Raw genomic sequence first — 218,742 nt, forward strand, 5'->3', positions numbered from 1 at the left:
CTGGTACTAATAGGCCGAGGACTTACCACAAAGAAGCTACGCGTCCACTGTGCGGTATCTGAAACAACACACAGATACCATTCACCCCCAACACCACACCCGTCAGGGTTGGTGGTTCGGGCGGGGGAATCGAATGTGTGACAGTTTCATAGAGTTACGGCGGCCATAGCGGAGGGGAAACGCCCGGCCCCATTCCGAACCCGGAAGCTAAGCCCTCCAGCGCCGATGGTACTGCACTCGACAGGGTGTGGGAGAGTAGGACACCGCCGAACATCCGTTACCGAAAGGGGACCCAATACATTGGGTCCCCTTTCGTGTTTGTATGTGTATGCGCCTGTTGTCTGAAAGGAGATGCAGTGTCGGACAACAACGGAGATCGTCGTTCCTACGGGAGCGGCGGCGGGGCCGATCGTCGTCGTACCGGTGGTGGGGGCCAGGGTGGTGGCGCGCGTGGGGGATCCGGCGCCCGCGGCTCCGATCGTCCTCGCAGTTCCGAGCGTCAAGCAGGCGGAGACCGCCGTTCCGACGGTCCGCCGAGGCGTCGTGGCGGTGAGGGCAGCTTCGGTCCGCCGCCGCGTGACGGAGGAGCGCACGCCGAGCGTCGCGCACCCCGTCCCGAAGAGCCGGACCTGCCCGAGGAGGTGCAGGCCGGCGAGCTCGATCCGGCGGTACGCCGCGACCTGCTCAGCCTCGACAAGGCCAATGCGAACGCGGTTGCCAGGCACCTGGTGATGGCCAGCAAATTGATCGACGACGATCCGCGCCTCGCGCTCGCGCACGCGCGGGCCGCCCGCCAGCGTGCGGGCCGGGTTGCCGTGGTCCGGGAGACCGCGGGCATCACCGCGTACCACGCCGGCGAATGGGCCGAGGCGCTCTCCGAGCTGCGGGCCGCCCGTCGCATGGCCGGCGGACCCGGTCTGCTCGCCGTGATGGCGGACTGCGAGCGCGGTCTCGGTCGTCCCGAGCGGGCCATCGAGCTCGGACGCAGCGAGGAAGCGCGCGCCCTCGAGGGTGACGAGGCCACCGAACTGCGCATCGTCGTCGCCGGCGCACGCATGGACCTCGGTCAGTTCGACCAGGCCGTAGTCAGTCTGCAGACGCCCGAGCTGGATGCGTCCAAGTCCGGCCCGACCGCGGCCCGGTTGTTCTACGCCTACGCCGACGCGCTGGTCGCGGCGGGACGGGTGGAGGAGGGCCTGAAGTGGTTCCTCAACTCCGCGGCAGCCGACCACGACGGTGACACCGACGCAGAGGACCGGGTGGCCGAGCTCTCGGGCGACCAGTGAGCGCAGGACAGTCGCGGTCGGCCGGGCGGAGCCTGCGCCAACTGCACGACGTTCTGCTGCTGGACCTCGACGGCACCGTCTACGCGGGACCGCACGCGATTCCGGGTGCCCGCGAGGCACTGGTCGTCGACGGCGGCCCGCGGCTGTTCTACGTGACGAACAATGCCAGCCGCAGCCCCGGTTCGGTAGCCGCGCACCTGAACGAATTGGGTTTCCCGGCAACGGAATCCGAGGTCGTCACCAGTGCGCAGTCGGCCGCGCGGCTGCTCGCCGAGCGGGTGCCCGCCGGCGCCGCGGTCCTGGTGGTCGGGACCGAGGCGCTCGCGGACGAGGTGCGGGCCGTCGGGCTGCACCCGGTGCGGCGGTACGAGGATTCGCCGGTCGCCGTGGTGCAGGGACACTCGACGGACACCGGGTGGTCGATCCTCGCGGAGGCGACCCTCGCGATCCGTGCAGGTGCGTTCTGGGTGGCGTCGAACGTGGACGCCACCCTGCCGACCGAACGCGGACTGTGCCTCGGCAACGGGGCGATGGTCGCGGCGCTGCGGACGGCGACCGACCGGGACCCCGTGGTTGCGGGCAAGCCGGCGGTCCCGTTGATGGACGACTCGGTCCGCCGCAGCGGGGCACGGACACCACTGATGGTCGGGGACCGGATCGACACCGACATTGCCGGCGCCAACGCGGTCGGCATGGCGTCGCTGCTGGTCCTGACCGGGGTGAGCACCCCGGCGGACCTGCTTCGTGCACCGCGAGAGCACCGTCCGACCTACCTGGCGCATGCCTTGGCCGCGCTCGACGAGGACGCGGACACGCTCGCGCCGGCGCCGCACCCGGGGGTGCGGGTGCGACGCGAATCGGGTGACATCGTGGTCCGCGCCGACGACGGGGTCGAACCGCTGGCCGTGCTCCGGTCGGTGCTGGTCGAAGCGTGGCGCGATCAGGGGTTCACCGGGGTACGCGGCGAGGACCCGGTGTCTGCGGCCGTGGCCGCAGGCCTTGCCTGAGCGGAGATCGACCCGGCGGCGTCGCCTGTGCACGTCTGTCCGATCGATCCGCTAGCGTTGGCACCGATGAATACGCCGATTCCGCGGCCCGGAGCGCACCTGCCGGGCCCACCGCAGATGGTCGACCCCGACAAGATCCACGCCGAGGTCGACGAGCTCCTCGCGGGCCTCGGATCGCACGGGGCGGCGGAGGACGATCCGCACGGCCACGGGCAGATTCCCCGTCAGGCGCACATTCTCGAGCGGGCCCACGACGTGTTGGTGCAGGCGCTCGCGACAGTGGACAAGATCTGAGGTGGCGCGTCGTGCACGGGTCGACGCCGAACTGGTTCGGCGGGGAATGGCCCGTTCCAGGGAACACGCGGCGCAACTGATCGCCGCGGGCCGGGTGCTGATCTCCGGTTCGGTCGCGGTGAAACCCGCGACCGCCGTCGAGGCGGGCACCCCGCTGCTGGTCACGGAGGAGGTCGACGAGGTGTCCTGGGCCTCGCGCGGCGCTCACAAGCTTCTCGGGGCACTCGAGGCCTTCGAGCCGGCGGGACTGTCCGTCGAGGGTAAGCGCTGCCTCGACGCGGGCGCCTCCACCGGGGGGTTCACCGACGTGCTGCTGAGCCGCGGCGCGACCGAGGTGGTCGCCGTCGACGTGGGGTACGGGCAGTTGGTGTGGCGCCTGCAGTCCGACGACCGCGTCACCGTGGTCGACCGCACCAATGTGCGTTCGCTGCAGCCGGACCAGATCGGCGGGCCGGTGGAGCTCGTCGTCGCGGACCTGTCCTTCATCTCGCTCAAGCTGGTGCTACCCGCCTTCGTCGCGTGTGCGGCGGATGGCGCCGACCTGGTGCCGATGGTCAAGCCGCAGTTCGAGGTCGGTAAGGACCGGGTCGGGTCCGGGGGTGTGGTCCGCGATCCGGAGCTGCGGATCGAGGCGGTGCACGAGGTCGCACTCGCCGCGGACGCCGCCGGGCTGCGCACCCTCGGTGTCGTCGCGAGCCCGCTGCCGGGTCCGTCCGGCAACGTCGAGTTCTTCCTGTGGCTACGCAAGCAGCAGGAACCGGGGGTGGACTCGCTCCGCGAGGTCGTCGAACGAGCAGTCCACGAGGGCCCGCAGTGAGCTCGGCCGGCATCGACCGACGCGAGATCCTGGTCGTCGCGCACACCGGCAGGCCGGAGGTCACCGAGACCGCCCGCCGGGTGGCCGCGATCTTCGAGAAGGCCGGAATCGGCCTGCGCGTGCTCGCGAACGAGGCCGACCGGACCGATCCGACCGCGGAATCGCAGTACACCGACGTCGCCCTGACCATCGTCGAACCCGGGCCCGAGGCCGCGGCCGGTTGCGAGATGGTCCTCGTCCTCGGCGGCGACGGGACCTTCCTGCGCGGCGCCGAGCTGGCGAGGGCGTCGTCCGTCCCCGTGCTCGGAATCAACCTCGGCCGCATCGGCTTTCTCGCCGAGACCGAGGCCGAGCATCTCGACGAGGCGCTCGCCCGGGTGGTGCGGCGCGAGTACCGCGTCGAGCACCGGATGACGCTCGACATCGCGATCCGGGTCGACGACGAGGTGGTCGCCCGGGGCTGGGCGCTGAACGAGGCGAGCATCGAGAACGTCTCCCGGCTCGGGGTGCTCGAGGTGGTGCTCGAGGTCGACGGCCGTCCGGTGTCGTCCTTCGGCTGCGACGGTGTGCTCGTGTCGACTCCCACCGGATCGACCGCCTACGCGTTCTCCGCGGGCGGGCCGGTGGTGTGGCCGGAACTCGAAGCGCTGCTGGTGATTCCGAGCAACGCGCACGCCCTGTTCGCCCGCCCCCTGGTGACCAGCCCGGAATCGCTCATCGCGATCGAGACCTTCGCCGGTGGCCACGACGGGTTGGTGTTCTGCGACGGCAGTCGCACCCTCGACCTGCCCGCGGGCGGACGCGTCGAGGTGGTGCGCGGTGGACACCCGGTGAAATGGATCAGGCTCGACTCGGCACCCTTCGCGGACCGGATGGTGCGCAAGTTCGAACTGCCGGTGAAGGGTTGGCGGGGACGGCGAACCCGCGGAGAAGGGGAGGGCGAGCGTGCTCGCTGAAATCCGGATCGACGGCCTGGGTGTCATCTCCCAGGCCAGCGCGCAGTTCCACGAGGGATTGACCGTGCTCACCGGCGAGACCGGCGCGGGCAAGACCATGGTCGTCACCAGCCTGCACCTGCTCAGCGGGGCGCGAGCCGACGCGGGCCGGGTGCGGCTGGGAGCCGAACGCGCCGTCGTCGAGGGCCGGTTCTCCACGGCGAACGCCGCGCCCAAGGCGACCGCGGAGGTGGACCGGTTGCTCGAGGCGACCGGCGCCGAGCGGGACGAGGACGGCACGGTCATCGCCGTCCGCACGGTCAGCGCGGACGGGCGTTCGCGGGCGCACCTCGGCGGTCGCAGCGTCCCCGCGGGCGCGCTGTCCGAACTGACCGGCCCGCTGCTCACCGTGCACGGCCAGAACGACCAGTTGCGGTTGCAGCGGCCGGACCAGCAGCGCGCCGCGCTCGATGAATTCGGCGGCGCCGCACTGGGTTCCCTGCTCGACAAGTATCGGATGCTGCGGTCCCAGTGGGTCGAGGCCCGCGACGAGCTCGACGAACGCACCCGCAGCAGCCGCGAACTCGCGCAGGAGGTGGACCGGCTCGAGTTCGCACTGAACGAGATCGATGCCGTCGCCCCGCAGCCCGGCGAGGACACGGCGATCGTCGCGGACGTGCGCCGGCTGAGCGATCTCGACTCCCTGCGCTCGGCCGCGGTTGGGGCGCAGGTGGCGCTGCTCGGCGCCTCGGCCGCCGACGTGGACACCGACGCCGCCGCCGACGTCCCCGGCGCGCTGGACCTGCTCGGCGAGGCCCGCGCCCGGATCGAGTCCTCCGACGACCAGACCCTCACCGAGCTCGGTCCCCGCATCGCCGAGGCGATCGCGGTGCTCACCGACGTGTCCTCGGACCTGACCGGCTATCTCGCGGACCTGCCGTCCGACCCGGGCGCCCTGGACGCGTTGCTCGGCAGGCAGGCGGAGCTGAAGACCCTCACCCGCAAGTACGCGGCGGACGTGGACGGGGTGCTCGAATGGGCCGCCCAGGCCCGCGACCGGCTCGCACGGATCGACGTGTCCGCGGACGCGCTGGCGGCGTTGGCCGCCCGGGTGGACGAGAGTGCGACGGCGCTCGCCGCGGCCGCGCTCGCGTTGAGCCGGGCCCGCGCGAAGGCGGCCACGAAGCTGGGCAAGGCGGTGACCGCCGAACTGGCCGGGCTCGCGATGGGCAAGGCCCGGCTCGAGGTGATCTCGCAGCCGATCGAGGCGGGCGAGCAGGACTCGGCCCCGCTCACCGTCGACGGTCGGCGGGTGCACGCCGGGTCGGCCGGCATCGACGAGGTCGAGTTCCGACTGGCCGCGCACAGTGGATCCGCCGCGCTGCCGATCAGCAAGAGCGCATCGGGCGGTGAACTGTCCCGGGTGATGTTGGCGCTCGAGGTGGTGCTGGCGGGCGCGCAGTCCAGCGCGACCATGGTCTTCGACGAGGTCGACGCCGGCGTCGGTGGCCGCGCGGCGGTCGAGATCGGCCGCAGGCTGGCCCGGCTGGCCCGAACCCACCAGGTGATCGTGGTGACGCACCTGCCCCAGGTTGCGGCGTTCGCCGACACGCACCTCGTGGTCGACAAGGTCGACGGCCGCAAGGGCGCGGACAGCGGCGTCCGGACCCTGACCGACGACCAGCGGGTGGTGGAGTTGGCGCGCATGCTCGCGGGACTCGGCGACACCGAGACCGGCCGGGCGCACGCGGAGGAACTGCTGGCCACCGCGAGCGCCGAGCGATCGGCCTGATCCGTTCCGGCGGTACTGGCGCGGTGGTGCCGCTGTGACGGATGTGGTGACCGCGCGGTCAATCGACTCGGCGCGCCTCCGCGGCAACGGCGCTGGTCGGGGTCATCATCGTTGCCATGAAGATGCCCGCTCTGTTGTCACGAAACACCGAATCGCTACCGGGAGTCACCGGTATCGCCAGGGTTGACCGCAACACGGCGAAGCTGTTGCGCCGCGTCGGCCCGGGCGACATCGTGGTCCTCGACGAACTGGACCTGGACCGGGTCACCGCCGACGCGCTCGTCGAGGCGGGCGTCACGGCGGTGGTCAACGCGTCGCAGTCGATCTCGGGTCGCTACCCGAACCTCGGACCCGAGGTGATCGTCGCCAACGGCATCACGCTCGTCGACGCGGTCGGCGACGAGGTGTTCAAGAAGGTCAAGGACGGCGCGAAGATCCGCCTCAACGAGGGTGGCGTCTACGCCGGCGAACGACGCCTGGCGAAGGGCGTCGAACAGTCCGAGGCCGAGATCTCCGACCTCATGATCGAGGCGAAGACCGGACTCGTCGACCATCTCGAGGCGTTCTCCGGCAACACCATCGAGTTCATCCGGACCGAGAGTCCGCTGCTGATCGACGGTCTCGGCGTGCCCGACATCGACGTGGACGTCAAGGACCGGCACGTGGTGGTCGTCGCCGACGGGGCCGATCACGTCGCGGACCTGAAGAACCTCAAGCCGTTCATCAAGGAGTACTCGCCGATCCTGATCGGTGTCGGCGCGGGTGCGGACGCGCTCGCGAAGGCCGGTTACCGGCCGGACCTGATCGTCGGTGACCCCGAGGACGTCAGCAACGCGACGTTGAAGTCCGGCGCCGAGGTGGTGCTGCCGGCGGACCCGGACGGCCACGCCAAGGGGCTCGAGCGGATCCAGGACCTCGGCATCGGGGCGATGACCTTCCCGGCCTCCGGCGCGCCCGCGGACCTCGCGCTGCTGCTCGCCGACCACCACGGCGCCTCGCTGATCGTGACGGTCGGCAGCACCGTGTCCCTCGACGAGTTCTTCGACCGCGGCCGACGCGACAGCAACCCGGCCGCCTTCATGACCCGCCTCAAGGTCGGTCCCAAGCTGGTCGACGCCAAGGCCGTCGCGACGCTCTACCGCAGCCGGGTCTCCGGTGCGGCCATCGCGCTGCTCGTCCTCGCGGCCCTGACCGCGGTCATCGTCGCGCTCGTCGTCTCCAACATCGGTGGCGAGGCGCTCGACTGGGCCGTGCAGACGTGGAACAGCTTCGCCCTCTGGGTTCAGGGATTGTTCAAGTGATTTCTCTGCGTCAACATGCAATCTCCATCGCCGCGATCTTCCTGGCCCTCGCCATCGGCGTCGTCCTCGGATCCGGCACCCTTTCCGGAGCGTTGCTCTCCGGGCTCCGGGACGACAAGTCGGACCTGCAGCGGCAGGTCAACGACCTGAACTCGGAGAAGAACGCGCTGGTCGAGCAGCTCAACACCGCGGACAACTTCGACGCGACGGTCTCCGGCCGCGTGGTCCGCGACACGCTGGCGCAGCGGACCGTCGTCATCGTGACCACCCCCGACGCCGACCCGGCCGACCTGGACGCCGTCACCCGGCTGATCGGGGCCGCCGGCGGCACGGTCACCGGCCGGGTCGCGCTGACCGATTCGTTCGTGGACGCGGCGAACAGTGACCAACTTCGCACCGCGGTGACCAATGTGATCCCCGCCGGTATCCAGCTCCGCACCGGGGCCGTCGACCAGGGCAGCCTCGCGGGCGATCTGCTCGGGTCCGTGCTGCTGCTGAACCCGCAGAACGCACAGCCGCAGAGCACCCCCGAGGAGCTCGGTGTGGCGCTGGAGGCGCTTCGTGCCGGCGGGTTCGTCGCCTACGACAACGGCGCGGTCAAGCCCGCCCAGCTGGCGGTCGTCCTGACCGGTTCCGGGGCCCGCGAGGACGGTTCGGACGGCGGAAATCGTGGCGCTATCGTCGCGAGATTCGCCGCGGCGCTGGACGCACGTGGCGCGGGCACGGTGCTCGCGGGCAGGCCCGGGGCGGCCGTTGGCAATGGTCCGATCGCGGTCGTCCGGTCCGACACGGCGCTGTCCACCGGGGTCACCACGGTCGACGACGTGAACCGCGAATCCGGTCGGATCACCACCGTTCTGGGCCTCCAGGAGCAGCTCGGCGGCACCTCGGGCCGATACGGGACCGGGCCGAACTCCGCGGCCGTCACGGTGGGCGCTCCGCTCGGTTGAGGCCGGCCCGGAGCGGGAACCGGCGCGCCGTGTGAGGGATCGGGTGCGCAGGTGTTACCGTGAAGTCCCGTGGGTCGGCAGGCCCCAGCTCTACCATTAGTCAAGCCCTGCACGCAGTCTTGTCCTGCATCGTCGTCACGGGAGCCCTTCTTGCCACTGTCACGCAGTAATTCGCGTACCGCCACCAAGCACATCTTCGTCAGCGGGGGCGTGGCCTCCTCGCTCGGCAAGGGTCTGACGGCGTCGAGCCTCGGGCAGCTGCTGACCTCTCGCGGGTTGCGAGTGACCATGCAGAAGCTGGATCCGTACCTCAACGTCGATCCGGGCACCATGAATCCGTTCCAGCACGGCGAGGTGTTCGTCACGGAGGACGGCGCGGAGACCGACCTCGACGTCGGCCACTACGAGCGCTTCCTCGACCGCGACCTCAACGCCTTCGCGAACGTGACCACCGGCCAGGTGTACTCGACCGTCATCGCCAAGGAGCGTCGCGGCGAGTACCTCGGCGACACCGTGCAGGTGATCCCGCACATCACCGACGAGATCAAGAGCCGCATCCTGGCGATGGCGGGACCGGACGCGGAGGGGCAGAGTCCCGACGTGGTCATCACCGAGATCGGTGGCACCGTCGGCGACATCGAGTCGCAGCCCTTCCTCGAGGCCGCCCGCCAGGTCCGCCACGACGTCGGCCGGGAGAACGTCTTCTTCCTGCACGTCTCGTTGGTGCCGTACCTCGGCCCGTCCGGCGAGCTCAAGACCAAGCCCACCCAGCACTCGGTGGCGGCGCTGCGCAACATCGGTATCCAGCCCGACGCGCTGATCCTGCGCTGCGACCGCGACGTGCCGCAGGCACTCAAGTCCAAGATCGCGCTGATGTGCGACGTGGACGTCGACGCCTGCATCTCCACGCCCGACGCCCCGTCCATCTACGACATTCCGAAGGTGCTGCACAGCGAGGGCCTCGACGCCTACGTCGTGCGCAAGCTGGGCCTGCCGTTCCGCGACGTGGACTGGACCGTCTGGGGTGCGCTGCTCGAGCGTGTGCACGAGCCCCGCGAGACGGTGCGGGTCGCGCTGGTCGGCAAGTACGTGGACCTGCCCGACGCCTACCTGTCGGTCACCGAGGCGCTGCGCGCGGGCGGATTCGCGCACCGGTCGAAGGTCGAGATCGACTGGGTCCCGTCGGACGTCTGCGAGACCGAGGCCGGCGCGCAGCACGCGCTCGGTGAGGTCGACGCGGTGCTCATCCCGGGCGGCTTCGGCATCCGCGGGATCGAGGGCAAGCTCGGCGCCATCCGCTACGCCCGCACCCGCGGTGTCCCGCTGCTCGGCCTGTGCCTGGGCCTGCAGGCCGTCGTGATCGAGGCCGCCCGCTCCGTGGGCCTGACCGACGCCAACTCCGCCGAGTTCGAGCCCGACACCAAGCATCCCGTCATCTCCACGATGGCGGACCAGGAGGACATCATCGCCGGCGAGGCCGACCTGGGTGGCACCATGCGCCTCGGCGCCTACCCTGCGGTGCTGGAGAAGGGCTCGGTCGTCGCGCGCGCCTACGGCTCCGAGAACGTCTCCGAGCGGCACCGGCACCGCTACGAGGTCAACAACGCGTACCGGGACCGGATCGCCAAGAGCGGGCTGAAGTTCAGCGGCACCTCCCCGGACGGACACCTCGTCGAGTTCGTCGAACTGCCCGCCGCGATCCACCCGTTCTTCGTTGCCACGCAGGCACATCCGGAGCTCAAGAGCCGCCCGACCCGGCCGCATCCGCTGTTCGCGGCCTTCATCGGCGCCGCACTCAAGTACAAGGCGGAGGAGCGGCTCGAGGTGGACGTGCACCCCGAGGACGCGGTGGCGGACGCCGAGCCCGCCGACGCGCCGAGCGCGGGCTAGCCCCGGAAGCCGGCCAGAGTCGATGACCCGACCCGGAGAGCACGAGTTCGAGACCCTCGACACCCGCACGGTGTACGAGGGTGCCATCGTGGCGCTGCGGGTGGACCACGTCGCCATGCCCGGCGGCGGGTCCGCCGACCGCGAGGTGGTCGAGCATCACGGGGCCGTCGCGGTGGTCGCCGTCGACGACCAGGACCGGCTGGTGCTGATCAATCAGTACCGGCACCCGCTGGGGCGGCGGCTGTGGGAGCTTCCGGCCGGACTGCTCGACGAGCACGGTGAGGACCCGGTCGACGCGGCGCGTCGTGAACTCGCCGAGGAGACCGGCCTCGCCGCACAGCGCTGGTCGGTGCTCGTCGACGTCGCGGCCTCGCCCGGATTCACCGACGAGGTGATCCGGGTGTATCTCGCGTCCGGACTGACCGAGGTGAACCGGCCCGATCCCGAACACGAGGAGGCGGACCTCGAGATCGTGCGGGTACCCGTCGCGGAGGCCGTCGACCGCGCGCTCGGCGGCGACATCGTCAACGCGACCGCGCTGTCGGGAATCCTGGCGTTCGCCGCGACCCGGGCGCGGGACGGCTCGGGCGGAGCCGGACGACCCGCCGACGCGGACTGGATCGACCGGCCGACGGCGTTCGATCGGCGCCGTCACGGTTCGAACGGGGGACGGAGCCGCGGTGCCTGACGCGCTCGCCGGCGAGGTGGCCAGCTACCTCGACCATCTTGCCGTCGAGCGCGGGGTCGCGGCGAACACCCTGTCCTCGTACCGTCGCGACCTCGAGCGGTACCAGGAGTACCTGACCGGCCGCGGCATCGACCGGCTCGGCCGTGTGGCAGAGCGGCACGTCAGCGAGTTCGTGGTGGTGCTGCGTCGAGGCGACCGGGCGGCGGGGGTGACGCCGCTGGCGGCGAGCTCCGCGGCACGGGCGCTGATCGCGGTACGGGGGCTGCACAAGTTCGCCGCCGTCGAGGGCTTCACCGACACGGACGTGGCCCGCGCGGTGAAGCCGCCGCCGCCGGGTCAGCGGCTACCCAAGTCGTTGCCGGTCGACCAGGTGATCGCGCTGCTCGAGGCGACCGGCGGAGCGGACGCGGCTGATCAGCCACGGGCGCTGCGGGACCGTGCGCTGCTCGAACTCCTGTACTCGACCGGCGCCCGCATCTCCGAGGCGGTCGGCCTTGACGTCGACGACATCGACGGGGTGGACCGCGCGGTTCTGCTGCGCGGCAAGGGCGGCAAGGACCGCGTGGTCCCGATCGGTCGGCCGGCACTGGCGGCAGTCGAGGCGTACCTGGTCCGGGGCAGGCCGGCGCTGGTCGCGCGCGGCGGCCCGGCGCTGTTCCTGAACTCGAGGGGTGGGCGGTTGTCCCGGCAGAGCGCCTGGCAGGTGCTGCGCGGCGCCGCGGACCGGATCGGCATCAGTGACGGTGTGTCACCGCACACTCTGCGGCACTCGTTCGCCACCCACCTGCTCGACGGCGGCGCGGACGTGCGGGTGGTGCAGGAGCTTCTCGGTCACGCGTCGGTGACCACCACGCAGATATACACGCTGGTCACGGTCGGTTCGCTGCGTGAGGTGTGGGTCGGAGCGCATCCCCGGGCACGGTGACCCGTCGGCTCACCGGCCCACTGGCGCCTCGGTGCGGTCGGCCGTGTCGAGGGTGAGGGCGCGGACCGCGTCCCGAAGTTCGACGATCTCGGAGTGCAGCGAGTCGATCTGCTTCGCGGTCGCGGCACGGTTGCCGTCTTCCTCCTCTGCCACCCGCTGCACGATCCACGACGCGACTGTCGCGGTCACCACACCGATCAGGCTGATGCCGCCGATCATCAGCAGCACGGCGATGATCCGGCCGCTCGTGGTGACCGGTGCGTAGTCGCCGTAGCCGACTGTGGTGACGGTGGTGATCGACCACCACAACGACTCGCCGAATGAGGTGATGACGGCGTCGGGGTGGCCACGTTCGGTTTCCAGCATCGCCAGCGACGCGACGTAGATGAACAGGACCGCGCAGGTGACCGTGTAAACGACCACCCGCCCCCGGATCGCGCTCCCGAGTGCCTTCTGCAGCGCCGTGACCAGGATCAACAGTCGGAGCATCCGCAGCGGGCGCAGCAGTGGCAGCGCCACCACCGCGAGGTCGACGAGGTGGCGCAGAATCCATCGACCGCGGTCGTGGGCGAGTGAGAGCCGGACGACGTAGTCACACGCGAAGCAGAACCACGACAGGGCGACGACGACGTCCAGCGCCGCGGCCGTGCGGCCGTGCGGCTGCGCCAGCACCTGCACGGAGTAGGCCACGAGGAACGCGCACGCGCCCCAGGCGAGCGGCCACTCGACGCGGCGCTCCCACCGTTCGAGTCGACTCGTACCGATCTCGACCGGCGCCTGCCACCACTGGACCCGCTGCCGTTCGCCGTTCACACCAACCACGAGAGCACGGTAGCGGCATTCGGGTCGCGGTGACTCCGTACGACACCCTGCCCCGCGCGTGTCCGTAACGGGTTCGCCGGGCCAGACGGTAGCGTCTGAGGAATCAAGGACGAGCGACAGGGGAGCAACAGACCGTGGTGACACCGCAGCCGCCAGCGGCGGAGTCAGAGCGCCCGTACCCCGAGGGACAGGGGCATGCTGGCGCGCTCTTCGACGACCGCCCGTCCGACGTCTTCGACAGCACCGTCCTCGGCGACGCCGCCGAGCTGGGGCCGACCGGCCGACCGGTGCGCGCGATCCCCGAACCCGCGCCGTTGCAGACGCACGGGCCGGCGAAGGTCATCGCGATGTGCAACCAGAAGGGCGGCGTCGGCAAGACGACCTCGACGATCAACCTCGGCGCGTCGCTCGCCGAGTGCGGTCGCCGGGTGCTCCTGGTCGACCTCGACCCGCAGGGCGCGCTGTCCGCCGGTCTCGGCGTCGCGCATCACGACCTGGACCTGACCGTGCACAACCTGCTCGTGGAGCCGAAGGTCTCCATCGACGACGTGCTCATGCGGACCAGGGTCGAGAACCTGGACCTGCTGCCCAGCAACATCGACCTGTCCGCCGCGGAGATCCAGCTGGTCACCGAGGTGGGCCGCGAGCAGACCCTCGGCCGGGTGCTCTACCCGGTGCTCGATCGCTACGACTACATCCTGATCGACTGCCAGCCGTCCCTCGGGCTGCTCACCGTCAACGCACTCGCCTGCGCCGAGGGCGTCATCATCCCGATGGAGTGCGAGTACTTCAGCCTGCGCGGGCTGGCCCTGCTCAACGACACGGTGGAGAAGGTCCGCGACCGGCTGAATCCGCGACTGCAGATGTCGGGCATCGTGGTGACCATGTTCGACGCGCGGACGCTGCACGCACGCGAGGTGATGGCGCGGGTGGTCGAGGTGTTCGGCGACCTGGTCTTCGATACTGTCGTCAACCGCACCGTGCGCTTCCCCGAGACCAGCGTCGCGGGCGAACCGATCACCACGTGGGCGCCGAAATCCGGTGGCGCACAGGCGTATCGGTCGCTCGCGCGCGAAGTGATTGCGCGGTCCGGTCGGTAGATGGACACTGCGCCGGCACTGGACGTCGCGCCGACCGAGACCGCTGTGCCCGAAGATCTCGCACTGCCCGGTGACGGTGCGGTGCCCGCCGACCCAGCCGTGGCCGACGCCGCGACCGAGGAGCCGGGCAAGGCGGGGTTCCGGGTGCGACTGCGGAACTTCGAGGGCCCGTTCGATCTGCTCCTGACCCTGATAAATCAACGCCGCCTGGATGTGACCGAGGTCGCGTTGCACGAGGTCACCGACGACTTCATCGCGTACACCCGGGCGCTCGGCGCCGAGATGCCACTCGACGCGACCACCGAGTTCCTCGTTGTCGCGGCGACCCTGCTCGACCTCAAGGCCGCCCGGCTGCTGCCCGCAGGTGAGGTCGAGGACGCCGAGGATCTCGCCCTGCTCGAGGCGCGGGACCTGCTGTTCGCGCGCCTGCTGCAGTACCGGGCCTACAAGCAGGTCGCGCAGCTGTTCGCCGAGCTCGAGGCCGCCGCCCTGCGCCGCTACCCCCGGTCGGTCGCGCTCGAGGACCGGTTCGCCGGACTGCTGCCCGAGGTGCTGCTCGGCGTCGATCCGCGTGCCTTCGCGGACATCGCGGCGACGGCGTTCGCGCCGCGGCCGGTCCCGACCGTCGGCCTCGACCACCTGCACGTGCCGACGGTGTCGGTGCCCGAGCAGGCATCGATGATGCTCGACCTGCTCAAGGCGCGCGGCGAGGGGCAGTGGGCGAGTTTCGGCGAGCTGATCGTGGGCTGCGAGGTCACGGTGGAGATCGTGGCCCGATTTCTGGCGTTGCTGGAGCTCTACCGGGAGCGGGCGGTGGCGTTCGAGCAGCCCGAGCCGCTGGGCGAGCTGCTGGTCAGCTGGACCGGTGAGGTGGACGCGGACGGACAGACGCTGGTGACTGGGGAGGACTACGAATGAGTGAACTCGATCAGGCGCCCGAGCCCGAGGCGGCGTCGGCCGACCTGGATGAGGGTGCCGACCCCGACGACCGCCTCGACGACGCGGCGCTCGAGTCCGCGCTGGAGTCGTTGTTGCTGGTCGTGGACTCGCCGGCGGGCAACGACGTGCTCGCCTCGGCGGTCGGCGACACCCCCGCCCGGGTCCGCAAGGCGCTGCGCCGGATGTCCGCCGAACTGACCGCGCGGCGCAGCGGGATCGACCTGCGTTACGCGGGCGACGGGTGGCGCTTCTACACCCGCAACGAGAACGCGCCGTACGTCGAACGGCTGCTTCTCGACGGTGCTCGGTCGAAACTCACACGCGCGGCTTTGGAAACCTTGGCCGTTGTTGCGTACCGTCAACCTTTGACCCGTGCGCGGGTGAGTGCGGTTCGTGGCGTGAACGTCGACGGCGTGATGCGCACCCTGCTCGCCCGTGGCCTGGTCGCGGAGGCCGGTGTGGACTCCGAGACCAACGCAACGACGTACGCGACGACGGAGCTGTTCCTCGAACGGCTCGGTCTCGCCTCGCTGGCAGATCTGCCGGCGCTGGCGCCGCTGCTGCCCGACGTCGATGTCATCGACGACATCAGCGACGACATGGAGTCAGACCCGCGGTTCACCAAACTGGGAGCCGCACGGGCGGGGTCGGAACCCGAGTTCGACACCCGCGTAGACAGTGAAGACTGACAGGACCAAAAGTGAACAGACCCGCTCGCCGTGATGGCACACCGGACCGAGGCAGGAGCAATCCCGCCCGCAAGAACACGAACAAGAAGGACACGCCCCAGCAGGGGTCGGGTTCGAGGGGAGCCGCACCCCGCGACGGCGCCCGCGGAGCAGGCGCAGGCGCTTCCGCAGGCCAGGCCGGTGGCGCCCGGAAGCCCCATCGGGGCCAGGCTGCCCCGCAGGCCCCTGGCAAGAACAAGTACGGCAAGACCAAGTCGGCGAAGCCGCAGCGCGCCCAGCAGGTCGCGCCCAAGATCAGCAACGCCAAGCCCGCCCGGCACCAGTACGCCGAGGGTCAGGGCCCAGCCAAGCTGCCCGCGGGCGAGGGCATGCGACTGCAGAAGGTGCTCGCCCAGGCGGGTGTGGCCTCGCGCCGCGCCGCCGAGGAACTGATCGAGCAGGGTCGCGTCGAGGTCGACGGCCGTATCGTCGTCGAACAGGGCCTGCGGGTCGACCCCGAGAACGCGGTCGTGCGGGTCGACGGCGTCCGCGTCGTCGTCAAGAAGGATCTCGTCCACATCGCGCTCAACAAGCCGCGCGGCTGGCAGTCCACCATGTCCGACGACCTCGGCAGGCCCTGCATCGGCGACATCGTCTCCGAACGGGTCTCCGCCGGCCAGCGACTCTTCCACGTCGGGCGTCTCGACGCCGACACCGAGGGCCTGATCCTGCTGACCAACGACGGCGATCTCGCACACCGTCTGATGCACCCGTCCTTCGAGGTGCCCAAGACCTACCTCGCGACGGTGTCCGGCGTGGTCGACCGCAACCTCGGCAAGACGCTGAAGGCGGGCGTCGAGCTCGAGGACGGCCCGGCCAAGGTCGACTCGTACGCACTGCTCGACGTGAACCAGGGCAAGTCCCTGGTCAAGATCGTGCTGCACGAGGGCCGCAAGCACATCGTGCGGCGCCTGCTCGAGGCGGTCGGGCATCCGGTGGTGCGCCTGGTGCGCACCGACATCGGACCGGTCGCGCTCGGAGACGGACGTCCGGGCACCCTGCGCGTCATCGGCCCCGGCGAGGTCGGCGCGCTGTACAAGGCGGTCGGGCTGTGAGCGAACAGGTCGCTGCCCGCCTGGTGGTCGCGATGGACGGCCCGTCCGGCACCGGCAAGTCCAGCGTGTCCCGGCGGCTCGCCGACGGCCTCGCCGCCCGCTACCTCGACACCGGCGCGATGTACCGGATCGCGACCCTGCACGTGCTGCGCTCGGGCGTCGACATCGACGACGCCGCGGCCGTCGCGGCCGCGACCAAGGCGCTCGAACTGGCGATCGGGACCGACCCGGCCTCGGACCGGGTGCTGCTCGCCGGCGAGGACGTCACCGACGAGATCCGCGGCGCGGCCGTCACGCAGGCGGTCTCCGCGGTCTCGGCGGTGCCCGAGGTGCGAACCATTCTGGTCGACAAGCAGCGCCAGCTCGTCGCGACCACCGACCGGATCGTGGTCGAGGGACGCGACATCGGCACCGTGGTGCTGCCGGACGCGGACGTGAAGATCTACCTCACGGCCACCGCGGAGGCGCGGGCGCAGCGCCGCAACGTGCAGAACATCGCCGAGGGCCGTGGCGACGACTACGCCGCGGTGCTCGCCGACGTGCAGCGCCGCGACCATCTCGATTCCACCCGCGCGGTGTCCCCGCTGCGACCCGCCGACGACTCGGTGATCGTGGACACCAGCGAACTGGGCATAGACGACGTGATCGGCAGGTTGCTGCTGGTGGTGCGCGACAGAACTGGAGCAGTGCAGTGACCGACAGTCTTGACTTCGGCGGATCGGAATTCGCCGGCGACGGCACCTGGAGCGAGGAATCGGACTGGGAGTTCGTCGATTTCGAGGAGGGCGAGGAGGGCGAGGGCCACGTCGCCGTCCCGACCCTCGCGATCGTGGGCAGGCCGAACGTCGGCAAGTCCACGCTCGTCAACCGGATCATCGGCAGGCGTGAGGCCGTCGTCGAGGACATCCCGGGTGTCACCCGCGACCGCGTCTCCTACGAGGCCAACTGGTCCGGTCGGCGGTTCATGGTGCAGGACACCGGCGGCTGGGAGCCCGACGCGAAGGGCCTGCAGCAGTCGGTAGCCCGGCAGGCCGAGCAGGCCATGCAGACCGCCGACGCCATCGTCCTGGTCGTCGACGCGGTGGTCGGAGCGACCGCCACCGACGAGGCCGTCGCACGGGTGCTGCGCCGGTCCAAGACCCCGGTTCTGTTGGTGGCCAACAAGGTTGACGACGAGCGCACCGAGTCGGAGGTGGCCGCGCTGTGGTCACTCGGCCTCGGCCAGCCGCACTCGGTGAGCTCGATCCACGGCCGCGGCACTGGTGACCTCCTCGACGAGGTGCTCGCGGTGCTGCCCGAGACCCCGCGCGAGGGCACAGGCGGTCAGGGCCCGCGACGGGTCTCGCTGGTCGGCAAGCCGAACGTCGGCAAGTCGAGCCTGATCAACAAACTCTCCGGCGCCGAACGGTCCGTCGTCCACGACGTGGCCGGCACGACCGTCGATCCGGTGGACTCGCTGGTCGAGCTCGGCGGCAAGGTGTGGCGCTTCGTGGACACCGCGGGTCTGCGCAAGAAGGTCAGCCACGCGAGCGGGCACGAGTTCTACGCCTCGCTGCGGACGAAGGGCGCGATCGAGGCCTCGGAGGTCTCGATCCTGCTGATCGACGCCTCGCAGCCGATCACCGAGCAGGACCTGCGGGTGCTGTCGATGGTGTCGGACGCGGGCCGCGCGCTGGTGCTTGCGTTCAACAAGTGGGACCTCGTCGACGAGGACCGCAGGACCATGCTCGAGCGGGAGATCGACCGGGACCTGGTGCGGGTGCCGTGGGCGCAGCGGGTGAACATCTCCGCGCACACCGGCCGTGCCGTGCAGAAGCTGGTCCCGGCGCTGGAGACGGCGCTGGACTCCTGGGACAAGCGGATCCCGACCGGCCGGCTGAACACCTGGCTCAAGGAGGTCGTCGCGGCGACCCCGCCGCCGATGCGTGGCGGGCGGCTGCCGCGGATCATGTTCGCCACCCAGGCGGGCACGCGGCCGCCGACGTTCGTGCTGTTCACCACCGGGTTCCTCGAGGCGGGTTACCGCCGCTTCCTGGAGCGTCGCCTGCGCGAGGAGTTCAACTTCGACGGCAGCCCGGTGCGCATCTCGGTGCGCGTGCGGGAGAAGCGGGAACGCAAGAAGCGCTGAGCCTCGACAGGTGTCCGCGGCGGTGGCTCCACCGCCGCGGACACCGCGAGAAACGGTCCACGACGAGGCGATTCGCGATCCGGAGTCGCACTGATGTAATCTCATCGAGCGCCCGCAAGGGAGTGGACGGGCTGTGGCGCAGCTTGGTAGCGCACCTGACTGGGGGTCAGGTGGTCGCAGGTTCAAATCCTGTCAGCCCGACAACCGAAGGCCGTTCCGGAGAAATCCGGGACGGCCTTCGTCGTGTTCGGCCGCAGGTCCGAGTGATTTTCACGGACCCGCCGATTGCTAGGCTGACCGCGATCATCACCCCATCCACCCCGTCGGGAGAACTCACCGTGGTCGACCTCGCATATGTCATCGCCGGCATGGAAGCCACCGGCGGCGCCGGACTCCAGGTCGACCTCAAGACCTTCCAGGAACTGGGCGTCTACGGCGTCGGCACCACCACCTGCATCGTGTCCTTCGACCCGAAGAACAACTGGTCGCACCGATTCGTCCCGATCGCGCCGGAGGTGATCGCGGACCAGATCGAGGCGGCCACCGCGGCACACGACCTCGACACCGTGAAGATCGGCATGCTCGGCACCCCGGCGACCATCGAGGTCGTCGCCGAGGGGTTGCGCGGGCAGTCGTGGCGTCATGTCGTGCTCGACCCGGTGCTCATCTGCAAGGGCCAGGAACCCGGTGCCGCGCTGGACACCGACACCGCGCTGCGCGAGCAGATCCTGCCGCTCGCGACCGTGGTGACCCCGAACCTGTTCGAGGCCCGCACCCTGGCCGGGATGGACGCCATCGGCTCGGTCGACGAGCTGATCGAGGCCGCCCGCCGCATCCACGACCTCGGCCCGAGGTACGTCCTGGCGAAAGGCGGGGTGGAACTGCCCGGTGACGACGCGGTGGACGTGCTCTTCGACGGCGAGGACGTCACGATCCTCACCGCGCCGAAGGTCGGTCGCGAGCGCGTCTCCGGCGCGGGCTGCACCCTCGCCGCCGCCGTCACCGCCGAACTGGCCAAGGGCGTCGAGGTGTACGACGCGGTCGACTTCGCGAAGGAGTTCGTCACGGCGGGCATCGAGGGCCGCGTGGGCGCGCACACCCCGTTCGACACGGTCTGGCAGGGCGCGTTCGTCGACGCCCTCGCCTGAGCCGGCCCCGTCGCGTCGGCGCCGCCGCCCGGTGCGGGTCTAGGGTCGGCTGATGGACGAGGACCCGACTCTCACTCGCGGGGCCTGTGCGGCCGCGCTCGCCGGCTTCACGCCGCTCGTGGTGGACCGCGCCGGGCACCGGACCGCCGCGGTGGCCCTCGCGGTCGTCGAACGCGCCGACGAGCCGGTCCTGCTGCTCACGCTGCGGCCCAGCAGGATGCGCGCGCACCCCGGTCAGTTCGCGCTGCCGGGCGGCGGCGTCGACCCCGGTGAGTCGCCCGAGCAGGCGGCGTGGCGGGAGCTGGGGGAGGAGCTCGGCATCCACGCCGAGGAGGCGGACCTGCTCGGCGCGCTCGACGACTTCGTCACCCGTTCCGGATACGTGATCACCCCGGTCGTGGTGTGGGTCGGCGAGCCGGCCGTACCGATCACGCCGAACCCGGACGAGGTCGCGCTCGTGTTCGAGGTGACCGCCGCCGAACTCGACGCCGAGCCCGTCATCCGGTCGCTGCCCGGGGAGTCCGAGCCGCTGCTGCACTGGCCGTTCCGGGGTGAACAGTTGTTCGCGCCGACCGCGGCGATCATCCACCAGTTCCGGGAGGTCGTCCTGCACGGGCGGCACACCCGGGTCGCCGATCTCGCGCAGCCCGACTTCGCGTCCCGCTGACCGGTTACGGTCGGGTGATGGAACTGAGCACCCCGAAGCCGCGCGACGAGGATCCGCGGGACGGCGCGCCGCCGCCGCAGCCGGGCCCGGTGCTGACCCGGGAGATGTGCGCGGCGCGGCTGCGCGGGTTCGAGCGAACGGTCGCCCCGCCGAGCGACACGCGCCGTGCCGCGGTGGCGTTGGCGCTGATCACCGACGAGGCGGGCACCCGGCTACTGCTCACCCGCAGACCGCCGACGATGCGCGCGCACGCCGGACAGTTCGCGCTGCCCGGCGGCACCGTCGACCCCGGCGAGTCCACCGAGCAGGCCGCGGTCCGCGAGCTCGCCGAGGAACTCGGGGTGCAGGCGAGTGCAGCCGATGTCGTCGGTGCCCTCGACGACTACGTCACCCGGTCCGGCTTCGTGATCACCCCGGTCGTGGTGTGGGTGGGGGAGACCGGCGGGCCGATCATCCCGAACCCGGACGAGGTCGCCGTGGTGTTCGAGGTGACGATGGCCGAGGTCGACGTCGACGCGGTGCTCGAGCCCGTCACGAACGCCCCCGCGGGTACGCCGCCGATGCTGCGGTGGCCGTTCCGCGGCGGCGCCATGCACGCCCCGACCGGCGCGATCGTCCATCAGTTCCGCGAGGTGGTGCTCCGCGGCCGGGCGACCCGGGTGGCCGCGTACTCGCAGCCGGACTTCGCCGCGCGCTGACGTACCCGCCCCGGCGCGTTCGCCTGTGCCGGCGGCGTGCGCGTTCTACCGTGGCCGACATGGGAATCGTCTACTCGACGTTGCAGCGCCTCGACCGGACCGGCGTCGAGCCCGTCGCCTGGCAGGCCCCGACTCCGCCCACCGTCGGCGCCGCGACCGCCCCCACGTTCGAGGCCACCGAGCGCTGGAGCATGCCCGGTGCCACGGGGCCCGAGGACGTCGCAGTCGACCACGACGGGCGCCTCGTCACCGGCACCGACGACGGCAGGCTGTGGCGCTTCGACGAGCCGGGACGGCCCACCGTCGTCGCCGACACCGGCGGCCGCCCACTCGGCGTCGAGGTGCTCGCCGACGGCCGGTACCTGGTCTGCGACGCGGAGCGGGGCGTGCTGCGGGTCGACGATCGCGGGCGGATCGAGACGCTCGCCGACAGTGCGGTCGGCCAGCCCCTCGTCGCCTGCAACAACTCGGCGGTCGGACGCGACGGCATCGTCTACTTCACCGACTCCTCGGCCAAGTACTCGATCGCCGAGCACCGCTACGACCTGCTCGAGCACCGCGGGACCGGCAGGCTGATCCGCTTGGACCCGGCGACCGGCGAGACGGACCTGCTGGCCGACGGCCTGCAGTTCGGCAACGGGGTCGGGCTCGCCGCCGACGAGTCCTTCGTGGTGGTGGCGGAGACCGGCGGCTACCGGATCCGGCGGGTCGAGCTGACCGGACCGCACGCCGGCCGAGTCGGGACCTGGGCGGAGAACCTGCCCGGCATCCCGGACAACGTCGCCTCGCAGACTGTCGACGGGATCTTCTGGGTCGCGCTGTACAGCCCGCGGATGCGGCTGCTGGACCTGATGGCGCCGCACCCGGCCCTGCGGCTGCTCGCGGCGAATCTGCCCGACTGGGCGCAGCCGGAGCCGGAACAGCGGGCCTGGGTGCTCGGACTCGACGGCAACGGCACGATCGTGCACAGCCTGCGGGGCGGGAAGGGCAGCTATTCGCCGGTCACGGGGGTGCGCGAGGCCGACGGCTGGCTCTATCTGGGCAGCCTGACCGCGGACGCGGTCGCCCGCGTTCGAGCCCCCCGGACCGCCGTGTGACACGCTTGTCCCCGTAGCCGAACGGACGAGGAAGCACGGGGGTCACATGGGCAGCGGAAACCGGCCACCTGAGGTGGCGGACGGCCCGACCGAACCGATCGTGACCGACCGGATCCTGACCGTGCCGAACGTGCTCAGCGTGCTGCGCCTGGTCGGCGTCCCGATCTTCGTCTACCTGCTGCTCGGCCCGCACGCGGACGGCTGGGCGCTGGCGATCCTGATGCTCAGCGGGTTCACCGACTGGGCCGACGGCAAGCTCGCCCGTCTGCTGAATCAGACGTCGAAACTGGGCGGCCTGCTCGATCCGCTGGTGGACCGGCTCTGGGTGGTGTCGACGCTGGTCGCGTTCGCGCTGCGCGACATCATCCCCTGGTGGGTCGCGGCGATCCTGATCGGCCGCGACCTGGTGCTGGCGTGCACGCTGCCGATCTACCGACGCCGCGGGCTGCCGCCGCCCACCGTGCTCTACCTCGGCAAGGCCGCCACCTTCGCGCTGATGTTCGCGCTGCCGCTCGTGCTGGCGGCGCAGGGGGACTGGGCGTTCGCCCCGTACGGTCGAGCCTGGGGCTATGCGCTGCTGGCGTGGGGGACCGGGCTGTATGTGTGGACCGGACTGCTCTACCTGCTCGCCGCGCGCAACGTCGCGCGGACGGTCCCGCCGGTCCCACGTCGGGGTGCCGGCGCACGGGGAGCCGAGTCCCCGTGAGCGGTGCCGCGAGAGACGACGAACCGGTCCGCCGCAATCCGGTCCCCTCGCTGTTGCGGGCGTTGATGAACGAGGGGCTCGACCCCGGCTACGCCGCCGCGGCCGAGGACCGGGCGCGTGGACACTCCTTGCACCGACCGCTGCACGCGGGCGCCTGGTGCGCCGCCGGCTGCCTCGTCCTCGGGCTGCTCTTCGGGGTGGCCTACGCGCAGGCAGCCGACCGTGCCCCCGGCGCCGACCAGGTGCGCAGCGAGATCCTCGGCAAGGTCAAGGACGCGGAGGCGCGAGGTTCGGGACTGTCCGCCGCCCGGGACGACCTGGTGGCCCGGACGGACGCGCTGCGGGAGCAGGCACTGGCAGGCGACGCCCAGGGATCGGCGGTCCTGGCCAGGCTCGGCGCACAGGAACAGGCCGCGGGGCTGGACGCGGTGCACGGGCCGGGCATCGTCGTCACGCTCACCGACCCGGCCGCCCGCCCCGACCTGTCCGACCAGTCGCGCCCTGCGGCCCGAGCGAAGCCGGTGATCCTCGACCGTGACCTGCAGGCGGTGGTCAACTCGCTGTGGGCGAGCGGCGCCGAGGCCGTCGCGGTCGGTGGCGTCCGGGTCGGGCCTTCGGTGACGATCCGGCAGGCGGGCGGTGCGATGCTGGTGGACAACCAGCCGGTGCCGTCGCCGTACGTCGTCTCCGCGATCGGGCCGAGCTCCCGGCTGCAGACCGGATTCGTGGTCAGTGACGCCTACCTCCGGATGTCCGGTGTGGCACAGCTTTACGGCGTCGGGTTCACGGTCGCCGACAACGACGACATCCGACTGCCCGGCGCGTCAGCCCGGGAGATCCGATCCGCACACGAGTTGGGGGGCCAGTGAAGCCGCTGAAGGTGGTCAAGAACGGATACGCGATTTACGGCGTACTCGCGCTCGTCGCGGGGATCGTTGCGGGCGTGGTCTTTCGGCCGCAGGTGCCCGACGCGGTCCAGCCGTACCTGCCGATCGCCGTGGTCGCCGCGCTCGACGCGGTGTTCGGCGGTCTGCGTGCGTACCTGGACGAGATCTTCGACGCCAAGGTGTTCGTCGTCTCGTTCGTGTTCAACGTGCTCGTCGCCGCGCTCATCGTCTGGCTCGGCGACCAGCTCGGTGTCGGCACTCAGCTGTCCACGGCGATCGTGGTGGTGCTCGGTATCCGGATCTTCGGCAACGCGGCCGCGCTGCGGCGCAGGCTGTTCGGTGCGTGACCGACGGTGAACGGGTCCGAGGGCAAGCACGAATGGCACACCGCGACACCGGAGTCCGTGCGCCGGTCCCGGACGGTGTTCGGGCTGCTGGCGGTGCTGTTGATGGCCGCGCTGGGGCTCGCGATCGCGACGCAGGTCCGCGACACCGGTTCGGGAGACACGCTGGATTCCGCGCGGCCGGCCGACCTGCTGGTGGTGCTCGACACCCTGAACCAGCGCGAGGCCTCGTTGCGCCAGGAGGTCGCCTCGCTGGAGGAGACGTTGGCCACGTTGCAGCGCAGCGGCGGCGGCTCGGAGGCGGCGCTGGCAGAGGCGAAGTCGCGGCTGACGGCCTTGTCGATCCAGGTCGGTTCGATCCCGGCGACCGGCCCCGGCGTGGTGCTGACGGTGACCGATCCGGGTCGTGGCGTCGGCTCGGAGGTGCTGCTCGACCTGCTGCAGGAACTGCGCGCGGCGGGGGCGGAGGCCATCGAGGTGCAGGGCGGCGGAGCTGCGCCGATTCGGATCGGGGTCAACTCGTGGGTGACCGGGCAGCCGGGTCGGCTGAAACTCGACGGGACGGAGATCGCGGCGCCGTACCGGGTGACGGCGATCGGTGACCCGCCGACGTTGGCGGCCGCGTTGAACATCCCGGGCGGAGTGGTGGACACGGTGGCTCGCAGCGGTGGTCGGGTCACCGTCGAACAATCCGAGCAGGTCACGATCTCCGCCTTGCGAGAGACGAAACCGCGCCAATACGCTCAGCCCGGAAACTGAGATCCGGGTACGACCTGCCGCGACCGCCGCGCGCACCGGATTTGTCATGAAAGGACTTCACGGTGAGTGAACTCAATACGCCGACCGAATTGCTGTACACGGCGGAGCACGAATGGGTGCAGCGGACCGGTGCGACCACCGTGCGGATCGGCATCACCGATTTCGCGCAGTCGCAGCTCGGCGACGTGGTCTTCGTGCAGCTGCCGGCCGTCGACGACGCGGTTGTTGCGGGGGAGTCGCTCGGCGAGGTCGAGTCGACGAAGAGCGTCTCCGACATCTACGCTCCCCTGAGCGCGAAAGTCATTGCGGCGAACGCCGATTTGGATGCCAGCCCCGAGCTGGTCAACTCCGCGCCGTACGAACAGGGGTGGTTGGTGGAGTTGGAGGTCGCCGACGAGGCGACTCTCGATTCCGCGCTCGCCGGGATGCTCGACGCGCAGGCGTACCGAGCGGTCTCGGGCGAGTAGATTCGGCCCGCCCCGACCGGCGACTGCCTACGCGGACGGGCTTTCGCAGGGTACGGTCGAGGGGAGCGCATTCGCCGTGTCGGGGCGCAGGTCCGCATCGGTATGTGATTGTGTCTACAGATTTGTTCGGGACCATTCCCGAATCGATCGGACTGAGGAGGAGAAACGGTGAGCGACAACGACAACGACGCGGTCTACGGGGAAACGCCGGCGGAGACCACGTCTGTCTTCCGTGCGGATTTCCTCAGTGAACTGGACGGTGCGACGGCCACCCCGCCAGTCACTGAGGCGCCCGTCTCGGGCGTCGAGGGTCTGCCGGCCGGATCGGCCCTGCTCGTCGTCAAGCGCGGCCCCAACGCGGGCTCCCGGTTCCTGCTCGACCAGCCCACCACCTCGGCGGGCCGGCACCCGGACAGCGACATCTTCCTCGACGACGTCACGGTCAGCCGCCGGCACGCGGAGTTCCGTCAGGACGAGCACGAGTTCCAGGTGGTCGACGTCGGAAGCCTCAACGGCACCTACGTCAACCGCGAGCCGGTCGACTCGGCGACCCTGGCCAACGGTGACGAGGTCCAGATCGGCAAGTTCCGGCTCGTCTTCCTGACCGGTCCGCGTGGGGCGGCCGGCGACTCGCCTGCGGGTGCGGGAAGCTGATGACAGCCGTACGGCAGCAGACCCAGGGCGGCATGTCGATCGGCTCCGTCCTGGATCGGCTCCGTCCGGAGTTTCCGGACATCACGATCTCCAAGATCCGCTTCCTCGAGGCGGAGGGCCTGATCAGTCCGGAACGTACGCCGTCGGGCTACCGGCGGTTCTCGATCACCGACTGCGAGCGCCTGCGGTTCGTGCTGACCGCGCAGCGTGACCAGTACCTGCCGCTCAAGGTGATCAAGGAGCAGCTCGAGGCGATCGACAGCGGAGTCGCGGTGGTCGGGTCCACGGACTCGGCCCCGCGTCGCCCGCGGGCGTTGGCGATCGCGCCGGGGGAGGTCTCGCCCGAGGAGTTCCGGCCGCACCGCGAGGTGCGGATCAGCCGGGCCGACCTGCTGGCCCGCTCGGGAACCGACGAGCCGTTCCTGGCCGAGCTCGTCCGCAGTGGGCTGATCGTGCCGGGCGCGGCCGGGTTCTTCGACGAGGCCGCGGTCACCCTCGCGCGCACTGCGAAGGCGATGTCCGGTTTCGGCCTCGAGGTTCGGCACCTGCGGGCCTTCAAGCTCGCCGCGGACCGGGAGGCGGGACTGGTCGCGCAGATCGCCGGACCGGTCGCCAAGGGGCGTGACGCGGGTGCGCGGGACCGCGCCGAGGAGATGGTGCGCGAGCTCGCGGCACTGTCACTGACGCTGCACACCTGTCTGGTCAAGGCGGCTGTGCGCGGAGCGCTGGATCGTTGATCGACTGACCTGTCCGGCAGGCGAGACGAGAGTCGAATGGTGGCCCCGGTTCGAATAGAATCGACGGTACCGCTTCATGGTTCGGGCGCCATCTTCGTTGGCGTGCAAGGGACGGCAGACGGGAGGCAGACGCGATGAGCGAAATGCGCGTGGTCGGCATTCGTGTTGAGCAGCCACAGAATCAGCCCGTCCTGCTGCTCCGGGAGGCGGACGGCGACCGCTATCTCCCGATCTGGATCGGGCAGACGGAGGCGACCGCGATCGTCCTCGAACAGCAGGGTGTCGAGCCGGCGCGCCCCCTCACGCACGACCTCATCACCACGCTGATCGGCGCGCTCGGACACACCCTGCGCGAGGTGCGGATCGTGGACCTGCAGGAGGGCACGTTCTACGCCGACTTGGTCTTCGACGAGAACCTGACCGTCTCGGCGCGGCCGTCGGACTCCGTCGCGATCGCGCTGCGCGCGGGCGTGCCGATCTACGCCGAGGAGTCGGTGCTCGCCGAGGCCGGACTGGTCATGCCGGACGAACGCGAGGACGAGGTCGAGAAGTTCAAGGAATTCCTCGAATCGGTGTCGCCGGACGATTTCAAGGCCACCGACGGCTGACCCGATTCGGCCGTCACCTGGCGAAACGGTGCACTCTCAAGCTAAGGTCCAGCTATCTGGGCGTGTTGCGTTGACCGCGGATACGCCGAGCCATAGCGTCTGGTCTCAGTGAACACCCACCATGTGATTCATCCGGGCGTACCCTGAGATGAATCCACGGTAGGGATTGTCCGTGCGAGAGGGAGCAGTCAGTGGGAGATCAGCCGAAGGACGCGAATGTCCGTGAGGACATCAACGCCGAGGTGGTCAGCGCCGAGGACATTCAGCCCGGCCTGTTTCCCGACGACTCCGTGCCGGACGACCTGGTCGGTTACCGAGTACCGATCGCCTGCCAGATCGCGGGTATCACCTACCGGCAGCTCGACTACTGGGCGCGGACCTCGCTGGTGGTCCCGTCGATCCGCGGGGCCGCGGGATCGGGTAGCCAGCGCCTGTACTCGTTCAAGGACATCCTGGTCCTGAAGATCGTCAAGCGTCTGCTCGACACCGGGATCTCGCTGCAGAACATCCGCGTCGCGGTCGACCATCTGCGCAAGCGGGGCGTCGGCGACCTGGCGAAGATCACGCTCTTCTCGGACGGCACGACCGTCTACGAGTGCACGTCCCCGGAGGAGGTCGTCGACCTGCTGCAGGGCGGCCAGGGCGTGTTCGGCATCGCGGTCAGCGGCGCGATGCGGGAACTGACCGGCACCATCGCCGACTTCCCGGCCGAGCGTGCCGACGGCGGCGAGAGCGAGCAGAGTCCGGAGGACGAACTCGCGTCGCGGCGCAAGAACCGCGCCAACCGCAAGATCGGCTGATCCGGGTCGACTCCGGCTCGCCGAACGTGTCGCGCGGCACACTCCGGCAGGGGTACCGGCGGCGCGAGCAAGGCGATTCGTGGCCTAGAATCACAGGTACGTCGACGCCGCATGGGAGAGTTCCGGAGCACCAGTCCGGACGCCGAAGGAGCAATACCTCCCCGTCAATCTCTCAGGCAACGAGGACCGTGCGGGCTACGACGTCTCTGGAAAGCGGTGGGAGCACCCACCCGCCCACGGGGAAAGGGACCCACGCAGTCGGGTCCTGAATCTCTCAGGCGCTCGCGGCGACGAGCAGGCGACAGAGGGGGAGGAAAGCACCGCGCTCGAACCCATCCGGGCAGGCGGGGTGTTCCCTCAGACCCTCCAGCCGCGGGAGTTGCGATGTCCGTCAATGACAAGTCCGACGCCAGAAGTCACGCATTCGTCGATCGCCACATCGGCCCAGACACCGCCGAACTGCAGCGCATCCTGCACGTCATCGGCGTCGACACGCTGGACGAGATCGCCGCGAAGGCCGTGCCGGCGAGCATCCTCGACTCGGCGGCGGACGGGATCAGCGACGGCCTCGACGTGCTGCCCCCGCCGGTCTCCGAGCACGAGGTGCTCGCCGAACTGACCGCGCTGGCGCAGCGCAACACCGTCGCCACCTCCATGATCGGCCTCGGGTACTACGACACCCTCACCCCGCCGGTGCTGGTGCGCAACCTCATCGAGAACCCCGCCTGGTACACCGCCTACACGCCGTACCAGCCGGAGATCAGCCAGGGCCGGCTCGAGGCCCTGCTCAACTTCCAGACCATGGTCGCCGACCTCACCGGGATGGAGGTCGCGAACTCGTCGATGCTCGACGAGGCCACCGCCGCCGCCGAGGCGATGACGCTGCTGCGCCGGGCCGGCCGCAGCAAGTCCCCGCGATTCGTCGTCGACACGGATCTGTTCCCGCAGACCAGGGCCGTGATCGAGACTCGGGCCACCCCGCTCGGCATCGAACTGGTCGAGGCGGATCTGAGCCTCGGGCTGCCCGACGGCGAGTTCTTCGGCGTCCTGGCCCAGGTACCCGGTGCGTCCGGCCGCGTCGTCGACCACAGCGCGCTGATCGCCGCGGCACACGAGCGCGGTGCGCTGGTCGCCGTCGGAGCCGACCTGCTGGCGCTGACCCTGCTGACCCCGCCCGGCGAGCAGGGCGCCGACGCCTGCTTCGGCACCACGCAGCGTTTCGGCGTCCCGATGGGCTTCGGTGGTCCGCACGCCGGCTACCTCGCGGTCCACTCGAAGCTGGCCCGGCAGCTGCCCGGACGGCTGGTCGGGGTGTCGGTGGACGCCGACGGCGACAAGGCCTACCGGCTCGCACTGCAGACCCGTGAACAGCACATTCGCCGTGAGAAGGCGACCTCCAACATCTGTACCGCGCAGGTCCTGCTCGCGGTCGTCGCGGCCATGTACGCCAGCTACCACGGCGCCGAGGGCCTGACCGCGATCGCGCGGCGGGTCCACGGTCACGCCCGCGCCCTGGCGTCCGGCCTGCGCGCGGCCGGCGTCGAGGTCGTACACGAGCAGTTCTTCGACACCGTGCTCGCCCGGGTGCCCGGCCGCGCCGAGGAGGTCGTCGCGGCGGCCAAGGGCTGGAACGTGAACCTGCGGCAGGTCGATGCCGACCACGTCGGCATCGCGTGCGACGAGGCCACCACGCCCGCGCACCTGGAGTCGGTGTTGGCGGCGTTCGGCGTGCGCGCCGCGGGCGTGGACGCGGCGGCCTCGCTGCCGGCCGAGCTGGCACGCACCTCGGAGTTCCTCGCGCACCCCGCATTCGTCAAGCACCGCACCGAGACCGCGATGATGCGCTACCTGCGGATGCTGGCGGACAAGGACATCGCCTTGGACCGCAGCATGATTCCGCTCGGATCCTGCACCATGAAGCTCAACGCGGCCGCCGAGATGGAGGCCATCACCTGGCCGCAGTTCACCAACCTGCACCCCTTCGCGCCCGTCGACGACGCGCCCGGCATGCTGTCGATCATCACCGACCTGCAGGACTGGCTGGCCGCGATCACCGGCTACGACGCGGTGAGCCTGCAGCCGAACGCCGGCAGCCAGGGCGAGTACGCGGGCCTGCTGGCGATCCGCAATTACCACCTCTCCCGCGGTGACGACCACCGCGACACCTGCCTGATCCCGTCCAGCGCGCACGGCACCAACGCCGCCTCCGCGGTGATGGCCGGGATGCGGGTCGAGGTCGTCGGCTGCCGTCCCAACGGTGACGTCGACCTGGACGACCTGCGGGCCAAGATCGCCGACCACGCCGAGCGGCTGGCCGCGATCATGATCACCTACCCGTCCACGCACGGCGTGTACGAGCACGAGGTCGCCGACATCTGCGCGGCCGTGCACGACGCGGGTGGTCAGGTGTACGTCGACGGGGCCAACCTCAACGCGCTCGTCGGCCTCGCCCGCCCGGGCCGGTTCGGCGGCGACGTCAGCCACCTGAACCTGCACAAGACCTTCTGCATCCCGCACGGCGGTGGCGGGCCCGGCGTCGGCCCGGTCGCGGTGCGCGCGCACCTGTCCCAGTTCCTGCCCGGCCACCCGCTGGCCCCGCAGCTCGGCACCGGGCCGACCGTGTCCGCGGCGCCGTACGGCAGCGCCTCGATCCTGCCCATCACGTGGGCGTACATCCGGATGATGGGCGCGGCCGGGCTGCGTCGGGCCTCACTCACCGCGATCGCATCCGCGAACTACATCGCCCGCCGCCTCGACGAGCACTTCCCGGTGCTCTACACCGGCGAGAACGGGATGGTCGCGCACGAGTGCATCGTGGACCTGCGTCCGATCAGCAAGGACACCGGAGTCACCGTCGACGACGTCGCGAAGCGGTTGGCGGACTACGGGTTCCACGCCCCGACCATGAGCTTCCCGGTGGCGGGCACGCTGATGATCGAGCCGACCGAGTCCGAGAACCTGGACGAGATCGACCGGTTCTGTGACGCGATGGTCGCGATCCGGTGCGAGATCGACCGGGTCGGGTCGGGGGAGTGGCCGGTGGACGACAACCCGCTGCGCGGCGCCCCGCACACCGCGGCCTGCCTGGTCGGCGAGTGGGAGCACCCGTACTCGCGTGAGCTCGCGGTGTTCCCGTCCGGCAAGTCCGCCCGCAAGATCTGGCCGCCGGTCCGGCGCATCGACGGCGCGCACGGCGACCGCAACCTGGTCTGCTCCTGCCCGCCGATCGAGGCCTTCAGCAGCTGAGCCTGCCCCTTCCACCTCCCGATGTCACACCGGTTCGTCTGAAGCGGTCCGAGTGTGACATCGGGAGGTGGGGTTCCGGGGTCGTGAGCCGTCCGAACGGTCCTTGTGTGACCTGCGGTGGTCGGAGGACGATGGCTGAGGGTGACTGTGCGCCACCCTCGTCCAGCCAAAGGTGCAGGAAATGTCTTCCACAATCGCACGAGTCCTGGCAGTCACCGCAATCGTCGTGTCGGTCGGTGCGCTCGCAGCTCCGACCGCCTCCGCGGACAAGCGCATCATCGGAAACGGGTCGGTGAACATCTGCTTCGTCGTTCCGCTGCCAGGCTCGGCCGACATCACCTGGTGCCTCTGACCTCGGTGCCGTCAGGCGAGCAGCGTGCCGATCGCCGCACTCAGTTCGGGTCCGGCCGAGGTCGAGACGCTCACCAGGGTGCCGCCGGTCTGATCGGCGAGCTGCCGCAGCGTGGCGCTGTCGGAGTTCGCGCCGATGGTGATGACGTCGACGCGAACGGGCTTGCCGTCCACGGCGGTGTCCTTGATCGACGCGAGCAGCTGCTGTGAGCTGATCGACGTGTCGTCGTTGGGTCCGTCGGTGATCAGCAGTACCGAGTTCGGCCGGTCCGCGACGAAACCCTTCACCGCGGCCGCGTACGCCGCCTCGACCGAGGCGTAGGTCGAGGTGGCGGTCGCAGGCCTGAGGCCGCTCAGGGCGGTGTCGATCGCCTGCCGTCGGGGCACGCCGCCGACGGACCCGGCGAGCGATCCGGTCGGGACGGCTACCTTGTATGCCTTGGCGCCGTCGAGGCCCTTCGAGTACACCCACAGTCCCAGGTTCGAGTTGTCGGGCATGGTGCCGACCTGCGTGGTCAGGGCGGCCGCGGTGTTGCGCAGCCGTGTCGCGTTGCCCTCGTTGTCACTCATCGATCCGGAGATGTCCAGCAGCACGGTCGAATTGCGTGGCGTGACCGGGTTCTCGACCACACCCGTCAGCGCCCGCGTCACGTCGGCGGGAGCGGGTGCGAGCACGCTGGGGAGGGGCGCGAACCGGACGGCTTCGGTGCCCGCGGGCGCGGTGCCGTCCACCCTGAAGCCCGCTGCGCGCAGCGTCTCGGCCTGTTCCGGCCGGCGGACAAAGTCGACGAACTGGGCGGCCGCGCGGCTGCGGGTCTCGTCGACCCAGCCGGCGGTCAGGATCGCGGCGGGATGATCGGCGACCGGAGTCGCACCGGTGAGCGCCACCTCGCCGATCGATGCGCCGGCGGAGGTCGCCGCGTACACCTGCTGTTCGGTCGCGGGAACTGCGTGCAGCGGGCCGTCGGCCGGCTTCTGTTGCGCGGCCAGGGCTTTGAGGGCGTCGGCGGTGTTCGAGGGAACCCCGCCCGCTATCGCGGTGGAGCCCAGGCTCAGCGTCTCCAGCGCCGCCGTCACGGGGGCGGACGCCGCCTGCTGCGCGGTGACCGGGCCGGTGCCCGCGCCGGCGACCTCCGCGGCGACCGCCTCGGCGGCCAGTCCGGTGGCGTCCGAGCCGGCGCCGGTGGGCATCGCCAGGCGCAGTCCGCCCCACCCGGGCAGACCCAGCGGTGGCAGCGAGCCCGGGTCGGACTGCATGCGGGGCAGATCCCGCCAACCGACCGGCCTCGCGGTCAGCGCCATCGCCAGGTGGCGTGCGGCGGCCAGGACGACCGGCGACTCGGCCACCGACTTCGGTTGACCGTCGACCAGTCCCGGATGGTCGGCGAGGGCGCCGACGGACCGGGAACTCTGGGGAATCCACAGTGCCGGAGCCGGACCGGTCCCGGTCCACTTGCCGCCGCCCGCGCGGAGCGCCGCGGTGGTGGTCGCGGACGGCTCGGCGGTGACCGTCACCGTCATGCAGTGGTCCCGCACCACCGGTGCGGTCTTGTTGTAGCGGTCCGCGAACTCGCTGATCTGGGCGGCGATGTCGGGATCGGCCGTGACGTCGAGGACGGCATTGCCCTCGACGCAGGTCTGCGCGGCCTGGGTGCCCTGGTCCGAGATGCGGTCGCGCAGTTGGAACCAGCCGAGTGCGCCGAGGACGAGCACGACCACCGTGGCGACCGCGATGATCGGGCCCTTGCTGATTCCCCGGGTGCCCTGCCGTCCGCGATGCTGCCCCACGTGCCCTCGTCTCCGTCCGCCGTCGCCGGACCAGTCCCGTCGATCGCACAGGGGCCCGGACGCCCGCGCGAGTTCTCCAACGGCAGTCTACGGATCGGTGCCGACCGGATCCTCGGTCGACCGCGGGTCCCCGACACGACGACGCCGCCGCCCGAGACGAACCTTCTCGGGCGGCGGCGTCGATGCGCAGTGGGGATCAGGCGTTGGCGGCCTTGTACTCCCGGCGGCGGCGGTGCAGGATCGGCTCGGTGTAGCCGCTCGGCTGCTCGGCGCCCTCGAGGATCAGCTCCTTGGCTGCCTGCCAGGCGATGTTGGTGTCGAAGTCCGGCGCCATCGGGCGGTAGTCGGCGTCGCCCTCGTTCTGCCGGTCGACCACGGGGGCCATCCGCTCGAGCGCGGCGACGATCTCCGCCTCGGTGACGATGCCGTGACGCAGCCAGTTCGCGAGCAGCTGGCTCGAGATGCGCAGGGTGGCGCGGTCCTCCATGAGCGCGACGTCGTGGATGTCGGGCACCTTGGAGCAACCGACACCGGCGTCGATCCAGCGGACCACGTAGCCGAGGATGGACTGGCAGTTGTTGTCCAGCTCCTCGCGCTTCTCGGCGTCCGACCAGTCGGTGCTCGGGGCGAGCGGGATGGTCAGGATGTCGTCGACCGTGGCGCGCGGGCTGCCCTTCAGTGCGTCCTGGACGGCGAACACGTCGACGCGGTGGTAGTGCGTGGCGTGCAGGGTGGCACCGGTGGGCGAGGGCACCCACGCGGTGTTGGCGCCGGCCTTGGGGTGGCCGATCTTCTGCTCGAGCATGTCCGCCATCAGGTCGGTCATCGCCCACATGCCCTTGCCGATCTGCGCCTTGCCCTGCAGTCCGGCGGCGAGGCCCTTGTCGACGTTCCAGTCCTCGTAGGCGGAGATCCAGCGCTGCTTCTTCATCTCGGCCTTGCGCACCATCGCGCCGGCCTCCATGGAGGTGTGGATCTCGTCGCCGGTGCGGTCCAGGAAGCCGGTGTTGATGAACACGACCCGGTCGCTGGCCTCCTTGATGCAGGCGGCCAGGTTGACGGTGGTGCGGCGTTCCTCGTCCATGATGCCGACCTTGAGGGTGTTCGCGGGCAGGCCGAGGACCTCCTCCACGCGACCGAACAGCTCGGAGGTGAACGCGACCTCCTCGGGACCGTGCTGCTTGGGCTTGACGATGTAGATCGAGCCGGTGCGGCTGTTGTCGAGCGGCCCGTTGGCCTCGCTCCTGGACAGGCCGTGCACGGCACACAGGCTGGTGATCAGGGCGTCGAGGATGCCCTCGGGCACCTCGTTGCCGTCGGCATCGAGGATCGCCGGGTTGGTCATCAGGTGACCGACGTTGCGGACGAACAGCAGCGAGCGGCCGTGCAGGGTCAGCTCGGAGCCGTCCGCGGCGGTGTAGATGCGGTCGCCGCCCAGCGTGCGGGTGAAGGACTTGCCGCCCTTGCTGATCTCCTCGGCGAGGTCGCCGCGGTTGAGGCCCAGCCAGTTGCGGTAGCCGACGACCTTGTCGTCGGCGTCGACGGCCGCGACGGAGTCCTCGAAGTCCATGATCGTGGTGAGCGCGGACTCGAGCACGACGTCCTTGACGCCGGCCGCGTCGGTCGAGCCGATCGGGGACGCGGCGTCGATCTGGATCTCGGCGTGCAATCCGTTGTTACGCAGCAGGACCGAGGTCGGCGCGTCCTTCTCGCCGAGGTAGCCGACGTACTTCTCCGGCTGCGCGAGGGTGGTGACGGTGCCGTCGGTGAGTTCGACCTTCAGCTCGGTGCCGTCGATCCGGTAGCTCTTGGAGTCGGCGTGGCTGCCGGCCGCGAGCGGTGCCGCGGCGTCGAGGAATTCGCGGGCCCAGGCGATGACCTTGTCGCCGCGAACCTTGTTGTAGCCCTTGCCCTTCTCCGCGCCGTCGGCCTCGGAGATGGCGTCGGTGCCGTAGAGGGCGTCGTACAGCGATCCCCAGCGGGCGTTGGAGGCGTTGAGCGCGAACCGGGCGTTGAGCACCGGGACGACCAGCTGCGGGCCCGCGGTGGTGGCGATCTCCGCGTCCACGTTCTGGGTCTGCACGGTGAAGGGGGCGGGTTCGGGCAGCAGGTAGCCGATCTCCTGCAGGAACGCCTTGTACTCCGCGGCGTCGAACTTCGGTCCGAGGTGGTCGCGGTGCCAGGCGTCGATCTGGGCCTGCAGGTCGTCGCGCTTGGCGAGCAGGGCCTTGTTCTTGGGGGCGAGGTCCTCGATGACCTTGACGGCGCCGGCCCAGAAAGCGTCGGCGTCTACGCCGGTGCCGGGCAGGGCTTCGGCGTTCACGAAATCGTGAAGTACCTTTGCAACCTGAAGACCACCGACCTGCACGCGTTCAGTCATGAATTGCCTCACTTTTCTGGGGATGCCACATCTAGACCGCCCTTATGTTACTCGGGGGTAATCGTCTAGCTGTTTGTCGCGGGTTCCTGGCCAGGTTCAACGGTTCGGTCATCGTGACGATTCCCGGAATCCGACGGCGCCACCGCGACCCGGTGGTCTTGACGGGTGCGCGCGGGTGCGGTGGAGTTGGATCCGTGCAGTTCGCCGGACCGGCAGTGCAGTACGACCGCTTCATGGGGCGCTACACGCCCGCCCTCGCGGTCGCGCTCGCCGACGCCGCCGACATCGCATCCGGCAGCCGGGTCTGCGACGTCGGATGCGGACCCGGCGGTCTCACCCGGGAACTCGTCACCCGGGTGGGCGCGGCGAACGTCGCGGCGATCGACCCGGCACCGCAGTTCGTCGCGGCGTGCCGCGAGCGAAATCCCGGCGCCGACGTCCGGGAGGGGGTGGCCGAACGGCTGCCCTGGGCGGACGGCGAGTTCGACGCCACCCTCTCGTCACTGGTGGTCGGGTTCATGAGCGACCCCGACCGAGGTGTGCGTGAGATGGCCCGCGTGACCCGCCCGGGCGGCACCGTCGCCGCCTGCATGTGGGACATCGCCACCGGCGGCATGACGATGCTGCGGCTGTACTGGACCGCGGTGCGTGAGGTGGACCCCGACGCGGCAGGCGAATCCGCGATGGCCGGCACCGCCGACGGCGACCTCGCCGGGCTCTTCCGCGGCGCCGGGCTGACCGACGTGGCCGGCGGTGCGCTCACCTCCCACGCGGACTACACCGGATTCGACGACTTCTGGGAGCCGTTCACCTTCGCGGTCGGTCCCGCCGGCCGGCACTTGCAGTCGCTGTCGCGCGCGCAGCAGGCGCGCGTGCGCGACGCATGCCGGGCGGAGCTTCCGTCCCGGTCGTTCAGGCTCGACGCCCGCGCCTGGTACGCCAGGGGGACGGTGTCCGCGCCGGAGTGACGTCCGCTGGATGTCAGCTCGAGGCGGCCGGGCCGATGAAGATGCCCTCGGCCTCGACGGTGACGCCACCCTCGTCCGACAGCGTGCCCAGAACGACGGTCTTGCGCCCCTCGTTGCGGTCTATCCGGGCCTCGGCGCGCAGCGGACCCAGCGGGGTGCCACGGCGGTAACGCAGTGTGAGCGTGCCGGTGAAGCGCGGTTCGACCGAGCTGGCGGTGGTGCCGAGCAGATGGTCGAGTACCAGCGCGCAGACCCCGCCGTGCACCAGTCCGGGCGGGCCCTCGTAGGCGGCGCCGAGGGTGACCTCCGTCCAGTGCAGGCCGGAGTCGTCGGACTCGATGACCAGCGGGGGTGCGATCGCGTTCCGCAATCCGATCCCCGCGTTGCCCCAGGCGATCGACTCGCCGTCGGCGGTGAAGCGCATTCCGAACCCGCCGTCGATCTGCTTCGCGCGCAACTTCGCGGTCGCGGCGGTGACGGCGGCGTGCACCTCGCGGATCACCGCGTCGTCGACCTCGGTGCGGATGGTGGCGTCGACGAGTTCGCGGACCGACTCCGTGAGCGGGCCGTACAGGGCCCGACGCCGGTTGAGCTCGGTGGTGTCGATGTCTTCTCGGGTGAACTTCACCGTGTGATCGTGCAGCAAACGCCCGGCGGTCGCGCGCGAATCCCCGGACGTTCGGCTCGCTCGTGTTGCGGCACACGGGCACCCGGCCTGTGGAACCATGATTTCGTGATCGAAGCCATGGAGAATCTGCCCGACGGCGTCCTGGGCTTTCGGGCGAGCGGCACGGTGACCGCGCGGGACTACCGGGAAGTCCTCGATCCGGCCATCGACGCGAAGATCGCCCAGCACGAGAAGGTCAACCTGGTCTACGTGCTGGGCGAGGACCTGAGCGGCTACAGCGCCGGTGCGCTGTGGCAGGACGCCGAGCTCGACACTCGGCCTCGGCGCAGTTGGGGCCGCATCGCACTGGTCACCGATCACGAGTGGATCGGCAAGGCCGTTCACCTGATCAGTTTCGTGTTCCCCTGTGAGGTGCGCTCGTTCGCGCTCGCAGACGAGTCGGCCGCTCTCGAGTGGGCCGCGCAGGGGCGGTGACCCCCGGCCGAGTCATCGGACCAGCAGCGTCCGGCACTTCTCGAGCAGCTCGGTGCGCAGCGGGGCTGCCCGCTCGGTGAGCGCGGACTGGGCGCGGACGTACTCGGCGCGCCCCGATGCGGTCTCGATCGGCACCGGTTCGTAACCCAGCCCGGCGAGGTCGTAGGGGCTAGCGCGCATGTCCAGCTCGCGAGCGTCCATCGCCAGCTCGAAGCACCGCATCAGCAGGTCCGAGTCGATCAGCGGCACCAGCTTGTAGGCCCACTTGTACAGGTCCATGCCGGCGTGCAGGCAGCCCGGCTGCTCACGCCCGGCCTGGTCCTCACGCCGCAGCTCGGTCTCGTTGCGGCCCACCGCGTCCGGGGTGAAGAACCGGAACGCGTCGTAGTGCGTGCAACGCAGGTTCATCGACTCGACGACCGCGTCCGTGCCGTCCGGCCCGAGCCGCAGCGGGGTGCTCGAATGCCGGACCGCCTGCTCGCCGCCGCGGTAGACCATCGCCCACTCGTGCAGGCCGAAGCAGCCGAGCTGGGCGGGCCGAGCGGCGGTGCCCGTGAGCAGCCGCTCGGTGAACTCGAGCATCGAGCGGCGCTGGGCCAGCAACCGGGGGTCGGCCTCGGCGTCGTCGCCGCACCGGCGATACCCCGAGTAGTCCCAGTACTCGTGCGCCGCGGGCCCGGTCAGTCGCACCCCGTACCCGGGATGCCAGCGTCGCAGTTGGGCCGGGCGCAGGCTGTAGTAGGTGAACAGGAAGTCGATCACCGGATGCTTCTCGCCGCGCGTCTGACGCGACAGGTGCGGGCCGATCAGCGCGTCCACCCACGCCCGGTGCGCGTCCCGGCGGGCGGTCCACTCGTGCTGCGGGAGCACGAGTGGACCGCCCGCGACGGCTTCGTCCGAGACCGTCACGGCGTCCGCTGACCCGGCACCGCGTCGTCGACGCGGTGGGTGGCGTCCCGCACGGTCCCGACGAACTCCTCGACGAGGTCCTCGAGCGCGACGATGCCGACGGTCGTGTCGTCGGCGTCGACCACCGCGCCGAGGTGACTGCTCGCCCGCCGCAGCATGGACAGTGCCTCCTCGAGGGGCATCTGCATCCCCAACTGCGGCAGCGGTCGCACGTCCGAGCGGGGGATCACCGTGTCCGGTCCCGCGGACTCGTCGAGCACCTCGTCGAGCACGTCCTTGAGGTGCAGGTAGCCGACGATCGTGCCGTCCGTCAGGCGCGCCGGGTAACGCGAGTAGCCGGTCTCGGCGACCGCCCGCTCGACGGCGCCGAGAGTGGTGCCGGCATCGGTCATCGGCACGGTGTGCACCTTCGACAGCGGGATCGACACGTCCGCGACCGTGAGGTCGGTGGTGTGCAGCGCCTGGGTGAGGCGGCGGTGTTCCTCCTCGTCGATCAGCCCCTCCGAACGGGACTCGCCGATCATCTCCGCCAGCTCCAGCTCGGACACGGTCGTGTCGAGCTCGTCCTTCGGTTCCACCCGCAGCAGTCGCAGCGTCGAGTTCGCGCACCAGTTGTAGAACGCGATCAGCGGCTTGGCCAGCCTGATGAAGCCGAGGTGGATCGGCACCAGCAGCATCGCGCTGCGCTCCGGACCGGCGATGGCGATGTTCTTCGGGACCATCTCGCCGAGCAGGATGTGCAGCACCACCACCAGCGCGAGCGCGATGGTGAACGCGATCGGATGCAGCAGCGCGTCGGGCACGCCGAACAGGTCGAGCGGCTTCTCGACCAGATGCGCGATCGCAGGTTCGCCGACGCGACCGAGCAGGATCGAACAGATCGTGATGCCGAGCTGGGCGCCCGCCAGCATCAGCGACAGGTGTTCGCCGGCACGGATGACGGTCCGCGCCCGCTTCTTGCCCTGTGCCTCGAGCGCCTCGAGGCGGTCGCGTCGGGCGGAGATCAACGCGAACTCGGCGGCCACGAAGAACGCGTTGCCCGCCAGCAGCAGCACGGCGAGCAGGACCGCGAACAGGTCACTCATGCGAGACCCCCTCGGAGTCGGTCGACTCGGCCGCCCCGTGCCTGCTGATCTGCTCGGCCGGGACCGGGGTCAGGGACACTCGGTCGATGCGCCTGCCGTCCATGCCGGTGACGCGGGCGATCCAGCCGCCGTGCGCGTCCGGCCTGCCGTCGCCGGCGGGGTTCGGCAGCACCACCTCGTCGCCGACCTCGGGGATCCGGCCCAGGTGCGCCAGGACCAGGCCGCCGAGGGTGTCGTACTCGCCGTCCGGCGCGGCGTATCCGGTGGCGCGGCTGACCTCGTCGATGCGCAGCAGACCGGAACAGATCCAGCTGTCGCCACTGCGCTGCACCTCGATCTCCGGGTCGTCGTGCTCGTCGCGGACGTCGCCGACGATCTCCTCGATGAGGTCCTCCATGGTCACCATGCCGGCGGTGCCGCCGTACTCGTCGACCACGAGGGCGACCTGCATGCCGTCGGCGCGGACCTGCTCCATGACCGCGTCGCCGTCCAGGCTGGACGGGACGACGGGCACCTTCTGCGCCAGCGTGATCAGCGGGGTGGTCGCGCGGCCCGCCGTCGGCACCACGAACGCCTGCTTGATGTGCACCACCCCGACCGTGTCGTCCAGGTCGCCGTCGACGACGGGGAACCGGGAGAACCCGGTTCGGGATGCGGCGTCGATGAGATCCGCCACGGTGTCACGGATTTCGAGGGTCTCGATCTTGACGCGGGGCGTCATCAGCTCCTCCGCGCTGCGCTCGCCGAACCGCAGCGAACGGTCCACCAGGAGTGCCGTCGCGGGGTCGAGGGAGCCGCGCCGGGCGCTGTTCCGCACCAACGACCCCAGCTCCTGCGGGGACCGCGCGGACCGCAGTTCCTCGGCGGGTTCGATGCCGAGCCTGCGCACCACCCAGTTGGCAGTTCCGTTGAGCCCGTTGATGGCCCACTTGAACACCGTCGAGAACCCGGCCATGGCGCCCGCGGTGAACCGGGCGGTCCCCAGCGGGTGCGCGATCGCCAGGTTCTTCGGGACGAGTTCGCCGAAGACCATCGACAGCGAGGTCGCGATGATCAGCGCGGCGGCGAGCGAGATGCCCGCGGCTACCGACTCGCTGACGTTCATCGCGGTGAGGACGGGGGTGATGAACCGGGCCAGCACCGGCTCGGCGATGTAACCGGTGATCAGGGTGGTGATGGTGATGCCCAGCTGGGCGCCCGAGAGCTGGAAGGACAGGGTGCGGTGGGCGTGCTGGACCTGCCGGGAGCGGAGGTCGCCGTCGCGCGCGTGCGCGTCGACGGTGCTGCGTTCGAGGGCGGTCAGCGAGAACTCGGCCGCGACGAAGAGCGCGGTGCCCGCGGTCAGGGCGAGGAAGCCGAGGAGGCTCACGACGGTCAATGCGATCTGCATCGTCTATCGCCCCCGGCTCGGGGTTCGAGATGGGATGGGGTGGAAGTCGTGTGGAACGCCGCCGGGTTTGTCACCCGGCTCGGTAGAGGAGCCCTCCGATGCGGAGGCCCCGTCGCCGGAATCGGCGTCGCCGGATTGCGCGGAGGCGGGGGGCTCGTGTGTGGGTGCCTCTGGCACCTTGTTCCTTCCTGTCGTGCCCGGTGGGGACGGATCGGGGTTTGATCCGTCCCGGCCGCCCCGCGGGCCTCGGACGTCCGGAGAATACGGACGAACCGAGGCCGCGGACAGGTACGGCAAACCGGGCGCACTGCTGCGTCGAGAGCATCATTCTACCGGCAGCGGGAGGAATGTCCGGTGATGCGACGGGCCCCGTGTGCGTTCGACCCCGGTGACGACGCGGTCACCAACCGGCAGGCAGCGGCCGGCCTTCCGCGAATCCGGCCGCGGACTGCACCCCGAGCACGGCCTTGTCCCGCAACTCCTCGATGTTCCGGGCACCGGCGTACGTGCAGGTGCTGCGCACGCCCGAGCAGATGTGGTCGATGAGGTCCTCGACTCCGGGCCGGACCGGGTCCAACCGCATCCGCGAGCTCGAGATGCCCTCCTCGAACAGTCCCTTGCGGGCCCGGTCGAAGGCGTTGTCGGTGGCGGTGCGCGCGGCGACCGCCCGCTTCGAGGCCATGCCGAAGCTCTCCTTGTAGGCATTGCCGGCCTGGTCGAAGCGCAGATCGCCGGGGGACTCGTGAGTGCCGGCGAACCAGGAGCCGATCATCACGTTCGACGCGCCCGCGGCGAGCGCCAGCGCCACGTCGCGCGGGTGCCGGACGCCGCCGTCGGCCCACACGTGGGCGCCGAGTTCGCGGGCCGCGGCGGAGCACTCGGCGACCGCGGAGAACTGCGGGCGCCCGACGCCGGTCATCATCCGGGTGGTGCACATGGCGCCGGGCCCGACGCCGACCTTGACGATGCTCGCGCCCGCCGCGATCAGGTCCCGGGCACCGGCCGCGGACACGACGTTGCCGGCCGCGATCGGGACCCCGAGGTCGAGCGCGGCGACGGCGGACAGCGCCTCGAGCATCTTCTGCTGGTGGCCGTGCGCGGTGTCCATCACGAGCACGTCGGCGCCGGCCTCGACCAGGGCGGTCGCCTTGGCGGCGACGTCGCCGTTGATGCCGACGGCGGCCGCGACCCGGAGCCTGCCGTTCGCGTCGAGCGCCGGTTCGTAGATGCCCGCCCGGATCGCACCGGTGCGGGTGAGGACGCCGGCGAGGGTGCCGTCGTCCTCGACGATCACCGCGAGGGGATCGTGCCGGGACTCGAGCAGCTCGAACACCTCGCGGGGGGACGCGGAGACCGGGGCGGTCGCGAAGTCCGACACAGCGACGGCGCTGAGGCGGGTGAACCGGTCGACATCGGCGCAGGCCGCCTCGGTGACGACCCCGACCGGGCGGTTGTCCACGACCACGACCACGGCGCCGTGCGCCCGCTTGGGCAGCAGCGCAAGCGCGTCCGAGACGGAGTCGTCGGGGCCGAGGGTGACGGGAGTGTCGGCGACCAGGTGCCTGCCCTTGACCCAGGACACGGTCTCGGCGACCGCGGCCGCAGGCACGTCCTGCGGGATCACCACGATGCCGCCGCGTCGGGCGACCGTCTCCGCCATCCGACGACCCGCGACGGCGGTCATGTTGGCGACCACGATGGGGATGGTGGTCCCGGACCCGTCGACGGTCGCGAGGTCGACATCGAACCGAGACGTGACCTCGGTCCGGTTCGGTACCAGGAACACGTCGTCGTAGGTCAGGTCGTAGGGCGGCTGTTGATTGTCTAGGAAGCGCACGTGCTACGAGACTACCGGGTCCGGTGCGGGTTTGCCGTCGCTGGCGTTGGCCTGGGCGCGGGAGAGTTCCACCGTGGTCGCGATCATCACGATCACCGCGACCACGATCACGGTGATGCCGGGCCCGGCGACGCGCAGCCGCTCGCCGAGGACGGTGAACCCGAGGAAGGCCGCGACCAGAGGCTCACCGATGGTGATCGCGGGCAGCGACGCGGCGAGTGACCCGGCGTGAAAGGCGAGCTGTTGCAGGTAGAAACCGCCGATTCCCGCCACGATCAGCGCCCAGGTGACCCAGTTGCCGAGCACCGCGCCGGGGCCGTGTTCGAAGGTCGCGATCACCGGTTTGGTCATCGCGACCGCGACGCCGTACAGCGCGCCACTGGCGAAACCGAGGAGCAGTGCCCGCGGACCGGCGCCGATCCGCGCGGTGCTCGCCGCGATCGCGGCGACGCACAACACGGCCAGGACTGTGAGCGGAATCACCCACTGCCGTGCTGTCGCCGAGTCGTCACCCGCGGTCGGGTCGCCGACGATGAGGAAAACCGCGAGCGAGATTGCGAGTGCGATCGCGGTGGCCCAGGTACGTCCGGTCATCCGGGTACCGGAGAACCGCGCGGACAGTGGCAGCGCGAACAACAGGGTGCTGACGATGAGCGGCTGTACGACCAGCACCGAGCCGATTCCGAGTGCGGCCGCCTGGAATCCGTACCCGCCGACGTCGCCGAGCAGTCCGGCCCACCAACGGGGGCTGCGGATCAGCTCGCTCAGCAGTGCGTCGTCGTCGGCGACCCCGGCCGCCGCGTCCTGCTGGAACACCGAGCCGACGGCGAACAGGAGCGCCCCGACGAGTGCGAGCACGACGGAGAGCACGGGCAGGTCCATGCCGGTCAGCTTCCTCCTCGACGCCGCCCGCCGCTCGTTCCCGCGCCGCGGCCGCCGCGCACCGTCGTCGATCCGGGTCGCTTGCGCCGGTCGCCGTGCCTGGCAGGCTTCGTCGCCCGTGCCGGTTCGGGGGCGGCTGGGGCGGGGACCGGGATCCCGCTCGGCGTGCGTGCGCCGGTCAGCGCGGTCAGCCGGGGATGCCCGGGGCGCACGTCGACGCCGACCAGGTCCACGCCCGCCTTGCGGGTCAGTGCCGCGACCTCCTCGCGCTGGTCCTCGGTCACCAGCGTGACCACGGTCCCGGTCTCGCCGGCGCGGGCCGTGCGGCCCGCGCGGTGCAGGTAGTCCTTGGGGTCGGCGGGCGGGTCCACGTGCACCACGAGGGAAATGTCGTCGACGTGGATACCGCGCGCCGCGACGTCCGTCGCGACGAGCACCGGCGTCTCGCCCGAGCTGAACGCCGAGAGAGCGTGGGTACGGTAGTTCTGCGACTTGCCGCCGTGCAGTGCGCCCGCGGCGACTCCGACCGCGCGCAACTGCGCGACCACCCGGTCCACACCGTGCTGGGTGCGCGCGAACATGATCGTCCGTCCGGGTCGCGAGGCGATCTCCGCGACGACGGCCGGCTTGTCGGCGCGCGAGACGAAGAGCATGTGGTGCGCGGTGCCCTCGACGACGGCGGCCGCGCCGGTCGTCGCGTGCGTCACCGGGTCACGCAGGTACGTGCGAACGAGGGTGTCGACGTCGCCGTCGAGGGTGGCCGAGAAGAGGAGCCGCTGGCCGGCTGCCGGGGTTCGGTCGAGCAGCGTGGTCACCTGGGGGAGGAAACCGATCGCGGCCATGTGGTCGGCCTCGTCGATCGTCGTCACGCGTATGTCGGCGAGGGAGACGGCGCCCTGGTCGATCAGGTCGGCGAGGCGTCCCGGCGTCGCGACGAGCAGGTCCACCCCGCGAGCGAGGCGCTGCGCCTGATTCTTGGTGGGTACCCCGCCGTAGACGACGGCGACGCGAAGTCCCAGCGAGAGGGCGGACTCGTCGAGGGCCCGTTCGATCTGTGCCGCAAGCTCTCGCGTCGGTGCGAGCACCAGTCCGCGCGGACGTTTCGGCACGCTCGGTGCCCCCGCCAGGCGGACGAGCATCGGCAGTCCGAAGGCCAGGGTCTTGCCGGACCCGGTGGGGCCGCGGCCGAGCACGTCCCGCCCGGCGAGGATGTCGGGAATCACTGCGGCCTGGATCGGGAAGGGGGCGGTGATCTTCTCCCGGTTCAGTGACTGGACAAGCGTCGGCGGCAGCCCGAGTGCCGCGAAGGTGGGCCCGGTCGTGGCGGGAATGGACATGACGCGGTTGCCTCCGATGATCGCCGCCGAGAGTGAGGGACGGGTCGGCGCAGGTCGACACTACCCGGAATCGCGGACGGTTCCGCTCCTCGCGACGCCCCGGACCGGGTGTGCTCCATTCCTGTCGGTGGTCGGGCGCACCATGGCGATTCGAACATTCATTCGACATGGGGGGACGTATGTGCGAGATCTGTGACGGTATGACGCCGGAGCGTGCGCGGCGACGGTTGCTGCGCACGATCGACCGGTGCGGGTGGGCGCTGCAGTACGTGGAGTCCGCCGTCGACGACCAGGGTATCCACCCGGCCTTCTGCTACACGGTCGGCCTGACCGAGGTCGACTGTCCGGAGGTGGTGGTCACGGGGCGGGTCGCAGACCAGTCGGCGGCGGTCCTCAACGAACTCGGCGAACGACTCTGGGGCGGTGACCCGCTCAGACCGGGGGAGCGGATCTTCGCCGGCGGGCTCGACCTCTTCCTGGTCGAGGTTCGTGAGTGCGAATCCTGGCTGCTCGGTGCCGTCGGACTGTACGGACAGGGGCAGGTGAGCGCGCTCCAGGCGGTGTGGGCGGACTGTCAGGGGAAGTTGCCGTGGGAGGGTCCTGCCGGATCGACGATCGTGCAGCCGCTGCTAGGCCCCCCGCCGGGCGGCCGGGTCGTGTGCTGAATTTCGCGAGGCCACGGCGTTTGAGCAGTAATAATGTCATAATCCGGCTTATCGGCATTTGAATCCGGTCGGCTCCGCATCGAACCTGCGGTTTCACGACCGCATCGAGGGGAGGGGTCCATCCCGAACGGGACCCGGCGCCGGCGGTGACGTGTCGAGCACGTCACCGCCGGGGGAGCTACGCCTCGATCTCGGAGCGGTCGCCACTCCAGAGGGTGTGGAACTTGCCGGGACGGTCGATGCGCTCGTAGGTGTGCGCACCGAAGTAGTCACGCTGGCCCTGGGTCAGCGCGGCGGGCAGGCGCTCGGCGCGCAGGCCGTCGTAGTAGGAGAGGGAGGAGGCGAACCCGGGGACCGGGATGCCCAGCATCGTCGCGGTCGCCACGACCCGCCGCCAGCTGTCGATACCCGTCTCGATGGCCTCACGGAAGTACGGCGCCAACACGAGGCTCGGCAGCTCCGGGTTCTCGTCGTACGCCTCCTTGATGCGGTTGAGGAACTGGGCCCGGATGATGCAGCCGCCGCGCCAGATGGTGGCGAGGTCGGCGGGCTTCAGATCCCAGTTGTACTCGACGCTGCCGGCCTTGATCTGGTCGAAGCCCTGGGCGTACGCGATGATCTTCGACGCGTACAGCGCCGCGCGGATGTCCTCGGTGAACTGTGCGATGTCGCCGGGCTTGTCGCCGAGGGCGCCGGACGCGAGACCGACCGCGGCCTTGCGCTGCTCGCGGGATCCGGACAGCGCGCGGGCGAAGACCGCCTCGGCGATGCCGGTCACCGGCACACCGAGGTCGAGCGCGGACTTGACCGTCCAGCGGCCCGTGCCCTTCTGCTCGGCGGCATCGACGATGACGTCCACGAGGGCCTGACCCGTCGCGGCGTCCTTCTGCCGCAGCACCTCGGCGGTGATCTCGATCAGGTAGGACTCGAGCGTGCCGGCGTTCCACTCGGTGAACACGTCGGCGATCTGTCCGGCGTCCAGTCCGAGCGCGTCGCGGAAGAGGTGGTACGCCTCGCCGATCAACTGCATGTCGGCGTACTCGATGCCGTTGTGCACCATCTTCACGAAGTGGCCCGAGCCGTCGGGGCCGATGTGGGTGCAGCACGGGGTGCCGTCGACCACCGCAGCGACCGACTCGAGGAGGGGACCGAGTGCCGCGTAGGACTCCTTCGGCCCGCCCGGCATGATCGACGGGCCGTTGAGTGCGCCCTCCTCGCCGCCGGAGATGCCGGCGCCGACGAAGTGCAGCCCGCGCTCACGCAGCGCGGCCTCGCGCCGAATCGTGTCCGTGTACAACGCATTTCCGCCGTCGATGATGATGTCGCCCGGCTCCATCGCCGCGGCGAGTTCCTCGATCACCGCGTCGGTGGCCTCGCCCGCCTTGACCATGATGAGGACGCGGCGCGGCTTCTGCAGCGCACCCACGAACTCCTCGACGGTCTCGGTGCGGACGAAGTCGCCCTCGGCGCCGTGCTCGGCGATCAGGGCGTCGGTCTTGGCGACGCTGCGGTTGTGCAGGGCGACCGTGTGGCCGCGACGGGCGAAGTTGCGGGCGATGTTCGAGCCCATGACGGCGAGTCCGGTGACTCCGATCTGAGCCCGCGCTGGGGCAGAGGTGTTGTCGGTCATGCCCTACACCTTTCCCTGCGCGCCGAGGGAACGAAAGTTCAGGTCTCGCAACCTGGACTCGTCAGGCCCGTAGACGACGATGCCGCCGCCTGCACAGGCAGGCGGCGGCATCGGGTCGGTCCGTGGTTACGGGTGCGGCAGAGGGTCAGCGACCGCGCTGCGGCCCGTCGAACCCGTCGTAGGCGCGGCGCTCGGTACGGCTACGGAACCCGCCGGATCCACCGGTGGAGCCGGCACGGTCGGAGCGCTGGGGGCGGTCGCCGTAGGAGCGGTTCTCGTTCGATCCGCGGTAGCCGCCCTCGGTGCGCTGGGGGCGATCTCCGCGGTAGCCACCCTCGGACCGTTGGGGGCGATCCCCGCGGTAGCCGCCCTCGCTGCGCTGGGGGCGGTCGCCGTAGGAGCGGTTCTCGTTCGATCCGCGGTAGCCGCCCTCGCTGCGCTGGGGGCGGTCGCGGTAGGGACGGCTCTCGCTGGAGCGCTGGTATCCACCCTCGGTGCGCTGGGGGCGATCCCCGCGGTAGCCACCCTCGGTGCGTTGGGGGCGGTCGCCGCGGTAGCCGCCCTCGGTGCGTTGGGGGCGGTCGCCGCGGTAGCCGCCCTCGCTGCGCTGGGGCCGGTCACCGTAGGAGCGGCTGTCGTTGGAGCGGTTCTCGTTCGAGCGCTGGTAGCCGCCGTCACGCTGGGGGCGGTCGCCGTAGGAGCGGTTCTCGTTCGATCCGCGGTAGCCGCCCTCGCTGCGCTGCGGCCGGTCCCCGCGCGGTCCGGACTGTCCGCGGTACCCACCGCCGTCACGGCGCGGACGGTCGAAGCCGCCGTCGCGACGCGGACGATCGTTGTAGGACCGTTCGCCGCGGGAGGGCTGCTCGCGCACCGGCTCACCGCTCGGCGCCTTCGCGCCGGTGATGGTCGCGAGCTCCTCGGAACCGGGAGTCACGTTGACGGCGGTCGCGTCGACACCCGCCATGCCGGTCAGCTTGCGGACCAGGCGACGCTGGTTCGGCAGCACGATCGCGACGACCGTGCCCTTCTCGCCCGCGCGGGCGGTGCGGCCGGCGCGGTGCAGGTAGTCCTTGTGGTCGGCGGGCGGGTCCACGTGCACGACCAGGTCGATACCGTCGACGTGGATGCCGCGGGCGGCGACGTCGGTGGCGACGAGCACCGGGGTGCGACCGTTCTTGAACCGCTCGAGCACCCGGGTGCGCTGGTTCTGCGCCTTGCCGCCGTGCAGCGCCTCGGCCGGAATGCCCACGGCGCGAAGACGATCGGTGATGCCCTCGCAGCCGAGCTTGGTGCGGGCGAACATGATGGTCCGGCCGTCGCGTGCGCCGATCTCGGCGAGCACGACATCCTTCTGGCCGCGCTCGACGAGCAGCACGTAGTGCTCCATCGTGTCCACGCTCGCGCGGCCGTCCTCGGTGGAGTGCTGGACGTGGTCGGGCAGGAACTGGCGCACGAGCGACTGCACCTCGCGGTCCAGGGTCGCCGAGAACAGCAGGCGCTGGCCGTCGGGGCGGGTCGCGTCGAGGATGGAACGAACCTCCGGGAGGAAGCCCATGTCGGCCATCTGGTCGGCCTCGTCGAGCGCGGTGATCTCGATGTCGTCGAGCACGCAGGTGCCCTGCCGCAGGTGGTCGCCGAGGCGGCCGGGGGTGGCCACGAGGATGTCGACGCCCCGACGCAGCTGCTCGACCTGCTTGGTGAAGGGCATGCCGCCGACGGCGGCGCGCACGTTCACCCCGACCGAGGACGCGTAGGGGAACAGCGAGTCGACGACCTGGACGGCGAGCTCGCGGGTCGGCACCAGGACCAGCGCGCGCGGGCGCTTGGGTGCCGGCCGGTCCTCGTGCTGCGCCAGACGCGCGAGCATCGGCAGGCCGAAGGCGAGGGTCTTGCCGGAGCCGGTCTGGGCGCGGCCGAGCACGTTGCGGCCCGCGATCGCGTCGGGCACCGACATCGCCTGGATCGGCGAGGGGACGGTGATGCCGTTGCGGGAGAGCGCGGCGACGACGGGCGCGGGCAGGCCGATCTCGGCGAAGGTGACGGTCGCCTCGGTCGCCGGGGCGGCATCGGTTGCGGCGTTCGGTTCCTCGGGGGACACGGGGGCAGCAGAAGACATGTGGACAGCGTTGGTCACGCGGAATTACCTCTCCGGACGTCGGGCGCGTCGCGGAGCGCGAGCTGTCATGCAGCACGCAAAGAGACGAGCCAGGGCACGTGATGCCTGCGGATCGGCGCCGACTGAGGCGCCGCACGGCGGGCAGAGATGTGCCTGAAAATGAGTATCGATCGATTCGGACCGCGATTGCGGCCGTCGTTCAGTGTACGCGAGCCGTTAGACAACCTCACGTCAGGCGGGTGTGACCCCGGTGACTGTCGACTCAGCCGTGGAACAGACGGTTCAGCTCCACCAGCCACGGCACCGCGACCGCGACCGTCGGCACCACGAGGATCGTCACCGAGGTGAGGTAGGCCGCCGCGGCGACCGGGACCGCGCTGCCGGTCGCCGACAGCCGCTGGATCCGGGTGAGGGTGTGCGGCCCGCCCGCGGCGAGCGCCCCCATCGGAGCGCTGGATCCGGCGCACGCGACCAGTGCGCGGGCGAGTGGGGTGGGACCGGTGACCTTCACGGCGGCGTCGTCGGCGAGCATCTCGACGAGCAGTTGCACGGACCCGAGCGCGGACTTGCTGCGCGCCACCATCGGGAAGGCCTGGTTCACCGCGGTGAAGGCCTCGAGCACCAGATCGTGGCGAGCCCGCAGGTGCGAGCGTTCGTGCATCAGGATCGCCTTGACCTCGGGCCGGCTGAGGCTGGACAGGGTGCCCTCGCTCAGGACCACCCGCTGGCGGAGGCCGGGCAGGCAGTAGGCGATGGGTTCCTCCGCCTCGAGAACCCGCAGGTTCGAGTTCCGGCTGCGGGTCGGCTCGCGACGATCGAGCAGGTCCACGAGCATGCGGTGCCGGGCCCGTCGACGACGGGTCCGCACGGCGACGGTGGCGATCGAGAACATCAGCTTCGCGCCGATGAGGAGGGTGATGGCGAACACGACGACGTACGCGGTCCACAGCGGCAGGCCGAGCGCGTCGATCTCCGCCAGCGGGGCCGTCGTCGGCCTTCCGTCGTTGCCGGGGACGAGCAACTGGGTCGCGATCGCCAGCCCGGAACTGAATGCGGAGAGCACCGCCGCGATCGCGATCGCCTGCCACAGCACCAGCGCGGCGCCGGGCGCGCGGTAGGGCCAGGTGGCGCGGGCGAGGACCGCGGGCACCGGACCTGCGAGGAGCAGGGCCATCAGAGCGAAGGCCAGTGCGGTGGTGGGGTTCATGGCCTACCCATCATGCACATCGATTGTCAGCTGGCCCGATCGGTCCCCGGGTCGACGCTGCGGAGGTGACGCTTGCCCGCGTCCGACGACTCCAGCGCGGCCAGGGCCTCGCGCAGCGCCGCGGCCTCGTCCGCGCCGACCTTCCCGACGAAACTCACCAGGGCCGCGGCCCGTCCCTCGGACGCGTCGGCCTGCTCGAGTGCGTCGAACATCAGGCTCGCGACGAGCTCGTCGCGGCCGTGCACCGGCACGTAGCGGTGGGCGCGGTCGTCGCGCTGCTGGACCACCAGATTCTTCTTCGCGAGACGCTGCAGCACCGTCATCACGGTGGTGTACGCGAGTTCCCGCCTGGTGGCGAGCGCCTCGTGCACCTGCCGAACCGTCTGGGGTTCGGAACTGGACCACAGGTGGTCCATTACTGCTCGCTCGAGCTCGCCTAGTCCTGCCATGGCCACAGTCTACGGATCGTCCGACGGATGTGCGTACTACCCGCCGTCGTACGCCTCCGGGTGTAAACGTGGGGTGGCCGCCCTACGATGTGCAGCGGCATATCGTGCAGGTCGGATACCGAGAGGCTGCCAGGTGGATTGGCTCTACCGCTTGTCCCTGATCTCGGGATCGTTGCCGTGGATCCTGACCGGCCTCGGCGCGCTCGGCGGGGTGTGGCTGCTGGTCGCGCCGACCCGTTCCCGCGCTTACCGGCGTCGCACCATCCCCCTCTGCGGCACCGCGGCACTCGTGCTCACCGTCGCGCTGTGGCTCGTGGTCGAGAAGTGGTGGCGGCCGTTCCCCGATCCCGTCGAGACCTCGATCTACGTCTGGATCGGGCTCGGCATTCTTGCGCTCCTGCTGCTGGTGGCGAGACTGTTCGCGGACCGTCGAACCTGGCGGACGGTGGTCTCGGTGCTCGCCGCACTCGCGGTCGTCGCCGCTGCGGCGTCCGCGGTGAACCTCGTTTTCGACGCCTATCCCACGGTTCGCGACGCCCTCGGCGTCGAGAACCCCAACGAGATCGACTTCGCGTCGGTCCCTCCCGCCGAACCGCATCCGGTGGTCGGGAAGCCGTTGGACACCGTGTGGCAGCCGCCGCCGGACCTGCCGTCCGCCGGACGGGTCACTGCCGTGCGGATACCCGGCGCGGTCTCGGGATTCGCCGCCCGCGACGCGCAGATCTACCTGCCGCCCGCCTACTTCGCGGACCCGCGGCCACAGCTTCCGGTGCTCGTCCTGCTGGCGGGCCAGCCGGGCTCGCCCGAGGACTGGATCAACGGCGGCAAGCTGGCCCAGACCATGGACGCCTTCGCCGCCGACCACCGGGGCCTCGCGCCGATTGTCGTCGTCGCCGACGCCACCGGCTCCCAGCTCGCCAACCCGCTCTGTGTCGACTCGGCGCTCGGCAACGTCGCGACGTACCTGGCCACCGACGTGCCCGCGTGGGTCACGGCCAATCTCCAGGTCGACCCCGACCCCCGCGCGTGGGCGATCGGCGGGCTGTCCTACGGCGGCACCTGCGCGCTGCAGATGGCCACCAACCATCCCGACCGGTACCCGACCTTCCTCGACCTCTCCGGCCAGGAGGAACCGACGCTCGGCGACCACCGGCGCACCCTCGACGCGGCGTTCCGTGGTGACGAGGCGCAGTTCCGGGCCGTCAACCCGATGGACCTGATGGCCCGGCAGAAGTTCCCGAACACCGCGGGCGTGTTCGTGGTCGGGCGCGACGACAAGGACTACAAGCCGGGGGTCCACACCCTGTACGAGGCGGCGCAGCGCGCCGGCATGGACGTGCGGCTGGTCGAGGTTCCCGGCGGCCACAGCTTCGCGGTGTGGTCCGCCGGCCTCGAGCAGGAACTCGGATGGCTGTCGACGCGAATGGGACTGGTCTCGTGACGACGGCGGTCACGGCGGTGGACCGGCAGTCCCGGCGGATCGTCGACCTGGTCCGGTCGGGCGCATCGGGCGCGCCGGTCAGCATCGGCGCGCTCGTGCTGATCTGGGTGCTCGGCGCCGCGACGTCGAGCCTCGGTGGACCGACCCGCTACGTGCTGCGGCATTTCGCCGCCGGCATCATGCCGTTCGAACACGGCCGGGTCTGGACGACGCTGACCTCCGGGCTGTTCGCGCCCAGCCTGATCGGGTACCTGATCGCGACGGTGCTGATCGTCGTGGTCGCCGCCCCGATCGAACACCGGATCGGGTCGGCGAGGTTCGCGGCCGCGGCGGTGTGTACCCAGGTGTTCGGCACCCTGATCGCCCTCGGTGTCTCGGACGCGGTCAAGCTCGTCGACGAGGGTTGGGGGTTCCGACTGCACGTCGGTGCCGCGGTGTCGCCGACGACGTGGATCGCAGGCGTCGTGATGGTCGCCAGTTCCGGCATGAACACGCTGTGGCGGCGTCGGCTGCGGGTGGGCCTGCTCGCGCTGCTCATCACGCTCGCCCTGTTCAGCGGCCACCTGCTGGACATGGTGCGGCTCAGCGCCGCGGTGGTCGGCCTGCTGATCGGGCCGTGGATCGTCGGGCGGTCCGCGCGTGGTGCCCGGCTGACCGGCACCCAGCGCGAGGGTCGGGTCCTCGTCGCGCTCGTCGTCGCGGCCAGCGCGCTCGGCCCCGTCCTGGCTGCGCTGTCGCCGAACGCGGTCGGCCCGCTCGCGGTCCTGCGCGAGCTGTTCCGCGGGGTGGGGTGGACGCCCGACGAGGTCCGCGAGTTCTGCGCGCAGTCGCGCAGCAGCGAGGAGTGCCGGCGCGGGCTGCTGGGGTTGCGACTGGGCGGCATCGGCCCCACCCTGCTGAGCCTGATGCCGTCGATCTTCCTGCTCGTCCTCGCGGACGGGTTGCGCCGCGGACGCCGGTTCGCCTGGATCGCGGCGGTCGTGGCGCAGGCGATCCTGCTGGCGCTCTCGCTCGCCAACTTCGCGGTGCGGTTCGTCGGATTCGTCGGGAAGGAGTCGATCTTCTACGGCCTCGACTCGCCGAACCTGTACCGGACGCTGGCGCCGTTCCTGACCCCGCTCGCGATCCTGGTGGTGCTCGTCGCCACGCGGGGCTTCTTCACCGTGTCCGCGCCGCGTGGCACCTACCGGCGACTGTGGCTGCTGATCCTCGCGGTCGCGGCGGTGCTCGGCGTGGGGTACGTGTCGGGCGCGATGCTCGCGGGCGGCGGCTTCGACCGCCGGCCGGGCTTCGGATCGCTGCTCGTCGACTACCCGCAGCGGCTGATCCCGCCGGTGTACCTGCAGTGGCTCGATCCGCAGTTCCTGCCCGACAGCGCGGTCACCACCCTGCTCTACGAATGGACCGGGGTGCTGTTCTGGACCGTCGTGTGTGCGGCGGTGCTGATGACGTTCCTCACGCCGGCCTACGGCGCCGCGACCGACGACGCCGAGCGGGCTCGCGCGCTGCTGCGTTCGAGCAGCGGCAGCCCGCTGTCCTGGATGACCACCTGGCGCGGCAACCGGTACTGGTTCAGCCCCGACGGGACCAGCTACGTCGCGTACCGGGTGATCTCGGGTGTCGCGCTGACCACCGGCGACCCGGTCGGCCCCCGGGAACGCCTGCGCGAGAACGTCACCGAGTTCGCCGAGTTCGCCACCGGCAACGGCTGGATCCCGTGTTTCTACTCCGTCACCGGGGAGCTGCGGGCGGTGACCGACGGCATCGGCTGGGCGGGCATCCAGGTCGCCGAGGAGACCGTGCTGCGACTGGACGGGCTCGCCTTCACCGGCAAGAAGTTCCAGGACGTGCGGACCGCGCTCAACCGCGCGAAGAAGGCGGGCGTGCACGCCGAGTGGATCAGCTTCCCCAGCGCACCGCTGGCCATCACCGACCAGATCACCGCGATCTCGGAGGAGTGGGTCGCGGACAAGGGGATGCCCGAGATGGGGTTCACCCTGGGCGGCCTCGAGGAGATCGACGACCCGCAGGTGCGCTGCCTGATCGCGGTCGACGCCGAGCGCACCGTGCATGGCGTCACCTCGTGGATGCCGGTGTACCGGGACGGCCAGGTCGTGGGCTGGACGCTGGACTTCATGCGGCGCCGCGCGGAGGGCTTCCGGCCCGCGATGGAGTTCCTCATCGCCTCGGCGGCCCTGCTGCTCGAGGAGGAGGGCGCCGAGTTCGTCAGCCTGTCCGGGGCGCCGTTGGCGAAGGTCGAGGACCCGGCCGGTGCGAGCGCGGACGAGGAGGAGGAACGCGAGCGGACCGCTCTCGGCATCGTCATGGACAAGGTCCTCGACGTGCTCGGTCGCACCCTCGAACCGGTCTACGGCTTCCGCTCCCTGCTCGCGTTCAAGTCGAAGTTCCAACCCGAGTACGTGCCGATGCACATGACCTTCGCGGACCCCGGCGCGCTGCCGAGCATCGGCAACGCGATCGGCCGGGCCTACCTGCCGGAGGTCTCGTTCGGGCAGGGAATGCGGTTGGTGCGCACGATGATTCGCAGCTGAACCGCCGCCCTGGCCATGCGGCCTGTCACGACCGCTGTGCGGTGGTCGGTGCCGCGCCGTCGAGGATCCGTCGCAACTGCCGGGCCTGGCCGGCGAGTTCGCCGGTGGCGGTGTGCAGTTCGGACTCGTCGACGCAGAGTTCGGCGGTGGCCCACACGGTGCGCTGCCGCAGTCGGTACCACGTCGAGGCGGGTGCTCCGGGCCGGAAGTGGGCGCTGAACTCGATGGTCGGGATGGCGTCCGGCGTGGTGCGGGTGGCGTAGAGCGCCGGCGGGAGCGCGTCGAGCAGCACCGCCGCGGTCTCCTGGGGTGTGAACGCGATGTCCGTGGTTAGGCGGATCCAGACGTCGAACTCGGGGACGTCGCCGCCGGCGAACGGGCGGGCCGAGTTCACCGGCCGGATGTCGAGGTACTGCGAGAACGGCACGAAGTCGACGGGGATCTCCAGCGGTGGAAGGGATTCCGGGTCGGTCTCCGGGAGTGTGGGCGGGCCGGGCCACAGGGTGGTGGACTCCGGTGAGCGGTCCAGGCGGACCAGGGCGGTCGCGCAGCCTGCGATCGAGCACCGCGCGCTCGCCGTCGAGCGCCCGCGGTGCTCGACGGCGACGTCGATGCGGAACTCGCCCGGTGGCACCGGGGCGTTCAGGTGCGCGGACACCGCCGTGGGGGTGGCGTCCAGTTCGACGGCCGCGGCGTGAGCCAGGGCCCCGACGACCAGGCCGCCGTGGATGCCGCCGAATCCGCGCCACGAGCTGTCGAATGTGGTGGGAAAGGAGGTGAGCTGACTTTGAATCGCCATAGTCAGAAGGCTACGTTCTGACTATGGTTTGCGCAAGCCAGGTGGCGCCGTCATCGCCGCAGCTCGGCCATCTTGTCCAGCCAGCCGAGCTTGTGCGGGTTCCGGACCGCGTAGATCCGGGAGATACGGCCGTCCTCGACCACCACGCTCACCGCGGTCACCTCGCCACCCACGTCGATCCGCATCGCCGGCATGCCGTTCAAGCACGCGGGTGTCGGCACGAAGTCCGGGATCCGTGCGGCACGGGCCAGGAAGTGCGCCACCTTCTCGGCCCCGACGATCGGCTTGCGGGCCGCCGCCGCGAAGCCGCCGCCGTCCGCGATCACCACCACGTCGGGGGCGAGCGCCGCAAGCAGTGCCTGCACGTCACCGGTCGCGACGGCGGCGAGGAACTTCTCCACGGCCGCCTTTTGCTGCGCTCGGTCCACCTGCATCCGCGGCCGCCGCGCAGCGACGTGGTCGCGGGCACGATGCGCGATCTGCCGGACCGCGGCAGGCGTCTTGCCCACTGCCTCGGCGATCTCGGGATAGGGCGTGTCGAACACCTCGTGCAACACGAACACCGCCCGCTCGGCCGGACCCAGGGTTTCCATCACCGTGAGCATCGCGATCGAGACGTTCTCGGCGAGCTCGACGTCCTCGGCCACGTCGGGGCTGGTGAGCAGCGGCTCGGGCAGCCATTCCCCGACGTAGTCCTCGCGGCGCCTGGCCACCGACCGGAGCCGGTTCAGCGCCTGCCGGGTGACCATCCGGACCAGATAGGCGCGCGGGTCGCGCACCTCACCCTGGTCGACGTCGGTCCACCGCAGCCACGTCTCCTGCACGACGTCCTCGGCATCGACGGCCGAGCCGAGCATCTCGTAGGCGACGGTGAAGAGCAGGCCGCGGTGGGTGACGAACGGGTCGTCGGTCATGTGGTCGACGGTACGGCGAGCGGCGGGAGGTCGCAGGCGGCCGAGAACTCCTGCGACTCGATGCCGAGCGCGGTGTTCGTGCGGGTCATGAGGTTCGCCAGCGCGACGAATGCGGTCAGCTCGACCAGTGCGGCCGGGCCGAGCGCGTCCAGCAGCCTGGCCGACAGTGCGTCGGTGACCGTCGGCGGGGTCCGTGTCATCGCCTCGGCGTACTCCATGACGTCCCGCTCGAGTGGTGTGAAGGCCTCCGACGTGCGCCACCGGGGCACCTCACGCGCCTTTTTCACGTCGAGTCCCTCGTTGTGGGCGTGGAAGTAGCCGTAGTCCAGGCAGAAGCTGCAGCCGACCAGGCTGGCGACCGCCATGTGGGCGAACGACTTCAGGTTCTCGTCGCACTGGTCCCATTTCTGCGCCTTGCGGCCGACGGCGAAGCTGAAGTCGAGGACCTTGCGGTTGTGCCACGCCACCGCGACCGGTTCGGGCACGTCGCCGAACATCCTGCGGGACATCCGCGTGACGATCGCGCCGTAGACGCCGGTCAGTTCTGCCTTCGGGATCCGGGTAGTGCCGGTCATGATTCCTCCTCCGGTTGCCTGCTCATGGCATGAAGACACCGGTGACGAATCGAATGTGACATCGCCATGGGATGTCCGGAGGAGGAGCTGCGGACATGACGCTCGGCCATTTCGGGCTTTGCCCGAAATGGCCTCAGGCCACCGGGCCGCCGACCGACCCGTACACGTGCCGGGTGCCGACCGGGACGATCAGCGGACGGTCCGAGACCGGGTCCTCGATCACGCGGGCCTCGAGCCCGAACACGTCGAGGAGCAGCTCCGGCGAGATCACCTCGGACGGGGTGCCCTGCGCGACGATCGCCCCCTCCGACATCACCACCAGCCGGTCGCTGTACCGGATCGCGAGATTCAGGTCGTGCAGCACCATCACCACGGTCCGGCCGAGCTCGGCGTGCAGCCGGTCCACCAGGTCCAGCACCTCGACCGAGTGAGCGAGGTCGAGGTAGGTGGTCGGCTCGTCGAGCAGCAGGATGTCGGTGCCCTGCGCGAGGGCCATCGAGATCCACGCGCGCTGCCGCTGCCCGCCCGAGAGCTGGTCCACCGACCGGTCGGCGAGCTCGGATACCCCGGTCAGGGCCAGCGCCTTCGCCACCTCGGCCTCGTCGTCGGAGGACCACTGCCGCAGCCACGACTGGTGCGGGTGCCGGCCGCGCGCCACCAGGTCGGCGACGGTGAGGCCTTCCGGTGCGACCGGTGCCTGCGGCAGCATGCCGAGGGTGCGCGCGACGTCCTTGGTGCGCATCTGCGAGATCGCCCGGCCGTCGAGCACGACCTGCCCGGACCTGGGCTTGAGCAGCCGGGCGAGCGAGCGCAGCAGCGTCGACTTGCCGCACCCGTTCGGGCCGATGACGGTGGTCACCACGCCGGTCGGGATCTCGAGGTCGAGGCCGTCGACGATCACCCGATCGCCGTAGCCGACCGTGAGGTTCTCGGCGGCCAGTCGGGTCGCGTGCTCGCTCATGCCGAGACCTTTCGATTGTTGCGAATGAGCAGGTAGATCAGGAACGGCCCGCCGAGGGCGGAGGTGACGATGCCGACCGGCAGTTCGACGGGCAGCACGGTCCGGCCGATGACGTCGCTGCCGAGGACGAGCACGGCGCCGACGAGGCCGGAGGCGAGGATCGGCGGCCCGGGGGTCCGCAGCACACGCATCGCGACCTGCGGTGCGGCGAGCGCGACGAAGCCGATCGGTCCGACCGCCGCGGTGGCGATGGCCGCCAGCGCGACCGCGGCCAGCAGCAGCACCGCCTGGCCGGCCTCCAGTCGCACCCCGAGGGCGCGGGCGTTGTCGTCGCCGAGGCGCAGCGCGCCGAGGGTGCGGGACGACGCGAGCGCGATCGTGCCGACCACCGCGACGCCGATCGCGACCGGCCACACCTGCGCCCAGTCGCTGCCGTTGAGTGAACCGTTGAGCCAGACCTGGGCGCGGGCCACGTCGTTGATGTCCGCGGAGATCAGCATCCACTGGATGGCGGCGATGAGCATCGCGTTCGCCCCGATGCCGATGAGCACGATGCGGTAGCCCTGCACCCCGCCGCGCCACGCGAGCGCGTAGATCGCCACCGCGGTGACGATCCCGCCGAGGAGCGCCGCGAGGGGGATACCCAGCGTCGCGAGCGTGCCGACGAAGGCGCCGCCCCCGGCGACGACGATCAGGGTGACCGCGGCGGCACTGGCGCCCGCCGTGATGCCGAGCAGGTCCGGGCTGGCGAGCGGATTGCGCAGGACGGACTGTGTGACGGCCCCGGAGATGCCGAGCGCGACACCGGTCAGCAGTGCGGTCAGCCCGCGCGGCAGGCGCAGGTCCATCACGATGAACCGCTCGACCTTGGTACCGCCGCCGAGGAGGACGTCGGCGACGGTCGGGACCGGGATCGAGAACTCGCCGCGGCCGATGTTGACGCACAGCAGCACGAACGCCGCGGCCAGCAACGCGACGGTGATCACGACCATCGAGGTGCGCCGAACCAGCGAGATCCGGCCGACCCGGAACGGCGGACGGGCGGGAACGGTGGTGGGCAGGCCCGGTTCCCCGACCGCATCGACGGTCTCGTCGGTCAGGCTCACAGGGACACCAGCTTCCTGCGCCGGACCAGCGCGATGAAGAACGGCGCGCCGAACATGGCCAGCACGATCCCGACCTGCAGTTCGCCGGGACGGACCACGACGCGGCCGATCATGTCGGCGAGCAGCACCATGATGCCGCCGAGGAGGCCGGCGTAGGGGACGAGCCAGCGGTAGTCGGGGCCGGTGATGGAGCGGGCCACGTGCGGCACGACGAGGCCGACGAAGGCGATCGGTCCGCAGGCCGCGGTCGAGGCGCCGGTGAGCAGGACGATGGCGACGATGCCGACGGCGCGGCTGAGCGCGATGTTGGTGCCGAGTCCGCGGGCGACGTCCTCGCCGAGACTGAGCACGTTCAGGCTGGGCGTGCTCGCCAGGGCGATCAGGACACCGATCACCAGGAACGGCAGCACCTGCCAGAGCACCTCGGGTCCGCGTCCGGCCACCGAGCCGACCACCCAGAAGCGGTACCCGTCGAGGCTGGTCTGGTCGAGCATGATGACGGTCTGGGTCATGGCGGACAGGAACATCGTGACCGCGGCGCCGGCGAGCGCGAGGCTCAGTGGGCTGGACCGGCCGTTGCCGATCGCCGACACGCCGAACACGACGACGCTGGCGGCCAGCGAGCCGGCGAAGGCGAACCAGAGGTACTGGCTCGGTCCGGCGAGCCCGAACAGGTAGATCGACATCACGACGAACAGCGCCGCGCCCGCGTTGAGGCCGAGCAGGCCCGCGTCGGCGAGCGGGTTGCGGGTGTGGCCCTGGATCAGGGCGCCGGCGATGCCGAGGGCGACGCCGACGGCGAGGGCGAGCGCGGTGCGGGGGACGCGCAGCGTCCGCACCACCAGGTCGGTGTCGGTCCCGGTCGGGGTGAAGACGGCGTGGAAGATCTCGGCGAAGTCCATCGGTCGTGCGCCGACGGCGATGCTCGCGAGCACGGTGGCGACGAGCAGCAGGGTCAGCGCGGCGAGGCCGAGCAGGCGCCGCCGCCGGATCGCGGGGAGGGTGTTGTCGGCGGCGACCGGCGTGAAGCCCTCCGCGTACGCGGTCGCGGACCGGACGACCTCGGTGCCGGTGCGGGGGAGCAGCGCCCGGCGCGGTCCGAGCGGGTCGCCGGTGACGGCGTCGCGGGTGATCAGGTCGAGCCAGCCCTTGCCGAGGCTCCGGCCGGTGTTGCCCTCGCGGACACCGCGGTTCCACACCAGCAGCGCGGCCGCGACGGCCACGGCGACGCCACCGAAGACGAGACGGTCCATCTGGCCGCCGCCGTTCGCGTCGCGCAGCGCGGTCACCAGGTACCAGCCCACGACCAGCGGTACCGCGACGATCGCGAGGTCCGCGCCGGCCGCGCAGAATCGTCGCCAGCCGGGCGCGGGGCCGCGGGGGACGGCGTCGGCGCCGAACTCCTCGCGGGAGCGGGGGTGCGCGGCAACCGAACCGGTGTCGGGGGTGGTTGTCACGGCGTGTGCTCCTGGTCGGCGAATCGGATCGAGCTTAGGTTACGGAACCCTATCTTGAGCGGAGGGCCGGGTCGCGTCCGGCGGCCAACTTATGGTTAGGCTAACCTTCATTCGAAGATTCGCGGGCCTCGGCTCGACGACCAAGGAGGGTGCCGTGTCAGTGACCGCCGTACGCGAAGGAGCAGTACTCCGGCCGACCGCCGCGCTCGACGAGTCCTGTACCCGACTGCGGGCGGTGCACCGGGACTATCCGCGGGTCTATGCGATCGCGGACATGGCCGAGCAGCCCAAGCGTCGCTGGTGGGCCCTCGCTCAGGGGATTCGCGGGGATCGACTGCACCGGATGGTCGCGCGGGCGTTCGAGGACGTCGGCGATCTCGAGGCCGCGGGGGCCGAGGTGGCGGCAGCGCTGATCCATGCGGTGGTCGGGCGGGTCGCGGCGCTGGTGGTGCTCGAGGGTCGGTCCTGGGATGCGGGGTTGGACAACCTGTGGATCCACATGGACAGCGACGGCTGCATCGACTGGGCCGGAGTGGCCGATCCCGTCCTGCGGGTGCTACCGGGCGACCGCTGGTCCGACTCGCCGGCCGCGGTGACGCTGCCGTGTGAGCGTGCGCTGCTGATGTGGACCGCCTGCCGATGCCGAACCGCGCTCGCGGCCGTGTTCGATGCGCTCGGCGAGGTGGCTCCCGTCGATCGCGGGTTGCTGTGGGCGATGGTGGGGGAGTCCGTGCTCGGCGTCGCGACGCGGATGCCGGCACTCGGAGGCGTGCCCGAGTCGGTCGCCGCGCGCCGGGGGCAGGGCCTGCTCGACGCGTTCGAGGCCGCGGGAGTCCCGGTCCGGGCGCGGGCCGAGCGGCAGCCGATTCGGCGACGGCTCACGGCCGCCCTTGCAAGTTAGGGCAGGCTGCCCTATGGTCGTAGGGCGACGAACTACCGGACCGTGCCGGAGTCCTGAGGGCTGCAGTGACTCCCGGTCCTTCCCGTGACGGGCCCCACATCGCAAGGTGCGGGGCCCGTCGCCATTCCTGCGGTGCCGCGTGCGTGCCTCGCCGCGTCGTCGTGTAGCACTGAGTGGGCAGGGCCGTCGACGAGGGCGGTTCGTGAACGATGGAGTGGAACATGAGCGACGCGGTCTCGATCGGTGACCTGGCCACGGTGGATCCCGCGCAGGCGACCCCCTTCCTGAACAAGGGCTTCGGTGAGGTCCTCGGGCTCGAGTACACCGAACTGAGCGGCGACCGGGTGCGGGCGCAGTGGGCGGCGCGTCCCGAACACCACCAGCCGGCCGGGATCGTCAACGGCGGCGTGTACTGCTCGGTCATCGAGACGCTCGCCAGCATCGGCGGCGGTATCTGGCTGGCCGACCGCGGCCACGTCGTCGGTGTCAACAACAACACCGACTTCCTGCGTGCGGTCCGCGAGGGAACCCTGTTCGCTGAGGCGACCCCCGTGCACCGGGGGCGCACCCAGCAGCTCTGGCAGGTCGCGGTCGTCGACGAGCGAGACAGGCTGATCGCGCGCGGTCAGGTCCGGCTCGCGAACGTTACCGAAATGGACCGGCTCGGAAGCTGATTCGGCGTGAGTGTCGATCCGCTCGAGGCGGATCGGCACTCAGTGCGGCGCGAGGCTTCGCAGGGCCAGTGCGAGTACGCGCTCCATGTCTGCCACGTCGTACCCCTTCCGGGGTTCGCACCCTCGGTCGACGACCAGGTGATTGGACATGGCCAGTCCGTGGAGCAGGACCCACAGCAGCGGGCCGACGTCCCGGGCGTCATCTGCGACGAGGGTGCCGCTCCGCTGCGCCTCGACGACGAGTTCGTTGAAGTGCCCGTTGAAGTCGACGGCGGCGACCTCCAGCACCGGGCTCGGCTTGATCGCGTAGTCGCCTCCGAACTCGAGCCGGTAGTGGTTCGGGAACTCCCACGCGACGCGAACGTAGGCCAGGCAGGCGCGAAACAGCGGGGTCGAGTCGGTCGTGGTGTCCGCGGCCGCACGCTGCATCTCCGTCGTCAGGACGGCGAGGTTCTCGGCGGCCACCGTGCTGAGCAGGTCGTCCTTGTCCTGGAAGTGGCGGTACGGCGCCGTCCGCGACACGTCGGCCGCCGCCCCGACCGCTCGCAGCGTCACGTGAGCCGGCCCGCCCTGCGCGAGGAGGTCGCTGGCCGCGTCGATCAACGCGCGACGAGTGTCCCGGGTACTTTCCTGCATTTTCCGAGGATAGAGGTGGTTGACGCTGTCAACAAGCCGATGCTAGGTTGACGCTGTCAACCTGATCGCATGACTCGCCTGCGCTCGGAATCTCCTCCGGTCGAGGTGACGGGTCGTGTCGGACTGGTTGGTCCGGTCCTTGCCGACTTCCCGTGCAGCTAGAAGGGGTACTCATGGCTACCGCCCAGGAGCAGATCGTCGCTGGTATCGCCGAGATCGTCGAGGAGGTGACCGGCATCGAGCCAACCGAGGTGACGATCGAGAAGTCGTTCGTCGACGACCTCGACATCGACTCGCTGTCGCTGGTCGAGATCGCCGTGCAGCTCGAGGACAAGTACGGCGTCACGATCCCCGACGAGGACATGCAGCGTCTGAGGACCGTCGGCGAGGCGGTGACCTACGTCCAGAAGATGGAAGGCGAGAACTCCGAGCTTGCGTCGGAGCTGAAGGCGAAGGTCGAACAAGGGCGGGCCGAGTAGCGGGCACCCGGTGACATCGACACCGCAGGCGAGTCCTCTCGACCTGCTCCGTTCGGATCTCGACACATGGAACTCCCTACGGGCGGTGCACGACTCGGGGATCGTCGATCTCGTCGACATCGACCTCGCGGGCGCAAATCTTGCGGGTGCGAACCTGGCCGGCGTCGACCTCACCGGTGCCGACCTGTCGGGAGCCGACCTCACCGACGCCACCCTCGCAGGGGCAGTCCTGACCTCCGCCGAGTTCCTCGGCGCCGTCCTGACGAGGGCCGATCTCGCCGGCGTTCTCGCGCATGACGCCAACTTCACCGGTGCGTACCTCACCCGGGCCGACCTGCGGGACGCCGACCTGACGATGACGTATCTGACGTCGACGTTCCTCGGGCACGCGACTCTCGCGGGAGCGGACCTCTCCGGCGCGTACATGACCGGCGCGTACCTCGGCGACGCCGACCTGACCGGCGCGACCCTGATCGGGACGTACCTGGCCAAGGCCAACCTGACCGGGGCGAACCTCGCCGGTGCGGTCCTCGACGGTGCCGATCTCACCGACGTCACGCTGCCGGACGGCACGGCGCCCTACTGACCTACTCCGATCGGCGCATCTGGATGAGTTCAGGGTGCAGATCGCTCGTTCCGTCCCCGACGCATGCAGTGAGCGCTCACCCAGCAGATCCGGTCGCGTTCGTGATGAATTCGTCTGCGCGGTGGGTGATGTGGTCGTGTAGTCGAGCCACGGCGGCGGTCGGTCGGTGAATGCCCGTGGCGAGTCCGATGGTCCGGTCGCTCATCCCGGACAGGGGAATGCTCACGAGTTCGGAGTGAGGGGTTTCCGCGGCCGGCAGTGCGGCGATGCCGAGTCCGTGGCCGACGAGGACTCGGATCGTCTCGAACTCGCTGATCTCGAATGCTACGTGTGGGGTGAATCCTGCTTCGGCGCAGTGCGAGTCGAGGATCTGGCGTAGTTGGTAGGACGGTGGGCTGGCGATGAAGTGCTCTTCGGAGAGGTCCGCGAGATCGACCTGTGTGTGTCCGGCCAGCGGGTGGGTGCGTGCGACGTGGAGCAGGATGCGCTGGTGCCCCAGGACCGTCACGGGAAGGTCGTCGGGTGGCGGGATGATGACCGCGAGATCGATGCGGCCATCGCGCACCATTGCGGCGAGCGCTTCACCGTGCGCCTGTACGAGGTGCAGTCGGATTCTCGGAGCGACACGGTGGAATTCGGCGAGCAGCGACGGGATGCTCACCGGTCCGAGGGTGAGCGGAAAGCCGAATCGTACGAGTCCGCTGTCGGGGTCGGCGTTGCTGCGCACCGCGCTCACGGCGTCGTCGAGTGCCCACACCAGGTCGCGCGTTCGTTCGTGAAGTTCGCGCCCGGCGGTGGTGAGGGAGACTCCGCGTCCGACCTGTTGGAACAGGGGCACGCCCAGCGTCTGTTCCAGGGCCTTGATGCGCCGGCTCAGTGACGACTGCGGCACGCCGAGGAGGTCCGCTGCCCGGGTGATGTGGCCTTCGCGGGCGGCGGCGTCGAAGGCGGCAAGCAGTGGAACCGCGGCCGCGGCCTCGTCCGACAGAAACCGATCCACATTCGGATCATATGACCTCGATCTGGTCATTGGACGGATGAGAAGTCCGGGAGCACCCTGAGGAGCACCACCGGCGACAAGGAGTGCGATCCCATGGACCACAGTGAATCGGGCAGCGCGGGAACGGCTATCGACCGCGAGGTGGTCGACGTCGTCCTCGTCGGTGGGGGCATCATGTCCGCGACGCTCGGGGCGTTGCTCGCCAGGTTGCAGCCCGACTGGTCGATCGTCGTGCTCGAGCGTCTCGGCGAGCTCGCGGGCGAGAGTTCGGGTCCGTGGCACAACGCCGGCACCGGCCATGCCGGGCTGTGCGAGCTCAACTACATGCCCGATCCCGGGGACTCGGGGAAGGCCGAGGCCATCGGACGCCAGTTCCATCTCTCACGTCAGTTCTGGGCCGCGCTCGTCGAGGGCGGCGACCTGCCCACCCCCGCGTCGTTCATCAACCCGACCCCGCACATGGACGTCGTCTTCGGCGATCGCGACGTCGACTACCTGCGGCAACGGTTCGCCACCCTGCAGCGTTCGCCGCTGTTCTCGGCGATGATGTACACCGAGGACCCCGACATGATCCGCCGCTGGGCGCCACTGTTGGTGGACGGCCGCACCGACAACGAGCCGATCGCCGCGACGCGCTACGAGGACGGCACCGACGTCGACTTCGGCGCCCTGACCCGGGCCCTGGTCCAGGCCATGGCCGGACGCGGGGCGCAGGTCCGCCTGCGCCACGACGTCTCCCGAATGGCGAGGGGAGTCGACGGTCTGTGGACCGTGACGGGCCGCGACCGTAGCGGCGGCGACCGCTTCCGGATCAGGTCCCGGTTCGTCTTCGTCGGTGCCGGCGGATATGCCCTCGAGCTCCTGCAGAAGGCCAGGATCCCGGAGGTTCGTGGGTACGCGGTGTTCCCACTCGGTGCGCAGTTCCTGCGCACCGGCAACCCCGACGTCGTCGCACAGCACGACGCGAAGGTCTACAGCCAAGCCTCCGTCGGTGCCCCACCGATGTCGGTGCCCCACCTCGACAAGCGAGTCGTCGACGGGCTCCCGTCGCTGATGTTCGGGCCCTACGCCACCTTCAGCACCAGACTCCTCAAACACGGCAGGCTCGTCGACCTGTTCACCACAATCCGACCGCGCAACATCGCACCGCTGGTCGCCGTCGGTGTCCAGAACCTGCCGCTGCTGCGGTACCTGATCGGTGAGTTGCTGGCATCACGACGACGAAAGTTCGCACAGCTGAAGCGGTTCTACCCCGGCGCCGACCCCGACGACTGGGAGCTCGTCCAGGCCGGCCAACGCGCGCAGTTGATCAAACCCCACCCCCGCAAGGTCGGCGTTCTGACCTTCGGGACCGAACTGGTCACCGGCGCCGGCGGCACCATCGCCGGACTGCTCGGCGCCTCACCCGGTGCCTCGATCGCGCCGTCCGTGATGGTCGACCTCCTCGCCACCTGCTTCCCCGACCGCTACGACGGATGGGAGCCGACGTTGCAGGCGCTCATGCCCGGCATCGGGACCCGAGTGGACGCAGACCAGCACACCGTCGACAGCAACCTCGACCGCACCGGGCGAATTCTGGGCGCGGCGTGATCCAGGCTCTTGATCCGGCCGGTCGACGATTCCCGCTGCGCGAGGGGCAGGATCCGTATCATTGCCGGATCCCGGGGCTGTCGAGGGCACAATCGGTCTGATGGTGGGGACGCCTACGTTCGGTGGGCGCTGGACAGCAGTCGCCTTCTGGCGATTCCTTCGGTGGGGGAGGGTATGGACGCACCCAGCACGGCGCAGGCCGGAGAGTGGATGCGGGGTTACGTCGCCGAGACACTCGCACGCGCCGATCTCGAATCGTTCATCGACAACGTCGCGCACTCGATGGGCTCGGACGTTCCGGAGTTGTCGACGGATGCGGAAATTCTGCGTGACCTTCAGCTGGCTGTTCGCAGCCAGTTCCGGCTCATCCTTGCAGTGAGGCAGTCGGATTCCTCTCCTCGATGGTCGATTCCGGTGGCCGCGGAAGCTCATTCGTTGGCCCGGACCATGGCGCGGCGGGGACTCGAGCTCCGGGTCCTCTCCCGGCTCTACCATGCTGGCCACCGGGCCGTGTGGCGGTTTGTCACGGACTTTGTCGACAACGCGGACGTGCCGTCGGACTTCAAGGTGCGGCTCGTCGTCACGATGTGGGAGCAGACGAGTGAGGTCATGAACTCGATGCTCGAGGAACTCACGGCCACGTACGCCGGAGAACGCGAGAGGCTGCTCAGCGGAGCATTCTCGATGCGGGTGAACACGGTCCGGGAGATCCTGGACGGCAGCCTGGACAACACCGAGGACGCATCGGTACGGCTCAGCTACCCGGTTCACCGCGTCAACACCTCGCTGGTGTTGTGGACGACCGACCACGCCATCTCGATCGACTCGCAGATCTTCGAGCCATTGGCCCAGCGGCTCGCGCGGTCCGCGTCGGCGACTGAAGTCATCTGCGTTCCATCGGGGGCGAGGGGGCTGTGGGTGTGGATGGTGTCGGGCAACACCGAGGAACCGACGATTGATGCTGCACTCGTGCCCCCCGGCATTCGTGTCGCGGTCGGCCGGCCCGGTCAAGGTATCGACGGGTTCCGGCGAACCCACCGCGAGGCACAGGCTGCGCAGCAGATCGCCACGCGCGCACAGCGCGGCCGGCCCGTAACCACCTATCGGGACGTCGAACTCGTCTCGATGCTCGCCGCACGACCCGAGGCCGTGCGCACTCTCGTCGAACGTGAACTGCTCGGGTTGTCGGGTGACGACGACCTGTCCGTGCGCCTGCGGGAGACACTGCGCGCAGTCCTGGCGCATCAAGGGAACATCGAGGCCGCGGCCCGCCAACTCGCCGTGCACAAGAACACCGTGCGATACCGCGCGCAACAGATCGAGGAGCGTCTCGGCCGGCGAATCGGCAGCCGTGCGCTACACCTGGAACTGGCCCTCGACTGCTTCGACACATTCGGCGTCCACGCGATCGCAGGTGTATCGACCGAACAATCGCGCAAGGGAAGCTTGGACAACCAGGCCAAACCGCCGAACACGAACTCCTGCCAGGCTGACTGTCAGCAGCCTGAAACGAGGAGGTCATAGTGCGAACACCGAATGTCCCTGCCGGATTCGACCCCACCGATCCCGACATCTACGCCACCCACGTGCCGCGCGCGGAATTCGCGGAACTACGGAAGACTGCACCGGTCTGGTGGTGTCCACAGCCCCCGACCACCGGTGGGTTTCACGACGACGGCTATTGGGTCGTCACCCGGCACGAGGACGTCAAGGAGGTCTCACGCGACAGCGACGTGTACTCGACCTGGGAGAACACCGCGATCGCCCGATTCAACGACGACATCCCTCGCGAAGCCATCGAACTGCAGCGCCACATCCTGCTGTTCAAGGATGCGCCGGAGCACACCAAGCTGCGCAAGATCATCGCCCGTGGCTTCACTCCACGAGCGGTCGCCGGCCTCGAGGACGCACTGTCCGAGCGCGCGGCGAAGATCGTCGACGAGGCCCTGGCTGCGGGGGCAGGCGACTTCGTCGCCAGGGTCGCCAGTGAGCTACCGCTGCAGGCGATCGCGGAGCTCATCGGCATCCCGCAAGACGATCGAGGCAAGGTCTTCGACTGGTCCAACCAGATGACCGGTTACGACGACCCGGAGTTCGAGGGCGACCCTCAGGTCGCGTCGATGGAACTCCTCGGATACGCCTACCAGATGGCGGACGAGCGAAAGAAATGCCCCGCCGACGACATCCTCACCCAGCTGCTGCAGGCCGACATCGACGGTGACGAGCTCAGCCCCGAGGAGTTCGGGTTCTTCGTCATCCTGCTCGCCGTCGCGGGCAACGAGACCACTCGAAACGCCATCACCCACGGAATGATCGCGTTCCTCGAGAACCCGGACCAGTGGGAGCTGTACAAGAGCGAGCGCCCGCGCACCGCCGCCGACGAGATCGTCCGCTGGGCCACCCCCGTCACCTCGTTTCAGCGGACCGCGTTGGTAGACACCACACTCGGCGGTCAGAGGATCAGTAAGGGCGACCGGGTCGTCATGTTCTATGCCTCGGCCAACTTCGACGAGGACGTCTTCGACGAACCGATGACCTTCGACATCACGCGGGATCCGAACCCGCACCTGGGTTTCGGCGGGACCGGAGCCCATTTCTGCATCGGTGCGAACCTGGCGCGACTCGAGATCGACCTGATCTTCAACGCGATCGCCGACCACATGCCGGACATCACCAAGCTGGGCGACCCGAAACGACTCCGATCCGGCTGGTTGAACGGGATCAAGGAGTTCTCGGTGGATTTCACCGGTCGGTGCCCGGTCGATCACTGACCATCGACACGGATGATTTGCGCGCTACGGACTGTCCGATGATCGGTGGATCCGCCGTGTCATCGGGCAGTCCTTTGTGTTGCGGCGCGTCCGTCGAGCCCAGCGAGGAACCTGCTACTCGTGCACCGGCGATGCCTCGAGGACCATACCGACGTCTCGACGCGCGAGGTCTGCCAGATCCGGATGCTGCTCCCGCAGCAGCGCCCGAACCGGGCGCTGCTAGAACGTGATCTCGTCCGAAGTCATCGAGTCGGGACGTGCTCGTCGAGGAATTGCTGTGTCGTGTCGGCAATCGCCGCAGCGTGTGCGTGGAACAGGTAGTGGTGGCCGTCCATAGTCGTGACCTGCTGGATCGTCGGGTTGCTGATCGCGGCGCGGTGGGAGGGTTCCCATTCCGGCTCCACCTGGAGTGAGGTGGTGGCGAGGATCGACAGGGACGGCAGCGTCGGCGGGAACACGGCGCCCTCGGCCGCTTGCACGTTCTCGGCCTCGCGGGCCATCTCGTCCAGTACGGTCGGGTTCAACACCCACGAGTACGCACGCAGGTACAGGTCCTGCTGGTCCGCGGTGTACTCGGCCGCGTCGCCAAGGCTCTCCCGGTAGTCGGCTGTCAGTCCCAGGTAGTCGGTGCTCTTGTCCAGGGCGATCAGGTCTCGGGTGCCACCGACAGCGTTGATGCCGGCCATCCAGCTCGGCCAGTCGGGGGAGTCATGGGCGCCGTCGGAGGTGTAGCGCTCGTCGTCCAGGCCCACCACGGCGGCGACCTCGTCCGGGTGGCGGGTGGTCCACCACATCGCGTACAGGCCCGAAATCGAATGGGGCATCAGGACGTAGGGACCGCTGAGTCCCAGCTTGCGGAGCGCGACCCGGATCTCGCCGACGATCGCCTCGCTGGTGCGTGGGACGTCGGTGCCGTCACTGAGACCCAGCCCGAGAGGTTCGACGGTGACGACCGTGTTCTGCTCGGCCAGGCGCCGGGCCAGCGGGGCGAAGCCGAGGATCGGTTCCGGCGTGGCAAGGCCGGGCATCAGGACGATGGTTCGCGGTCCCGAGCCCTGGACCGCGGCACTCATCCGGTGCCCGTTCACGTCGACGTACCGGTGCTCGGGGCCGATCAGCTGCTCGATAGCCTGCTTGTCGCGCGGCGTCTGCAACCAATGGACCGCCGTTGAAATGGCAACGGCAACAACGACTACCGAGACCAACCCGACGACTATCCATCGCGCCACACGAAGTGGCCTGCGTCGTGGCGTAGGAATCGTCGAATCCCCTGCACCACTTGGTCGATCGTCATCAGTCCGCTCGTCTGATTCCATGTCTACGGCAGACGGATCAGGCCTCCCCGGTGTCCCCATGCGACCAACCTAACCGACGCCGCACTCGCAGCCGAGGCGTTTACTACACTTCGTAGTAAAAGATCTTCCGCGCCACGCGCACCCTCAGCACTCGTCCTGTTGGTCGGTCGTCGACTCCGGGATTCAGCTCACCGAGCGATCTGGTACTGAAGCCGATCGACCGAGAGAACCGACCGCTTCTCGAGGTGGGGGTGGTTGACGCGGGCGGACAGTGCTCCGCAGAGGGATTCGCCCGGGGACAGTCGCGTCCTCATGGGGGTCTCGGGCTGCGCGCCGGAGGATAATCATCTGCGGAGGATCTGTCATGACAAACACGACTTCGCGGGACGAGCGAGTTGCCCACCGCATCGACGATCTGTTCACCACCGACCCTCAGTTCCGGGCCGCGGCCCCGTCTGCGGAGGTGACCGCGGCAGCGGTCCGACCCGGTCTGCGACTGTCCGAGGTGGTCGCCGCGTACCTGGACGGCTACGCCGACCGACCCGCGTTGGGGCAGCGCTCCCGCGAGCTGACCCGCGATCCGACGACTGGGCACACGACGACGACCTTGCTGCCGGGTTTCGACACCATCACCTACCGTGAGCTGCACGACCGCGCCGTTGCGCTCGCCAGTGCTTGGCAGACGGGAGTCCGTGAGGGCTTCCACCCGGGTGACTTCGTCGCGGTGCTCGGCTTCACCAGCGTCGACTACGCCGTCATCGACCTGGCGTGCATCCACCTGGGCGCGGTCTTCGTTCCACTGCAGACCAGTGCGTCGGCGCCGCAGCTGGCACCGATCGTCGCGGAGACGATGCCGCGAATCCTCGCCACCAGCATCGAGTCCCTGAAGACCGCCGTAGCCGTCGCGGTCGACGCGCCCTCGGTCGAACGGCTCGTCGTCTTCGACTACGCCGCGGGCGACCACGAGCAGCGCGAGCGGTACCGAGATGCGTGCGCCCGTCTCGCAGAAGCGGGTCACCCGGTGGACGTCGTGTCACTCGCACGAGAGCTGGACTCCGGTCGCGCGGTTCCTGCGGAACCGGCGTTCGTCCCCCGGACGGGGGAGAACCCGCTGGCCGCGCTGATCTACACCTCGGGCAGTACCGGCACCCCCAAGGGAGCCATGTACACCACCGACATGATGGCGCACATGTGGCAGCGGCCGCCCGCCGCGCCCGCCGGCACCACTGCGGTTCCGGCCATTCGCATGCAGTACATGCCACTGAGCCATGTCTTCGGGCTGGGGTGGCTGGTCAGCACCCTGGCGTCCGGCGGCATCGGGTACTTCGCCGCCAAGAGCGACATGTCCACCCTGTTCGAAGACATCGGGCTGATCCGACCCACCTCGTTGAACCTGGTTCCGCGTGTGTGCGACATGATCCTGCGGCGCTATCGCCAGGAACTCGACCAGCACGCGACCCAGGAGTCGGGTCCGGACGAGCTGACCGAGACGGTGAAAGCCGAACTCCGCGAGGACTTTCTCGGTGGACGGGTGGTCTCGGCGATGTGCGGTAGCGCTCCGCTGACGAAACAGATGCGCGAGTTCATCGAGTCCACGCTCGACACCGCCGTCAGCGACGGCTACGGCTCCACCGAGTCCAACGGCGGAATCATGCGCGACGGCAAGATCATTCGGCCGCCGGTGACCGACTACAAGCTCGTCGACGTCCCCGCCCTCGGCTACCTGACCACCGATGAGCCGTATCCACGCGGCGAGCTCTACGTCAAGTCGACCGACCTGATTCCCGGGTATTACAAGCATCCCGAACTGTCGGCCGAGATCTTCGACCCGGACGGTTTCTACAAGACCGGCGACATCATGGCGGAGGTGGCGCCGGATCACCTGGTGTATCTCGACCGCAGCAACAACGTCATCAAACTGTCGCAGGGCGAGTTCGTGGCCGTGTCCACCCTCGAGGCGACGTACTCGACAAGTCCCTACGTCAGCCAGATCTATCTCTACGGCAGCAGCGAGCAACCGTTCCTGCTCGCCGTGATCGTGCCGAACCTCGACGCAATCGGCGACGGTGACGCCAACACGCTGATCGCGGAATCGCTGCAGCAGATCGCCGCGGCCACAGACCGCAACGCGTGGGAGGTCCCCAGGGACTTCCTGCTCGAACCCGAACCGTTCACCCGTGAAGGGGGCCTGCTGTCCGGGGTGGGCAAGCTGCTACGCCCAGCACTCAAGGCGCGCTACGGCCAGCGGCTCGAGGCAATGTATGCCGACATCGCGGCCGGCCAGGACGACCATCTCGCGGACCTGCGCGCGTCGGCCGGTGAACTGCCGACGCGCGAGACCGTGCACCGGGCCGCGGCGGCCACCCTCGGCATCCCGCCGTCGGAACTGCCTGCCGGGGCCGAGTCCGTCCGGTTCGCCGACCTCGGCGGCGACTCACTGTCCGCGTTCGCCTTCGCCACGCTGCTCGAGGAGATCTTCCACGTCGACGTGCCGGTGCAGACGATCGTCAGCCCCACCGCCACCCTGACCACGATCGCCCACCATGTCGACGGGGAGCGTGACTCGGCCTCCATGAGGCCTACGTTCGCCTCGGTGCACGGCCGCGATGCCACCGCCGCCAGCGCGACCGACCTGACGCTGGACAAGTTCCTCGACGCCGACACCCTGGCCGCGGCCACGACACTTCCGGCGCCGTCGGGTTCGATCGGCACGGTCCTGCTCACGGGGGCCAACGGCTACCTCGGACGCTTCCTGTGCCTGAACTGGCTCGAACGGCTCGCGCCGGTCGGCGGGACCCTGATCTGTCTCGCTCGCGGCGCCGACCGGGCCGCTGCCCGACAACGAATCGACGCCGCCGTCGACAGCGGCGATGCGCAGTTGTCCGCGGAGTTCGGTGCACTGGCAGGCAAACATCTGGAGGTCCTGGTCGGGGACGTCGGTGCGGCGAACATGGGACTCGATGCAATGGCCTGGGATCGGCTGGCACGGTCGGTTGACCTGGTGGTGCACTCCGCGGCGATGGTCAACCACGTGTTGCCCTACAGTCAACTGTTCGGTCCCAACGTGGTGGGAACCGCCGAAATCGTCAAGCTTGCCGTCAGCGCTCGGCTCAAGCCGGTGAACTACATCTCGACGGTGGCCGTGACTGCCCTGCCCGACGGCACCTTCGTCGGGGAGGACACGGACGTGCGCGCGGCCAGCGCGTCCCGTTCCCTGAGCGAGACCTACGCGGGCGGCTATGCGACGAGCAAGTGGGCGGGGGAGGTGCTGTTGCGCGAGGCGAACGACCTGTGTGGGCTTCCGGTGGCCGTATTTCGCTCGGACATGATCCTCGCGCACAGCCGCTTCACCGGTCAGCTCAACGTGCCCGACGTGTTCACCCGCCTGATCCTGAGCGTGGTCGTCACCGGACTGGCGCCGCGCTCCTTCTATCGACTCGACGACAGCGGCAACCCGCAACGCGCCCACTACGACGGGCTTCCCGCCGACTTCACCGCCGAGGCGATCACCACGCTCGGTGGACAGCTCGACCGGGGCTTCCACACCTACAACGTGCTCAACACGCACGACGACGGCATCTCCCTGGATCAGTTCGTCGATTGGCTCGTCGCGGAAGGTCACACGATCGACCGGATCGACGACTACGACGACTGGTTCGCCCGATTCAAGGTGGCACTCGAGGCGCTGCCGGAGGACATTCGTCAACATTCCGTGCTGCCGCTACTCCACGCCTACGCGCGGCCGTCATCGCCCGGCGTGCACGCGCCCGCCGAAAAGTTCCGTGATGCAGTGCAATCCGCCGGTATCGGCACCGACAAGGACGTGCCGCACCTCACCGAGGAACTGATCGACAAGTACATCGCCGATCTGCAACGGCTGGGTCTGCTGTAGCCACGAACTGGTCAGCATGCCGACCTCGAGCCCGATCACCTCTGTGTAGCTACGTTCGTTCGCGGCTGCGCCGATCCGGCGTCGGGTCAGGAAGGGCACTGGCGGCGATCCCCGCGGTGGAGACGAGGTGTTCGACACGACCGCCGCACCTTCCCTTCGGTATCCTGACCAGGCGGTAGCGGAGGGCCGGGATCGCCTCACCGCAGGAACTCGGCCGCCCGGTCCGCCAGGTCCAGCACCGGCTGCGGCGCGATTCCGAGGATCACCGTCACCGCCGCACTGACGACGATCGCCGCCGCGGTCAGCACACTCGGCACCACGACGGTGGGCGGATCGCTGGGCGCCTCGGTGAAGAACATCAGCACGATCACCCGCACGTAGAAGAACGCGGCGATCGCACTGCACACCACGCCGACCAGCACCAGCGGCACCGCCCCGCCGGACGCCGCGGCCTGGAACACCGCGAACTTGGCGACGAACCCGCTCGTCAGCGGGATGCCCGCGAACGCGAGCAGGAAGAGCGCGAACACCGTCGCCACCACCGGCGAGCGGCGTCCGAGCCCGGCCCACCGGGACATGTCGGTGGCCTCGCCGCCCGCGTCGCGCACCAGGCCGACGATCGCGAACGCGCCGAGTGTGCTGAATCCGTATGCCAGCAGGTAGAACATCGTCGCCGACAGCCCCGCCCGGTTCCCGGCGATCAGACCGGTGAGGATGAACCCGGCGTGCGCGATCGAGGAGTACGCGAGCATCCGTTTGACGTCGGTCTGGGTCACCGCCGCGACCGAGCCGACCACCATGGTCGCGATGGCCACCGCCCACAGCACCGGCCGCCAGTCCTGCTGGAGGTCGGGCAGCGCCACGTAGAACACCCGCAGCAGCGCACCGAACGCGGCGATCTTCGTCGCCGACGCCATGAACGCGGTGACCGAGGTCGGGGCGCCCTGGTACACGTCGGGGATCCACGAATGGAACGGCACCGCACCCACCTTGAACAGCAGGCCGACCGAGAGCAGGGCGACGCCGATCAGGAGCGCGTTGTCGGCCTCCGCGTGGGCCGCGACCACGTCGCCGATGCCGCCGAGCCGCACCGTGCCGGCGTAGCCGTAGAGCAGCGCGACGCCGTAGAGGAAGAACGCCGAGGAGAACGCGCCGAGCAGGAAGTACTTCATCGCCGATTCCTGGGACAGCAGTCGCCGGCGCCGGGCCAACCCGCACAACAGGTACAGCGGCAACGAGAGCACCTCGAGCGCCACGAACATGGTCAGCAGGTCGTCGGAGGCCGGGAAGAGCAGCATGCCACCGACCGCGAGCAGGACGAGCGGGAACACCTCCGTCTGTGCCACACCGACTTTCGTGGCCTCGCGTTCGGCGATACTGCCGGGCAGCGCGGAGGCGCGCGGAGCGAACGTGTCGGCCCGGCTCGGGGCGTCCGCGCCGGCCTCGACGCCACGCTCGGCGACGAGCAGGATCGACGCGATCGCGACCAGCAGGATCGTCCCCTGCAGGAACAGGGTCGGACCGTCGACGGCCACCGACCCCATCACCGCGGAATGCCCGGCCGTTCCGGACGAATGCAGGTGCGCCGCAAGAACGATCACCGCGACGAAGGCGGCGACCAGCCCGGCGAGGCTGATCACCAGATGGCTCGGGTAGCGGCCGCGTCGGGGCGCGAACGCCTCGACGAGCACCCCGAGGACGGCGGCGCCGAACACGATCAGCATCGGGGAGAGCAGGCCGTACTCGATCGACGGCGTGGGCAGGGTCGCGGTATTCACCGGTACGCACCTCCGTGAACGTCGTCGCCGAGACGGCCGGTGGCGGACAACCCCTGCGGCACCGTCGGTGCGGGGTCCTGCTCCCCGATGGTTGTCAGGGTCGCGGTCACCGCGGGGTTGATCACGTCCAGGACCGGCTTGGGGTAGAAACCGAGCAGGATCAGCAGGGCAATCAGCGGGGCGAGCACCGCGATCTCCCGCGGTACCAGGTCGGTGAGCTTCTCGTTGCCCGTCGTCACCGGGCCCGTCATCGTCCGCTGGTACATCCACAACACGTAGATCGCCGCGAGCACCAGCGCACTCGTCGCGACCACCGCGGCGACGGGGTAGCGGGTGAACGTGCCGATCAGGACCAGGAACTCGCTGACGAACGGCGCCAGCCCGGGCAGGGAGAGGGTGGCCAGGCCGGCGACCAGGAACGTGCCCGCCAGCATCGGCGCGACCTTCTGCACACCGCCGTAGTCGGCGATGAGCCGGCTGCCGCGCCGGGACACCAGGAACCCGGCCACCAGGAACAGCGCCGCGGTGGAGATGCCGTGATTGACCATGTACAGCACGGATCCGGCCTGTGCCTGACTGGTCAGCGCGAAGATGCCGAGGACGATGAAACCGAAGTGCGAGATCGAGGTGAACGAGATCAGCCGCATCATGTCGGCCTGGGCGATGGCCAGCACGGCGCCGTAGACGATGCCGATCACCGCAAGGGTCACGACCAGTGGCGCGAAGTACCTCGACGCGTCCGGGAACAGCTGCAGGCAGTACCGCAGCATCGCGAAGGTGCCCACCTTGTCGACGACGGCCATCATGAGGACCGCCGTCGCCGGAGTGGATTCCACGGCCGCGTCGGGGAGCCAGCTGTGCAGCGGCCACAGCGGCGCCTTGACCGCGAAGGCGAACATGAAGCCCAGGAACAGCGCCTTCGCCACCCCGGAGTCGATCGTGAGCGTGCCGGAGGAGACCGCGGCGACGATCTCGCGGAAGTCGAAGGTGCCCGAGTCGAACGGACTGCCCGGCCCCGCCGTGACGACGTACAGCCCGATGACCGCGGCCAGCATGACCAGGCCGCCGAAGAGGTTGTACAGCAGGAACTTCACCGCGGCACGGGCCCGGCGGGCGCGATCCGCGCCGAACCCGCCGACGAGGAAGTACATCGGAACGAGCATCACCTCGAAGAAGACGTAGAACAGCAGGATGTCGAGCGCCGCGAACGACACGATCACCATCGACTCGACGATCAGGAACAACGCCAGGTAGGTGTGGGTCGTGCGCACCTGCCCCGTGGTCCGGTCGTCTCCTCGTTCCGCGTCATTCCAGCCGGCGAGGATCAGCAGCGGCAGCAGGACCGCCGTCAACGCGACCAGGACCAGCGCGATGCCGTCCAGCCCGAGGGTGTAGCGGGTGCCGAAAGCCGGTATCCAGGCGTGCGATTCGACGAACTGGTACTGCGCACCCGACGGGTCGAACCGCAGCGCCAGCACCACCACCAGGGCGAGCACCACGAGCGAGGTCGCCAGCGCGACCACCTTCGCGATCCGGCGTGCGCCCGCGGGCACCAGCAGCACCAGGGCGGCCCCGACCAGCGGCACCACCCACAATGCGGTCAGCCAGGGAAAGTCGTTCACCGGACCCCCACCAAGACCATGGCCGCGACGACCAGCGCGGCCCCCGTGAACATGTACAGGGCGTAGGACCGGACGAAGCCGGTCTGCATGCGCCGGAGGCGATTCGAGGTGCCCGCGACCAGCGCGGCGACCCCGCCCACCGCGCCGTCGACGCCCCTGCTGTCGACGAACCCGAGCAGCCGGGTCAGGTACTGGCCAGAACGCATGAACACCGCCTCGTTGACCGCATCTCCGTACAGATCCTGGCGCGCCGCGACGGTCAACGCCGAGACCGCGACCGGCGCCTCCTCCGGAATCGGCGCGGTGCCGTACTGCCGGTAGGCGACCGCGACGCCGACGAGCACGACACCGAGCGTGAGCGCGGTCAGCACCCAGGCGGGCAGGACGGCCTCGCTCGGGGCGTGCGCGCCGACCACGGGCTCGAGCCAGTGCTCGAGCGAGGAGCCGGCGGTGAAGACCGCTCCCGCGGCCACCGATCCCACCGCGAGCAGGATCATCGGTACGGTCATCACACCGGGCGACTCGTGCGGCTGGGGCGGCTCGTCCGTACGCCAGCGCCGCTGCCCGAAGAACGTCATCAGCATCACCCGGGTCATGTAGAACGCCGTGATCCCGGCGCCGAGCAGTGCAGCCACGCCGAGGATGACACCCTTCACACCGCCCGCGTCGAACGCCACCTCGATGATCTTGTCCTTGGCGAAGAACCCGGAGAACGGCGGAATCCCTATGATGGCAAGGTATCCCAGGCCGAACGTGACGAACGTGACCGGCATGACGGTGCGCAGCCCGCCGTAGCGGCGCATGTCGGTCTCGTCGTTCATGCCGTGCATCACCGAGCCCGCCCCGAGGAACAGGCCGGCCTTGAAGAAGCCGTGACTGAGCAGCAGCATGATCGCGAAGGTGTAGCCGGCGGGTCCGAGGCCCGCGGCGAGAACCATGTAGCCGATCTGGCTCATAGTCGACGCCGCCAGCGCCTTCTTGATGTCGTCCTTGGCGCAGCCGATGATCGCGCCGAACAGCAGGGTCACCGCGCCGACGATCACCACCGCCAGCTGCGCGCCCGGCGCCAGGTCGAAGATCGGATTGGACCGCACGATGAGGTACACGCCCGCGGTCACCATCGTCGCGGCGTGGATCAGGGCCGAGACCGGAGTCGGACCCTCCATCGCGTCGCCCAGCCAGGACTGCAGCGGCACCTGTGCCGACTTGCCGCACGCCGCGAGCAGCAACATCAACCCGATCGCGGTGGTGGTGGCCTCGCTCGCCGCCGGGGCGGCGCCGAAAACACCTGCGAAGTCGACGGATCCGAAGGTCGCGAACATGATCATCAGCGCGACGATCAGGCCGATGTCGCCGACCCGGTTGACGACGAACGCCTTCTTCGCGGCGGTGGCCGCGGTCGGCTTGTACTGCCAGAATCCGATGAGCAGGTAGGAGGCGAGGCCGACACCCTCCCACCCGACGTAGAGACCGAGGAAGTTGTCCGCGAGCACGAGCAGCAGCATCGCGGCGAGAAACAGGTTGAGGTACGCGAAGAATCGCCTGCGTTCGGGGTCGTGGCTCATGTAGCCGACCGAGTAGACGTGGATCAGCGAGCCGACCCCCGTGATGAGCAGGACGAAGCACATCGACAGCTGGTCGAGTTGCAGGCCGAAGTCGATCTGCAACGCGCCGACCGGGACCCAGCTGTAGAGGGTCTCGTGCAGCGCGCGGTCGGCGTTGGGGCGGCCGAGCATGCCGACGAACATCGCCACCCCCACCACGAACGAGGCCAGCGCGGCGGCGCAGCCGAGCAGGTGGCCCCAGCGGTCGGTGCGCCTTCCCCCGAGCAGCAGCACGGTGGCACCGAGCAGCGGCAGTGCCGGCAGCAGCCAGATCCCCCCGCTCATGTCAGTACTTCAGCAGGTTGGCGTCGTCGACCGAAGCCGAACGGCGGGAACGGAACATGGCCATGATGATCGCCAGGCCGACGACGACCTCGGCGGCGGCGACCACCATCGTGAAGAACGCGAATATCTGCCCGTCGAGGGTTCCGTGCATCCGCGCGAACGTCACGAAGGCGAGATTCGACGCGTTGAGCATCAACTCGATGCACATGAACACCACGATCGCGTTGCGGCGGATCAGGACACCACCCGCGCCGATGGAGAAGAGCAACGCGGACAGGTACAGGTAGTTGTCGGGGTTCATCGCGTCCCGTCCCCTCCTTGGTCGTCCGGTGAGCCGTGGTCGTCCGGTCCGGGATCGGCCGGGGTGGCGCGGGATTCGCGGGCCGCCGGACCCGCGTCGTCGTGGGCGCGGCGGCGTTGCAGGACCGCGCTCACCGACGACTGGGCGGCGGTGCCGTCCGGCAGCAGCGCGGGTAGGTGTACCGCGTTGTGCCGGGCGTACACGCCGGGGCTGGGCAACGGCGGGACCTGGACCCCCTCGCGAACCCGGTCCTGCGCCATCTGCCGCTGGGTCCGGCGCGGCTCGAACCGCTCCCGGTGTGCCAGTACCATCGCGCCGATCGTCGCGGTGATGAGCAGCGCGCCGGTGAGCTCGAAGGCCCACACGTAGCGGACGAAGATCAGATCGGCGAGGGCGGGGACGTTGCCGCCGGCGTTCGCCCGGTCGAGCCCGACGTAGCCGCCCGAGGCCTCGGACCTGGTGGTGAAGGCGTTGCCGAGTCCCGCGATCAGCAGGGTCCCGAATCCGATGCCCACCACCACCGCGGCGACCCGCTGCCCGCGGATCGTCTCCACCAGCGACTCGGAGGAGTCGACGCCCACGAGCATGAGGACGAACAGGAAGAGCATCATGACCGCGCCGGTGTACACGACGACCTGGACGACGCCGAGAAACACGGCCCCCTGGGCGATGTAGAAGACGGCGAGGATGATCATCGTGGTCGCGAGGAAGATCGCCGAGTAGACGGCCTTGGTCGCGCTCACCACGCCGATGGCGCCGATCACCGCGAGCGTGGCGAGAATCCAGAACTGCACCCCCTCGACCGTCGACGTCCTCGTGAAGGCCTCGGCGAGCAGTCCGGTCGCGGCGTCGTGGTTCACCGGACCGGACCTCCGCCGTAGTAGTCCTGCGCGGTGGTCCCCGGACGCATCGGGTGCGGCGCCGCCTCCATCCCCGGTTCGAGCGGCGCCAGCAGCCGGTCCTTGTCGAAGATCAGGTCGGCCCGGTTGTCGTCGGCCATCTCGTACTCGTTGGTCATGGTCAGTGCCCGCGTCGGACAGGCCTCGATGCACAGTCCGCAGCCGATGCACCGCAGGTAGTTGATCTGGTAGACGCGACCGTAACGCTCACCGGGCGAATAGCGTTCGTCGTCGGTGTTGTCCGCGCCCTCGACGTAGATGGCGTCGGCGGGGCACGCCCACGCGCACAGCTCGCAGCCGATGCACTTCTCGAGCCCGTCCGGGTAGCGGTTGAGCTGGTGCCTGCCGTGGTAGCGCCGCGCCGTCGGTGTCTTCTGCTCGGGGTACGACTCGGTGGCGGGTTTCTTGAACATCGTCGCCAGGGTCACACCGAAGCCCCCGAGCGGGGCGAGTAGCCGGCGGGCGAAGCCCGGGGACCTGCTGGGCGGGGAGTCAGTGCGCTGCGGCATCGCTGCCCTCCTGAGTCTCGTGGACGGGGGTCTCGGCGCGGGCGGCGGCCGGGACCAGGGCTCGGCGACGGCCCGGTGGGGTCTGTCCCGGCAGCGGCGGCACCGGGAACCCTCCCGCCATCGGTTCGAACGGGCCTGGTGGGGGAGCGGATTCGGGGCGGACGGAGCGGCGGCGCAGCAGCGCCCACAGCAGCGAGGCCGCCGCGGCCACGACGGCCGCCACGCCGACGACCGTGGTCGTCACCCGGAACTGGTCGACCGTCTCGCTGAGTTCGCGGACCGTGGCGACCACCATGACCCACAGCAACGAGGCCGGGATGAGCACCTTCCAGCCCAGCTTCATGAACTGGTCGTAGCGCAGCCGCGGCAGCGTCGCCCGCAGCCAGACGAACACGAACATGAAGATCCACACCTTCGCCACGAACCACAGCAGCGGCCACCAGCCGGAGTTCGCGCCCGACCACATGTTCAGCGGCCACGGTGCATGCCAGCCGCCGAGGAAGAGCGTGGTGGCCAGTGCGGACACCGTCACCATGTTCACGTACTCGGCGAGCATGAACATGGCGAACTTGAGCGAGGAGTACTCGGTGTGGAAGCCGCCGACCAACTCGCCCTCGGCCTCGGGGAGATCGAACGGGGCTCGGTTCGTCTCGCCGACCATCGAGGTGAGATAGATCAGGAACGAGGGCAGCAGCAGGAAGACGTACCAGTTGCCCTCCTGGGCGGCCACGATGCCGGAGGTGGACATGGTGCCGGAGTCGAGGAAGACCGCGGCGAACGACAGGCCCATCGCGATCTCGTAGGAGATGACCTGGGCGGTCGACCGCAGCCCGCCGAGCAGGGGATAGGTCGAGCCGGACGACCAGCCGGCCAGGACGATGCCGTACACCCCGACGGAGGCGACCGCGAGAACGTACAGGACGGCGACGTGCAGGTCGGTCAGTTGCAGGGGGGTCCGCGTCCCGAGGATCGAGACCTCCGGACCGAACGGGATGACGGCGAACGCCATGAACGCGGGCGCCGCGGCGATCACCGGCGCGAGGATGTAGATCGGCTTGTCCACGGCCCGCGGGACGATGTCCTCCTTGAGCGCGAGTTTGACGCCGTCGGCGATGCTCTGCAGCATGCCGCGTGGGCCCACCCGGTTCGGGCCGATCCGCATCTGCATCCGCGCCATGATCTTGCGTTCGAGGTAGACCATCGCGGTGGCGGTCAGCATGAGGAAGACGAAGATCGCGAGGGCCTTGAGCAGGATCAGCCACCACGGGTCGTGACCGAAGGCGGACAGGTCGGTGTAGGCGGTCATCGGCAGTCCCCGCCGTCCGCGTCGTCGTCGGTTCGCCTCTCGTACAGCTGGATCCCCACCACGTCGCCTGCCGTCGCGGCCAGGTGCCGGTGCACCTGGGAGCCGGGGGAGTTCAGCGGCAGCCACACCACCCGATCGGGCAAGTCGGTGATCGTCAGCGGCAGGGTGATCGCGCCGCGGTCGGTGCTGACCGTCACCAGATCGCCGTCACCGGCGTCGATCTCGGCGGCGGTGACGGCCGACAGGCGCAGTACCGGTCGCCGGGCCGTGCCTGCCAACTGCGGCTCCCCGTCCTGCATCCGGCCGGAGTCCAACAGCATTCGCCAGCCGGCGAGGATCGCCTCGCCGGGTCCCGGCGACCGCGTCGGCGCCGCGCCGACCGTGGGCGTCGCGGGGACCTCGCCGTGCCACGGGCCGAGTCCGGTGAGTTCGGTCCGCGCGGCGGCGGCATCGGGCAGTCCCAGCCGGGCGCCCATCGCCTCGGCGAGCGCGTCGAGCACCCGCTGGTCGGGCATCGAACCGGTGCCGCGCAGCGCCGCGGCGAACGGGCGTTGACGGCCCTCCCAGTCCAGGAAGATGCCGGGCTTCTCGGCCACGGGTGCCGCCGGCAGCACCACGTCCGCGACCTCGGTGACCGCACTGTGGCGAATCTCCAGGCTGACAACGAATTCCGCGGCGTCGAGCGCGTCCGCCGCCAACTGCGAGTCGGGCAGGTCGTCGATCTCGACGCCGCCGACGACCAGCGCGGCGATGTCACGGTCCCGCGTGGCCTCGAGAATGCCGGTCGTGTCGCGGCCGGGGCCCTCGGGCAGGCCCGTCAGACCCCACGCCTCGGCGACCTCGGCGCGGGCCGCGGGGTCGCGGGCGGGCCGGCCGCCGGGGAGCAGGTTCGCCGCGGCGCCCGCCTCGATCGCCCCGCGTTCACCGGCGCGCCGCGGTATCCACGCGAGCCGGGCCCCCGTCGCGTCGGCCAGCGCGGCCGCGGACGACAGCGCGCCCGGTGCCGCCGCGAGTCGCTCGCCGACCAGGATCACCGCACCCGGGCTTCCCAGCAGGTCGGAGTCGTGCAGGGAGTCGAGGACGGCGGACTCGTGTCCCGGGACCGCCTGCAGGAGAGTCCCCGACAGTTTGGTCAGCCCGGTGCTCGCGTACGGGGCGACGGCCAGCACCTTCAGGGCGCCGCGGCGCACCGCCTTGCGCAGGCGCAGGAAGACGATCGGTGACTCCTCCTCCGGCTCGAACCCGACCAGCAGCACGGCCGGCGCCGACTCGAGGTCCGTGTAGCTGACACCGTCCACCGGGCCGCGGCCGGCCACCCGGGCGGCCAGGAAGTCCGCCTCCTCCTGCGAGTGGTCCCGGACGCGGAAGTCGATGTCGTTGGTGCCCAGTGCGACTCGCGTGAACTTCGCGTAGGAGTAGGCGTCCTCCAGGGTGCACCGGCCGCCGACCAGCACGCCGGCTCGTCCGTGCGCGGCGGCCAGCCCGCGCGCGGCGACCGTCAGCGCCTCCGACCAGGACGCCGCCACCAGGGTGCCGCTCGCGTCGCGGATCATCGGCTCGGTGATCCGGTCCGGCTGGGTGGCGTAGGTGAACGCCCACCGCCCCTTGTCGCAGTTCCACTCCTCGTTGACCTCGGGATCGTCGCCGGCGAGCCGGCGCAGCACGGTGCCGCGCCGGTGATCGGTGCGTTGCGCGCATCCGCTGGCGCAGTGCTCGCACACGCTGGGGCTCGACACCAGGTCGAACGGTCGCGCCCGGAACCGGTAGGACGCCCCGGTGAGCGCCCCCACCGGGCAGATCTGCACGGTGTTGCCCGAGAAGTACGACTCGAAAGGCTCCTTCGCGTAGATGCCGACCTGCTGCAGCGCCCCGCGCTCGATCAGCTCGATGAACGGGTCGCCCGCGATCTGCTGGGAGAAGCGGGTGCACCGGGCGCACAGCACGCACCGCTCGCGATCGAGCAGCACCTCGCTGGACAGGGGGATCGGTTTGGGGAAGGTGCGTTTGACGCCGTGGAAGCGGGACTCGGCGCGACCGTTGGACATGGCCTGGTTCTGCAGGGGGCACTCGCCGCCCTTGTCGCACACGGGACAGTCCAGCGGGTGGTTGATGAGCAGCAGTTCCATCACACCCCGCTGGGCCTTGTCCGCCACCGGGGAGGTGAGCTGGGTGTGCACGACCATCCCCTCGCCGACCGTCGTCGTACACGAGGCGAGCGGCTTGCGCTGGCCCTCCACCTCCACCAGGCACTGGCGGCACGCGCCGACGGGGGCGAGCAACGGGTGGTCGCAGAATCGGGGGATCTGGATGCCGACCAGTTCGGCGGCCCGGATCACCAGGGTCCCCTTCGGCACGGCGACCTCGACGCCGTCGATGGACAGGGTCACCAGGTCCTCGGGGGCGGGCAGGCCCGTCGCGTCGCTGTCGGTGACGGTCGTCATCGGTCACCCCCTGCGGTGCGGCGCTGGGCCGTGAGCGTGGACTCGTGCGGGTCGAACGGGCATCCGCCCGACTCGACGTGTGCCAGGTACTCCTCACGAAAGTACTTGACGGAGGACGTGATCGGGCTGACCGCGCCGTCGCCGAGCGCGCAGAACGCCCGGCCGAAGATGTTGTCGGAGACGTCGAGCAATTTCTCCAGGTCCTGCTCGCTGCCCTCGCCGCGCTCGAGCCGGTCGAGGATCTGCACCAGCCAGTACGTCCCCTCGCGGCACGGCGTGCACTTGCCGCAGGACTCGTGCGCGTAGAACTCGCTCCAGCGCAACACGGTTCGGACGACGCAGGTCGTCTCGTCGAAGATCTGCAGGGCCTTCGTGCCGAGCATCGAGCCGGCTCCCGCGACGTGCTCGTAGTCGAGCGGGACGTCGAGGTGCTCCTCGGTCAGGATCGGGGTCGACGAGCCGCCGGGCGTCCAGAACTTCAACCGGTGGCCGGCGCGGACCCCGCCCGCGTAGCCGAGCAGTTCCCGCAGCGTGATGCCCAGTGGCGCCTCGTACTGTCCCGGGGTGGTGACGTGGCCGGACAGCGAGTACAGCGTGAATCCGGGGGACTCGACGGTGCCCATCGACCGGAACCAGTCGACGCCACCCCGGATGATCGGCGGCACGCTCGCAATCGACTCGACGTTGTTGACGACGGTGGGCGCGGCGTACAGGCCCGCCACCGCGGGGAACGGCGGGCGTAGTCGGGGCTGTCCGCGCCTGCCCTCGAGCGAGTCGAGCAGCGCGGTCTCCTCGCCGCAGATGTATGCCCCCGCGCCGGCGTGCACCACCAGGTCGAGGTCGTACCCCGATCCGAGGATGTCGCGGCCGAGGTACCCGGCCCGGTACGCCTCCGCGACCGCGGCCTGCAGGCGGCGCAGCACCGGCACGACCTCCCCGCGCAGGTAGATGAACGCGTGCTGGGCCCTGATCGCGTACGCGGCGATGATCGCGCCCTCGATCAGCGCGTGCGGCGTCGCCAGCATCAGCGGCATGTCCTTGCAGGTGCCCGGCTCGGACTCGTCGGCGTTGACCACCAGATAGTGCGGACGGTCGTCACCTTGGGGAATGAACGACCACTTGGTGCCGGTGGGGAAGCCGGCGCCGCCGCGCCCGCGCAGGCCGGCGTCCTTGACCGTCGCGATGATCTGGTCCGGGTCCGTCGCCAGTGCCGTGCGCAGCGCCTGGTATCCCTCGTGCCGTAGGTACGTGGCCAGGGTCCAGGACTCGGGTTCGTCCCAGTGCCGGCTCAGCACGGGGGTGAGCGACGACTCCGCGCCGAGCGTGCGGGCGACGCGCAGTCCCGCCAGCGTCGCTTCGCCGGCGCCGCCGGTCGATTCGAGCGCGCCGGGGCGCTCGTCGGGGAACCCGGCGAGGATCCGCGCGGTCTCGCGGAACGTGCACAGCGGCGCGCCCCGGGTGGGTGTGACCTGCTCGCCGGCGCGCAGCGCGTCCACGATCGCCGTCGCCGACTCCGGTGTCTGGTTGTCGAAGAACTCCCAGTTGACCGTCATCGCCGGGGCGTAGTCGCAGGCCGCGTTGCACTCGATGCGCTCGACGGTGACCCGGCCGTCGGCGGTGGTCTCGCCGGGGCCGATGCCGAGGTGCTGCTCGAGTGCCGCGAGGATGGCGTCGCCGCCCATGGTGGCGCACAGGGCGTTGGTGCAGACCCCGACGTGGTACTCCCCGGTCGGGTCGCGGCGGTACATCGAGTAGAAGGTGGCCACCGCGGCGACCTCGGCACCGGTGAGTCCGAGTGTGCCCGCGCAGAATTCGACGCCCGCGGGGGTGATGTACCCGTCCTCGGACTGGACCAGGTGCAGCAGGGGGAGCAGCGCGGACCGGGAGTTGGGGTAGCGGCCCACGATCGCCTTGGCGTCGATCTCGAGGCGGGCGCGCACCTCGGCCGGATACGACTGCCGGGCACCGGGTTTCACCAGCAGTCCCGGCTCGCCGGGCCTGCGGCCGAATTCGACGAACACGCGCTGGTCGCTCATCGGTCCACTCCGCCCATGACCGGGTCGATACTCGCGACGGATGCGATCACGTCCGCGACCATGCCGCCCTCGCACATGGCGGCGACGGCCTGCAGGTTGGTGAACGAGGGGTCGCGGAAGTGCACCCGGTAGGGGCGTGTTCCGCCGTCGCTGACCATGTGCACCCCCAGCTCGCCGCGGGGCGACTCGACCGACACGTACACCTGCCCGGCGGGCACCCGGATCCCCTCGGTGACCAGCTTGAAGTGGTGGATCAGCCCCTCCATGGAGGAGCCCATGATGTCGCGCACGTGGTCCGCGGAGTTGCCGAGCCCGTCGGGCCCGAGGGTCAGGTCGGCCGGCCAGGCGATCTTCTTGTCCTCGACCATGATCGGTCCGGGCCGCAGCCGGTCCAGGCACTGCTCGACGATCCCCAGCGACTGCGTCATCTCCTCGACCCGGATCCGGTAGCGGCCGTAGCAGTCGCCGCCGGTGTCGGTGACGACGTCGAACTCGTAGTTCTCGTAACCGCAGTACGGCTGCGACTTGCGAATGTCGTACGGCAGGCCGGTGGCCCGCAGGACCGGGCCGGTGACCCCGAGCGCCATGCAGCCGGTCAGGTCGAGACTGCCGATGCCGACGGTGCGGCCCTTCCAGATCGGGTTCTCGTTGAGCATCGACTCGAGGTCGCGCAGTCGTTTCGGCATGATCTCGAGCAGTTCGCGCACCTTCTCGACCGCGCCGTCCGGCAGGTCCTGCGACAGACCGCCGGGCCTGACGTAGGCGTGGTTCATCCGCAGGCCGGTGATCATCTCGAACACGTCCAGCACCAGTTCGCGTTCCCGGAACCCGAAGAGCATCGCGGTGACGGCGCCCAGTTCCATGCCGCCGGTGCCGAGCGCCACCAGGTGGGACGAGATGCGGTTGAGTTCCATCAGCAGCACCCGCACGACGCTCGCGCGTTCGGGGACCTGGTCGGTGATGTCGAGCAGCTTCTCGACCCCGAGGCAGTAGGCGGTCTCGTTGAAGAAGGGTGCGAGGTAGTCCATCCGGGTGACGAAGGTGACCCCCTGAGTCCAGTTGCGGTACTCCAGGTTCTTCTCGATCCCGGTGTGCAGGTAGCCGATTCCGCAGCGGGCCTCGGTCACGGTCTCGCCCTCGATCTCCAGGATCAGGCGCAGCACACCGTGTGTGGAGGGGTGCTGGGGTCCCATGTTGACGACGATGCGTTCCTCGCCGGAGACGGCACCGGGTATCGCCTCCCAGTCCTGACCGGTGACCGTGACGGTCGTCGTCGGTCGCTCCTCGGACGAGGCTCCTGTGGTGACGAGATCTGGCATCAGGTGTACGACCTCCGCTCGTCGGGCGGCGGTATCTGCGCGCCCTTGTACTCGACCGGGATGCCCCCGAGCGGGTAGTCCTTGCGTTGCGGGTGGCCGACCCAGTCGTCGGGCATCTCGATCCGGGTGAGCGCCGGGTGGCCGTCGAAGACGATGCCGAAGAAGTCGTACGTCTCGCGTTCGTGCCAGTCGTTGGTCGGGTACACCCCGACCAACGACGGGATGTGCGGGTCGGCGTCCGGAACCGAGACTTCGAGTCGGATTCGGCGATTGTGGGTGATCGACGTCAGCGGGTAGACCGCGTGCAGTTCGCGGCCGGAATCCGGCAGGTAGTGCACCCCGCTGACGCCGAGGCACAGCTCGAACCGGAGGTCCGGGTCGTCGCGGAGCAGGCGGGCGACCCGCGGCAGCGCCTCGCGCCGCACGTGCAGGGTCAGTTCGCCCCGGAAGACGACGACCTGTTCGATCGCCTCGTCGAAGCTGGTGCCGTCGTCGGCGAGGGCCGCCGCGAGATCGTCCGCGATCTCGTCGAAGTATCCGCCGAACGGGCGGGTTGCATTGCCCGGCAACGGGACCGGACGAACGAGGCGACCGTACCCGGACGTGTCGCCGGTGCCGTGCACCCCGAACATTCCCCGATCCGTGGTCATCGGAGCGGGCCCCCGAGAGCGGAGCCTGCGGAGCGACCCGGTGCGCCGAGAGCGGAGCCTCCGGAGCGGCCCGGTGCGCCGAGTTGGATGGTGGGCGTCGCCGCGAGTGCCGCCTCCTCGGCCGCCCGCGCGGCCTGTTCCCGGTTGACGCCCAACGGCATCTGCCCGATCTTCTCGTGCAGCTTCAGGATCGCGTGCAGCAGCATCTCCGGCCGCGGCGGGCAGCCGGGCAGGTAGATGTCGACCGGCACCAGGTGGTCGACCCCCTGCACGATCGCGTAGTTGTTGAACATGCCGCCGGAGGAGGCACACACGCCCATTGCGAGAACCCATTTCGGCTCGACCATCTGGTCGTAGACCTGCCGCAGCACCGGCCCCATCTTCTGGCTGACCCGCCCCGCCACGATCATCAGATCGGCTTGGCGGGGCGAGGCACGGAAGGCCTCCATGCCGAAGCGGGCGATGTCGTAGCGGGGGGAACCGGTGGCCATCATCTCGATCGCACAGCAGGCGAGACCGAAGGTCGCCGGCCAGAGCGACCCCTTGCGCAGGTACCCGGCCAGGCCCTCGACGGTGCTCAGCAGAAAGCCGCTCGGTAGCTGTTCCTCGAGACCCATGTGCGGTTCTGCTCCTTCTCGCTCGATCGGATGCGGCGGTGGCCGCCTAGTCCCAGCTGAGGCCGCCCCGTCGCCACTCGTACGCGTAGGCGACCGAGACGTTGAATATGAACACCGCCATCGCCACGAGACCGAATGCGCCGAGCGCGTCGAAGTGCACCGCCCACGGGTAGAGGAAGACGATCTCGATGTCGAAGATGATGAACAGCATCGCGGTCAGGTAGTACTTGACCGGGATGTATTGCCTGGTCGCTCCGCCGGCCTCGCCTCCCGTCGCCAGCGGGTACGGCGTCGGCTCGATTCCGCACTCGTACGCCTCGAGCTTGGCGCGGTTGTAGCGCTTCGGTCCCACGACCGCCGCGATGACGACCGAGACCATCGCGAACGCGACGGCGATCGCCCCGAGCACCACAATGGGCAGGTAGAGATTCATCCGGTCGACACCGCCTCTCGCCTGGGGAACGCGACAGCGAAGTGAGCTACGGCACAAGACTACCGGCGAAGGTCGTTCGCGGTGGGGTGAGCGGTGGGCGAGTCGCGTACCGAAATCATCCGGCAGGCAGACGAAGAGTCAACGGCGCCAAAGGGACTCCCGCTGTCGGGGGTGTCGGCGATCAGTCGGCGAGCCGGGCCCGCAGCAGGGAGACGACCGGCCCGGTCAGCCGTAGCGGGTCGATCGGGTGCGGCACCGCGGCCTCGGCCCGCGACCAGTTGGCCAGCCAGGCGTCGTCGGGCCTGCCGGTGAGCACCAGGATCGGTGGACAGTCCTCGATCTCGTCCTTGAGTTGCTTGGCGATCCCGAGTCCCCCCGCGGGCACCGCCTCGCCGTCCAGGATGGCCAGGGCGATACCGCCCGCGTCGAGGTGGGAGATCACGATCGGGGCGGTCGCGACCTCGACGAACTCGAGGTCCGGCAGGTCGGGGTGCGGTCGGGTGCCGAGCGCACGAACGACCTGCCTGCGGGTGTCGGCGTCGTCGCTGTAGACGAGTACGCGCAGCGGCGCGGTCACGGACTCACCGATCCCCGTCAGCCCGCGGCCCGCTCGCGTTCCTCACCCGTCTCGACCGCCGTCGGGTCGCCGATCAGGCCGGCCGCTCTGGCACGTTCGTAGCTCTGCAGGTGCTCGATGGCGTTACGTGCGAACACCTGCTGCTCGGTCGAGGCCATCTGGGCGCGGCCGCGGCCGACGAAGGTCACCGTCCAGGACAGGATGGTGGAGAACTTGCTGCGGAAGCCGACCAGGTACATCAGGTGGATGACCAGCCACATCAGCCAGCCGATGAAACCGGTGATCTCGAGCTTGCCGACCTTCGCGACCGCGCTGAACCGCGAGATCGTCGCCATCGAGCCCTTGTCGAAGTACTTGAAAGGCTGACGCGAGTCGACGGGCTGGCCCGCGACGGTGGCCTTGATCTGCTTGGCGGCGTACTTGCCGCCCTGCATCGCGACCTGCGCCAGACCCGGCAGATTGTCGAGCGACATCATGTCGCCGATCACGAACACGTTCGGGTGCCCGGGCAGGGAGAGGTCGGGGTTGACGTGCACGCGGCCCGCCCGATCGATCTCGGCGCCGGACTGCTCGGCCAGCTGCTTGCCCAGCGGGCTGGCCTGCACCCCCGCCGACCACACCTTGCACTGCGCGTCCAGCCGCCGCTCGGTGCCGTCCTTCTCCTTGACGACGAGTCCGTCCGCGTCGACGTCGGTGACCATCGCGTTCAGCTGGATCTCTACGCCCATCTTCTCCAGCCGGGCCGCCGCGTTGGCGCTGAGCTTGCCGCCGTACACCGGCAGCACCGCGGGGGCGCCGTCGAGCAGGATCACCCGCGCCTCGCCGGGGTCGATCTTGCGGAACGCGCCCTTGAGGGTCCGGTTCGCCAACTCGGCGATCTGTCCGGCCAGTTCGACGCCCGTGGGGCCGGCCCCGACGACGACGAAGGTGAGCAGGCGCGTGCGCTCCTCGTGGTCGTCGGACAGCTCGGCCTCCTCGAAGGCGCCGAGGATCCGGCCGCGCAGTTCGAGGGCGTCGTCGATGGTCTTCATGCCGGGCGCGTAACGGGCGAAACGGTCGTTACCGAAATAGGACTGCCCGGCGCCCGCCGCCACCACGAGGCTGTCGAACTCGGTGACGGTGGTGCGATCGAGGAGTTCGGAGGTGACGGTCTGTGCTTCGAGATCGATGTCCACCACGTCGCCGAGCAGAACCTCGGCGTTGCGCTGTTTGCGCAGCACCAGCCGGGTGGCGGGGGCGATGTCGCCGACCGACAGGATGCCGGTGGCCACCTGGTAGAGCAGCGGCTGGAAGAGATGGTGTGTGGTGCGGGCGATGAGGGTGACGTCCACGTCCGCGCGCTTGAGCGACTGGGCGGCGAACAATCCGCCGAAGCCGGATCCGATGACCACCACTCGATGGCGAGGCGACTGCTCCGACTGGACGCTCATGCGCACGCTCCTCCGCAATGTGGACGTTCGTTCTCACGGTAGTCGTGCGCACTCCTCGCGTCCTCGCGAACGGCGGTCGGGCGGCGTGTCGCAGGGCACTCGAAGACGTGGCACGATCGCGGAGGTGACCAGCAGAACCACCGCGGAGGAGCAACTGCGCGATCTGGCGCGGCTGCGCCGCGTCCGCGACCGGATGGACCGGGAGTACGCGCAACCGCTGGACGTCGAGGCGCTCGCCCGAGACGCGCACATCTCGGCCGGGCATCTCAGCCGCCAGTTCCGGCTCGCCTACGGCGAGTCGCCGTACTCCTATCTGATGACACGGCGTATCGAGCGAGCGATGGCGCTGCTGCGTCGCGGCGACCTCAGCGTCACCGAGGTCTGTTTCGCGGTCGGGTGTTCGTCGCTGGGCACGTTCAGCACACGGTTCACCGAACTGGTCGGGATGTCGCCCAGCGCCTACCGGGACCAGGCGCGGCCCGACGCGGAGATGCCGTCGTGCGTCACGAAGCAGGTGACCAGACCGATCAGGAATCGAGAAGCACCGGTGACGGGCCGCACGTAGCGTGGTCCGACGTGAACGTCACCGTTCACTCCAGCCCCCTCCCGCACCACGATCATGGAGACACGATGAGCATTGCCACGAGTACGGGCACGACGGGGCGCGCGCAGCGAGGGGGTGTGTCGCAGTCGCGCGACCTGCACCACGCCGACAGCCACGACGTGATCCGCGTGCACGGCGCGCGCGAGAACAACCTCAAGAACATCGACGTCGAGCTGCCGAAGCGTCGGCTGACGGTGTTCACCGGGGTCTCGGGTTCCGGCAAGAGCTCGCTGGTGTTCTCGACCATCGCCGCGGAGTCGCAGCGCATGATCAACGAGACCTACAGCGCCTTCGTGCAGGGCTTCATGCCGACGCTGGCGCGGCCCGACGTCGACGTGCTCGAGGGGCTGACGACGGCGATCATCGTCGACCAGGAGCGGATGGGCGCCAACCCGCGGTCCACGGTGGGTACCGCCACCGACGCGAACGCGATGCTGCGCATCCTCTTCAGCCGGCTCGGGGAGCCGCACATCGGTTCGCAGCAGGCGTTCTCGTTCAACGTCGCCTCGGTGAGCGGGGCGGGCGCGATCAGTGTGGAGAAGGCGGGCCGGACCGTGAAGGAGCGCCGTAGCTTCAGCATCACGGGCGGCATGTGCCCGCGTTGCGAGGGCATGGGCAAGGTCTCCGACTTCGACCTGACCGCGCTGTACGACGACAGCAAGTCGCTCAACGAGGGCGCGCTGACGATCCCCGGCTACAGCATGGAGGGCTGGTACGGCCGCATCTTCCGCGGCTGCGGGTTCTTCGATCCCGACAAGCCGATCGCCAAGTTCACCAAGAAGCAGCTGAGCGACCTGCTCTACAAGGAGCCGACCAAGGTCAAGGTCGAGGGCGTCAACGTCACCTACGAGGGTCTGATCCCGAAGATCCAGAAGTCGTTCCTGTCCAAGGACCGTGAGGCGATGCAGCCGCACATCCGGGCGTTCGTCGACCGGGCGATCACCTTCCAGATCTGCCCCGACTGCGAGGGCACCCGGCTCAGCGAACTTGCGCGGTCCTCGAAGATCAACGGCGCGTCCATCGCCGACGTATGCGCGATGCAGATCAGCGATCTCGCCGAGTGGGTGCGTGGAGTGGACGAGGAAGGCGTTGCGCCGCTGGTGAAGTCGCTGGGGGAGACGCTCGACTCGTTCGTCGAGATCGGGCTCGGCTACCTCAGCCTCGACCGCCCGGCGGGCACGCTGTCGGGCGGGGAGGCACAGCGGACGAAGCTGATCCGGCACCTCGGCTCCTCGCTCACCGACGTCACCTACGTCTTCGACGAGCCGACGATCGGTCTGCATCCGCACGACATCGCGCGGATGAACGACCTGCTGCTGCAGTTGCGGGACAAGGGCAACACCGTGCTGGTCGTGGAGCACAAGCCGGAGGCGATCGTGATCGCCGACCACGTCGTCGACCTCGGCCCGCGCGCCGGCACCGAGGGCGGCGAGATCGTTTTCGAGGGCACCGTGCAGGAGTTGCGGTCGAGCGGCACCCTCACCGGCAAGCATCTGGACGACCGCGCGTCGGTGAAGCCGTCGGTGCGGGTGTCCACGAGTGCATTGGAGGTGCGCGGCGCCGACACCCACAATCTGCGCGGCGTCGATGTCGACATCCCGCTGGGCGTGCTCGTGGTAGTGACCGGCGTGGCGGGTTCGGGCAAGAGCTCGCTGATCGGCGGCTCGGTGGCCGAGCGGGACGGCGTGGTGTCGATCGACCAGGGCGCGATCAAGGGTTCCCGGCGTAGCAATCCGGCGACCTACACCGGACTGCTGGACCCGATCCGGAAGGCGTTCGCGAAGGTCAACGGCGTCAAGCCCGGTCTGTTCAGCGCGAACTCCGACGGCGCGTGCCCCAACTGCAACGGCGCCGGCGTCGTGTACTCCGATCTGGCCATGATGGGCGGCGTGTCCGCTCCCTGCGAGGTGTGCGAGGGAAAGCGGTTCCAGGCGGAGGTGCTGGACTACCACTTCGGCGGCAAGGACATCAGCGAGGTGCTCGGGATGTCCGTGGCCCAGGCCGAGGCGTTCTTCGGTGGCGGCGGGCAGGAGCGAAGCGACGGGGGAAATGTCACCGGCGACGCGAAACTGCCCGCCGCCCACAAGATTCTGGCGCGGTTGGCGGACGTCGGGCTCGGCTACGTCAAGATCGGTCAGCCGCTGACCACGCTCTCCGGTGGTGAACGCCAGCGCCTCAAGCTCGCCACCCACATGGGGGAGAACGGCGACGTCTACATCCTCGACGAGCCCACCACCGGCCTGCACCTCGCCGACGTCGAGAACCTGCTCGGCCTGCTCGACCGCCTCGTCGACTCCGGCAAGTCGGTCATCGTCATCGAACATCACCAGGCCGTGATGGCGCACGCCGACTGGATCATCGATCTCGGTCCCGGAGCCGGCCACGACGGCGGTCGGATCGTCTTCGAGGGCACGCCCGCGGACCTCGTCGCCGCCCGTTCCACGCTCACCGGTGAGCACCTCGCGGCCTACGTGGGGAGCTGACCGAACTTCGTGGGCAGTTCGCGTGCGGGAAATATCACTTTCTCGAAAGTGGATATGTGATCAGTTCTTGTGATTCCCTTTAATCTCCATCCCTGTGAGATAAAGAGGAGGGCTGCCGCTGTGAGTGGGCATGTCCGTGCGCGAGTTGACAAGTACTTCGAGGACGTCGTGCATCGCAACGCCGGTGAGCCTGAATTCCACCAGGCCGTCGCAGAGGTCTTCGAATCGCTCACGGTCGTCATCGAGCGGCACCCGAACTACGCCGACGGCGCACTGATCGAGCGTCTCTGCGAGCCCGAGCGTCAGATCATCTTCCGGGTTCCGTGGACCGACGACAACGGCAACGTGCACGTCAACCGCGGATTCCGCGTCCAGTACAACAGCGTCCTCGGTCCCTACAAGGGCGGCCTGCGTTTCCATCCCAGCGTCAATCTGGGCATCGTGAAGTTCCTCGGCTTCGAGCAGATCTTCAAGAACGCCCTCACCGGCCTGCCAATCGGCGGCGGCAAGGGCGGCTCGGACTTCGACCCCAAGGGTCGGTCCGAGGCCGAGATCATGCGCTTCTGCCAGTCCTTCATGACCGAGCTGCACCGTCACGTGGGCGAGTACACGGACGTTCCAGCCGGTGACATCGGTGTCGGCGGCCGCGAGATCGGCTACCTGTTCGGCCAGTACAAGCGCCTCAACAACTCGTACGAGTCGGGTGTGCTCACCGGCAAGGGCCTGACCTGGGGCGGTTCGCAGGTGCGCAAGGAGGCGACCGGCTACGGCGCCGCGTACTTCGTCGCCGAGATGCTCAAGACCGCGGGTACGAGCCTCGAGGGGCGCCGGGTCGTGGTCTCCGGTTCCGGCAATGTCGCGATCTACGCGATCGAGAAGGTGCACCAGCTCGGCGGCACCGTGGTCGCCTGCTCGGACTCGGCCGGCTACATCGTGGACGAGAACGGCATCGACCTCGAGCTCCTCAAGGAGATCAAGGAGGTGCGACGCGGCCGGATCTGTGACTACACCGACACCGTCACGTCGGCCAAGTACGTCGCGGGCGGCTCGATCTGGGACGTCCCCTGTGACGTCGCGATCCCGTCGGCGACCCAGAACGAGCTCGACGAGAAGGCCGCGCTGACCCTGGTGGAGAACGGCGTCAAGGTCGTCGCCGAGGGCGCGAACATGCCCACCACCCCCGAGGCGCTCAAGGTGCTGCGCGGCGCCGGCGTCGCGTTCGCACCCGGCAAGGCCGCGAACGCGGGTGGCGTGGCGACGTCCGCGCTCGAGATGCAGCAGAACGCCTCGCGTGACTCCTGGGACTTCGACTACACCGACCAGCGCCTGTCGAAGATCATGCGCGACATCCACGATCGCTGTGTGACCACCGCGGACGAGTACGGCAAGCCGGGGGACTACGTGCTCGGCGCGAACATCGCCGGCTTCGTGAAGGTCGCCGACGCGATGTTCGCGCTCGGCGTCATCTGATTCACCCGCCCGCGTTCCGGCGGAGCACCGCCGCGGTCTCGGGGTTCGCCGGATAGAACGTCTCGATCGCCAACTCGGCGACCGTGACGTCCAGCGGCGTCCCGAACACGGTGGTGGTACTGAGAAACGCGAGTTCGCCTGCGGCAGTGGCGAACCTGATCGGCACCACGAGGGCACCGGGCACCAGCCCGGTGCCCTCGTGGCATTCGGATGCACCGTCGTCGCTGCCGGACGGGTACCCGGACAGTTCCGCGGCGAGCTCACGCAGAACGGGATCCCCGGTGGCCGCGATCTGGCTGTCGAGCCGATGCAGCAGATGTGCCCGCCACTGCGCGAGATTGACGATCCGCGGCGCCATCCCGTCCGGGTGCAGACTCAGTCTCAGCACGTTGACGGGCGGCTCGAGCAGATGCGCGGCGCAGCCGTCGGTGAACAGGGCCACCGCGGCGTTGCCGTCGACCATCGTCCAGTGCCGATCCACCACGACGGTGGGATTCGGCTGCTGCGCCTCGAGGATCTGGCCGACCGCCGCGGCGATCGCCGCCATCGGAACCGCGGAGAGCGAGTGCTCGGGGTAGGCGGGCGCGAAGCCGCCGGCGAGGAGCAGCGTATTGCGTTCGCGCAGCGGAATGTCGAGCTGATCGCTCAGCCGCAGCAGCATGGTCCTGGTCGGTCGGGAGCGTCCGGTCTCTAGGAAGCTGACGTGCCGCGGTGACACCCCGGCCCGGTTCGCCAGGTCGAGCTGGCTCAACCGGCGACGCTCGCGCCATGACCGCAGCAGCGTGCCGACCGGCGGCGGGGACTCGACGAGGGTGCTCATGTCGCCACCCTAGGGCGCGAGCGGAAGGGCCACCATTACCTGCCGGGTAATCGACGTGCGCCCCGGTTCGTCGCAACCTGGTGATGTCCGAACGGCCACCGGGGCCGCGGAACGAGAGGGAGAGACGACATGAGCGACTTCGAAGACCTTGCGGCCCAGTACATCGCGGTGTGGAACGAGACCGACGCGGGCAAGCGGCGGGCCGGGATCGAGGCGCTGTGGGCGCCGCACGGTCGCTACGTGGACCCGATGGCCGCCGCGCAGGGGCCCGCGGAGATCGACGCGACGATCGGCGCGGTGCAGCAGCAGTTCGCCGGCATGCGCTTCCGGCTGCTCGGCCCGGTGGACGGCCACCACGACCAGGCCCGGTTCGGCTGGCAACTGGGTCCGGCGGGCGCGGAGGACCTGATCGAGGGGTTCGACGTGGTCGAGCGTGACGGCTCCGGACGTCTGGTCCACGTGCTCGGCTTCCTGGACAAGGTTCCGGCCGCGTAGGTCGCGCCGGGAGCGGAGGCGGGTGCCGGCGGGGTCGAGACGACTACGTCTCCTCGGCGAGCGAGGATGGTCGGACGAATCCGAGCCTCAGGATGTCACCAGTCGGGACAGGGCGGCAACCGCGTTCGCCGCGGTCACCGCCGCGACCATTGCCGCGACACCGCCCACGGAGACCGTCGTACCCAGGGCAATCGCCGGGGTTGTGAGCCAGCCGAACGGCGAGGTGCCCGGCGCCGGAAGAGATCCGCCGGCGCGGGGTCCATGCCCGCCCGGTGGGGGGAGGAGATCAACCGGTGCGGGCGGTGCAGCGGTTCGTTCGGTTCCGTCGGCGGCGCGTCGCAGCGCCTGGCCACCTACCATCCCTGTTCTTGCCTTCCTCGAGATCGTCGACAACGGGTGGAGTAGTTCTATCCCGCCCGGGTGACGGCCGGTTGAACAGCAGGTGCACTCGGATGCGAGCGTGGTGCCCGACATCCGTCTCCAGATCCCCGAGTGCGCGCCAGTCCTGGGAGGACGGGTGCGCACTCGGGGTTCGAACCGACGGGTCGGTTCCCTTGGTTTGACGAATGCGATTGGTGCGCAACCCTTTCGGGCATGTTTCGGGGTGGTGTCGACCTTCTCCGTCGTCGGTGAGTGGACATGGCCTGTTCTGCCGGTGTTGTCCTGGTATTTGCGGGCTTGGGTGATGCTGGGCCCGGATCTACACAGGTTCTGGCACCTGCAACTCCCGACCGTCCGCTCGGATGCGACCGCGGCGCACCTGAGTGAATCCTCACGAGAGGCATCAGATGAACCAGTGCAACACTTCCCGGTTGAGCCGGCTGCTGGCTCCGACCAAGGCCACCGCTCTCGTCGGCGCGGCTACCGTCGCGTTCGTGCTCGGCAGCGGCGTAGCCCACGCCGACGTCATCGGCATCGGCATCGGCGACAGTTCGGCCACGAAGACGACGATCCTGGGCACCAGGCTCGAGATCGTGCAGTCCGGACAATGGCTCAACAACGTGATCCCGCTGAACGGCACCCCGTTCGACAAGGACGTCTTCTTCGGCGGCAACACCGCCGTCAAGTCCAGTGGCGGCGCCGCGATCACCGCGGGCACCGTCGACGTCGGCGTCGAGGTCGGGTACATGGTGGACGTCTCGAACGGTCTGTCGCTCGGGGGCAAGGCGGGCATCACCCCCCAGCAGGCGCTCGGCATTCCGGTCGGAGGGCTGCCGACCCTGACCATGTCGGTGCAGACTCCGCTCGAGGCCAACTGGGTGGTGCCGATCCGGCCCGGGCAGATCGTCGCCATCTCGCTCGACAAGAAGACCCTCACCTCGGGGAACGGCAACATCAACCTCGACAACATCCACTTCCAGATCAACGGCGCCGCAGGTGCGGTCTCCGTCCGCACCTACTCCCAGTGGACCGCGTCCACCAAGGAAACCGATGACGCGTTCGCCGCCTACGGCCCCCCGATCCAGCTCTGACCAGCCGGTTCCGAGCTACCTACCGAGCCGATTCCGGCCATGCCGAAGGAGATACCCGTGTTCATCGACGTGCAGCAGCTCCACGACATCGTCAAGACCCCGACCACCAGCTTCTTCGACGCCATCGTCCAGTCGATCCAGTGGTTCACCGGCTCGACGACACAGACCCTCTGACCCTGAACTCCGCCGTCTCCACCCAGGAGTCGGCGGAGTTGGGCGTCCCGGCCGCGTCACCTATCCGTATCCGCGATCAGTGGATGAAAGCTTCGCCATATCCCCATTTCGCTGGTGGGTCAGTCAGATGGTTGACCTGGTCTGGCAACCGGCACAGTGCGTACTGGATCCTGAGGTATCAGGTCGGCCCGTTGGTCACATCCTCGATGTGATTGACATATCACGTACGTCTTCTACCGTGGCAGTCATGGCCGAAGCGGTGCAGGTGTCCGGCGGAAAGGACGGTGAAGTGCCGCGTGATCGTCGCTCACCCGCTGGTGATGGTGTCTGGCTGTCGCCGTCGCAGCAACGTGCGTGGGTGGCGTACATGCGTGTGCAATTGCGCATGAATTACGAGATCAATCGCCAGTTGCAACTCGACAGCGGTCTTTCCCTGGCCGATTACCACGTGCTCAATGCGTTGAGCGGTGCCCCGGAACGCAGGCTCCAGGTGACCGACCTGGCGACGGTGATCGGGTGGGAACGCAGTCGGCTCTCGCACCACCTCCGGCGAATGTGTGAACGTGGCCTCACCGATCGTGTGCAGTCGGAGGACGACGGGAGGGCGACCGACGCGGTGTTGACCGAGCGCGGCATGGCCGCGATCGTGGAGGCTGCGCCCGGGCATGTCGCGCTTGTGCGGGAATTCTTCTTTGATCCGTTGCCTGAAGAGCTGGTGGCTCCTTTCACTGCGGCGCTGGAGCACATCCAGGCAAGTCTGAACCGAAATTCTTCGTTGCCGCCCCCGCCCATGTGATCGTCGACGACGAACTCGTCGGCACCACCGGGTAGGGCCGGAAGTTCCGCGTTCGGGGCACCGACCGTGATGGTTCACGGTCCAGATCCCGCATCCACTGTCACCCGGTCCTGCCCGGTGTCGACCACCTCGGCCGTGCATCGATCACGATTCGGAAGTCTGACGGATCCCGGTGACGATCGTGTAGAGCTCGACGATGACTCCGTCCTGGATGCGAGCGATGTCCATGCCGGCTACCACTGGTTCGCCGGCAGGCCCGTACTCGAAGCCAAGGTGACCGATGTCGTCGAGACCCGACGCGTCGCCTGCGGGCCGGAAGACCCAGTCCGGGTTCTCGGCACGTAGGTCCTCGGCGCGCCGTTCGAAGTCCCCGCGTCCGCGAACAATACGGTCCGGTTCGTGCCACACCACATCGTCGGAATAGTTCACCGCGATCACCGCGGCCCGCCGGGTCGGATCGGGCTCGTTGAACACCTCGAGAAGGTTGGCTCGCATGAGATCGGCGGGAAGTTTGATCATGGTGACTCCTCTGGTTCGGTGTGGTCGCTGCTCAACGGAGGTTGCTCAGTCGAAGTCTGGTTGCGTCGCCAACCGCTGGAGCAGGTTCTCGACGTCGGGGACGAGGGCATGAGTGCGGTCGAAGTCGGCCCGATAGGACGGCGCCGATGCGAACCAACGGAACATGCATAGTCAGGCGCGCAGTGGCTTCAAGGCGCCCGCCCAGTTCTCCAGCTGAGTGAACATGGCGTCGGCGGCATCGTCGTGACGGGCAGCCGGGGCGAAGGAGGTGAAATTCTGAAAGTCGTTGAACAAGGAGAAAGCCAGTTGTTGACGGACCGTTGCCATCTGCAGTTCGGCGCAGATGAGGCGAAGGTGCTCGACAGCGCGTGTGCCGCTGAGTGAGCCGTAGCCGACCAGTGCGGCGGCCTTGTTCTGCCACTCCGCGTAGAGGTAGTCCAGTGCGTTCTTCAGCGCCGCGGATGTCGAGTGGTTGTACTCGGGACTGACGAAGACGAAGCCGTCGAAGGGGGCGATGGTGGCGGCCCACGCCTTGGTATGCGCATTCTGATATTGCCCGAAGCTCGGGGGCGTGGCTTCGTCGAACAGTGGCAGGGGATGGTCGGTGAGGTCGACGATGTCGTAGCGCACGCCCGATCGTCCCGTTGCCCTATCGAGAACCCAGTCGGCAACCATGCGGGAGTGGCGGCCGGGGCGCGTGCTGCCGGCGACGATCGCGATGTTCAGGTCCGTCATGACGACCTCTCTGCGGGACCGCGTGCGTCTCAACTGTCTGCTGTGACAGGAAAACTGCGGCACGCGGCTTCGCTGCGTTTGGAATCGACGCGAAACCCTCGAGTGCCGCCAGACTAACAGGCGATTGCATGACGTATCAAGTATTATTCGGGTTGGACGGAGTCGCTGCCGGTCGGCGACGCCCTGATGGCAAATGTCGTGACGGGGCGCTTTCTTGCCAGTTCGGAGGCAGTCACGGGTTGACCGGCGCCGGAGGAGGCCGAGATCCTTGTTCTTCCGGTTGGCGGCCTGGTCGGATTTGACCAGGATCGTCGCCCGGATGCCGTTTGCGGAGGTAGTCGCGGTTTGCGGCCCTGTTCACATGCCAGATGGGATTTCGTGGTCCACCCGCCACGCGAGCGTCCCAGCGCGTGATCGGCTGGTTCGGTCTCGACCCCACATGGCGGCTCAGCCTGCTGGTCACCGCCGCGATGGCACCTGCCGCATGAGGTCGGCCCGGGCAATCGTCGAGTCGACGCTGACGTCCCACGCGATTGCGCTGGCTGCGTCGGCGAGTGCCTGCAGCCGGGTGGGGCCGACGCCCACGGAAGCGTTGCCAGCGGCGGAACAGTCCGTAGATCGTTTGCCACGGCCCGTACCGGATCGGGGCGTCCCGCCACGGGGAGTCGGTGCGGATTCGTCACCGGATCCCATCGATGAGCTGTCGCTTCATTCACTTGGGCGGGTAGTGCACTCACGTCCGGGAATCCGTCTTCGGCAGCCCGACCAGGGCGGGGTGCCGCGGGTCGATCGCTCGGACGATCCGGTGGCCGATGGCGGTGAGCTGCCGGACCTGAGCGCGAGTCAGATTGTCGAACACGCTGCAGCGAACCGCCTCGACGTGACCTGGCGCAGCGGCGACCACCACGTCCCAGCCGTCCTCGGTGAGGGTTGCGATCGTCACCCGGCCGTCCGTCGGGTCGGGGCGCCGAGCGACCCAACCACGCTTCTCGAGTCGGCTCACCACCTGCGACAGTCGCGAGAGCGAGCCGCCGGCGAACGCGGCCAGATCACTCATTCGCATGGTGCGGTCGTCGGCCATCGACAGTCCCGCGAGCACCTGATACTCGAAATGGCTTATCCCCGAGTCGCGTTGCAGTTGAGAGTCCAAGGTGGACGACAGTCGCATCATCACACTCTCGAGCGCGATCCACGCTTGCTGTTCCTCGTTGTCGAGCCAGCGGGGCTCATCGGGGGTCTCCATGCGCCCATCATAGCTTCATATTTGAAGTGAAATCTATCCGGATTCACTTGCGTGTTGAAGTGATGTGGCGTAGTTTTCACTTCAACAGTGAAGTGAGTCTCCTGGATTGCACACCCACTCGCTGCGTCGAACGGAGGGGATCGAATGTCCGGCACACAGGCACAACAGCCGCGGGAGTACGGCGCTCCCGGAATCACAATCACGTGGGAGGGGCGCCGCTGCCGCCATGCCACCGAATGCGTACGCGGGCTGCCCGGGGTATTCGACGGCGGGCACAGACCCTGGATCGATCCGAACGCGGCCACCGTCGACGAGGTGGTCGAGGTCATCGACCGTTGCCCGAGCTTCGCCCTCGGATACCGCACCGCCGACGGTCGAACCCGCACCGCCCCGGACAGCCCACGAACGTGAACGTCACGAATCGGAGGAGTGCACCGCTGCCGCGGATCGCGGTGCTCGGCTCGGGGCACACAGGGCCCGTGCTGGCCCGCGTCCTGGTCCAGGCCGGGTACCCGGTGTCGATCGCGGCGTCCGGCGACCCCGAGAGCATCACGCTTGTCGTCGAAATGCTCGCCCCAGGCGCGCGTCCGCTCTGGGCGGCCGAGGCGATCGCCGGAGCGGAGGTGGTGGTCCTCGCAATTCCGTTGCACCGCATCACCAGCCTCGACCCCGGGCTGCTGGTCGGGAAGATCGTCGTCGACACCACGAACTACTGGCCGCCCGTCGACGGCATGCAACCACTCTTCGACGACCCGGACCGAGGGTCGAGCGAGATCGTCGCCGAGCTGTTGCCGGGCTCGACGGTGATCAAGGCGCTCAACCACATCGGCTACCACGACCTCGACGAGGCGCGCCGCGCACCCGGCGCACCAGATCGGCGCGCGCTCGCCGTCGCCGGTGACGACCCGGACGCTGTCGCGTTGATCGCCGCCATCCTCGACCACATCGGATACGACGCGGTCCGGCTGCCCAGCCTCGTGGCCGGGCGCATCCTGCAACCCGGAGGGCCGGTCTTCGGTGCCGACCTTCGCCGCCACGACTTCGAAAAGGATCTACTGCCATGACGATTCGGTTCCCGCTCGAGTTCGCACTCGACACCTTCGGCGACCGCATGGCCGACGACCAGGGCCGCCCGCTCACCCACGCACAGTCCATCCGCAACGTGGTCGAACAGGGCGTGCTGGCCGAACAGGTCGGCGTCGACATCTTCGGTATCGGCGAGCACCACACCGACGACTTCCCGATGCCCGCCGGCGACGTCGTCCTCGCCGCGATAGCCGCCCGCACCGAACGTATCCGACTCGGCTCGGCCGTCACCGTGCTCAGCTCCGACGATCCGGTCCGCGTCTTCCAGCGGTACTCGACCCTGCACGCCATCTCCCACGAGCGCGCCGAGGTGATCCTCGGCCGCGGGTCGAGCACCGAGTCCTTTCCGCTGTTCGGGTACGACCTGGCCGACTACGAGACGCTGTTCGACGAGAAGGCCGAACTGTTCGCCCGGATCCGTGACGGTGGACCGGTCACCTGGCAGGGCACGACCCGCCCGGCACTGGTCGAGCAGGACATCGTGCCGCACATCGACGGCGAACCGCTGCCGGTCTGGATCGGTGTCGGCGGCAGCCCGCAATCGGTGATCCGGGCAGCCCGCCTCGGTTACAACCTGATGCTCGCGATCATCGGCGGCACCCCCGCCCGGTTCGCTCCGTTCTCCACCCTCTACCGGGAAGCCCTCACCCGCCTGGGTCGCGAACAGCTCCCCGTCGGCGTGCACGCTCCCGGACACGTCGCGGCCACAGACGAACTGGCCTTCGAGCAGTTCCTCCCGCGGTACCAGGAGATGATGCGCAGCGTCGGCGCCACACGAGGCTTCCGCGTCCCGACCGAGGACCAAGTCCGCGCCGAGATCGGCCCCGACGGAGCGCTCTACGTCGGGTCCCCGGACACCGTCGCCCGCAAGATCGCCGCCAACCTGCGCACCCTCGACGCCACCAGATTCAACCTCAAATTCGGCATGGGCCTGATGTCCCAGGACGAGATACTGACCAACATCGAGCTCTACGGCACCAAGGTGATCCCCCAGGTACGCGACATCCTCGCGGACTAGAAGAGCGGAGGCCGTCATATGTCGGCGCAACCGGCAGTAAGGCCACGCCGCAACCCGCTCAACAACCCACCCGCTCGACAACACAATTGGAGGTAGACGATGGACATCGTCATCCTGATCGGCCGAATTCTCTTCTCCGCATTGTTCCTCTCGTCCGCGGTGGGCCACCTGACCCAGTCCAAGGCGATGGCGCAATACGCCGCGAGCAAGGGCCTGCCGATGCCGCAGCTCTCCGTCCTGATCTCCGGTGTGGTCCTGGTCCTCGGCGCGCTGAGCGTGCTCCTCGGTGTCTGGGCGGACCTCGGCTCCCTGCTGCTGGTCGCCTTCCTCGTCCCGACGGCGGCGCTGATGCACAACTTCTGGTCCGAATCCGACCCTCAAGCCCGACAGATGGAGATGGTCCACTTCAACAAGGACATCGCGCTGGCCGGCGCCGCCCTGATGCTGTTCGCATTCTTCGCCCACACCAGCGATCTCGGGCTGACCATCACCGGACCCCTGTTCACGATCTCCTGACCCTGAAATGCACCATGCACGCATGCCGGCTGGGGCACTTTCGTGATTGGGCGTGTGTCCTGAGCTGACGCCTCCGCGTCAGGCGCGCGAGCTCCGCTTCCGCGTTGCGCTCGACAAGCAGGGTGCTGTTCCTCTCTGGGCAACCAGAGGCAGTGACCCGACGATCGCCGCAGGTCAAGGGGGAGTGGCACTTCGGCGTGGGAAGTTCGAGGCCGTGGTGCCGACGCGGTTGGCTGGCGCCTTGCCGCGGCATGGTGGGTGTGGATTCGCGTCACGAGATGGGCGCGCAGGAGCCGAGGCTGTCTCCCCGGCAGATCGGACTACAGCCGCTCGATAATCGTTGCGTTCGCCAATCCTCCTGCCTCGCACATAACGTGCAGGCCGTACCGACCGTCGATCTGGTCCAGCACGTTGACCAAGCTGGTGGCCAGCCGGGCGCCAGAGGCCCCGAGCGGGTGGCCGATGGAGATCGCACCGCCGTTGATGTTGACCTTGTTCAGGTCGGCACCGGTCTCCGCCTGCCAGGCGAGCACCACGGAGGCAAACGCTTCGTTCACCTCGAAGGCGTCGATGTCGGCGAGGCTGAGGCCCGCGCGGTCGAGCACCATTCGGGTTGCCGGGATGATGCCGGTCAGCATCAGGATCGGGTCATCGCCGGCCACGGCGAACGAGTGCATCCGCGCCCGTGGCCGTAGCCCCAGCGAGGCGGCCGCCTCTTCGCTCGTGACCAGCACCGCGGCGGAACCGTCGTTGACCGGAGAGCTGTTGCCCGCGGTCACCTTCCAGTCCACGTCCGGGAAGCGCTCCGCCCACTCCTCGCTGTAGAAGGCCGGCCGGAGCCCGGCGAGCACGTCGGTCGTCGTGCCGGGCCGGATCGTCTCGTCGGTTCCCAGGCCGTTCACATGGGTGATCTGGCCGTCGAACAAGCCGTCCTTCCAGGCCCGCGCCGCGCGCTCGTGCGACATCGCCGAGTACTCGTCGAGCTGGGCACGCGAGAGGTTCCACTTCTGCGCGATCAGTTCGGCACTGATGCCCTGCGGCACCAAGGCGTTTCCGTACCGGGCGCCCACCAGGGGCCCGCGGAAGTCCAGCCCCAAGGTCTGGCTGCCGATCGGGATCCTGCTCATGGACTCGACACCCGAGGCGACCGCCACGTCGTACGCGCCCGCGATCACGCCTTGGGCTGCGAAGTGCAGCGCCTGCTGGCTGCTTCCGCACTGCCGGTCCACGGTCACGCCGGGCACCGACTCCGGGTAGCCGGCGGCCAGCAGTGCCCAGCGGGCGGTGTTGCCCGACTGCTCGCCTATCTGGCCCACCGCGCCGCTGATCACGTCGTCGATGTGAGCGGGGTCGATGCCGGTGCGCTCGACGAGAGCACGGAGCGAGGCCGCGTGTAGATCCACCGGATGAATGTCTGCGTACGCGCCGCTGGGCTTCCCCTTGGCGAGCGGGGTGCGCACGGCGTCCACGATGACTGCTGAGTTCATGACAATTCTCCCTTTCAGTTGGTCCGGATCGCGCCGGTGGTGTGGGTGGACAGGTTCGAACGCACCCGCTGGGTGACGTCGTCGGCGTGAGCCTCGTCGGCGCCCGCGGCCAGGGCGTCGAGGATGCGGGCGACGATGACCGCCGGGTCAGACTTCGGCACGTCGAGGCCCGCGGTCATCGGCGTGTCGGTGTAGCCGAGATGGGCGCCGAGCACCTGGGTGCCCTGGCCGGCGAGCTCGAGCCGTAACGTGTTGGTCAGGCCCCACAACGCCGCCTTGGACGGGCTGTACGCGCCCGGGCTGGCAAGCCAACTGAGCACCGAGTGCACGTTGACGATCGCGCCACCCCCTGCCGCGGCCAGTGCCGGCGCGAACGCGCGCGTCACCTGCAGTGGGCCGAACAGGTTGGCCTCGAAGGTGTCCCGGATGTCCGCGATGCTCGAGGACAGCAGCGACGGGGCGCCGACCGAACCCGCGTTGTTGACGACCACGCTCACGTCCGCCGCCTGGGCGGCTGCTGCCTCGATCGAGTCCGGGTCGGTCACGTCCAGAAGAAGCGGCACCACGCGCGCATCGGCCCAGTCCAGGTTCCTGCGGGTGGCGGCGTACACCTTCCTCGCCCCGCGCTCGAGGAACTGTCGCACGAACTCCCGCCCCAGGCCGCCATTGGCGCCGGTGACCACCACCACGCTTTCGTTGATCTGCATCTGGGCACTCCCTCTGGATCGGATAATTGAAGTCAGTACCATGAGGCTACACTCTGACTATTGTTGAGTGTAGTCAGAGTTTGGTGAGGTGAGCCACATGCAACTCCGCAAGCCGTTGGACGACCGGTCGACCTGGTCGCCGGTCGGACACTGTCCGATCGAGAAGGCGATGGGCGTGGTCGGCTCCCGATCCGCGATGCTGATCATGCGCGAGGCGCACTACGGCACCCGGCGTTTCGACGACTTCGTCGCCCGGGTCGGATTGGCGCCGGGCACCGCCTCCACCCACCTCCGCGCCCTGACCGACGCCGGCCTGATCGCGCGACAGCCCTATCGAGAGGAGGGGGTCCGCACCCGGGACGAGTACGTCCTGACCCAGGCCGGCGCCGACCTGATGCCGGTCGTCATCGGTCTGTTCGAGTGGGGCGCCGAGCACACGGACGGCAGCGACCGACTCGAGTACGCACACGCCGGCTGCGGTGAGCCCGTGGCGCTCCGCGTGACATGTGCAGCCGGCCATGATCTCGGCGGTGACGAGGTCGAGGTCCGAGTTTCCGCGGATCGATGACAGTTGCGGTGAACGGCGAGCGCCGCCGACGCCACGCGAAGTTCCCGAATTGATGCCAAGATCGGTCGATGGGATCGGTATCGCCATGACTGCGGCCCTGTGGCTCGACGACATCGAAGTCGGCAGCACCTACCGCACCGGCTCCTACGAAATGACGCGGGACGACATCGTCGCCTTCGCCCGGCAGTACGACCCGCAGCCGTTTCACCTCGGAGACGACACCGCGGCAGACACTTTCTTCGAGGGCCTCGCTGCCAGCGGCTGGCACACGGCCGCGGTCACGATGCGGCTGCTCGTCACCAGCGGGCTGCCGATCGCGCACGGGATCATCGGCGCCGGTGTCGACCTCAAATGGCCCACCCCTACTCGCCCGGGTGACATCCTCCACGTCGAGCTGACCGTGACCGGTGTGAAGGTCTCGCGGTCGAACCCGACACGCGGGATCGTCACCACCGAGCACAACACGATCAACCAACACGGCGAGATCCGACAACGCACGACCGCACGGCTGCTGGTCTTCACACAGCCGGATGGGCACACAGGGTGAATGTTCGGGGCCTCGCCGGCAGTCCTCGAGCAGGCCAGCGGCCGCGCTGACCGTTCGGCCGCAGTGTCCACGCCTGGTCGCTGGATCGCTCCCTCCGTGAGTCGGTGGGAGCGCCACACTCGTGTGCCCGTCGGGAGCAAGTTGCGATCGGCGTTGGCCACTTGTCAGGTGCTAGGCGGGTGCGTGCGCGACAGAGGCCAGGCGTGGCGTACCAGGGCGCCCCGGGAATGGACCAGGGATCACCACGGGTGTGAGCGCTGCCGGTCCCGAGGACTGTGGGAGTTGCCCACATCAAGGCGCGCATCGCAAGGAGAGAATCATGAGCACGAGCTCCGTCAATCCGAAATTCATCACTGTCGATGGCTTGTCGATCCGGTACGCCGAGAGCGAGGACCGCGGCCCCGACGCGCTGTTGCTGAGCCCCTGGCCGGAGAGCCTGTACGCCTTCGAGCCCTCCTGGGCCGGCCTGGCTGAGGACCATCACCTGGTTGCGGTCGACCTACCCGGATTCGGGCTCTCGGAGAGCAGGCCCGAATTGTTCACACCCCGAGCCGCAGGCGCTTTCGTGCTGCGGATCATGGATGCACTCGGCCTCGATCGGGTACACGCCGTCGGCCCCGACATCGGCACCAGCGCAGTGCTTTTCGCGGCGTCCGCCGCCCCCGAGCGGTTCCACAGCGCGGTGATCGGCACCGGTGCGGCCACGGTCCCGCTCGAGATCGGCGAGCCGATCACAACCTGGGTCAACGCGACCGACCTGTCCGAGTACGCCCAGAACGCCGACCAGGTCATGACTGGCGTCATCGCCGAGATCCACCCGGCCTCGCCGCTTCCGGACCACGTCCGCGAGGACTACCTGGCCTCGTACGGCGGGCGTCGTTTCGCCGATTCGATGGGCTACGTGCGCTCCTACCCGACCGAACTCGCCGCGCTCGCCGAGGTGCTCGGCGGCATCAGGACGCCGGTGCGGATCGTCACGGGCGCGAAGGACTCAGCGATCCCGCCGTCCAACGCGGAGTACCTGCACCGCCGGCTACCGAACAGCAGCCTCGACATCGTCGACCTCGGCCACTTCGTCTGGGAGCAGGACCCCTCGACGTATGCGTCCCTGGTCCTGGACTGGTGGCAGCAGATGGGGCCGAGCGCGGCGCAATCTCGCGCATGACAAGCAACCCCACACGGACACGCAAGGAGTGAAACAGATGAACCCCACCGGAGCGGTCGGCAGCACAGCGACCACGAACACCGATCTCAAGGTCGAGGCGCTGGTGATCCCGGTTGCCGACGTGGACCGGTCGAAGAACTTCTATCAGGATCTGGGCTGGCGCCTCGACGCGGACTTCAGCTTCGACAACGGTTTTCGGGTGGTGCAGCTGACGCCGCCGGGCTCGCCCGCGTCGATCCAGTTCGGAACGAAGATCACCACTGGGCGGCCGGGCACCGCCGAAGGCATCTACCTGGTGGTCACCGACATCGCAGCGGCGGTCCGCCAACTCGCCGGCCTCGGTGCCGACGTCAGTGATGTGTTCCACCCGCAGGCACCGGGCGGCCAGTTCGGGCAGATCGCCAACGGCCGGGCTGACGGGCCGGCGGGGGACCGGGCCAGCTACGGCTCGTTCGCCACCTTCCGCGACCCCGACGGCAACAGCTTCCTGATCCAGGAGGTCACCGCCCGGATCCGCGGCCGCGTCGACAGGGGAGCCACCGAATTCGCCTCACACGGTGACCTGGTCGGTGCGCTCGAGCGTGCGGCGGTCGCCCACGGTGAGCACGAGGCCCGCAACGGCGGCGAGTACGACCAGAACTGGCCCGAGTGGTACGCGGCATACATGGTCGCCGAGCGGCACGGCGACGACCTGCCGCAGTAGGTCAGCGAGAAGCGGCCACCTGTCCCAGTGCCCGCGTAGTTCGCCATGATGGTCGCGGAGTCGCTCGCCGGTCCGACAGGCCCAGACGAAGGCCGGGTACACGCCGGGGTGGAGGCGCTAGTCTCAGCCGGATGTCCCCTGCGATCCCCATGCGCGGCCGCTCGGCAGAGCGCACACGGCTCGACGACGCGCTCCGAAGCGCTCGCAGCGGCGAGAGCGCGGTGCTGGTTCTGCGCGGAGAGGCCGGGATCGGCAAGACCACCCTCCTGGACTACCTTGCGCGCAGCGCCAGCGGATGCCGGGTCGCGCGGATCGCCGGTGTGGAGTCGGAGCTGGAGCTGCCGTTCGCCGCGTTGCACCAGCTGTGCGCGCCGATGTTCGACTTGATCGAGGCGCTGCCCGAGCCGCAGAAGCGAGCGCTGTACATCACCTTCGGACATACCAGTGGTGCTGCGCCGGACAAGTTCCTCGTCGGCCTCGCGGTGCTGAGCCTGCTCGCCGAGGCGGCCGCCGCACAACCACTCGTCTGCCTGATCGACGATGCGCAGTGGCTCGACGAGAGCACCCTGCAGGTGCTCGGGTTCGTGGCACGGCGCCTGCTCGCTGAGTCGGTGTTATTGGTCTTCGCGGTCCGGGTGCCGACCGCGGACGAACTCCTCGCCGGCATCCCGGTGCTGCAGCTCGGCGGACTCACGGACGACGAGGCCCGGGCCCTGCTCGCGGCCGCAAACCCAGGACTGCTCGACGCCCAGGTGCGCGACCGCATCGTCGCCGAGACGCGGGGCAACCCGTTGGCGCTGCTGGAATTGTCGCGGACCGGCACCGCAGAGCTGTTCGGCGGATTCGGGCTCCCGGCGAGTGGTACCGGTGACCTCGTCGACCGGTACGTCCGACGGATCGCGGCTCTCCCCGACCCGACCCGACAGCTTCTGCTGGTCGCCGCGGCCGATCCGACCGGCGACGCCGCCCTGCTCTGGCGGGCTGGGCGCGCCCTCGGCCTCGGACCGGGGGACGCGGCGCCGGCGGTGGAGGACAAGCTCTTCGAGGTAGGCGCCCGGGTGCGCTTCCGGCACCCGCTCGTGCGGTCGGCGGCGTACGCGGCAGGGAGTGTCGAACAGCGCCGCATCGTGCACCGGGCCCTCGCCGGTGCGGTCGATGCCGACTCGGAACGTCGAGTCTGGCATCTCGCCGCTGCGACAACCGGATTCGACGACGAGGTCGCCGACGCACTCGCCGACGCGGCCCAGCGCGCGCAGGCGCGCGCTGGTGTGGCGGCTGCCGCCGCGCTGCTGCAGCGGTCGGCCGGCTTGACCACCGATCCGGCGGTGCGTGCCGAACGGGCGCTGTCCGCTGCGCAGGCGCACCTCGATGCCGGGGCGTTCGACACCGCGATCTCATTGCTCGCCGGAGCCGAGGCCGACGCAGCCGACGAGCTGCAGCGCGCCCGGGTAGACCTGATCCGTGGCCGCATCGAACGCGCGGCTCGGTCGGGCCGGGAGGCCCCGGTCGCGCTGCTCCGCGCGGCGCGACGGCTCGAGCCACTCGACATCCGGCTCGCCCGACACACGTACCTCGATGCCTGGGGCGCGGCGCTGGTCGCGGGCGGATCGGCGCGGGCCGGCGGCGACCTCGCCGAGGTGTCCCGAGCCGCACGCTCGGCACCCGAGGCGCCGGATGGTCCGACCGCGTCGGACGACCTGCTCGAGGGGCTCGCCACGTTGGTCACCGACCGGGCCACCGCGGCCGGGCCGAGGCTGCGGGCGGCAGTGTCCGGGTTCCTCGGCGACGATGTGCCGCCAGGGGACTTCCTGCGCTGCGGTGTGCTGGTCGCGAACGCGGCGCTGTCGCTGTGGGACTACGACGCTTGGGAAGCGGCCAGCGCCCGACACCTCACCCTGGCCCGTGCCGCCGGTGCGTTGGCTCCACTGGCGAATGCTCTCAACGCGCACCGCGTGATCGCACTCTGGCGGGGAGACGTGGTCCGGGCCGGTGAGTTCGGCCTGGAGGAGGTGACCGTCAAGGAGGTGACCGGGACCCGGCGGGTGTCGTACGGAGACCTGTTCCTGCTCGCCTACCGAGGGCACCTTGCCGAGGCTGTGCCGCTGATCGCGGCCGCTGCGGAGGAGGCCACCACCCGTGGCGAGGGACTCGGTCTGCAGATCACCCACCGAGCCTCGGCCCTGCTGCACCTGGGCCTCGGGCGCTACGCCGATGCCCTGGTCTCCGCTCGGCAGGCCGGCACCGGCAACCTCGGTCCGTTCACTGCGCAGGCCCTGCCCGATCTGGTCGAGGCCGCGGCCCGCAGCGGCGACACCGTAACCGCGACCGAGGCGCTCGCGCGGCTCACCACGTACACCGCCATAGAGGATTCGGACTGGGCCGCCGGCCTGGAGGCCCGGTCCCGAGCCCTACTCGGCGAAGGCGCCGCAGCCGAACGGGGATACGTCGAGGCGATCGAGCGGCTCGGCCGGACCCGATTGCGGTTCGAGCTGGCACGCGCCCGGCTGCTGTACGGCGAATGGCTGCGCCGGGAGCGGCGCCGCGGAGACGCGCGCGGCCAGCTGAAGGCGGCATTCGAGGAATTCGTGGCGATGGGCGCCGACGGCTTCGCCGAGCGGGCGCGGCACGAGAGGCTCGCCACCGGGGAGAAGGTCCGTAAGCGCACTGTCGACACCCTCAATGACCTCACCCCGCAGGAGGCGCAGATCGCACGACTCGCCCGGGACGGCAGCACCAACGTCGAGATCGGCGCCGAGCTCTACATCAGCGCGCGCACCGTGGAGTGGCACTTGCGCAAGGTGTTCGGCAAGCTCGGCATCCGCTCGCGCCGGGAGCTACGAGAGGCACTGCAGGCCCCAAACCGCTAGACGTGCGCCGAAGGACCGTCCGCTGTGGAGGTGCTCGGCTCACTCCGTGGAAAGAAATTCCGTGACCAGGTCCGCGAACTGCTTTGGGTACTGGAACTAAGGATCCGTGCGTTGCGTCGGGATAGATCCATCACCGGGCATCGGAACTCTCCTCACTGCTCCGTCTGGTTGTGGAGTTGGGTCACTGTGAGTCCGGCTGCCTCGCCCTGCGAATCGCGGGATTCGATGGCCGCGATGGTCTTGTCGAATGCCTTCGGCAGGACGCTCCGGCCGACGGTCCCGAGCACGAGCCCGAGCAGTCGTCCCTTCAGGTTCTTGCCTTCGCGCACGACGACCGCGTCGATGTCGGTCATCCCGTCCGGCCGCCGGACGAGGTTGTAGGTGTGGCCGGAGCGGCCTCCCCACACGTTGGAGTCGGTGGTGGTGAGAACGATGTGGTTCGGGTCGGACCAGTCGTAGGACAGGCGTTCCCAGACTCCACCGGACCCTTCGGTGACGTCGGCACGGTCGCGGCCCTGCTCGTGCACCTCGAGGTACTCGCCGTCACTGTTGCCGAAGAGCGTCGAGCGGTCCGGCCCGAAGTCGGTGAGCGCGGCAACGAACTGCTCGACCGTCGCGGTGGTCGTCTCGTGGAAGTGGATCGTGGACATGGTCTGTGCTCCTGGTCGAATGGGTTGGATGTCGTGGCTGACAGCTCTCGGACTTGCTGTCGAGATCCAGCCTCGCTCCGCGGCCGCGGCTTCACACCAGTGGTGATCCCTGGTCCGGCCACCTGCGGGGGTGCGGTCACCGGCCGCTTCGCCGGTCTGCCGGATTGGCCTGCCGCATCTCAGGCGGACGTAGGATCAGTCGCTGGAGGAGGGCATCCGAGGCACCCGTGGCCACCTGACCTGAGGAGGTCGGAAATGGACCTGCAGCTGAAAAGCAAGACTGCCGTCGTGACCGGTGCGAGCAAGGGCATCGGACTTGCGATCACCGAAGCGCTCGTCGCCGAGGGAGCCAACGTCGTCGCGGGAGCACGCACCCGTACCGACGAGATCTCCGTGCTCGAATCCGACGGAACCGTCACGTTCGTCCCGGTGGACCTGTCCACCGCTGAAGGGCCACAGGCCCTCGTCGATGCGGCTACCTCCTGGGGTGGCATCGACGTTCTGGTCAACAACGCCGGTGCGGTGACTCCTCGCCCGAACGGGTTCGCCAGCGTGACCGACGACGACTGGTTCGCGTCGCTGACGTTGACGTTCCTGTCCGCGGTCCGTACCACCCGGGCCGCCTTGCCCCAGTTCAATGGACGGGGTGGGAGCATTGTGACCGTCAGCTCGGTGAACGCCTTCCTGCCCGACCCGGCGATCATCGACTACTGCGCTGCGAAGGCCGCGCTGACAAACTTCTGCAAGTCCCTGTCGAAAGAAGTGGCTTCCCAGGGGATCCGGGTGAACACCGTCAGTCCCGGACCGGTGACGACCGCATTGTGGACCGGTGCGGAGGGTGTCGCCGCCACCGTGTCCCGGGCGAGCGGGATCGCCGCACAGGACGTCATCGACCACACGGCCGCGAGCACCGAGACCGGCCGCTTCACCAGCCCGCAGGAGGTCGCCGACCTGGTCGTGTTCCTGGCCTCGTCCCGGGCCGCGAACATCACCGGCGCCGACTTCGTGATCGACGGCGGCCTGATCAAGACGCTCTGACCATGACCCACGAGACGGAACCGGCAACCTCGTGACCCACGCGTGCTCACAACCCCCTGGTTGCATCACGTGCACCTACGAAACCCGGCAAAAGGTACTGCAGCAGTTCAGGTTCCGACACCTGCCGGGGAGCGGTGTCCTGGTAAGGCCCTCACGCAGTGGGTGACCGGTTTAGAATCGGCGACGGTGTCGTCGCCCGCGTGCTCTCGGAGCGCGGCCGAGTGTTCGGCCATCGTGAGGGGTCGTCGTCACGCATCCATGTCATCGTTCGACGCAGGAGATTGACTTCCGAGCCCAGCCTCCAGGCGTTCCCGATCCTTTGGGGGCACGAAGGAGAGATGACCATGAGCAACTCCACCAAGTCGGTCGTGCTCGTCCACGGCGGATTCGTCGACGGATCCGGGTGGAAGGGTGTGTACGACATCCTGACCGCCGACGGTTTCTCCGTCAGCATCGTGCAGAACCCGACTGTCACGCTCAGCGGAGACGACGTAGCGACACGCCAGATCCTCGACCGCCAGTCCGAGCCCGCCGTCCTCGTCGGCCACTCGTACGGGGGAGCGGTGATCAGTCAGGCGGGCACTCACGACAACGTCTCCGCGCTCGTCTACGTCACGGCCTTCGCGCCGGACGCCGGCGAGTCGGTCGACACTCTCATCGGTACCTTCCCGTCGGACGGGCCCCAGCCACCCATCCTCCCGCCGGAGGGCGGCTTCCTGGCCCTCGACCGGGGGAAGTTCCACGAATCCTTCGCCGGGGACCTCTTCCCGCGGGAGGCGGCGTTTATGGCAGACTCCCAGGTCCCCTGGGGGCTCGAGGCACTCGGCGGTGTCGTGTCGCAGCCGGCCTGGCGCTCCAAGCCGAGCTGGTACCTCGTCGCCTCCGACGACCGGATGATCCCCCCGTCGGCGCAACGGACGATGGCAACACGTATGGGCGCGACCATCATCGAGACGGCGGGGAGCCACGCGGTGTACGTGTCCCGGCCTCAGGCGGTGGCCGACGTCATCAAGCGCGCCGCCAACGAATCCTGACGGAGACCCACCGCGGTCCATCCGGGTTGCCGACGTCCACCGTGCACCTTGGCTCGTCATGGTGGGGAAGGTGCACGGTGCGTCGAGTGAGAGCTTGCCGGACCCGGAGGTGTGAGCGTCAAAGCCGGAACCACCACCGACACGGATAGCGAGGATGCCGATGTCAACTCATCGAGCAGTACACGTCCGCTCCGCTGGCGAGAGGTTGACTCTCGTCGACGTCGAGACCATCCCACCCGGACCCGATCACGTCCGGATCGCGGTTGCCGCGTGCGGAATCTGCGGCACCGATCATGCTCTCGTCAACGGCGGATTCCCCGGAATGACCTGGCCGCTGACTCCCGGCCACGAGATCGCAGGAACCATCGCCGAACTCGGCGACAACGTCGAGAACTTCAGTGTCGGCGACCGCGTTGCGGTGGGCTGGTTCGGCGGTCACTGCAACCAGTGTGTTCCTTGCCGCCAGGGCCACTTCATTCACTGCGAGAAGCTGCAGGTCCCGAGCTGGCACTATCCCGGCGGATACGCCGAGTCCGTGGCGGTGCCCGCCAATGCCCTCGCCCGTATTCCGGACGAACTGTCCTTCGTGGAGGCCGCGCCGATGAGCTGCGCAGGCGTCACCGTCTACGACGCGCTCCGGAAGACGCGGGCGGTTCCCGGCGACCGAGTCGCTGTCCTGGGTCTCGGCGGCTTGGGTCACCTCGGCGTGCAGTTCGCACGGGCGATGGGGTTCGAGACGATCTCCATCGCCCGCGGCTCCGGCAAACGGGTAGATGCCCACGAACTCGGTGCTCACCACTACGTCGATTCCACCTCTGGTGACGTCGGTGAATCCCTGCGGGCACTCGGCGGGGTGTCGGTGGTGCTCGCAACTGCCGCGAACGCGACAGCAATGGCAGACACCATCGGTGGACTGCGTCCGCTGGGCGAACTGGTCACCATCGGCGCTACCACCGAGCCACTGCCGATCAGTCCCAACCAACTGATCATTCCCGGACTGAGCGTGACCGGCCACCCCGCCGGAACCGCCCGGGACGTCGAGGAGGCGATGCGGTTCGCGGTGCTGGCCGGAGTGCGCGCCCGAACCGAGGAACGACCCCTGGCCGACGCCGCGGAGGCATACGCCACCGCAGAACAAGGGCGTGCTCGCTACCGCATGGTCCTCACGACGTGAAGGCTGATCAGGCGTCCATGTCAGGGAATTCCGCCGGATAGGGGGCCGCGAAGTCGGCAGATGAGGAAACAGCGCGCCACCTGTCGACCTCCGCGATCTGTTGTTCGGAGTAGCGCACTGCCATGTCGACAGCGTCGGCTCCGAGCGGCAGGTGGGTGGGGAGCTCACCCTGGTGGATCAGGCGCACGAGGATGTCCGCGGCGCGGTCGGGATCGCCAGCAGGCTTGCCGGAGCGTACGAGCGCGGTGAACGCGTCGAATGCGGGCCGGTAGTCGTCCGGAATCTCCGCCGTCCCCATCGACGAACCTGCCCAATCGGTCGCGAATCCGCTGGGCTCGACCGTGAGGTAGCGCAGGCCGAACGGGGCGGTCTCGGCGGCGAGGACTCGGGTCAGGCCGTCGATGGCGAACTTCGCGGCCTGGTAGGAGCCGAGGCCGAGCGTGCCGCCCACGCGGCCCCCGATCGAGGAGAACTGGACGATCGTTCCGCTGCCTTGCGCCTTCAGCAGCGGAACCGCTGCCCGCGAGACGTTGTAGACGCCCCAGAAGTTCGTCTCGAACTGCCGCCGGAAGTCCTCTTCCGAGCCGGTCTCGACCGGGGCGACGTTCGCGTACCCTGCGTTGTTCACGATCACGTCCAGCGGTCCGAAGGCATCGCGCGCGGCCTTCAGTGCGGGCCCGGCCGCGGCCGCGTCAGTGACGTCGAGCGGCAGGGGCAACGCCCGGTCGCCGAAACGCTCCACCAGGTCGTTCAGTTGTTCGGGGCGTCTCGCGGTGGCCGCGACCCGATCGCCCCTTTCGAGAGCTCTGGTGGCGAGAGCGCGCCCGGAGCCGCGCGAGGAACCAGTGATGAACCATGTCTTCGTCGCAGTAGTCATGACTATTAGTGCAACAGGGTTGCACTAATAATGCAACCCTGTTGCTTTATATTGAGGCCATGGCGACTGAGAACTTCGAGCGTGCTCGCTCCGCCGACGCGAAGCGGAACAGGGAGGCGGCGATCCTTGACTCCGCGACACGACTCGCGCTCACCGGTGGGGTGCGGTCGGTGACCCTCACCGACATCGCCGCGGGCGTCGGGATGCACAAGTCGACGATGTTGCGCTACTTCGAGACCCGTGAGGAGATCTTCCTTCGCCTTGCCGCCTCCGAATGGCGCGAGTGGTCAGCGGAGGTCGCGGCAGGGCTCGACACGCTCGACGCGGACCCTGGTGCGGTCTGTGACGCCCGTGCGGCCGCAGGCATCCTGGCGGACACATTGACCGATCGTCCGCTGTTCTGTGACCTGCTCGCGCACGTGCCCCTGAACCTGGAGCGCGGCGTCTCCTTCCAGGCAGTCCGCGAGTTCAAGCTCGGCGCGATCGCGGCCGCGGGCCGCGTGGCGGATTCGCTCGGTCGGTGCGGACTCGATCGGGAGGAAGCGGTCGACGTCGTCGCGACCGCCACCGGTATGGCCGGCTCGCTCTGGCAGATGGCGGCCCCTGGAACGGAGCTACGACGGCTCTACGAGCAGGACCCATCGCTTGCCCACGCCGTCGTCGACGTGCGACCACGGCTCACGAACATTCTCACCGCTCTCATCGCCGGATACTCGCGAACCGCTGACCTGCACCTCCATTGAGACCGCGGCCCACCCGACTCCGTCCTCGCTCGAAGCGATGAAGTCTTCGGCGCGTGCCGAGGTGGGCGATGAAGAGTCGGCGCAGCTCTCGGTTCAGATTGCCGAACTCAGTGAGTGCGTTCGGATTAGGGTGTGGGTGTTCGTCAGTACTCGCTTCGAGCCGAGTAGGTGAGGATCCGTGCGGATTACCGTGATCGGCCGTGGTCATGTCGGCGGCGGACTTGCCCGGCGGTGGGAGGCAGCTGGTCACGAGGTGACCGCGATCGGCCGGGGTGGTGGTGACGCGACCGGCGCCGAGGTCGTGGTGGTCGCGATTCCGGGGGACGCCATCGTGGCCGGGCTGGACGCGGTTGTTGGTCTCGACGGTCAGGTGACGATCGACGCCACCAACACGTTCGGTGCCCGGCCGCAGGGTTACGACTCGGTTGCGCAGCAGGTCAAGGCAATTGTGGGTGGGCCCACCGCCAAGGCCTTCAACACCAACTTCGCGTCGGTCTACGACGCCGTGGACGCAGAGCCGGTGCCGCCGGGGACCCTCTTCGCGTCCGATGCCGATGCTCGGCAGGCGACTGAGCGGCTGATCCGCGACGCCGGGTTCGATCCGATCCATCTGGGTGATCTCTCGACGGCGCCGGTGCTCGAGAGCCTTGTCGCCTTGACCTCCACCCTCGACCGGGGAGACCTCGGTCCCTTCTTTACCGCTTCAATCGCCCGGGGGAATTGCCCGCGGGGTGAGGCTTCGACGCGCCCGAGCGGCCGTGCCGCCCCGGCAAGTCGGCCGGCGGCAAGCTCGTCGAGTCGAAGTTCATCGCTGGCCCGTCATGTCTGTCCCCCGAGCACCCCCGACCATTTGTCGGAGAAACGCTTGGCAGATATGGCCGCAATGACGTAGCGCGTACAAGACGTCCCGTGATGCATCGCCGACACATTCGCTGTCGAGCGACCCCACCCGCATCCACAGCGCTCATCAGATTGATCAGTCGTCCTCTTCCACGATGCTCGCTCGAGTGGTGTTCTGGATGTGCGTCACCGACTCCCGCCTTCCGGCGGGAGCGGATCATCCACGTGTCGAGGAAGGCGCCATGACGACGATCCATCTCCACAAAACGACCACCGCGACGCCGGAGCAGTTTCTGGCCGGACTCACCGACTTCGGGCCGGGCCGGGAGGAACTCTTCGGCAACAGCGCTGACAGCTACCTCGAGGTGCATAACGAAGGCCCCCATGACGCTGATGTCACGGAGGGCTCGGGCGGCATCTGGGAACGCCTGCACTACGACTGGAGCGACCCCCATCACGTGGTGATGACGACCACCGACTCCAACCTGTGGGGTGGCGCCTCGGGGCACACCTACACCCTCACGCAGCTGCCCTCGGGCGGGACCGACGTGGACGCCGTCGTGGTCCGCGACGGCAAGAACCTCAAGGGACGGCTGCTTGCGATGGTGCTCGGACTCTTCGGCACCCGCGTTCTGGGAAAGCCGTTCAAGAAGTCTGTCGACGCCATCGAAGCTCGCAATGGCGGCGCGAGCGGAAAGCACACGCAGACGCCAGAAGAGTGAACTGAATGGCCATTTGATCCCAGCGTCCAACCAGGGAGGCATTCCGACGCTGATTGTCGACACGAGTATTCGACCGATATCGACGACTTCTACCTGGGACGACGGTTGCCGGCCGATCGTGTCGACCAACAATGGACTGCTGACACAGTGCTGACGACCGAGCCCGACCGGGACGAAGCAGCAGTCTGCCTCTACGGTTCGAACACCAGCAGTGGCTTGCCCCCGTGTGCGGGAGCTTCGGCCAAGTAGACAGCTTCGCTGAACTTTTCGACGACTATCGGCTGGCCCTGCGGAACCCGCAATACACCGCTGTCGGCGAGCTGAAGAGTCCGGTCGATCGTTGCCGTCATCCGATCCTTCGGGGTCTCGGTGAACCAGCGGAACAGCCAGAACCCTCGAACGGTCTTGGTTTCGTAGATCAACGAGCGTGCGAAGACAGGGATGACGAGTTTGTCGGGATCGGTTTGACGGTGCGTGGACAGCGCACCGTAAACGATCAACTCGCCGTGCGGTGCCAGCGCACGTGACACGTCCGCACCCACCTGGCCGCTGACACAGTCGATCGCCTTGGACACGCCGTCGTCGCCCGCAATGTCGGCCACGCGTTCACGCAGGTCCTCGTCCTCCGTGCAGATCACCGCGGTGCCGCCCAACGCGAGGACGTCCTCGACAGCGGATCGGCGGCGGACCACGTTGAGGGTCTTGAAGCCGACGTGCGTCCCGAGCTGGATGACCGACTGGCCCACGGTGGAACCGGCCGCCGTCTGCAAGAGCCATTCACCCGGTTGAACATCGAGTTCGTCACCGGTCAAGATCACGGCGGTGAGTGGATTGCTGAGCATCTGGGCGGCCGTGGAATCGCTCATGCCCGCGGGAACAGGCAAGACCCGCTCGGCATCGGCCACGACATACTCCTGCCACGTTCCTCTGACTCCGACCGTAATGACGCGTTGGCCGACGCTCAGACCGTCCGTGCCGCTGCCGAGTTCGTCGATCACACCAGCGGATTCGATTCCGGGCACGGTCGGGAATTCCGGGGTGAATCCGTATCTGCCGCGGATGGTATGCAGATCGCTGGCATGAACGGGGACCGCGGCCACCCGGATCCGGACCTGGCCGGGGCCGGGCTCCGGAATGGGACGGGTCTGGAGGTGCAGAACCTCGGACGGTTCGCCCACCATGTCGGCGACAACAGACTGCATGGTCCTCATCTTCCTGACGCTCCCTCGGTCGGATCGAGATCCCACAGCGGTTCGACGTACGCAGCGTCGGCCCCGCCTAACGGCGAAGGCTCGGAACATCGCGGGCCAATCGCAGAGCTACTGGCCTCTAGGGCTGCCCCCGCAGCGGGGTTGTTGGCTGCACCTCCCCTGGAGTGCCGGATCGGCCTACGGGACGCTGTAGAACGATTCGACGTTCTCGTGCAGCTTCTTGTACATCGGAGGGGCCTCGTAGGCGTCTGTGACAACTTCGACGTAGGCGGCGGTGGCGGCCCGCGCGGCTGCCCCGAGTGCCTCGTCGAGCTCGCCGCAGGTGCCCGCGCGGGCGGTGAACCAGTCGTGGCAGCCCATGGCGTGAGGAAGTTCGGTGTAGTTCCAGGCTGCAACGTCGTTGTAGGCGATGCTCTCGTCCTTGCACAGGAGTCGCTCGCTGAGGTAGCCGGAGTTGTTGAGTACGAAGATGATTGGGCGCAACCCACGTCGACCGAACTGGCTGATCTCCTGAACGGTCATCTGGTGAGAACCTTCGCCGGTAATCAGGATGAGCCGGCGATCCGGAGCGCCGACCGCGGCTCCGAAAGCCGCCGGAGTCGCCCAACCGATCGACGCCCACAGGGTTTGGTTGTGAAACTCCGCGCCCTCGGGCAATTGTGCGAAGGTCAAACCCAGCGAGGACGTCCCGGTGTCGGTCATGATCACGTCGTCGGGGCGAAGGAAGCGGGCCAGGCGCGGATAGAGAGCGCCGGTGGTGATCGCGTCGTCACCTTTTCCGCTGGTCGGTTCTGTCGCGGATTCGATGTCCGGCCGTTGAAAACTGTTGGTGATGCGCCCGGACAGGTGCGCGAGAATGTCGGCCATTTCCACGTTTCGGTACACCGCCGAGCCCACAGCGGTGCGGTGGTGGTCGATGACGATCGTCTTTCCTGGGTCCAGGCGAACGGTGTGCCCTGCGGTGTTCCCGTCGGTCAGCATCGAGCCGATCATCACCACGGCGTCACACGATTCGACGAAGGCCCGCACCGGTTCGGCCATCAGCCGGCCGACATACATGCCGATGTAGTTGGGGTGATTCTCGCCGAGCACCGACTTGTCGCCGAACATCGTCGCGAAGGGCAATCCTGCGTCGTCGACGAACGCCGCGGCCGCATCCTGCAGACCCAGCCGTCTCAGCAGCACCCCCGGCAGCACACATGCCTGACGTGCGTTGTTCAGTGCAGCGACCACCGCATCGGTGGCAGCATCCAACCGTTCCGGATCACTGGTCGGCAAGCTGTGCACCGGCGCCGACCCCAGCACGGGCAGGTCCGCGACGTCGCCCGGAAACCCCATGTAGACCGGCCGCCGGTGGTACAGCGCTTCGGCGATCAGCCGCTCGGTTTCCGCCGCCGCGTTCTGCGGCGTCATGATCGCGCTCGCGCACACGATGGGCTCCGCCATCCTGTGGAACAGGTCGAACTCCCCGTTGCCCAGCGTGTGGTGAACTAGCGCCCGCCCCTCCTGCGTCGTCAGGTTCGGGGTGCCGACGAGATGGAACACCGCAAGGTGTTCGGCGTACGAACCCGCAACGCCACTCATCGCGGCCAGTTCGCCCACCCCGTAGGTGGTGCACACCGCGCCGACCCCGCGTGTGCGGGCGTACCCGTCCGCGGCGTAGGCGGCGTTGAGTTCGTTGCAGCATCCGATCCACTCGATCGCTGGGTGCTCGACGATCGCGTCATTGACGGGAAACGCGTAGTCCCCGGCCACGCCGAAGACCTCGCGGACACCAACCTCCTCGAGTCGCCTCAAGACGTGCTGAATGACGGTTCCAGCCATAAGTCATTGTCGGTCGACCCTTCGACCGCGCACAAGCGCCTGGCCGGAACTCACGCGGCGATGACAACAGCGTCGGCGAATCGCAATCACTATCGATGTCCGGTCCGACCAGATCACGTTCCAGTTTCGGAGCAACGGGGGCGTAGCGACCGTCGCTGCGGCACGCATGCCGTTCACGTTGGAGTCCTGCCCCCTGAGGCTGTGCGTAGAGCCGCACCCGGACCACTACCGCTCCACGGTGCCTCAGTGAGGTTGACAGCTTCCGGCGGGTTAATGGAGCGTATCGGTTAGGCAGGCTCACACAGCGGCCTAGCCTCCGTGGAGGGTTCAATATGCGCGCAGAGGGCGTCGCGCGCGTTCTTGCCACTGGCGCCGACGTCGATGGACTTCAAGTCGGCGATCTGGTCGTGCTACCCCTGTATGCCGGTGCGTGGCGTGAGCGGCTCGTCGTACCCGACGACGGCCCGTTCGCACTCCCCGCCGGCGGCAATATCGAGCAGTACTCGATGCTGGGCAGCAACCCCCCCGGCGGCAGGGTTGATGCTCAGTGAATGCACCCACCTGCAGCCCGGTGACTGGGTGGTTCAGAACGCCGCGAACTCCGGTGTGGGACGGTCATTGATTGCGTTGGCCAAACTTCGTGGACTGAAGACGATCAACCTGACCCGTGACGATTCGACGTTCGCAGAGCTCACAGCGGCCGGCCGACGTGGTCCACGTCGACGATCGCGATGCAGTCGGCGATGTTCGAGCACGGATCGGCGACGCGCGGGTGGCACTGGCGGTGGAAGCAGTCGGTGGTCCAGTGGTGGGGCGTCTGCTCGAATTGCTGTCCGACGGTGGATGGTTGGTCAGCTATTCCTGGGCCAGGGACGAGCCCATGTGGGTCGATACCTCGTCACTGGTCGGCAAGCACCTCACCGTTCGCGGATTCTTTGTCGGCGACTTCGACTATCGCGACAAGGTGGTGCCTGTCATTCGGGAGGCGGCACCGCTGGTGGCCGACGGCACCCTCGTTGTCCCCGTGGCGGGCGTGTACCCCCTCGAGCACATCCAGGACGCGGTGCAACATCTCCTCCGCGGCGGCAAAATCCTGCTGACAGTGGCCGGGCAATGAACGCGCGCAAGGCGGATGGCTGTCCCGGGCGCGGAGACGACGGCGCGACGAGCAGGACCCATCGCTCGCCGCCGCCTTGATACTGCGCACCGCCGAGAAGGTCGGGCCGGCCACCGCAATGTCGACCGCGCTGGCGCCATCTGTCGAAATGCAGCGAGGACTGACGGACACGCCAGGCCGCGACCCGGGTCGCCGCAGTGGCATGCCGTTGGACCATTAGTGCAGGAAGAGGACCAGCGCGCAGACCACAAGCACGGCGATGGCGGCTGCCGTTGCGAGTGACGGCCACATCGACGCATGACGAGAATGGGTGGCGTTCGTGCGAATCCAGCTCATGGCGGGCCCCGCGTGTCCGGGGACGGTCAGGAGTGCTGCTAGTCCAACGGTAACGCGCAGAGCGGCACCCTGCCCACGGCTCGACGTGACCCTCCTTCCCTGCCGACGTGGGCAGCAGTGCCCCGAGCCGATTCTTCGGCTGAGGTGCTAGCTCACCAGGGTAAGTAGCGCCAGCGTCACGCCGATGATCATGTAGGTCGCCCCGAGCCAGGGCCACATCGGTGCCCGACGCGACCTGTCCAACTGGTGAATCAGTCCCATGTCCATGTGGTCCCCGCCCCTGGATCTGAATGAATGGGTAACGCGGTCGACCACGGTTGGCTACCGTCGACCGAGGCTTGGCGCCACTCGCACCCAGGGGCAGACGGCGCTGCTCAAACAGTAGTCGCGCATCGACGCGATTGGCGGCCGATTGCCGGGCGGCTTCGCTGCTCAATGTCTGTGCCGGAATCCGCCTGGGTCCTGACTGCCTTCAGATGCGGATTTCGGGCGACGAGTCGACCCTTCATCGGGTGTATCTCACGTTCGACCGCCTTCTTGCGTCTACCAGCCAGACAAGAGAAAGGACATGCAGGATGAACACCCGACACATCGTGGTTGACAGTGACCTCGGTTCGATCACCGTCGTCGCCCGGGGTGAAGCAATCAGCGGCCTCTACTTCCGCCACCACATTCGACGTCCCTCGCCGGACACGTTCGGCCAAGAGATGTCCACGGCCGACGATCGACTTCTCGATGAGGCGAGTCGTCAGTTGCGTGACTACCTTGCCGGCCGGCGATGCGAGTTCGATCTGCCGCTGATCGCCGACGGCGACACGTTTCAGAGTTCCGTGTGGGGCATCGTGCAGACGGTCCCATTCGGTTCGACGATCACGTACGGGCGCATCGCCGAACGACTGGGGGACCGCAGCCTTGCGCAGAAGGTCGGGCAGGCCGTCGGGGCGAACCCGCTGTGCATCTTCGTGCCGTGCCATCGGGTCGTCGGGTCCAACGGTTCCCTGACCGGCTACGCAGGAGGGCTCGAACGCAAGCGGGCACTGCTCGAGCTCGAGGAGCCGGCACACGTGAGTGCCGGACGCCTGTTCTGATCTGCAAATCTCACACATTCGGTCACGATTGCGTCTTCTGTGGGATGGACATGAAACTGCCGTTTGAGAATGTGGTCGCGCAGCATGGCGCAACCGTGCTGCGCGTCTGCCGAGTAGTCCTCGGCCAGCACGACGCCGACGATGCCTGGTCGGAGACGTTCCTCTCCGCGATGAAGGCGTATCCGGATCTGCCGGAGACAGCGAACGTGGAAGCCTGGTTGGTGACGATCGCGCACAGGAAGGCAATCGACGTGCTGCGGGCGGCGAAACGTCATCCGCTACCCGTCGACGAGGTGCCGGAGGCACCGAGCCGGGCCGGTCCGCCGAGCACGGAGGACGAGGACCTGTGGGTCGCCGTTCGACGGTTGCCGAACAAACAACGCCAGGCCATCGCGTACCGCTACGTGGCAGAACTGACCTACGCCGACATCGCGCAGATCCTCGGCGGCACCGTCGACGCGGCACGACGCGCCGCCGCAGACGGACTCAAGAACCTACGCAAGAGCTATCCGGGCGCCACCATGAAAGGAGAATCATGAACGACACCCGCAACGACAGCCACATCATCGACAACTTGCAGGCGCCCGTCGACGCCGAAGTGCTGGGGCGGTTGCACCAGCGACTGGAGCAGCAGGCCGAGCAAGCCGACCTCCTCGACATCGCCTACACCACCGTCGACTCCCCGGTGGGAGAACTCCTTCTCGCGGCCACCCCACGCGGCCTGATCCGTGTGGCGTACGCCAACGAGGACCACGAGAAGGTGCTCGAGGTGCTCGCACACAAGGTGAGCCCTCGCATCCTGCGGGCACCGCGGCGGCTGGACACCGTCGCACGCGAACTCGACGAGTACTTCACCAAGCACCGCAAGTCGTTCGACCTCGTTCTCGACTTGTCCCTGTCGCACGGCTTCCGGCAGCTGGTGCAACAGCACCTGCCGGAGATCGGCTACGGACAGACCCGCAGCTACCGCGAGGTGGCCGAGCTGGTCGGGAATCCGAAGGCCGTGCGGGCCGTCGGCACGGCCTGCGCGACCAACCCGCTGCCGGTCGTCGTGCCGTGCCACCGGGTGCTGCGCACGGACGGAACGCTGGGCGGCTACATCGGCGGCCTCGCGGCCAAGACGACCCTGCTGGAACTGGAGGCAGCATGAATCCCACGACGACGCACTCCGATCCCTGGCGAACTCGAGTGGAGTCCAGCGACTGGGACGCGATCACACGAGAGGTAGACCAGTACGGCGGCGCTCTGCTGCCACAGCTCCTCGCCCCGGACGAGACCACCGAGATCCGCGGCCTCTACGACCGGGACGAGCTGTTCCGCAGCACCGTCACCATGAGCCGCCACCGGTTCGGCGAGGGGGAGTACCGGTACTTCCGGTCGCCCTACCCCGAGGCGGTCGAGCGGTTGAAGCAGGCCCTGTACCCGCGGCTGCTGCCGATCGCCCGCGACTGGTGGGGCAAGCTCGGCCGGCCCGCGCCGTGGCCGGACACCCTCGATGAGTGGCTGCAGATGTGCCACGACGCGGGCCAGCGCAAGTCCACGGCGATCCTGCTGCGCTACCGGGAGAAGGACTGGAACGCGCTGCACCGCGACCTGTACGGCGATCTCGTGTTCCCGCTGCAGGTGGTCGTCAACCTCAACGAGCCCGGTGTCGATCACACCGGCGGCGAGTTCCTGCTGCTCGAACAACGACCACGCGCCCAGTCGCGCGGCACCGCGACGCTGCTGCCCCGCGGGCACGGCTACCTGTTCACCACCCGCGACCGACCCGTGAAGTCCACGCGTGGCTGGTCGGCAGCGCCGGTACGTCACGGCGTCTCCGCGATCCGCTCGGGTGAGCGCCACGCCCTCGCCCTCGTCTTCCACGACGCGGCATGAACGACCCGGCGAAGACCTACACCCTGATCGGCGCCGACGGCTGCCCCCACCAGTCCCGAGAGAAGGGACTGTGGGGCGGCCACCGCGGCACGAAGATCTACGGCCGCATGGACTGCCCGACCGCGCTCCGCGCGATCGCCCGCGGCGGCTACACCCACTACCGGGTGTTCTTCGCTGACGAGGCCACCGCGGTCGCCGCCGGCTACCGACCGTGCTGTGCCTGCTGCCACGACAGGTACCAGGCGTGGAAGACAGCCCAGCAGAACTGACGACGATGGACGCCCTGACCAGCCCACTCTTGGACCGCCCGCCCAGCCCCACCAGCAGCCTCGCCGCGACCGAGGCCGAGCTCACCGTGCTGATCGACCTCGCCGTGGCCCGCCGAGTGGGCACCGTCGCCATCGGGTCGGGCCGCACACCCTCCGCGGTCGCCGCGGCCGCCGCCCTCACCCGCCGCTGGTCGGCAACCGGTGGGGACGTCACCGCGACGGTGACCTGGCCCGAGACTGCGGCGTCCTGGCTGCGGCAGGCACGGCGGTTCTGTGACCCCGACCCCGGCCTCTGGATCATGACCGGCCCGCCGACTGGATGGGCGCAGATGACCCGCCGGCTGCTGTGGTCCACGAACTGGGACCCCGCACGAACCCTCGCCACCGCCGACATCGGCGCCCCGGGCTGCCTCGAACTCGTCGGCCGCGGCCACCTCGAAGGGCTCTCCGGAGCCACCGCCGACGGCGCCACCTGGATCGTCTCCGGACGACAGCAGTGGCGCCGGACTCTTCCCGCGGAGGAACGATGACCCTGTTCAAGCCCGACCGCGCCGCCCTCGAACTCGCCCCCGGCGCGGTCCACGTCCCCGACTGGCTCACCACCGAGCAGCAGGCATGGATCGTCGACCAGTTCCACCACTGGACGGCGGGGCCCGTACCGATACGCGCCGCGAAGGTCCGTGGACACGAGATGAGCGTGCGCACAGTGTGTCTGGGCTGGCACTGGCGGCCCTACCGGTACACACGCAACGCCACCGACGTCAACGGAGCCCGCGTCCTGCCGTTCCCCGGCTGGATGGTCCGCCTCGGCCGCCGCGCCCTGACGGCGACCGGCCACGACCGGCACACGGTGAACGCCTACACACCTGACGCTGCGCTGGTGAACTTCTACGACGAGGCCGCTCGCCTCGGGATGCACCAGGACAAGGACGAACGGTCCCTGGCCCCGGTGGTCTCGCTCTCCATCGGCGACAGTTGCACCTTCCGCTTCGGCAACACCGACAACCGCAACAGGCCCTACGCCGACCTGCTGCTCGCCTCCGGTGACCTTTTCGTCTTCGGCGGCCCCTCACGCCTGGCCTACCACGGCGTCACCGCGATTCACGCGGACACCGCACCTGCCGACGTCAGGCTCGACGGCGGCCGCATCAACATCACGATGCGCATGACGGGACTGACCGACCGGCCTGCGCAGGGGACATCGTGACCGATCCCGCCGTCGTCATCGGCGACGACGGACTCGCCCGACCCGCGTGGGCTGCCGTCGACCCACTGCTGCGCGGCTACTACGACACCGAATGGGGCATGCCCGTCACCGACGAGCACGGCGTCTACGAACGCATCAGCCTGGAGGCGTTCCAAGCCGGGCTCTCCTGGGCGACCATCCTGCGCAAACGTCCCGCATTCCGTACGGCCTTCGACAACTTCCATCCCGACGAAGTCGCCGCCTACACCGACACCGACATCGAACGCCTTCTCGCCGACACGGGCATCGTCCGCAACCGGCAGAAGATCGAAGCCACCATCACCAACGCCCGTGCCACCCTCCGGCTGCGCGACGAGACGGATCTCGCCGATCTGGTGTGGTCGTTCAAACCCGAAACCACACCACGACCAAGGACATTCGCCGAGATCCCGACGAAATCCGCCGAGTCGGCTGCCCTGGCCAAGGAACTGCGACGGCGAGGGTTCGTCTTCGTCGGACCGACCACCATGTACGCCCTGATGGAAGCCATCGGCATCGTCGACACCCACCTGCTGGACTCCCATCGCCGCGGCAGCTCCGCCGTCTGGCCCGAATGACCACGATCAGGCTCGACGCCCCACATCCGTTCGATCCCGACGCACCGATCGCCCTGCTCGCCGCGCACGCTATACCCGGCGCCGAGCAGACCGACTGCGCCACCGCAACACATCTGACGCCGATCGAATCGCCCTAGCATGACGATCTCCGAAGCCTCCAACCCGAGCTGCCTCCGGTCCCCACAGCCGCACAGCGACGAACAGCCGCGGTCCCGCCACCACCCGATCGGCCCCGATGCGAGGCCGACATCACTACTCGCCGGGGCGATCTCACCGAGCGAGGTCGTGCGTCACGAAGGCGCCAGCGCGGAAGTCGACGAGCCGTGCCGACAAGGCCTCGCTGTGGACCTGTTGGGTGGTGTAGGGAACGCGACTGTTGTTCACTATTCGCCGTGCCAGGAACTCCACGAACGTTGCGATCGCCGTCTGCGAGTTCCACGATGTCCGGCCGGGGCCGACGCACACCATGCGTGATGTCAGGACGTTGAGTGGGCTGGTGGCGGTGACCACCACAATCGCGTAGTGCCAGGGTGTTCACCGATGCCGGAGCGTGGTGGGCTGCATGCGGATTGGATAGGTCGACCAGTCGGTAATCACAGCGATGGCCGTTGATCACACAGGAATCTGGATGCGTTCCAGTTTTCGCCAACGACGAGGTGCGCCGGGCGATCGCCAGGCGGCCCGGCTGATCCCCTACGTCTGGCGCTGGCCAGGAACTCCTCGTAGGCGAGCTCGCGGACCTCGGTGGGAATGGGGGTTGATGTGAGCTGCGTTGCGGATCGGTTCGAACACGCAACGTCGGCGTCGCCGCACATGATCTCGAAGTAGGCCCAGTCGGTGACTGGATTGTGGGGAGTGGATCGAAAGTGTGTCGGTGCAAGGGGATTACTGCCCGTATCAGACGACGCCTCTCGGTCTCGTTGGACACCTCGTGCCCCTCCTTCACATCGAAACCGGGCATCGACCTCGTACAATCCGGCACGACGTGTTGACTCGTTCGACGGCACCGCACTCGACGACGACGTCGCCAAGAGTCGCTCTTGAGTAGCGTCCTTTCGGCGGATGCGACGGGCGGAGTCATACCTATGACTCGACCCCATTGATCGTGATCGATTGCCGCGGGTGCGCTACGGTTTGAACGTACGTTCGCACTGTCCGAGAGATGACATGACCGAGGCTGCCGACAGGCCCGATGAACTTCACGAACCGCCTGATGTTCCGGCATACAAGCCGGACACGTGGCGGCGATCGGCGGTGACGCTACCGGGAACGGTCTCCGTTGGTGGTTCACGTGCGGAGTTGGCAGCCGATCAGATCGCCCGAGTTGCCGCGGGTATGTCTCCGGGCGAGCGGATCGGCAGCAAAGACGACATCCGTCGGCTGTGCAGGGTCTCGGTCGGCACCGTGAACGAGGCCATCAAGCTCGCTCAGGAGCGCGGCACCATCACCTCGCGACCGGGCCCCGGTGGTGGCATCTTCGCTCTCGATCCCTCCCCGCTCTCACGTATGAACGGCTGGTTTCGATCTGCAACCCGGAGCGACTCCTCGCTCGCGGAGTCGATACGGATCCGCGACGCTCTGGCCCCGCTTCTGGTCGACGAAGCGCTGGCCCAGATCACCGAGGCAGATCAGGGCACCCTCGACAAGTTGATGTCCGAGGTGCGGAGAACTCGAGATCGCCACGACATCTCCGGATTCGTCTGGGCCGCATGGGACGTTCACGAGCACTTCGCCGGCATCGGACGTAACAGTCTCCTCGACAGTCTGTACCTCAGTGTCATGGACGTCGGGACTTCCCACCTGCGAGCCAGGCTGGAGGGCTCGCTGGACGATGTCCCCGTGTGGCTCGATGGCCTCGCCGGCGTGGTCGAGGACCTCGTAGACGCGCTTCGCGAGCGCAACGCGACGAACGCCGTCGACGCGCTTCGTCGCACTGATCCGACGATGATCCTCCGAGCGCCGGACGCGAACGAGTAGCCGCTCGATTCTGTGGGCCGACCCTCGCCGGTGTCGGCCACGACCCCACCTCGCTGAACGGGAGCGATGAGGTGCGGCGCTTTCCTGCGCCGCCGCCGGGTGCCGCCGTGCGATTAATCAGGCTCGCCAAAATGATCATGACTAATTTCGCTCAACTCCTTGACGAGTGGCCTGGATCACCTGCATGCTGTGACGCAGATAATTAATCATGATTATTTGGAGGTGTACGCGATGCTCGACCAACACTTTCGTGACCTGATGGCCGGCGTGTGCGCCCCGGTGGCCGTCGTCACCACCGCGGACGAGGACGGACCCCACGGGGCGACGGTGAGCTCGCTGGCTTCGCTGTCGCTGCGACCGGCACTGCTGTCGATCGCGTTGGACACTCGTTCGGCGCTGCTCGAGCGCATCCTGGCTACCGGACGCTTCGGCGTGAACGTCCTCAGTGCTGCTCAAGAGGGCACCGCGACCGTGTTCGCCTCCCGCGGAGCCGACCGCTTCGGATCGACGCCGTGGTCGATGAACCACGGCCTGCCGCGACTCGATCAGGTGGCCGGCTGGGCCGAGTGCGACCTACGCCAGAGTTTCGAAGCCGGCGACCATCTGCTCCTGATCGGCGCGGTGAAGGGAGCGGCGTCGTCGCACCGCCCCCCGCTTGTCTACGGGCACCGCACCTTCGGTACGCATTCCCGCTTCGCCACCCGCGCCCGTCCGGCGATCGTCGACCAGATCGCCGCCTGCGCAAGCTGATCCAGCCCACGACCATCCGACATCGATCTCTCGTCAACCCCAGGAGATGACAATGACCACACTCGCCTCGGCCCCGACCTCCACCGTTCCCACGGAGGCCGAACTCGTCGCTCGCGCCCGCGAACTCAAGCCGCTGATCGCCGCCAACGCGGCACAGGGAGAGAGGGACCGCCGCGTCGTCGAGGAGAGCATCCAGGCCCTCACCGACGCCGGGCTCTTCAAGATCTCGGTGCCCAAGCGCTACGGCGGCTACGAAACCCCGATCAGGAACATGCTCGAGGTGTCCTCGGTCGTCGCGGAAGCAGACGGCGGCACCGCATGGGTCGTCGGCCTCACCAACGTCTGCAACTGGCTCGTCGGTCTCATGTCTCAACAGGCGCAAGACGAGGTGTTCGGTGCCGACCCGGACGCGAAGGTGTCCGGTGTGCTTGCGCCCACAGCGGAAACTCGCAAAGTCGACGGAGGGTACCGAGTCAGCGGCAAGTGGTACTACAACTCCGGCTCCCACCACTGCACCTGGGCGGTCATGGGAATCCCCATCACCGATGCCGACGGCAATGTCGTCGATCAGGGTTCCGCGCTGATCCCGAGGACTGACCTGAGTTTCGAGGACACCTGGTTCGTCGCAGGCATGCGATCGTCGGGCAGCAACTGCCTGATCGCCGACGATATCTTCGTCCCGGATCACCGGGTACTCAGCATCCCGCCGGCCATCACGGGCACCTACTCCACCCCTCACACCAACGAGGCCCTCTACCGCTCCGCACTGATCCCGGTCCTTGCGCTCGTGCTGGTGGGCCCGCAGCTGGGCATGGCCCGCGCCGCACTCGACTTCGTCATCGGCAAGGCCGCCACGAAGCCGATCTCGTACACCTTCTTCACCTCGCAGAAGGAGTCGACGGCCTTCCAGTTGCAGATCGCCGAAGCGGCCCGACTGATCGACACCGCGCACCTACACGCCTACCGCGCGGCGGCCGACATCGACGAGGCCGCCGCCCGCGACGAGTACCCCGACCACCTCGTCCGTGCCCGCGTCCGCTCGGACACCGGCTACGTCGCCGAATGCGTCACCCGCGCGATCGAGATCCTGTTGTCTGCTCACGGGGCCGGCTCATTTGCCGAGGTCAGCCCACTGCAGCGGATCTGGCGTGACTCGGCCACCGCGGCACGTCATGCGATCGTCGCGCCCGCCGTCGGCTACGAGGTTTACGGCAAGGCGCTGCTGGGCGTCGCCGAACCCATCACCCCCATGGTCTGACCCGAACACCCACGAACTCGAGGAAGTCATCCGACATGCGTATCGCCAACTACGACGGCCGTGCCACCCTGATCACCGGAGAGGCCGGCGCCGAGCGCGGGATCGACCTCGCCGCTGCCTCTGATGGCCGGTTCAGCCCCGATCTCACCTCTGTGTACGAGCAGTGGCCCCAGGTGGTCGACTGGGAAGCTACCCACGACCCTTCGGGCGCAGACACCTTCACCATCGATCGCACTCGGCTCGGCGCACCCTCGCCGACGCCGCGGCAGGTGTTCGCCGTCGGCCTGAACTACGACGAGCACGCCGCGGAGTCGGGCTTCGCCTCGCCCGAAAACCTGCCGCCCGTGTTCACCAAGTACGTGTCGAGCTTCTCCGGCCCCGACACGACCGTCGTCATCCCTCACGGAGGACGAGTCGACTGGGAGGTCGAACTCGTCGCCGTCATCGGCCGCGGGGCCACCGCCGTGTCCGAGGACGCGGCGTGGGATCACGTCGCGGGACTCACCGTCGGCCAGGACATCTCCGAACGGGTCACCCAAACACGCGGCCCCGCACCGCAGTTCGGACTCGGCAAGTCCTTCCCTGGCTTCTCACCACAGGGCCCATGGCTGGTCACGCCGGACCAGGTTCCCGACCGCAACGACCTCGAACTCGGTTGCTCGATCAACGGCGAGGAGATGCAGAAGGGCCGCACCCGCGACCTGATCTTCCCCATCGCACGACTCGTCGCCGAACTCTCCCGCAACGTCACCCTCTACCCCGGCGACGTCATCTTCACCGGAACCCCGGCCGGCGTCGGCGCGGGCCGCGAGCCCCAGCGCTTCCTCGCACCGGGGGAACGCCTCGACAGCTGGGTCACCGGAATCGGTGAACTTCACCAAACCTTCGTCGCCACCACCAAGTGAACAAGGACATCGATCATGGCACTTCATCGACTCGCCTCGGTCACCGTCGGCGTACCGAACGTCGCCGACACTGCCTCCTACTACACGGACTTCGGTCTGACCGCTGAAGCCGACGGGTGGCTGTCGACCACCGACGGTGGTCGACAGCTCCGCATCGTGGCGGCGCCCACACGCCGGCTGATCGCGTTGACCGTCGGCGCCGACGACCCCGACGACATCGATCGGATCGCGCACAATCTCACCGGCATGGACATCCCATTCGAGTACGCCGGAACCGGCATCACGGCAGTTGAGCAGGTCACAGGTCTCCACGTCACCGTCGAGGCGCAGCCACGGATCGTCCAGTCGCGGGTCGAGGCCCCCGCCTACAACGGTCCTGGACGCCTCGAACGCGAAACCTGCCGCGCTCCGGGAGTTCTCCGCGAGAACCCGGTGCGGCCTCGCAAGCTCGGGCACGCCGTCATCGGCAGCACCGATCACGCCGTCACCCAACATTTCTTCATCCACGGCCTCGGATTCAAGGTCAGTGACGAAGTCAAGGGACTGGCCGCGTTCATGCGCTGCTCGACCGATCATCACAACGTGCTCGTGCAACAGGCGCCGGTGAACTTCCTGCACCACACCTCCTGGCAGGTCGACGACGTCGACGACATTGGCCGGGGCGCGATGCGGATGCTCGAGACCGACCCCGATCGCCACGTCTGGGGTCTCGGTCGCCATCACGCGGGTTCGAACTTCTTCTGGTACCTCAAGGACCCCGCCGGCAACTTCAGCGAGTACTACTCCGACATGGACTCCATCGTCGACGACCAACTGTGGACACCCGAAGCGTTCGAGGGCGCCAAGGGTCTGTTCAGCTGGGGCCCGCCGCCACCTCCGTCGTTCCTGGCACCGGAAGATCTCGGTGCCCTGATGTCCGGCGTCCACAGCAGGGCCTGATCGCGATCATGGCCATCGCTCACGTCGTCACGTTCAGTTTCACACCGGAGGCCCCCGACGACACTGCCGCCGTCCTCGCCGGTCGCCTGACCGCGGTGGCGGAGTCGTGCACCGGGATCACCGACTTTCGGTGCGGCGGCGACATCGGACTGACCCCTGGGACCGCCGATTTCGCTCTCACCGCCGTCTTCGAGGGCACAGATGCGTTCACCGCCTACATGCAGGCTCCGCAACACCGAGCCGTCGTCAGCGAGATGTCGTCACTGCTCGCAACGAAATCGGTGGTGCAGTTCGAAACCGACACCGCGCATGTCCGAGAAGTTGGAGAACCCACATGACCGTCGACCAGGCAGCTACGATCGCAGCTCCGATCTGGGAGCCCGATCCGACTCACACCGCCACGACTCAGATCGCCGCGTTCGCTGAACTGGTATCCAGCCGAACCGGCGACAGGTACCCGACCTACCGGGATCTGTGGTCCTACTCGGTCGGGCATCCAGCGGAGTTCTGGTCCACGGTGGCCTCGTTCTTTGACATGCAGATCGAGGACCAGCCCGACGACGTTCTGCCGAACACCACGATGCCGGGTCCGCGTTGGTTCCCGGGCGCGCACCTCAACTATGCCGAGCATGCGCTGCGGCATCGTGGTTCCACCACAGCGATCATCGCCATTGACGAATCCGGTGCGGTGGTCGAGGTGTCATGGGACCAGTTGCGCGGCAAGGTCGGCGCGGTGCAGCTGTGGTTGCGTCAGCAGGGAGTGCGGCGCGGCGACCGTGTGGTCGGCTACCTGCCGAACACCCTGGAATCGGTCGTCGCACTGCTGGCGACCACCGGCATCGGCGCCGTCTGGTCGGCGTGCGGTCCCGACTACGGGGCCGCCGGAGCACAAGCCCGCCTCGGGCAACTCGAGCCCACGGTGCTGATCGCAGCCGACGGGTACCGATGGAACGGTCGAGAACACGATCGGCGTGACGAGGTCGCGCAGCTGCTCGAGACGATGCCGTCGTTGCGGGCCACGTTGCGGGTCTCGATACTCGGACTGTGGGAGCGGACGGATCCGGCAGCGACACAAATAGATTGGTCCGCCGTGGTCTCGGCGCCCACCGAGCCGGAGTTCGTGCGGGTGGAGTTCAACGATCCTCTGTGGGTGCTCTTCTCCTCGGGGACCACCGGCGTGCCCAAGGGCATCGTTCATTCCCACGGCGGCGTCGTCATCGATCACCTGAGGCTTTTCGGACTGCACCACGACCTGCGGCCGGGCGACCGCTTCTTCTGGTACACCACCACCAACTGGATGATGTGGAACATGGTGGCCTCCGGGCTGCTGGTAGGCGCCGCCATCGTGCTCTACGACGGCAGTCCCAACGAACCCGGCCCCCACCGGCTGTGGGAGATCGCCGCCGATCACCGGGTGAACGTTCTCGGCGTCAGCCCCGGATACCTCTCGGGAAGTGCGAAAGCCGGACTGCATCCCGGCACCGACTACGACCTGTCCGCACTGCGGCTCATCGGCTGCACCGGTGCACCACTACCGGCACCGAGCTATCACTGGGTGCACGACGAAGTCGGTGCGCGCATCCAGGTCGGGTCGACGACGGGCGGCACCGACGTCGTCAGCGGCTTCGCCGGCAGCGCCCCGACGGCACCGGTCTGGCCCGGTGAAATTTCGGTGCCACTGCTCGGCGTCGACCTGCAGTCCTGGCAGGAGGACGGCACCCCGGCCACCGGCGAGGTCGGCGAACTCGTCATCGCCGCACCGATGCCCTCGATGCCCATCCGCTTCTGGAACGACCCCGACGGACAGCGCTACCACGACGCCTACTTCGCCACCTTCCCCGGTGTCTGGCGGCACGGCGACTGGGTCACCGTCACCGAACACGGAAGTGTCATCGTTTCCGGTCGATCCGATGCCACCCTCAACCGGCAAGGTGTTCGGCTGGGCAGCGCCGACATCTACGACGTCGTCGATGAGATCCCCGAGATCACCGAATCGCTCGTCATCGGAGCCGAACTCGACGGCGACCGGTACTGGATGCCGTTGTTTGTGGTCCTGGCCGACGGCCACGAACTCGACGATCCCTTGCGGCAGAAAATCGCAAACGCGATACGGACACAGGCGTCGCCACGGCACGTCCCCGACGACATCATCGCGGTACCGGCCATCCCGCACACCCGCACCGGCAAGAAACTCGAGGTACCGGTGAAACGCCTCATCCAAGGCAGGTCATTGAGTCATGTGATCGGCGTCGACACAGTGGACAATCCAGACGCCCTGCTCCACTTTGAGCAGTTCATCGGCGCGCACCGCCGGTTGTCGGGGGTAACCTGACGTAAGAGACCTTACCGGCAACGGAATATGTTGCGCGACACATTATTTAGGACCGTGACTGCCGCGATCGGGCGAACAGCTCGCCATCTGGTGATCGAAGAGGGCCCGCATCCGGTTTGGATGCGGGCCCTACTGCAGGCCGAGTGGTCGACGACCGTGTCTATGCCGACAGTGCGGCGACTCCGGCGACGGCGCCGACGACGGCGATGACTGCCGATGCGAGTCCCGCGACGGCGCCGATCTGTCCGAGCTCTGTTGCAGAGGATCCCATGGTGTGCTCCTTTGGTAACTGTGGGTGGTTGAACTTCGGTGGCTTGCGTTCCAGTGCCTCCAGATGACGGACTTCCTGGGGGTCGATGCTCGGGTGTGACGGCTACTGGTGCATGTGCCTCCTCTGGATCTGTAAGTTGTGGCCGGTGGTTCGGGGTAGGCGGTGCGGAAGCCGCGGGTCAGAGCCGGAATCGGCGCCGAGGGAACGACGATGGTGGTGGTCAGGCACACAGCACCGTTCGGGGACTGTGCCCGCGATGGACGGAGGGGGCCACTGTGGTGGCTGGTAACCAACGTGTGGGCCAGCGCCGGCCGCAGGACCAGGTCTGATCCGTATCAGGGCGACGGTCGTGGCCGGCGCTGCTCCTACAGCCAGCCGCCGAAGCGACGGATGAACCACACCTTCGCCAGTTGCGCCAACCCGCAGTAGGCCACCAACGTCACGACCAGCCACGGGAAGTAGGTTCCCGGCAGCGAGACCAGTCCCAGCGAGTGCCCCCATCCGGTGAACGGGAAGACCAGTCCGAACACGCAGGCGAGACCGGTGGTGACCATGACCGGCAGGGATGCGCGCGACTGCAGGAACGGGATCCGCTGGGTGCGGATCATGTGCACGATCAGCGTCTGCGAGATCAGCGACTCGATGAACCATCCGGACTGGAAGAGAGATGCCTGATCGGGTGTATTCGCGGAGAACACGAACCACATCAGGGCGAACGTCGTGAGGTCGAAGATCGAGCTGATCGGGCCGATGAAGATCATGAACCGGGTCAGGCTGCGGGTCTCCCACTTGCGCGGCTTGTCCAGGAACTCCTTGTCCACCCGGTCCCACGGAATCGTCAACATCGACAGGTCGTAGACGAGATTTTGCACCAGCAGCACCGCCGGGATCATCGGCAGGAACGGCAGCAGCGCGCTCGCCACCAGCACCGAGAACATGTTGCCGAAGTTCGAGCTGGCCGTCATCTTGATGTACTTGAGGATGTTGCCGAAGGTCCGGCGCCCCTCCACCACACCGCGCTCGAGGACCCCGAGGTCCTTCTCCAGCAGGATGATGTCGGCGGACTCACGGGCGATGTCGGCGGCGGTGTCCACCGAGATGCCGACGTCCGCGACCCGCAGCGCCGGGGCGTCGTTGACCCCGTCACCGAGGAAGCCGACGGTGTGACCGCTGCGCTTGAGCGACTCCACGATCCGCGCCTTCTGCAGCGGATTGACCTTCGCGAAGACGGTCGTTTCCTTGACGATCGCATCGAGCCCGCCGTCGTCGAGACGGTCAATCTCCGCCCCCGTGACGACGGTCCCGACGTCCAACCCCACCTTGCCGCTGACGGTTTCAGCCACCAGCTCGTTGTCGCCCGTGATCACCTTCACCGCCGTCCCGTGTGCGTGGAGCGCCTCGATCGCGGCGCCGGCGGATGCCTTCGGTGGATCGAGGAAGGTGAGGAACCCGACCAGCGTCATCTCGGTCTCGTCCGCCGTCGAGTACTCGCGGCGGGTGCCGTCCGGCGCGTCGGCGGGGACGCGCCGGGTGGCGAGCGCCAGGACACGCTTGCCCTGACCGTTCTGCTGCGCGACGAGGCGGTCGATCGCGGCGACGAGACCGGGCGCGAGATCGTGGGACACGCCGTCCAACTCGACGGACGTGCACGCGGAGAGCACCTCCTCGACCGCGCCCTTCGTGATGATCAGGTCGGTGTCGCCGTCGTCGACGACAACCGACATCCGTCGGCGTGCGAAGTCGAACGGGATCTCGTCGACCAGGCCGTGCTCGCGGCGGATCCGTGCGATCAGCTCCGGTCCGGCGGCCTCGACGACCGCGCCGTCGAGCAGGTTGCGCAGTCCGGTCTGGAACACCGAATTCATCGCGGCCAAGCGGAGCGCGTGCGTGCTGGGCCGGCCGGCGGTGTCGAGATGTTCCTCGAGCACGATCCGGTCCTCGGTGAGCGTGCCTGTCTTGTCGGTGCACAGGACGTCCATCGCGCCGAAGTTCTGGATGGCGTTGAGCTGCTTGATGATCACCTTGTGTCGCGACATGTGCAGCGCACCCTTGGCGAGGTTCGCGGTGACGATCAGCGGCAGCATCTCCGGCGTCAGACCGACCGCGGTTGCAACGCCGAACAGGAGGGCCTGGCTCCAGTCCTTGGTGAGACCGTTGATGATGAACACCGCGGGCACCATGACGGCCATGAACCGGATCAGGAGGAAGCTGACTTTCTTGACCCCGATGTCGAAGCTCGTCTCGGGTCGGGTGGTGGCCAGTCCGGCGGTCATAGCCCCGAAATAGGTGTCGTCGCCGGTGTGAACCACCACCGCGGTCCCCGATCCGGACACCACCGACGTGCCCATGAAGCCGAGGTTCTCCGCCTCGAGGATGCGCGCCGGGTCGAGACCGGCGACGGCATCACCGGTCTTCTCCGCGGGCATCGACTCGCCGCTGAGCATCGACTGGTTGACCTGCAGGTCCTTCGCGCGCACCACCCGGACGTCGGCGGGAATCATGTCGCCGGCCGCGAGCTGCACAATGTCGCCGGGCAGTAGTTGCTCGATGGGGATCTCGGCGGTCACCACCGTCTCACCCATGTGACGGGTGGTTGCCGCGGTGGTGCTGACCATGGCCTTGAGTGCCTCCGCGGCACGACCGGACCGGTACTCCTGCCAGAACCGCAACGTCACGCTGACCAGCACCATCACGCTCACCGTGATGACCCCCTGGTAGTCCGGGCCCTCCTCGGGGTCCGCCCACTGGACGTCGATGGCGTACATGATCACGCCGAGGAACAGCAGGATCAGGATGAAGGGGTTCTTGAAGGTGGCGAGGAACTGCACGATCGCCGGTGCCGGACGGTCGTGGCGGACCTCGTTGGCGCCGTGCTTGCGACGCAGGACGTCGAGCTGATCTGACCTCAATCCATTTGGGGTGGTATGTAGTTCGGCGTAGACACCGGGCTGTCGCAGTCGGCCGAACTCGGCCAACGCGGTCGTCTGGCGCTCGGCCAGGACCGCCTGACCCTTCCGCTCGGTGGCCTTCTTCGGACGTCCCGGCCGTGCGGAGACGCTGGTAGATGACATGACGAAATCTCTCGGTCATCCGCGAACCCGCTAGTGTTCGCGCACGACGAAATAGGCTCGGCGACTGTGGCTGTCGCGAGAATGGGCGCGGCGGTGATGCCGCGATGTGAAGGGCCGGCGGTCCGCGATTAGCGGGCGCGGTGAACACCGGCGGTGAGAAATCCGGGCGAGGCCGGATATCGACTCGGCGGTTCGTCCACGGTGGTCACCTCCCCGGTTCGTGTGCGGGCCCGTCGAGGACGCAGCTCCGCTATTGCATGTGGCGACAGCACTTCAGGGGCAGAATCGAATGTCGCTACGCGACGACGAGCGAAACCGACCCGACAGGCCGGTTTCGCGAGTTCGACACCCCCACGTACGAGTTTTGGCACTGCACGACGTGTCCCACATCGCTGCGGGAAGCCACTTTGGGTCACCCCTTAATCCGGGGAGACCTGTCCTGACCTTGGGCGTCTCTCGACGTCGTGAGATCAGTGGCCTGTGTTCGTGCAGACGCCTCACCTAACGAGGTGCTGCGCCGACAATCAAGCACCACGGTCGGGTGGATGTCAACCCGTATGCCCCAGATCGGCGAGTTCTCCGCCGCGATCGGGCCACCCCGCCGAACTCGAGGGCAACACCGAGAATCGGTGTACGACTTCCCGAACTTGGTTGTTTGGTGCGTATGCCGCTCTGCGGCAGTGCTTTCCATTCTCATACGGGCCGGCGGCCGCACGGACACGGCGATTTGACATCGTGCGTCAACCGTGGTCATCATTGCTGGCGTAACGCACCTCGCTAGGCGAGGCTCCTGCATGAACACAGGCCACTGATCTGACGACGTCGAGAGACGCCCAAGGTTAGGACAGATTTCCCCGGATTAAGGGGTTATCCAAAGTGGCTTCCCGAGTCGATCGGGACACGTCGTGCAGTGCCGAAGCTCTGACGAGAGGGGTGCCCGCGCAGATCTGCTCGATCAGCGCGTTCTCCCTGTGTGCCTGGTGCGACGCCCCCGTGCGTCTTGGCTGCGAGGAGGTGAGGAACGAAGTGAGTACCAGTGACAGTCCGTATCTGTGTTCGACAACTGTTTCGTTCCTAACCGGCCCCGGCAGTGCGTCAGCCGTCTGATTCGACGCCTCTGTTCGGCTGCCTCGTGTCCTTGCTCTGGGCGCTGTTCCCGGCCAGGGTACTGACGCGGCGCCCACCTGACGGGCACGCATCGGCGTAGTCTGGGGCCGGTCTTTCCAGTAGGAGAAGACCATGGCTTTTGTTCTCGTACACCCTGTTTCGATCTTCCGCGGGTCGGCGATCCTGGATGCCGGCCGGCGTGCGGCCAACCGACTGCGGGCGCGACACAACCTTACTCCGCAGGAGCGGGCCAACCTGCACGCATCGCGCACACCGTTGGCCGTGATCACTGCTTCCATGGGCGGACATCAAGTTCCCGGCGGACCGCAGCACTGGTGACACCGACCGCCGGGACACGCTGAGCGGGCCTACATGGCGAACAAGCGTGTCCCGGCCGGCGGGGCGTATCTGTTTGTTCAGGTACGTCGCCCTGATCGCCCTGGTGGCGGTCAAGGTCGTCCAGTCCATCGGCGGCTGACCGAGGAAACTGCACAGGTGGTTGTGGCCCGGCCGGGCCACCACCACGCGAATTGTGTTCATCCACCGATCGGCGGTGGGCAGGAAGGGAACTTTGATGGATACAACGGTGATTCTCCTGCGGGTCGCGCTGGGCCTCGGCCTCGGCGCCGCTGTGGGGATCGAACGACAGTGGCGGGCCCGCATCGCGGGCTTGCGAACCAATGCCCTGGTCAGCCTCGGCGCGACACTGTTCGTGATCATGGGCGCCTACAGCTTCGATGGGCCCGGTGATCCGACCAGGGTTGCGGCACAGGTCGTTTCGGGAATCGGCTTCCTGGGCGCCGGGGTCATCATGAAGCAGGGCGCTTCGGTTACCGGACTCAACACCGCCGCCACATTGTGGGCGACAGCCGCAGTGGGTGCGCTCGCTGGGGGCGGCATGTACGCGGTCGCGGTGATCGGCACGGTGGCGATCATGGCGGCCAACACTCTGCTTCGTCCGCTCGGTCGGTTGATGGATCATCAGCCGGTCAAGGCCGGCCGAGAGTTGCCGTCCGCCGACTATCGATTCGAGGTGACCTGCCGCGAGGACGCCGAAGCGCACGTGCGCGGTTTGACGGTGCAGGCGATTACCAGGCCAGAATTCAGATTGCGATCCGTCCAGTCGTTCGACACACCGGGCACTGGGCAGGTCAAGGTGGTGGCAGAACTCACGGCTCCCGAACGAGATGACCGCCTGCTCGAAGCCGCGGTCAGCCGGTTGAGCCTGGAGCCACTGGTGACGCACGTGCGGTGGGCTGTCGAACACCCCGAGAGCGAGAACCTATTCGGACTCGGCGAGTGAATGCGGTGCGAAGTAGGGCCGGTGGCGCTTCCCTCGACCACGCCGAGGAACCACGTCACCCCGGTGGTGCCTTCCACCAGCACGGTCAGTTGTTCTTCCTCGAGCTTGCTCACGACCTGAGCTCTGGTGCAACTCGAGATCGTCGGCTTTGGTGAAAGTGTCAGCGCCGAACGTGAAGATCAGCCGATCATCGAGCAACTCATCCAGTGTTTGGAGGTCCCCGGCCAACTGCGCAGTCTGTAGTCGCAGTTCGGCTTCCCGCAGTTCATTTTCCATGGTTCTGACCTTGTCGGCTCGGTGTCAGTGCGGCAAATCGCGTTTCGCTGGCAGCGGAACGACACGAAACAGCGTGTCGGATTGGGCATCCGCGAGGGCAAAGGCGCTGAGATAGGTTGGTGAGTTTCTTCGGCATCGGCTTCAGTTTCCCCGCGTGGCTGGGGACGCCGATCTGAATGGTTTGGGGGAGGGCATGTTCGAGGATTTCGCCGCGGTCTGACGCCCATCGCCGGTCGACGGTGGGGCGTTGTGCCCTGTCGGCGTGGTTCATCGGGTACTCGTCTATCGCTTGGTGACCGACGATTCGAACTGTTGACGAACCAGGCCGGCAGGACAACGGCCGATTACTTGTGAGTCAATCGGACGACGGCACTGCAGGGCTGCTGGCCGGGCGCCCAGGGATCGGGCTGCTGAGCGGCGAGGTCTTCATGAGGAACGGGCGGCGAGAGCCGGTTGAATCGAGCTGCGCCCACGACGATTGATTCGAGGTAGGTCGCATTCCATCCGAGTTCCTCGAAGAACGTGACGCCATTGGTGGGCAGGAATGGAGGCCGCTCATGACCGCTAACGGCGGCTACAAAGACGTGCTCGGGTGCTCGCATCGGAAATCAGGGGCATCTGAAAGCCCGCTACCGCCAGGGAACACGCAATGCGAGCGAATGTCGGCCGGTCCGAGCTTTGGCGGCGAGTATTGGTGAACCCAAACGGCCCCAATTGGTGAACACCCTGTGCCAGAGCCCGTCTGGGGGAGCGGGGATCTCGAGTAGGTCAGTAAGCCGGTCCGAGCACGTTGTCGTCGTCAATGGCCTCGACGTTGTTCGAGCTTTGGGGTTCCGGGTGGGTGGTGAGCGTGTGGATCACTCGTTGCAGGACCCTGGTCTCGGTTTGCGTCGAGTTGGTGCTGGATCCAGCAGTTGATGGCAGAAGGTGCGGCCGCGGGCGGTGGGCGGCGCCGAGGAAGCCGGCGGTCACTGTCTTCCACAGCAGCCCAGGGGATTCCTCGACTTGCAGCAGTTTCGGCACTTCGTTGAGGATCGCGGCTTCACCGACGCCGTATGTGTCGTCCTTCCACGAATCCTTCCGGGTGGGCATCGTGATGGCCCCTTCCTGCCGCGTGCGTTCGCAACCTCTCGACTGGGCCGGGATGAGGGTGCGGTGTCCGGACACCACGACGTCGACTCGGAAGGGGTGGGGTCCACAGAGTTCGTGGGACGCCGCGATGCGCTGCCCGAGTCCTGGCCGCTATGCCTCGATCGGAATGCGGGTCGATGTGGCCTTCACGTTCTGCAATGGATGACCGACGGCTCCGCCAGCCGCGGAGACCTGGAGCGCCGCCCTGTAGCGGAGCCACAGCGCGAGCATCGTCACGCCGACAGACAAATTGAAGCAATAGAGGGCCCACGCGGGCCCAACAGGAAGACTGAAGACATAGGCGGCGTACAGGAGATTGCCCGCGTTGCTGAGGATCAGATTTCCCCCGCTGTAGGACGAAAGATCTCGGGTACGGATCGCTTTCAGGATCATCGGCATCGTCGATGCCACGAAGACTGCTGTCGAAAGAGCGCCTGCGACAACGGGAACACTGCCAGCCATTGCTGATCCCCTCTGTGGTTTGTGGTTCGAGACCGCAGACCGGAAGAGAAGCCCTCGGCCGCCCGCGACATGTAGATGACGTCGGAGTAGCGCAGTTCGTGAGATTCCTTGCAGAACCGAGTCGAACTTCAGTCGACGACCCAGCAGGTCCGCTGCATCGATTCCCAGGCCCCGATGCGGGCACTGCTGACGCCCTAGGTGGCGCTGTTCACTTGATCCTCGGCCGGCCAGGTCGGAAAGTCGGTGTCCAGCAGGGAGAGTTCACCCAGAGCTGGGCGATCGATCGGTCGGCTGTACCTGCGGCGGCATTCGCGGGGAGATCAGGTGTCGGACGTCCGGCTGACCGTCGGCCAGAGCGCGCGGAGTGTCGAGAAGCTGCTGGTCGTAGCCGGTCACGCGGTCCGTGTGTTGGCGCATGTGTTCGGACCAGGAGCCGACCGTGAAGGCCTCCACGAACTGCCCGGGTGTGGCGGAGTCCTGATAGATGGCCCATCGTGTTGCGCCGGTGCGGCGCCGGGAGCGGCCTACCGCGCGCATCGCGGTGAGGAAGGCGTCGGTGTTGTCTGCCGGGACCTGGTAGGTCACCGTCACGAGCACGGGCCCGTCGGTGGGATCGGGATCGGGCACCACTGTCGGCTCCGCCCAGGCGGTCGCGGGGTGCGGTCGAGCGTCCCCGTCTCGGGATGCAGTGGCAGCAGCCGCACGCTGGCCGCGCACACTGCCAGCAGAGCCGCGGCGATCAGGAGCGTCCCTGAGACTGGGACGGCCGCGGCCAGCAATCCCCAGACGAGTGATGCGACACCCTGGCCTCCGATGAACACCAGCACGTACACCGCCAGCGCCCGCGCTCGCACCCATGCGGCGACGGTCAGCTTCAGTGCTGCGTTGAGAATGGAAAGGACGGTCAGCCACGCCACCCCGGCCAGAACGAGGAGCACGGAAACCAGGATCAGGTTGGTGGTCCGAGCCAGTGCGGCGGTCGCCGCCGCGAACGTCAACGCCGAGATCGCCAACTGCGCGTTCGCAGACAGGTGTCCGCGCATCCGCGGCATGATCGCCGCGCCGACCACGGCACCGATGCCGAGTGCGGCGAGCAGCCCGCCGTAGCCGATCGACCCGAGTCCGAGTGAGTCGCGCGCGACTATCGGCAACAGTGCCCACAACGCGCTCGCGGGGACAACGAACAAGGCGGCGCGCACCAGGATCCGCCGCACTCCCGGGGCGTGACGGACGTATCGAAGTCCGGCGAACAGGGCCGGGACGACCCGTTCGGGATCGGCACGGGACTCCTCGGGGCGATGCCACAGCGCGAGCACAGCGAGCACGGCGAGGAAGGACAGGGCGTTGATCCCGAACACGGCCGCCGGTCCGAGCCCGGCGACGAGTACACCGGCCAGCGCGGGCCCGATCGCGCGGGCAAGGTTGACGTTCATTCCTCCGAGCGCCGCTGCGGCCGGGATCTGGTCCCGCGGCACGAGTTCGGGCTGGATGGCCTGCCAGGCCGGTGCCATGAGCGCGGCCCCACAGCCGAGCAGGAACGTCATCGTCAGCAACAGTGCCGGGGTCATCACATTGGCGGCGGTGAGGATGGCGATCACCGCCGCCACCGAGGCCATGGCCGCCTGCGTGATCAGCAGCAGCCACCGCCGGTCCAGCACGTCGGCCAGAACCCCGGCGGGCAACGCCAACAAGAGCATCGGGGCCATGCTGGCCGTCTGCACCAGCGCCACCAGCGTCGCGGCGTGACTGACGTCGACGAGCATCCATTGCGCACCGACAGTCTGCATCCAGGTGCCGATGTTGGAACCCAACTGAGCGAGCCACAACGCGGTGAACATGCGGCGTCTGAAGGGCGCCCATCCCGATACCTCGGCGTCGGAGCTCATTCGACCATCATCGGCGCACGCCGCCAATCGCGCTGATGACTTGCGGTCTACCGTGCGTCAAAGCGGGTACCACGCCCGAGGTCGGCCCCTGCCGCGCGCATGACGCGGAGCGGAACGACGTCCCGAACCCGGCCGCGGGCTCCAGGGACAGACCCTCGAAAACTCGGCCTCGCTGCGGGTCGTGGGAGGACGATGGTGACTGTGGGGCCGATCCGGCCGTCACGGTTCGAAGACGGAGAACAAAACCTAGTCCGGTGCGGATCCGGCTGATTCGTGCCGAGGGAGGGTGCGCATCATGTCGACACCGACCACACCGAGCATCGTCTTCGCCCACGGCTTGTGGGCCGATGGATCCTGCTTCAGCAAGGTGATACCCGCATTGCAGGCAGAGGGACACGAGGTGGTTTCCACGCAGAACAGCCTCGACACCCTGGAAGGCGATGTCGCCGCGGTCAAGCGGGCGCTGGGCCGGGTCACAAGCCCGGCCATCCTTGTCGGGCATTCGTACGGTGGCACCGTCATCACGGCGGCCGGAACCGACGACCGTGTCGCGGGGCTCGTGTACATCGCCGCACTCGCCCCGGACGAGGACGAGACGTCGCAGAGCCTGCAGGCCAAGTTCCCCACGACGGATGTGTTCGCGCACATCGAGATCGCTGAGGGCCGCATCTGGTTGCGATCGGACGGCATCGAGTGCTTCGCAGGCGACCTCTCCGAACAGGAACAGCGGCTCGTGCTCGCGACCCAAGGTGTGCCCGCTGCTGACCTCTTCGACCAGCAGGTCGCGGGCACCGCGTGGAAGTCGAAGCCGAGCTGGTACATCGTGGGCAGAAACGACCGCACCGTGCATCCCGAGCTGGAGCGCTTCTGCGCGAAACGCATGAACGCGAGCACCTACGAGGCGGACAGCAGCCACGTCCCGATGCTGTCCCAGCCCGGCCTGGTGATCGACGTGATCCGCGCCGCTGCGAAATCCTGTCAAGGGGCGTAATCAGCCTGGAGCAGGGGGCTCAGTCCGTAGCAGGCGGGAGTTCGAGCGGTCTGCGCGTCGGGCATTGCCGCGAACCCCGCAATCGCGGCGAGGGCCGCGGGGTACGACACATACGTGGCCTCGGACGCCTCCGGCACTTTCAGTCGGGCAAAGCGGGAGGCCGGACTGCTCAGAATGCTCCAGGCGGGCGTCATCGTCATCGTCACCGACTACGGCACCCTCATGGTCGAGGCCCTCGCCGACAATGCCCTCGCGGAGGCCGGTGCCCTCTACGAGGCGATCGACATGCCGTTCGCGGTCCTCGTCGGCCAGATCTCAGCCGGCTACAAGGCCTGAATCCTTGGCCCACCAACGCTCGCCGTCATTGATCGAGGACGGTCGACTCGATTAGTGCAGCGACTCGGCAACGGCGCCAGCCCGCCGGCTTCCGCGAGTTCGCCGAGTGCAACGCCCATACCTGGCCCCTGGAGGCGAAGTGAGTAAGACCGTTGACGACAACACCCCTCTGGTCGGGGCGAACAGCCCGTTCTTCCGCATCATCAAGGAGGGGCTGGACGGCCTTGTCGACGGGGAGGACTACTACGACCTGCTGGCCGAGGACGTGGTCTTCGAATACGTGATCACCGTGCCGGGGTACCCCCGGCGGGTCGAGGGACGGCAGGGGATCATCGACCTGTACAGCGACTACGGCGACTACGTTCAGCTACGAAGCGCGGACAACCTCCGCGTCCACCGGGACCCCGAGACCTCGGTCGTCGTCTTGGAATACGAGGTGCACGGCACCTCGGTCCAGACGGCGCGGCCGTACGACAACCGCTTCGTCTCCGTCGTGACCGTCAAGGACCGCAAGGTGGCACACTGGCGCGACTACCTGGACCCCATCGCGGTGTTCGACGCGCAGGGATGGCCGCAGGACCACCGCTCGTAGCAGCAGGCACGCCCGTCGAGGCCGCCGTCACGGGGTCGTGCGGCATCGATACGCACTCATGCGACGAGGCGGCCCGGGCCGAGGGGAGTGGCGGGGTTGACGGTGACAGTCTGAATGGGCCCGCACGCGGAGGTCTGATCTGCCGTCAGCGAGTGCTCACCCGGCGCCGCAGGGGTCCACAACGTGACCTTGTCCCCGAGGGCCACCGGCGTGCTGTAGTACGGGTCGATGTTCCAGGGGAGGTCCGGGGGAAACATGGTCGGGTGGGTGTTACTGCGAGCTGGACGCCCGATATCTACAGGGTTCGACGAGTAGGTGTGCCGGACAGGCGTATTCGGTGAGGTGAAGATCCCTTCATGCGGGCGGCATTGGTGTCGGTCGGCGGATCGTGGCGTGATTTTCGACCCGGCCACCTCCCGTGTCGGCCGACCGAACGGTCGTGACTGTTCTCGGTGCGGGTCGACGGTCGGGACATGCCGCGTGACCAGGGGAAAGCCGCCGATCCGGGCGCCGGCAGAGCGTGCCGCGGGAAGGTGTGCGGAGCGTCGAAATCGCCTGCCACCAGCGGAAATTGAACATTCGACCGGTTGGCGTCGGCCGCAATCGTGATGTACAAAAGACGCCTGCGGCACCGGTTGTGATCTATCACACAACTGCTGTGGTCCGCGCACAACGAGAAGACGCCTGAACGCACAGCTCCGTCGGGGAGCTGGACCGCTCGCGGTCCTGCACGGACTAAATGGAAAGGCTGAACCTTTGCTGTTGCCGATGTCACCGGCTGATTCGATGTTCCTGCTCGGCGAGTCCCGTGAACACCCGATGCACGTGGGGGGCCTGGCGGTGTTCGAGCCGCCAGAAGACGCCGACGCACGCGATGTGCGGGCGATGCTCGATGCGGCGCTAGCGCGGGGCGAGGTGGCCCCGTTGCTGTGCAGGCGGGCCGCCCGCTCGGTGACCTCGTTGGGGCAGTGGGGCTGGGAATCCGACACCGAGGTCGATCTCGGTCACCATGTCCGGCACAGCGCGCTGGCCGCTCCCGGCGGCATCGCTGAGCTGATGGATCTGGTCTCCCGCCTGCACGCCGGCTTGCTCGACCGCAGCCGGCCGTTGTGGGAGGTGCACCTGATCGAGGGCCTCGCGGACGGCCGCTTCGCGGTGTACATGAAGATTCACCACGCCCTCGCCGACGGGGTGTCGGCGATGAAGCTGCTGCGCAGCGCGCTGAGCGAGGATCCGGACAAGCGCGCGATGCCCGCGCCGTGGGAGCCACTGGTACGGGAGCAGGAGCGGCACCTGGCGGTGGTCGGCGCCCCGTCTCCGGGCGGGGCGAATCCGCTGGACGTGCCGGCGGCGGTCCTGCGTGCGGTGGGCGGTGCGGTCGGCGAGGTGGCCGGGCTGCTGCCCGTCCTCGCCGGCACCGTCGACCGGGCGCTGCACAACCGAGGCGGCGCGCTCTCGCTGTCGGCGCCGCGCTCGATGCTCAACGTGCCGATCGGCGGGGCGCGCCGGTTCGCGGCCAGGTCGTGGCCGCTCGAGCGGCTGCGGTTGGTCGCCAAGCACGCGGACGCGACCGTCAACGACGTGGTCCTGGCGATGTGCTCGGGCGCGTTGCGCACGTTCATGGCTGCGCTCGGCGCGCTGCCGGACGACCCGCTGATCGCGATGGTGCCGGTCTCGCTGCGTGGTGAGAACCGGGACGCCGAGAGGGGCAACGCGATCGGGATGCTCTCGTGCAACCTCGCCACCCATCTCGACGATCCGACGCGGCGGCTCGAGACGGTGCGCGACTTCATGACCGAGGGCAAGGACGCGATGGCTGCGCTGAGCCGTGGTCAGGTCCTGGCCGCCAGCGCGCTCGGTGCCGTCCCGTTGGCGCTGGGGATGTACGGGATCGGCGGCCCTGTCCGGCCGCCGAACGTGATGATCTCCAACGTGCCCGGACCGCAGGCGCCGCTGTACTGGAACGGCGCCCGCATGACCGCGCTGTACCCGCTCTCGCTCCCGGTCGACGGGCAGGCCCTGAACATCACCTGCACCAGCACCGGCGACGAGATCGCGTTCGGGCTCACCGGCTGCCGGCGTAGCGTGCCCCCGCTGGCGCCGCTTCTCGGCCACCTCGACGATGAACTCGGCGCCCTCGAACGCGCCGTCGGCCTCTAGAAACCGGAATCGGACCAGACGGGACACGCATGCACCACGCACCCTCCGGAACCCCCACCCGTCGCCCTCCCGCGTGCGGGCGACGTCCGCCCTCGCGGTCGGCGCCGCGTTCGTCCCCCGGGTCGGACTCGCTGCCATGAGGATCCGACACACCTGGTGAACCAATCACCGGCTCAACCACATTCGACCGACGACAGGAACAGACGCACGTGTACTTCACACCGACTCGGACGACACCCGGCCACGCGGCAACCTACGGTGGCTCGCTGAGCACCGAGGAGATCAAGGCCCGCATCGAGGCCATGTACGCCTTCGACGGGAGCGAACCAACGGAGACGACACGGCTGTGAAGCCCGACGTCGTTCCGGCTGGTGGCGGATTGGTGGACCGAGTCGTACAGGGTCCCGTATGGCGATGGCCTCCCGGCCGAGCGTGATGACGCTGTGCGGGATCCTGGGGTGAATTCCTCGGCGGGACACGGCCATTCCGGCCGTGTCTGTAATGTCGGGGCTCGAATGCAACCGGGGACACGAAGCTGGTGGGGGACAATGCCGAGGATTTCAGAGCGACTGACGACATTGACTGCGGGGCTGACTGTTGGCCTGATCGGACTCGCGATCGCCGGATCGCCTGCCCAGGCGCAGGGGAGTGGGGAATCTGGCCCGCATTACGCGCCGACCATGCTGATTCTCGACGCGTCCGGATCCATGCAGCGTCCCGATCCGGCCGGCACGATGATGGATGCCGCCAAGAGTGCGGTCCGTACGTTTGTCGGTGCGGCACCTGCCGAATCGAAGGTGGGGCTGACGGTCTACGGCACCGGCACCGGAAGTGACGAGGCAGAGAAGGCCGCGGGATGCCGCGACGTGCAGGTGTTGCACAAGCCGGACACCCTCGACCGGGCCGCGCTGACCGGTGCGGTCGACGGCATCAAGGCGAGCGGCTGGACGCCGATGGGCAGCGCGCTGCGCCAGGCCGCCGCCGCCCTCCCGAACTCGGGTCCGCGCTCGATAGTGCTGGTCTCGGACGGTGACGACACCTGCTCCCCACCCGAACCGTGCGAGGTTGCCAGTGAACTGAAGGCGCAGGGCGTCGATCTGGTGATGCACGCGATCGGCTTCGCGGTCGACGGCAGGGCCCGTGCCCAGCTCACCTGCATGGCTCAGGCCACCGGCGGCACGTACACCGATGCCGCAGACGGGACGGCGCTGGAGCGGACGTTGCCGCGGGTCACGGCTGCGGCGCTGCGCAATTACGTGGCGGCCGGTACACCGATCTCCGGGACACCCACGTACAACACCGCCCCGGTGGCGCCGCCAGGGCAGCACCTGGACACCATCGGCCAGAAAGAGACGCGCTACTACGCCGTCGACATCCCCGATGGCGCGACGGCGTACTTCAGTGGCACCGTCTCCTTCCCTGCCGCACCGGGCCGGCGCGTCGAACCCAACCGAGACAACAATGTTCTGCAGTTGCGGGTGTACGGCCGGGACGGCCAGGACTGCAACGAGTTCGAGTTCGAGCAGGTGGTCAGCTCGAGCCGCGGCGCCGCCCTGACGGTGGCCACGGCGTTCGACCGTGCGACCGAGGCCCGCGCCGGGGCCGGCGTGGCGGACGGGTGCCGGGGCGGTGGACGCTACTACTTCGCACCGACCTGGAGCACGGTGTCCGACGGCGTGCCCGAACGGATCCCTGTCGAGTTGCTCGTCGGCATCGAGCCCGCGGCCACCGACGCGGGGCCTGCCGCCGCGCCCACCCCGACCGGTTTCACCGAACCGTCCGGCGCGGACACGCCCACGCCAGGCGGGGGCTCCTTCAACGTCGCGACCACCCTCGACGGCGGCGGCCGCTACACCGACACCGTCCGGCGCGGCGAGTTCGTCTTCTACCGCGTGAAACTGGGCTGGGGGCAGGGGCTGTCCTATCGCGTGCACTTCGCGGGCAACGGCAGCCACGGCGTGGAGGACGTGTCCGAGGTGCGCACCAACCTGTACTCGCCCGGCCGCGAAGAGATCGCCTCGGACTTCAGTTCCTACACCGGCTCCGACGATGTGCTGCCGTCAAAAGATTCCGCGTTGGCCACCGCGGCGGTCCGCTACGCCAACCGCGATTCCGACGACCTCGCGGTCCACAAGGCCGCCCTGCCGGGGTGGTATTACATCGCCGTCAAGGTGGGCTCGACGTCGTCGAAGGGGGGCGGGTTGCCGGTGCCGATCCGGCTGGACCTGACGGTCGGGGGCGCGGGCGAGGGCGGTCCTGCCTACGCGACGGGCGTGCCCGCCGGCATCTTCGGTGAGAACGTGGCAGCCACCTTGGTGGCCGTCACGCCGACATCCGGTCCGGGCGCCCCAGGCGGCGTGATCGACAACGGGGCCGTCGAGGTGGTGGTCCGGTCGGAGTCGAGGTTGTCGACCATGGCGATCACGACCACCGTCGCAGGAGTTGCCTTGTGCGGCATCGTCATCGGCTGGTTCGCCGTGCGCAGGCGCCGAAGCTAGCCATTGCGGGTCAACACGTTGTTGGCGATCCCCGTGAGTGGGTTCCTGTCGCTTTCGTGCGGACATCGCCCCTCGGAATCGTCCCGCAGGACGTTCGTCACGCCGGACCCCCGCTCGCGCAATGCTTCCTGCTCCGCGGCAACCAGATCCACAACCACCTCCAGTGTCGACTACCTTGGGGCTGGCCCGCGGCGACACGGTCGCCGGACATCGTAAGCGTGAAATGAGGAGTGGGGGACATGGGTTCGATCGAAATCATGAATTGGCTTCAGGAGGGCGCGAATGCAGGCGATCCGATCAGGTGACCGCTCTACGTCGCTGCGTTCGTGATCGGCGGGCTGTACAGCGTCCTCTTCGAAGGTGCCGTTATCTGACGACCGACGTGAGAGGAAGCGGGTCAGGCTGTCTGCGCTGACGAACCGCCTCCAGTCTGCGATCGCCCCGCCTCCCCGGCGGGGCCGTCGCGCGTTTGTCACCGGTCGAGGTGAATATCCGCAAACTGAACGGCGTCATGACACCGGGAGAGCCTATGTGCGTGCACCGGCCTGACTAGCGGACCGCCGATTCACTGGCACCGAGTGCCTGCAGCGTCCGCGATGATGTCGCATCGAGCCGGATCCGGGCTGTGGAAAAGGACCTCTTCGCGCGGAATTTCGGGGGCAACTGTCGCGGAAGATCGTGACCGCGCCGGTCGACAGCACAAGTGAGTCCAGAATCTGGACTCGCCCGTCGAGCCGCGTTCTGGGCAGGTGCTGCGCAACCGGGTCGCCAACGCCGCCATGGAAGAGGGGATGGCGGGGCAACGCCCGCACGACGATCGCCATGCTCGACCCGCTGGGTGTGGACCTGGTCGGCGTCAGTGCTCGCCGCAATGTCGCGGTCGTCGGTATGGGAACGGCGGTCGCGGTGACTCCGGATCTGCCCAATCGCCGGCACGAGGGCCTGACCGCGGCCGGCGCCTCGAGGCCGGTGATCCGGAAGAACATGCCGCCGGCCTCGATGGCCGGTATGGCCATGGTCCGCTGTCAGATGCGCCGGATGGGCTGCGCCGCCACTCGCGCTGGTTGGCCACGAGGAAGAGCCAGTGCTCCACCAACCCCCGAATTCTCCACAGTCGTCCGAGAAGCTGGCGACCCGGCTCGTCGAGGACATTGCCGCCCCCTCGAAAGGGACGGCTCGAGCGTGAATCAATGTCGGCGACAGGGTCGTCGATACCTCGGGGATGGGGCAGACGCGAAGCCATCCGGACTCTATTCTAGAGGATGTTCCTGACGGTCTACGACCTGATCGGGGCCGTCTTCCCGCTATCGGAGGAGCCCCAAGATGAAACTTCAGAAGGCCGCGGTGTTGTCCGTGGCCGTAGTTGCGGCGATGGGGATCGGCGCCGGTACCTCCTATGCCAATTCGGCTCCGCCGCAGGGTGATGCGACGGTGGGTTACCAGACGTCGGTGCAGCCGGGAGGTCGGTCGGTGGCGACGGTGCTCGATTCGGGCGCGTTCAGGCTCGCGTCGGGAGGGACCGCGGTCGACATCGTCGACAACGGCGGTGCCCAACTCGTGCGTATTCCGCTCGCCTACGGCATCGACGGGGCGCTGGTCCCGATTTCCGCCGCGATCGGCGGGGACGGGCGCTCGTTGACCCTGACGCCGCAGATGCCGGATCCCGCCGTGCTCGGTGTCCACCCCGTCTACAGCGAGACCGCGTACCAGAACATGGTCACCCAGATCGAGTGGGGTTGGTTGCACGGAGGCCAGGTCAACGCCAACATCGGTGCTGCTATCGGCGCGGTGGTCGGTTGCGTGCTCTTCCTGTTCGTCGGGTGCATCCCCGGTGCAGCGATCGGTGCGACGATCGGCGCGGTGACCGGTGTGGTCAACGCGAATCCGGCGGCGCAGCCCGCGGTCTTCGACTTCCTGAGGACGCTGCCCTGATCGGACGCCGACCCAGTTCGGCGGACTACTCCGAGTCGCGGTGGGCGGAGCCGGGACTGCGACGCCAGTCCCGGCCCGTATCCCGATGTGTGCGTGACCCACTCCGCAAAGGGAGGCTGTATGGCCGCAGCGGTCGAGGTCCGCGACCTCGTTCTGCACTACGGAAAGACGCTGGCCCTCAACGGAACGAGCTTCACGGTCCCGGAGGGGACGGTCCTGGGTGTGCTCGGTCCGAACGGCGCCGGTAAGACGACCGCGGTGCGGATACTGGCCACCCTGCTCAGGGCCGACTCCGGCAGTGCGTCCGTGTTCGGCCTCGACGTGGTGACTCGTGCCGACGAAGTGCGGGCCACGATCGGGCTGACCGGCCAGTTCGCCGCGGTCGACGAGTACTTGACGGGGTACGAAAACCTGGAGATGGTGGGCCGGCTCTTCGGCGTCGGCAAGGCCGAGTCACGCAGGCGCGCGGACGAATTGTTAGCTCGGTTCGATCTGCTCGATGCGCGGGACCGCACCGTCCGGCAGTACTCGGGCGGCATGCGTCGGCGACTCGACATCGGCGCCAGCCTGATCGGTGCACCCCGAGTGCTGTTCCTCGACGAGCCGACGACGGGACTGGACCCACGGAGCCGGATCGGCATGTGGGGCTTGATCTCCGACCTCGTCCGAGACGGTACGACCATCCTGCTGACCACTCAGTACCTGGAGGAGGCCGATCGGCTCGCCGATTCGATCATCGTGTTGGACAAGGGTTCCGTCATCGCCGAGGGCACGCCCGACGAGCTCAAGAGCCGGGTGGGTGGGGAACGCCTGGAATTCGTGCTCGCAGATCTCGGTCCGGTCGACCGCGCCTGCGCGCTGCTGGCCGCGCTGGGAGGCGAGCAGCCGAGCGTCGACCAGCAGACTCGGCGGGTGAGTGTTCCGGTATCGGGCGGAACCGACGACCTCGTGGCGGCGCTTGCAGGGCTGAAGGCGGAGGGCATCGCCGTCCTCGACGTCGGCCTGCGACGGCCGAACCTCGACGACGTGTTCCTCAGCCTCACCGGGCACCTGGTGGACGAGTCGGGCGGTGACCGGCCGTGAGGATCGTCCACGACTCCGCGATCATCGCGAAACGCAATCTGATCAAGATCAAGAGAGTGCCCGACCTGCTGGTGTTCTCGACCCTGTCGCCGATCATGTTCGTCCTGCTCTTCGCGTACGTGTTCGGCAGCGCCATCGCCGTCCCCGGCGTCAGCTACAAGGAGTTCCTGATGGCCGGGATCTTCGTCCAGACGGTGATCTTCGGCGCCACGATCACCGGAACCAGCCTCGCCGAGGACCTGCAGAAAGGCGTGATGGACCGGTTCCGGTCGTTGCCGATGGCCCGTTCGGCGGTGGTGGTCGGCCGCACCGCCGCCGACGTCGGCACCAACGTCCTCACGGTGGTCATCATGTCGATCACCGGACTGGTCGTCGGTTGGCGGATTCACTCGTCCGTGCTCGAGGCGGCGGCAGGCTACGCGTTGCTCCTGCTGTTCGCCTACGCCATGTCCTGGCTGATGGCGGTGGTCGGCCTGACGGTGAAGACGCCGGAGGTGGTCAACAACGCCTCGTTCATCGTGATCTTTCCGCTCACCTTCATCGCGAACACCTTCGTGCCGAGCGACAACTTTCCCCCCGTGCTCCGTACCCTCGCGGAGTGGAATCCGGTCTCGGCCGTCACCCAGGCGGCCCGCGAACTGTTCGGGAACACCAGCGCGGTGGTGCCGGTCGCCGACGTGTGGCCGCTGCAGCACCCGGTGCCCTACACACTGCTGTGGGTCGCGTTGCTGCTGGCCGTGTGCGTCCCGCTGTCGGTGCGCAAGTACCAGCGAGCGCTGCTGTCCTGATCCGACTCCGCGGCACGGCAATCTATTCGCGCGCCGCCGTGGGGGTCGCCGTGTTCCGGCCGACGAGCGCGTACGCGGGATTGAGGGCCGCCGCGTCGCGCACGGCCGCTCCCGCTCCGGTGGTGTAGCGCTGGGTGGTGGTCATCGACTCGTGGCCGAGCATCCGCATCAGCGTGTAGACGCTCACGTTCTGGTCTGCCATCGCCGTGGCGAACGTGTGCCGAAGCTGATGCACGAGAGCGCCCTTCGCTCGGTCACCGTTGATGCCGGCGCGGCGGTAGGCGCGTTCGACGCGATACTGCAGGGTGCCGCGGGTGATCCGCTCACCGTCGCGTCCGACGAACATGGGGTCCGCCGGCCGGAACCGGTCCCACGGACCCGCACCGCTCGACGGCCGCCTCCGGACCGTGTCCGGGAATCGCTCGGACCGGCTGACCAGGTAGTCGCCGAGCACGTCGACCACCACCGGTTCGACCGTCACCACCCGCTCCTTGTTGCCCTTGCCGTGCACGTGAATGACCTTGGCGGCGGCGGGCCCGTCGCCCGCGTCGTCACGTAGGTCACCGAGATCGACGGCGATCAACTCCGCCGAGCGCATCCCGGTCAGCAGGCCGGTGAGGATCAGCGCGAAATCCCGTTCCGGCCAGGCGCGGGCATCGCCCGCGTCCGGCGACTGCAGCGTCGCGATCAGCCGCTCGACCGAGTCCGCGCGGAAGGACTTCGGGACGGTCTTGGGGATCTTCGGACGCAGCACGGACGACATCGGGTTCGCGACGATGGCGTCCGCGGCGAACAGGTACTCGCACAGCATGTTCCAGGTGGACCAGCAACGACGGATGGAGGCGGCCTGGTGGTTTCGTGCGTACTCCGCGAACGCCGCACGCATCGAGCCCTTGCCGATCACCTCGACCGTCAGCTCGGCGACGCCCACCCCCGCGGCGCGCGCGAGGGGACCGGCGATCGACTGGTAGTCCTGGCGGTACGCCTTGAGGGTGTTGGGGGAGGGCTTGGCTGTGCTGCGGTGAACGAGGAACTCCTCGAACCAGGGTGCGAGCCGATGCTGTCCGGGCATGGGGTCCATCTTGTCCGACCGGTACGACAGACCCGAACGGCAGCTACGGCGCGCTGCGCCTGAGTGCGAGGACGACGAGGAAGGGCCACGTTGACTCGATGCCCGTGCAAATCCGTTCGGACAGGCCGAAGTTGGCGCCGCCCTGTGCCTCGACGAGAACCCAGACCGTCAACACGACGAAGATCAGCGTGACCGCCGTCGAGGCCGGCACGCTCAGGACCGACGGCCAGCGGTGCGCCCGCGAGCCGACGAAGGCCGGCCACAGCGTGATCGTGATGGCGCCGACCACCGCGAGGGCGACGTGCGCCGGTATCGACCCGACCTCGGGTTGCGGAATCATCGCCATCGCGATGCCGGCCAGGCCCGAGGCGGCGAGCACCACCCGGGCCGCCGGTCGCACCCCGTACAGTCCTGCGGCGGTGACCAACTGGCAGATTCCCACCGCGATCAGGGCGGTCGTCATCACCCACTGGTCGGTCGCGGCGTCGCCGGAGAGCACGCTGATCGACTGCCGGACCGGGCTGTAGGCCGGTGGCTGCCTGCTGCCCGCGGCCAACCAGCCGCCCACCAGCAGCACCGGGGCTGCCGCCGAGGAGATCGTCGTCCACCGGGCCGCACCGGCGCCGACGACGCCGGACACCGCCGCGTGCTCAGTTGTGCGCGGAATGGCCTCCACCCGACCATGGTCGACCACGTCGACGGACGGCCGGGTCGAATTCGAGCGAATCGATACGGATCCGAGGCTCGAGCCGGTTGGCTACAGCGAGTGGGGGATGGCCAGGATCGTGATGCCGGAGGTGGCGCGTAGCTCGTCGAACAGCTCACCGCGGGCGGCGAGCTTGTCGGTGCGTGCGACGAGGTAGTCGCTGGCGGCGACGCTGGAATGGGTTCGGTCGCCGCCGTCGTCGAACAGTGCGATGCAGGCGCGGTCGTGGGTGAGATCGTGCCGCGCCCAGTATCGGACCCCGTCGTATCCGGCCGCGTTCAGCGAGGCGGCCCACAGCTGGGTGAGGTGGTAGTCGGCGGTGGTGAAGATCTCGGCGGTGACGCCGAACTGCACGGCGAGGTTCGAGGTGAGGTCCGCGACCCGCCGCGGCGCGGCGAGTTCGAGTCGGGAGATCGCGCGGCCGACCAGTTCGGTGCTCGGGACGACCCGGATGCCGCCCCAGGTCTCGAGCAGGGTGATCTGCTCCGACTCGGCGGCGTAGCAGGTGCCGCGCGGGTCGGCGAGGTCGAACCGACCGTGTCCGCGACTGCCGAACCACCACGGTGCGAAGGCCGCGCCGTGGGTGCGATACAACGTGGTGCCCGGGGGAATGTCGGTGGCGGGGAAGCGGTCTCGAAGGTGATCCGGCGGCGGGGGAGACGAGAGGTGTTGCGTGGCGCGGGGTGCGCTCACGCGGCCACCCGATCGGAGGCCTGGCGTGCGAGGTCGAGCGCGAGCGACCGGTCGCCGTCGAGCAGCGCCTGCCGCGGGGTGCGTCCGCCCAGTTCGGGCTGCTGGCTCATCAGCCACGACGCCACCATCCAGCCGCGCGGGTCGGCGTGCGACCAGGCCCGCAGGACGTCCTTGACGCCGGGCAGCGGGCGGGCGGGCGAGTTGTCGTCGAACCCGGCGACCGAGTAGCCGGTGGACCCGTCCTCGGCCACCAGGCGCAGCACGCGGTGCTCGCGCACCGCCTGGCTCAGTGCCTGCTTGGTCCAGCCGGTCACCTCGAGGGTCTGTTTGTGGGTCAGGATCGGACCGATGTGGTTCTCCCAGGCGCGTCGGGCCTTGAGTCCGGAGAGCACGTCGCGAATGCGGTGCTCGACGTACTGGACGTCGGCGGGGTTCAACTCGGTCTCGTCGATGCCGCTGGCCGCGAGTTCCGCTGCCATGACCTCGGTCAGTGGGCTGCTCATGCCCCCATTCTCCATGGTCAAGTAGGTCAAGTCAAGCAGGTCAACGTCGTGGTACCAGGTGTCCATCGCAGACCGGATGATCAACCCGGGCAACGAACGTCGAATGGCCGAGCGGATGAACGCCCGCAAGATCGTCGAACTCGATGCGAGTCACGCCTCACTCGCATCGCGGCCCGGCCCCGTCGTGGATCTGATCGACGAGGCCGCGCGCGAATCGACGGGCTCGGCCTGATCGCAGCTCAGGCCGCTCCGCCCCAGAAGTCGACGAGCACCTTCGTCAGCTCCTCGGGCTTCTCCTCGTTCGGTGTGTGGGCGGCACCGGCGATGATCTCGAACTTCACGCCGAGCCGGGACGCGGCGTCGGCCTGGACGTCCACCGGGATCACGTCGTGCTCGCCCGCGACGACGAGGATAGGCAGGCCGATTGCGGCAAGTTCCTCGACGCGGTCCGGTTCGGCGCTCATGGTCAGGGCGATGCCCGCGATGTTGGCGGTCCTTGTGGCCAGGATGCGGTTGTGCAAGAACTCCTTGACCGGCGCCGGGAAGATCTCCTCGAAGGCGCCGAACATGGCCTTCCACAGCGCCTCGTTGCCGCGTGCCCACAGCAGCTCCGGGATCTGAGTCATGTCCACGGCCGTTCCGACGTCCCGGCCGCTCGGCGGCGAGTCGAGGATCACGTAGTCCAGGAACCGCGCCGGGTCGTCGAGCGCGGCGGCCCGGGTGACCATGCCGCCGAAGCTGTGGCCGAGGAGGTGGACTTTCTCGTCGGGCGCGAGCGTGTCGAGCACCTCGGCGAGATCGACGGCGAACTTGGCGATCGTGTACTCGCCGACCGCGTCCCGGCCGTCCGGGCCGTCCGAGTCGTACTGGCCGAGCTGAGAGTACGAGATCAGGCGGTAGCCGGCGGCGGTGACGAACGGCGCCATCGGCAGGAAGTCCTCCCGGGATCCGGTGAAGCCGGGGACCATGACGACGGTGCCCTTGGTCTCGCCGTCGGGGATCGCGTCGAAGTAGGACAGCTCGCCGCGTGAGATCGTGACGCGGGACAGAGTTACGGTCATGAAAGCGTTCTCCTTGTCGAGGTTTACGGGGGCTTCGGTCGAGGGGTAGCAGGTCGTCAGAGGTCCCAGGTGCACTCAGCGGTGCCCTTCAGCTCGATCCGGGTCGTCAGCCGGCGGTCGGTGGCCGAGCGCGCCGCGACCAGCGAGCGTGAACCGCCGGCCACCCGCCACGCCGACTCCGACTCGTCCCAGCGGGCCAGGGTCCGGCGGTCCACCGTGATCCGCGCGGTCGCGGCGTCACCCGCCCCGGCGGTCACCGAGGCGAAGCCGACGAGCCGCAGCGGATCCCCGCCGTCGGTGCCCTCGCCGCCGAGGTAGAGCTGGACGACCTCGCGCCCGGCGCGCACGCCGGTGTTGCGGACGGACACCTCGACGGTCACCGCGCCCGAATCGGTCTCTGCGGCGGTGATGTCCTCGTAGTCCCAGGTGGTGTAGCCGAGGCCGTGCCCGAACGGATAGGCGGGGACGATCGACGCCTGCTCGTACCCGCGGTACCCGAACGTCGAGCCCTCGGCGTAGTCGATGACGCCGTCCACGGGCCGGGTCGACAGCACCGGTGCGTCGGCGCCGACCGCGGGGAAGGTCGTGGGCAGCCGGCCGCCCGGCTCGACGACGCCGGTCAGCGCGTCGGCGATCGCGTGGCCGCCCTCCTGTCCCGGCAGCCACGCCCACAGCACCGCCGCGACCTCGTCGCGCCAGGGCATCTCCACCGGCGCACCGGCGTTGACGATCACGACCGTCCTCGGGTTCACCGCGGCCACCGCCGACACCAGCTGGTCCTGGCGTCCGGGCAGCAGCAGGTCGGTGCGGTCGAATCCCTCGCTCTCCACCTCGTCGGTGGTGCCGACGAAGACCAGCGCGACGTCGGCGTCGCGCGCGGCGTCGACGGCGGCGGCGAACGCGTCGTCCGCGGCCGGGCGCGGGCCCTGGTGGTTCAGGCCGAACATCGCCATCGGGAAACTCGGTGTGGCCGCGCGCATCTCGACCCGAATCGTCCCGGCCGCGAGCTCCGCCGAGACGCGGTGCTCCGGCGGCTTGACCAGATTCTCGATCAGGTCGTCGCCGGCGCTGGTGAGGGTGATCGCGTGGGACTCGGACGCGCCGACCGTCAGCGAGTACTTCCCGGCCCCCGACACGGAGAACTGGTGCGTGCCCGCCTCGGTGACGGTGAGGTCGGTCCGCACCCGGACCTCGGCGGTGCCCGCGGGGAGTGTGCCCATGTACACCAGGCGGGACGCGAGCCGGAGCTCGGTGCCGAGCACGTCGCCGGCCGTCGAGAGGAAGTCGACGCGGAAGCCCCGCTCGCCGGTCTCCGGGTCACGGGCGACATCTACCGGAATCGCCGGAAGGATGCGCTGCGTCGACACGCCTTCCTGGTGGTCGATCTCGACCGCGCCGCCGAAGGCTTCGCGCAGCCCGGTCAGCGGACTGACGACGTGCGTGGGGTTGACGTGCGCGGAGCCTCCGCCCTGAGCGGTCAGCAGCGCCGCGTTCGGGCCGAGGACGGCGACACGGCCCATCGACGCCGGAACCAGCGGCAGCACGCCGCCCTCGTTGCGCAGCACGACCATGGCGCGTGCCGCGATGTCGCGGAGCTGCTGGCCCGCGTCGGCGGGGGTGGTCGACGGACCGGGTCCGTCGAACCCGTCGAGGTGGCCAGTGCGTGCGGCGAGCCGGAGCACGCGCAGCACCTTGTCGTCGACGACGCTCTCCGAGACCTCGCCGGCGCGGACCGCGGCGACCAGGGCCTCGTTCCACGGGCTGTGTGGCCCGGGCATCGCGACGTCGAGGCCGGCGTTCGCGGACGCGGCCGTCGAACGCGTGGCGAACCAGTCGGACACGACCGCTCCGTCGAAGCGCAACTCGTCCTTGAGGACGTCGGTGAGCAGTCGCCGGTTGTCGGTCAGGCTCGCGCCGTTGACCGAGTTGTACGAGGCCATGACGGACCACGCGCCCGCGCGGACCCCGGCCTCGAAGGGCGCCAGGTAGACCTCGCGCAGGGCCTTCTCGGGGATCCGCGCGTCGTAGCTCATGCGGTCCGTCTCGGACTCGTTTCCGATGTAGTGCTTGATCGTCACGGCCACGCCGCTGGCCTGCACGCCCGAGACGAAGCCCGCCACACTCGCCCCGGTCAGCAGCGGGTCCTCGGAGTAGCACTCGAAATGCCTGCCGCCGAGCGGCGAGCGGTGGAGGTTGATGTTCGGGGCGAGGAACCAGGCGATGCCCTTGTCCCGGGCCTGGGCGCCCATGAGGGCCCCGGCACGCTCGACCTGCTCGGGATCCCAGGTGGCGGACAGTGCGGAGGGGTTCGGGAACAGGAGGCTGGTGTCGCGCTCGTCCCAGGTCGTGCCGCGGACGCCGTTAGGGCCGTCCGACAGGAGAACCTCGCGCAGGCCGATCTTCGCGATCGGGTGCAGGGACCAGAAGTCTGCGCCGGTCAGCAGGCCGACCTTCTCCTCCAGCGTCAGCTCCGCGAGGAGCCCTCCCAGTCTCGTCTCGTCCACAACCCACGCTCCTTCGTGTCGTCACGCTGACCGGGCCCTTCGCGGCCGCCAGGTCGAGGTTAGCCGCAAATACCGAGTGATAAGTAGGTTTTGCGCTCCCGACGGTACCCCCACCTCCTACAGTGGGGGTGTGACCAGCGGAGACAACGCCAGCAGCGTGACCGTCCGGCCGCGGCGGGGCGGCAGCTACGCCGTCGGCCGGGCCCGGCGGACCCGGATCCTGCACATCGCGATGGAGGAGTTCGCCGAGAACGGCTACCGCGGTGCGTCGATCGCCCGCATCGCCGAGCGTGCCGAACTCTCCCAGCCGGGCCTGCTGCACCACTTCCGCACGAAGGAGGAGCTACTGGCCGCCACGCTGGACCTGCGCGACGAGATGGACGTCGAGCGTTTCACCGGCGCCGACGGCACGGTGCTGACCGGGATCGCCGCCATGGAGGCGCTGGCCGACTTGGTCGAGCGCAATCAGCGAGTTCCCGGGCTCGTCCAGCTCTTCACGGTCCTCAGCGCCGAGGCCGTCACCGCCGGTCATCCCGCTCACTCCTGGGCCCGAAACCGCTACCGACGCATCCGTGGGTTCGTCGCGGACGCCATCCGCGCCGGCATCGCCTCCGGCGAGTTCCGGTCCGACATCGACCCCGAGGCGCACGCGTTCCGGTTGGTCGCCCTCATGGACGGTCTCCAGCAGCAGTGGCTGGTCGACGCCGAGGCGGTCGACATGGCGGGGGTGTTCGAGCTGTACCTGCGTGAGACGTTGGATGTGATCCGGGCCCGTCCGAATGCGTAGCGATACGGACCCGGTGCCGAATCAGCCGGCGGTCGGTGCGCCGGACACGCGGCGCTCACCGCCGTTCTTCTCCTGCCACAGGCGGTAGACGTCGACCGCCGCGTCCTGAGGTGCGTAGCGCATCGGCAGTCGCCGTCGGTCCCATGGCTTGGCGAACTCGTCGTAGAAGTTGTTCAGCTCGAAGTACTTTCGATCGTCGACGTAGTGGGGCTCGTAGCTGTCGCGGGTGGTGAGGAAGACAACTTCGTCGGGTGAGCAGTAGTAGAGCGCGCCGAGGCACATCGGACAGGGGAGTGCCAGGATGTAGATCGTCGCGCCCGTCAGGTGCTCGGTGCCGAGTGCGGTGCACGCGTCACGGATCGCGAGTATCTCCGCGTGGGCGGTGGGGTCGTTGGTCTGGGCGACCTTGTTGGGGCTCTCGGCCAGGATCCGGCCGTCCTTGACGATCACGGTCGCGAAGGGGCGCCCGCCTTCGGCGACGTTACGGCGGGCGAGGTCGATGGTGTGCTGTGCGAAGTCCATGGTGAGTCCTCGTTGGAAAGTGATGGGGAGGCTGACGCGCCGTGGTCAGAAGGGCTTGGTGGGCAGGTACTTTCCGTCCAGCGTGATGACGGCGCGTTCTCCGCCTTCGGGGTCGGCGACCTTCTTGACGTCGAGCTTGAAGTTGATCGCGCTGATGATGCCGTCCCCGAACTGCTCGTGGACCAGTGCCTTCAGGGTGGTGCCGTAGACCTGCAGCATCTCGTAGAAGCGGTAGATCGTCGGATCGGTGGGTACCCCGCCCGGGATCGAGCCGCGGGTCGGAATGGTCTGCAGCAGCGTTGCCGCCCTGTCGTCGAGGCCGAGGAGGTCGGCGACGGCGGTGGCCGCGCCCGCCGGCAGGGGGTGCTGCCCGAGCACGGCTGCGGTGACGAACGCCACCGACAGTCCGGCGGTGTCGGCGATCTGCTGCCAACTGAGGTCCTTGGCGATCTTGGCTTCCACGGCGGTTGCGGCAAGCATCTCGCGGGCGGTGGGATCGAACTGAGCGTGAACCATGATGGGTGATTCCTTCCGAGGGGTCGGTGAGCGAGGTGGCGATTCAGGGAGTGTCGAGCACGGTGACGTCACCGGTCCCGATGTCGTAGACCCAGCCCTCGAGGCCGATCGCACCGGTCGCGGTGGCGCGGGCAACGGACGGGTGTGTGGCCAGATTGGCCAGTTGTGCAACGACATTCGACCGAACGAGGGCGGCTACCGGGTCTGCGTCCGATTCGACCCCGGCACGCGCCACCGAGACGTCCGCGTGCCGCAGCCATTCGGCGACCGCGGGGACCGCGCTGAGGTCACGACGTTGTGCGAGGGCCGTCATCGCACCGCAGCCCGAGTGTCCGCACACCACGATGCGCGAGACGGCGAGCTCGGCGACCGCGAACTCGATGCTGGCCGCGACCCCGTCCGCTCCGGGTGTGTACGCGGGAACGAGATTGCCCGCGGTGCGGATGACGAAGAGCTCGCCCGGATCGCTGCTCGTGATCAGTTCCGGCACGACGCGAGCATCCGAGCAACTGATGAACAGGGTCTCGGGTGTGTGCGTTGTCGCGAGATGGTCGAACAGGTCCGACTTGTCGGGGAAGACGTCCCGCCGAAACTGTGCGACGCCGGCTGCGAGGTCGTGCATGGATCACTCCTGTATGTCAGTGGGTCGGCCGGATTGGCCCTGACGAAATCCAGGATGCACGGGTTGTGGCTATAGCGTCCAATACTTACTGGGCATTGTCGCTATAGATGACACCTATACTGCTCCCCGCTGTCCGACACGGGCCGGGCGCGGGTGGCCCACCTCGAAGTGGCGGTGCCGAATCTCTTGCAGCGCGGCTGTTTCACTCGGCGGTGGTAGTCGACCGGGGTCGTTCGACTCCGTCGCGAATTTCCTCGGCGATCGCACTGAACGCCTGCGCGGCCGCGGAGTGGTAAGCCGTGCGGCGGCGCAGGAGTTCGACGGTCCGGGTCGGCAACGCCGGAGCGAGCGTCACCGGATGAAGGCCTGGATGCGCATGGGTGATGGCCTCGGGAAGGATGGTGGCGAGAGCGCGGGGGCGGACGAACTCGACTAGGGCGCCAATCGAATTCGCCTCGATGGCGACCTGCGGTTCGACGCCGTTGGCGGCGAGATGCTCGTCGATGTGTACGCGCGTGACGAAGTCTCGACTCAGCAGCGCGAGGTGTGCTCCGGCGAGGTCGCGGAGGGGGAGTGGCGTCGTGCGGGTGGCGAGCGGATGCGACGACCCCACCACGAGGCAGAGGTGCTCACTGAACAGGGGTCGATGATCGATGCCGGCCACGCGAGTGCCGGCGAACGCGATGCCGAGATCGATGTGGTCGGCGAGCAGATCCGTCTCGATACGATCCTGGGTGGTCTCGACGATCGTCAGGGTGATGCCCGGGTAGCGGTCGTGGAAGCGGCCGACGAGCGGGCCGATGAGGTAGGCGGAGATGGTCGGTGTCATCGCCACTCTCAGGTGGCCGCGGGACAGATCCTGCACGTCGTTGACCGCACGCGTTCCCGCGTCGAGTTCGTGGAGCGCGAGGCGGCAGTGGTGCGCGTACGCCTCGCCCGCCGCGGTGAGGCGAATCGTGCGGCCGGACCGGTCGAGCAGTTGCACCCGTAGGGATCGTTCCAGCTGTTTGATCTGCTGCGACAGTGTCGGTTGCGAGATGTGCAGCGCCTCCGCTGCCCGGGTGAAGTTCCCGTGGTCGGCGACCGCGAGCAGGTAGCGGATGTGGCGCAGCTCCATGAACGCACTATAGGTGCGATCAATTGAATCGACGACATGTGCGGCTTCGCCCCAATCGTGTGAGCCCGGCGTCGACGGCGGGGGCTCACCCCTCGCCGTCGACGCCGAGATCCTCGCAATCGGACCCTAGAGCGTGCCGTTCTCGATGTCGCGCTTCATGGCCTGCTGGTTCTCGATGTGCGAGGACACGCCGTTCTGCACGGTGTAGTCGATCAGTACCGCGGGGGCCCTGAACGTAAGGTGCTCGGTGATCGTGGTCGCGCCGCCGTTCTCGGCGAAGGTGACCTTCTGGTTGGTGATCACGCCGGGCGCGTCCCAGGTGTCGGTGCTGTACCACCGATCCGCGGTGTGTATCCGCTGCTGCCCCACGGTGCGTCCGGGAATCGACGCCGAGCCCGCCGGGATGTCCTCGAGGGCGATGAACTCCCAGACGTCGGCGCCTGCCTCGGTGTACTTGCGGCGGTCGAGCACGCCCTTCAGGAACGGGTGCCGCCCGAGGCTGTTGTAGAGGTTCGAGTACGCCGGGAACACGCGATCGACGGGCGCGTCGATCGTGATCGGCAGGGTGACCTCCACGGTCTTCAGCGCCCAGCCGGCCTGGCTCGACTCCAGCTGGTAGGCCGCCCACGAGGCCTCCCATTCCAGGTCCACAGCGGAGGAGGAGGAGGAGGAGGACGAGGAACCTGAATCGGGTTCGGCCCCGGCAACTCCCGCACCTCCCATCGCGATCCCGGTGACCAGCACACAGGCTGCGAGAAGCTTGGGTGCCGAGCTCCCGGCCCACCGGCCACCGAGCTGCTCAGGACGTTCGACCATTCGTGTTTCCTCACCCGTCGAGACCGTTGCCGCCCTTCGGCAACCGGGCGAATGTTACGCCGCCTGCGCCTTCGATCGACCTCGTATGGGATCAGTCCCGGCCGAACACATTTCGATTGCTCGCGATACCCTTGCTCCCTCAGGTGCGCAGCCTTGCGGCGCCGCGGTCACGAAGGGACGTCATCGATGTCGTCGGCGGTGCGCGAGCGGGTGGGTAATCTCCCGCATGAGCTCACCAACTTTGTCGGCCGCCGTCGTGAGCTGGCGGAGGTCCGTCGGCTGTTGTCCGAATCGCGCCTGGTGACCCTGACCGGGATGGGTGGTGTCGGGAAGACCCGGCTCGCGCTGCGGGTCGCGGCGAACCTTCAGGAAGACTTCGAGGACGGGGTCTGGCTCGTCGAGCTCGGTGCACTCGCCGAGCCGCACCTGCTGGCGGACACGGTCGCCGCTGCACTCGGGCTCCGGGAACGGTTGGCCCGCTCCCCGCTCCCGCTGCTCGTCGACTTCCTGGTCGGCCGGCGCGCGCTGATCGTCCTCGACAACTGCGAACACCTGGTGGCGGAGGTCGCCGAGTTCACGAAGGCCGTACTGAGCGCGTGCCCCGAGGTGCAGATCCTCGCGACCAGCAGGGAGGCGCTGGGCGCCGACGGGGAGGCGGTGCTGCGGGTTCCGCCACTGACCGTTCCGGATCCGGATACAGCGGCGTCGCTGCGTGGCCTGAGCCGGTACGAGGGCGTCGTCATGTTCGAAGCACGTGCCCGCTCCGCGGTTCCCGGGTTCAGTCTGACCGTGGACAACCAGGACACGGTCGCGGAGATCTGCCAGCGGCTCGAAGGTCTGCCGTTGGCGATCGAGCTGGCCGCGGCCCGGCTGCGCGCCCTGTCGTTGAAGCAGATCCTGGTGCGGCTCACCGACCGTTACCGGCTGCTGACCGCCGGTAACCGCGTCGCCCCGTCACGGCAGCAGACGCTGCGGCTGTGCATCGACTGGAGTCACGACCTGCTGGGTGAGCGGGAGCGAACGCTGTGGCGCCGGCTGGCGGTGTTCGCCGGCGGCTTCGAGCTCGATGCCGCAGCGGAGGTCAGCGGCTTCACCGACGGCGAGCTGGTCGACGTGCTTGCCTCGCTGCTCGACAAGTCGATCCTGATCCGGGAGGAGGCCGGAGAGGTCGCCCGGTACCGGATGCTCGAGACGATTCGCGAGTACGGGCTGGAGAAGTTGACCGAGGCCGGCGAGTCGGCGCTCCTGCGGCAACGTCACCACGACTGGTGCGTGCGGCTGACACTGCAGGCTGACGCCGAGTGGATCGGGAAGCGGCAGCTCGACTGGATCGCTCGATTCGACCGCACCCGCGCCGACCTGCGCGGGGCGCTGGAGTTCAGCGTCACTGCCGCGGCTGAACCGGACGCCGCGCTGCACATGATCGCCGGGATCTATCCCTATTGGGTTTCCCGCGGGTTGTACAGCGAGGGTCGGTACTGGATCGAGCGGGCGCTGGCCCGTGCCGACGGCGCTCCTGCCGCGTCTCGGGTGACGGTGCTGTGCCTCGGCAGCATGCTGGCGTTGATGCAGGGGGATGTACAGGCGGCCCAGGTGTGGACCGATGTCGCACTCCCTCTGGCGGAGTCCGAAGACGATCCCGCGGTGTCTGCGTTCGCGGTTTCCGCGAATGGCTACCTCGCGACCTTCGCCGGTGACTTCGCCCGCGCGACAGAGTGTTTCGAGGAATCGCTGCTGACCCTTCGCACCGAGGGCGGCCTGCTGCCGCGCGTCGGGACCCTCGTCGGACTCGCCATGGCATGCGGGCTGTCGGGGGACTCCGCACGCGCGATCGCCTGCCACGAGGAGGTGATCGCACTGACCGCATCGCACGGTGAGTCCATGTACCGGTCCTACTCGCTGAGCATGCTTGGTCTGGCGGTCTGGGAGCGGGGCGACACCAAGCGCGCGGCACGTCTGATCGAAGAGGCGATGCGGCTCACCCGCCTCGTCGACGACCCGCTCGGCCTCGCGATGTGTCTCGAGATCCTGGGCTGGCTCGCTGCGGACCGGCCCGAGCGAGCTGCGGTGCTGATGGGTGCATCGGCATGGGTGGGTGAGGCGGCCGGCAGCCCCACGATCGTGGTCCGCGACCTGTTCGGCCATCACGATCGAATTGTTCGCGAGTCGACAGATGCGCTCGGCCAGAAAGCGTTCGAGGCCGCCTTCGCACGCGGGCGCGACCTCGGCGGCGACGCGGCGATCGCCTACGCACTCGGAGATCAGACGTCTGCAGAGCCGCGCGCGAGCGGGCCGAGCGTGCGGCTCACCCGGCGGCAGCGAGAGATCGCCGAACTCGTCGCGCAGGGACTGACCAACAAGGCAATCGCCCAGCAGTTGGTGATCTCGCAGCGCACCGCGGAGGGGCACGTGGAGAACGTCCTCACCAAACTCGGCTTCACGACCCGCGCGCAGATCGCAGCCTGGGTCGTCGCGGGTGCGGGCCAGGAGACGACGACCGCCTCGTGAGAAGTCACAGGGACTGGCGATGCTGACCTTGCGGGCCCTCGCCCCGATCGACGACTACCTGGCCGGGGACGACGTCGTCCAGATCGACGACCCGGAGGTGCGCGCGGCCGCCGACCGCCTGCTCGGTGAGGCGGTCGACCGGTCGGACTATGCCCGACGGGCCTTCGAATTCGTTCGCGACGAGGTCGCGCATTCGTGGGATGCCGACGATCCACGGGTCACCGTGACGGCCCGCGAGGTTCTCGAGAGTCGAGTCGGACTGTGCTATGCCAAGTCTCATCTTCTCGCGGCCTTGCTGCGGATCGGGGGAGTTCCGACCGCGCTGTGCTACCAGTGGCTCGTCGATGACGAGTACTACATGCTGCACGGACTGGTCGCGGTTCATCTCGACGGCACCTGGCATCGCCTCGACGCTCGCGGCAACAAGGACGGTGTCGATGCACGATTCGACCTGGCGGTCGAGCGGCTGGCGTGGCCGGTGCGGCCGGAACTGGGCGAACGCGACTTCCCGACCTTGCACGTGTCACCGCCGCAACCGCTCGTCCGTGCGCTGCGGTCCGTCGACGACATCAGGATGTTGGCCACAGGCGGTCTGGGAATCTTGCCCGACCAGCCGCCACCCGATTTGTTGCGCTGAAACGCCCGCCCGTTCGAGAACTCCGAGAACTGGCGGAGTGCCTGAGCCACCTTTCAGGTGAACACCTCTCGACAATTTCGGCTGCCCGGACACTCGAACAGGTTGTGCCGCATCGCCGCGGCTACCGCGGCGCGATCACCTGCCACGAGTCCTCGAGATCGTCCTGCCAATAGCCCCAGGAGTGTGTGCCGGAACTCCGGAAGTTGAAGTGCGCTGGGATCCCGAGCTGGTTCAACTTATGCTCCAGATTGTGTGTGCAGTAGTTCGTCGCGGCTTCGATTGCTCCCCCCACCGCGATCTGGTTTGTCAGTCCATCGACACCGGGCTGCGTTCGCGGTCCGTTGAGGACGTCGTTGGCTCCGGGCGCTCCGTTGCCGCTGGAAATGTAGAGGTCGAGGCCGCGCAACCTGTCGGCATGTATGTATGGGTCGTTCGCCGCCCACATCGGGTCGTCCGGCGGGCCGTACATGTTGAGCGTGTTTCCTCCGCCCCAGGCCTCGACCGTCAACTTGACGAACCTCTGACCAATGGGATCGCTTGTCTGAGCGCAGCCGCTGTAGGAGGCAACGCCCTGATACAGGCCGGGGGCGGACTCGGCCAATGCCAGCGCTGCGGTGCCCGACGACGAAAGCCCGGCGATGACATTCACGCCGTTGGTGCCGAGAGTCGAGTTGACGATCGGGGGGAGTTCCTTCGTGAGGAAGGTCGTCCACTTGTTCAGGCCCAGGACCGGATCGGCTTGCCTCCAATCGGTGTAGTAGCTCCACGCTCCTCCGACGGGTGAGACCACGTTGACGTTCTTGTCGGCAAGAAATTCGAGGGCATCGGTCTTGGTTCGCCACTGCGCCCCGTCGACACCGCCGCCGGCGCCGTTGAGCAGGTAGAGCGACGGTCGTGGCGCGCTCGCATCCGGCGGTTGCTGGACCTGCACCGGAACACTGCGGTTCATCGCTGTCGAATGCACGTAGACAGTCAGGTGCCGAGCGTCGGCGACGTCGAGCCGTTCGACGGAGGAACCGTCCGGCGATTGCGGTGCTGCGAGCAGCCTTCCGGAATCGACAATCGAGTCAGCACGAGCCGCACCAGGGACGTCCAAGTGGAGGGCAACCACCGCCACGGCGACGGCAACCGACCTCACGCCGAAGCGCACCGCCCGTGACTGCTGTCGAGCCATGATCTCCCCTTCGCTGGCAGTTCCACCCACGATGTCGCTACACGGTGAAGGTGAATCCACCCTGTCGCCCTCGGTCGTCGCTGTTGGCGGCGGTCACGTTCGCCGAAGTGCGCCTTGCGATTCAGTGATCGCGCGTGAGCTAGTACACCAGTGCCTGCCAGACCTTGATCGCGCCGCCGATCGGGTCGTCGAGGAGGGGGAACTGTCCGCCGCTCAGATTCGTGGGGCCTCCGTTTCCGCTCCCTGTGCCCGTGACCGTGACCGTGTATGCGCCGAAGCCCTCGTCGTCGCACTGGGCTTGGACCGTGTGCTGGCCGGCAGAAAGGTAACCCGAATACAACGCGAGGGTGCCGTAACCATTGACACGTCCTTGCGCCTCGCTGAAACCGTCAACGTTGAACGAACACGTCTCGTCGGGCTCGGCATTTTGTATGAGGACCCTGGCCATGTTCTGTCCGCCGGCGTACTGCGCCGTTGCCCTCGCGTTGGCGAAAGCGGTTCCCGCGGAGAGGAAGATCAGGGGAATCGCCGCAGCAGCAACGGCAGTGCACAGACGCGCTTTCTTCATGGTCCAGCCTCCTTTGCCGACAGTTCGTGTTCCTCGCCGCGGGGCGGGCGGTCGCACGCGGCAACAAGTTCCTCGGACCCGTCGATCTGGGCTACTCGCGCTGTACCAATCATCCGCCCCCACCGCACGACGAACAAGTGGCCTGCACGGGCACGACCTGCCTCGACGCGGTTGGACCCCGATCTCCTGTCACGCGCGATCGTCAGTGACGGCCCAGGTCGCGGGGACCTCGACGAGAGCCACGGTTCCGATTTGTCAGCATGTTCGAGGACGTTGTAGTTCGGAGTACTGCCAGAAGCCATCGTGCTGAGCGGGATCGACGACCACGGGTCCTCGTTCGACGTCGTCGTCGCCCAGCTGACCATCAGGACCCCGCCAACCGTCGGCACCACCACCGCCGTACACACATCTGGCCGCGACTGCGTACAGGCGAGCAGCGGGATCATGAACACCGCAGACTTGGACATGGCGCTCTCCCCGAAGGTCGAGTGGCCACACCGATACGTGTCCGGACACCGACGGGCCGGCAGCCATGCGGCAGAGTCCAGTGCCGGACGGCGGTCGACAAAAGGGGCCCGCACTCCAAGCCGCCGCGTGCCTTCAAAAGAGCGGGTCAAGGCGTGGATATAGACGCACCCCACTTACCTGTGCCTTCCGTGGCGCCTCGCAGAATGTACTCAGGCAGCTCCTGACGATCGACGAGGCGATGAACGAGGAGAAGTGACAGTGACCGATCATCTCGGCTGCGCGGACCTGCAGATTCCACCAGGGGCTTTGCGCACCCGGAAGCTGCAGCGGTTGGTCTGCGCATTCCTCGACGCCGATGGCAGCGGTGCCGCGGCGGGGAAAGCGCCGACTCGGGTGACGACGACCCCGTTCCATACCGAAGGTGCGCGTGGTCGCCGGTCGTCGAGGATCCCCGACCGTGATTCGGGCACAATGCTTCAACCGGATTCGGAGGAGGTGAGGTGATGCGACTCGGTGCCCGCCGGCGCACGAGGGCGCCGACGACGACCCGGGATCCGAGGTACGTCGAAGTGTCGCTGTTGGCAATGGCGGCCGTGGTGACGACCGTCGCGTTGACACTGGTCGAGGCCAGTCAGAGACTGCCCCTGTCGAGCGACCTCCTCGGGTACGGTGCGGCGTTCTTCGGGCTCTACGCGCTGGCCTACCTGGGGACGAGGCTGTTGGCGCCGTACGCGGATCCGTTTATCCTGCCCTGTGTCGCACTGCTCAACGGCCTGGGTCTGGTGCTGATTCACAGGCTCGACCTGGCCGTTGCGGCGTCGGCAGGTCGGCGCGGGGTCACGGTCCCGTCTGGTGAGGCGGGGAGCCAGGTGATGTGGACCGCCGCGGGACTGATGCTGTTCGTCGCTGTCCTGGCGCTGGTCCGCGACCACCGCGTTCTGTCCCGCTACACCTACACGTTCGCCCTGTTGGGGCTGATTCTGGTGCTCGTTCCGGCGGTTCTTCCGGCCCGATTCAGCGAGGTCAACGGTGGAAAGAACTGGATCCTGCTGTTCGGTTTCTCCATCCAGCCGGGCGAGTTCGCGAAGGTGATCCTGCTGGTGTCCTTCGCGTCCCTACTGATTGCCGAGAGGGACCTGTTCGCCGTCGCGGGCCGGCGTGTACTGGGCCTCGATCTGCCCCGGGCTCGTGACCTGGGGCCATTGCTGCTGGTCTGGCTCGTCTCGATCCTCGTGCTCGTCTTCGAGAAGAACCTGGGGTTCTCGCTGCTCATCTTCGGCACGGTGCTGGCGATGCTCTACATCGCCACGCAGCGGATCAGCTGGGTACTGATCGGCGTGGCATTCTTCGCGGTCGGCTGCTGGATCGCTTATCACCTGTTCGCGCACGTTCGAGTGCGGTTCGACATCTGGCTCGATCCGTTCGCGGACTATGCCAACACGGGCTATCAGGTGTCACAGGCCCTGTTCAGCCTCGGGACGGGTGGACTGTTCGGCACCGGACTCGGCCAGGGCAGCCCCCAGATGGTCCCGTTCGCCAATACCGACTTCATCATCTCCACCGTGGGGGAGGAGCTCGGCCTCTTCGGGCTGGCCGCGGTGCTGTCGATCTATCTCGTGATCGTCATGCGCGGCTTCCGGACCGCCGTCATGGCACGGGACTCGTTCGGCAAACTGCTCGCCGCCGGTCTCGCATTCACCATTGGCTGGCAGGTGTTCGTGGTCGTCGGCGGCGTCACCGCGCTGATCCCGTTGACCGGATTGACCTCACCGTTCCTGTCGTACGGCGGTTCGTCCCTGCTGGCGAACTTCGTGTTGGTCGCCTTGCTGATACGGATCTCCGACGACGCACGCCGCCCCCCGACGGCACCGCGCCAGACCCCGCCGGTCGATGCGATCGCCGCCGCCCCCACCCAGGCGATCCCGCACCGACGCCGCGGACACCCCCGGCGTCGGTGACGTGCGGCGAATCAGCTCGCAGCACCGGACGGTCGACGGCGTGGCGGGCTCGGCGCGCCGGGTGGCCTTCCCGCCGTGCGCTGGCGGGTCGGTAGCGTGGTCGGAGTGTCCGTCGCCAGCCGCCACTCGAGTCCCGCAGAGCAGCGCCACGGCACCGGCACGATTCATCCGCGGGGCCGCAGGGATCGGTCGTGAAGGCCGATCACGGGACACCGTGCGTCGACTGACCCCGCCGGTGCGGGCCACCGCGGGTACCCCGAGTTCGGAGGAGCGGTGCACCCGGGCGACGCGGGCTCGGCAACTCCACGAGCGCACGTGTCGGCAGTAGGCGTGGATCTCGCATTCGTCGGTCGCGCCGTCGGAATGTTCGCGGTCACCAACATCGACGACCTCGTGGTGCTGACACTCTTCTTCGGCCGCGCGATCGGCCACCGCCGAGCCGAGGCGCAGGTGGTGGCCGGTCAGTACCTCGGATTCGTCGCAATCCTCACCGCCGCGACCGCAGGCGGACTCGGTGTGGGGCTGCTGCCCGACATGGTCGTGCCGTACTTCGGGCTGCTGCCCCTGATCATCGGGCTGCACCTCGGAGCACGGGCGTGGAGAAGCCGGGGTTCGGTGAATGGTGTCGACGGTGCGGCCAACACGTCGCTCCCGACGATGCTCGCCGTCGCGGCCGTCACCTTCTCCAACGGAGGCGACAACATCGGCGTGTACGTGCCGGTGTTCGCCGCCGTCGGTCCGGCCGACACCATCGCATATGCGCTTGTGTTCCTCGGGTTGGTTGCCGTCTGGTGTGCGATCGGCCGCGGCCTCGCCACCCACCCGACGATCGCCGCGATACTCGCGCGCTGGGATCACATCGTGCTCCCACTCGTGCTCATTGCGATCGGTGCGAACATTCTCGTCCGGGGTGGCGCATTCGGTCTCTGACCCGTCGGAGCACCCCCTCCGTTCACCAACAGTCGGCGGCCCGCCTTCCCGTCCTCCCTTGTGGGTCATCGGAGACCTCCTATCCGCCGCCGATCTGGATGGCCTTGACCACCAGCAGGACCGCGCCGGCGACGAGATAGGCGCGCAGTGCGAGCATGCCCAGTTTCGTTCCGGCAGACCACTTCACGGGCTGTAGCAGCGTCAGTGGCGGCATCCGCCACACCATCTTGTCGGTATCGCTCATCGTCGGTAGGGGTGGCGTCACCTCGCCGAGGGGACGTCTGCGCTCGATCCACCTCAGTGTGCCGACGGCCACGGCGACCAGGGTGACGATCGCGACAGTCAGATACTCCCCGGTCGCCACGACGTCGAGGTCGGGGAAGATGGTGGTGGCCATCAGGATTCCGGAAAGTAGGAGCAGGACACCGACGATCAGTCCGGCAACGATGTTGAGCCACCTCTTGTTTACCCAGGGCCCCAGCACTTCCCGGTCGTTGCACAGCAGCAGTAGGAACACGCTCGCACTCGGCAGCAGCAGTCCAGCGAGTGCCTGTACCGCGGTGGTGATGAGCCCGAGCGGTGCGCCGGGGATCAGCACGATCGCGGCGGCGACGACAATCATCGCGCTGTAGGAGAGGTAGAACTGCTTCGCGTCCTTGAAGCCGCGGTGCAGGGAGTGTTTGAGGCCGAAGACGTCGCCGAAGGCATAGCTCGTCGACAGGGTGACCGCGGCGGCACCGACGATCGACGCGTCGAGCAGGACGATCGCGAAGATGGTGCCCAGGGTGCTGCTGCTGAGTCCGAGTAGGTGGGCGATGTCGCCGGCGTCGACGAAGTTGCCGGTGCTGTCGGTGGTGCGGGCGGCGTAGTCGGCGGTCATCATCAGTGCGGCGGCGCCGAGGACGACGATCACGGCGCCGAGGACGGTGTCGGCCCGTTCGTAGCTGATGAAGCGGGGGGTGATGCGCTTGTCCACGATGTTGGACTGTTGGAAGAACAGCTGCCACGGCGCGACGGTGGTTCCGACGATCGCGATGATCAGCAGCACGGCGTCCGAGCTGATGCCGCCCGTGATCCCGGGGACCACGAAGTCGTGGGCCGCTCGACCCCAGTCGGGCTGGGACATCAGCAGCATCGGGACCTGCAGCAATGTGATGGCGATGAATACGAACATCGCTCGTTCCCATCGCCGGAAGCTGCCGGTCGCCATGATCGCGACCAGGGCGACCGCTGCGGTCGGCACCACGATCCACCTGGAGATTCCGAAGTAGCTGGCGGCCAGGGAGATTCCGATGAACTCGGTGACGATGGTGAGGAAGTTCAGCACGAACAGATCGCCCACCGAGAACCAGCCCCAGCCTCGGCCGAATCGCTCGTTGATCAACCGGGCGTGGCCGACGCCGGTGACGGCGCCGAGCCGGACGACCATCTCCTGGTTGACGATCAGCACGGGGATCAGCAGCAGCAGGACCCACAGCAGGGAGTAGCCGTAGTTCTGTCCGGCCTGGGCGTAGGTGGCGACTCCGCCGGCGTCGTTGTCGCCGATCATGACGATCAGGCCCGGGCCGACGATGGCGAGCATGGTCAGCAGGCGGGTCTTGAGGGTGCGGGCGCTGTCGGTATCGGTGACGCTGATCCGGCCGAGCGCGCCCTCGATGTCACCGAGGTGGGCGGAGTCGAGGACCGCGGACTGGCGGGCAGCCGCGGGGGAGGACGTCGGCGCAGGGATGACCGGTGCGGCGGCAGGCGCAACAGGCGCCGCTGCGGGTGCGCCGACGCCGGCGGTGGTGGGGTCGTTGATGGTCACGGCCGCTCACCATCCTGCGGGATCGTCGGGATAGCGGGCACCTCGGCTGCGGCCGAGTACTCGGGTTCGCGTACCGGCCGTGGTGCGGGTTCTCGCCGTCGCCAGTCCTCCGGAATGACGGCCTCGAGCACGTCGTCGACGGTGACGACCCCGAGGACGTGATCGGCGTCGTCGACGACAGGGATGGTCGCGAGGTTGAAGTCGGCCATCAGCAGCGCGATGTCGGTCAGATCCGCGTCCGGTGCCACGCGCACCGGATCGGTGTCCATCAGCTCGTCGACCGGGCGTTGCGGATCGGCCTGGAGCAGCGCCACGATCGAGACGACCCCGATCAGCTCGCGCGACTCGGAGAGAACGTGCATCTTGAGCAGCGCCTCGGGCTGCATCGACCGGGCCCCCTCGATGAGCGCCAGTGCCTGCTCCGATGTCGCGCCGGCCGGGCAGGAGATCACGTCGACGCTCATCAACCCGCCCGCACTCGACGGGTTGAAACCCATCAGGGTGATGACCTTGGTGCGCTGACCTGGCGGCATGAGTTCGAGCACGTGCCGGCGGCGGGACTGGCGCAGTTCGGCGACCGCGTCGGCGGCGTCGTCGGCACGCATCCGGCCCAGCACCGCGGCGACCTCGGCGTCGGTCATGTCGCCGAGCAGCTTGTTGGCCTTGTCGGGGTCGAGTTCCTCGAACACGTCGGCCTCGAGTTCGGGATCGGTGTGCACGCGGTCGAGGATCTCGCCGCCCTCACGCTTGTCGGCGTCCTCGAGCAGGTCGGCGATCTGCGCCGGCTTGAGGGTGCTCACCCGCCCGCCGACCCGCCGCACGCCGATGGATTGGTTGTGCCCGATGAGCGGCTCGAAGGCCTTCCAATCCCGGCTCGCGTGCCCGTCACGGGACTTGAGCAGCCCGAACAGCCGCGCCGGCCGGCGGGTGTCGAGGCGGGCGAGAATCCACCCGGATCCGGTGTCCTCGAGTTCGACGTCGTAGGCGTGGACCAGTTCGGCGGCGGGTACGTCGATCAGCCGGTGATCGAGCACGTCGGTACGCAGCAGCACCTCGCCCTCGCGGCGTTCGAACCCGCGCAGGTCGACCTTGTTGTGCGACAGGTCGACCCGTTGCTGGCTGAGTGACGCTATCTGCCCGGTCGAGACGAACACCCGGCGGCTACCCACCCCGGCGACCAGGCCGGTGACGACCGGATAGCTCTCGGGCCCGCCGAGCCGGACGATCACGTCCTCGATTCGGCCGATCTCGTCACCGTTGCGCGCGATGATCGGGCACCCCAGCAGCCGGGAGAGGTGGATGACCTGGCGCGAGGCGTCGGGTGCGTAGGCACCGTTCGGGCCGCGGCGGCGATCGTTGGTACTCATGGGAATTCACTTTCGTTTCGGGCTGGCAGGTGGGGGACCGGCGGGCACCTGACCGTCTCGCACGTCGAGGTGGCCGATGGTCGGGCGCGAGGTGAACACGCGGCGGACCCGAGGCGGCGGGCCGGCTGTTGCCGGCGCGCCGCCGTGCGGTCAGTAGTTGCGGGTGTGGGCGCCGAGTGAGGCGGTGAAGATCGCCGGGGTCGGCGCCGGGTGTGCGCGGTAGTACTCCCGCAGGTTGGCCCGCTCCTCCTGCGTCAGTCGGTGGCGGGTCAGGAATCGAGGCGCAGGCAGCCGAAAGGGCCCACGGTGCAGTGAAAACGTCATGGTGTTCTCCCTCGTCGAGGGCGCGACAGGCTTCCCCCGCACAGTCCGTGGCTCGCCGTGGGACACCCCTGGCATCGCAGTGGCAGGCGAGGGCGCCGCCGACAACGGACGTTACGGAACAGCGAAAGAAACGAGGCCGCGACCGATCAGGAACTGAAATGGACGTCGATCGAGATGGGGACTATCACCGGTACTCACGTCGTTCCTCACCTCCTCGCAGCCGGGACGCGCGCGGGCGTCTGGTCGTCACAGCACACGGGAGGGCATCCAGGCGCCTCGCGCCTGGGTGAGCACCCCTCTCGTCAGAGCTTCGGCACTGCACGGCGTATCCGACGAAGCCGGAAGCCACTTGGGCTCAACCCTTAATCCGGGAGGAGCTGTCCTGACCCGGGGCGTCTTTCGACGTTCGGGGTCAGTGGCCTGTGTCCATGCAGACGCCTCACCTAACGAGGTGCTTGCATACCCATGCTGGACCCGCGGATACGGCTACGTCAAATGGGTGGTCGCTTTCTGACCGGTATCGCATGAAATGCCCGAAAATCTGCCGGACCTGCGCGTTGTCCACGATCGCGAACAGTTCGGAGCAGCGGCATGGCGTCCGCGTGGTTCCACGCACCGATCCCGGCCCGTGATGCCTTCGGCCCGTTCGGCTCGGCTGTCCGAGTCGGCCGACCTGTAGTCGCGTGCCCTTGTGTCGCGCGCTGGGGCGGCGAAAGATCGGCTTCGCAGTGGCTGCGGCCGCGGGCCGTCGGCGCGGGTCGGCGGTGGACCGAGACGGGTCGGCCACCGTGTGTGTCGCCGCGGGGACGATGTCCCCGCGGGAGGAGGCAAGTCATGTTCATCCAAGTGATCCAGGGGAAGGTCGGGGACGAGCCGCGGCTACGCCGATGTATGGACCGTTGGACCGAGGAAGTGCAACCGGGAGCCACCGGCTATCTCGGATCGACATCCGGCATGCGTGAGGACGGGACCTTCATTGCGCTCGTGCGGTTCGACTCGGAAGAGTCGGCCCGGCGCAACAGCACGCGTCCCGAGCAGGGGTCATGGTGGGCCGAGACGGAGCAGTGCTTCGACGGTCCTGTGTCCTTCATGGACTGCCCGGACGCCATCGCGTGGCGGGGCGGCGGCTCCGACGACGCAGGTTTCGTGCAGATCATGGAGGGACGTACCGCCGACGCGAGTCGGCTGAGCGAGCTGATGACCGAGGCCGGTGACAAGCTACGCGACGTGCGCCCGGAAATCATCGGCGGCACGTTCGCCTCCGCCGGCGACGGCGGATACGTCGAGGCCGTGTACTTCACCAACGAGTCCGAGGCCCGCGCTCATGAGCACATGACGGTGCCCGACGACTTGCGCTCGCTGTTCGACGAGGAAGGCCCGCTGATGGGCGAGGTCGTGTACTTCGATCTGCACGAGCCGACGCTGGTCTCAGCCGGACGGTAGTCCTCGCGTGCGTTGGCCGTGCTCGGCCCGGTCTCAGATTGTGGCGACGACCTCATGAAGTGGTCGAGCAGATCGAGGGTCTTCGTTCGACGGAGGTCTCAGTCGTGCAGCCGATGGCGAAGGCGGGAACTGTCGGGATCGTGAAAGGTCCTGCAGCGCTGGAATATCGGCGCTCACTGGTCAGTGTCGTGCACATGTGTCGACCGCGGTGACGTCGGCGCACTCGGCGGCGAACCGGCCACTACGCGACGGCGTTGGCGCCTGGGGCCAAGTGCCGCACCCCGATTGCGCATGCGGGCCCGCTCAACACGCCGAGTGGATGTGCGGGCAGGCTGTCGGTGGGCCGTTCTACGCTGGGGCAGCACAGGATCGAGAGATCCGCGCGACCCGAGAGAAAAGAGGCCGACGATGGCATTGCCCACCCTCACCCCAGAACAGCGTGCCGCGGCATTGGAGAAGGCGACCGCATCCCGCAAGACACGGGCCGAACTGCGCGAGAACCTCAAGTCCGGGAAGGTTCGATTCGAGGACGTCCTGGACAACGCGGAGGCAGACGAGATCATCGGTAAGACGAAGGTGCTGTACCTGCTGGAGTCGCTCCCGAAGATCGGCAAGATCAAGGCCCGCGAGATTGCCGAATCGGTCGGCATCACCGAGACTCGCCGGGTGGCCGGTCTGGGTGCCCGTCAGCGGGCCGAGCTGCTGGCCAAGGTCGCCTGACCTGATCCACCCACTCGGCGGCACCTCCGCCCGCCGTCCACGGTCTCGCTTCTCGCGAGGCCCGCAGGTTCGTCACCGTGCCCCGGCGTTCTCCCGAGAATTGCCGGGGCACAGTCACATTCACGGCCAGGCCGGGCGCCCGTGGTACGTGACGTCCGATCGAACGGTTTGCGGTTCACGCCGGCGCCAACGCGCGTGCGGCCCACCGGCCGCGATGCTTGCTGATCTCGATGTCGTGCTCGAAACAATCGCTGACCCGGTCACCGGTGAGCACCTCGTCGACGGGGCCCTGCGCGAGTGCCCGCCCGCGCCGGAGCAGGAGCGCGTGCGTGGTCGACGCCGGGATCTCCTCGATGTGGTGCGTCACGAGGATGCTGGCCAACTGCGAATTGCCGCGTCTCACCTGGTCGAGGGCGGTCAGTAACTGCTCGCGGGCGGCGAGGTCGAGGCCGGTCGACGGCTCGTCGAGCAGGAGCAGCCGAGGCTCGGGCATCAGCGCACGTGCGATCAGGACCCGCCCCCGTTCGCCCTGGGAGAGGGTGGGCCACCGAGCGCCGGTTCGGTCGGCCACCCCGAACGTCGCGATCAGCGCGTCGGCCCGGTCGAGCTGCGCTGCCGTCGGGGACCAGCGCTGCACCAGTTCCGTCGTGTTGGTCAGGCCGGTGAGGACGACTTCGCGGACGGTGAGCGGGCTCTGCAGGGGATGGCGCGGGTTGACGTGCCCGATCGCGGCCCGCAGGCTGCGCATGTCGACGCGGCCGAGCCGGTGACCGAGGACGCGCACGGCACCGCTCGTCGGATGGGTCTGAGCCCCGAACATGCCGAGCAACGTGCTCTTGCCCGCACCGTTGGACCCGAGGAGCACCCAGTGCTGGCCCGGTTCGACCGTCGCCGTGATGTCCGAGAGCAGGACCCGCCCGTCGCGGATGACGGTGACGGCATCGGTGGACACGATCGGCGAGGTCATGAGTCTTCTTCCGTCTGCAGGGCGTTGATGAGGGAGTCGATGTTCGATGCCACCGCGGCCGTCGCGGCGCCGGGGTCCCGCGCCTCGATCGCGAGCATGAGTTCGTCGTGAGCGGCCGAGGTGTCCGGGTGCGCGGGTTCGTCCCGTTCGAGCTCGACGAGCGCGTCCTGCAGCAACGGGCGGACCGTGGCGAACAGCGAGGCCAGGACGGCATTGCCGGAGAGCTCGACGATGGCGGCGTGAAAGTCGAGGTCGGCGGCGACGAACTCTCCGATGTCGTTGCCGTGGGCCGAGTGTCGGGCGGCGAGCATCGACCGCACCCGGTGCACGTCATCCGGACGGGCGCGGGTGGCGGCCAGTCGCGCGGCCTCCACCTCCAGTGCCCGCCGGACCTCGAACACCTCGATCAGGCGTGCGCGGCGCAGGAGACGCGGCAGATCGGAGGCACCCGCCGGTGCGGCCGCGGATTCGTTGACGAAGGTGCCGACGCCGTGCCGCACGGTCAGCTGCCCGTCCTGCGCCAACAGTCGGACGGCCTCCCGAATCGACGAGCGACCCACCCCGAGCTCGGCTGCCAGATCCGCCTCGCGCGGCAGGCGCTCGCCGGGACTCCAGTGGCCGCTCGAGATGCGTTCGCGCAGAATCTTTTCCAGTTGCGGAACGAGAGGTCCACTTCTCAGTACGACGTTCACGAATGCCTTCTCTTGCCGCTCGGTGCTCGACCGCAGGGGTCAGTTGTTCAGTTGCAGCCGAAACTCTAACACGGAGATCAGACCTCTGATGTCTAGCGCTGTGGAGATGGGCGGGCGGGGGGTAGTCGACGGCCCTCGCGGAGCAAGCCCAGGGCCGGTCAGTGCCGGAGCGGCGGAGGTGAGTCACCCGTGGTTGCGGCGGCAGCGTACTGCTGATGTCGACGCCGGAACCGTTCTCGATGTCCTCTCCAGAGTTCGGCGTCGGCCGCTGCCTCGGTGTCCTGCTGTTGCCGGGAGCGCCGCCGTGCCAGCGCCAGGGTGATTCGGGCCGCCGCGCTCCGCTGGCGCAGAGCGGATGCGCGTGCGGTGGCGGCGCTGTCGTCGAGCAGGCGACCCGCTGTGGCGTCGAGGTCGACGAGGAGGCGTTCGAAGGCCAGGCGGAGCGTTGCATCCTGATTCAAGTGCGAGATCCCGAAGTCCTCGATGAGCTGGAGCGGGAATTGCATCGCCTCGTACGGGACTCTGAGGAAACCCATCGGCCCGGGAAACCTCGCCGGGCTGGGATCCGAGGTCTCCTGGCGCGGGGGATCGTCTTCGGTCGCCTTGTTCCGACTCGACACCCGAGGTGACTGCTCGTAGGCCATCAGGCCCAGATAGTCATGGGCCTCCACCAGGCGTTTGAATTCTTCGTCACGGTGGCGTTTGTCCAGATCGACCATGTCGTCCCTTCTCGCGACCCCCGGGCACGATTCACGTTAACGCCGATCGGCTGGATTCGGTGCTATTGACGACCGCGAATGTCGTTACCGACCGGTCACCACATTTGTGCTGGGGCGGGCGGATGTCACGCGGCGGCGGAGTGTTTTCGCGGGTAACCACTGGGGTTGCCGACGCCGCGAGGGTCCCTGTCCCAGTGCAGAAGTCGAGACGGTGGATTCCGTCCGGGAACGCAGAGCTCACACCCATCCGTATCGGGGGCGGCTCCGAACCTCCGGTGTGACTGATCCAGTGGAAGAACCCGCGGTGCGGCGGATCGCGGTGATCGGGAGTGGCGTGTCGGGGTTGACCGCTGCCTGGGTGCTCGCCCGCGACGCAGAGGTCACGCTGTTCGAGGCGCAGTCCCGCTTCGGCGGGCACGCGCACACCCACCGGTTGCCCGCCCACCGCGGCGGCGGGGACACGGTCGGGGTCGATTCCGGCTTCATCGTGCACAACGACCGCACCTACCCGACGTTGCTGCGACTGTTCGACGAACTCGGCATCGCCACACAGGAATCCGACATGTCGATGTCGGTGCGCTGCGACGGCTGCGGCCTCGAGTACGCCGGTGCGAAGGGACTGCGGGGGCTGTTCGCCGCACCCCGCTCGCTGGCCCGGCCCCGATACCTGCGCATGCTCGCCGAGGTGACCCGCTTCCACCGACTGGCTCGCGCCGAACTGGACCGGGACGCAGCCGAGGAACGCACCCTCGGCGAATTCCTCACCACCACACGATTCTCCCGGTACTTCGCCGCGCACTTCGTGGTGCCGTTGGTGGCGGCGGTGTGGTCGTGTCCGCCGGATGTCGCCCTCGACTACCCGGTGCGGTACCTGCTGGCGTTCCTCGATCACCACGGCATGCTGACGGTGTACGGGTCACCTACCTGGCGGACCGTCACCGGTGGCTCCGCCCGATACGTGCAGGCGGTCACGGATCGGCTGCACACGGTGCGCGGAGGCGTGCCCGTCCGTGCCGTCACCCGCACCGTGGCCGGCGTGACCGTGCGCGACGACGCGGACCGGGTGGAGGAGTTCGATGCGGTTGTCGTCGCGACCCACCCGACCCAGGCGCTGGCGCTGATCGAGCGGCCCACCCGAGCGGAGACCGACATACTCGGTGCGTTGACCTATTCGGTCAACCACACGGTGCTGCACACCGACACCTCGGTGCTGCCGACCCGGGCCGGCGCCCGGGCGTCGTGGAACTACCGGTTGCCGGCATGCGACGCGCACCCGGATCGGGTGCTGGTCAGCTACGACCTCAACCGCCTGCAGCGGCTCGACGCGGCGGTCGACCGGCGGTTCGTGGTCACCCTCGGCGACGGGGGTCGCGTCGATCCCGCGGCAGTCGTGGACACGATGGTCTACGAGCACCCGCAGTACACCTCGACCTTCCTTGCCGCGCAGCACCGTCTGCCGGAACTCGGCGATCACCGGTTGGTCTTCGCCGGTGCCTACCACGGGTGGGGATTCCACGAGGACGGTGCGCTCTCCGGGTACGCCGCCGCCGAACGGCTCGGCGGCCGGTGGAGCGGGCCGGCGCCCGCACTTCGACCATCGGCCGAGGTGCGGCTGTGACCGCGCCGCGGATCGTGCGGACCAGGATCCGGCACGTGCGCCGGCGGCCGGTCCGGCACGAGTTCACCTACCGCAGTTACAGCTGGCTCGTCGACCTCGACGAACTGCCGGACCTGCCCCGGCCGCTGCGCCCGTTCGCCCAGTTCCGGGCGGGTGACCACGTCGGCGACCCGGACCGGAGTCTGCGGGCGAACCTCGACGCCTACCTCGCCGAGCACGCGATCGACCTGTCCGAGGGTCGAATCCTGATGCTCGCCAACGCCCGGGTGCTGGGGTTCGTGTTCAATCCGCTGACCCTCTACTGGTGCCACGACCGCAGTGGCGAACTGGTCTGCGTGGTCGCCGAGGTGCACAACACCTACGGCGGCCGGCACCGCTACCTGCTCCGCCCGGACCGAGGCGGCAATGCGACCGTGCCCAAGGCGTTCCACGTCTCCCCGTTCAACGAGGTGGCAGGCGAGTACCGACTGCACGTTCCCGAACCCATCCGCCGGCTCGGTGTCGCGATCGCGTTGCGGGACCCGGACGGTGCCACCGTGTTCGCCGCGACCATGGCCGGCCCGGCGCGGCCCGCCGTCACCCTCACCGTGCTGCGGGCCCTGCTGGCGGTGCCGGTGGCACCGCTCCTGGTAGCCCTGCGCATCCGCTGGCAGGGCCTACGCCTGTGGGCACGCGGCCTGCCGATCGTTCCCCCACCCGAACCGAGGCGCGGCCGTCGCCTCGGAGCCCAGGAGGCACTTCGATGACCCTCGACCAGCGCCGCGCCCCCACCACCCCGGTGGCAGCACCGTGGGCGGCGATCACCCACGCACCGCGCGGTCCGCGCGCGGTGGTCGGTGCGCCGATCGCAGCCGTGCTGTTCCGCTGGGCGGTGGCCGATCTGCCGCTCCGTGTGGAGTATCCGGACGGCACCGTGCTCGGCGCCGCGACCGGTGCGGGACCGCGGCTGCTGCTGCACCGGCCCGACGACTTCTTCGCCCGGCTCGCCGCCGGCGGTCTGATCGGGTTCGGGGAGGGGTACATGGCGGGGGACTGGTCCGCCCCCGACCTCGCCACGGTGTTGACCGTCCTCGCCTCCCGCATCGACACCCTCGTCCCGGCGTCGCTGCAGCGACTGCGGGCGGTGTGCCTGCCGCGGCCGCCGCGAGGTCAGCGCGGCAGCCGCGCGGGGGCCAGGGCCAACGTCGCTCACCACTACGACCTGTCCAACGAGTTCTTCGGCCTGTTCCTCGACGAGACGATGACGTACTCGTCGGCCCTGTTCGACCGCCTCGATCCGGCGCCGACGTGGCCGGATCTGGCCGCCGCGCAGCGCCGCAAGATCGACCGGCTCCTCGACTCCGCCGGCGTCACGGCCGGCACCCGGCTGCTCGAGATCGGCACCGGCTGGGGCGAACTGGCGATCCGTGCCGCCGACCGCGGCGCCGTCGTGTACACCGTCACGCTGTCGCGGGAGCAGCAAGCGCTCGCCCGCGAACGGATCGCCGCTGCGGGCGTGTCCGATCGGGTCACGGTCGGCCTGCAGGACTATCGGGACGTCACCGGTCGCTACGACGCGATCGTGTCGGCGGAGATGATCGAGGCCGTCGGCCACCGGTACCTGCCCACCTACCTGCGCACCCTCGACCGCCTCCTCGCCGACGGTGGTCGGATCGCGGTGCAGGCGATCACCATGCCGCACGCGCGGATGCTCGCGACCCGCAACACCTACACGTGGGTGCACAAGTACATCTTCCCGGGCGGGTTCCTGCCGTCGACGGAGCTGTTCGACGAGCTCACCGCCGAGCACACCGGTCTGCGGATCGTCGACCGGCACTCGTTCGGCCCGCACTACGCACACACGCTGAGGCTGTGGCTGCAGCGGTTCACCGCCCACACCGGCGGCGCCGACGCCCTCGGCTTCGACCGGGTGTTCCGACGGATGTGGCGGCTCTACCTCGCCTACTCGGAGGCGGGGTTCGCCTCCGCGTATCTCGACGTCCACCAGTTCGTCCTCGAACGGGGGACCCGTCCGTGACCAGCGGCGCCTACCCGGTCGCCGCGGGCGTGTGCAACGATCCCAGAATGGACCGCTCGCGCCGGACCGGCAGCGACACCGATGACCCGGCGTCGTGTCCCGTTCCCGCGCCGAAGCCTCGGGCGGAACGCGCCGCCTCGGAGCTCGCCGACCGCCTCGGCGCCATCGCCGGCGGGGACCGGGTCGCGTTCGCCGAGTTCTACGACCACACCTGTAACCGGGTGTTCGGGCTCGCCGCCCGCATCGTGCGGAACCCGGCCCTGGCCGAGGAGATCACCCAGGAGGTGTACCTGCAGGTGTGGACGTCGGCCGCACGCAAGTACGACCCCGCCCTGGCGAGTCCGATCGGATGGTTGATGACGCTCACGCACCGCCGCAGCGTGGACCGGGTCCGTGCCGAGCAGTCCGCCACCGACCGCAATCACGTGTACGGCGCGTCCCATCTCGGCCGCGACCACGACACCGTCACCGAGCAGGTCGAGCAGCGCCTCGACGAACAGCAGGTCGTCGACTGCCTCGACACCTTGACCGCGACCCAGCGCGAAGCGATCAGCCTGGCGTACTACAGCGGCCGCACGTACCGCGAGGTCGCCGAGCACCTCGACGTCGCCCTGCCGACCGTCAAGTCCCGTATCCGGGACGGACTGATCCGCCTGAAGAACTGTCTGGGGGTGAACGTCGATGTCTGAGAGCCCCACCGGCGCCGAGCGGGACCTGCTCGACCTCGCATATCCGTACGCACTCGGCGCCGTCTCGGAAACGGACCGCGCCGAGATCGCCGGCCGCCTCGGTGCCGCGGCGCCCCACACGGCCCACGCGTTCGCCCGCATCGTCGCCGACACCCACGAGATCATGGCCCTGGTCGGTGGCGGTGACGCCCTCGCGCCGCCACCGGAGCTACGCAGTCGGATCCTGGCCGCGGTCGAGGACGAGGCCGAAGCTGTCGCGACCGACGAATTGGCCCACCGCCGCCGCCGTCGGCTCACGCGCGCCCTGGCGGCGGCCGCGGCGGTCGTCGTGGTCGCAGTCGCGGCGGTGGTGGTCACCGGGCGGCTGACCGAGCACACCCCGCCCGAGCCGACGGTCGCCCAGGTCATGAGCAGCCCCGACACCCACACCGTCTCCGCGGACGTGGCCGGCGGCACCGTCACCGTCAGTGCGTCCGAGCAGGCGAACGCCGTGGTGGTGTCCATGGCGGACGTCCCGCCGCCACCGACCGGTCACGTCTACCAGATGTGGTTCGTGCCCGAGTCCGGTGCGCCGCGGTCCGGGGGGACGATGAGCGCGACGACGATGCCGCCACCCGGCGGTGAAGTGATTCCGGACCTGGATTCGGCCACCGCGGTCGCCGTCACCGTCGAACCCGGTACCGGCTCGCCCCAACCGACCGGGACCCCGGTCGTGACCATCGCGCTGGCGTGAAAGTCGATCGCGAGCGAACATGACGGTGACCAGTGTCCTCGACGACCTGCTCGACCGAACGATCGCGCCGGGATACTCCCGCCTCGGATTCGCGGTGCGGCAACGTTCCTGGCCGGTGACGGACCCGGCACCCGGCGCACTGGTCGGTGCGACCGTCCTCGTCACCGGCGCGAATTCGGGCATCGGCAAGGCCGTCGCCACCGGCGTCGCGGCGCTCGGTGCGACGGTCCTGATGACGGTTCGCGACGTCGAACGAGGTAACGCGGCCCGCCGTGACGTGCTCGCCGTCGTTCCCGGCGCGGACCTCCACGTCGAGCGGTGCGACGTGTCCAACCTGGCGGACGTGCGGGCGTTCGCCGCCGACGTGACCGGGCGCCGGCCCCGCCTGGACGTGGTGATCCACAATGCCGGGGTGCTTCCCGCACAGCGGACCGAGACGCCCGAGGGGCACGAATTGTCCCTCGCCACACACGTGCTCGGCCCGGTCCTGCTCACCGAACTGCTGCTGCCCGCACTCGCCGCTGCACCGGACCCACGGGTGGTGCTGATGTCCTCCGGCGGCATGTACACCCAGCCGCTGCCTGTGAACGACATCGAGTACCGGACCGGCCCCTACCGCGGCGTCACCGCCTACGCCCGCAGCAAGCGCATCCAGGTCGCCCTGACCCCGCTCCTCGGCCGGCGGTGGACCGATTCCGGGGTGACGGTCGCCGCGATGCATCCCGGCTGGGCCGACACCCCCGGCATCGCCCGGTCCCTCCCCGGGTTCCGCCGCCTGACCCGCCCCGTTCTCCGCACCCCGGAGCAGGCCGCCGACACCGCCGTGTGGCTCGCCGCCACCGCCCCCACACCACCATCGGGGCGGTTCTGGCACGACCGCCGCATCCGCCCCACCCACTACCTGCCCACCACTCGGTACACCGACACCGACCTCGAGCACGTCTGGGGGTACTGCGCCGCCGCGGTCGGGGCTTCATGACCGTCACACGACGGTGAGGGTGCGGGTGTGCCATCCACTGGCACTGTCCGGGACGGGTGCGGCCCGCCGGTCCGTCTGCACGATGCCGTCGCGGCCGCCGCGGCGGCCGTCCCCGCGAGCCCGAGGAACTGGCGCCGCGAGACGCCCTCGGTGTGCCGCTGCTCGGGTTCGTCGAGGGCGGCCAGGGCCACGGTCGCGGCGCTCATGCCGATGAACAGTGCGGGCTTGTCGTCGGTGCCGAAGGTGGAGGATCGCGAACTCCCTCGCCCAGGCGGGGCTCCGGTCGACGGTCGTGGACCCGACAGCGAAGAACGGTGACGCGGCAGGACCGATCGGGACCGCCACCAGTTCACCGACACCGAGAACCACGGCCGCGGCGGGCACCCCCGACAGGACGCGCCGCAAGCGTGCGCCACCGGGACACTCCCGGGCTCGATTCTCGGTGCGTCTGCGTCGCCATGTGTCCCCACGCCCTCTCCGCTCGTCGTGAACAGTTCGGTGCGGCCGCGGAATCGGATGGGTTTCGGGCGTGGCGGCACCGGAACGGGGACGTCGCTGCGAACTCGACCCATCCGCCTCGGTGCCGGCGTCGAAACCCTTGGGACACCGGGACATCAGCCGACTGCTGGGCCCGCCACCGAGAACGATGAAAGTGGGAATCACGATGAACACGCACCGCACCGCAGCCGCCGTCAGCCTCGTCGCCGTGACGGTCCTCGGGCTCTCGGCCTGTTCGTCCGACGGCGACGGCTCCACCGCGGCCGACTCGACCGCGTCCATGCAGTCCACCGGGTCGATGGCGACGTCCGCGATGACGGCCGAGCCCGCGTCGGGCCTGGTCGGGCCGGGGTGTGCCGCCTACGCCGCGGAGGTGCCCGCCGGTGCCGGGTCGGTCCAGGGGATGGCACAGGATCCCGTTGCCGTGGCCGCCTCGAACAATCCGATGCTCACCACCCTCACCAAGGCGGTGTCGGGACAGCTGAACCCGAACGTGAACCTGGTCGACACGCTCAACGGCGGACAGTTCACCGTGTTCGCCCCGGTCGACTCCGCCTTCGCGAAGGCCGACCCGGCCACGATCGACTCGCTGAAGACGGACTCGGCGACGCTGACGAAGGTCCTCACCTACCACGTCGTTCCGGGCCAGCTGACCCCCGCGGCCGTCGACGGCACCCACACCACCGCCGAAGGCGGAACCCTGACCGTCACCGGGTCCGGTGACAACCTGAAGGTCAACGACGCGGCGGTCGTGTGCGGCGGCGTGAAGACCGCGAACGCAACCGTCTACCTGATCGACTCGGTCCTGATGCCTCCCGCGCAGTGATCCGTCGACTGGAGTGGCGGTCCCTGGGGGCCGTCCACTCCGGCGGAACCCTGTGTCGTGAGGGGAGGGTCGAGACAGTCCGGAAGAGGTGATGAGGACGTGGACGCGCCGCTGCCGCCCGGGCCGCACGGCACCGACACCCGGTTGCGGGTGCTGGTCACCGGCGCCACCGGATACATCGGCGGCCGGTTGGCGCCGCGGCTCGTCGAGGCCGGGCACCGGGTGCGGGCGCTGGCCCGCCACCCCGACAAGATCAGCGACGTGCCGTGGGCCGCCACCGTGGAGGTCGTGCGTGGGGATCTGACCGATCCGGACTCGCTCGAGCGTGCCTGCCGGGACGTCGACGTCGTCTACTACCTCGTGCACTCGATGGGCGGGCGTGGGGAGTTCATCGACGCCGAACGCCGCGGCGCCGAGAACCTCGCCGCCGCGGCCGCCCGCGCGGGGGTGGGCCGCATCGTCTACCTCGGCGGCCTGCATCCGGACTCGGACCGGTTGTCGACGCACCTGCGCTCACGCCGCCAGGTGGGCGAGATCCTGATCGGCTCGGGTGTGCCCACCTGCGTACTGCAGGCCGGGGTCGTCATCGGTTCCGGTTCGGCGTCGTTCGAGATGATCCGGCACCTGACCGACCGTCTGCCGGTGATGACGACGCCGCGGTGGGTGGACAACCGCATCCAGCCGATCGCCGTGCGCGACGTGTTGCACTACCTGCTCGCGGCCGCGACCGCCCCACTGCCGTGCGGCCGCACCTACGACATCGGCGGCCCGGACGTGCTGCGCTACGGCGAGATGATGCAGATCTACGCCGACGTCGCCGGCCTGCACCGGCGGCGAATCCTGGTCCTGCCGGTGCTCACCCCGAAACTTGCCGGCCTGTGGATCGGACTGGTGACCCCGATCCCGCCCCGGCTCGGTCGCGCGCTGATCGAGTCGCTGAGCACCGACGCCGTCACCGCCGAACACGACATCGACGAGTTCATTCCGCCGCCACCGGGCGGGACCACCGGATACCGCGCCGCTGTCGCGCTCGCCCTGCGCCGCATCGCGCACGGCGACGTCGAAACCACCTGGGCGAACGCGTCACCGGTCGGTGCGCCCGCCGATCCGCTGCCGTCCGATCCCGGCTGGGCCGGTGACGTCGTCCACACCGACGATCGCGACCTCGTCTGCGACGCCCCGATCGAGCGGGTGTGGCAGGTCGTCGAGGGCATCGGCGGGGAGAACGGCTGGTACTCGTTCCCGCTGGCATGGACGGTTCGCGGCTGGCTGGACCGGTTCACCGGAGGCGTCGGACTGGCACGTGGGCGACGCAACCCCCACCGACTGCACACTGGCGACGCACTGGACTTCTGGCGGGTCGAACGGATCGAGCGACTCCACCTGCTGCGGCTTCGTGCCGAGATGCGCACGCCCGGCGGTGCCTGGCTCGAATGGCGACTCGACGCCCTCGACGCCCACACCACCCGGCTGCGGCAGCGGGCGATCTTCTTCCCGAAAGGCCTTGCCGGGCAGCTCTATTGGTATTCCCTGCTGCCGCTGCACGGCATCATCTTCACCGGCATGCTCGACAACATCGCCGGCGCCGCCAGGGCGGGCCGGTGACAGTCCACACCGCTCACACCGTGCACAGCGGCCGGATCTGCTGATAGCCCTGGGTGGTCGGCGAGGTGAGAATCAGGCACGAGTTGTAGCCGTTCTGCTCGACCACCGTGCGGATCCGGTGCCAGCCCGCCTCGTCGACGACCGGGGAGCGCGAGAGCACGAACCCCGACAGCCGCGTCGGATCACCGACCAGTGCCCACGAGTAGTCGTCGGCGACGTACGCGACGAGGTAGTTGCTCGGGCCCTCCTGCGAGTCCTGGAACGGCACGCCCGGGAACGAGACGTGCAGGGCGGCGGGACCATTGACGTTGGCATTGCCGACGATGCCGCGCCGCCGACCGTCGATGGTCGTGCACGAGTTCTCCACGCGGATGTTCCGCTCGTCGATCAGCGTGTAGGTCGCGGTCGTGTCGCGCACGCAGTCGAGGTTGAACGGCGCCGGATTCGCCGCCAACTGGTGCCAGACGCCGACGTAGCGGGCGATGTCGAGCCGAGGAACCGGGGTCAGCGGGGCCGCCTGCGCCGGCGCGGCGCACAGCACCGTCACGGCCAGTGCCGCCACGCCGAGGCCGACGATCGATCGGGTCACGAGTTCTCCTGTTCACGGTTCGGGGCCGCACACGGCCGGGACAGCTGTGCAGGGGGTTCGGGGCCGCGGCCCGCGGGGATGGGTCACGGGAACTGTTCCCCCCTGGCGGCGCCATTCACCCGCACCGTCACGGTGCACGGCGGCCATCCGCATCCGCACCCGGAGATCCCGAACTCCGCCGCTCCACCCGGTAGCCGCCCGACGACTGGCAACACCGTCGGTTAGCGGTGCATCATCGATCCCATGAAAGTCGAGGTGGTGTACTTCGACGGTTGCCCGAACTGGCACACCGCTCGTGATCGCCTGCACGAGGCCCTCACGGCAGTGGGGAGGTCCGACATCGCGGTCCGCCTGCGACAGGTCGCGACCATCGACGACGCTGAGGCCACGGCGTTCACGGGTTCACCGACGGTGCTGATCGACGGCGTCGATCCCTTTGCCGAGTCCGGTGCCGTTGTCGGGCTGTCGTGCCGTGTGTACCGGACCTCGGATGGCGCGGAAGGATCCCCGACGGTTGCTCAGCTCGTCGCGGCACTGCGCCACGCGGGCGCCAGATCCGGAGCTCCTCAGTGAGACCGGCCGCAACAGCGACGGGGGCGCGATGTCCGACGACCGGGTCATAGCCAATGCGCTGCTCGACGGGCTGCGCGGCGAGCTGTCGGCGGTCGAACAGTCGATCCGCTCGCACCGCTTGCTGGAGGCGCTCGCCGCCGGCCGAGTTCCCCAGGATCGCCTGCGGGCGTTCGCGGGTGAGCAGTATGCGATCGTCTCGAGCGACCGGCGGAGCTTCGCGTTCCTCGCGGGGCGTTTTCCCGAGCCTCCCGCCGGCGACCTGTTCCTGGACCTCGCCACCGGCGAGGGCCAGGCGCTCGCCAGGCTGCTCGACTTCGCCGCCTGGCTGGGCCTTGACGAGGCGGGGCTGCGCAGCCACGAGCCAAACCCCCAAGCGCAGGTCTACCCGGCGTTCGTCGCGTGGCTGGCGCTCAATGGTTCGCGCGCCGACGTGACGCTGGCATTGCTGGCCAACCTCGCCGCCTGGGGCGCGAACTGTGGCGGCGTGGCACGGGCGCTGCGTGAACGCTACGGCGCCGGCGAGGCCGACCTCGCGTTCTTTGCGTTCTTCGCCGAGCCGCCGCCGGGCTTGGAGGATCGGATGCTCGCGGTCCTCCAGGCGGGGTTGGACGCGGGCGACACGGCCGTCTCCGCCCGGCGCTGCGCGCGCCTGCTGCAGTCCTACGAGCTGCTTTTCTGGGACAGCGTCGCGCAGGGGATCGCCTGATGGCGACCAGAGCACGCCGGACGAGTATTCGGCGAACATCATCGACGATTGACCGACTCCAGCGAGGTCAAGTTGAAGGTCGGGCGTTCGGACCGGGGTACGTCCGGCAAGCTCGGGTTCAACCTGGCGTATGACGGTGCCGCCCGGTGCTGCGACGGACTCTGTGTCGAGGGTCACGGGAGAAGGAACTTCTTACCGAATTCCGGCGTTTCGGGCAGTTGTTCCTTGCCGAGGCCGTGAGATGGTCGTGGTCGTGGGACAGACAAGGGGAACGGTGCGGGAGTGGCACGCCGAGCTGGGATGGGGAGTGCTGGACTCCCCGGACACCCCTGGCGGATGCTGGGCGCACTACAGCAACATCGACGGGACCGGATTCCGCGCGTTGACCGTAGGTGCGACAGTCGATCTCGACTGGGAGCGGGCGGAGCAGGACGGATACTCGTTCCGGGCGACCCGGGTAAGGCAGTTGGAGACGTGACGATCGCAAAGCTGCGGGCAACGAACCTCACGGAGGTGGTCCCCGGCAAGATCGGGCCGGGGGTCAGCCGAAGGAGGTCGCCGCAATGATGAGGCACACGCTCGACTTCGGCAGTCCGCTGCCGCCCGGCTGGACCACACTGGAAGACCAGAATCGGTACTGGGATCGATTCACCGACAGGTTCGGGTTCCGGCCGGGCAGCACCGAATCGGACTGGCCGGCGATTGCCGAACCGACACCGTCGATCACGTTCGACCTCACGGCGCCGGCGGACATCGCGGGCGCCTGGTCGAGCCGCTTCGATGCGGTGAATGCAGAGGCATTGCGCTGCTTCATCACAGAGTTCGCGGAGGACCCGACGTTTGTGGTGCTGGACTGGCAGCACACGTGCTACCGACTCGATGCAGCAGTCCATGCCACAACCCGCGACACCGAGTGGCGGGTTCCCGTCTACCCCAACGGGGACTACTACATCTTCCTGCGCGACGACCTCAGCGAGGGGACGTTCGGACACCCCTGGGAACGAACCCTGTGCGTTTACGGCGAACGGCTCCTGGGATCACTTGCGCGCACCCTCGCGACCTGGCTGCCCGTCAAACGAGTCGACGGAAAACAACCAGATTCCGCGCAGCGCAACCAAACCCCGCCTTCCCGCCAGCAGTAGGAGTTCTGCATCGAGATGAATCCAACGATTCCGCTCGGATTCGATCTCGCCACAACGGGCTTCGTGACCTTTTGGGCGGTCCTGACTGTCGCTGCTCTCGTTTCCGTATCCAGGTCCCAACACGATCGTCTGGGATCGAAGTTCTGGTGGTCCGCCCTCATCATCGCGCTTCCCTGCCTGGGCGCGTCAGCGTGGTTCCTCGGTCGCCGCTGATGGCTGGTTCGGGCTCCTACCGTCGAATCCCTCCTGCCCAGCGATCGTCAAGCAGGACACCCGCCGGAGTCTGGCTCGGACCGAGATGGCGCAGTTCCGACACCTGACAGCGGCGCGGCGCTCGACTCGGGGAGGGGGTTGGGTTCGGATGAATCAGCGGAGCCTTCGCATGGGTCATCGGATCACCTCTCCGACACGGGGTGCGATGACCCGCAACAGCGGCAGGCCGATCGCCAGCGCGACCGTGACCAGGAGGCTGCTCGTCCACACGGGCCCGAGATCGCCGACATGAGAACTGAGGGTTGCTGCGGCGATAGCGGGTCCGGCGGCTGCGCCGATGTTGAGCGCCGCGGTTGCATATGACCCACCCATGGTCGGGGCGTCCTCGGCCTCACAGAGCACCCTGGCGATCAGGGTGCTGCCCACCGCGAAGGAGAGTGCATCCTGTGTAAACGCCAGGACCAGAAGCGTCACCGAGTGCGGAGCCTGGGTCACCAACGCGACCCAACCGAGCAACAACACCGGGCCGCAGACCGCGATGACGACACCGGGACGATGGTCCGAGAACCGTCCCGCGACAGTGACACCGACGAAGGAACCGGTACCGAAGACCGTCAGCCGCCATCGCAGCGAACGAGTCGTTCTCCGGCTGGACGAAGACCTTCACCGATCCCCGCCTGTGCGCGGCGATCGTCGACCGACTCACCTTCGGCGGCACCATCATCGAAACCGGCACCGACAGCTACCGCCTCGCCCACACCAAAGCATCCATGTCCGTTACGTGACCGATCACCAGCGCAGAGTGCGCGGCGACAAGCTCACCGACTGGAGACGCTGTTCGCCGCGCCCACCCTCGGCAGGCGCGCGTCGTTCTTCAGGAACCCTCGCGACGATCAGCCGATCCAGATACGCTGCGTAGGATACTGATTGCGAGGACTTGCTCTGGGCGGTCGCTGCGGCAGAATCTGCGCCGGCGCCGATCCACTGTGTGGCGCGACCAACGCCGTTGACATACCAGATCAGGCCTAGAGGAACACGAATCGATCAGGCAGCTTCGATCCGGAAGACCGCAATTCGGTCCGCCGCGGCCGCGACAGAATCGGGGTCAGACTTCTCGACCAGCCCGGAATCAACGAGCAGATTGCCGACCCGCGCCGGACTATGTGCGACATGATCCCGCAGGAGACCACTACGCTCTTCCACCGGAACCTCGACAAGGCGAACGGTGGTGGAACGCCGACCGCGTGCGAGTGTCGCGATACCGGCTGCCCGGACGTTCGCTACCCATGCTGACCGAGGGTAAGCCTGGAAGAGATATCGATCGCCGTCGATGGGCACCACGGCTACCGGAGCGGTACGCGGCGCACCGGAACGCCGTCCGGCCACGGTGAGGAGGTGCGTCGGACCAAAAGCTATGCCCAGCTTCTGTAGCCCGACGATAATCTTATTGAAGCTGTTGACACTACGACGAAACTTCTCAGGATCCTTGGCCTTAGCCATATTTCATCCCATCTGGTTCCGGGCTATCGGCCGCAGACTGCGACGGCAGCTAGCCAGCTCATCGACTTTTGCAGCGGCAATCTATTGAACACCAACCGCGATCCGGACTGCCCCACTTCAGTTGACTCGTGGGTTGAGTGGTTCAGTCGTGATCCACCCTTCGAAGTGTGGCGGGAAGAGAAGACCCGGGCCTGACGTAGGACTGCGTTCGGGGTGGTGGTGGCGGTCGGCCAAGCGCTATTCGCAACTCGACACGCCGACGCATGGTCGGGCCAGATATCTCCGACATGTGGGGCCAAGAGCTGTTGACATAGCCAGGTAGCGGTATTCGCACTCCGGATCCGGACACAGGATCGCGTCGATGATCGCGGGGGCCTTGGCCCTGTGCGAGAACGCCCGACCAATCGGTAGAAATTCGATGGTGTTGCGGTCCGTGGATCGCATTCAATCCGGGCGACCGAAGCCAGCCGAAGCCACCGCGATGAGTTTCGCCGTGATCTCCCGTCTGTATCCATGTACCCGATCAACCACACCGAGGAGAGCGCCATGACCGCCACGTACACCTTCGACGTCTTTTCCAGTCTCGACGGCTTCGGCGGTGTCAGTGGTGGCGACTGGGGCGGCTACTGGGGCAAGCAGGGCCCCGAACTGCTCGACCACCGCCTCTCCCTGTACGAGGCGGAGCAGCGGATGGTCTTCGGGGCCAACACCTATCGGGCGTTCACCGAGTTGCTGGCCTCGGGCACCGAGGAGTCGGTGCGCGACCCATGGGTCAGTCGGATGAGGAGCCTGCCGGCGACGGTGGTGTCGACCACCCTGCATGGGCCACTCGACTGGCCGGACGCGACCGTCGTGAGCGGTGACGCCGTCGACGTCGTCGCCCGGCTCAGGGCGGAGTCCGAGGTGCCGTTGCGCTCGCACGGCAGCCTGTCGATGAACCGGGCGCTGATGGCCGCGGGAATGGTCGACCGCGTCCAGGTGACGATCTTCCCTGTGATCACCGGTCAGACCGGTGACGACCCGATCTTCCAGGGCGCGGCCGACTTCGACCTCGAGCTGATCGAGAGCCGGACGCTCGACGGCAACATTCAGGAGCTCATCTACCGGCCCACCTTGCATGTCTGAGGATCGCGCGGCCGTGGTTGCGTGTCCGGCTGGACCGACAGTGCGTTCCGCTGGAGGATGGTGCGCGGTCCCGTGTCCCCGGCCGAGAGGATCGGTTGACGCCTTGCTCGGCCGCCACGTTTTCGAGCGTCCGCCGTGAGTCCGGCTGTCTCGTCGGTCAGTTCATGCGTATCCGGTCCATCCGATCATTTGAGGAGTCGCCCATGTCCCGCACACGGATCCACAATCTGAACATCTCCCTCGACGGCTACGCTGCCGGCGAGTACGTGACGTTCGACGCCCCGATCGGCGACGCCGAACGACTCTTCGAGTCGTTCGACGGACGCGTCATCGACGGCGTCGACCGGGTGGACGCCCCGGTCACCCTGGACCGCGCCCTGACCAGCCTTTGGGGCCAGGGGGTCGGCGCCGAGATCATGGGACGTCGCAAGTTCGGACCCCAAACCGGCGACTGGCCCGACGACGGGTGGCGGGGCTGGTGGGGCGACGAACCGCCGTTTCGAACACCCGTGTTCGTCATGAGCCACCACCCACACCCCAGCATCGAGTTTCCCAACGGAACGAGCTTCCATTTCGTGGACGCACCACCCCATGAGGTGCTGCGCATGGCCCAGGAAGCCGCCAACGGTCAGGACGTCCGGATCGGTGGAGGCCCCTCGATCGTGCGGCAGTTCCTGCAAGCCGACCTGATCGACTTCATGCACCTGGTGATCGTGCCCGTCACCCTCGGGCGCGGCGTGTCCCTCTGGGAGGGCACGAGCGGCGTCGAGAGCCGCTTCTCGATCGAGACCGTCACCTCCGCCAGCGGGCTCACCCATCAGCTCTGGAACAGGAGAAGCCGCGACTGAGCCCGCATTTCCGGCAAACCGTGCGGGCGGCGCGATCTCACGGCGAGCCGGGCTTCGAACAGTGGGACGGGCGGGTATAACCACATCCCATGACCGACCTGGCGCCCGTTCCCGAAAGCGGCCACGTGTTCGACACGTCGTGGCCGATGGCGACGCCGGACATGGACGATCGGTGCCAGTTGGGACTTGTCGGTATCGCTCGCTCGGTACAGGAAGCGGGTGTCCGGCACCTCGAATACGCCGGGATGATGGACGTGCACCCGCACTGGATCATGCGGCGCGCGGTCGTCGACGTGCTGCGGCCGATCGAGTGGCCGGACCGTGTCCGGGTGCGGCGCTGGTGTTCCGGCATTTCGTCCCGGTGGTGTGCGATGCGTGTGCGATTCGACGGCGACAACGGCGGGCTGGTCGAGACCGAGGGATTCTGGATCAATGTGAGCAAGCAGACGATGGGTCCGGCGCGGTTGTCCGACGAGTTCGTGTCGACGATGGCGACCACCACCGACGAACTGCGGTTGCGCTGGAAGGCGTGGCTCACCGAACACCCCACTGACGGCCCAGGCGTCGATTTCCCGTTGCGCCGCACCGACATCGACCACTTCAACCACGTCAACAACACCGCCTACTGGCACGGTGTCGTCGAGGTGCTGGCAGGCGAACCGGACCTGACGTCGGGGCCGTACCGCGCGGTGATCGAATACGCCAAACCGATCAGGTACGACGAACCGGTGCACATCGGAACACGCCGGCGCGGAGACGTCGTGGACATGTCGTTCGCGGTGCTGGGCGACGTGCGAACGTTCGCGCAGGTCCGGGCCCTCTTATCACCGCCCGAGAGGTCGTGGTCGGGGGGCCCGAGCCACGCCGGATCGGCGTTCTCCTGTCGGGAGCGCAATGTTGGTCGACAAGGCGGGGGGCGAGGGAGTGGGGCCGGCAGTGCGTTCAGGCTGTTCGTCTCGCGCAGCGAGCGCGACGGATCCACCATGGGAACATGAAGCTCACCGTTCAGACGTTCCTGACCCTCGACGGCGTGATGCAGGCCCCCGGCGGGCCTGACGAAGACCCCAGCGACGCCTTCACCCACGGCGGCTGGCAGGCCCCGTTCCCCGACCCGGCCGTCGGGGAGTTCGTCGCCGAGCTCAACGGCCACGCCAGCGCGTTCCTGTTCGGCCGCAGAACGTTCGACATCTTCCGCGGCTACTGGCCCGATCAGATCGACCCCGCGAACTCCATTGCCACGGCGATCAACTCGCTGCCCAAGTACGTCGTGTCCAACTCGCTCACCGAGGACCGTGCCACCTGGCGCGGCGAGCACCCGGACACCGCCGGCCTCGTGACGGGCGACGTCGTCGCGGCGGTGCGGGCGATCAAGGACGAACCCGGCGACGAGCTGCAGGTCTGGGGGAGCGGCACACTGCTCCGGACCCTGCTGCGGCACGAGCTCGTCGACCGCTTCCGCCTGATGACCTTCCCGTTGGTGCTCGGCTCCGGTCGCCGCTTGTTCAACGACGGCATCCTCCCCGTGACGATGCGTCCTGTCGATCTCACGGTTACCGATCTCGGCGTCGTCCTCGGCACCTACGAGCCGGCCGGGCCGGTCGCTCACGGCCAGATGTAGCTGTGGCCGATCAGGGCGCATGGACACATGTGGGCAACGCGCGGGCGCGTCAGCCGATCTGCTCGAACAGGGACACGATGATTCCCTCGGGCCCACGCACGTAGGCCATCCGCACGCTGTTCTCGTACTCGCCGATGCCGCCGATGAGCCCGTACCCGTCCGCGGTCACCGCATCGACGGCCGATTGGAGGTCTCCGACCTCGAAGGACACGTTGCGCAGGCCAAGCTCGTTGGCCATCGCCGTGGGCGATCCGGGCTCGTGGTCGGGCGTGACGAAGGTCGCGAGCTCGAGCCGGGACCCTCCACCGGGTGGCCGCAGCATCGCGATCTCACAGTGCGCGCCTGGGATGCCGCAGACGGTCTCCACGAACTCGCCCTCCACGGATCCGGTGCCCTCCACCTCGAGACCCAGTCCGACGAAGAACGCTGTCGCCGAGTCGAGGTCCGCAACGGTGATGCCGACGTGGTCGAAACGTTGTACGTGTGCCATTGGCTGCACTCTCCAATTGTTGTCTTGCCCGCGCCCTCCCGGACCGCGGGGCCGGCGCCTACGGAACGTAGACGGTCGTGATGCCCGGTGTGTACGGGGCGTCGGAAGTGACGGCGACGACGACCTGCCCGGTCCCGGTCGGCAGGACCGCCTCCGGGCGTCCGTCCGCCCCGGCCGACATCCGGGCGGAGCCGGAGGCTCCACTCGACACGTTCAGCCAGTGCACGTCGCCTGGGAGTACGCACCACCAATAGCCTTCGTTGGGGCCGGTGATCCTCACCGCCCCAGGCTGTTCACCGACCACGGCCACGCAGCGGATCGTGGGAACGTCGAGGCTGCCGTACGGGTTTCCGAACGGCGCCGGGTTGATCTGGAACGGAGCGGTGACCGCGGCGGAGGCGACGGCTGCCGGCGCCAGCACCGAACCGGCCACGACGGCGGCGCAGGCGACCGATCGGCGAACGAGTCCGATGATGGTGACCTCCAAGAACAGTCGGGGCCAGGTTCGGCCACCCTACTACTCGCCGTCGTGTTGCTCGCGCGGTCGCGCCGCCCGATGTGTGTTGAGCGCTCGAGCTGCACTGATGCCGGGGGAGGAGCGAGGACGTGGAATCCAGCGCTGGGCGGGACGTGCGGCAGTCGGACAGCTGATCCGACCGCCGCACGCACCGCCGGCGTCGATTGCGTCCGTCTCGCCTACGTGGTTGACGGCGACCCCATCGTGGCGACCATCGCGACGACTCCGGTGAGAGCGGACACCGAACCCGGAGCGGTGCTGCAAACGGTGCCGTTTCGGCTGGCGGGGTGGTGCTCGGTGGGGCGCCACGGTCTCCCAACAGAACCCGATGACGTCTGTTCCGTCAGTCGGGGTCGCGGCCGGTGGTTGGCTCGAAGGTCGAGGACGCCCGCCCAGCGGTGCGTTTCAAGCACGGGCGGCCGCGTCGCGTCCCGCGATGCGACCGAACGCCAGCGCGTCGGCAACGTGGAAGCCACCGTCCTTGGCCCAGCTGTACGTCGAGCTCATCTCACCTGCCGCGTACAGACCGACGATGACGTCGCCGCGGGTGTCGAGGACCCGCGACCGCCCGTCACGCCGTGGACCGCCGTTGCTCCAGCCGAGCAGCGGTACCACCTCGAGGACGTAGAACGGTGCACGGGAGACCGGGGCGAGTGTCTCCGGAGAGCGCCCGAGGTGGTCGTCGCGGCCCACTGCGCACGCGGCGTTGTACTGCTCGACCGTGTGCTCGAGCGTCTCCGGGTCCGCTCCGATCAGGACGGCGAGTTCGGCGATCGAGTCGGCGCGTTTGATCCAGCCCTTCGCGATCTCTTCGCTGTTGTCCAGGCTCCACCGTGTGCCGTTCATCAGGAGGTTCCAGCCGACCGGCAGGACGTCTGGAGTGGGACTCAGGGGACCCGCGGTGCGCATCTGTTCGTCGAAGACCAGGTGGAAGGGGCGGAGCGGGAACAGTTCGTACGCGCCGTTTCGCCAGACATGACCGTGCTTGGGCTCGGCGGACTCGTCCGCGAACCGTCGCCCGTCGGGTGAGACCCAGAGGTAGTTGTGCGCGTTCCACAGCGCCAGGTAGTGGCCGAATTCGTCGTCACCGCGCACGCCGGTGATCGTCATCATGTTGTCCATGTGCCACAGGTCCGCTCCGACCGCCTGCGCCATCCGGTGTCCGTCGCCGGTCAGCGCGGGCGAGCCCCACAGCACGTGGTCCTCGACCCGAAGGTAGTCGCGGACCATCCGCGTGTTTGCAGAGAACCCGCCGGTTGCCAGGACGACACCACCGCGGGCTCCGATCCTGCGCTGCCCGTCCGCATCCTCCACTTCGACGCCCACTACACCTTCGTCATCGGTGATGAGCGCGACGGCGGCTGTCCCGAAACGGATCTCGATCCCGCGCTCGGCGACTGCGCGGTGCAGGAAGTCGTGCAGTAGCCCGTTCCCCATCCGGCCCGTCACGGTGTCCATGCCGGCGTAGCAGTCGGCGCCGTCGAGCTCGAGATACTCCGGCTCCGTGTGGTATTCGGAGCTCAGCGAGACGTCCGCGCCGAGTTCCTTCAGCCATCGTGAGTTCTCGGCGGTCTCGTCCGCCCACGCGTCGACGACATCGTCGGCGACCGGGAAGGCGCCGTTGAGCGACCGCAGGAAAGTGCGTGCCCGTTCGGGACTCCGGTTGACCCACCACCCGCTGCCGGAGACACGTGTGTTGCCGCCCGCGGTCGCCTCGTCGCATTTCTCGACGACCAACACGTGAGCCCCGGCCTGGTGGGCACCGAGCGCCGCAGCCGTACCCGCCGCACCCGATCCGACGACCACCACGTCGTACTCCTCGTCGAAGCCCGAAACGCCCATATTCGCCCTCTCGTTGAAAGTGCTCAAGATCACTTGGTTCAGACGGTGTGACTCGAGTCATGCTAGGGGCTCGCGGAGCGCACGCGAGATGGGTTCCCGCCCAGCGGAAGTCGAGACCGCCCGTCGGGTTCCTGGTCTCGATGCTGACGCGGGCAACCTGTGGTGTGTGGTTCATGTCGAGCATCGAGGGATCTCGAACTCGGCGACGTGATGATCGCCAGCCCCGGGGGAGCGCGGCGGCCCCCGGTCAGGCTGGCCCGGGAGGGACCCGGGGGTCTACTGCCCGAAGGTGAAGCGCAGGTTCGCGTTGATCAACTCGTTGACCCGCGTCCGCATCCGGACGATCGTCTCGTCTTCCGGGATCGGGTCGTCGACGGTCACCGTCCAGCGCAACGTGGTGCTGCCGTGCGGCGGTCCGACGATCTCGAACCGGACGCGGGCATCCGGGCGCAGCGGCCACAGCGAGCTCCACACCACGAGATGTGGTTCGACGGCGCCCATGCCGGTGGGGCGTTGCTCGTCGTGGTGCAGGATCAGCCACGGGCGAGTCTGGTCCCGGTCGGGTTCGACGATGGCGCGATAGACGATGTGAGGCGGGGCCGGCTGGGTGCGACGCCGACTCGCAATTTCGGGCACATCGCACCTTATCGCGGTCTTTCGGACTCTGGGAACCGTGCGGAGGACGATGAAGGCTGTTGCCGGCGTCGCCATGCCGACCCTGGGCTGAGATACGACTGCGCCCCGGACGCCATCGATTGTGTCGGTGACATCCGGGGCGCGGAAGGGTGAATCAGCCAATGTCCGGGTGGCCGACCCACTCGACAATCGTCCAGCCCTTCTTCGGGCTGCCCTTGAGGGTGACGTGGCCGCCGTTACGCATCGGATCGGTGCCGAGCTTGCTCTTGTCGGCATTGCTGGCGTTCATCATGGACCAGAACATGATGGTGCCGCCGTGCGAGAAGATCACCGGGTTGGTGCAGCCGCGGCGCTGCACCTCGAGCAGTGCCGCATCGAAGCGGCCGTCGAACTCGTTGCCGTCGATGGAGCCTGGAATCCGTGCGTTCAGGTCGCCGGAGAGCCACTTGATCGGCGCCTGCAGGTACCCGGACAGCGCCGCAGCCTCCGGGGTGCCCTCGTACTCGCCTGCCTCGATCTCCCGGAAACCGGGCTGAATGTCGAGGCGCAGGTCGTGCTTGGCGACGGTCGGTGCCGCCGTCTGCTGGGTACGCACCATGTTGGACGCGAAGGCGCAGTCGTAATCCTGGTCGGCCAGCTGGACGGCCAGATTGTCTGCCTGTGTCTGGCCGCGTGCGGTCAGGTCGGGTCCGGGCACCTTGGTGTCGATCAGGCCGGAGACGTTACCGGCGGACTCGGCATGGCGCACCAGGGTGACGACCATCTCGCCGTTGCTGCTGCCGGAGCTGCCCCCGGAGCTGCCGAAGTCGATGTCGGCGGACGCGACGCCGGCGGTACCGGTGGTGGCCGCGACCGCGGCCGCCATCGCCGCAACGGATAGTCGAAGAGATCGGATTCGCATGGGTGGGAATGCCTTTCATCGTGGGGATGCCACTTCGTGTATGCCGAAGATCGAAGTTTGGGGTGTCGCATCTCACAGAAGCAGCTGTTCGTCAGAACCGACCATGGGGTATCCCATCCATCGGGAGCCCGCGCGCACCGGACCGCGCGCAGGCGGACCCACCGGTGGCGGAGGTGTGAGCGGCATGCCGACTCGCGCGACCCGCTCACCTGCTGTTGTCGATGATCGACAGCGCCCCTCCGGTGACGAGGAGTTCGGGAGCGGCGTGAGCGGCCCCACTGGGGGTCAGTCTCCTCGTGACCGCGCTGTCACCCCGTGCCGGCCCGGTCGACTACACCCTGACCCGTTGGGAGCGAGTCTCGGCACTGTCCTGCGCGGCCTGACGCTGTGGGCGGACGAGAACATCGCCGCCGTCGAGGCCGCCCGCGCCGTGTACGACGCGGATGGCGTCGAGTCCCACCCCTAGATGGAGAACAACTCGGGTGAACGATGGTCAATCCTGAACTGTCTCGCCAGCGGCGACCGACGCCGGTTCCGGCTGCTCGGTAGCGAGGTGGGCCAGCACGATCCCGGCAACGATCAGCGCCGTCGCGGTCACCCGGCCGATGCTGACAGGGTCGTGGTGCGCTACGACCCCAACCACGATCGCCCCTATCGCTCCGATGCCGCTGAACACGACGTAGGCGATCGCCACGGGGAGGTTGTTCATCGCGAGGGACAGCAGGTACACCGCCGTGCACATGAGTAGAAGGCACAGCGCCGTCGGTGCCGGCCTGGTGAAGTTCTGGGTCGGTTGGATGCTTTGAGCCCACGCGACCTCGACCAGGCCCGCACTGATCAGCACGAGCCAGCTCACGACGCGTAGTCCGATCGCGCAAACTCGGAAGCGACGCGGTCGACCTCGGCGATCGCCGCACCGTGCGACTCGACCTGGGCGCCCGAAAGATCGGCGAGCAGTGGATCGACGCGGGCGTTGGCGAACTCCGAGTGGAGCATCCCTGCGTCCCGCTATGCGACGATCACGGCCAGCTGCTGCAGCAGCTGCGGACGAGGTGCGGCGGCGTCGTCGGCGACGAACGAGAGACGCGAAGAGCACTGTGGCGCGGCTATTCTCACACGGCACCCGGGCCGCCGGTCTCCTCGACCACGGCGACGGGCTCGAGTGCGCGAAGGTCGGTTGCCGCATCGTCGGCAGCCGTGCCACAGCCTTCGCTCGCTTCCCTCTTGGCCTTGTGTCTGTCGTGCACGCGAGCGATCTGGACCGCGCCCTCGCACAGTACGGTGAGCACTGACGCCAGCGCGAGCATCGAGAACGGGTCCTGGCCCGGCGTCGCGGCGGCGGCGAAGACGAACAGCCCGAAGATCAGGCCCCGCCGCCACGCCCTCAGCCGCGCATAGGTGAGCGCACCAACGAAGTTGAGCGCGACGATCAGCAGTGGTATCTCGAAGCTGACCCCGAAGATGATCAGCAGGTTGATCATGAACCCGAAGTACTGGGTGCCGCTGAGCGCGGTGACCTGGACGTTGTCGCCGATGGTCATGAGGAAGCGCAACGCCTTCGAGACCACCAGGTAGGCCAGCGTGGCGCCGGAAACGAACAGCGCGGCGCCTGTCGAGACGACGCCGATCGCGTATCGGCGTTCCTTCGGGTAGAGGCCCGGCGTGATGAACGCCCAGATCTGGTACATCCACATCGGGCAGGCGAGCACGATGCCGGCGGTGAGACCGACCTTGAACCGGAGCATGAACTGCTCGAACGGTCCGGTCGCGAGTAGCCGGCAGGTGCCGTCGACGGTGAGGGCCGCGCGCGCGTCGGGTGGCAGGGCACAGTAGGGGCCGCGCAGGATCTCGCCGAGGCTGTTGACATCGAGAATCGAGTGCGAGTACCAGACGACACCGACGATCGTGGTGATCAGGACCGCAGTGAGCGAGATCAGCACCCTGGTGCGCAGCTCCTGCAGGTGCTCGACCAGCGGCATGGTGCCGCTCGGATCGGCGGCGGTTCTCCGACGGAGCAGCTCGAACTGGTTTCGCACGGCCGCCTTCTGGTGATTGGTCGGAAGCCGCCCGTTCGGGTGATCCCACCCGGACTGCGGCAGGGGAACGAGGCGACGAGCGATTCAGGGCTCGGGGTCTGTGGGTTCGGGCGTCGGCGCGGGCTGCGCAGCGGAGGGGCGCGGATCACCTGGGGTGGAGACGGGAGCAGTCGCCGAGGAGGCGGTTTGCTCGCGCTGCATCTCCTTCATTTCGCTGGTGAGGATGCGAAGCGACTGCCCCAGGCCGCGCGCTGCGGACGGTAGCCGCTTCGAACCGAACAGCAGCATGAGGACCACGATCACGATCGCCCAGTGCCACGGGCTCATTGTGCCCATGTCGTACCTCCCAGAATGTCGGGTCGTCGGTCGAGGGTGGCGAGACCCTCACAGATAGATAGGGGTGCGGGTTACACGTCCTCGTCTCGGTCGTCCGGCGCACCGCCGGCAGGCGCAGCGGGGTCGGCGATGCTTCCCTCGCTGTCGTGGTCAGGGGTCATGACGATCCGTGGCGCGACGTCCAGGTTCCGAGTGGGCTGCGGAAGCACCCGACCGAGCTCGTCCAGGGCGGGCCGCAGCTCGTCCCGGAGCTGTTCGGTGGCGCCGCTGGCGTAGTCGCGGGCACGGCGCAGGAACTGCAGTGACTGGTGCAGTGCGCCGGGCAGTCGTTCCGGGCCCAGCACTACGAGGGCTGCGACGAACAGGACAACGATCTTGTCCCAGCCGAGATTGCTGAACATGGGGTCACGCTCCCGCTCTGCTCCGGTTCGGCGGCGACTGCGGTGCGGACGGGAATCGCTCGACTCCACCCGACGGCCTCATTCGGCTTGCACGCCGCGACCGCACATGGATCAGGACTGAGACGGCGCACAAGAGGACGGTGGCGAGTTCGGCGGCGACGCTGACCGCCGCCCTCGGCGCAGGTTGCCAACCGATCTCGGCGAACCCGAAGATGCCCACGGTGCGCGACAACACGAATGCCGCCAACGCGCCGACACTGAGACCGCCCGCAGCGATGCGCAGCATGAGCGGGCCTCCCAGCAACAGCAACACCGCAAGCGCGAAGGAGGCGGCGGCCTGCAGCAGGAACGACGGCCCGATCAGATGGATGTAGCGGTAGCCGCCCCGGTACAGGTCGAAATGGATGTAGCCACTGATCGCGACCGACACACAGATCCCGATGCGCAGCAACAGATCCGGCAGGGTGCGCCACATCGACCTGCTGTACAGACCGTCGGTCGTCGCGTCTGCAATGGCGGCGGATGGTTCTCTCTCGAGCGTGGATGTCCGGGTGAACCTCATGTCAGGGCCTGATCCTTGATCGCGAGGGTCTGCCGACCCTTCACGTAGCCGACTTCCCGGATGCCGAGGGCGCCATGCAGTTTCCCGGCGGGCAGGGTGACCGGTTTCGGTATGGCGGCCGGGCCGCCCTCGCCGGGCCGCGGCAGCGGGTAGGCGGTGGTGGTGCCGCTGTAGAAGGTGATGTTGCCGTCGGTCTTGGTGAACAGTTGATGGACGTGGCCGTTGAGGCAGGTCACCGACGAGAAGCGCCGCAGATAGCTCAGTGCCTGGGTGGCGTCGTCGGTACCCCAGCCCCACTGCGGGTACATCGCGAACAATGGGATGTGGCTGAACACGACGATCGGGGTGTCGGCGGACAACCCGGCGACATCGTTCTTGACGAAGTCGAGTTGGTCCTGCCCGAGGTGGCCCAGCAGCTTCAGGTTCAACGTGTTCACCAGGGCGATCACGTGCACGCCGGCGGTGTCGAAGCTGTACCAGCCGTCGCCGCGGGTGCCCTTGCCGAACGCGTCCCTGTACCGCTGGCCGCCGTCGTCGGTGGAATCGTGTTCGCCGGGCACCGTGAAGATGTGTGGCGTGTCGAGCCCGGTCATCATCTGCTTGACCTGGTCGAACTGTTCCGGGGTCGCGAGGTGGGTGAGGTCGCCGGTGTGGATGACGAAGTCGGGGGTGTAGCCGAGCGAGTTGACCTGTCCGATCGCCTCGGTGAAGGTGTCGGTGACGTTGCTGTTCGCGGTGCCCTGGAAGCCGATGTGGCTGTCGCTGATCTGGGCAAACCGCAGGGTCGGACGGGTCGTCGGGGTGGCCGGGCTGGTCGCGGCCCCGGCGACATGGGAGAGGACCTCGCCACCGACGACGGTCAACCCGACCGCGGCACCGAACCACGCGGTGTGTCGCATGAGCTGGCGCCGCGTCATGGTGTGCGGGTCGCGCGGATCGGTGTGTTCGGGCTGGGAGGTGCTCATGGCGTCACCACCACGGTCGCGTGCATGAACGGATGGATCGAGCAGACGTAGTCGAAGCTGCCCGTCTTGGTGAAGGTGAAGGTGAAGGTGGCGCCCGCGCCCATCCCCGGTGAATGGAAGCTGCCGTCGCTGCTGGCGACGGTGTGCGGTTCCTCGTCCTTGTTGGTCCAGGTCACCGTCGTCCCGACGGGCACGGCGAGCGAGGATGGCACGAAGGCGAAGTTGTCGATGTTCACCGCGTTCGCGGTCGTGGGCGCTGCTGCGGGACTCTGCACGGCAGCCGGCATGCCGGACATGCCCGGCATCCCAGGCATCGCGGTGCCGGGCGCGGTGCCGCCGGGCATCCCCGGTGTCTCGGTGCCGGAAGCGAATTCGAACGTCGGTGAGGATTCGTCGGTCTGCGATGCCGTGTCGGATCCGGCGCACGCGCTCAGGATCAACGCCGCCGCGGTGCCACAAGCCATGGTCGCCAACGCATGTCGTCGTTCCAAGGACAGTCTCATGAGTCTGGTTCTCCGATCCGCGTCGTCTCCCGCCGGGTGCGGGACGTTCACCGATAGATAGGGACCGGGGTTACACGGGTCGCGTGGTTGCGGCGCCCTGACGATGCGGTTCGTACTGCGATCGGAGCGGTCCGCGAAGCATCGACCTGGCCCGTGCGTACGCGGCGGCGGCGTGGGCAGCGGAGTCGGCCGCGTCGGGGCCGCCGTCGGCGGCCAGCTGCTCGAGCAGCCTGCCTTTCGCCTGATGCCATGCAGCGGCGGCTTCGACGTCGGTATCGGGGCCGGGGCGCCGCATCACCAGTCGAGACATCTCGATCAGAGCGTTCATCGTTCGCCCGTCGTTTCCATCGGTCCGTGATCATCCGCTGACGCGGATCGTTCACCAATGGATAGGGGAGCGGGTTACACCGTGTGGGTCAGGCCGGCTCGGTGGGCGCGAATACCTCGATCGTGCCGCCAGTCTCGCGGATCTGCAGACTCGGCAGCGGCGCGGGAGCGGCGGGCAGCTGGTGGGCGAGCACCTGCCCGCTGGTCGAGAACGAGGTCACGTGGCACGGGCACCGCAGCGTGGCGGCGGGGGCGTCCAACCAGAGCCGGCAGCCTTGATGAGTGCAGACCCCGGACACCGCCGCCGGCCGACCGTCGACGCGGCGCACGAACCCGTTGATCGTGCCGAGATCGAACGCGACCGTGGCGCCGTCTGGGACGTCGGCACTGGCCGCGACAGCCCGCCACGCGCCGTTGGTCGGCGCCAGGGTCGACTCGGTCGCCGGTGGACCCTGTTCCTTCTCCGCGGCGATTCCGCCGAAGATCGTGTGATCGACGACGGCGCCGACAACGGCCGCCGCCGCCGCGACCGACCCCCCGATCAGCACCTGCCTGCGCGATGTCGAACCCCCACCGGTATCGGAGTCCTGCGTCGCGGGTTCGCCGACGTCGGCGGCGATGCGCTGCTGCAGATCGGCGAGGAAGGACTCGCTAGGTTCGTCGGCGCCCGGCCGGGCCGCGCGCAGCGTGATCGCCGCGCGCATCTGCTCGGCGTCGGACTCGTCCGGGTGGAACGATCGTGGCCGCCGCCCGGCCAGCAGGTCTTCGACGTATCGGCGAACCTCTCTGCCGCTCACTGTGCACCTCCCTCGCTGAGCCGTGCCGCCATCTGCAGTGCCCGGTGTTGCAGTACTTTCGCATTCGTGAGACTGACCCCCAGGTCGGTCGCTGCGTCGCGCACAGACAGCCCCTGCAGGAACCTCAGCTCCAGAATGCGCCGATATCGGGCCGGAAGCCGGTCCAGCAACGCGTGCGCGCGTGTCTCGGCCTTCGTGTTCACGGCCGGTTCACTGGTCGGTTCGGCGGCGAGATCGTCGTCGATGGTGGTGATCTCACGGCCCATCCGGGTACGCCAGTACCCGGCCAGCGCTGTCCGCGCGGTCGCACGTAGATACCCGCGCACCTCCGGAACGCTCGCCGACATCCGCAATGGCCGCAGTGCCGTCATGAACACCTCCGCGGTCAGGTCCTCCGCGTCCGCGCGGTTGCCGACACGAGCGAACATCAGGCCGTACACCCAGGCCACGTTGTCTCGGTACACCGATTCCCAGTCGGGATAACCGTCACCGGACACCAGCCGCAGCTCCCGCCCCCGCTCCCGATCCGGGGTGTGCCGGGGCCCGGATTCCGACCGTCCCGCCATGACGCGTTGCCTTCCGAGTCCGTCGCCGACGCATCGTCACGCCTACCAGTAGATAGCACCCACGGTTACAGCACCGTCGATTCGGCCGAACAACCACTGCCACGCTGGGCGGCGATCGCGCTCTGCTCGGGCGGGCAGGCGAGCTTTCGGCGCCGATGACGGTCGCTGGGGGAGGCCTGGTTGCTCGGCAAGGCGGCCGCCAATCGGGTAGTTCCGAAACGCGGGCGGTAGGTCTGGGCGCGTAGCGCGGTGTGGCTCGATGTACTAGTCGGAAGCGCAATGCGGCGGGGGACGGATCATGCAAACGCGATGGCCAACTACGGCGGCCGTTCATGTCGAGGTCCTCGAACGGGAGTGGAACACAATACGTTTCGTGGATAATCGCAATTATCCACGAAAATCCGATCGGGGATCGGTCGGGTCGCTCGGGGAGGGTAGATCGTCGACGGTTCGTGATCGATCGCCGGATCGGCCGGCCGAGGCCGAGTGTGCGACATGCACATCGTCTGCGACGTGACACGGCGCGGTGTCACGGTCACTCGGTGTACCGGTCGCCGCAACTCCGGGCAGCGGGGCCGCATCCGGTCCGGGGTAGCGCCGCGCCTGACCGCCGTCAGTCACCGGCGGCTGCGGTCGCACGCGGCAAGCCCTTCGCGGCGACCGGGACGCCCGGTTCGGGGACGGGTCTCCGGGATGTGAAATGACATAATGTCGATTATCGGTACCCTGTTCGAATCAGGTGGTCACTGGATGTGCCCGGCCGTCCGTCTAGCAACACTCCCGTCGAGCAATACAACCGCCTCGACGGCACGGATCGGCGGATTGGTGTTCGGGTCGCCGACGCAGTATCGACTCCCGCCGGCCTGACCCGACCCGGGACGTCGGTCATTGCGCCGACCGCGCGTCGATGACTGCCTGCCGCGCTGCCTGTTCTCCTCGTGATCCACCCATTCCGCACATCGAGCGACTTCGCTTCCGGTTTCCGCCTTCCCCGCCTGCCCCCCTTAATACGTCACAGTGACGAAACCCTGGGTGGCGGGATGTTGCTACGCGGACGTGGATTGCCTTGTGTCAGGCTCGATTCGGTGCTCCGGTGACTCTCAGCTGCTGCTGCCGAAGGTTCCGGGAGTTGGATCGACCGGGTATGCCGCGACCTGCATGATCACCGAGCCTACGCACGGGCCGCTGTCGATGTCGGTGCGCCACGAGCCGGTCAGTGTGCCGTCTCGCTGCGGAGTGTAGAACGCCACCGAGTGCGCCGGCGCCCACACCTTGGGCACGCCCTCGCCTTGGTAGCAGTCCCACTGCCAGTCGTAGTGATGAACCCAACTGGTGCCGTCCCATGTGTACTGCGCAGGTTGGGGCAGGGTCGGATTCGCGGGCTTCGGTCCTGCGGTCACAGTGGCCACGCAGGGCCCGTTCGAACAACTCGTCTCGAATGTGTAGGTGTCGGCGAAATCGGGCTCCCACGGTCGTGCAGCCAAACTCGTGCCGGTCTTCGTCGCGGCGAAGCGCTTCAACGAGTAATCGCCGGTCCAGGACGGTTGTGCGGCCTCCACGGACGCGGCCCCCGCAATCAGCCATGCAACGATCAATGCAGAAACCAGCAGTGACTTTCGCATCAATGGATTGAAACACGTGGACTGCCCGCGCGTTCGACGATCGTCGCGAGAAACCGGCCCGATTGCGTCCCGTCGGATACCGGACAGGGCTGGCAGAATCGGCGGCGTGGACACGCCTGCGAGTTCCAGTGCATCGCCGGCGGTCGGCCGTGCGCTCGACATTCTGGTCCGGCTGGCGCAGCGCCCGGGGCCGGTGCGGGCGGCCGCCCTGGCCCGCGATCTGGACCTGCCCCGCTCGTCGGTCTACCACATCCTCTCGGTCCTCGTGGACCGCGGTTTCGTGGTTTACGTGCCCGGCGAGCAGGCGTACGGGCTCGGGGTGACCTCCTTCGAAATCGGCTCGGCCTACCTGCGCCACGAGCCGCTCGAGCGTCTCGCGCAACCGATCCTGCACCGGCTGGCCATGCAGCTCGGTCAGGCGGTGCACCTGGGAATCCTGCACGGCAACGAGACCGTCTACCTGCTCAAGGAACGCCCCACCTCAGGCCCAGCGGCCGAGGTGTCGCTGATCACCGACATCGGTGTGCGGCTGCCGGCGCACCTGACCGCCAACGGGCGCGCCATCCTCGCCGCCCTTCCGGATGCCCAGGTCAAGGCGTTGTACTCGCGGCGCGGCGACTTCATCACCCGGACCGGACTGGGCCCGCGGACCCTGACCGAGCTGCGCCGCACCCTCGCGGAGGCCCGTGGTCGAGGTTGGGCGGAAGAGGTGGACCTGGTGACGACGGGTCTGCGGTCCGTGGGCACCGCGGTGTTCGACCACAACGGCCGCGCCGTCGCCGCGCTGAGCACCACCTGGCGCAGGCAGTTGGCCTATCCCGTGCCGGACGCAGTGGGGCAGATCCTGCTCGGTGGCGCGGATCGCCTGACCGCCCACATCTCGGGCCACGCCCCGTCCCCCGGCTGAGTCGGCCGACGCAGCACATTCGGCGCGGACCTGCACGCGCGGGTCACCGGGTCGATCGACGCCGGTGTGCCGCGGGATCTCGCGGCCCGGGTGCACCTGCTGCTCGACCAGTTCGGCCTGCTCGAGATCAGCGAGGTGGCCGACGTCAGTGGCCGCGAGGTGCCGGAGGTCGCCGAGATGATCGGGCGGTGGGGCCGCCCGCCGCGACTCACTGTGCGTCGAAGGTGCCCTCGAGTCGGTAGCGGGAACCCGGGTGCACGAGCCGGGCCGTGCTCACCAGTTTCGCCTCGGACCAGGTGCGACGGTGAATCAGTAAGCACGGCTCGGTCTCGGCGATGCCCAACAGTCGGCACTCCTCCGCGGTGCCGAGCACGGATTCGACGACGTGCTCCCCCCTGCCGAGCGGCGCCACCGTCATCAGGTAGTTGTTCGGTGTCTGCACCGTGAAATCCTGGTCGAGGTAGTCCGGCGCGATCTGGGGGTTGACGTGCCGGTCCTCGACCTGGATGGCCAGATCGTCCTCGAAATGCACCAGCCGCGAATGGAATACCGGACTCCCGTCAGGAACCCCCAACTGGTGCGCGATCAGTGCGTCGGCGGGTTCGGCACGAAGGAAGTCCACCTCGCTGCGATGTCGATGCCCCCGCCGCACCACCTCGTCGGCGATGTTGCGTACCTCGAAAAGCGCCGAGCTGACCTTTCGTTCGGCGACGAACGTGCCGACACCCATCAGGCGGACCACCAATCCGTCCGCGGTCAGTTCCCGCAACGCTCGGTTGACGGTCATGCGAGACAGTCCGAGTGTGCTGACGAGTTGGTTCTCCGACGGCAGCTGATCGCCCTGAGGCCAACGGCCCGAGACGATCTGCTCGGCGATGAGGTTCTTGACGCGCTGATAGGCGGGCGCGGCGTCGTTCCCGCGGGCCCGATAGAGCGACGCTACGTCGGACTCGTCGATCGGCACTCTCGCCACCATCCACTTCCGCCCCAAGCGTGGGCATTCTGGTTTCAGTCAGTCTATCGGTCGAGACCGCGCTCGCCCGGCTGGACGCACCCTACGCCCGGCGTCTCGTATCCGAGATTTTCTGAAGGAGGCACTGTTCCCGGCCGCGTCGGGACGGTGTCATGGGGGTCGCAACCTTTCGTCAGGAGACTCACGATGACCGACAACTCCCCCACCGGACCCCGACCCGTCCGCGCACCGCACGGCCCCGACCTGACCTGCCTCGGGTGGCAGCAGGAGGGTGCGCTGCGCATGCTCATGAACAACCTCGACCCCGAGGTGGCTGAGCGGCCCGACGACCTGGTGGTCTACGGCGGGACCGGGCGGGCGGCGCGCAGCTGGGAGGCCTACGATGCCATCGTCCGCACGCTGCAGACGCTGAAGTCCGACGAGACGATGCTGGTGCAGTCCGGCAAGCCGGTCGGCGTCTTCCGCACCAACGAGTGGGCGCCGCGCGTGTTGCTGGCGAACTCCAACCTGGTCGGCGACTGGGCGAACTGGGAGCAGTTCCGCAAGCTCGAGGCCGAGGGCCTGATGATGTACGGCCAGATGACGGCCGGGTCCTGGATCTACATCGGCACCCAGGGCATCCTGCAGGGCACCTACGAGACCTTCGGCGCCATCGCCCGGAAGCGCTTCGGCGGCACCCTCGCCGGGACCATCACCCTCACCGCCGGCGTGGGCGGCATGGGCGGCGCCCAGCCGCTGGCCGTCACC

The 218,742-nt window shown here is 68.6% G+C and carries 214 protein-coding genes, 1 tRNA gene, 1 rRNA gene, 5 pseudogenes and 4 riboswitches; of the genes and pseudogenes, 124 read left to right on the plus strand and 97 right to left on the minus strand.

Going from position 1 to position 218,742, the window contains the following annotated elements; translation table 11 throughout:
• The first annotated feature begins 155 nt into the window (after positions 1 to 155).
• The 12 genes from rrf to ACFVH2_RS15965 all read left to right on the plus strand — a co-directional run bounded on the left by rrf (position 156) and on the right by ACFVH2_RS15965 (position 11,885).
• Positions 156 to 272 (plus strand): 5S ribosomal RNA (gene rrf, locus ACFVH2_RS15910).
• An 84-nt stretch (positions 273 to 356) separates the two neighbouring features.
• On the plus strand, positions 357 to 1,286 hold the full coding sequence (locus tag ACFVH2_RS15915) for a tetratricopeptide repeat protein (RefSeq protein WP_378428210.1): 930 nt from the start codon (positions 357 to 359) through the stop codon (positions 1,284 to 1,286).
• The gene (locus ACFVH2_RS15920; RefSeq protein ID WP_378428208.1) at positions 1,283 to 2,293 is read left to right on the plus strand and encodes an HAD-IIA family hydrolase; all 1,011 of its coding nucleotides are present in this window, start codon (positions 1,283 to 1,285) and stop codon (positions 2,291 to 2,293) included. The genes ACFVH2_RS15915 and ACFVH2_RS15920 overlap by 4 nt, the downstream gene beginning before the upstream one ends.
• A gap of 66 nt (positions 2,294 to 2,359) precedes the next feature.
• Positions 2,360 to 2,587, plus strand: coding sequence for a hypothetical protein (locus ACFVH2_RS15925; RefSeq protein WP_378428206.1), 228 nt, complete (start codon positions 2,360 to 2,362; stop codon positions 2,585 to 2,587).
• 1 nt (position 2,588) lies between these two features.
• Positions 2,589 to 3,404: a TlyA family RNA methyltransferase gene (locus ACFVH2_RS15930; protein WP_378428204.1), complete on the plus strand. Its 816-nt coding sequence runs from the start codon at positions 2,589 to 2,591 to the stop codon at positions 3,402 to 3,404.
• Positions 3,401 to 4,360, plus strand: a complete 960-nt coding sequence (locus ACFVH2_RS15935; protein WP_378428203.1) for an NAD kinase — start codon at positions 3,401 to 3,403, stop codon at positions 4,358 to 4,360. The genes ACFVH2_RS15930 and ACFVH2_RS15935 overlap by 4 nt, the downstream gene beginning before the upstream one ends.
• Positions 4,350 to 6,131 (plus strand): DNA repair protein RecN, encoded by a 1,782-nt coding sequence (gene recN / locus ACFVH2_RS15940; protein WP_378428202.1) that lies wholly within the window; start codon positions 4,350 to 4,352, stop codon positions 6,129 to 6,131. The genes ACFVH2_RS15935 and recN overlap by 11 nt, the downstream gene beginning before the upstream one ends.
• 116 nt (positions 6,132 to 6,247) lie before the next feature.
• Complete coding sequence (steA, locus tag ACFVH2_RS15945; RefSeq protein ID WP_378428201.1) at positions 6,248 to 7,432, plus strand: putative cytokinetic ring protein SteA; 1,185 nt, start codon at positions 6,248 to 6,250, stop codon at positions 7,430 to 7,432.
• Positions 7,429 to 8,382: a copper transporter gene (locus ACFVH2_RS15950; RefSeq protein WP_378428199.1), complete on the plus strand. Its 954-nt coding sequence runs from the start codon at positions 7,429 to 7,431 to the stop codon at positions 8,380 to 8,382. Before steA ends, ACFVH2_RS15950 begins: the two co-directional genes overlap by 4 nt.
• A gap of 150 nt (positions 8,383 to 8,532) precedes the next feature.
• Complete coding sequence (locus ACFVH2_RS15955) at positions 8,533 to 10,272, plus strand: CTP synthase (RefSeq protein ID WP_378428197.1); 1,740 nt, start codon at positions 8,533 to 8,535, stop codon at positions 10,270 to 10,272.
• A gap of 22 nt (positions 10,273 to 10,294) precedes the next feature.
• Positions 10,295 to 10,960, plus strand: coding sequence for an NUDIX domain-containing protein (locus ACFVH2_RS15960; RefSeq protein WP_378428195.1), 666 nt, complete (start codon positions 10,295 to 10,297; stop codon positions 10,958 to 10,960).
• Complete coding sequence (locus tag ACFVH2_RS15965) at positions 10,953 to 11,885, plus strand: site-specific tyrosine recombinase XerD (protein WP_378428193.1); 933 nt, start codon at positions 10,953 to 10,955, stop codon at positions 11,883 to 11,885. Before ACFVH2_RS15960 ends, ACFVH2_RS15965 begins: the two co-directional genes overlap by 8 nt.
• 9 nt (positions 11,886 to 11,894) lie before the next feature.
• Here ACFVH2_RS15965 and ACFVH2_RS15970 read toward each other — a convergent pair whose 3' ends face one another.
• Positions 11,895 to 12,650 (minus strand): potassium channel family protein, encoded by a 756-nt coding sequence (locus ACFVH2_RS15970; RefSeq protein ID WP_378428220.1) that lies wholly within the window; start codon positions 12,648 to 12,650, stop codon positions 11,895 to 11,897.
• A gap of 191 nt (positions 12,651 to 12,841) precedes the next feature.
• On the opposite strand from ACFVH2_RS15970, the gene ACFVH2_RS15975 reads away from it, so the two are divergent.
• From ACFVH2_RS15975 to ACFVH2_RS16080, 22 genes are all read left to right on the plus strand, one after another.
• Positions 12,842 to 13,807 (plus strand): ParA family protein, encoded by a 966-nt coding sequence (locus ACFVH2_RS15975; protein ID WP_378428192.1) that lies wholly within the window; start codon positions 12,842 to 12,844, stop codon positions 13,805 to 13,807.
• Positions 13,808 to 14,725 (plus strand): segregation and condensation protein A, encoded by a 918-nt coding sequence (locus ACFVH2_RS15980; RefSeq protein WP_378428190.1) that lies wholly within the window; start codon positions 13,808 to 13,810, stop codon positions 14,723 to 14,725.
• Positions 14,722 to 15,435, plus strand: coding sequence for an SMC-Scp complex subunit ScpB (locus ACFVH2_RS15985; RefSeq protein WP_378428188.1), 714 nt, complete (start codon positions 14,722 to 14,724; stop codon positions 15,433 to 15,435). Before ACFVH2_RS15980 ends, ACFVH2_RS15985 begins: the two co-directional genes overlap by 4 nt.
• A gap of 11 nt (positions 15,436 to 15,446) precedes the next feature.
• Positions 15,447 to 16,529, plus strand: coding sequence for a pseudouridine synthase (locus ACFVH2_RS15990; RefSeq protein WP_378428186.1), 1,083 nt, complete (start codon positions 15,447 to 15,449; stop codon positions 16,527 to 16,529).
• 32 nt (positions 16,530 to 16,561) lie between these two features.
• Entirely contained in the window at positions 16,562 to 17,224 is a 663-nt protein-coding gene (gene cmk / locus ACFVH2_RS15995; protein WP_378428218.1) for a (d)CMP kinase, read from the plus strand.
• Entirely contained in the window at positions 17,221 to 18,657 is a 1,437-nt protein-coding gene (gene der, locus ACFVH2_RS16000) for a ribosome biogenesis GTPase Der (protein WP_378428184.1), read from the plus strand. The genes cmk and der overlap by 4 nt, the downstream gene beginning before the upstream one ends.
• A gap of 127 nt (positions 18,658 to 18,784) precedes the next feature.
• A tRNA-Pro gene (locus tag ACFVH2_RS16005) sits at positions 18,785 to 18,858 on the plus strand.
• Positions 18,859 to 18,995: 137 nt separating this feature from the next.
• Positions 18,996 to 19,805, plus strand: a complete 810-nt coding sequence (gene thiD, locus ACFVH2_RS16010) for a bifunctional hydroxymethylpyrimidine kinase/phosphomethylpyrimidine kinase (RefSeq protein ID WP_378428182.1) — start codon at positions 18,996 to 18,998, stop codon at positions 19,803 to 19,805.
• 52 nt (positions 19,806 to 19,857) lie between these two features.
• Positions 19,858 to 20,472, plus strand: a complete 615-nt coding sequence (locus tag ACFVH2_RS16015) for an NUDIX hydrolase (RefSeq protein WP_378428180.1) — start codon at positions 19,858 to 19,860, stop codon at positions 20,470 to 20,472.
• Positions 20,473 to 20,576: 104 nt separating this feature from the next.
• The gene (locus ACFVH2_RS16020; RefSeq protein ID WP_378428216.1) at positions 20,577 to 21,170 is read left to right on the plus strand and encodes an NUDIX hydrolase; all 594 of its coding nucleotides are present in this window, start codon (positions 20,577 to 20,579) and stop codon (positions 21,168 to 21,170) included.
• A 59-nt stretch (positions 21,171 to 21,229) separates the two neighbouring features.
• Positions 21,230 to 22,267 (plus strand): SMP-30/gluconolactonase/LRE family protein, encoded by a 1,038-nt coding sequence (locus ACFVH2_RS16025; RefSeq protein WP_378428178.1) that lies wholly within the window; start codon positions 21,230 to 21,232, stop codon positions 22,265 to 22,267.
• Positions 22,268 to 22,313: 46 nt separating this feature from the next.
• Positions 22,314 to 22,973: a CDP-alcohol phosphatidyltransferase family protein gene (locus ACFVH2_RS16030; RefSeq protein ID WP_378428177.1), complete on the plus strand. Its 660-nt coding sequence runs from the start codon at positions 22,314 to 22,316 to the stop codon at positions 22,971 to 22,973.
• Positions 22,974 to 23,038: 65 nt separating this feature from the next.
• Positions 23,039 to 23,842 carry a DUF881 domain-containing protein gene (locus ACFVH2_RS16035; RefSeq protein ID WP_378428214.1) on the plus strand — a complete coding sequence of 268 codons (804 nt, stop codon included), beginning with the start codon at positions 23,039 to 23,041 and terminating at the stop codon, positions 23,840 to 23,842.
• 5 nt (positions 23,843 to 23,847) lie between these two features.
• Entirely contained in the window at positions 23,848 to 24,207 is a 360-nt protein-coding gene (locus ACFVH2_RS16040) for a small basic family protein (protein WP_378428212.1), read from the plus strand.
• Positions 24,208 to 24,213: 6 nt separating this feature from the next.
• The gene (locus tag ACFVH2_RS16045; RefSeq protein ID WP_378428175.1) at positions 24,214 to 24,963 is read left to right on the plus strand and encodes a DUF881 domain-containing protein; all 750 of its coding nucleotides are present in this window, start codon (positions 24,214 to 24,216) and stop codon (positions 24,961 to 24,963) included.
• Between the two features lie 62 nt (positions 24,964 to 25,025).
• Positions 25,026 to 25,430 carry a glycine cleavage system protein GcvH gene (gene gcvH, locus ACFVH2_RS16050; protein WP_378428173.1) on the plus strand — a complete coding sequence of 135 codons (405 nt, stop codon included), beginning with the start codon at positions 25,026 to 25,028 and terminating at the stop codon, positions 25,428 to 25,430.
• Positions 25,431 to 25,598: 168 nt separating this feature from the next.
• Positions 25,599 to 26,084 (plus strand): glycogen accumulation regulator GarA, encoded by a 486-nt coding sequence (gene garA, locus ACFVH2_RS16055; RefSeq protein WP_378428171.1) that lies wholly within the window; start codon positions 25,599 to 25,601, stop codon positions 26,082 to 26,084.
• Positions 26,084 to 26,821 carry a MerR family transcriptional regulator gene (locus ACFVH2_RS16060; protein WP_378428169.1) on the plus strand — a complete coding sequence of 246 codons (738 nt, stop codon included), beginning with the start codon at positions 26,084 to 26,086 and terminating at the stop codon, positions 26,819 to 26,821. Before garA ends, ACFVH2_RS16060 begins: the two co-directional genes overlap by 1 nt.
• Before the next feature lie 134 nt (positions 26,822 to 26,955).
• The gene (locus ACFVH2_RS16065; protein ID WP_378428167.1) at positions 26,956 to 27,429 is read left to right on the plus strand and encodes a bifunctional nuclease family protein; all 474 of its coding nucleotides are present in this window, start codon (positions 26,956 to 26,958) and stop codon (positions 27,427 to 27,429) included.
• Between the two features lie 191 nt (positions 27,430 to 27,620).
• Positions 27,621 to 28,229, plus strand: a complete 609-nt coding sequence (locus ACFVH2_RS16070; protein WP_378428165.1) for a MerR family transcriptional regulator — start codon at positions 27,621 to 27,623, stop codon at positions 28,227 to 28,229.
• A gap of 102 nt (positions 28,230 to 28,331) precedes the next feature.
• Positions 28,332 to 28,428, plus strand: a riboswitch (glycine riboswitch).
• Between the two features lie 185 nt (positions 28,429 to 28,613).
• Positions 28,614 to 31,475, plus strand: a complete 2,862-nt coding sequence (gcvP, locus tag ACFVH2_RS16075; RefSeq protein ID WP_378428163.1) for an aminomethyl-transferring glycine dehydrogenase — start codon at positions 28,614 to 28,616, stop codon at positions 31,473 to 31,475.
• Between the two features lie 181 nt (positions 31,476 to 31,656).
• Positions 31,657 to 31,827, plus strand: a complete 171-nt coding sequence (locus ACFVH2_RS16080; protein WP_378428161.1) for a hypothetical protein — start codon at positions 31,657 to 31,659, stop codon at positions 31,825 to 31,827.
• 11 nt (positions 31,828 to 31,838) lie between these two features.
• Here ACFVH2_RS16080 and ACFVH2_RS16085 read toward each other — a convergent pair whose 3' ends face one another.
• Both ACFVH2_RS16085 and ACFVH2_RS16090 read right to left on the minus strand, forming a co-directional pair.
• A complete protein-coding gene (locus tag ACFVH2_RS16085) occupies positions 31,839 to 33,614 on the minus strand; it encodes a substrate-binding domain-containing protein (RefSeq protein ID WP_378428159.1) in 1,776 nt (591 codons plus the stop codon).
• A 196-nt stretch (positions 33,615 to 33,810) separates the two neighbouring features.
• Positions 33,811 to 35,994 carry a malate synthase G gene (locus ACFVH2_RS16090; protein ID WP_378428157.1) on the minus strand — a complete coding sequence of 728 codons (2,184 nt, stop codon included), beginning with the start codon at positions 35,992 to 35,994 and terminating at the stop codon, positions 33,811 to 33,813.
• Between the two features lie 194 nt (positions 35,995 to 36,188).
• Here ACFVH2_RS16090 and ACFVH2_RS16095 point away from each other — a divergent pair, with 194 nt between their 5' ends.
• A complete protein-coding gene (locus tag ACFVH2_RS16095) occupies positions 36,189 to 36,962 on the plus strand; it encodes a class I SAM-dependent methyltransferase (protein ID WP_378428155.1) in 774 nt (257 codons plus the stop codon).
• A 13-nt stretch (positions 36,963 to 36,975) separates the two neighbouring features.
• Here ACFVH2_RS16095 and ACFVH2_RS16100 read toward each other — a convergent pair whose 3' ends face one another.
• Positions 36,976 to 37,590, minus strand: a complete 615-nt coding sequence (locus tag ACFVH2_RS16100; RefSeq protein WP_378428153.1) for a PaaI family thioesterase — start codon at positions 37,588 to 37,590, stop codon at positions 36,976 to 36,978.
• 105 nt (positions 37,591 to 37,695) lie between these two features.
• Between ACFVH2_RS16100 and ACFVH2_RS16105 the strand changes: the two genes are divergently transcribed.
• Complete coding sequence (locus ACFVH2_RS16105; RefSeq protein WP_378428151.1) at positions 37,696 to 38,064, plus strand: STAS/SEC14 domain-containing protein; 369 nt, start codon at positions 37,696 to 37,698, stop codon at positions 38,062 to 38,064.
• A gap of 12 nt (positions 38,065 to 38,076) precedes the next feature.
• On the opposite strand, the gene ACFVH2_RS16110 is transcribed toward ACFVH2_RS16105, so the two are convergent.
• From ACFVH2_RS16110 to ACFVH2_RS16135, 6 genes are all read right to left on the minus strand, one after another.
• Positions 38,077 to 38,973, minus strand: coding sequence for a 3-methyladenine DNA glycosylase (locus ACFVH2_RS16110; RefSeq protein WP_378475712.1), 897 nt, complete (start codon positions 38,971 to 38,973; stop codon positions 38,077 to 38,079).
• Positions 38,970 to 40,058 carry a hemolysin family protein gene (locus ACFVH2_RS16115; protein WP_378426446.1) on the minus strand — a complete coding sequence of 363 codons (1,089 nt, stop codon included), beginning with the start codon at positions 40,056 to 40,058 and terminating at the stop codon, positions 38,970 to 38,972. The genes ACFVH2_RS16110 and ACFVH2_RS16115 overlap by 4 nt, the downstream gene beginning before the upstream one ends.
• Positions 40,051 to 41,448 carry a hemolysin family protein gene (locus ACFVH2_RS16120; RefSeq protein WP_378426448.1) on the minus strand — a complete coding sequence of 466 codons (1,398 nt, stop codon included), beginning with the start codon at positions 41,446 to 41,448 and terminating at the stop codon, positions 40,051 to 40,053. The genes ACFVH2_RS16115 and ACFVH2_RS16120 overlap by 8 nt, the downstream gene beginning before the upstream one ends.
• Positions 41,449 to 41,848: 400 nt before the next feature.
• The gene (locus tag ACFVH2_RS16125) at positions 41,849 to 43,285 is read right to left on the minus strand and encodes a GuaB1 family IMP dehydrogenase-related protein (protein WP_378426450.1); all 1,437 of its coding nucleotides are present in this window, start codon (positions 43,283 to 43,285) and stop codon (positions 41,849 to 41,851) included.
• A 3-nt stretch (positions 43,286 to 43,288) separates the two neighbouring features.
• The gene (locus tag ACFVH2_RS16130; RefSeq protein ID WP_378426452.1) at positions 43,289 to 44,167 is read right to left on the minus strand and encodes a DMT family transporter; all 879 of its coding nucleotides are present in this window, start codon (positions 44,165 to 44,167) and stop codon (positions 43,289 to 43,291) included.
• A gap of 5 nt (positions 44,168 to 44,172) precedes the next feature.
• Entirely contained in the window at positions 44,173 to 45,504 is a 1,332-nt protein-coding gene (locus ACFVH2_RS16135; protein WP_378426454.1) for a DEAD/DEAH box helicase, read from the minus strand.
• A 200-nt stretch (positions 45,505 to 45,704) separates the two neighbouring features.
• On the opposite strand from ACFVH2_RS16135, the gene ACFVH2_RS16140 reads away from it, so the two are divergent.
• Complete coding sequence (locus tag ACFVH2_RS16140; RefSeq protein WP_378426456.1) at positions 45,705 to 46,169, plus strand: DUF4262 domain-containing protein; 465 nt, start codon at positions 45,705 to 45,707, stop codon at positions 46,167 to 46,169.
• Between the two features lie 178 nt (positions 46,170 to 46,347).
• Here the strand turns inward: ACFVH2_RS16140 and gndA are convergent, their stop codons facing one another.
• The 4 genes from gndA to ACFVH2_RS16160 form a co-directional block, all read right to left on the minus strand.
• Positions 46,348 to 47,799 (minus strand): NADP-dependent phosphogluconate dehydrogenase, encoded by a 1,452-nt coding sequence (gene gndA / locus ACFVH2_RS16145; protein ID WP_378426457.1) that lies wholly within the window; start codon positions 47,797 to 47,799, stop codon positions 46,348 to 46,350.
• Positions 47,800 to 47,944: 145 nt separating this feature from the next.
• The gene (locus ACFVH2_RS16150) at positions 47,945 to 49,933 is read right to left on the minus strand and encodes a DEAD/DEAH box helicase (protein ID WP_378426459.1); all 1,989 of its coding nucleotides are present in this window, start codon (positions 49,931 to 49,933) and stop codon (positions 47,945 to 47,947) included.
• Between the two features lie 244 nt (positions 49,934 to 50,177).
• Positions 50,178 to 51,122: a M56 family metallopeptidase gene (locus tag ACFVH2_RS16155; RefSeq protein ID WP_378426461.1), complete on the minus strand. Its 945-nt coding sequence runs from the start codon at positions 51,120 to 51,122 to the stop codon at positions 50,178 to 50,180.
• Between the two features lie 26 nt (positions 51,123 to 51,148).
• On the minus strand, positions 51,149 to 51,571 hold the full coding sequence (locus tag ACFVH2_RS16160) for a BlaI/MecI/CopY family transcriptional regulator (protein ID WP_378426463.1): 423 nt from the start codon (positions 51,569 to 51,571) through the stop codon (positions 51,149 to 51,151).
• Between the two features lie 133 nt (positions 51,572 to 51,704).
• Here ACFVH2_RS16160 and ACFVH2_RS16165 point away from each other — a divergent pair, with 133 nt between their 5' ends.
• Together ACFVH2_RS16165 and ACFVH2_RS16170 are read left to right on the plus strand one after the other, a co-directional pair.
• Positions 51,705 to 53,012, plus strand: a complete 1,308-nt coding sequence (locus tag ACFVH2_RS16165) for an alpha/beta hydrolase (protein WP_378426465.1) — start codon at positions 51,705 to 51,707, stop codon at positions 53,010 to 53,012.
• A complete protein-coding gene (locus ACFVH2_RS16170; RefSeq protein ID WP_378426466.1) occupies positions 52,979 to 55,564 on the plus strand; it encodes a bifunctional lysylphosphatidylglycerol flippase/synthetase MprF in 2,586 nt (861 codons plus the stop codon). The genes ACFVH2_RS16165 and ACFVH2_RS16170 overlap by 34 nt, the downstream gene beginning before the upstream one ends.
• A gap of 25 nt (positions 55,565 to 55,589) precedes the next feature.
• On the opposite strand, the gene ACFVH2_RS16175 is transcribed toward ACFVH2_RS16170, so the two are convergent.
• The 6 genes from ACFVH2_RS16175 to ACFVH2_RS16200 all read right to left on the minus strand — a co-directional run bounded on the left by ACFVH2_RS16175 (position 55,590) and on the right by ACFVH2_RS16200 (position 61,376).
• Entirely contained in the window at positions 55,590 to 56,363 is a 774-nt protein-coding gene (locus tag ACFVH2_RS16175) for a thioesterase family protein (protein WP_378426468.1), read from the minus strand.
• A 50-nt stretch (positions 56,364 to 56,413) separates the two neighbouring features.
• Positions 56,414 to 57,277, minus strand: coding sequence for an RNA polymerase sigma-70 factor (locus ACFVH2_RS16180; RefSeq protein ID WP_378426470.1), 864 nt, complete (start codon positions 57,275 to 57,277; stop codon positions 56,414 to 56,416).
• Complete coding sequence (locus ACFVH2_RS16185) at positions 57,274 to 57,852, minus strand: carboxymuconolactone decarboxylase family protein (protein ID WP_378426472.1); 579 nt, start codon at positions 57,850 to 57,852, stop codon at positions 57,274 to 57,276. Before ACFVH2_RS16185 ends, ACFVH2_RS16180 begins: the two co-directional genes overlap by 4 nt.
• A 133-nt stretch (positions 57,853 to 57,985) precedes the next feature.
• Positions 57,986 to 58,813 carry an ABC transporter ATP-binding protein gene (locus ACFVH2_RS16190; RefSeq protein ID WP_378426474.1) on the minus strand — a complete coding sequence of 276 codons (828 nt, stop codon included), beginning with the start codon at positions 58,811 to 58,813 and terminating at the stop codon, positions 57,986 to 57,988.
• On the minus strand, positions 58,810 to 59,805 hold the full coding sequence (locus ACFVH2_RS16195) for a FecCD family ABC transporter permease (RefSeq protein ID WP_378426637.1): 996 nt from the start codon (positions 59,803 to 59,805) through the stop codon (positions 58,810 to 58,812). Before ACFVH2_RS16195 ends, ACFVH2_RS16190 begins: the two co-directional genes overlap by 4 nt.
• 110 nt (positions 59,806 to 59,915) lie before the next feature.
• Positions 59,916 to 61,376 carry a FecCD family ABC transporter permease gene (locus tag ACFVH2_RS16200; protein WP_378426476.1) on the minus strand — a complete coding sequence of 487 codons (1,461 nt, stop codon included), beginning with the start codon at positions 61,374 to 61,376 and terminating at the stop codon, positions 59,916 to 59,918.
• A 154-nt stretch (positions 61,377 to 61,530) separates the two neighbouring features.
• Between ACFVH2_RS16200 and ACFVH2_RS16205 the strand changes: the two genes are divergently transcribed.
• Together ACFVH2_RS16205 and ACFVH2_RS16210 are read left to right on the plus strand one after the other, a co-directional pair.
• Positions 61,531 to 62,277 (plus strand): hypothetical protein, encoded by a 747-nt coding sequence (locus ACFVH2_RS16205; RefSeq protein WP_378426477.1) that lies wholly within the window; start codon positions 61,531 to 61,533, stop codon positions 62,275 to 62,277.
• A 221-nt stretch (positions 62,278 to 62,498) separates the two neighbouring features.
• A complete protein-coding gene (locus ACFVH2_RS16210) occupies positions 62,499 to 62,951 on the plus strand; it encodes a PaaI family thioesterase (protein ID WP_378426479.1) in 453 nt (150 codons plus the stop codon).
• A 39-nt stretch (positions 62,952 to 62,990) separates the two neighbouring features.
• On the opposite strand, the gene ACFVH2_RS16215 is transcribed toward ACFVH2_RS16210, so the two are convergent.
• The gene (locus ACFVH2_RS16215) at positions 62,991 to 63,587 is read right to left on the minus strand and encodes a TetR/AcrR family transcriptional regulator (protein WP_378426481.1); all 597 of its coding nucleotides are present in this window, start codon (positions 63,585 to 63,587) and stop codon (positions 62,991 to 62,993) included.
• Between the two features lie 173 nt (positions 63,588 to 63,760).
• Here ACFVH2_RS16215 and acpM point away from each other — a divergent pair, with 173 nt between their 5' ends.
• Entirely contained in the window at positions 63,761 to 64,066 is a 306-nt protein-coding gene (acpM, locus tag ACFVH2_RS16220; protein WP_378426483.1) for a meromycolate extension acyl carrier protein AcpM, read from the plus strand.
• A gap of 10 nt (positions 64,067 to 64,076) precedes the next feature.
• A complete protein-coding gene (locus ACFVH2_RS16225; RefSeq protein WP_378426485.1) occupies positions 64,077 to 64,652 on the plus strand; it encodes a pentapeptide repeat-containing protein in 576 nt (191 codons plus the stop codon).
• A gap of 76 nt (positions 64,653 to 64,728) precedes the next feature.
• Here the strand turns inward: ACFVH2_RS16225 and ACFVH2_RS16230 are convergent, their stop codons facing one another.
• Positions 64,729 to 65,652, minus strand: a complete 924-nt coding sequence (locus ACFVH2_RS16230; protein WP_378426487.1) for a LysR family transcriptional regulator — start codon at positions 65,650 to 65,652, stop codon at positions 64,729 to 64,731.
• 93 nt (positions 65,653 to 65,745) lie between these two features.
• Here ACFVH2_RS16230 and mqo point away from each other — a divergent pair, with 93 nt between their 5' ends.
• Genes mqo through ACFVH2_RS16245 form a run of 3 tightly spaced genes read left to right on the plus strand, consistent with a single transcriptional unit; the run spans position 65,746 to position 70,013 of the window.
• Positions 65,746 to 67,242 carry a malate dehydrogenase (quinone) gene (gene mqo / locus ACFVH2_RS16235; protein ID WP_378426489.1) on the plus strand — a complete coding sequence of 499 codons (1,497 nt, stop codon included), beginning with the start codon at positions 65,746 to 65,748 and terminating at the stop codon, positions 67,240 to 67,242.
• A gap of 9 nt (positions 67,243 to 67,251) precedes the next feature.
• Positions 67,252 to 68,766 (plus strand): PucR family transcriptional regulator, encoded by a 1,515-nt coding sequence (locus ACFVH2_RS16240; RefSeq protein WP_378426491.1) that lies wholly within the window; start codon positions 67,252 to 67,254, stop codon positions 68,764 to 68,766.
• The gene (locus ACFVH2_RS16245; protein ID WP_378426493.1) at positions 68,766 to 70,013 is read left to right on the plus strand and encodes a cytochrome P450; all 1,248 of its coding nucleotides are present in this window, start codon (positions 68,766 to 68,768) and stop codon (positions 70,011 to 70,013) included. The genes ACFVH2_RS16240 and ACFVH2_RS16245 overlap by 1 nt, the downstream gene beginning before the upstream one ends.
• Positions 70,014 to 70,255: 242 nt before the next feature.
• Here ACFVH2_RS16245 and ACFVH2_RS16250 read toward each other — a convergent pair whose 3' ends face one another.
• On the minus strand, positions 70,256 to 71,167 hold the full coding sequence (locus ACFVH2_RS16250; protein WP_378426495.1) for an alpha/beta fold hydrolase: 912 nt from the start codon (positions 71,165 to 71,167) through the stop codon (positions 70,256 to 70,258).
• A 505-nt stretch (positions 71,168 to 71,672) separates the two neighbouring features.
• On the opposite strand from ACFVH2_RS16250, the gene car reads away from it, so the two are divergent.
• Positions 71,673 to 75,200 (plus strand): carboxylic acid reductase, encoded by a 3,528-nt coding sequence (car, locus tag ACFVH2_RS16255; RefSeq protein WP_378426497.1) that lies wholly within the window; start codon positions 71,673 to 71,675, stop codon positions 75,198 to 75,200.
• Positions 75,201 to 75,397: 197 nt separating this feature from the next.
• On the opposite strand, the gene nuoN is transcribed toward car, so the two are convergent.
• The 15 genes from nuoN to ACFVH2_RS16330 form a co-directional block, all read right to left on the minus strand.
• Positions 75,398 to 76,924: an NADH-quinone oxidoreductase subunit NuoN gene (gene nuoN, locus ACFVH2_RS16260; protein WP_378426639.1), complete on the minus strand. Its 1,527-nt coding sequence runs from the start codon at positions 76,922 to 76,924 to the stop codon at positions 75,398 to 75,400.
• A 50-nt stretch (positions 76,925 to 76,974) separates the two neighbouring features.
• The gene (locus tag ACFVH2_RS16265; protein ID WP_378426499.1) at positions 76,975 to 78,600 is read right to left on the minus strand and encodes an NADH-quinone oxidoreductase subunit M; all 1,626 of its coding nucleotides are present in this window, start codon (positions 78,598 to 78,600) and stop codon (positions 76,975 to 76,977) included.
• On the minus strand, positions 78,597 to 80,489 hold the full coding sequence (nuoL, locus tag ACFVH2_RS16270) for an NADH-quinone oxidoreductase subunit L (RefSeq protein WP_378426501.1): 1,893 nt from the start codon (positions 80,487 to 80,489) through the stop codon (positions 78,597 to 78,599). Before nuoL ends, ACFVH2_RS16265 begins: the two co-directional genes overlap by 4 nt.
• Position 80,490: 1 nt before the next feature.
• Entirely contained in the window at positions 80,491 to 80,790 is a 300-nt protein-coding gene (gene nuoK, locus ACFVH2_RS16275; protein ID WP_378426503.1) for an NADH-quinone oxidoreductase subunit NuoK, read from the minus strand.
• On the minus strand, positions 80,787 to 81,650 hold the full coding sequence (locus ACFVH2_RS16280) for an NADH-quinone oxidoreductase subunit J (RefSeq protein WP_378426505.1): 864 nt from the start codon (positions 81,648 to 81,650) through the stop codon (positions 80,787 to 80,789). The genes nuoK and ACFVH2_RS16280 overlap by 4 nt, the downstream gene beginning before the upstream one ends.
• Positions 81,647 to 82,198 carry an NADH-quinone oxidoreductase subunit NuoI gene (gene nuoI / locus ACFVH2_RS16285; protein ID WP_378426507.1) on the minus strand — a complete coding sequence of 184 codons (552 nt, stop codon included), beginning with the start codon at positions 82,196 to 82,198 and terminating at the stop codon, positions 81,647 to 81,649. The genes ACFVH2_RS16280 and nuoI overlap by 4 nt, the downstream gene beginning before the upstream one ends.
• On the minus strand, positions 82,182 to 83,504 hold the full coding sequence (gene nuoH / locus ACFVH2_RS16290) for an NADH-quinone oxidoreductase subunit NuoH (RefSeq protein WP_378426509.1): 1,323 nt from the start codon (positions 83,502 to 83,504) through the stop codon (positions 82,182 to 82,184). Before nuoH ends, nuoI begins: the two co-directional genes overlap by 17 nt.
• Positions 83,501 to 85,945, minus strand: a complete 2,445-nt coding sequence (locus ACFVH2_RS16295; RefSeq protein ID WP_378426511.1) for an NADH-quinone oxidoreductase subunit G — start codon at positions 85,943 to 85,945, stop codon at positions 83,501 to 83,503. The genes nuoH and ACFVH2_RS16295 overlap by 4 nt, the downstream gene beginning before the upstream one ends.
• Positions 85,942 to 87,981 (minus strand): NADH-quinone oxidoreductase subunit NuoF, encoded by a 2,040-nt coding sequence (gene nuoF / locus ACFVH2_RS16300; RefSeq protein ID WP_378426513.1) that lies wholly within the window; start codon positions 87,979 to 87,981, stop codon positions 85,942 to 85,944. The genes ACFVH2_RS16295 and nuoF overlap by 4 nt, the downstream gene beginning before the upstream one ends.
• Entirely contained in the window at positions 87,978 to 89,300 is a 1,323-nt protein-coding gene (nuoD, locus tag ACFVH2_RS16305) for an NADH dehydrogenase (quinone) subunit D (protein ID WP_378426515.1), read from the minus strand. The genes nuoF and nuoD overlap by 4 nt, the downstream gene beginning before the upstream one ends.
• Positions 89,300 to 89,950, minus strand: coding sequence for an NADH-quinone oxidoreductase subunit C (locus tag ACFVH2_RS16310; protein ID WP_378475713.1), 651 nt, complete (start codon positions 89,948 to 89,950; stop codon positions 89,300 to 89,302). The genes nuoD and ACFVH2_RS16310 overlap by 1 nt, the downstream gene beginning before the upstream one ends.
• A complete protein-coding gene (locus tag ACFVH2_RS16315; protein ID WP_378426519.1) occupies positions 89,947 to 90,567 on the minus strand; it encodes a NuoB/complex I 20 kDa subunit family protein in 621 nt (206 codons plus the stop codon). The genes ACFVH2_RS16310 and ACFVH2_RS16315 overlap by 4 nt, the downstream gene beginning before the upstream one ends.
• 46 nt (positions 90,568 to 90,613) lie before the next feature.
• Complete coding sequence (locus tag ACFVH2_RS16320) at positions 90,614 to 91,000, minus strand: NADH-quinone oxidoreductase subunit A (protein WP_378426521.1); 387 nt, start codon at positions 90,998 to 91,000, stop codon at positions 90,614 to 90,616.
• A 181-nt stretch (positions 91,001 to 91,181) separates the two neighbouring features.
• Complete coding sequence (locus ACFVH2_RS16325; protein ID WP_378426523.1) at positions 91,182 to 91,577, minus strand: hypothetical protein; 396 nt, start codon at positions 91,575 to 91,577, stop codon at positions 91,182 to 91,184.
• Positions 91,578 to 91,594: 17 nt separating this feature from the next.
• Positions 91,595 to 93,007, minus strand: a complete 1,413-nt coding sequence (locus ACFVH2_RS16330) for an NAD(P)/FAD-dependent oxidoreductase (RefSeq protein WP_378426525.1) — start codon at positions 93,005 to 93,007, stop codon at positions 91,595 to 91,597.
• Between the two features lie 124 nt (positions 93,008 to 93,131).
• Here ACFVH2_RS16330 and ACFVH2_RS16335 point away from each other — a divergent pair, with 124 nt between their 5' ends.
• The 3 genes from ACFVH2_RS16335 (at position 93,132) to gdhA (ending at position 97,564) form a co-directional block, all read left to right on the plus strand.
• Complete coding sequence (locus ACFVH2_RS16335) at positions 93,132 to 93,572, plus strand: helix-turn-helix transcriptional regulator (RefSeq protein WP_378426527.1); 441 nt, start codon at positions 93,132 to 93,134, stop codon at positions 93,570 to 93,572.
• Between the two features lie 65 nt (positions 93,573 to 93,637).
• Entirely contained in the window at positions 93,638 to 96,094 is a 2,457-nt protein-coding gene (locus ACFVH2_RS16340) for an ATP-binding cassette domain-containing protein (RefSeq protein WP_378426529.1), read from the plus strand.
• 120 nt (positions 96,095 to 96,214) lie between these two features.
• Entirely contained in the window at positions 96,215 to 97,564 is a 1,350-nt protein-coding gene (gdhA, locus tag ACFVH2_RS16345; protein WP_378426531.1) for an NADP-specific glutamate dehydrogenase, read from the plus strand.
• Between the two features lies 1 nt (position 97,565).
• Here the strand turns inward: gdhA and ACFVH2_RS16350 are convergent, their stop codons facing one another.
• On the minus strand, positions 97,566 to 98,384 hold the full coding sequence (locus ACFVH2_RS16350; RefSeq protein ID WP_378426533.1) for a helix-turn-helix domain-containing protein: 819 nt from the start codon (positions 98,382 to 98,384) through the stop codon (positions 97,566 to 97,568).
• Positions 98,385 to 98,513: 129 nt separating this feature from the next.
• On the opposite strand from ACFVH2_RS16350, the gene ACFVH2_RS16355 reads away from it, so the two are divergent.
• The 3 genes from ACFVH2_RS16355 (at position 98,514) to ACFVH2_RS16365 (ending at position 101,321) form a co-directional block, all read left to right on the plus strand.
• Positions 98,514 to 98,879: a nuclear transport factor 2 family protein gene (locus ACFVH2_RS16355; RefSeq protein WP_378426535.1), complete on the plus strand. Its 366-nt coding sequence runs from the start codon at positions 98,514 to 98,516 to the stop codon at positions 98,877 to 98,879.
• Between the two features lie 812 nt (positions 98,880 to 99,691).
• Positions 99,692 to 100,351, plus strand: a complete 660-nt coding sequence (locus tag ACFVH2_RS16360; RefSeq protein ID WP_378426537.1) for an MspA family porin — start codon at positions 99,692 to 99,694, stop codon at positions 100,349 to 100,351.
• 421 nt (positions 100,352 to 100,772) lie between these two features.
• Positions 100,773 to 101,321 (plus strand): MarR family winged helix-turn-helix transcriptional regulator, encoded by a 549-nt coding sequence (locus tag ACFVH2_RS16365; protein WP_378426539.1) that lies wholly within the window; start codon positions 100,773 to 100,775, stop codon positions 101,319 to 101,321.
• Positions 101,322 to 101,465: 144 nt separating this feature from the next.
• Here the strand turns inward: ACFVH2_RS16365 and ACFVH2_RS16370 are convergent, their stop codons facing one another.
• From ACFVH2_RS16370 to ACFVH2_RS16380, 3 genes are all read right to left on the minus strand, one after another.
• Positions 101,466 to 101,840: a nuclear transport factor 2 family protein gene (locus tag ACFVH2_RS16370; RefSeq protein ID WP_378426541.1), complete on the minus strand. Its 375-nt coding sequence runs from the start codon at positions 101,838 to 101,840 to the stop codon at positions 101,466 to 101,468.
• Positions 101,841 to 102,011: 171 nt separating this feature from the next.
• Complete coding sequence (locus ACFVH2_RS16375) at positions 102,012 to 102,575, minus strand: NADPH-dependent FMN reductase (protein ID WP_378426543.1); 564 nt, start codon at positions 102,573 to 102,575, stop codon at positions 102,012 to 102,014.
• A gap of 733 nt (positions 102,576 to 103,308) precedes the next feature.
• Positions 103,309 to 103,818: a MarR family winged helix-turn-helix transcriptional regulator gene (locus tag ACFVH2_RS16380; RefSeq protein ID WP_378426545.1), complete on the minus strand. Its 510-nt coding sequence runs from the start codon at positions 103,816 to 103,818 to the stop codon at positions 103,309 to 103,311.
• Positions 103,819 to 103,962: 144 nt separating this feature from the next.
• Between ACFVH2_RS16380 and ACFVH2_RS16385 the strand changes: the two genes are divergently transcribed.
• The 4 genes from ACFVH2_RS16385 (at position 103,963) to ACFVH2_RS16400 (ending at position 106,438) form a co-directional block, all read left to right on the plus strand.
• Positions 103,963 to 104,229: a (4Fe-4S)-binding protein gene (locus ACFVH2_RS16385; RefSeq protein WP_378426547.1), complete on the plus strand. Its 267-nt coding sequence runs from the start codon at positions 103,963 to 103,965 to the stop codon at positions 104,227 to 104,229.
• Positions 104,226 to 104,882, plus strand: a complete 657-nt coding sequence (locus ACFVH2_RS16390) for an NADPH-dependent F420 reductase (RefSeq protein WP_378426549.1) — start codon at positions 104,226 to 104,228, stop codon at positions 104,880 to 104,882. Before ACFVH2_RS16385 ends, ACFVH2_RS16390 begins: the two co-directional genes overlap by 4 nt.
• A complete protein-coding gene (locus ACFVH2_RS16395) occupies positions 104,879 to 105,922 on the plus strand; it encodes an LLM class flavin-dependent oxidoreductase (RefSeq protein WP_378426551.1) in 1,044 nt (347 codons plus the stop codon). The genes ACFVH2_RS16390 and ACFVH2_RS16395 overlap by 4 nt, the downstream gene beginning before the upstream one ends.
• A gap of 99 nt (positions 105,923 to 106,021) precedes the next feature.
• Positions 106,022 to 106,438 carry a DoxX family protein gene (locus tag ACFVH2_RS16400; protein ID WP_378426553.1) on the plus strand — a complete coding sequence of 139 codons (417 nt, stop codon included), beginning with the start codon at positions 106,022 to 106,024 and terminating at the stop codon, positions 106,436 to 106,438.
• A 320-nt stretch (positions 106,439 to 106,758) separates the two neighbouring features.
• Here the strand turns inward: ACFVH2_RS16400 and ACFVH2_RS16405 are convergent, their stop codons facing one another.
• Both ACFVH2_RS16405 and ACFVH2_RS16410 read right to left on the minus strand, forming a co-directional pair.
• Entirely contained in the window at positions 106,759 to 107,925 is a 1,167-nt protein-coding gene (locus tag ACFVH2_RS16405; protein ID WP_378426555.1) for a thiolase family protein, read from the minus strand.
• A gap of 14 nt (positions 107,926 to 107,939) precedes the next feature.
• Positions 107,940 to 108,632 (minus strand): SDR family oxidoreductase, encoded by a 693-nt coding sequence (locus tag ACFVH2_RS16410; protein WP_378426557.1) that lies wholly within the window; start codon positions 108,630 to 108,632, stop codon positions 107,940 to 107,942.
• A gap of 97 nt (positions 108,633 to 108,729) precedes the next feature.
• Between ACFVH2_RS16410 and ACFVH2_RS16415 the strand changes: the two genes are divergently transcribed.
• The 5 genes from ACFVH2_RS16415 to ACFVH2_RS16435 all read left to right on the plus strand — a co-directional run bounded on the left by ACFVH2_RS16415 (position 108,730) and on the right by ACFVH2_RS16435 (position 114,482).
• On the plus strand, positions 108,730 to 109,200 hold the full coding sequence (locus ACFVH2_RS16415) for a winged helix-turn-helix transcriptional regulator (RefSeq protein ID WP_378426559.1): 471 nt from the start codon (positions 108,730 to 108,732) through the stop codon (positions 109,198 to 109,200).
• 85 nt (positions 109,201 to 109,285) lie between these two features.
• Positions 109,286 to 109,747 carry a MaoC family dehydratase gene (locus tag ACFVH2_RS16420; protein WP_378426561.1) on the plus strand — a complete coding sequence of 154 codons (462 nt, stop codon included), beginning with the start codon at positions 109,286 to 109,288 and terminating at the stop codon, positions 109,745 to 109,747.
• A gap of 319 nt (positions 109,748 to 110,066) precedes the next feature.
• Positions 110,067 to 110,912: an alpha/beta fold hydrolase gene (locus ACFVH2_RS16425; RefSeq protein WP_378426563.1), complete on the plus strand. Its 846-nt coding sequence runs from the start codon at positions 110,067 to 110,069 to the stop codon at positions 110,910 to 110,912.
• A 37-nt stretch (positions 110,913 to 110,949) separates the two neighbouring features.
• Entirely contained in the window at positions 110,950 to 111,615 is a 666-nt protein-coding gene (locus ACFVH2_RS16430) for a VOC family protein (protein ID WP_378426565.1), read from the plus strand.
• A gap of 131 nt (positions 111,616 to 111,746) precedes the next feature.
• A complete protein-coding gene (locus tag ACFVH2_RS16435; protein ID WP_378426567.1) occupies positions 111,747 to 114,482 on the plus strand; it encodes an AAA family ATPase in 2,736 nt (911 codons plus the stop codon).
• A gap of 152 nt (positions 114,483 to 114,634) precedes the next feature.
• Here ACFVH2_RS16435 and ACFVH2_RS16440 read toward each other — a convergent pair whose 3' ends face one another.
• Positions 114,635 to 115,132 (minus strand): hypothetical protein, encoded by a 498-nt coding sequence (locus tag ACFVH2_RS16440; RefSeq protein WP_378426569.1) that lies wholly within the window; start codon positions 115,130 to 115,132, stop codon positions 114,635 to 114,637.
• 255 nt (positions 115,133 to 115,387) lie between these two features.
• On the opposite strand from ACFVH2_RS16440, the gene ACFVH2_RS16445 reads away from it, so the two are divergent.
• From ACFVH2_RS16445 to ACFVH2_RS16455, 3 genes are all read left to right on the plus strand, one after another.
• On the plus strand, positions 115,388 to 116,170 hold the full coding sequence (locus ACFVH2_RS16445; protein ID WP_378426570.1) for an oxidoreductase: 783 nt from the start codon (positions 115,388 to 115,390) through the stop codon (positions 116,168 to 116,170).
• Between the two features lie 344 nt (positions 116,171 to 116,514).
• A complete protein-coding gene (locus ACFVH2_RS16450) occupies positions 116,515 to 117,204 on the plus strand; it encodes an alpha/beta fold hydrolase (protein ID WP_378426572.1) in 690 nt (229 codons plus the stop codon).
• Between the two features lie 160 nt (positions 117,205 to 117,364).
• Positions 117,365 to 118,378, plus strand: a complete 1,014-nt coding sequence (locus ACFVH2_RS16455) for an alcohol dehydrogenase catalytic domain-containing protein (protein ID WP_378426574.1) — start codon at positions 117,365 to 117,367, stop codon at positions 118,376 to 118,378.
• 7 nt (positions 118,379 to 118,385) lie between these two features.
• Here the strand turns inward: ACFVH2_RS16455 and ACFVH2_RS16460 are convergent, their stop codons facing one another.
• A complete protein-coding gene (locus ACFVH2_RS16460; RefSeq protein WP_378426576.1) occupies positions 118,386 to 119,255 on the minus strand; it encodes an SDR family NAD(P)-dependent oxidoreductase in 870 nt (289 codons plus the stop codon).
• 59 nt (positions 119,256 to 119,314) lie between these two features.
• Here ACFVH2_RS16460 and ACFVH2_RS16465 point away from each other — a divergent pair, with 59 nt between their 5' ends.
• From ACFVH2_RS16465 to ACFVH2_RS16475, 3 genes are all read left to right on the plus strand, one after another.
• Positions 119,315 to 119,998: a TetR family transcriptional regulator gene (locus tag ACFVH2_RS16465; RefSeq protein WP_378426577.1), complete on the plus strand. Its 684-nt coding sequence runs from the start codon at positions 119,315 to 119,317 to the stop codon at positions 119,996 to 119,998.
• Between the two features lie 178 nt (positions 119,999 to 120,176).
• Positions 120,177 to 120,890 (plus strand): NADPH-dependent F420 reductase, encoded by a 714-nt coding sequence (locus ACFVH2_RS16470; RefSeq protein WP_378426579.1) that lies wholly within the window; start codon positions 120,177 to 120,179, stop codon positions 120,888 to 120,890.
• A 190-nt stretch (positions 120,891 to 121,080) separates the two neighbouring features.
• On the plus strand, positions 121,081 to 121,560 hold the full coding sequence (locus ACFVH2_RS16475) for a hypothetical protein (protein WP_378426580.1): 480 nt from the start codon (positions 121,081 to 121,083) through the stop codon (positions 121,558 to 121,560).
• 191 nt (positions 121,561 to 121,751) lie between these two features.
• Here the strand turns inward: ACFVH2_RS16475 and ACFVH2_RS16480 are convergent, their stop codons facing one another.
• Together ACFVH2_RS16480 and ACFVH2_RS16485 are read right to left on the minus strand one after the other, a co-directional pair.
• Positions 121,752 to 122,771 (minus strand): zinc-dependent alcohol dehydrogenase family protein, encoded by a 1,020-nt coding sequence (locus ACFVH2_RS16480; protein WP_378426582.1) that lies wholly within the window; start codon positions 122,769 to 122,771, stop codon positions 121,752 to 121,754.
• A 177-nt stretch (positions 122,772 to 122,948) separates the two neighbouring features.
• Positions 122,949 to 124,595, minus strand: a complete 1,647-nt coding sequence (locus ACFVH2_RS16485; RefSeq protein WP_378426584.1) for an alpha-keto acid decarboxylase family protein — start codon at positions 124,593 to 124,595, stop codon at positions 122,949 to 122,951.
• 332 nt (positions 124,596 to 124,927) lie between these two features.
• Between ACFVH2_RS16485 and ACFVH2_RS16490 the strand changes: the two genes are divergently transcribed.
• The 11 genes from ACFVH2_RS16490 (at position 124,928) to ACFVH2_RS16540 (ending at position 131,223) form a co-directional block, all read left to right on the plus strand.
• Positions 124,928 to 125,146 carry a hypothetical protein gene (locus ACFVH2_RS16490; RefSeq protein ID WP_378426586.1) on the plus strand — a complete coding sequence of 73 codons (219 nt, stop codon included), beginning with the start codon at positions 124,928 to 124,930 and terminating at the stop codon, positions 125,144 to 125,146.
• Positions 125,147 to 125,262: 116 nt separating this feature from the next.
• On the plus strand, positions 125,263 to 125,712 hold the full coding sequence (locus ACFVH2_RS16495; protein WP_378426588.1) for a zinc-binding dehydrogenase: 450 nt from the start codon (positions 125,263 to 125,265) through the stop codon (positions 125,710 to 125,712).
• A 911-nt stretch (positions 125,713 to 126,623) separates the two neighbouring features.
• Entirely contained in the window at positions 126,624 to 127,136 is a 513-nt protein-coding gene (locus ACFVH2_RS16500; protein ID WP_378426590.1) for a methylated-DNA--[protein]-cysteine S-methyltransferase, read from the plus strand.
• 44 nt (positions 127,137 to 127,180) lie between these two features.
• Complete coding sequence (locus ACFVH2_RS16505) at positions 127,181 to 127,675, plus strand: RNA polymerase sigma factor (RefSeq protein ID WP_378426592.1); 495 nt, start codon at positions 127,181 to 127,183, stop codon at positions 127,673 to 127,675.
• A complete protein-coding gene (locus ACFVH2_RS16510; RefSeq protein ID WP_378426594.1) occupies positions 127,672 to 128,286 on the plus strand; it encodes a methylated-DNA--[protein]-cysteine S-methyltransferase in 615 nt (204 codons plus the stop codon). The genes ACFVH2_RS16505 and ACFVH2_RS16510 overlap by 4 nt, the downstream gene beginning before the upstream one ends.
• Positions 128,283 to 129,014 carry a 2OG-Fe(II) oxygenase gene (locus tag ACFVH2_RS16515; protein ID WP_378426596.1) on the plus strand — a complete coding sequence of 244 codons (732 nt, stop codon included), beginning with the start codon at positions 128,283 to 128,285 and terminating at the stop codon, positions 129,012 to 129,014. The genes ACFVH2_RS16510 and ACFVH2_RS16515 overlap by 4 nt, the downstream gene beginning before the upstream one ends.
• Positions 129,011 to 129,283 carry an Ada metal-binding domain-containing protein gene (locus ACFVH2_RS16520; RefSeq protein WP_378426598.1) on the plus strand — a complete coding sequence of 91 codons (273 nt, stop codon included), beginning with the start codon at positions 129,011 to 129,013 and terminating at the stop codon, positions 129,281 to 129,283. Before ACFVH2_RS16515 ends, ACFVH2_RS16520 begins: the two co-directional genes overlap by 4 nt.
• Positions 129,259 to 129,813 carry a hypothetical protein gene (locus tag ACFVH2_RS16525; RefSeq protein ID WP_378426600.1) on the plus strand — a complete coding sequence of 185 codons (555 nt, stop codon included), beginning with the start codon at positions 129,259 to 129,261 and terminating at the stop codon, positions 129,811 to 129,813. The genes ACFVH2_RS16520 and ACFVH2_RS16525 overlap by 25 nt, the downstream gene beginning before the upstream one ends.
• On the plus strand, positions 129,810 to 130,490 hold the full coding sequence (locus ACFVH2_RS16530; RefSeq protein WP_378426602.1) for an alpha-ketoglutarate-dependent dioxygenase AlkB family protein: 681 nt from the start codon (positions 129,810 to 129,812) through the stop codon (positions 130,488 to 130,490). The genes ACFVH2_RS16525 and ACFVH2_RS16530 overlap by 4 nt, the downstream gene beginning before the upstream one ends.
• Entirely contained in the window at positions 130,487 to 131,086 is a 600-nt protein-coding gene (locus ACFVH2_RS16535) for a DNA-3-methyladenine glycosylase I (RefSeq protein WP_378426603.1), read from the plus strand. Before ACFVH2_RS16530 ends, ACFVH2_RS16535 begins: the two co-directional genes overlap by 4 nt.
• On the plus strand, positions 131,083 to 131,223 hold the full coding sequence (locus tag ACFVH2_RS16540; RefSeq protein ID WP_378426605.1) for a hypothetical protein: 141 nt from the start codon (positions 131,083 to 131,085) through the stop codon (positions 131,221 to 131,223). Before ACFVH2_RS16535 ends, ACFVH2_RS16540 begins: the two co-directional genes overlap by 4 nt.
• A 133-nt stretch (positions 131,224 to 131,356) precedes the next feature.
• Here the strand turns inward: ACFVH2_RS16540 and ACFVH2_RS16545 are convergent, their stop codons facing one another.
• Complete coding sequence (locus ACFVH2_RS16545) at positions 131,357 to 131,596, minus strand: hypothetical protein (RefSeq protein ID WP_378426607.1); 240 nt, start codon at positions 131,594 to 131,596, stop codon at positions 131,357 to 131,359.
• 657 nt (positions 131,597 to 132,253) lie between these two features.
• On the opposite strand from ACFVH2_RS16545, the gene ACFVH2_RS16550 reads away from it, so the two are divergent.
• The 7 genes from ACFVH2_RS16550 (at position 132,254) to ACFVH2_RS16580 (ending at position 139,247) form a co-directional block, all read left to right on the plus strand.
• A complete protein-coding gene (locus ACFVH2_RS16550) occupies positions 132,254 to 133,063 on the plus strand; it encodes a FadR/GntR family transcriptional regulator (RefSeq protein WP_378426608.1) in 810 nt (269 codons plus the stop codon).
• 231 nt (positions 133,064 to 133,294) lie between these two features.
• A complete protein-coding gene (locus tag ACFVH2_RS16555) occupies positions 133,295 to 133,813 on the plus strand; it encodes a flavin reductase family protein (RefSeq protein ID WP_378426610.1) in 519 nt (172 codons plus the stop codon).
• Positions 133,814 to 133,865: 52 nt separating this feature from the next.
• Positions 133,866 to 135,071: an acyl-CoA dehydrogenase family protein gene (locus ACFVH2_RS16560; RefSeq protein ID WP_378426612.1), complete on the plus strand. Its 1,206-nt coding sequence runs from the start codon at positions 133,866 to 133,868 to the stop codon at positions 135,069 to 135,071.
• 35 nt (positions 135,072 to 135,106) lie between these two features.
• On the plus strand, positions 135,107 to 135,976 hold the full coding sequence (locus tag ACFVH2_RS16565) for a fumarylacetoacetate hydrolase family protein (RefSeq protein ID WP_378426614.1): 870 nt from the start codon (positions 135,107 to 135,109) through the stop codon (positions 135,974 to 135,976).
• A gap of 15 nt (positions 135,977 to 135,991) precedes the next feature.
• Positions 135,992 to 136,915: a VOC family protein gene (locus tag ACFVH2_RS16570; protein WP_378426615.1), complete on the plus strand. Its 924-nt coding sequence runs from the start codon at positions 135,992 to 135,994 to the stop codon at positions 136,913 to 136,915.
• 8 nt (positions 136,916 to 136,923) lie between these two features.
• Entirely contained in the window at positions 136,924 to 137,253 is a 330-nt protein-coding gene (locus tag ACFVH2_RS16575) for a Dabb family protein (RefSeq protein ID WP_378426617.1), read from the plus strand.
• Positions 137,250 to 139,247: an acetoacetate--CoA ligase gene (locus ACFVH2_RS16580; protein ID WP_378426619.1), complete on the plus strand. Its 1,998-nt coding sequence runs from the start codon at positions 137,250 to 137,252 to the stop codon at positions 139,245 to 139,247. Before ACFVH2_RS16575 ends, ACFVH2_RS16580 begins: the two co-directional genes overlap by 4 nt.
• Positions 139,248 to 139,883: 636 nt before the next feature.
• On the opposite strand, the gene mgtA is transcribed toward ACFVH2_RS16580, so the two are convergent.
• Complete coding sequence (gene mgtA / locus ACFVH2_RS16585; protein WP_378426621.1) at positions 139,884 to 142,589, minus strand: magnesium-translocating P-type ATPase; 2,706 nt, start codon at positions 142,587 to 142,589, stop codon at positions 139,884 to 139,886.
• A 342-nt stretch (positions 142,590 to 142,931) separates the two neighbouring features.
• Positions 142,932 to 143,105: riboswitch (M-box (ykoK) riboswitch) on the minus strand.
• A 250-nt stretch (positions 143,106 to 143,355) separates the two neighbouring features.
• Positions 143,356 to 143,529, plus strand: a riboswitch (M-box (ykoK) riboswitch).
• Between the two features lie 741 nt (positions 143,530 to 144,270).
• On the opposite strand from mgtA, the gene ACFVH2_RS16590 reads away from it, so the two are divergent.
• A complete protein-coding gene (locus ACFVH2_RS16590; RefSeq protein ID WP_378426622.1) occupies positions 144,271 to 144,999 on the plus strand; it encodes an MgtC/SapB family protein in 729 nt (242 codons plus the stop codon).
• Here ACFVH2_RS16590 and ACFVH2_RS16595 read toward each other — a convergent pair.
• From ACFVH2_RS16595 to ACFVH2_RS16615, 5 genes are all read right to left on the minus strand, one after another.
• On the minus strand, positions 144,979 to 145,275 hold the full coding sequence (locus tag ACFVH2_RS16595) for a nuclear transport factor 2 family protein (protein ID WP_378426624.1): 297 nt from the start codon (positions 145,273 to 145,275) through the stop codon (positions 144,979 to 144,981). The genes ACFVH2_RS16590 and ACFVH2_RS16595 overlap by 21 nt on opposite strands.
• A 768-nt stretch (positions 145,276 to 146,043) precedes the next feature.
• Entirely contained in the window at positions 146,044 to 146,367 is a 324-nt protein-coding gene (locus ACFVH2_RS16600) for a hypothetical protein (RefSeq protein ID WP_378426626.1), read from the minus strand.
• Between the two features lie 150 nt (positions 146,368 to 146,517).
• Positions 146,518 to 146,868, minus strand: coding sequence for a hypothetical protein (locus ACFVH2_RS16605; RefSeq protein ID WP_378426627.1), 351 nt, complete (start codon positions 146,866 to 146,868; stop codon positions 146,518 to 146,520).
• Between the two features lie 261 nt (positions 146,869 to 147,129).
• On the minus strand, positions 147,130 to 147,495 hold the full coding sequence (locus ACFVH2_RS16610; protein WP_378426629.1) for an MFS transporter: 366 nt from the start codon (positions 147,493 to 147,495) through the stop codon (positions 147,130 to 147,132).
• A complete protein-coding gene (locus ACFVH2_RS16615; RefSeq protein ID WP_378426631.1) occupies positions 147,456 to 148,754 on the minus strand; it encodes an MFS transporter in 1,299 nt (432 codons plus the stop codon). Before ACFVH2_RS16615 ends, ACFVH2_RS16610 begins: the two co-directional genes overlap by 40 nt.
• 295 nt (positions 148,755 to 149,049) lie before the next feature.
• Here ACFVH2_RS16615 and ACFVH2_RS16620 point away from each other — a divergent pair, with 295 nt between their 5' ends.
• The 3 genes from ACFVH2_RS16620 to ACFVH2_RS16630 all read left to right on the plus strand — a co-directional run bounded on the left by ACFVH2_RS16620 (position 149,050) and on the right by ACFVH2_RS16630 (position 150,673).
• Entirely contained in the window at positions 149,050 to 149,745 is a 696-nt protein-coding gene (locus tag ACFVH2_RS16620; RefSeq protein ID WP_378426632.1) for an alpha/beta fold hydrolase, read from the plus strand.
• Positions 149,746 to 149,859: 114 nt separating this feature from the next.
• Positions 149,860 to 150,081, plus strand: coding sequence for a hypothetical protein (locus ACFVH2_RS16625; protein ID WP_378426634.1), 222 nt, complete (start codon positions 149,860 to 149,862; stop codon positions 150,079 to 150,081).
• Between the two features lie 139 nt (positions 150,082 to 150,220).
• Positions 150,221 to 150,673, plus strand: a complete 453-nt coding sequence (locus tag ACFVH2_RS16630) for a nuclear transport factor 2 family protein (protein WP_378426636.1) — start codon at positions 150,221 to 150,223, stop codon at positions 150,671 to 150,673.
• Positions 150,674 to 150,729: 56 nt separating this feature from the next.
• Here the strand turns inward: ACFVH2_RS16630 and ACFVH2_RS16635 are convergent, their stop codons facing one another.
• Complete coding sequence (locus ACFVH2_RS16635) at positions 150,730 to 150,930, minus strand: hypothetical protein (RefSeq protein ID WP_378475714.1); 201 nt, start codon at positions 150,928 to 150,930, stop codon at positions 150,730 to 150,732.
• Positions 150,931 to 151,429: 499 nt separating this feature from the next.
• Here ACFVH2_RS16635 and ACFVH2_RS16640 point away from each other — a divergent pair, with 499 nt between their 5' ends.
• The 6 genes from ACFVH2_RS16640 to ACFVH2_RS16665 all read left to right on the plus strand — a co-directional run bounded on the left by ACFVH2_RS16640 (position 151,430) and on the right by ACFVH2_RS16665 (position 159,134).
• On the plus strand, positions 151,430 to 152,833 hold the full coding sequence (locus tag ACFVH2_RS16640; protein WP_378428437.1) for a wax ester/triacylglycerol synthase family O-acyltransferase: 1,404 nt from the start codon (positions 151,430 to 151,432) through the stop codon (positions 152,831 to 152,833).
• A gap of 209 nt (positions 152,834 to 153,042) precedes the next feature.
• Positions 153,043 to 153,183 carry a hypothetical protein gene (locus ACFVH2_RS16645; RefSeq protein ID WP_378428439.1) on the plus strand — a complete coding sequence of 47 codons (141 nt, stop codon included), beginning with the start codon at positions 153,043 to 153,045 and terminating at the stop codon, positions 153,181 to 153,183.
• A 330-nt stretch (positions 153,184 to 153,513) separates the two neighbouring features.
• Entirely contained in the window at positions 153,514 to 155,331 is a 1,818-nt protein-coding gene (locus ACFVH2_RS16650) for a VWA domain-containing protein (RefSeq protein WP_378428441.1), read from the plus strand.
• 1,323 nt (positions 155,332 to 156,654) lie between these two features.
• Positions 156,655 to 157,263, plus strand: coding sequence for a hypothetical protein (locus ACFVH2_RS16655; RefSeq protein ID WP_378428443.1), 609 nt, complete (start codon positions 156,655 to 156,657; stop codon positions 157,261 to 157,263).
• Between the two features lie 120 nt (positions 157,264 to 157,383).
• Positions 157,384 to 158,346 (plus strand): ATP-binding cassette domain-containing protein, encoded by a 963-nt coding sequence (locus ACFVH2_RS16660; protein ID WP_378428445.1) that lies wholly within the window; start codon positions 157,384 to 157,386, stop codon positions 158,344 to 158,346.
• Complete coding sequence (locus ACFVH2_RS16665; RefSeq protein ID WP_378428447.1) at positions 158,343 to 159,134, plus strand: ABC transporter permease; 792 nt, start codon at positions 158,343 to 158,345, stop codon at positions 159,132 to 159,134. The genes ACFVH2_RS16660 and ACFVH2_RS16665 overlap by 4 nt, the downstream gene beginning before the upstream one ends.
• A gap of 22 nt (positions 159,135 to 159,156) precedes the next feature.
• Here the strand turns inward: ACFVH2_RS16665 and ACFVH2_RS16670 are convergent, their stop codons facing one another.
• From ACFVH2_RS16670 to ACFVH2_RS16685, 4 genes are all read right to left on the minus strand, one after another.
• Positions 159,157 to 160,206 (minus strand): tyrosine-type recombinase/integrase, encoded by a 1,050-nt coding sequence (locus tag ACFVH2_RS16670; protein ID WP_378428449.1) that lies wholly within the window; start codon positions 160,204 to 160,206, stop codon positions 159,157 to 159,159.
• A 43-nt stretch (positions 160,207 to 160,249) separates the two neighbouring features.
• Positions 160,250 to 160,882 carry a DUF998 domain-containing protein gene (locus ACFVH2_RS16675; RefSeq protein WP_378428451.1) on the minus strand — a complete coding sequence of 211 codons (633 nt, stop codon included), beginning with the start codon at positions 160,880 to 160,882 and terminating at the stop codon, positions 160,250 to 160,252.
• Between the two features lie 81 nt (positions 160,883 to 160,963).
• Positions 160,964 to 161,605, minus strand: a complete 642-nt coding sequence (locus tag ACFVH2_RS16680; protein ID WP_378428453.1) for an RES family NAD+ phosphorylase — start codon at positions 161,603 to 161,605, stop codon at positions 160,964 to 160,966.
• Positions 161,602 to 162,108, minus strand: coding sequence for a hypothetical protein (locus ACFVH2_RS16685; RefSeq protein WP_378428455.1), 507 nt, complete (start codon positions 162,106 to 162,108; stop codon positions 161,602 to 161,604). Before ACFVH2_RS16685 ends, ACFVH2_RS16680 begins: the two co-directional genes overlap by 4 nt.
• Positions 162,109 to 162,154: 46 nt before the next feature.
• On the opposite strand from ACFVH2_RS16685, the pseudogene ACFVH2_RS16690 reads away from it, so the two are divergent.
• Positions 162,155 to 162,340, plus strand: a pseudogene (locus tag ACFVH2_RS16690) (alpha/beta hydrolase); the annotation flags it as partial.
• Between the two features lie 7 nt (positions 162,341 to 162,347).
• On the opposite strand, the gene ACFVH2_RS16695 reads toward ACFVH2_RS16690, so the two are convergent.
• Entirely contained in the window at positions 162,348 to 163,169 is an 822-nt protein-coding gene (locus tag ACFVH2_RS16695; RefSeq protein WP_378428457.1) for an alpha/beta fold hydrolase, read from the minus strand.
• 56 nt (positions 163,170 to 163,225) lie between these two features.
• On the minus strand, positions 163,226 to 165,673 hold the full coding sequence (locus ACFVH2_RS16700; RefSeq protein WP_378428459.1) for a glycoside hydrolase family 3 C-terminal domain-containing protein: 2,448 nt from the start codon (positions 165,671 to 165,673) through the stop codon (positions 163,226 to 163,228).
• 130 nt (positions 165,674 to 165,803) lie between these two features.
• Here ACFVH2_RS16700 and ACFVH2_RS16705 point away from each other — a divergent pair, with 130 nt between their 5' ends.
• Positions 165,804 to 166,460: a TetR/AcrR family transcriptional regulator gene (locus ACFVH2_RS16705; RefSeq protein WP_378428461.1), complete on the plus strand. Its 657-nt coding sequence runs from the start codon at positions 165,804 to 165,806 to the stop codon at positions 166,458 to 166,460.
• 21 nt (positions 166,461 to 166,481) lie between these two features.
• Here the strand turns inward: ACFVH2_RS16705 and ACFVH2_RS16710 are convergent, their stop codons facing one another.
• The 5 genes from ACFVH2_RS16710 to ACFVH2_RS16730 all read right to left on the minus strand — a co-directional run bounded on the left by ACFVH2_RS16710 (position 166,482) and on the right by ACFVH2_RS16730 (position 170,053).
• The gene (locus tag ACFVH2_RS16710; protein WP_378428463.1) at positions 166,482 to 166,982 is read right to left on the minus strand and encodes a nucleoside deaminase; all 501 of its coding nucleotides are present in this window, start codon (positions 166,980 to 166,982) and stop codon (positions 166,482 to 166,484) included.
• Positions 166,983 to 167,027: 45 nt separating this feature from the next.
• Positions 167,028 to 167,498 (minus strand): cyanase, encoded by a 471-nt coding sequence (gene cynS / locus ACFVH2_RS16715; RefSeq protein WP_378428465.1) that lies wholly within the window; start codon positions 167,496 to 167,498, stop codon positions 167,028 to 167,030.
• 43 nt (positions 167,499 to 167,541) lie between these two features.
• Positions 167,542 to 168,120: a carbonic anhydrase gene (locus ACFVH2_RS16720; RefSeq protein WP_378428467.1), complete on the minus strand. Its 579-nt coding sequence runs from the start codon at positions 168,118 to 168,120 to the stop codon at positions 167,542 to 167,544.
• A gap of 202 nt (positions 168,121 to 168,322) precedes the next feature.
• Entirely contained in the window at positions 168,323 to 169,237 is a 915-nt protein-coding gene (gene cynR, locus ACFVH2_RS16725; RefSeq protein WP_378428468.1) for a transcriptional regulator CynR, read from the minus strand.
• Positions 169,238 to 169,363: 126 nt separating this feature from the next.
• The gene (locus tag ACFVH2_RS16730; RefSeq protein ID WP_378427730.1) at positions 169,364 to 170,053 is read right to left on the minus strand and encodes a hypothetical protein; all 690 of its coding nucleotides are present in this window, start codon (positions 170,051 to 170,053) and stop codon (positions 169,364 to 169,366) included.
• A 186-nt stretch (positions 170,054 to 170,239) separates the two neighbouring features.
• Here ACFVH2_RS16730 and ACFVH2_RS16735 point away from each other — a divergent pair, with 186 nt between their 5' ends.
• Together ACFVH2_RS16735 and ACFVH2_RS16740 are read left to right on the plus strand one after the other, a co-directional pair.
• A complete protein-coding gene (locus tag ACFVH2_RS16735; protein ID WP_378427732.1) occupies positions 170,240 to 172,561 on the plus strand; it encodes an ATP-binding protein in 2,322 nt (773 codons plus the stop codon).
• Positions 172,562 to 172,580: 19 nt separating this feature from the next.
• Positions 172,581 to 173,198 carry a transglutaminase family protein gene (locus tag ACFVH2_RS16740; protein ID WP_378427734.1) on the plus strand — a complete coding sequence of 206 codons (618 nt, stop codon included), beginning with the start codon at positions 172,581 to 172,583 and terminating at the stop codon, positions 173,196 to 173,198.
• A gap of 121 nt (positions 173,199 to 173,319) precedes the next feature.
• Here the strand turns inward: ACFVH2_RS16740 and ACFVH2_RS16745 are convergent, their stop codons facing one another.
• Both ACFVH2_RS16745 and ACFVH2_RS16750 read right to left on the minus strand, forming a co-directional pair.
• On the minus strand, positions 173,320 to 174,372 hold the full coding sequence (locus ACFVH2_RS16745) for an alpha/beta hydrolase (RefSeq protein ID WP_378427736.1): 1,053 nt from the start codon (positions 174,370 to 174,372) through the stop codon (positions 173,320 to 173,322).
• Positions 174,373 to 174,511: 139 nt separating this feature from the next.
• Entirely contained in the window at positions 174,512 to 174,940 is a 429-nt protein-coding gene (locus ACFVH2_RS16750) for a hypothetical protein (RefSeq protein WP_378427738.1), read from the minus strand.
• Positions 174,941 to 175,911: 971 nt separating this feature from the next.
• On the opposite strand from ACFVH2_RS16750, the gene ACFVH2_RS16755 reads away from it, so the two are divergent.
• Positions 175,912 to 177,366, plus strand: a complete 1,455-nt coding sequence (locus ACFVH2_RS16755) for an FtsW/RodA/SpoVE family cell cycle protein (protein ID WP_378427740.1) — start codon at positions 175,912 to 175,914, stop codon at positions 177,364 to 177,366.
• A gap of 363 nt (positions 177,367 to 177,729) precedes the next feature.
• A complete protein-coding gene (locus ACFVH2_RS16760; protein ID WP_378427823.1) occupies positions 177,730 to 178,296 on the plus strand; it encodes a cadmium resistance transporter in 567 nt (188 codons plus the stop codon).
• 79 nt (positions 178,297 to 178,375) lie between these two features.
• Here the strand turns inward: ACFVH2_RS16760 and ACFVH2_RS16765 are convergent, their stop codons facing one another.
• From ACFVH2_RS16765 to ACFVH2_RS16775, 3 genes are all read right to left on the minus strand, one after another.
• On the minus strand, positions 178,376 to 180,025 hold the full coding sequence (locus ACFVH2_RS16765) for an Nramp family divalent metal transporter (RefSeq protein ID WP_378427825.1): 1,650 nt from the start codon (positions 180,023 to 180,025) through the stop codon (positions 178,376 to 178,378).
• Between the two features lie 74 nt (positions 180,026 to 180,099).
• Positions 180,100 to 181,470, minus strand: a complete 1,371-nt coding sequence (locus tag ACFVH2_RS16770) for a magnesium transporter MgtE N-terminal domain-containing protein (RefSeq protein WP_378427742.1) — start codon at positions 181,468 to 181,470, stop codon at positions 180,100 to 180,102.
• 150 nt (positions 181,471 to 181,620) lie between these two features.
• Positions 181,621 to 181,794, minus strand: a complete 174-nt coding sequence (locus ACFVH2_RS16775; protein ID WP_378427744.1) for a hypothetical protein — start codon at positions 181,792 to 181,794, stop codon at positions 181,621 to 181,623.
• A gap of 287 nt (positions 181,795 to 182,081) precedes the next feature.
• Positions 182,082 to 182,252, minus strand: a riboswitch (M-box (ykoK) riboswitch).
• Between the two features lie 376 nt (positions 182,253 to 182,628).
• On the opposite strand from ACFVH2_RS16775, the gene ACFVH2_RS16780 reads away from it, so the two are divergent.
• Both ACFVH2_RS16780 and mihF read left to right on the plus strand, forming a co-directional pair.
• On the plus strand, positions 182,629 to 183,237 hold the full coding sequence (locus tag ACFVH2_RS16780) for a hypothetical protein (RefSeq protein ID WP_378427746.1): 609 nt from the start codon (positions 182,629 to 182,631) through the stop codon (positions 183,235 to 183,237).
• 408 nt (positions 183,238 to 183,645) lie between these two features.
• Positions 183,646 to 183,957 (plus strand): integration host factor, actinobacterial type, encoded by a 312-nt coding sequence (gene mihF, locus ACFVH2_RS16785; RefSeq protein ID WP_378427748.1) that lies wholly within the window; start codon positions 183,646 to 183,648, stop codon positions 183,955 to 183,957.
• Between the two features lie 175 nt (positions 183,958 to 184,132).
• Here the strand turns inward: mihF and ACFVH2_RS16790 are convergent, their stop codons facing one another.
• The 3 genes from ACFVH2_RS16790 to ACFVH2_RS16800 form a co-directional block, all read right to left on the minus strand.
• Positions 184,133 to 184,924 carry an ABC transporter ATP-binding protein gene (locus tag ACFVH2_RS16790; protein ID WP_378427750.1) on the minus strand — a complete coding sequence of 264 codons (792 nt, stop codon included), beginning with the start codon at positions 184,922 to 184,924 and terminating at the stop codon, positions 184,133 to 184,135.
• Positions 184,921 to 185,616 (minus strand): FadR/GntR family transcriptional regulator, encoded by a 696-nt coding sequence (locus ACFVH2_RS16795; protein WP_378427751.1) that lies wholly within the window; start codon positions 185,614 to 185,616, stop codon positions 184,921 to 184,923. Before ACFVH2_RS16795 ends, ACFVH2_RS16790 begins: the two co-directional genes overlap by 4 nt.
• 158 nt (positions 185,617 to 185,774) lie before the next feature.
• Positions 185,775 to 186,335 carry a hypothetical protein gene (locus ACFVH2_RS16800; RefSeq protein ID WP_378427753.1) on the minus strand — a complete coding sequence of 187 codons (561 nt, stop codon included), beginning with the start codon at positions 186,333 to 186,335 and terminating at the stop codon, positions 185,775 to 185,777.
• A 277-nt stretch (positions 186,336 to 186,612) separates the two neighbouring features.
• Here ACFVH2_RS16800 and ACFVH2_RS16805 point away from each other — a divergent pair, with 277 nt between their 5' ends.
• From ACFVH2_RS16805 to ACFVH2_RS16830, 6 genes are read left to right on the plus strand one after another with little or no spacing between them, the layout of a single operon-like run.
• Positions 186,613 to 187,953 carry an NAD(P)/FAD-dependent oxidoreductase gene (locus tag ACFVH2_RS16805; RefSeq protein WP_378427754.1) on the plus strand — a complete coding sequence of 447 codons (1,341 nt, stop codon included), beginning with the start codon at positions 186,613 to 186,615 and terminating at the stop codon, positions 187,951 to 187,953.
• The gene (locus ACFVH2_RS16810; protein ID WP_378427756.1) at positions 187,950 to 188,699 is read left to right on the plus strand and encodes a DUF1365 domain-containing protein; all 750 of its coding nucleotides are present in this window, start codon (positions 187,950 to 187,952) and stop codon (positions 188,697 to 188,699) included. The genes ACFVH2_RS16805 and ACFVH2_RS16810 overlap by 4 nt, the downstream gene beginning before the upstream one ends.
• Complete coding sequence (locus ACFVH2_RS16815) at positions 188,696 to 189,970, plus strand: class I SAM-dependent methyltransferase (RefSeq protein ID WP_378427758.1); 1,275 nt, start codon at positions 188,696 to 188,698, stop codon at positions 189,968 to 189,970. The genes ACFVH2_RS16810 and ACFVH2_RS16815 overlap by 4 nt, the downstream gene beginning before the upstream one ends.
• A gap of 47 nt (positions 189,971 to 190,017) precedes the next feature.
• On the plus strand, positions 190,018 to 190,659 hold the full coding sequence (sigK, locus tag ACFVH2_RS16820) for an ECF RNA polymerase sigma factor SigK (RefSeq protein WP_378427827.1): 642 nt from the start codon (positions 190,018 to 190,020) through the stop codon (positions 190,657 to 190,659).
• The gene (locus ACFVH2_RS16825) at positions 190,652 to 191,392 is read left to right on the plus strand and encodes an anti-sigma factor domain-containing protein (RefSeq protein ID WP_378427760.1); all 741 of its coding nucleotides are present in this window, start codon (positions 190,652 to 190,654) and stop codon (positions 191,390 to 191,392) included. The genes sigK and ACFVH2_RS16825 overlap by 8 nt, the downstream gene beginning before the upstream one ends.
• A 19-nt stretch (positions 191,393 to 191,411) precedes the next feature.
• A complete protein-coding gene (locus ACFVH2_RS16830; RefSeq protein ID WP_378427762.1) occupies positions 191,412 to 192,371 on the plus strand; it encodes an SDR family NAD(P)-dependent oxidoreductase in 960 nt (319 codons plus the stop codon).
• Between the two features lie 92 nt (positions 192,372 to 192,463).
• Here ACFVH2_RS16830 and ACFVH2_RS16835 read toward each other — a convergent pair.
• A pseudogene (locus ACFVH2_RS16835) lies at positions 192,464 to 192,776 on the minus strand (oxidoreductase); the annotation flags it as partial.
• Positions 192,777 to 193,035: 259 nt separating this feature from the next.
• Between ACFVH2_RS16835 and ACFVH2_RS16840 the strand changes: the two are divergent.
• Both ACFVH2_RS16840 and ACFVH2_RS16845 read left to right on the plus strand, forming a co-directional pair.
• Positions 193,036 to 193,695, plus strand: coding sequence for a fasciclin domain-containing protein (locus ACFVH2_RS16840; protein WP_378427763.1), 660 nt, complete (start codon positions 193,036 to 193,038; stop codon positions 193,693 to 193,695).
• A gap of 99 nt (positions 193,696 to 193,794) precedes the next feature.
• Entirely contained in the window at positions 193,795 to 195,300 is a 1,506-nt protein-coding gene (locus ACFVH2_RS16845; protein ID WP_378427764.1) for an SDR family oxidoreductase, read from the plus strand.
• A gap of 13 nt (positions 195,301 to 195,313) precedes the next feature.
• On the opposite strand, the gene ACFVH2_RS16850 is transcribed toward ACFVH2_RS16845, so the two are convergent.
• Positions 195,314 to 195,889 carry a lipocalin family protein gene (locus tag ACFVH2_RS16850; protein ID WP_378427766.1) on the minus strand — a complete coding sequence of 192 codons (576 nt, stop codon included), beginning with the start codon at positions 195,887 to 195,889 and terminating at the stop codon, positions 195,314 to 195,316.
• A gap of 243 nt (positions 195,890 to 196,132) precedes the next feature.
• On the opposite strand from ACFVH2_RS16850, the gene ACFVH2_RS16855 reads away from it, so the two are divergent.
• The 5 genes from ACFVH2_RS16855 to ACFVH2_RS16875 all read left to right on the plus strand — a co-directional run bounded on the left by ACFVH2_RS16855 (position 196,133) and on the right by ACFVH2_RS16875 (position 198,523).
• Positions 196,133 to 196,462, plus strand: coding sequence for a thioredoxin family protein (locus ACFVH2_RS16855; protein WP_378427767.1), 330 nt, complete (start codon positions 196,133 to 196,135; stop codon positions 196,460 to 196,462).
• Between the two features lie 28 nt (positions 196,463 to 196,490).
• Positions 196,491 to 197,168 carry a hypothetical protein gene (locus ACFVH2_RS16860; protein WP_378427769.1) on the plus strand — a complete coding sequence of 226 codons (678 nt, stop codon included), beginning with the start codon at positions 196,491 to 196,493 and terminating at the stop codon, positions 197,166 to 197,168.
• A 253-nt stretch (positions 197,169 to 197,421) separates the two neighbouring features.
• Positions 197,422 to 197,646, plus strand: a complete 225-nt coding sequence (locus ACFVH2_RS16865) for a cold-shock protein (RefSeq protein ID WP_378427771.1) — start codon at positions 197,422 to 197,424, stop codon at positions 197,644 to 197,646.
• 85 nt (positions 197,647 to 197,731) lie between these two features.
• Entirely contained in the window at positions 197,732 to 198,310 is a 579-nt protein-coding gene (locus tag ACFVH2_RS16870) for a DUF2716 domain-containing protein (RefSeq protein ID WP_378427773.1), read from the plus strand.
• 15 nt (positions 198,311 to 198,325) lie between these two features.
• Entirely contained in the window at positions 198,326 to 198,523 is a 198-nt protein-coding gene (locus ACFVH2_RS16875; RefSeq protein WP_378427775.1) for a PLDc N-terminal domain-containing protein, read from the plus strand.
• Between the two features lie 174 nt (positions 198,524 to 198,697).
• Here the strand turns inward: ACFVH2_RS16875 and ACFVH2_RS16880 are convergent.
• Positions 198,698 to 199,141 (minus strand): annotated as a pseudogene (locus ACFVH2_RS16880) (Cmx/CmrA family chloramphenicol efflux MFS transporter); the annotation flags it as partial.
• On the opposite strand from ACFVH2_RS16880, the pseudogene ACFVH2_RS16885 reads away from it, so the two are divergent.
• A pseudogene (locus ACFVH2_RS16885) lies at positions 199,138 to 199,308 on the plus strand (ATP-binding protein); the annotation flags it as partial. The pseudogenes ACFVH2_RS16880 and ACFVH2_RS16885 sit on opposite strands and share 4 nt — an antisense overlap.
• 259 nt (positions 199,309 to 199,567) lie before the next feature.
• Here the strand turns inward: ACFVH2_RS16885 and ACFVH2_RS16890 are convergent.
• On the minus strand, positions 199,568 to 200,023 hold the full coding sequence (locus tag ACFVH2_RS16890; RefSeq protein WP_378427777.1) for a nitroreductase family deazaflavin-dependent oxidoreductase: 456 nt from the start codon (positions 200,021 to 200,023) through the stop codon (positions 199,568 to 199,570).
• A 546-nt stretch (positions 200,024 to 200,569) separates the two neighbouring features.
• On the opposite strand from ACFVH2_RS16890, the gene ACFVH2_RS16895 reads away from it, so the two are divergent.
• The 4 genes from ACFVH2_RS16895 (at position 200,570) to ACFVH2_RS16910 (ending at position 203,614) form a co-directional block, all read left to right on the plus strand.
• Positions 200,570 to 201,148: a dihydrofolate reductase family protein gene (locus ACFVH2_RS16895; RefSeq protein ID WP_378427779.1), complete on the plus strand. Its 579-nt coding sequence runs from the start codon at positions 200,570 to 200,572 to the stop codon at positions 201,146 to 201,148.
• A 203-nt stretch (positions 201,149 to 201,351) separates the two neighbouring features.
• Complete coding sequence (locus ACFVH2_RS16900) at positions 201,352 to 201,996, plus strand: dihydrofolate reductase family protein (RefSeq protein ID WP_378427781.1); 645 nt, start codon at positions 201,352 to 201,354, stop codon at positions 201,994 to 201,996.
• Positions 201,997 to 202,085: 89 nt separating this feature from the next.
• The gene (locus ACFVH2_RS16905) at positions 202,086 to 202,991 is read left to right on the plus strand and encodes an acyl-[acyl-carrier-protein] thioesterase (RefSeq protein ID WP_378427783.1); all 906 of its coding nucleotides are present in this window, start codon (positions 202,086 to 202,088) and stop codon (positions 202,989 to 202,991) included.
• Entirely contained in the window at positions 202,988 to 203,614 is a 627-nt protein-coding gene (locus ACFVH2_RS16910; protein ID WP_378427785.1) for a dihydrofolate reductase family protein, read from the plus strand. The genes ACFVH2_RS16905 and ACFVH2_RS16910 overlap by 4 nt, the downstream gene beginning before the upstream one ends.
• Before the next feature lie 49 nt (positions 203,615 to 203,663).
• On the opposite strand, the gene ACFVH2_RS16915 is transcribed toward ACFVH2_RS16910, so the two are convergent.
• The 17 genes from ACFVH2_RS16915 to ACFVH2_RS16995 all read right to left on the minus strand — a co-directional run bounded on the left by ACFVH2_RS16915 (position 203,664) and on the right by ACFVH2_RS16995 (position 216,115).
• Entirely contained in the window at positions 203,664 to 204,104 is a 441-nt protein-coding gene (locus tag ACFVH2_RS16915) for a VOC family protein (RefSeq protein WP_378427787.1), read from the minus strand.
• 58 nt (positions 204,105 to 204,162) lie between these two features.
• The gene (locus ACFVH2_RS16920; protein WP_378427789.1) at positions 204,163 to 204,591 is read right to left on the minus strand and encodes a hypothetical protein; all 429 of its coding nucleotides are present in this window, start codon (positions 204,589 to 204,591) and stop codon (positions 204,163 to 204,165) included.
• Between the two features lie 435 nt (positions 204,592 to 205,026).
• Positions 205,027 to 206,463: an FAD-dependent oxidoreductase gene (locus tag ACFVH2_RS16925; RefSeq protein ID WP_378427790.1), complete on the minus strand. Its 1,437-nt coding sequence runs from the start codon at positions 206,461 to 206,463 to the stop codon at positions 205,027 to 205,029.
• Positions 206,464 to 206,739: 276 nt separating this feature from the next.
• Positions 206,740 to 207,099 (minus strand): hypothetical protein, encoded by a 360-nt coding sequence (locus ACFVH2_RS16930; protein ID WP_378427792.1) that lies wholly within the window; start codon positions 207,097 to 207,099, stop codon positions 206,740 to 206,742.
• A 154-nt stretch (positions 207,100 to 207,253) separates the two neighbouring features.
• A complete protein-coding gene (locus ACFVH2_RS16935) occupies positions 207,254 to 207,964 on the minus strand; it encodes a histidine phosphatase family protein (RefSeq protein WP_378427794.1) in 711 nt (236 codons plus the stop codon).
• Between the two features lie 529 nt (positions 207,965 to 208,493).
• The gene (locus ACFVH2_RS16940; RefSeq protein ID WP_378427796.1) at positions 208,494 to 208,844 is read right to left on the minus strand and encodes a DMT family transporter; all 351 of its coding nucleotides are present in this window, start codon (positions 208,842 to 208,844) and stop codon (positions 208,494 to 208,496) included.
• An 8-nt stretch (positions 208,845 to 208,852) separates the two neighbouring features.
• Positions 208,853 to 208,996 carry a hypothetical protein gene (locus ACFVH2_RS16945; protein ID WP_378427798.1) on the minus strand — a complete coding sequence of 48 codons (144 nt, stop codon included), beginning with the start codon at positions 208,994 to 208,996 and terminating at the stop codon, positions 208,853 to 208,855.
• Positions 208,997 to 209,112: 116 nt separating this feature from the next.
• Positions 209,113 to 210,036 (minus strand): twin-arginine translocase subunit TatC, encoded by a 924-nt coding sequence (tatC, locus tag ACFVH2_RS16950; RefSeq protein ID WP_378427800.1) that lies wholly within the window; start codon positions 210,034 to 210,036, stop codon positions 209,113 to 209,115.
• Positions 210,037 to 210,120: 84 nt separating this feature from the next.
• Entirely contained in the window at positions 210,121 to 210,372 is a 252-nt protein-coding gene (gene tatA, locus ACFVH2_RS16955; RefSeq protein ID WP_378427802.1) for a Sec-independent protein translocase subunit TatA, read from the minus strand.
• A gap of 71 nt (positions 210,373 to 210,443) precedes the next feature.
• On the minus strand, positions 210,444 to 210,773 hold the full coding sequence (tatB, locus tag ACFVH2_RS16960) for a Sec-independent protein translocase protein TatB (protein ID WP_378427804.1): 330 nt from the start codon (positions 210,771 to 210,773) through the stop codon (positions 210,444 to 210,446).
• Positions 210,774 to 210,777: 4 nt separating this feature from the next.
• Complete coding sequence (locus ACFVH2_RS16965; RefSeq protein WP_378427806.1) at positions 210,778 to 211,248, minus strand: hypothetical protein; 471 nt, start codon at positions 211,246 to 211,248, stop codon at positions 210,778 to 210,780.
• An 83-nt stretch (positions 211,249 to 211,331) separates the two neighbouring features.
• On the minus strand, positions 211,332 to 212,300 hold the full coding sequence (locus ACFVH2_RS16970) for a metallophosphoesterase family protein (RefSeq protein WP_378427808.1): 969 nt from the start codon (positions 212,298 to 212,300) through the stop codon (positions 211,332 to 211,334).
• On the minus strand, positions 212,297 to 212,803 hold the full coding sequence (locus ACFVH2_RS16975) for a cupredoxin domain-containing protein (RefSeq protein ID WP_378427810.1): 507 nt from the start codon (positions 212,801 to 212,803) through the stop codon (positions 212,297 to 212,299). The genes ACFVH2_RS16970 and ACFVH2_RS16975 overlap by 4 nt, the downstream gene beginning before the upstream one ends.
• Positions 212,804 to 212,873: 70 nt before the next feature.
• Positions 212,874 to 213,131, minus strand: coding sequence for a hypothetical protein (locus ACFVH2_RS16980; protein ID WP_378427812.1), 258 nt, complete (start codon positions 213,129 to 213,131; stop codon positions 212,874 to 212,876).
• Positions 213,132 to 213,219: 88 nt separating this feature from the next.
• On the minus strand, positions 213,220 to 213,927 hold the full coding sequence (locus ACFVH2_RS16985) for a Rieske (2Fe-2S) protein (protein ID WP_378427814.1): 708 nt from the start codon (positions 213,925 to 213,927) through the stop codon (positions 213,220 to 213,222).
• A complete protein-coding gene (locus ACFVH2_RS16990; RefSeq protein ID WP_378427816.1) occupies positions 213,924 to 214,493 on the minus strand; it encodes an RNA polymerase sigma factor in 570 nt (189 codons plus the stop codon). Before ACFVH2_RS16990 ends, ACFVH2_RS16985 begins: the two co-directional genes overlap by 4 nt.
• A 1,100-nt stretch (positions 214,494 to 215,593) precedes the next feature.
• Positions 215,594 to 216,115: a hypothetical protein gene (locus tag ACFVH2_RS16995; protein WP_378427818.1), complete on the minus strand. Its 522-nt coding sequence runs from the start codon at positions 216,113 to 216,115 to the stop codon at positions 215,594 to 215,596.
• A 106-nt stretch (positions 216,116 to 216,221) separates the two neighbouring features.
• Between ACFVH2_RS16995 and ACFVH2_RS17000 the strand changes: the two genes are divergently transcribed.
• On the plus strand, positions 216,222 to 217,022 hold the full coding sequence (locus ACFVH2_RS17000) for an IclR family transcriptional regulator (protein ID WP_378427820.1): 801 nt from the start codon (positions 216,222 to 216,224) through the stop codon (positions 217,020 to 217,022).
• Between the two features lie 208 nt (positions 217,023 to 217,230).
• On the opposite strand, the gene hutC is transcribed toward ACFVH2_RS17000, so the two are convergent.
• Positions 217,231 to 217,998, minus strand: coding sequence for a histidine utilization repressor (gene hutC / locus ACFVH2_RS17005; RefSeq protein WP_378427821.1), 768 nt, complete (start codon positions 217,996 to 217,998; stop codon positions 217,231 to 217,233).
• A gap of 183 nt (positions 217,999 to 218,181) precedes the next feature.
• Between hutC and ACFVH2_RS17010 the strand changes: the two are divergent.
• A pseudogene (locus ACFVH2_RS17010) lies at positions 218,182 to 218,742 on the plus strand (urocanate hydratase); the annotation flags it as partial.

The sequence above is a fragment of the Rhodococcus sp. NPDC127527 genome (genome assembly GCF_042672245.1).
Classification (GTDB): domain Bacteria; phylum Actinomycetota; class Actinomycetes; order Mycobacteriales; family Mycobacteriaceae; genus Rhodococcus_G.

What these genes read in the sequence shown, in the direction of transcription:
- ACFVH2_RS15925 (WP_378428206.1), top strand. Translation starts at nt 2,360, where the DNA reads ATGAATACGCCGATTCCGCGGCCCGGAGCGCACCTGCCGGGCCCACCG.
- steA (WP_378428201.1), top strand. Translation starts at nt 6,248, where the DNA reads ATGAAGATGCCCGCTCTGTTGTCACGAAACACCGAATCGCTACCGGGA.
- ACFVH2_RS15960 (WP_378428195.1), top strand. Translation starts at nt 10,295, where the DNA reads ATGACCCGACCCGGAGAGCACGAGTTCGAGACCCTCGACACCCGCACG.
- ACFVH2_RS15980 (WP_378428190.1), top strand. Translation starts at nt 13,808, where the DNA reads ATGGACACTGCGCCGGCACTGGACGTCGCGCCGACCGAGACCGCTGTG.
- ACFVH2_RS15985 (WP_378428188.1), top strand. Translation starts at nt 14,722, where the DNA reads ATGAGTGAACTCGATCAGGCGCCCGAGCCCGAGGCGGCGTCGGCCGAC.
- cmk (WP_378428218.1), top strand. Translation starts at nt 16,562, where the DNA reads ATGGACGGCCCGTCCGGCACCGGCAAGTCCAGCGTGTCCCGGCGGCTC.
- ACFVH2_RS16015 (WP_378428180.1), top strand. Translation starts at nt 19,858, where the DNA reads ATGGACGAGGACCCGACTCTCACTCGCGGGGCCTGTGCGGCCGCGCTC.
- ACFVH2_RS16020 (WP_378428216.1), top strand. Translation starts at nt 20,577, where the DNA reads ATGTGCGCGGCGCGGCTGCGCGGGTTCGAGCGAACGGTCGCCCCGCCG.
- ACFVH2_RS16025 (WP_378428178.1), top strand. Translation starts at nt 21,230, where the DNA reads ATGGGAATCGTCTACTCGACGTTGCAGCGCCTCGACCGGACCGGCGTC.
- ACFVH2_RS16030 (WP_378428177.1), top strand. Translation starts at nt 22,314, where the DNA reads ATGGGCAGCGGAAACCGGCCACCTGAGGTGGCGGACGGCCCGACCGAA.
- ACFVH2_RS16035 (WP_378428214.1), top strand. Translation starts at nt 23,039, where the DNA reads ATGAACGAGGGGCTCGACCCCGGCTACGCCGCCGCGGCCGAGGACCGG.
- ACFVH2_RS16060 (WP_378428169.1), top strand. Translation starts at nt 26,084, where the DNA reads ATGACAGCCGTACGGCAGCAGACCCAGGGCGGCATGTCGATCGGCTCC.
- ACFVH2_RS16065 (WP_378428167.1), top strand. Translation starts at nt 26,956, where the DNA reads ATGAGCGAAATGCGCGTGGTCGGCATTCGTGTTGAGCAGCCACAGAAT.
- gcvP (WP_378428163.1), top strand. Translation starts at nt 28,614, where the DNA reads ATGTCCGTCAATGACAAGTCCGACGCCAGAAGTCACGCATTCGTCGAT.
- ACFVH2_RS16080 (WP_378428161.1), top strand. Translation starts at nt 31,657, where the DNA reads ATGTCTTCCACAATCGCACGAGTCCTGGCAGTCACCGCAATCGTCGTG.
- ACFVH2_RS16090 (WP_378428157.1), bottom strand. Translation starts at nt 35,994, where the DNA reads ATGACTGAACGCGTGCAGGTCGGTGGTCTTCAGGTTGCAAAGGTACTT.
- ACFVH2_RS16115 (WP_378426446.1), bottom strand. Translation starts at nt 40,058, where the DNA reads ATGAGTGACCTGTTCGCGGTCCTGCTCGCCGTGCTGCTGCTGGCGGGC.
- ACFVH2_RS16120 (WP_378426448.1), bottom strand. Translation starts at nt 41,448, where the DNA reads ATGCAGATCGCATTGACCGTCGTGAGCCTCCTCGGCTTCCTCGCCCTG.
- ACFVH2_RS16130 (WP_378426452.1), bottom strand. Translation starts at nt 44,167, where the DNA reads ATGGACCTGCCCGTGCTCTCCGTCGTGCTCGCACTCGTCGGGGCGCTC.
- ACFVH2_RS16135 (WP_378426454.1), bottom strand. Translation starts at nt 45,504, where the DNA reads ATGTCCATTCCCGCCACGACCGGGCCCACCTTCGCGGCACTCGGGCTG.
- ACFVH2_RS16140 (WP_378426456.1), top strand. Translation starts at nt 45,705, where the DNA reads ATGACGCCGGAGCGTGCGCGGCGACGGTTGCTGCGCACGATCGACCGG.
- gndA (WP_378426457.1), bottom strand. Translation starts at nt 47,799, where the DNA reads ATGACCGACAACACCTCTGCCCCAGCGCGGGCTCAGATCGGAGTCACC.
- ACFVH2_RS16155 (WP_378426461.1), bottom strand. Translation starts at nt 51,122, where the DNA reads ATGAACCCCACCACCGCACTGGCCTTCGCTCTGATGGCCCTGCTCCTC.
- ACFVH2_RS16160 (WP_378426463.1), bottom strand. Translation starts at nt 51,571, where the DNA reads ATGGCAGGACTAGGCGAGCTCGAGCGAGCAGTAATGGACCACCTGTGG.
- ACFVH2_RS16170 (WP_378426466.1), top strand. Translation starts at nt 52,979, where the DNA reads ATGGCTGTCGACGCGAATGGGACTGGTCTCGTGACGACGGCGGTCACG.
- ACFVH2_RS16175 (WP_378426468.1), bottom strand. Translation starts at nt 56,363, where the DNA reads ATGGCGATTCAAAGTCAGCTCACCTCCTTTCCCACCACATTCGACAGC.
- ACFVH2_RS16180 (WP_378426470.1), bottom strand. Translation starts at nt 57,277, where the DNA reads ATGACCGACGACCCGTTCGTCACCCACCGCGGCCTGCTCTTCACCGTC.
- ACFVH2_RS16185 (WP_378426472.1), bottom strand. Translation starts at nt 57,852, where the DNA reads ATGACCGGCACTACCCGGATCCCGAAGGCAGAACTGACCGGCGTCTAC.
- ACFVH2_RS16190 (WP_378426474.1), bottom strand. Translation starts at nt 58,813, where the DNA reads ATGAGCGAGCACGCGACCCGACTGGCCGCCGAGAACCTCACGGTCGGC.
- ACFVH2_RS16195 (WP_378426637.1), bottom strand. Translation starts at nt 59,805, where the DNA reads ATGGTCGTGATCACCGTCGCGTTGCTGGCCGCGGCGTTCGTGCTGCTG.
- ACFVH2_RS16210 (WP_378426479.1), top strand. Translation starts at nt 62,499, where the DNA reads ATGAGCGACGCGGTCTCGATCGGTGACCTGGCCACGGTGGATCCCGCG.
- ACFVH2_RS16215 (WP_378426481.1), bottom strand. Translation starts at nt 63,587, where the DNA reads ATGCAGGAAAGTACCCGGGACACTCGTCGCGCGTTGATCGACGCGGCC.
- acpM (WP_378426483.1), top strand. Translation starts at nt 63,761, where the DNA reads ATGGCTACCGCCCAGGAGCAGATCGTCGCTGGTATCGCCGAGATCGTC.
- mqo (WP_378426489.1), top strand. Translation starts at nt 65,746, where the DNA reads ATGGACCACAGTGAATCGGGCAGCGCGGGAACGGCTATCGACCGCGAG.
- car (WP_378426497.1), top strand. Translation starts at nt 71,673, where the DNA reads ATGACAAACACGACTTCGCGGGACGAGCGAGTTGCCCACCGCATCGAC.
- nuoN (WP_378426639.1), bottom strand. Translation starts at nt 76,924, where the DNA reads ATGCTGATCGTGTTCGGCGCCGCCGTCCTCGGGGTGCTCGTCGAGGCG.
- nuoL (WP_378426501.1), bottom strand. Translation starts at nt 80,489, where the DNA reads ATGAGCGGGGGGATCTGGCTGCTGCCGGCACTGCCGCTGCTCGGTGCC.
- nuoK (WP_378426503.1), bottom strand. Translation starts at nt 80,790, where the DNA reads ATGAACCCCGACAACTACCTGTACCTGTCCGCGTTGCTCTTCTCCATC.
- nuoI (WP_378426507.1), bottom strand. Translation starts at nt 82,198, where the DNA reads ATGCCGCAGCGCACTGACTCCCCGCCCAGCAGGTCCCCGGGCTTCGCC.
- nuoH (WP_378426509.1), bottom strand. Translation starts at nt 83,504, where the DNA reads ATGACCGCCTACACCGACCTGTCCGCCTTCGGTCACGACCCGTGGTGG.
- ACFVH2_RS16295 (WP_378426511.1), bottom strand. Translation starts at nt 85,945, where the DNA reads ATGACGACCGTCACCGACAGCGACGCGACGGGCCTGCCCGCCCCCGAG.
- nuoF (WP_378426513.1), bottom strand. Translation starts at nt 87,981, where the DNA reads ATGAGCGACCAGCGCGTGTTCGTCGAATTCGGCCGCAGGCCCGGCGAG.
- nuoD (WP_378426515.1), bottom strand. Translation starts at nt 89,300, where the DNA reads ATGCCAGATCTCGTCACCACAGGAGCCTCGTCCGAGGAGCGACCGACG.
- ACFVH2_RS16310 (WP_378475713.1), bottom strand. Translation starts at nt 89,950, where the DNA reads ATGACCACGGATCGGGGAATGTTCGGGGTGCACGGCACCGGCGACACG.
- ACFVH2_RS16315 (WP_378426519.1), bottom strand. Translation starts at nt 90,567, where the DNA reads ATGGGTCTCGAGGAACAGCTACCGAGCGGCTTTCTGCTGAGCACCGTC.
- ACFVH2_RS16320 (WP_378426521.1), bottom strand. Translation starts at nt 91,000, where the DNA reads ATGAATCTCTACCTGCCCATTGTGGTGCTCGGGGCGATCGCCGTCGCG.
- ACFVH2_RS16330 (WP_378426525.1), bottom strand. Translation starts at nt 93,007, where the DNA reads ATGAGCGTCCAGTCGGAGCAGTCGCCTCGCCATCGAGTGGTGGTCATC.
- ACFVH2_RS16340 (WP_378426529.1), top strand. Translation starts at nt 93,638, where the DNA reads ATGAGCATTGCCACGAGTACGGGCACGACGGGGCGCGCGCAGCGAGGG.
- ACFVH2_RS16350 (WP_378426533.1), bottom strand. Translation starts at nt 98,384, where the DNA reads ATGAGCACCCTCGTCGAGTCCCCGCCGCCGGTCGGCACGCTGCTGCGG.
- ACFVH2_RS16355 (WP_378426535.1), top strand. Translation starts at nt 98,514, where the DNA reads ATGAGCGACTTCGAAGACCTTGCGGCCCAGTACATCGCGGTGTGGAAC.
- ACFVH2_RS16365 (WP_378426539.1), top strand. Translation starts at nt 100,773, where the DNA reads ATGGCCGAAGCGGTGCAGGTGTCCGGCGGAAAGGACGGTGAAGTGCCG.
- ACFVH2_RS16370 (WP_378426541.1), bottom strand. Translation starts at nt 101,840, where the DNA reads ATGATCAAACTTCCCGCCGATCTCATGCGAGCCAACCTTCTCGAGGTG.
- ACFVH2_RS16375 (WP_378426543.1), bottom strand. Translation starts at nt 102,575, where the DNA reads ATGACGGACCTGAACATCGCGATCGTCGCCGGCAGCACGCGCCCCGGC.
- ACFVH2_RS16380 (WP_378426545.1), bottom strand. Translation starts at nt 103,818, where the DNA reads ATGGAGACCCCCGATGAGCCCCGCTGGCTCGACAACGAGGAACAGCAA.
- ACFVH2_RS16385 (WP_378426547.1), top strand. Translation starts at nt 103,963, where the DNA reads ATGTCCGGCACACAGGCACAACAGCCGCGGGAGTACGGCGCTCCCGGA.
- ACFVH2_RS16395 (WP_378426551.1), top strand. Translation starts at nt 104,879, where the DNA reads ATGACGATTCGGTTCCCGCTCGAGTTCGCACTCGACACCTTCGGCGAC.
- ACFVH2_RS16400 (WP_378426553.1), top strand. Translation starts at nt 106,022, where the DNA reads ATGGACATCGTCATCCTGATCGGCCGAATTCTCTTCTCCGCATTGTTC.
- ACFVH2_RS16405 (WP_378426555.1), bottom strand. Translation starts at nt 107,925, where the DNA reads ATGAACTCAGCAGTCATCGTGGACGCCGTGCGCACCCCGCTCGCCAAG.
- ACFVH2_RS16410 (WP_378426557.1), bottom strand. Translation starts at nt 108,632, where the DNA reads ATGCAGATCAACGAAAGCGTGGTGGTGGTCACCGGCGCCAATGGCGGC.
- ACFVH2_RS16415 (WP_378426559.1), top strand. Translation starts at nt 108,730, where the DNA reads ATGCAACTCCGCAAGCCGTTGGACGACCGGTCGACCTGGTCGCCGGTC.
- ACFVH2_RS16420 (WP_378426561.1), top strand. Translation starts at nt 109,286, where the DNA reads ATGACTGCGGCCCTGTGGCTCGACGACATCGAAGTCGGCAGCACCTAC.
- ACFVH2_RS16425 (WP_378426563.1), top strand. Translation starts at nt 110,067, where the DNA reads ATGAGCACGAGCTCCGTCAATCCGAAATTCATCACTGTCGATGGCTTG.
- ACFVH2_RS16430 (WP_378426565.1), top strand. Translation starts at nt 110,950, where the DNA reads ATGAACCCCACCGGAGCGGTCGGCAGCACAGCGACCACGAACACCGAT.
- ACFVH2_RS16435 (WP_378426567.1), top strand. Translation starts at nt 111,747, where the DNA reads ATGTCCCCTGCGATCCCCATGCGCGGCCGCTCGGCAGAGCGCACACGG.
- ACFVH2_RS16440 (WP_378426569.1), bottom strand. Translation starts at nt 115,132, where the DNA reads ATGTCCACGATCCACTTCCACGAGACGACCACCGCGACGGTCGAGCAG.
- ACFVH2_RS16445 (WP_378426570.1), top strand. Translation starts at nt 115,388, where the DNA reads ATGGACCTGCAGCTGAAAAGCAAGACTGCCGTCGTGACCGGTGCGAGC.
- ACFVH2_RS16450 (WP_378426572.1), top strand. Translation starts at nt 116,515, where the DNA reads ATGAGCAACTCCACCAAGTCGGTCGTGCTCGTCCACGGCGGATTCGTC.
- ACFVH2_RS16455 (WP_378426574.1), top strand. Translation starts at nt 117,365, where the DNA reads ATGTCAACTCATCGAGCAGTACACGTCCGCTCCGCTGGCGAGAGGTTG.
- ACFVH2_RS16460 (WP_378426576.1), bottom strand. Translation starts at nt 119,255, where the DNA reads ATGACTACTGCGACGAAGACATGGTTCATCACTGGTTCCTCGCGCGGC.
- ACFVH2_RS16465 (WP_378426577.1), top strand. Translation starts at nt 119,315, where the DNA reads ATGGCGACTGAGAACTTCGAGCGTGCTCGCTCCGCCGACGCGAAGCGG.
- ACFVH2_RS16475 (WP_378426580.1), top strand. Translation starts at nt 121,081, where the DNA reads ATGACGACGATCCATCTCCACAAAACGACCACCGCGACGCCGGAGCAG.
- ACFVH2_RS16480 (WP_378426582.1), bottom strand. Translation starts at nt 122,771, where the DNA reads ATGAGGACCATGCAGTCTGTTGTCGCCGACATGGTGGGCGAACCGTCC.
- ACFVH2_RS16485 (WP_378426584.1), bottom strand. Translation starts at nt 124,595, where the DNA reads ATGGCTGGAACCGTCATTCAGCACGTCTTGAGGCGACTCGAGGAGGTT.
- ACFVH2_RS16490 (WP_378426586.1), top strand. Translation starts at nt 124,928, where the DNA reads ATGCGCGCAGAGGGCGTCGCGCGCGTTCTTGCCACTGGCGCCGACGTC.
- ACFVH2_RS16500 (WP_378426590.1), top strand. Translation starts at nt 126,624, where the DNA reads ATGAACACCCGACACATCGTGGTTGACAGTGACCTCGGTTCGATCACC.
- ACFVH2_RS16505 (WP_378426592.1), top strand. Translation starts at nt 127,181, where the DNA reads ATGGACATGAAACTGCCGTTTGAGAATGTGGTCGCGCAGCATGGCGCA.
- ACFVH2_RS16510 (WP_378426594.1), top strand. Translation starts at nt 127,672, where the DNA reads ATGAACGACACCCGCAACGACAGCCACATCATCGACAACTTGCAGGCG.
- ACFVH2_RS16515 (WP_378426596.1), top strand. Translation starts at nt 128,283, where the DNA reads ATGAATCCCACGACGACGCACTCCGATCCCTGGCGAACTCGAGTGGAG.
- ACFVH2_RS16520 (WP_378426598.1), top strand. Translation starts at nt 129,011, where the DNA reads ATGAACGACCCGGCGAAGACCTACACCCTGATCGGCGCCGACGGCTGC.
- ACFVH2_RS16530 (WP_378426602.1), top strand. Translation starts at nt 129,810, where the DNA reads ATGACCCTGTTCAAGCCCGACCGCGCCGCCCTCGAACTCGCCCCCGGC.
- ACFVH2_RS16540 (WP_378426605.1), top strand. Translation starts at nt 131,083, where the DNA reads ATGACCACGATCAGGCTCGACGCCCCACATCCGTTCGATCCCGACGCA.
- ACFVH2_RS16550 (WP_378426608.1), top strand. Translation starts at nt 132,254, where the DNA reads ATGACCGAGGCTGCCGACAGGCCCGATGAACTTCACGAACCGCCTGAT.
- ACFVH2_RS16555 (WP_378426610.1), top strand. Translation starts at nt 133,295, where the DNA reads ATGCTCGACCAACACTTTCGTGACCTGATGGCCGGCGTGTGCGCCCCG.
- ACFVH2_RS16560 (WP_378426612.1), top strand. Translation starts at nt 133,866, where the DNA reads ATGACCACACTCGCCTCGGCCCCGACCTCCACCGTTCCCACGGAGGCC.
- ACFVH2_RS16565 (WP_378426614.1), top strand. Translation starts at nt 135,107, where the DNA reads ATGCGTATCGCCAACTACGACGGCCGTGCCACCCTGATCACCGGAGAG.
- ACFVH2_RS16570 (WP_378426615.1), top strand. Translation starts at nt 135,992, where the DNA reads ATGGCACTTCATCGACTCGCCTCGGTCACCGTCGGCGTACCGAACGTC.
- ACFVH2_RS16575 (WP_378426617.1), top strand. Translation starts at nt 136,924, where the DNA reads ATGGCCATCGCTCACGTCGTCACGTTCAGTTTCACACCGGAGGCCCCC.
- ACFVH2_RS16580 (WP_378426619.1), top strand. Translation starts at nt 137,250, where the DNA reads ATGACCGTCGACCAGGCAGCTACGATCGCAGCTCCGATCTGGGAGCCC.
- mgtA (WP_378426621.1), bottom strand. Translation starts at nt 142,589, where the DNA reads ATGTCATCTACCAGCGTCTCCGCACGGCCGGGACGTCCGAAGAAGGCC.
- ACFVH2_RS16590 (WP_378426622.1), top strand. Translation starts at nt 144,271, where the DNA reads ATGGATACAACGGTGATTCTCCTGCGGGTCGCGCTGGGCCTCGGCCTC.
- ACFVH2_RS16595 (WP_378426624.1), bottom strand. Translation starts at nt 145,275, where the DNA reads ATGGAAAATGAACTGCGGGAAGCCGAACTGCGACTACAGACTGCGCAG.
- ACFVH2_RS16600 (WP_378426626.1), bottom strand. Translation starts at nt 146,367, where the DNA reads ATGCCCACCCGGAAGGATTCGTGGAAGGACGACACATACGGCGTCGGT.
- ACFVH2_RS16605 (WP_378426627.1), bottom strand. Translation starts at nt 146,868, where the DNA reads ATGGCTGGCAGTGTTCCCGTTGTCGCAGGCGCTCTTTCGACAGCAGTC.
- ACFVH2_RS16615 (WP_378426631.1), bottom strand. Translation starts at nt 148,754, where the DNA reads ATGAGCTCCGACGCCGAGGTATCGGGATGGGCGCCCTTCAGACGCCGC.
- ACFVH2_RS16620 (WP_378426632.1), top strand. Translation starts at nt 149,050, where the DNA reads ATGTCGACACCGACCACACCGAGCATCGTCTTCGCCCACGGCTTGTGG.
- ACFVH2_RS16635 (WP_378475714.1), bottom strand. Translation starts at nt 150,930, where the DNA reads ATGTTTCCCCCGGACCTCCCCTGGAACATCGACCCGTACTACAGCACG.
- ACFVH2_RS16650 (WP_378428441.1), top strand. Translation starts at nt 153,514, where the DNA reads ATGCTGATTCTCGACGCGTCCGGATCCATGCAGCGTCCCGATCCGGCC.
- ACFVH2_RS16655 (WP_378428443.1), top strand. Translation starts at nt 156,655, where the DNA reads ATGAAACTTCAGAAGGCCGCGGTGTTGTCCGTGGCCGTAGTTGCGGCG.
- ACFVH2_RS16660 (WP_378428445.1), top strand. Translation starts at nt 157,384, where the DNA reads ATGGCCGCAGCGGTCGAGGTCCGCGACCTCGTTCTGCACTACGGAAAG.
- ACFVH2_RS16670 (WP_378428449.1), bottom strand. Translation starts at nt 160,206, where the DNA reads ATGCCCGGACAGCATCGGCTCGCACCCTGGTTCGAGGAGTTCCTCGTT.
- ACFVH2_RS16685 (WP_378428455.1), bottom strand. Translation starts at nt 162,108, where the DNA reads ATGAGCAGCCCACTGACCGAGGTCATGGCAGCGGAACTCGCGGCCAGC.
- ACFVH2_RS16695 (WP_378428457.1), bottom strand. Translation starts at nt 163,169, where the DNA reads ATGACCGTAACTCTGTCCCGCGTCACGATCTCACGCGGCGAGCTGTCC.
- ACFVH2_RS16710 (WP_378428463.1), bottom strand. Translation starts at nt 166,982, where the DNA reads ATGGACTTCGCACAGCACACCATCGACCTCGCCCGCCGTAACGTCGCC.
- cynS (WP_378428465.1), bottom strand. Translation starts at nt 167,498, where the DNA reads ATGGTTCACGCTCAGTTCGATCCCACCGCCCGCGAGATGCTTGCCGCA.
- ACFVH2_RS16720 (WP_378428467.1), bottom strand. Translation starts at nt 168,120, where the DNA reads ATGCACGACCTCGCAGCCGGCGTCGCACAGTTTCGGCGGGACGTCTTC.
- cynR (WP_378428468.1), bottom strand. Translation starts at nt 169,237, where the DNA reads ATGGAGCTGCGCCACATCCGCTACCTGCTCGCGGTCGCCGACCACGGG.
- ACFVH2_RS16730 (WP_378427730.1), bottom strand. Translation starts at nt 170,053, where the DNA reads ATGGTCGAACGTCCTGAGCAGCTCGGTGGCCGGTGGGCCGGGAGCTCG.
- ACFVH2_RS16735 (WP_378427732.1), top strand. Translation starts at nt 170,240, where the DNA reads ATGTCGTCGGCGGTGCGCGAGCGGGTGGGTAATCTCCCGCATGAGCTC.
- ACFVH2_RS16740 (WP_378427734.1), top strand. Translation starts at nt 172,581, where the DNA reads ATGCTGACCTTGCGGGCCCTCGCCCCGATCGACGACTACCTGGCCGGG.
- ACFVH2_RS16745 (WP_378427736.1), bottom strand. Translation starts at nt 174,372, where the DNA reads ATGGCTCGACAGCAGTCACGGGCGGTGCGCTTCGGCGTGAGGTCGGTT.
- ACFVH2_RS16750 (WP_378427738.1), bottom strand. Translation starts at nt 174,940, where the DNA reads ATGAAGAAAGCGCGTCTGTGCACTGCCGTTGCTGCTGCGGCGATTCCC.
- ACFVH2_RS16755 (WP_378427740.1), top strand. Translation starts at nt 175,912, where the DNA reads ATGCGACTCGGTGCCCGCCGGCGCACGAGGGCGCCGACGACGACCCGG.
- ACFVH2_RS16760 (WP_378427823.1), top strand. Translation starts at nt 177,730, where the DNA reads ATGTTCGCGGTCACCAACATCGACGACCTCGTGGTGCTGACACTCTTC.
- ACFVH2_RS16770 (WP_378427742.1), bottom strand. Translation starts at nt 181,470, where the DNA reads ATGAGTACCAACGATCGCCGCCGCGGCCCGAACGGTGCCTACGCACCC.
- ACFVH2_RS16775 (WP_378427744.1), bottom strand. Translation starts at nt 181,794, where the DNA reads ATGACGTTTTCACTGCACCGTGGGCCCTTTCGGCTGCCTGCGCCTCGA.
- ACFVH2_RS16780 (WP_378427746.1), top strand. Translation starts at nt 182,629, where the DNA reads ATGTTCATCCAAGTGATCCAGGGGAAGGTCGGGGACGAGCCGCGGCTA.
- mihF (WP_378427748.1), top strand. Translation starts at nt 183,646, where the DNA reads ATGGCATTGCCCACCCTCACCCCAGAACAGCGTGCCGCGGCATTGGAG.
- ACFVH2_RS16790 (WP_378427750.1), bottom strand. Translation starts at nt 184,924, where the DNA reads ATGACCTCGCCGATCGTGTCCACCGATGCCGTCACCGTCATCCGCGAC.
- ACFVH2_RS16800 (WP_378427753.1), bottom strand. Translation starts at nt 186,335, where the DNA reads ATGGTCGATCTGGACAAACGCCACCGTGACGAAGAATTCAAACGCCTG.
- ACFVH2_RS16815 (WP_378427758.1), top strand. Translation starts at nt 188,696, where the DNA reads ATGACCCTCGACCAGCGCCGCGCCCCCACCACCCCGGTGGCAGCACCG.
- sigK (WP_378427827.1), top strand. Translation starts at nt 190,018, where the DNA reads ATGGACCGCTCGCGCCGGACCGGCAGCGACACCGATGACCCGGCGTCG.
- ACFVH2_RS16825 (WP_378427760.1), top strand. Translation starts at nt 190,652, where the DNA reads ATGTCTGAGAGCCCCACCGGCGCCGAGCGGGACCTGCTCGACCTCGCA.
- ACFVH2_RS16830 (WP_378427762.1), top strand. Translation starts at nt 191,412, where the DNA reads ATGACGGTGACCAGTGTCCTCGACGACCTGCTCGACCGAACGATCGCG.
- ACFVH2_RS16840 (WP_378427763.1), top strand. Translation starts at nt 193,036, where the DNA reads ATGAACACGCACCGCACCGCAGCCGCCGTCAGCCTCGTCGCCGTGACG.
- ACFVH2_RS16855 (WP_378427767.1), top strand. Translation starts at nt 196,133, where the DNA reads ATGAAAGTCGAGGTGGTGTACTTCGACGGTTGCCCGAACTGGCACACC.
- ACFVH2_RS16860 (WP_378427769.1), top strand. Translation starts at nt 196,491, where the DNA reads ATGTCCGACGACCGGGTCATAGCCAATGCGCTGCTCGACGGGCTGCGC.
- ACFVH2_RS16870 (WP_378427773.1), top strand. Translation starts at nt 197,732, where the DNA reads ATGATGAGGCACACGCTCGACTTCGGCAGTCCGCTGCCGCCCGGCTGG.
- ACFVH2_RS16875 (WP_378427775.1), top strand. Translation starts at nt 198,326, where the DNA reads ATGAATCCAACGATTCCGCTCGGATTCGATCTCGCCACAACGGGCTTC.
- ACFVH2_RS16890 (WP_378427777.1), bottom strand. Translation starts at nt 200,023, where the DNA reads ATGGCTAAGGCCAAGGATCCTGAGAAGTTTCGTCGTAGTGTCAACAGC.
- ACFVH2_RS16895 (WP_378427779.1), top strand. Translation starts at nt 200,570, where the DNA reads ATGACCGCCACGTACACCTTCGACGTCTTTTCCAGTCTCGACGGCTTC.
- ACFVH2_RS16900 (WP_378427781.1), top strand. Translation starts at nt 201,352, where the DNA reads ATGTCCCGCACACGGATCCACAATCTGAACATCTCCCTCGACGGCTAC.
- ACFVH2_RS16905 (WP_378427783.1), top strand. Translation starts at nt 202,086, where the DNA reads ATGACCGACCTGGCGCCCGTTCCCGAAAGCGGCCACGTGTTCGACACG.
- ACFVH2_RS16910 (WP_378427785.1), top strand. Translation starts at nt 202,988, where the DNA reads ATGAAGCTCACCGTTCAGACGTTCCTGACCCTCGACGGCGTGATGCAG.
- ACFVH2_RS16915 (WP_378427787.1), bottom strand. Translation starts at nt 204,104, where the DNA reads ATGGCACACGTACAACGTTTCGACCACGTCGGCATCACCGTTGCGGAC.
- ACFVH2_RS16925 (WP_378427790.1), bottom strand. Translation starts at nt 206,463, where the DNA reads ATGGGCGTTTCGGGCTTCGACGAGGAGTACGACGTGGTGGTCGTCGGA.
- ACFVH2_RS16935 (WP_378427794.1), bottom strand. Translation starts at nt 207,964, where the DNA reads ATGGCGGCCGCGGTCGCGGCCACCACCGGTACCGCCGGCGTCGCGTCC.
- ACFVH2_RS16945 (WP_378427798.1), bottom strand. Translation starts at nt 208,996, where the DNA reads ATGCTCCACTCGGAGTTCGCCAACGCCCGCGTCGATCCACTGCTCGCC.
- tatA (WP_378427802.1), bottom strand. Translation starts at nt 210,372, where the DNA reads ATGGGCACAATGAGCCCGTGGCACTGGGCGATCGTGATCGTGGTCCTC.
- tatB (WP_378427804.1), bottom strand. Translation starts at nt 210,773, where the DNA reads ATGTTCAGCAATCTCGGCTGGGACAAGATCGTTGTCCTGTTCGTCGCA.
- ACFVH2_RS16965 (WP_378427806.1), bottom strand. Translation starts at nt 211,248, where the DNA reads ATGTGGCGCACCCTGCCGGATCTGTTGCTGCGCATCGGGATCTGTGTG.
- ACFVH2_RS16970 (WP_378427808.1), bottom strand. Translation starts at nt 212,300, where the DNA reads ATGAGCACCTCCCAGCCCGAACACACCGATCCGCGCGACCCGCACACC.
- ACFVH2_RS16975 (WP_378427810.1), bottom strand. Translation starts at nt 212,803, where the DNA reads ATGAGACTGTCCTTGGAACGACGACATGCGTTGGCGACCATGGCTTGT.
- ACFVH2_RS16980 (WP_378427812.1), bottom strand. Translation starts at nt 213,131, where the DNA reads ATGAACGCTCTGATCGAGATGTCTCGACTGGTGATGCGGCGCCCCGGC.
- ACFVH2_RS16990 (WP_378427816.1), bottom strand. Translation starts at nt 214,493, where the DNA reads ATGGCGGGACGGTCGGAATCCGGGCCCCGGCACACCCCGGATCGGGAG.
- ACFVH2_RS16995 (WP_378427818.1), bottom strand. Translation starts at nt 216,115, where the DNA reads ATGCGAAAGTCACTGCTGGTTTCTGCATTGATCGTTGCATGGCTGATT.
- hutC (WP_378427821.1), bottom strand. Translation starts at nt 217,998, where the DNA reads ATGGTGGCGAGAGTGCCGATCGACGAGTCCGACGTAGCGTCGCTCTAT.